General features: G+C 58.1%; 196 protein-coding genes, 1 tRNA gene, 1 pseudogene and 2 riboswitches (1 of these 200 running past the window's edge). Of the genes and pseudogenes, 86 read left to right on the forward strand and 112 right to left on the reverse strand.

Annotated features, from left to right (window positions below):
• The 3 genes in view from proC to B9P63_RS06300 are tightly spaced (each overlapping or abutting the next) and all read left to right on the forward strand, a layout consistent with a single transcriptional unit that may run on beyond the window.
• Positions 1-675, forward strand: the 3' portion of a protein-coding gene (gene proC / locus B9P63_RS06290) for a pyrroline-5-carboxylate reductase (protein WP_085307899.1). The gene continues 138 nt to the left of window position 1, outside the view; only the last 675 of its 813 coding nucleotides appear in the window; its start codon lies beyond the left edge, outside the window; it ends in the stop codon at positions 673-675.
• Positions 668-1,006: a tRNA-binding protein gene (locus B9P63_RS06295; RefSeq protein ID WP_085307691.1), complete on the forward strand. Its 339-nt coding sequence runs from the start codon at positions 668-670 to the stop codon at positions 1,004-1,006. The genes proC and B9P63_RS06295 overlap by 8 nt, the downstream gene beginning before the upstream one ends.
• Positions 1,006-1,953: a 2-hydroxyacid dehydrogenase gene (locus tag B9P63_RS06300; protein WP_085307692.1), complete on the forward strand. Its 948-nt coding sequence runs from the start codon at positions 1,006-1,008 to the stop codon at positions 1,951-1,953. The genes B9P63_RS06295 and B9P63_RS06300 overlap by 1 nt, the downstream gene beginning before the upstream one ends.
• Here the strand turns inward: B9P63_RS06300 and B9P63_RS06305 are convergent.
• Positions 1,950-2,528, reverse strand: a complete 579-nt coding sequence (locus B9P63_RS06305) for a thymidine kinase (protein ID WP_085307693.1) — start codon at positions 2,526-2,528, stop codon at positions 1,950-1,952. The genes B9P63_RS06300 and B9P63_RS06305 overlap by 4 nt on opposite strands.
• 320 nt (positions 2,529-2,848) lie before the next feature.
• Between B9P63_RS06305 and B9P63_RS06310 the strand changes: the two genes are divergently transcribed.
• Positions 2,849-3,307, forward strand: a complete 459-nt coding sequence (locus B9P63_RS06310; protein ID WP_085307694.1) for a hypothetical protein — start codon at positions 2,849-2,851, stop codon at positions 3,305-3,307.
• An 88-nt stretch (positions 3,308-3,395) separates the two neighbouring features.
• Here B9P63_RS06310 and phbB read toward each other — a convergent pair whose 3' ends face one another.
• The 3 genes from phbB to B9P63_RS06325 form a co-directional block, all read right to left on the reverse strand.
• Positions 3,396-4,118, reverse strand: coding sequence for an acetoacetyl-CoA reductase (gene phbB / locus B9P63_RS06315; protein ID WP_085307695.1), 723 nt, complete (start codon positions 4,116-4,118; stop codon positions 3,396-3,398).
• A gap of 134 nt (positions 4,119-4,252) precedes the next feature.
• The gene (locus tag B9P63_RS06320) at positions 4,253-5,428 is read right to left on the reverse strand and encodes an acetyl-CoA C-acetyltransferase (protein ID WP_085307696.1); all 1,176 of its coding nucleotides are present in this window, start codon (positions 5,426-5,428) and stop codon (positions 4,253-4,255) included.
• A gap of 230 nt (positions 5,429-5,658) precedes the next feature.
• Positions 5,659-6,495, reverse strand: a complete 837-nt coding sequence (locus B9P63_RS06325; RefSeq protein WP_085307697.1) for an EAL domain-containing protein — start codon at positions 6,493-6,495, stop codon at positions 5,659-5,661.
• A 134-nt stretch (positions 6,496-6,629) separates the two neighbouring features.
• Between B9P63_RS06325 and B9P63_RS06330 the strand changes: the two genes are divergently transcribed.
• Both B9P63_RS06330 and rpsD read left to right on the forward strand, forming a co-directional pair.
• A complete protein-coding gene (locus B9P63_RS06330; RefSeq protein WP_085307698.1) occupies positions 6,630-7,217 on the forward strand; it encodes a DNA-3-methyladenine glycosylase I in 588 nt (195 codons plus the stop codon).
• A 152-nt stretch (positions 7,218-7,369) separates the two neighbouring features.
• Positions 7,370-7,990: a 30S ribosomal protein S4 gene (rpsD, locus tag B9P63_RS06335; protein ID WP_085307699.1), complete on the forward strand. Its 621-nt coding sequence runs from the start codon at positions 7,370-7,372 to the stop codon at positions 7,988-7,990.
• 386 nt (positions 7,991-8,376) lie between these two features.
• Here the strand turns inward: rpsD and B9P63_RS06340 are convergent, their stop codons facing one another.
• Genes B9P63_RS06340 through thiD form a run of 11 tightly spaced genes read right to left on the reverse strand, consistent with a single transcriptional unit; the run spans position 8,377 to position 15,974 of the window.
• Positions 8,377-9,120 (reverse strand): ABC transporter permease, encoded by a 744-nt coding sequence (locus tag B9P63_RS06340; RefSeq protein WP_085307700.1) that lies wholly within the window; start codon positions 9,118-9,120, stop codon positions 8,377-8,379.
• Positions 9,117-9,419, reverse strand: a complete 303-nt coding sequence (locus B9P63_RS06345) for a thiaminase II/PqqC family protein (protein ID WP_085307701.1) — start codon at positions 9,417-9,419, stop codon at positions 9,117-9,119. The genes B9P63_RS06340 and B9P63_RS06345 overlap by 4 nt, the downstream gene beginning before the upstream one ends.
• Positions 9,416-10,117 (reverse strand): ABC transporter ATP-binding protein, encoded by a 702-nt coding sequence (locus tag B9P63_RS06350; protein WP_425439733.1) that lies wholly within the window; start codon positions 10,115-10,117, stop codon positions 9,416-9,418. The genes B9P63_RS06345 and B9P63_RS06350 overlap by 4 nt, the downstream gene beginning before the upstream one ends.
• A complete protein-coding gene (tenA, locus tag B9P63_RS06355) occupies positions 10,114-10,782 on the reverse strand; it encodes a thiaminase II (protein WP_085307702.1) in 669 nt (222 codons plus the stop codon). The genes B9P63_RS06350 and tenA overlap by 4 nt, the downstream gene beginning before the upstream one ends.
• Positions 10,779-11,714: an ABC transporter substrate-binding protein gene (locus tag B9P63_RS06360; protein WP_085307703.1), complete on the reverse strand. Its 936-nt coding sequence runs from the start codon at positions 11,712-11,714 to the stop codon at positions 10,779-10,781. Before B9P63_RS06360 ends, tenA begins: the two co-directional genes overlap by 4 nt.
• A 10-nt stretch (positions 11,715-11,724) precedes the next feature.
• Entirely contained in the window at positions 11,725-12,681 is a 957-nt protein-coding gene (locus tag B9P63_RS06365) for a HesA/MoeB/ThiF family protein (protein ID WP_085307704.1), read from the reverse strand.
• Positions 12,678-13,274 carry a thiamine phosphate synthase gene (locus B9P63_RS06370; protein ID WP_085307705.1) on the reverse strand — a complete coding sequence of 199 codons (597 nt, stop codon included), beginning with the start codon at positions 13,272-13,274 and terminating at the stop codon, positions 12,678-12,680. The genes B9P63_RS06365 and B9P63_RS06370 overlap by 4 nt, the downstream gene beginning before the upstream one ends.
• Positions 13,271-14,041, reverse strand: a complete 771-nt coding sequence (locus tag B9P63_RS06375) for a thiazole synthase (protein ID WP_085307706.1) — start codon at positions 14,039-14,041, stop codon at positions 13,271-13,273. Before B9P63_RS06375 ends, B9P63_RS06370 begins: the two co-directional genes overlap by 4 nt.
• A gap of 1 nt (position 14,042) precedes the next feature.
• Entirely contained in the window at positions 14,043-14,240 is a 198-nt protein-coding gene (thiS, locus tag B9P63_RS06380; RefSeq protein WP_085307707.1) for a sulfur carrier protein ThiS, read from the reverse strand.
• Positions 14,218-15,198, reverse strand: a complete 981-nt coding sequence (locus tag B9P63_RS06385; protein WP_085307708.1) for an FAD-dependent oxidoreductase — start codon at positions 15,196-15,198, stop codon at positions 14,218-14,220. Before B9P63_RS06385 ends, thiS begins: the two co-directional genes overlap by 23 nt.
• Positions 15,195-15,974, reverse strand: a complete 780-nt coding sequence (gene thiD, locus B9P63_RS06390) for a bifunctional hydroxymethylpyrimidine kinase/phosphomethylpyrimidine kinase (RefSeq protein WP_085307709.1) — start codon at positions 15,972-15,974, stop codon at positions 15,195-15,197. Before thiD ends, B9P63_RS06385 begins: the two co-directional genes overlap by 4 nt.
• Positions 15,975-16,031: 57 nt before the next feature.
• Positions 16,032-16,135, reverse strand: a riboswitch (TPP riboswitch).
• A 400-nt stretch (positions 16,136-16,535) separates the two neighbouring features.
• Between thiD and hisC the strand changes: the two genes are divergently transcribed.
• The 3 genes from hisC to B9P63_RS06410 all read left to right on the forward strand — a co-directional run bounded on the left by hisC (position 16,536) and on the right by B9P63_RS06410 (position 19,262).
• Positions 16,536-17,621 carry a histidinol-phosphate transaminase gene (gene hisC, locus B9P63_RS06400; RefSeq protein WP_085307711.1) on the forward strand — a complete coding sequence of 362 codons (1,086 nt, stop codon included), beginning with the start codon at positions 16,536-16,538 and terminating at the stop codon, positions 17,619-17,621.
• Positions 17,618-18,532, forward strand: coding sequence for a prephenate/arogenate dehydrogenase family protein (locus tag B9P63_RS06405; RefSeq protein WP_085307712.1), 915 nt, complete (start codon positions 17,618-17,620; stop codon positions 18,530-18,532). The genes hisC and B9P63_RS06405 overlap by 4 nt, the downstream gene beginning before the upstream one ends.
• Before the next feature lie 169 nt (positions 18,533-18,701).
• A complete protein-coding gene (locus tag B9P63_RS06410; RefSeq protein WP_176219112.1) occupies positions 18,702-19,262 on the forward strand; it encodes an extensin-like domain-containing protein in 561 nt (186 codons plus the stop codon).
• Positions 19,263-19,345: 83 nt separating this feature from the next.
• Here B9P63_RS06410 and B9P63_RS06415 read toward each other — a convergent pair whose 3' ends face one another.
• On the reverse strand, positions 19,346-19,843 hold the full coding sequence (locus B9P63_RS06415) for an SH3 domain-containing protein (protein ID WP_085307713.1): 498 nt from the start codon (positions 19,841-19,843) through the stop codon (positions 19,346-19,348).
• 116 nt (positions 19,844-19,959) lie between these two features.
• Here B9P63_RS06415 and B9P63_RS06420 point away from each other — a divergent pair, with 116 nt between their 5' ends.
• Both B9P63_RS06420 and ggt read left to right on the forward strand, forming a co-directional pair.
• Positions 19,960-20,946 carry a 2-hydroxyacid dehydrogenase gene (locus B9P63_RS06420; protein WP_085307901.1) on the forward strand — a complete coding sequence of 329 codons (987 nt, stop codon included), beginning with the start codon at positions 19,960-19,962 and terminating at the stop codon, positions 20,944-20,946.
• A 24-nt stretch (positions 20,947-20,970) separates the two neighbouring features.
• Positions 20,971-22,719: a gamma-glutamyltransferase gene (gene ggt, locus B9P63_RS06425; protein ID WP_085307714.1), complete on the forward strand. Its 1,749-nt coding sequence runs from the start codon at positions 20,971-20,973 to the stop codon at positions 22,717-22,719.
• Positions 22,720-22,746: 27 nt separating this feature from the next.
• On the opposite strand, the gene B9P63_RS06430 is transcribed toward ggt, so the two are convergent.
• Entirely contained in the window at positions 22,747-23,394 is a 648-nt protein-coding gene (locus tag B9P63_RS06430) for an alpha/beta hydrolase family protein (RefSeq protein WP_139816216.1), read from the reverse strand.
• A 174-nt stretch (positions 23,395-23,568) separates the two neighbouring features.
• Here B9P63_RS06430 and B9P63_RS06435 point away from each other — a divergent pair, with 174 nt between their 5' ends.
• Positions 23,569-26,070: a GcvT family protein gene (locus B9P63_RS06435; RefSeq protein ID WP_085307716.1), complete on the forward strand. Its 2,502-nt coding sequence runs from the start codon at positions 23,569-23,571 to the stop codon at positions 26,068-26,070.
• A gap of 124 nt (positions 26,071-26,194) precedes the next feature.
• Here the strand turns inward: B9P63_RS06435 and B9P63_RS06440 are convergent, their stop codons facing one another.
• The 13 genes from B9P63_RS06440 to B9P63_RS06500 form a co-directional block, all read right to left on the reverse strand.
• Positions 26,195-26,962, reverse strand: a complete 768-nt coding sequence (locus B9P63_RS06440) for a GH25 family lysozyme (protein WP_085307717.1) — start codon at positions 26,960-26,962, stop codon at positions 26,195-26,197.
• A gap of 6 nt (positions 26,963-26,968) precedes the next feature.
• The gene (locus tag B9P63_RS06445; RefSeq protein WP_085307718.1) at positions 26,969-27,622 is read right to left on the reverse strand and encodes a DUF938 domain-containing protein; all 654 of its coding nucleotides are present in this window, start codon (positions 27,620-27,622) and stop codon (positions 26,969-26,971) included.
• Positions 27,619-28,551: an aldo/keto reductase gene (locus B9P63_RS06450; RefSeq protein ID WP_085307902.1), complete on the reverse strand. Its 933-nt coding sequence runs from the start codon at positions 28,549-28,551 to the stop codon at positions 27,619-27,621. The genes B9P63_RS06445 and B9P63_RS06450 overlap by 4 nt, the downstream gene beginning before the upstream one ends.
• 145 nt (positions 28,552-28,696) lie before the next feature.
• Positions 28,697-29,911, reverse strand: a complete 1,215-nt coding sequence (locus B9P63_RS06455) for an MFS transporter (protein ID WP_085307719.1) — start codon at positions 29,909-29,911, stop codon at positions 28,697-28,699.
• Between the two features lie 165 nt (positions 29,912-30,076).
• Positions 30,077-31,153 (reverse strand): BMP family ABC transporter substrate-binding protein, encoded by a 1,077-nt coding sequence (locus B9P63_RS06460; protein WP_085307720.1) that lies wholly within the window; start codon positions 31,151-31,153, stop codon positions 30,077-30,079.
• A 38-nt stretch (positions 31,154-31,191) separates the two neighbouring features.
• Positions 31,192-32,115: an ABC transporter permease gene (locus tag B9P63_RS06465; protein ID WP_176219113.1), complete on the reverse strand. Its 924-nt coding sequence runs from the start codon at positions 32,113-32,115 to the stop codon at positions 31,192-31,194.
• The gene (locus B9P63_RS06470) at positions 32,115-33,200 is read right to left on the reverse strand and encodes an ABC transporter permease (RefSeq protein WP_085307721.1); all 1,086 of its coding nucleotides are present in this window, start codon (positions 33,198-33,200) and stop codon (positions 32,115-32,117) included. Before B9P63_RS06470 ends, B9P63_RS06465 begins: the two co-directional genes overlap by 1 nt.
• Positions 33,197-34,726 carry an ABC transporter ATP-binding protein gene (locus B9P63_RS06475; protein WP_085307722.1) on the reverse strand — a complete coding sequence of 510 codons (1,530 nt, stop codon included), beginning with the start codon at positions 34,724-34,726 and terminating at the stop codon, positions 33,197-33,199. The genes B9P63_RS06470 and B9P63_RS06475 overlap by 4 nt, the downstream gene beginning before the upstream one ends.
• Positions 34,723-35,655 carry a xanthine dehydrogenase accessory protein XdhC gene (xdhC, locus tag B9P63_RS06480; protein WP_085307723.1) on the reverse strand — a complete coding sequence of 311 codons (933 nt, stop codon included), beginning with the start codon at positions 35,653-35,655 and terminating at the stop codon, positions 34,723-34,725. Before xdhC ends, B9P63_RS06475 begins: the two co-directional genes overlap by 4 nt.
• On the reverse strand, positions 35,645-37,975 hold the full coding sequence (gene xdhB / locus B9P63_RS06485) for a xanthine dehydrogenase molybdopterin binding subunit (RefSeq protein ID WP_085307724.1): 2,331 nt from the start codon (positions 37,973-37,975) through the stop codon (positions 35,645-35,647). Before xdhB ends, xdhC begins: the two co-directional genes overlap by 11 nt.
• Complete coding sequence (gene xdhA, locus B9P63_RS06490) at positions 37,972-39,330, reverse strand: xanthine dehydrogenase small subunit (protein ID WP_085307725.1); 1,359 nt, start codon at positions 39,328-39,330, stop codon at positions 37,972-37,974. Before xdhA ends, xdhB begins: the two co-directional genes overlap by 4 nt.
• A 146-nt stretch (positions 39,331-39,476) precedes the next feature.
• Positions 39,477-39,938 (reverse strand): SRPBCC domain-containing protein, encoded by a 462-nt coding sequence (locus B9P63_RS06495; RefSeq protein WP_085307726.1) that lies wholly within the window; start codon positions 39,936-39,938, stop codon positions 39,477-39,479.
• The gene (locus tag B9P63_RS06500) at positions 39,935-40,264 is read right to left on the reverse strand and encodes an ArsR/SmtB family transcription factor (RefSeq protein WP_085307727.1); all 330 of its coding nucleotides are present in this window, start codon (positions 40,262-40,264) and stop codon (positions 39,935-39,937) included. Before B9P63_RS06500 ends, B9P63_RS06495 begins: the two co-directional genes overlap by 4 nt.
• A 124-nt stretch (positions 40,265-40,388) precedes the next feature.
• Between B9P63_RS06500 and dnaE the strand changes: the two genes are divergently transcribed.
• On the forward strand, positions 40,389-43,889 hold the full coding sequence (gene dnaE, locus B9P63_RS06505) for a DNA polymerase III subunit alpha (protein ID WP_085307728.1): 3,501 nt from the start codon (positions 40,389-40,391) through the stop codon (positions 43,887-43,889).
• A gap of 57 nt (positions 43,890-43,946) precedes the next feature.
• Here dnaE and B9P63_RS06510 read toward each other — a convergent pair whose 3' ends face one another.
• From B9P63_RS06510 to B9P63_RS06550, 9 genes are read right to left on the reverse strand one after another with little or no spacing between them, the layout of a single operon-like run.
• Positions 43,947-45,296: a tetratricopeptide repeat protein gene (locus tag B9P63_RS06510; RefSeq protein ID WP_085307729.1), complete on the reverse strand. Its 1,350-nt coding sequence runs from the start codon at positions 45,294-45,296 to the stop codon at positions 43,947-43,949.
• Positions 45,283-46,092, reverse strand: coding sequence for an alpha/beta fold hydrolase (locus B9P63_RS06515; protein WP_085307730.1), 810 nt, complete (start codon positions 46,090-46,092; stop codon positions 45,283-45,285). The genes B9P63_RS06510 and B9P63_RS06515 overlap by 14 nt, the downstream gene beginning before the upstream one ends.
• A 3-nt stretch (positions 46,093-46,095) precedes the next feature.
• Positions 46,096-47,100, reverse strand: coding sequence for a P1 family peptidase (locus B9P63_RS06520; protein WP_085307731.1), 1,005 nt, complete (start codon positions 47,098-47,100; stop codon positions 46,096-46,098).
• Positions 47,101-47,149: 49 nt separating this feature from the next.
• Positions 47,150-47,890, reverse strand: a complete 741-nt coding sequence (locus B9P63_RS06525) for an SDR family oxidoreductase (protein WP_085307732.1) — start codon at positions 47,888-47,890, stop codon at positions 47,150-47,152.
• The gene (locus B9P63_RS06530) at positions 47,874-48,416 is read right to left on the reverse strand and encodes a hypothetical protein (protein ID WP_139816217.1); all 543 of its coding nucleotides are present in this window, start codon (positions 48,414-48,416) and stop codon (positions 47,874-47,876) included. The genes B9P63_RS06525 and B9P63_RS06530 overlap by 17 nt, the downstream gene beginning before the upstream one ends.
• Complete coding sequence (locus tag B9P63_RS06535; protein WP_085307734.1) at positions 48,409-49,863, reverse strand: aldehyde dehydrogenase family protein; 1,455 nt, start codon at positions 49,861-49,863, stop codon at positions 48,409-48,411. Before B9P63_RS06535 ends, B9P63_RS06530 begins: the two co-directional genes overlap by 8 nt.
• Positions 49,850-51,451 carry an ABC transporter ATP-binding protein gene (locus tag B9P63_RS06540; protein WP_085307735.1) on the reverse strand — a complete coding sequence of 534 codons (1,602 nt, stop codon included), beginning with the start codon at positions 51,449-51,451 and terminating at the stop codon, positions 49,850-49,852. Before B9P63_RS06540 ends, B9P63_RS06535 begins: the two co-directional genes overlap by 14 nt.
• Positions 51,448-52,266, reverse strand: a complete 819-nt coding sequence (locus tag B9P63_RS06545) for an ABC transporter permease (protein WP_085307736.1) — start codon at positions 52,264-52,266, stop codon at positions 51,448-51,450. The genes B9P63_RS06540 and B9P63_RS06545 overlap by 4 nt, the downstream gene beginning before the upstream one ends.
• Positions 52,263-53,210 (reverse strand): ABC transporter permease, encoded by a 948-nt coding sequence (locus tag B9P63_RS06550; RefSeq protein ID WP_085307737.1) that lies wholly within the window; start codon positions 53,208-53,210, stop codon positions 52,263-52,265. The genes B9P63_RS06545 and B9P63_RS06550 overlap by 4 nt, the downstream gene beginning before the upstream one ends.
• 75 nt (positions 53,211-53,285) lie before the next feature.
• Between B9P63_RS06550 and B9P63_RS06555 the strand changes: the two genes are divergently transcribed.
• Complete coding sequence (locus B9P63_RS06555) at positions 53,286-54,398, forward strand: acetoin utilization protein AcuC (RefSeq protein ID WP_085307738.1); 1,113 nt, start codon at positions 53,286-53,288, stop codon at positions 54,396-54,398.
• A 35-nt stretch (positions 54,399-54,433) separates the two neighbouring features.
• Here the strand turns inward: B9P63_RS06555 and B9P63_RS06560 are convergent, their stop codons facing one another.
• A complete protein-coding gene (locus B9P63_RS06560) occupies positions 54,434-55,912 on the reverse strand; it encodes an ABC transporter substrate-binding protein (RefSeq protein ID WP_085307739.1) in 1,479 nt (492 codons plus the stop codon).
• Between the two features lie 135 nt (positions 55,913-56,047).
• Between B9P63_RS06560 and B9P63_RS06565 the strand changes: the two genes are divergently transcribed.
• Together B9P63_RS06565 and B9P63_RS06570 are read left to right on the forward strand one after the other, a co-directional pair.
• Entirely contained in the window at positions 56,048-57,313 is a 1,266-nt protein-coding gene (locus B9P63_RS06565; RefSeq protein ID WP_085307740.1) for an Hsp70 family protein, read from the forward strand.
• 80 nt (positions 57,314-57,393) lie between these two features.
• Positions 57,394-58,373, forward strand: a pseudogene (locus B9P63_RS06570) (transposase).
• Positions 58,374-58,449: 76 nt separating this feature from the next.
• Here the strand turns inward: B9P63_RS06570 and B9P63_RS06575 are convergent.
• Positions 58,450-59,739, reverse strand: a complete 1,290-nt coding sequence (locus B9P63_RS06575) for an acetylornithine deacetylase/succinyl-diaminopimelate desuccinylase family protein (protein WP_176219114.1) — start codon at positions 59,737-59,739, stop codon at positions 58,450-58,452.
• A gap of 82 nt (positions 59,740-59,821) precedes the next feature.
• Positions 59,822-59,957: riboswitch (FMN riboswitch) on the forward strand.
• 73 nt (positions 59,958-60,030) lie between these two features.
• On the opposite strand from B9P63_RS06575, the gene B9P63_RS06580 reads away from it, so the two are divergent.
• Complete coding sequence (locus B9P63_RS06580) at positions 60,031-60,468, forward strand: 6,7-dimethyl-8-ribityllumazine synthase (RefSeq protein WP_085307741.1); 438 nt, start codon at positions 60,031-60,033, stop codon at positions 60,466-60,468.
• Here B9P63_RS06580 and B9P63_RS06585 read toward each other — a convergent pair.
• Positions 60,465-61,463: a DUF2125 domain-containing protein gene (locus B9P63_RS06585; protein WP_085307742.1), complete on the reverse strand. Its 999-nt coding sequence runs from the start codon at positions 61,461-61,463 to the stop codon at positions 60,465-60,467. The genes B9P63_RS06580 and B9P63_RS06585 overlap by 4 nt on opposite strands.
• Before the next feature lie 58 nt (positions 61,464-61,521).
• Between B9P63_RS06585 and B9P63_RS06590 the strand changes: the two genes are divergently transcribed.
• The 3 genes from B9P63_RS06590 (at position 61,522) to B9P63_RS06600 (ending at position 65,468) form a co-directional block, all read left to right on the forward strand.
• Positions 61,522-62,043, forward strand: a complete 522-nt coding sequence (locus B9P63_RS06590) for a gamma-glutamylcyclotransferase (RefSeq protein WP_085307743.1) — start codon at positions 61,522-61,524, stop codon at positions 62,041-62,043.
• 78 nt (positions 62,044-62,121) lie between these two features.
• Positions 62,122-63,333, forward strand: a complete 1,212-nt coding sequence (locus tag B9P63_RS06595) for a biopolymer transporter ExbB (RefSeq protein WP_085307744.1) — start codon at positions 62,122-62,124, stop codon at positions 63,331-63,333.
• Positions 63,333-65,468, forward strand: coding sequence for a peptidoglycan -binding protein (locus B9P63_RS06600; protein WP_085307745.1), 2,136 nt, complete (start codon positions 63,333-63,335; stop codon positions 65,466-65,468). The genes B9P63_RS06595 and B9P63_RS06600 overlap by 1 nt, the downstream gene beginning before the upstream one ends.
• Positions 65,469-65,477: 9 nt before the next feature.
• Here the strand turns inward: B9P63_RS06600 and B9P63_RS06605 are convergent, their stop codons facing one another.
• The 3 genes from B9P63_RS06605 to gloB form a co-directional block, all read right to left on the reverse strand.
• Positions 65,478-66,446, reverse strand: coding sequence for a M23 family metallopeptidase (locus B9P63_RS06605; RefSeq protein ID WP_085307746.1), 969 nt, complete (start codon positions 66,444-66,446; stop codon positions 65,478-65,480).
• Positions 66,447-66,448: 2 nt separating this feature from the next.
• On the reverse strand, positions 66,449-68,773 hold the full coding sequence (clpA, locus tag B9P63_RS06610; RefSeq protein WP_085307747.1) for an ATP-dependent Clp protease ATP-binding subunit ClpA: 2,325 nt from the start codon (positions 68,771-68,773) through the stop codon (positions 66,449-66,451).
• A 203-nt stretch (positions 68,774-68,976) separates the two neighbouring features.
• Positions 68,977-69,744 carry a hydroxyacylglutathione hydrolase gene (gene gloB / locus B9P63_RS06615; RefSeq protein ID WP_085307748.1) on the reverse strand — a complete coding sequence of 256 codons (768 nt, stop codon included), beginning with the start codon at positions 69,742-69,744 and terminating at the stop codon, positions 68,977-68,979.
• Positions 69,745-69,806: 62 nt separating this feature from the next.
• Here gloB and B9P63_RS06620 point away from each other — a divergent pair, with 62 nt between their 5' ends.
• The 8 genes from B9P63_RS06620 to B9P63_RS19535 all read left to right on the forward strand — a co-directional run bounded on the left by B9P63_RS06620 (position 69,807) and on the right by B9P63_RS19535 (position 76,494).
• Positions 69,807-70,571 (forward strand): class I SAM-dependent methyltransferase, encoded by a 765-nt coding sequence (locus B9P63_RS06620; RefSeq protein ID WP_085307749.1) that lies wholly within the window; start codon positions 69,807-69,809, stop codon positions 70,569-70,571.
• Positions 70,572-70,872: 301 nt separating this feature from the next.
• On the forward strand, positions 70,873-71,433 hold the full coding sequence (locus tag B9P63_RS06625) for a F0F1 ATP synthase subunit delta (protein WP_085307905.1): 561 nt from the start codon (positions 70,873-70,875) through the stop codon (positions 71,431-71,433).
• Positions 71,434-72,972, forward strand: coding sequence for a F0F1 ATP synthase subunit alpha (gene atpA / locus B9P63_RS06630; protein ID WP_085307750.1), 1,539 nt, complete (start codon positions 71,434-71,436; stop codon positions 72,970-72,972).
• A gap of 13 nt (positions 72,973-72,985) precedes the next feature.
• Positions 72,986-73,861: a F0F1 ATP synthase subunit gamma gene (locus B9P63_RS06635; RefSeq protein WP_085307751.1), complete on the forward strand. Its 876-nt coding sequence runs from the start codon at positions 72,986-72,988 to the stop codon at positions 73,859-73,861.
• 18 nt (positions 73,862-73,879) lie between these two features.
• Positions 73,880-75,304 carry a F0F1 ATP synthase subunit beta gene (gene atpD, locus B9P63_RS06640; protein WP_085307752.1) on the forward strand — a complete coding sequence of 475 codons (1,425 nt, stop codon included), beginning with the start codon at positions 73,880-73,882 and terminating at the stop codon, positions 75,302-75,304.
• 86 nt (positions 75,305-75,390) lie between these two features.
• Positions 75,391-75,807, forward strand: coding sequence for a F0F1 ATP synthase subunit epsilon (locus B9P63_RS06645; protein ID WP_085307753.1), 417 nt, complete (start codon positions 75,391-75,393; stop codon positions 75,805-75,807).
• Between the two features lie 195 nt (positions 75,808-76,002).
• Positions 76,003-76,302: an H-type lectin domain-containing protein gene (locus B9P63_RS06650; protein WP_245830568.1), complete on the forward strand. Its 300-nt coding sequence runs from the start codon at positions 76,003-76,005 to the stop codon at positions 76,300-76,302.
• A gap of 69 nt (positions 76,303-76,371) precedes the next feature.
• A complete protein-coding gene (locus B9P63_RS19535; RefSeq protein WP_281252314.1) occupies positions 76,372-76,494 on the forward strand; it encodes a hypothetical protein in 123 nt (40 codons plus the stop codon).
• A gap of 44 nt (positions 76,495-76,538) precedes the next feature.
• Here the strand turns inward: B9P63_RS19535 and B9P63_RS06655 are convergent, their stop codons facing one another.
• Positions 76,539-77,555, reverse strand: coding sequence for a ribose-phosphate pyrophosphokinase (locus B9P63_RS06655; RefSeq protein ID WP_085307755.1), 1,017 nt, complete (start codon positions 77,553-77,555; stop codon positions 76,539-76,541).
• A gap of 131 nt (positions 77,556-77,686) precedes the next feature.
• Between B9P63_RS06655 and B9P63_RS06660 the strand changes: the two genes are divergently transcribed.
• Together B9P63_RS06660 and B9P63_RS06665 are read left to right on the forward strand one after the other, a co-directional pair.
• Positions 77,687-78,286, forward strand: a complete 600-nt coding sequence (locus B9P63_RS06660) for a 2-hydroxychromene-2-carboxylate isomerase (RefSeq protein WP_085307756.1) — start codon at positions 77,687-77,689, stop codon at positions 78,284-78,286.
• A 3-nt stretch (positions 78,287-78,289) separates the two neighbouring features.
• The gene (locus tag B9P63_RS06665; RefSeq protein ID WP_085307757.1) at positions 78,290-79,105 is read left to right on the forward strand and encodes an alpha/beta fold hydrolase; all 816 of its coding nucleotides are present in this window, start codon (positions 78,290-78,292) and stop codon (positions 79,103-79,105) included.
• On the opposite strand, the gene B9P63_RS06670 is transcribed toward B9P63_RS06665, so the two are convergent.
• From B9P63_RS06670 to B9P63_RS06715, 10 genes are all read right to left on the reverse strand, one after another.
• Entirely contained in the window at positions 79,083-80,132 is a 1,050-nt protein-coding gene (locus tag B9P63_RS06670; RefSeq protein WP_085307758.1) for a threonine aldolase family protein, read from the reverse strand. The two genes, B9P63_RS06665 and B9P63_RS06670, sit on opposite strands and share 23 nt — an antisense overlap.
• Complete coding sequence (locus tag B9P63_RS06675; RefSeq protein WP_085307759.1) at positions 80,132-80,605, reverse strand: YcgN family cysteine cluster protein; 474 nt, start codon at positions 80,603-80,605, stop codon at positions 80,132-80,134. Before B9P63_RS06675 ends, B9P63_RS06670 begins: the two co-directional genes overlap by 1 nt.
• The gene (locus B9P63_RS06680) at positions 80,602-81,540 is read right to left on the reverse strand and encodes a bifunctional riboflavin kinase/FAD synthetase (protein ID WP_085307760.1); all 939 of its coding nucleotides are present in this window, start codon (positions 81,538-81,540) and stop codon (positions 80,602-80,604) included. Before B9P63_RS06680 ends, B9P63_RS06675 begins: the two co-directional genes overlap by 4 nt.
• A 51-nt stretch (positions 81,541-81,591) precedes the next feature.
• Positions 81,592-82,035 (reverse strand): MaoC family dehydratase, encoded by a 444-nt coding sequence (locus B9P63_RS06685; RefSeq protein ID WP_085307906.1) that lies wholly within the window; start codon positions 82,033-82,035, stop codon positions 81,592-81,594.
• Between the two features lie 102 nt (positions 82,036-82,137).
• A complete protein-coding gene (locus B9P63_RS06690; RefSeq protein ID WP_085307761.1) occupies positions 82,138-83,010 on the reverse strand; it encodes a TIGR01459 family HAD-type hydrolase in 873 nt (290 codons plus the stop codon).
• 115 nt (positions 83,011-83,125) lie between these two features.
• Positions 83,126-84,046 carry a manganese-dependent inorganic pyrophosphatase gene (locus tag B9P63_RS06695; RefSeq protein ID WP_085307762.1) on the reverse strand — a complete coding sequence of 307 codons (921 nt, stop codon included), beginning with the start codon at positions 84,044-84,046 and terminating at the stop codon, positions 83,126-83,128.
• Between the two features lie 78 nt (positions 84,047-84,124).
• Entirely contained in the window at positions 84,125-85,621 is a 1,497-nt protein-coding gene (locus B9P63_RS06700; RefSeq protein ID WP_085307763.1) for a phosphomannomutase/phosphoglucomutase, read from the reverse strand.
• A gap of 12 nt (positions 85,622-85,633) precedes the next feature.
• Positions 85,634-86,467, reverse strand: coding sequence for a 3-deoxy-8-phosphooctulonate synthase (kdsA, locus tag B9P63_RS06705; protein ID WP_085307764.1), 834 nt, complete (start codon positions 86,465-86,467; stop codon positions 85,634-85,636).
• A gap of 1 nt (position 86,468) precedes the next feature.
• On the reverse strand, positions 86,469-88,256 hold the full coding sequence (locus B9P63_RS06710) for a capsule biosynthesis protein (protein WP_085307765.1): 1,788 nt from the start codon (positions 88,254-88,256) through the stop codon (positions 86,469-86,471).
• Positions 88,234-88,893 (reverse strand): ABC transporter ATP-binding protein, encoded by a 660-nt coding sequence (locus B9P63_RS06715; RefSeq protein WP_085307766.1) that lies wholly within the window; start codon positions 88,891-88,893, stop codon positions 88,234-88,236. The genes B9P63_RS06710 and B9P63_RS06715 overlap by 23 nt, the downstream gene beginning before the upstream one ends.
• A 223-nt stretch (positions 88,894-89,116) precedes the next feature.
• Between B9P63_RS06715 and B9P63_RS06720 the strand changes: the two genes are divergently transcribed.
• Positions 89,117-89,725: a uracil-DNA glycosylase family protein gene (locus B9P63_RS06720; RefSeq protein WP_085307907.1), complete on the forward strand. Its 609-nt coding sequence runs from the start codon at positions 89,117-89,119 to the stop codon at positions 89,723-89,725.
• Complete coding sequence (locus B9P63_RS06725; protein WP_085307767.1) at positions 89,722-90,513, forward strand: SseB family protein; 792 nt, start codon at positions 89,722-89,724, stop codon at positions 90,511-90,513. The genes B9P63_RS06720 and B9P63_RS06725 overlap by 4 nt, the downstream gene beginning before the upstream one ends.
• On the opposite strand, the gene B9P63_RS06730 is transcribed toward B9P63_RS06725, so the two are convergent.
• From B9P63_RS06730 to B9P63_RS06760, 7 genes are all read right to left on the reverse strand, one after another.
• On the reverse strand, positions 90,510-91,442 hold the full coding sequence (locus B9P63_RS06730; protein ID WP_085307908.1) for a 2-hydroxyacid dehydrogenase: 933 nt from the start codon (positions 91,440-91,442) through the stop codon (positions 90,510-90,512). The two genes, B9P63_RS06725 and B9P63_RS06730, sit on opposite strands and share 4 nt — an antisense overlap.
• The gene (rodA, locus tag B9P63_RS06735; RefSeq protein ID WP_085307768.1) at positions 91,442-92,581 is read right to left on the reverse strand and encodes a rod shape-determining protein RodA; all 1,140 of its coding nucleotides are present in this window, start codon (positions 92,579-92,581) and stop codon (positions 91,442-91,444) included. The genes B9P63_RS06730 and rodA overlap by 1 nt, the downstream gene beginning before the upstream one ends.
• Complete coding sequence (gene mrdA, locus B9P63_RS06740) at positions 92,578-94,521, reverse strand: penicillin-binding protein 2 (protein ID WP_085307769.1); 1,944 nt, start codon at positions 94,519-94,521, stop codon at positions 92,578-92,580. The genes rodA and mrdA overlap by 4 nt, the downstream gene beginning before the upstream one ends.
• On the reverse strand, positions 94,518-95,057 hold the full coding sequence (locus tag B9P63_RS06745) for a rod shape-determining protein MreD (protein WP_085307770.1): 540 nt from the start codon (positions 95,055-95,057) through the stop codon (positions 94,518-94,520). The genes mrdA and B9P63_RS06745 overlap by 4 nt, the downstream gene beginning before the upstream one ends.
• Positions 95,050-95,979 carry a rod shape-determining protein MreC gene (gene mreC / locus B9P63_RS06750; RefSeq protein ID WP_085307771.1) on the reverse strand — a complete coding sequence of 310 codons (930 nt, stop codon included), beginning with the start codon at positions 95,977-95,979 and terminating at the stop codon, positions 95,050-95,052. The genes B9P63_RS06745 and mreC overlap by 8 nt, the downstream gene beginning before the upstream one ends.
• A 52-nt stretch (positions 95,980-96,031) precedes the next feature.
• Positions 96,032-97,078 (reverse strand): rod shape-determining protein, encoded by a 1,047-nt coding sequence (locus B9P63_RS06755; RefSeq protein ID WP_085307772.1) that lies wholly within the window; start codon positions 97,076-97,078, stop codon positions 96,032-96,034.
• Positions 97,079-97,300: 222 nt separating this feature from the next.
• Positions 97,301-98,872 carry a 2-isopropylmalate synthase gene (locus B9P63_RS06760; RefSeq protein WP_085307909.1) on the reverse strand — a complete coding sequence of 524 codons (1,572 nt, stop codon included), beginning with the start codon at positions 98,870-98,872 and terminating at the stop codon, positions 97,301-97,303.
• Between the two features lie 276 nt (positions 98,873-99,148).
• Here B9P63_RS06760 and B9P63_RS06765 point away from each other — a divergent pair, with 276 nt between their 5' ends.
• Complete coding sequence (locus B9P63_RS06765; RefSeq protein WP_085307773.1) at positions 99,149-99,820, forward strand: SDR family NAD(P)-dependent oxidoreductase; 672 nt, start codon at positions 99,149-99,151, stop codon at positions 99,818-99,820.
• On the forward strand, positions 99,814-101,340 hold the full coding sequence (locus B9P63_RS06770) for a cryptochrome/photolyase family protein (RefSeq protein WP_085307774.1): 1,527 nt from the start codon (positions 99,814-99,816) through the stop codon (positions 101,338-101,340). Before B9P63_RS06765 ends, B9P63_RS06770 begins: the two co-directional genes overlap by 7 nt.
• Before the next feature lie 7 nt (positions 101,341-101,347).
• Here B9P63_RS06770 and B9P63_RS06775 read toward each other — a convergent pair whose 3' ends face one another.
• Positions 101,348-102,760 carry an MORN repeat-containing protein gene (locus tag B9P63_RS06775; protein WP_085307775.1) on the reverse strand — a complete coding sequence of 471 codons (1,413 nt, stop codon included), beginning with the start codon at positions 102,758-102,760 and terminating at the stop codon, positions 101,348-101,350.
• 159 nt (positions 102,761-102,919) lie between these two features.
• On the opposite strand from B9P63_RS06775, the gene B9P63_RS06780 reads away from it, so the two are divergent.
• A complete protein-coding gene (locus tag B9P63_RS06780; RefSeq protein ID WP_085307776.1) occupies positions 102,920-104,593 on the forward strand; it encodes an NAD+ synthase in 1,674 nt (557 codons plus the stop codon).
• Complete coding sequence (locus tag B9P63_RS06785; RefSeq protein ID WP_085307777.1) at positions 104,590-105,645, forward strand: hypothetical protein; 1,056 nt, start codon at positions 104,590-104,592, stop codon at positions 105,643-105,645. The genes B9P63_RS06780 and B9P63_RS06785 overlap by 4 nt, the downstream gene beginning before the upstream one ends.
• 32 nt (positions 105,646-105,677) lie before the next feature.
• Here B9P63_RS06785 and B9P63_RS06790 read toward each other — a convergent pair whose 3' ends face one another.
• The 5 genes from B9P63_RS06790 to B9P63_RS06810 all read right to left on the reverse strand — a co-directional run bounded on the left by B9P63_RS06790 (position 105,678) and on the right by B9P63_RS06810 (position 110,911).
• Entirely contained in the window at positions 105,678-105,935 is a 258-nt protein-coding gene (locus B9P63_RS06790) for a TFIIB-type zinc ribbon-containing protein (RefSeq protein ID WP_085307778.1), read from the reverse strand.
• A gap of 107 nt (positions 105,936-106,042) precedes the next feature.
• Positions 106,043-106,894: a glutathione-dependent disulfide-bond oxidoreductase gene (gene yghU / locus B9P63_RS06795; protein WP_085307779.1), complete on the reverse strand. Its 852-nt coding sequence runs from the start codon at positions 106,892-106,894 to the stop codon at positions 106,043-106,045.
• Between the two features lie 3 nt (positions 106,895-106,897).
• Positions 106,898-108,418 carry a malonate--CoA ligase gene (locus B9P63_RS06800; protein WP_085307780.1) on the reverse strand — a complete coding sequence of 507 codons (1,521 nt, stop codon included), beginning with the start codon at positions 108,416-108,418 and terminating at the stop codon, positions 106,898-106,900.
• Complete coding sequence (locus B9P63_RS06805; protein WP_085307781.1) at positions 108,415-109,317, reverse strand: CobW family GTP-binding protein; 903 nt, start codon at positions 109,315-109,317, stop codon at positions 108,415-108,417. The genes B9P63_RS06800 and B9P63_RS06805 overlap by 4 nt, the downstream gene beginning before the upstream one ends.
• Entirely contained in the window at positions 109,310-110,911 is a 1,602-nt protein-coding gene (locus B9P63_RS06810) for an amidohydrolase (RefSeq protein ID WP_245830570.1), read from the reverse strand. Before B9P63_RS06810 ends, B9P63_RS06805 begins: the two co-directional genes overlap by 8 nt.
• 260 nt (positions 110,912-111,171) lie before the next feature.
• On the opposite strand from B9P63_RS06810, the gene B9P63_RS06815 reads away from it, so the two are divergent.
• The 5 genes from B9P63_RS06815 (at position 111,172) to B9P63_RS06835 (ending at position 116,636) form a co-directional block, all read left to right on the forward strand.
• On the forward strand, positions 111,172-112,749 hold the full coding sequence (locus B9P63_RS06815; RefSeq protein WP_085307783.1) for an ABC transporter substrate-binding protein: 1,578 nt from the start codon (positions 111,172-111,174) through the stop codon (positions 112,747-112,749).
• A 78-nt stretch (positions 112,750-112,827) separates the two neighbouring features.
• On the forward strand, positions 112,828-113,805 hold the full coding sequence (locus B9P63_RS06820) for an ABC transporter permease (protein WP_085307784.1): 978 nt from the start codon (positions 112,828-112,830) through the stop codon (positions 113,803-113,805).
• Complete coding sequence (locus B9P63_RS06825; RefSeq protein ID WP_085307785.1) at positions 113,802-114,680, forward strand: ABC transporter permease; 879 nt, start codon at positions 113,802-113,804, stop codon at positions 114,678-114,680. The genes B9P63_RS06820 and B9P63_RS06825 overlap by 4 nt, the downstream gene beginning before the upstream one ends.
• Positions 114,680-115,663 (forward strand): ABC transporter ATP-binding protein, encoded by a 984-nt coding sequence (locus tag B9P63_RS06830; protein WP_085307786.1) that lies wholly within the window; start codon positions 114,680-114,682, stop codon positions 115,661-115,663. Before B9P63_RS06825 ends, B9P63_RS06830 begins: the two co-directional genes overlap by 1 nt.
• Position 115,664: 1 nt before the next feature.
• Positions 115,665-116,636 carry an ABC transporter ATP-binding protein gene (locus B9P63_RS06835; protein WP_085307787.1) on the forward strand — a complete coding sequence of 324 codons (972 nt, stop codon included), beginning with the start codon at positions 115,665-115,667 and terminating at the stop codon, positions 116,634-116,636.
• Here the strand turns inward: B9P63_RS06835 and B9P63_RS06840 are convergent.
• A complete protein-coding gene (locus B9P63_RS06840) occupies positions 116,633-117,100 on the reverse strand; it encodes a hotdog fold domain-containing protein (protein ID WP_085307788.1) in 468 nt (155 codons plus the stop codon). The genes B9P63_RS06835 and B9P63_RS06840 overlap by 4 nt on opposite strands.
• A gap of 231 nt (positions 117,101-117,331) precedes the next feature.
• Between B9P63_RS06840 and gltX the strand changes: the two genes are divergently transcribed.
• Positions 117,332-118,657, forward strand: coding sequence for a glutamate--tRNA ligase (gltX, locus tag B9P63_RS06845; RefSeq protein ID WP_085307789.1), 1,326 nt, complete (start codon positions 117,332-117,334; stop codon positions 118,655-118,657).
• 4 nt (positions 118,658-118,661) lie between these two features.
• A complete protein-coding gene (locus tag B9P63_RS06850; protein WP_085307790.1) occupies positions 118,662-120,062 on the forward strand; it encodes an MATE family efflux transporter in 1,401 nt (466 codons plus the stop codon).
• Here the strand turns inward: B9P63_RS06850 and B9P63_RS06855 are convergent.
• Positions 120,059-120,640, reverse strand: a complete 582-nt coding sequence (locus tag B9P63_RS06855; protein WP_245830571.1) for a gamma-glutamylcyclotransferase family protein — start codon at positions 120,638-120,640, stop codon at positions 120,059-120,061. The two genes, B9P63_RS06850 and B9P63_RS06855, sit on opposite strands and share 4 nt — an antisense overlap.
• A 51-nt stretch (positions 120,641-120,691) precedes the next feature.
• Here B9P63_RS06855 and B9P63_RS06860 point away from each other — a divergent pair, with 51 nt between their 5' ends.
• Positions 120,692-121,168, forward strand: a complete 477-nt coding sequence (locus tag B9P63_RS06860) for an RrF2 family transcriptional regulator (RefSeq protein WP_085307791.1) — start codon at positions 120,692-120,694, stop codon at positions 121,166-121,168.
• Positions 121,169-121,174: 6 nt separating this feature from the next.
• Here the strand turns inward: B9P63_RS06860 and B9P63_RS06865 are convergent, their stop codons facing one another.
• Together B9P63_RS06865 and B9P63_RS06870 are read right to left on the reverse strand one after the other, a co-directional pair.
• Positions 121,175-123,691, reverse strand: coding sequence for an ABC transporter permease (locus tag B9P63_RS06865; RefSeq protein ID WP_085307792.1), 2,517 nt, complete (start codon positions 123,689-123,691; stop codon positions 121,175-121,177).
• Entirely contained in the window at positions 123,688-124,368 is a 681-nt protein-coding gene (locus tag B9P63_RS06870; RefSeq protein ID WP_085307793.1) for an ABC transporter ATP-binding protein, read from the reverse strand. Before B9P63_RS06870 ends, B9P63_RS06865 begins: the two co-directional genes overlap by 4 nt.
• 13 nt (positions 124,369-124,381) lie before the next feature.
• Here B9P63_RS06870 and B9P63_RS06875 point away from each other — a divergent pair, with 13 nt between their 5' ends.
• Complete coding sequence (locus tag B9P63_RS06875; RefSeq protein ID WP_085307794.1) at positions 124,382-125,089, forward strand: arylesterase; 708 nt, start codon at positions 124,382-124,384, stop codon at positions 125,087-125,089.
• Here B9P63_RS06875 and B9P63_RS06880 read toward each other — a convergent pair.
• Positions 125,059-125,697, reverse strand: a complete 639-nt coding sequence (locus tag B9P63_RS06880) for a TetR family transcriptional regulator C-terminal domain-containing protein (protein WP_085307795.1) — start codon at positions 125,695-125,697, stop codon at positions 125,059-125,061. The two genes, B9P63_RS06875 and B9P63_RS06880, sit on opposite strands and share 31 nt — an antisense overlap.
• A 183-nt stretch (positions 125,698-125,880) precedes the next feature.
• Between B9P63_RS06880 and B9P63_RS06885 the strand changes: the two genes are divergently transcribed.
• From B9P63_RS06885 to B9P63_RS06910, 6 genes are all read left to right on the forward strand, one after another.
• Entirely contained in the window at positions 125,881-127,137 is a 1,257-nt protein-coding gene (locus B9P63_RS06885; RefSeq protein ID WP_085307911.1) for a Zn-dependent hydrolase, read from the forward strand.
• A gap of 72 nt (positions 127,138-127,209) precedes the next feature.
• Positions 127,210-128,673 (forward strand): dihydropyrimidinase, encoded by a 1,464-nt coding sequence (gene hydA, locus B9P63_RS06890; protein WP_085307796.1) that lies wholly within the window; start codon positions 127,210-127,212, stop codon positions 128,671-128,673.
• Between the two features lie 15 nt (positions 128,674-128,688).
• Positions 128,689-129,474, forward strand: a complete 786-nt coding sequence (locus B9P63_RS06895; RefSeq protein WP_085307797.1) for an ABC transporter ATP-binding protein — start codon at positions 128,689-128,691, stop codon at positions 129,472-129,474.
• A gap of 63 nt (positions 129,475-129,537) precedes the next feature.
• The gene (locus B9P63_RS06900; protein ID WP_085307798.1) at positions 129,538-130,404 is read left to right on the forward strand and encodes an ABC transporter permease; all 867 of its coding nucleotides are present in this window, start codon (positions 129,538-129,540) and stop codon (positions 130,402-130,404) included.
• A complete protein-coding gene (locus B9P63_RS06905) occupies positions 130,401-131,240 on the forward strand; it encodes an ABC transporter permease (protein ID WP_085307799.1) in 840 nt (279 codons plus the stop codon). Before B9P63_RS06900 ends, B9P63_RS06905 begins: the two co-directional genes overlap by 4 nt.
• 92 nt (positions 131,241-131,332) lie before the next feature.
• The gene (locus B9P63_RS06910; protein WP_095533004.1) at positions 131,333-132,280 is read left to right on the forward strand and encodes an ABC transporter substrate-binding protein; all 948 of its coding nucleotides are present in this window, start codon (positions 131,333-131,335) and stop codon (positions 132,278-132,280) included.
• Positions 132,281-132,390: 110 nt separating this feature from the next.
• Here B9P63_RS06910 and yihA read toward each other — a convergent pair whose 3' ends face one another.
• The 4 genes from yihA to B9P63_RS06930 form a co-directional block, all read right to left on the reverse strand.
• The gene (gene yihA / locus B9P63_RS06915) at positions 132,391-133,044 is read right to left on the reverse strand and encodes a ribosome biogenesis GTP-binding protein YihA/YsxC (protein ID WP_085307800.1); all 654 of its coding nucleotides are present in this window, start codon (positions 133,042-133,044) and stop codon (positions 132,391-132,393) included.
• Positions 133,041-133,781, reverse strand: coding sequence for an MOSC domain-containing protein (locus B9P63_RS06920; RefSeq protein ID WP_085307801.1), 741 nt, complete (start codon positions 133,779-133,781; stop codon positions 133,041-133,043). The genes yihA and B9P63_RS06920 overlap by 4 nt, the downstream gene beginning before the upstream one ends.
• A complete protein-coding gene (yidC, locus tag B9P63_RS06925; RefSeq protein ID WP_085307802.1) occupies positions 133,781-135,583 on the reverse strand; it encodes a membrane protein insertase YidC in 1,803 nt (600 codons plus the stop codon). The genes B9P63_RS06920 and yidC overlap by 1 nt, the downstream gene beginning before the upstream one ends.
• A gap of 123 nt (positions 135,584-135,706) precedes the next feature.
• Positions 135,707-137,233 carry a GGDEF domain-containing phosphodiesterase gene (locus tag B9P63_RS06930; protein WP_085307803.1) on the reverse strand — a complete coding sequence of 509 codons (1,527 nt, stop codon included), beginning with the start codon at positions 137,231-137,233 and terminating at the stop codon, positions 135,707-135,709.
• 255 nt (positions 137,234-137,488) lie between these two features.
• Between B9P63_RS06930 and B9P63_RS06935 the strand changes: the two genes are divergently transcribed.
• Complete coding sequence (locus B9P63_RS06935) at positions 137,489-138,859, forward strand: glutamate--cysteine ligase (RefSeq protein ID WP_085307804.1); 1,371 nt, start codon at positions 137,489-137,491, stop codon at positions 138,857-138,859.
• Between the two features lie 74 nt (positions 138,860-138,933).
• Here B9P63_RS06935 and plsY read toward each other — a convergent pair whose 3' ends face one another.
• From plsY to B9P63_RS06955, 5 genes are all read right to left on the reverse strand, one after another.
• Positions 138,934-139,536: a glycerol-3-phosphate 1-O-acyltransferase PlsY gene (plsY, locus tag B9P63_RS06940; protein WP_085307805.1), complete on the reverse strand. Its 603-nt coding sequence runs from the start codon at positions 139,534-139,536 to the stop codon at positions 138,934-138,936.
• Between the two features lie 18 nt (positions 139,537-139,554).
• Positions 139,555-140,811 (reverse strand): dihydroorotase, encoded by a 1,257-nt coding sequence (pyrC, locus tag B9P63_RS06945; protein ID WP_085307806.1) that lies wholly within the window; start codon positions 140,809-140,811, stop codon positions 139,555-139,557.
• Complete coding sequence (locus B9P63_RS19540) at positions 140,808-140,936, reverse strand: hypothetical protein (RefSeq protein ID WP_281252315.1); 129 nt, start codon at positions 140,934-140,936, stop codon at positions 140,808-140,810. Before B9P63_RS19540 ends, pyrC begins: the two co-directional genes overlap by 4 nt.
• A gap of 112 nt (positions 140,937-141,048) precedes the next feature.
• Positions 141,049-141,570, reverse strand: a complete 522-nt coding sequence (locus B9P63_RS06950; protein WP_085307807.1) for a hypothetical protein — start codon at positions 141,568-141,570, stop codon at positions 141,049-141,051.
• Positions 141,567-142,517: an aspartate carbamoyltransferase catalytic subunit gene (locus B9P63_RS06955; RefSeq protein WP_085307808.1), complete on the reverse strand. Its 951-nt coding sequence runs from the start codon at positions 142,515-142,517 to the stop codon at positions 141,567-141,569. Before B9P63_RS06955 ends, B9P63_RS06950 begins: the two co-directional genes overlap by 4 nt.
• Before the next feature lie 98 nt (positions 142,518-142,615).
• Between B9P63_RS06955 and B9P63_RS06960 the strand changes: the two genes are divergently transcribed.
• From B9P63_RS06960 to B9P63_RS06980, 5 genes are all read left to right on the forward strand, one after another.
• Positions 142,616-143,401 (forward strand): uracil-DNA glycosylase, encoded by a 786-nt coding sequence (locus B9P63_RS06960; protein WP_085307809.1) that lies wholly within the window; start codon positions 142,616-142,618, stop codon positions 143,399-143,401.
• A complete protein-coding gene (locus tag B9P63_RS06965; RefSeq protein ID WP_085307810.1) occupies positions 143,394-144,032 on the forward strand; it encodes a LysE family translocator in 639 nt (212 codons plus the stop codon). The genes B9P63_RS06960 and B9P63_RS06965 overlap by 8 nt, the downstream gene beginning before the upstream one ends.
• Positions 144,029-144,571: a molybdenum cofactor biosynthesis protein B gene (moaB, locus tag B9P63_RS06970; protein ID WP_085307811.1), complete on the forward strand. Its 543-nt coding sequence runs from the start codon at positions 144,029-144,031 to the stop codon at positions 144,569-144,571. Before B9P63_RS06965 ends, moaB begins: the two co-directional genes overlap by 4 nt.
• Before the next feature lie 93 nt (positions 144,572-144,664).
• Entirely contained in the window at positions 144,665-146,122 is a 1,458-nt protein-coding gene (locus B9P63_RS06975; protein WP_085307812.1) for an efflux RND transporter periplasmic adaptor subunit, read from the forward strand.
• Positions 146,123-146,125: 3 nt separating this feature from the next.
• Complete coding sequence (locus B9P63_RS06980; protein WP_085307813.1) at positions 146,126-149,533, forward strand: efflux RND transporter permease subunit; 3,408 nt, start codon at positions 146,126-146,128, stop codon at positions 149,531-149,533.
• A gap of 9 nt (positions 149,534-149,542) precedes the next feature.
• Here the strand turns inward: B9P63_RS06980 and B9P63_RS06985 are convergent, their stop codons facing one another.
• A complete protein-coding gene (locus B9P63_RS06985; protein WP_085307814.1) occupies positions 149,543-150,352 on the reverse strand; it encodes a protein-disulfide reductase DsbD domain-containing protein in 810 nt (269 codons plus the stop codon).
• A gap of 138 nt (positions 150,353-150,490) precedes the next feature.
• Between B9P63_RS06985 and B9P63_RS06990 the strand changes: the two genes are divergently transcribed.
• On the forward strand, positions 150,491-151,066 hold the full coding sequence (locus tag B9P63_RS06990; protein ID WP_085307913.1) for a YqgE/AlgH family protein: 576 nt from the start codon (positions 150,491-150,493) through the stop codon (positions 151,064-151,066).
• On the opposite strand, the gene B9P63_RS06995 is transcribed toward B9P63_RS06990, so the two are convergent.
• From B9P63_RS06995 to B9P63_RS07005, 3 genes are all read right to left on the reverse strand, one after another.
• Entirely contained in the window at positions 151,063-152,142 is a 1,080-nt protein-coding gene (locus tag B9P63_RS06995) for a 5-(carboxyamino)imidazole ribonucleotide synthase (RefSeq protein ID WP_085307815.1), read from the reverse strand. The two genes, B9P63_RS06990 and B9P63_RS06995, sit on opposite strands and share 4 nt — an antisense overlap.
• On the reverse strand, positions 152,135-152,623 hold the full coding sequence (gene purE, locus B9P63_RS07000; RefSeq protein WP_085307816.1) for a 5-(carboxyamino)imidazole ribonucleotide mutase: 489 nt from the start codon (positions 152,621-152,623) through the stop codon (positions 152,135-152,137). The genes B9P63_RS06995 and purE overlap by 8 nt, the downstream gene beginning before the upstream one ends.
• Positions 152,624-152,685: 62 nt before the next feature.
• Positions 152,686-152,910, reverse strand: a complete 225-nt coding sequence (locus B9P63_RS07005) for a YdcH family protein (protein ID WP_085307817.1) — start codon at positions 152,908-152,910, stop codon at positions 152,686-152,688.
• A gap of 168 nt (positions 152,911-153,078) precedes the next feature.
• Between B9P63_RS07005 and B9P63_RS07010 the strand changes: the two genes are divergently transcribed.
• From B9P63_RS07010 to B9P63_RS07040, 7 genes are all read left to right on the forward strand, one after another.
• Positions 153,079-153,492, forward strand: a complete 414-nt coding sequence (locus B9P63_RS07010) for an Hsp20 family protein (protein WP_085307818.1) — start codon at positions 153,079-153,081, stop codon at positions 153,490-153,492.
• A gap of 4 nt (positions 153,493-153,496) precedes the next feature.
• On the forward strand, positions 153,497-153,724 hold the full coding sequence (locus B9P63_RS07015) for a DUF1150 family protein (RefSeq protein WP_085307819.1): 228 nt from the start codon (positions 153,497-153,499) through the stop codon (positions 153,722-153,724).
• Positions 153,724-154,602 carry a PhzF family phenazine biosynthesis protein gene (locus tag B9P63_RS07020; RefSeq protein WP_085307820.1) on the forward strand — a complete coding sequence of 293 codons (879 nt, stop codon included), beginning with the start codon at positions 153,724-153,726 and terminating at the stop codon, positions 154,600-154,602. Before B9P63_RS07015 ends, B9P63_RS07020 begins: the two co-directional genes overlap by 1 nt.
• Before the next feature lie 210 nt (positions 154,603-154,812).
• Positions 154,813-155,298, forward strand: coding sequence for a (2Fe-2S)-binding protein (locus B9P63_RS07025; protein WP_085307821.1), 486 nt, complete (start codon positions 154,813-154,815; stop codon positions 155,296-155,298).
• 80 nt (positions 155,299-155,378) lie between these two features.
• Complete coding sequence (locus tag B9P63_RS07030) at positions 155,379-157,742, forward strand: xanthine dehydrogenase family protein molybdopterin-binding subunit (protein ID WP_085307822.1); 2,364 nt, start codon at positions 155,379-155,381, stop codon at positions 157,740-157,742.
• Positions 157,743-157,841: 99 nt separating this feature from the next.
• Positions 157,842-158,627 carry an FAD binding domain-containing protein gene (locus B9P63_RS07035; protein ID WP_085307823.1) on the forward strand — a complete coding sequence of 262 codons (786 nt, stop codon included), beginning with the start codon at positions 157,842-157,844 and terminating at the stop codon, positions 158,625-158,627.
• Between the two features lie 137 nt (positions 158,628-158,764).
• Positions 158,765-158,950, forward strand: a complete 186-nt coding sequence (locus tag B9P63_RS07040) for a CTP synthetase (RefSeq protein WP_085307824.1) — start codon at positions 158,765-158,767, stop codon at positions 158,948-158,950.
• Positions 158,951-159,035: 85 nt separating this feature from the next.
• Here the strand turns inward: B9P63_RS07040 and B9P63_RS07045 are convergent, their stop codons facing one another.
• Complete coding sequence (locus B9P63_RS07045; protein WP_085307825.1) at positions 159,036-159,800, reverse strand: alpha/beta fold hydrolase; 765 nt, start codon at positions 159,798-159,800, stop codon at positions 159,036-159,038.
• A gap of 96 nt (positions 159,801-159,896) precedes the next feature.
• On the opposite strand from B9P63_RS07045, the gene B9P63_RS07050 reads away from it, so the two are divergent.
• Positions 159,897-160,271 carry a hypothetical protein gene (locus B9P63_RS07050; RefSeq protein ID WP_085307826.1) on the forward strand — a complete coding sequence of 125 codons (375 nt, stop codon included), beginning with the start codon at positions 159,897-159,899 and terminating at the stop codon, positions 160,269-160,271.
• Here B9P63_RS07050 and B9P63_RS07055 read toward each other — a convergent pair.
• Complete coding sequence (locus B9P63_RS07055) at positions 160,225-161,100, reverse strand: DUF817 domain-containing protein (RefSeq protein WP_085307827.1); 876 nt, start codon at positions 161,098-161,100, stop codon at positions 160,225-160,227. The genes B9P63_RS07050 and B9P63_RS07055 overlap by 47 nt on opposite strands.
• 106 nt (positions 161,101-161,206) lie before the next feature.
• Entirely contained in the window at positions 161,207-162,496 is a 1,290-nt protein-coding gene (glyA, locus tag B9P63_RS07060; protein ID WP_085307828.1) for a serine hydroxymethyltransferase, read from the reverse strand.
• 167 nt (positions 162,497-162,663) lie between these two features.
• On the opposite strand from glyA, the gene B9P63_RS07065 reads away from it, so the two are divergent.
• Complete coding sequence (locus tag B9P63_RS07065; protein WP_085307829.1) at positions 162,664-163,425, forward strand: NAD kinase; 762 nt, start codon at positions 162,664-162,666, stop codon at positions 163,423-163,425.
• 194 nt (positions 163,426-163,619) lie between these two features.
• Here the strand turns inward: B9P63_RS07065 and prpE are convergent, their stop codons facing one another.
• Both prpE and B9P63_RS07075 read right to left on the reverse strand, forming a co-directional pair.
• On the reverse strand, positions 163,620-165,506 hold the full coding sequence (gene prpE / locus B9P63_RS07070) for a propionate-CoA ligase PrpE (RefSeq protein ID WP_085307830.1): 1,887 nt from the start codon (positions 165,504-165,506) through the stop codon (positions 163,620-163,622).
• A gap of 224 nt (positions 165,507-165,730) precedes the next feature.
• Positions 165,731-168,022, reverse strand: coding sequence for an NADP-dependent malic enzyme (locus tag B9P63_RS07075; RefSeq protein ID WP_085307831.1), 2,292 nt, complete (start codon positions 168,020-168,022; stop codon positions 165,731-165,733).
• 171 nt (positions 168,023-168,193) lie between these two features.
• Between B9P63_RS07075 and B9P63_RS07080 the strand changes: the two genes are divergently transcribed.
• The 7 genes from B9P63_RS07080 (at position 168,194) to B9P63_RS07110 (ending at position 175,313) form a co-directional block, all read left to right on the forward strand.
• Positions 168,194-169,285: a cupin domain-containing protein gene (locus B9P63_RS07080; protein WP_085307832.1), complete on the forward strand. Its 1,092-nt coding sequence runs from the start codon at positions 168,194-168,196 to the stop codon at positions 169,283-169,285.
• On the forward strand, positions 169,282-169,674 hold the full coding sequence (locus tag B9P63_RS07085) for a cytidine deaminase (protein ID WP_085307833.1): 393 nt from the start codon (positions 169,282-169,284) through the stop codon (positions 169,672-169,674). The genes B9P63_RS07080 and B9P63_RS07085 overlap by 4 nt, the downstream gene beginning before the upstream one ends.
• On the forward strand, positions 169,675-170,979 hold the full coding sequence (locus B9P63_RS07090) for a thymidine phosphorylase (RefSeq protein WP_085307834.1): 1,305 nt from the start codon (positions 169,675-169,677) through the stop codon (positions 170,977-170,979).
• Positions 170,979-172,157: a phosphopentomutase gene (locus B9P63_RS07095; RefSeq protein ID WP_085307835.1), complete on the forward strand. Its 1,179-nt coding sequence runs from the start codon at positions 170,979-170,981 to the stop codon at positions 172,155-172,157. Before B9P63_RS07090 ends, B9P63_RS07095 begins: the two co-directional genes overlap by 1 nt.
• Positions 172,154-173,161 carry an adenosine deaminase gene (locus tag B9P63_RS07100; RefSeq protein ID WP_085307836.1) on the forward strand — a complete coding sequence of 336 codons (1,008 nt, stop codon included), beginning with the start codon at positions 172,154-172,156 and terminating at the stop codon, positions 173,159-173,161. Before B9P63_RS07095 ends, B9P63_RS07100 begins: the two co-directional genes overlap by 4 nt.
• 3 nt (positions 173,162-173,164) lie before the next feature.
• The gene (upp, locus tag B9P63_RS07105; RefSeq protein ID WP_085307837.1) at positions 173,165-173,797 is read left to right on the forward strand and encodes a uracil phosphoribosyltransferase; all 633 of its coding nucleotides are present in this window, start codon (positions 173,165-173,167) and stop codon (positions 173,795-173,797) included.
• Positions 173,798-173,885: 88 nt separating this feature from the next.
• Positions 173,886-175,313 carry an SPOR domain-containing protein gene (locus B9P63_RS07110; RefSeq protein WP_085307838.1) on the forward strand — a complete coding sequence of 476 codons (1,428 nt, stop codon included), beginning with the start codon at positions 173,886-173,888 and terminating at the stop codon, positions 175,311-175,313.
• A 100-nt stretch (positions 175,314-175,413) separates the two neighbouring features.
• Here the strand turns inward: B9P63_RS07110 and B9P63_RS07115 are convergent, their stop codons facing one another.
• The 3 genes from B9P63_RS07115 to B9P63_RS07125 all read right to left on the reverse strand — a co-directional run bounded on the left by B9P63_RS07115 (position 175,414) and on the right by B9P63_RS07125 (position 178,503).
• Positions 175,414-175,767, reverse strand: a complete 354-nt coding sequence (locus B9P63_RS07115) for a VOC family protein (protein WP_085307839.1) — start codon at positions 175,765-175,767, stop codon at positions 175,414-175,416.
• A 7-nt stretch (positions 175,768-175,774) separates the two neighbouring features.
• Positions 175,775-176,800 (reverse strand): hypothetical protein, encoded by a 1,026-nt coding sequence (locus B9P63_RS07120; protein ID WP_085307840.1) that lies wholly within the window; start codon positions 176,798-176,800, stop codon positions 175,775-175,777.
• 77 nt (positions 176,801-176,877) lie between these two features.
• Positions 176,878-178,503, reverse strand: a complete 1,626-nt coding sequence (locus tag B9P63_RS07125; protein WP_085307841.1) for an AMP-binding protein — start codon at positions 178,501-178,503, stop codon at positions 176,878-176,880.
• A 76-nt stretch (positions 178,504-178,579) separates the two neighbouring features.
• Between B9P63_RS07125 and B9P63_RS07130 the strand changes: the two genes are divergently transcribed.
• Both B9P63_RS07130 and B9P63_RS07135 read left to right on the forward strand, forming a co-directional pair.
• Positions 178,580-179,479, forward strand: a complete 900-nt coding sequence (locus B9P63_RS07130; protein ID WP_245830573.1) for a DMT family transporter — start codon at positions 178,580-178,582, stop codon at positions 179,477-179,479.
• Positions 179,480-179,575: 96 nt separating this feature from the next.
• Positions 179,576-180,220, forward strand: coding sequence for a sulfotransferase family 2 domain-containing protein (locus B9P63_RS07135; RefSeq protein ID WP_085307843.1), 645 nt, complete (start codon positions 179,576-179,578; stop codon positions 180,218-180,220).
• A 45-nt stretch (positions 180,221-180,265) separates the two neighbouring features.
• Here the strand turns inward: B9P63_RS07135 and B9P63_RS07140 are convergent, their stop codons facing one another.
• The 8 genes from B9P63_RS07140 to B9P63_RS07175 all read right to left on the reverse strand — a co-directional run bounded on the left by B9P63_RS07140 (position 180,266) and on the right by B9P63_RS07175 (position 188,919).
• The gene (locus B9P63_RS07140) at positions 180,266-182,467 is read right to left on the reverse strand and encodes a 3-hydroxyacyl-CoA dehydrogenase NAD-binding domain-containing protein (protein WP_085307844.1); all 2,202 of its coding nucleotides are present in this window, start codon (positions 182,465-182,467) and stop codon (positions 180,266-180,268) included.
• Between the two features lie 11 nt (positions 182,468-182,478).
• Positions 182,479-183,690, reverse strand: a complete 1,212-nt coding sequence (locus B9P63_RS07145; RefSeq protein ID WP_085307845.1) for an acetyl-CoA C-acetyltransferase — start codon at positions 183,688-183,690, stop codon at positions 182,479-182,481.
• Between the two features lie 12 nt (positions 183,691-183,702).
• On the reverse strand, positions 183,703-184,347 hold the full coding sequence (locus tag B9P63_RS07150) for a glutathione S-transferase family protein (protein WP_085307846.1): 645 nt from the start codon (positions 184,345-184,347) through the stop codon (positions 183,703-183,705).
• 286 nt (positions 184,348-184,633) lie between these two features.
• The gene (locus B9P63_RS07155; protein ID WP_085307847.1) at positions 184,634-185,773 is read right to left on the reverse strand and encodes an acyl-CoA dehydrogenase family protein; all 1,140 of its coding nucleotides are present in this window, start codon (positions 185,771-185,773) and stop codon (positions 184,634-184,636) included.
• 13 nt (positions 185,774-185,786) lie between these two features.
• The gene (locus tag B9P63_RS07160; RefSeq protein ID WP_085307848.1) at positions 185,787-185,999 is read right to left on the reverse strand and encodes a hypothetical protein; all 213 of its coding nucleotides are present in this window, start codon (positions 185,997-185,999) and stop codon (positions 185,787-185,789) included.
• A 52-nt stretch (positions 186,000-186,051) separates the two neighbouring features.
• On the reverse strand, positions 186,052-187,833 hold the full coding sequence (locus tag B9P63_RS07165) for an acyl-CoA dehydrogenase C-terminal domain-containing protein (protein ID WP_085307849.1): 1,782 nt from the start codon (positions 187,831-187,833) through the stop codon (positions 186,052-186,054).
• 72 nt (positions 187,834-187,905) lie between these two features.
• Complete coding sequence (locus B9P63_RS07170; RefSeq protein WP_085307914.1) at positions 187,906-188,307, reverse strand: MerR family transcriptional regulator; 402 nt, start codon at positions 188,305-188,307, stop codon at positions 187,906-187,908.
• A 243-nt stretch (positions 188,308-188,550) separates the two neighbouring features.
• On the reverse strand, positions 188,551-188,919 hold the full coding sequence (locus tag B9P63_RS07175; protein ID WP_085307850.1) for a MerR family transcriptional regulator: 369 nt from the start codon (positions 188,917-188,919) through the stop codon (positions 188,551-188,553).
• A 114-nt stretch (positions 188,920-189,033) separates the two neighbouring features.
• Between B9P63_RS07175 and B9P63_RS07180 the strand changes: the two genes are divergently transcribed.
• The 3 genes from B9P63_RS07180 to B9P63_RS07190 are packed head-to-tail and all read left to right on the forward strand — an operon-like array spanning position 189,034 to position 191,295.
• Positions 189,034-189,456 (forward strand): PaaI family thioesterase, encoded by a 423-nt coding sequence (locus B9P63_RS07180; RefSeq protein ID WP_085307851.1) that lies wholly within the window; start codon positions 189,034-189,036, stop codon positions 189,454-189,456.
• Position 189,457: 1 nt separating this feature from the next.
• Positions 189,458-189,982: a PaaI family thioesterase gene (locus B9P63_RS07185; RefSeq protein WP_085307852.1), complete on the forward strand. Its 525-nt coding sequence runs from the start codon at positions 189,458-189,460 to the stop codon at positions 189,980-189,982.
• Positions 189,979-191,295, forward strand: a complete 1,317-nt coding sequence (locus tag B9P63_RS07190; protein WP_085307853.1) for an MATE family efflux transporter — start codon at positions 189,979-189,981, stop codon at positions 191,293-191,295. Before B9P63_RS07185 ends, B9P63_RS07190 begins: the two co-directional genes overlap by 4 nt.
• Here B9P63_RS07190 and B9P63_RS07195 read toward each other — a convergent pair.
• The gene (locus B9P63_RS07195; protein ID WP_085307854.1) at positions 191,292-192,353 is read right to left on the reverse strand and encodes a quinone-dependent dihydroorotate dehydrogenase; all 1,062 of its coding nucleotides are present in this window, start codon (positions 192,351-192,353) and stop codon (positions 191,292-191,294) included. The two genes, B9P63_RS07190 and B9P63_RS07195, sit on opposite strands and share 4 nt — an antisense overlap.
• Positions 192,354-192,692, reverse strand: coding sequence for a DUF952 domain-containing protein (locus tag B9P63_RS07200; protein ID WP_085307915.1), 339 nt, complete (start codon positions 192,690-192,692; stop codon positions 192,354-192,356).
• A 143-nt stretch (positions 192,693-192,835) separates the two neighbouring features.
• Between B9P63_RS07200 and B9P63_RS07205 the strand changes: the two genes are divergently transcribed.
• On the forward strand, positions 192,836-194,395 hold the full coding sequence (locus B9P63_RS07205) for a bifunctional metallophosphatase/5'-nucleotidase (RefSeq protein WP_085307855.1): 1,560 nt from the start codon (positions 192,836-192,838) through the stop codon (positions 194,393-194,395).
• 110 nt (positions 194,396-194,505) lie between these two features.
• Here B9P63_RS07205 and B9P63_RS07210 read toward each other — a convergent pair whose 3' ends face one another.
• The gene (locus tag B9P63_RS07210) at positions 194,506-195,045 is read right to left on the reverse strand and encodes a flavodoxin family protein (RefSeq protein ID WP_085307856.1); all 540 of its coding nucleotides are present in this window, start codon (positions 195,043-195,045) and stop codon (positions 194,506-194,508) included.
• 116 nt (positions 195,046-195,161) lie between these two features.
• Here B9P63_RS07210 and B9P63_RS07215 point away from each other — a divergent pair, with 116 nt between their 5' ends.
• Complete coding sequence (locus tag B9P63_RS07215; RefSeq protein ID WP_085307857.1) at positions 195,162-195,827, forward strand: SOS response-associated peptidase; 666 nt, start codon at positions 195,162-195,164, stop codon at positions 195,825-195,827.
• Here B9P63_RS07215 and B9P63_RS07220 read toward each other — a convergent pair.
• A complete protein-coding gene (locus B9P63_RS07220) occupies positions 195,817-196,149 on the reverse strand; it encodes a cupredoxin domain-containing protein (protein WP_139816218.1) in 333 nt (110 codons plus the stop codon). The genes B9P63_RS07215 and B9P63_RS07220 overlap by 11 nt on opposite strands.
• A gap of 199 nt (positions 196,150-196,348) precedes the next feature.
• Here B9P63_RS07220 and B9P63_RS07225 point away from each other — a divergent pair.
• From B9P63_RS07225 to B9P63_RS07240, 4 genes are all read left to right on the forward strand, one after another.
• A tRNA-Gly gene (locus tag B9P63_RS07225) sits at positions 196,349-196,422 on the forward strand.
• Positions 196,423-196,541: 119 nt separating this feature from the next.
• On the forward strand, positions 196,542-198,383 hold the full coding sequence (locus tag B9P63_RS07230) for an ABC transporter transmembrane domain-containing protein (RefSeq protein ID WP_085307859.1): 1,842 nt from the start codon (positions 196,542-196,544) through the stop codon (positions 198,381-198,383).
• A gap of 66 nt (positions 198,384-198,449) precedes the next feature.
• Entirely contained in the window at positions 198,450-198,896 is a 447-nt protein-coding gene (gene lysM, locus B9P63_RS07235; protein ID WP_085307860.1) for a peptidoglycan-binding protein LysM, read from the forward strand.
• A gap of 171 nt (positions 198,897-199,067) precedes the next feature.
• Positions 199,068-200,948, forward strand: a complete 1,881-nt coding sequence (locus B9P63_RS07240; protein ID WP_085307861.1) for an acyl-CoA synthetase — start codon at positions 199,068-199,070, stop codon at positions 200,946-200,948.
• A gap of 76 nt (positions 200,949-201,024) precedes the next feature.
• Here B9P63_RS07240 and B9P63_RS07245 read toward each other — a convergent pair whose 3' ends face one another.
• The 5 genes from B9P63_RS07245 to B9P63_RS07265 all read right to left on the reverse strand — a co-directional run bounded on the left by B9P63_RS07245 (position 201,025) and on the right by B9P63_RS07265 (position 205,530).
• On the reverse strand, positions 201,025-202,257 hold the full coding sequence (locus B9P63_RS07245; RefSeq protein ID WP_085307862.1) for a mandelate racemase/muconate lactonizing enzyme family protein: 1,233 nt from the start codon (positions 202,255-202,257) through the stop codon (positions 201,025-201,027).
• Complete coding sequence (locus tag B9P63_RS07250) at positions 202,254-203,339, reverse strand: zinc-binding dehydrogenase (protein WP_085307863.1); 1,086 nt, start codon at positions 203,337-203,339, stop codon at positions 202,254-202,256. Before B9P63_RS07250 ends, B9P63_RS07245 begins: the two co-directional genes overlap by 4 nt.
• A 79-nt stretch (positions 203,340-203,418) precedes the next feature.
• Positions 203,419-204,630 (reverse strand): TCR/Tet family MFS transporter, encoded by a 1,212-nt coding sequence (locus tag B9P63_RS07255; protein WP_085307864.1) that lies wholly within the window; start codon positions 204,628-204,630, stop codon positions 203,419-203,421.
• Between the two features lie 130 nt (positions 204,631-204,760).
• Positions 204,761-205,081 (reverse strand): ArsR/SmtB family transcription factor, encoded by a 321-nt coding sequence (locus tag B9P63_RS07260; protein WP_085307865.1) that lies wholly within the window; start codon positions 205,079-205,081, stop codon positions 204,761-204,763.
• 83 nt (positions 205,082-205,164) lie between these two features.
• Entirely contained in the window at positions 205,165-205,530 is a 366-nt protein-coding gene (locus B9P63_RS07265; RefSeq protein WP_085307916.1) for a SpoIIAA family protein, read from the reverse strand.
• 103 nt (positions 205,531-205,633) lie between these two features.
• Between B9P63_RS07265 and B9P63_RS07270 the strand changes: the two genes are divergently transcribed.
• Positions 205,634-206,065, forward strand: coding sequence for a DUF1801 domain-containing protein (locus B9P63_RS07270; RefSeq protein WP_085307866.1), 432 nt, complete (start codon positions 205,634-205,636; stop codon positions 206,063-206,065).
• Positions 206,066-206,151: the final 86 nt, after the last annotated feature.

The raw sequence follows: 206,151 nt of genomic DNA on the forward strand, positions 1-206,151 counted from the left end.
TGGCTGCGCTCGAGCGGCGTGCATATCAACGAGGGCTTTCCCAGAAATCCGGCGGTGGTTCTGATTGCTGTCAAACCGCAGATGATGGGCGAAGCCTTGCCCGCTTTGGCGGCTTTGCCAAAGGATGGCACGGTATTTCTATCCGTCGCGGCGGGCGTGTCGATCGCAGCCTACGAGACGGCTTTGGGCGATGGTGCCTGCGTCGTTCGCGCTATGCCGAACACGCCTGCGGCAGTGGGCAAAGGCATTACGGCGATCATCGGAAATGCGCGTGCAGACGCCGCTGATATGGACCTCGCCGGTACCTTGTTGAGTGCAGTCGGACAGGTCGTGCGCTTGCAAAACGAAGGGCAGATGGATGCTGTTACGGGTGTTTCCGGCTCAGGGCCGGCTTATTTATTCTACATGATCGACGCGCTTGCTGCCGCCGGCGCAGCACAAGGTTTGCCCGAGGATTTGGCGATGCAATTGGCCAAAGCGACAATCTCAGGGGCAGGAGCCTTGGCGGAAAGTGCCGCCGAAACACCTGAGCAATTGCGCGTCAATGTCACTTCTCCAAACGGCACGACGCAGGCGGGGCTGGAGGTCTTGATGGCTGCGGATGGCCTTGCGCCCTTGATGCAAGCGACGGTGAAAGCGGCGAGCGATCGCTCTAGGGAGCTTGGCAATGGCTGAAATAGCTTTCGATGATTTCATGCAGGTCGATATTCGCGTCGGCTGCGTGATCCACGCCGAAGCCTACCCCGAAGCGCGCAAGCCTGCGATAAAAATGCAGGTTGATTTCGGCGGCGATCTGGGGATCAAGAAAAGTTCGGCGCAGGTGACGGCGCATTACACGCCAGAGCAACTGATTGGCCGACAGGTCATGGCCGTGGTAAATTTCCCACCGCGCCAGATTGGCAAGTTCATGAGCGAAGTTCTAGTGCTTGGCGTGCCGGACGCGGACGGCGAAGTGGTGCTGATTGCGCCAGATCTGGACGTTCCTAAAGGAGTGCGTTTGTTTTGATGAAGCTGCTGATCACTAGGCCTTTGCCGCAAGCCGTTATCGAAGCTGCGCGCGCCACGTTCGATGTCGAGGTGCGCGAGAGTACTGCTCCTATGGAGGCCGCAGAACTGCGCCGTGCGCTGGCGAACTTCGACGTTGTTTTGCCGACCTTAGGTGATGTGTTTTCTGCTGATGTTTTCACGGATGTCGCGCAGCTGCGCGCCAAAATGCTGGCTAATTTTGGCGTGGGCTTTACCCATATCGACATTGATGCGGCCAAAGCGGCAGGGATTCAGGTGAGTAACACACCCGGCGCTGTGACAGACGCGACCGCAGATATTGCGATGACCTTGATGCTGATGAGCGCACGCCGCGCGGGCGAGGGCGACCGGCTTGTGCGTTCCGGCGCGTGGGAAGGCTGGCATCCGACGCAAATGCTCGGGCTACATTTATCGGGCAAACATGTGGGTATTCTGGGCATGGGGCGCATTGGCGAAGCGATCGCACGGCGCTGTCATTTCGGTTTTGGCATGCAGGTGAGTTATTTCAACCGCTCCGCCAAGACCGTGGATTTCGAGGCGACGCAGGTCGGATCGTTGATCGCATTGGCGCAGCAGGTCGATGTTCTGGTGGTCGCGGTTCCGGGCGGCGCAACGCGTCATCTGGTGAATGCCGAAGTGCTGGCCGTGATGCAGCCCCATGCGCATCTGATCAACATCGCACGCGGCGAGATCGTCGAGGAGGCGGCGTTGATTGCAGCCTTGCAAGCGGGGCAAATCGCAGGCGCAGGGCTTGATGTTTATGAGTTCGAGCCGAAGGTGCCCGAGGCGCTAAAGCAGATGGAGACAGTCACGCTGTTGCCGCATCTGGGCACTGCGACGCTGGAAGTGCGCACAAGCATGGGGATGATGGCAGTCGAAAATGCCGTGGCATATGCCGTAGGCAAGCCGGTTCCCAACCCTGTCTAATGTCCTGTCGCGGCGCGCCAATGACGGCGGCACAGGGAGACATAGGTCTCGTTGCCGCCAATTTGCACCTGCTCGCCCTCGGTCATAACGCGGCCATTATCGTCCTGACGGATGACCATCGTCGCCTTCTTCCCGCAATGACAAATCGTGCGCACCTCGCGCATTTCGTCGCTGAGCGCGAGTAGGGCAGCAGAGCCCGGAAACAGCTTGCCGCGAAAATCAACGCGCAACCCGTAGCACATGATCGGCACCTTTAGATCGTCCACCGCGCGGGCAAGCTCCCAGACGTGCGCTTCTGTCAAAAACTGGGATTCATCGACGAAAATACAGGCACAAGGCCCTTGCGCCAGGCGCTGCAAGATCTTGGCAAAAAGATCATCGCCCACATCAAATGTGTCCGCCTCTTTACCAATTCCGATCCGGCTGGCAATGCGCCCGTCACCTGCCCGATTGTCAAACCGAGCGGTGAGCAAATACACCTGCATGTCATTTTCGATGTAGTTGTGCGCGGCTTGCAGCAAGACAGTCGACTTGCCTGCGTTCATCGTGGAGTAGTGGAAATAGAGCTTGGCCATGGGCGCGTTTTGCCGAGGAATTGACGCGCTGGCAAGATGCTGAACGGGTAAAGAGCCCTAGAAATCAAAATGGACGCACAAGAATGGCATGCCAATCCTCGCGCGTCCGATACTCTTAACACCGCCGATGCACATCGCTCGCAGCAATTGTTGCAATGTGCGCCGTCCAGTTTCACACCCCCCAAATGAGGGGGACGAGGCACTCAAATGTTCCAAAACATGAGGAACGGTTTACAATTGCCACATTCCCGCTAAAGGATGAATGGGAATGTAACTAGGAACTTCCCCTCTATTCACGGGGGGCACGTTAGGGATATCGCATGGCCGGAGTTGGCAGTTATTTGAAAAAACACACGGAAGCCTTGGTCAAGGATGTGGGGATCGAACCTGCGTGCGAATTGACGGGTAAATCCAAAGCGACGTTGGGGCGATATTACTCCGACAACGATGAGCACGCAGACCGGTTTATGCCGGTAGATGCAGTCGCCGCTTTGGAAGAGGCTTCGTCCTATCCGCATGTCACGGCTGCGTTGGCCGAGCTCAAAGGCATTACTCTGTCCTTTGACGAGCGACGCCGCAATACCGATGGCAAAGGCGGAATAAATCAGGATGTGATCGCGCTAAGCCAACGTTTCGCGATGTTGATGGCAGAGTATAACACTTCCATAGATGACGGGGTGATCACAGTGAACGAAGCCAAGCGCCTGTTGAAAGAAACCTTGGCAATTCAGCAGGTTCTGATCGACATGAAGCTGCATCTGGAAGAGGAGCACGGTTAAGAGATAGCCGCGCATTTTCCGACAGTTTTGGATGAAATAGCCCCGACCGTCATGGCCGGGGCTTTTCTATGTTCAGGCCGTGCGCGACTTAGACGAAGTACTGCGCACCATTGGCCGAAATCGTGGAGCCGTTGATGAAACCTGAATCGTCAGAGGCAAGGAATGCCACGCAACGTGCGATTTCCTCAGGCTCACCAAGGCGGCCCGCTGGGATCTGGCTGATGATGCTGTCGCGGACTTTCTCGGGAACGGCCATGACCATTTCGGTCGCGATGTAGCCCGGGCAAACGGCGTTGGCTGTGATGCCCGCGCGTGCGCCTTCTTGCGCCAAGGATTTAACGATGCCCAGATCGCCGGCTTTCGTCGCCGCGTAGTTAACCTGTGCGAACTGACCTTTTTGACCATTGATCGAAGAAATCACGATCACGCGGCCAAACTTGTTTTCACGCATGGAGGGCCAGATCGGGTGGACTGTGTTGAACACGCCGGTGAGGTTCGTGTCGATCACCTGGTTCCACATTTCAGGCGTCATTTTGTGGAATGGCGCGTCTTTGGTGATGCCCGCGTTCGCGACGACAACTTCGATCGCGCCGAGGTCGGCGGTGACCTGAGCGATGCCCGCGGCGCTTTCCTCATAGCTTGCGACGTTCCATTTGTAGGTTTTGATGCCGGTTTCGGCCGTGAAGGCCGCGGCCGCTTCGTCGTTGCCCGCATATGTGGCCGCGACAGTGAAACCGTCTGCTTTGAGTTTTCTGGAAATGGCCGCGCCGATGCCGCGCGATCCGCCTGTGACGAGTGCAACTCTTGCCATGGTGTAGACTCCGATTAGCTGAATTTTATATGGTAATATGATTACGAAAATATAATCTATTTAGCAATAATCTTTCGTGATCAATTTTTGATTTGAATGGGAGAGGGCGGTTTTATGCGCCCTCTCGATCCTGGTTATGGACGCTCAAGGCACATGGCCACGCCCATGCCGCCGCCGATGCAAAGCGTTGCGAGACCCTTTTTCGCGTCGCGGCGCTTCATTTCGAACAGCAGCGTGTTCAGGATGCGCGCGCCAGAGGCACCGATGGGGTGACCGATCGCGATTGCGCCGCCATTGACGTTAACCACTTCAGGATTCCAGCCCATGTCCTTGTTCACAGCGCAGGCCTGTGCGGCAAATGCCTCGTTTGCTTCAACAAGGTCGAGATCTTCGGCCTTCCAGCCAGCTTTCTCCAGCGCCTTGCGGGACGCATGGATCGGACCAACGCCCATGATGGACGGGTCAAGGCCTGCAGTTGCGTAGGACGCGATGCGCGCGAGCGGCTCGATGCCGCGCTTTTCGGCTTCATCGGCTGTCATCAAAAGCGCGCCAGCCGCGCCATCATTCAGGCCCGACGCGTTTGCTGCTGTGACGGAGCCGTCTTTGGTAAACGCAGGGCGCATTTTTGCCATGGCTTCAAGGTTTGCGCCGTGGCGGATGTATTCGTCTTGGTCAACAATGATGTCGCCTTTGCGTGTCTTAACCACGAATGGGACAATCTCGTCTGCAAAGCGACCTGCTTTTTGCGCTGCTTCCGCTTTGTTCTGCGAAGCAACGGCGAATTCGTCCTGCATGTCGCGGCTGATTTGCCACTGTTGTGCAACGTTTTCAGCGGTTTGACCCATGTGATAGCCGTTGAAGGCATCCCAAAGCCCGTCGCGGATCATGGAATCAATATATTTCATATCGCCCATTTTATGGCCTGCACGCAGATGTGCGACATGGGGGCTAAGGGACATGTTTTCCTGACCGCCCGCAGCAATGATGCTCGCATCGCCAAGCTGGATGTGCTGGGCTGCAAGCGCGACAGCGCGTAGGCCGGAGCCGCAAACCTGGTTAATCGACCATGCGGAAGATTCAATCGGCAGGCCTGCGTTAACATGCGCCTGACGCGCAGGATTTTGGCCTTGGCCCGCTGTCAGAACCTGACCGAGGATCGTCTCGGAGACGTCTGCGGCGTCGATGCCTGCACGCTCTATCAATGCGCGCAGCATTGTAGCGCCCAGATCATGTGCAGGTGTGTTTGCGAAAGAGCCGGTGAAACTGCCGACGGCAGTACGAGCAGCGGATGCGATTACGATGTTGGTCATTTTGGTCCCTCTAGCCTCAGACGTGATGCTGACCCTTGTAGCACAATTTTCGCCGCTGCTTCGAAAAGCGGGATGGCGATTCTGCTCAGGTTTGCATTCCGTGGCGTCAATAGCCTGCGGAGCTGCTCGCTGTAAACGGACAGGGTGTCTCAGTTAAAAAGTTAGGGGCCGGGTTGCGCCGAGCACATGGCTTGAGCAGCCCGTGCGCGGGGGGTACTGCTGCCATGGCGTTACGCGCTTGCCTGTAGCTTTTCTTCCTCTGCTTCCCAAGGCGGGCGGACTGTGGGCGCGCCGTAATAATAGCCTTGCAGGCAATCGACACCGTTTTGGGCGAGAAAATTCGCATCCTCTGCATTTTCGACAAATTCGGCCACGGTGAACATGTCGAAATGCTGCGCAATCGAGACCAGCGCACGCACCAGAACCTGATTGTCGGGATTGCTCGACACGCCACGCACGAATTGGCCGTCGATCTTGATCATATCGAAATAGAAGTCGCGCAGATATCTGAAAGACGTATAGCCGGACCCAAAGTCATCCAGTGCGAAACACACGCCGCGCGTTTGCAATTCATCCATAAAAGAGATGACCAGTTCGGGCACAAGCATCGCCGAGCTTTCAGTGATCTCGAGGATCAACCGCTCGCCCAATGTTGGGTCGGTGCGCAAATTGCGATCGAGCACCTGTTTCCAGCGCCCATATCCGATGGAGCGCGCGGACATGTTGATCGAGAGGCGCAAGTTCGGGTTGCGGCGCAAAGCGCGCATGCCTTTTTCCAGCGCAAGGCAATCGACGATTCGGCCCATCTCCGTTTCTTCGATGACGTTGATGAATTCACGCGCGGGAATGATGCGCCCGGTTTCGTCCAGCACGCGAATGAGCCCCTCGTGAAATGCGACGCCGCCAGCGGATTGCATGATTGGTTGGTAAGCCAGCATCACCTGCTTGTGCTCCAGTGCCGCGCGCACCATGTCCATGACCGAGCGATCGCGCTTGTTGACGGCCGCGGAAAGTGGATCGCCATTGCTATACGGATCTAACCGATTTCGTTTGCGCCGTTGCGCCATCGCGGAACTCCTTGGATACTTGCGACCGATGCCTGCGGATTAGTTAGACCCGAATCTCCTAAGAAGAGTTTAATATTCCCATTTTGTTCCAATTTGATTAGAACAGAGCGTGAATTTTAACGATTGGACGAAAGATGAGCGAAATCTGCGGTTGGGCCGCCTCCGAAGCGATCTATATCCACTATCACGATACTGATTGGGGTGTGCCCGAGTACAACAGTCGCGCGCTGTGGGAAAAGCTGATCCTTGATGGCTTTCAAGCGGGTCTGAGCTGGATCACAATCTTGAAAAAGCGCGAAAATTTCCGCGAAGCCTTTGCCGGTTTTGATCCCAACATTGTTGCAGGTTGGGGCGAGGCCGAGATCGAGGTGCTTTTGCAAAACAAAGGCATCATCCGCCATCGCGGCAAGATCGCGGCCACCATCACCAATGCGCGCGTTTGGCAAAGCATCGAGCAAGAGAAAGGCTTTGATCGCTACCTTTGGGACTACGTGGGCGGCACGCCGATTCAGAACGTCTATACCTCGCTTGATCAAGTGCCCGCGTTCACCGATCTGTCCACGCAAATCTCCAAAGACCTGAAAAAACGCGGTTTCAAGTTCTGCGGCCCGACGATCGTTTACGCCTTCATGCAGGCGGTGGGCATGGTAAATGACCACTTGGTTACCTGCCCGCGCCACGATGCGGTGAAAAAGCTGGTTCGCCCGGGTATGGGCGGTTGACTCTGCGCGCCGCGCACATATAAGCGCTGCTCTATTGGTGTTGGTGGCCCCCGCAAGGGGATGCCTGTCGGGACGCGCTCTGCTTTTCTTCACGCGCAGGGTGAATTCAAAGGACAGCACCTTTCAAAACGAAACTTGAAAGGATCCAGATCGTGACCAAACGCACATCTGCCAAATATAAAATTGACCGCCGTATGGGCGAAAACATCTGGGGTCGTCCGAAGTCCCCGGTAAATCGCCGTGAATATGGCCCCGGCCAGCACGGTCAGCGCCGCAAGGCGAAAGTATCCGATTTTGGTCTCCAGCTGCGCGCCAAGCAGAAGCTGAAAGGCTACTACGGCGATCTGACAGAGAAGCAGTTCAAGAAGATCTTTAAGGAAGCCGATCGCGTCAAAGGCGATACAGGCGAGAACCTGATCGGTCTGCTCGAGCGTCGCCTCGATGCGGTTGTATACCGTGCCAAATTCGTTCCAACGATCTTTGCTGCGCGCCAGTTCGTGAACCACGGCCACGTCCGTGTGAACGGCAAGAAGGTAAACATCGCCTCCTACCGCGTCAAAGAAGGCGACGTTGTGGAAGTGCGTGATCGCTCCAAGCAGCTGGCCTCCGTTTTGGAAGCGACACAGTTGGCAGAGCGCGACGTTCCTGATTATATGGAAGTCGATCACTCCAAGCTGACGGCGACGTTCACACGCACGCCCGGCCTTGGCGATGTGCCTTATGCGGTTCAGATGGAGCCAAATCTGGTTATCGAATATTACGCTCAGAACTAATCGGTTTTTGACGTTGAAATTGGAAAGGCTCGCAGGTTTTTGCGGGCCTTTTTTGTTTGAGAGTGGGTGGTAGAAGCTAGGTTTTGGGGTAGGGAAACGGTGCTAAGTTGAATGACCGCAACGCGGACAAAGCCGACCTCTGAGTTTGCACTTTCGCTAACGCAGCATTCGTCCGCATCCGCCGCAAAGTCTTTGCCGCATTTCTGATAATGGCGTTAAACCTGTCATTAAGTCTTAGGCATGAGGATGAAAACCGTCGTCTACGTTCGCGGTGCTGGGTGTGAAGCCGAAGAGCGCGGGAAAAGGTGGCTTTGGCATTTCCAACTCCGCGTATGCAACGTTTATAATGAGACCAGTCAATGAAAATTGCTTTCAATATGGGCTGGTCACGAGACCTCCGGACGGTCCAGTGTTTTTTCGCACAATCTGTTTACAGCTGTGTGTAGCAGGATTGTCAGAACCGCAAGCACAATCAGGGCCGCAAACATCAGGTCGGTTTTGGCGCGTCCATTTGCCAAAAGCATCAGATACCCCAAGCCCTTTGAGGCCCCAACCCATTCGCCGATAATCGCACCGATGGGCGCATAAACCACGGCTAGTCGCAGGCCGGATGCAAACCCGGGTAAGGCGGCTGGCACCCGGATATGCCACATGATCCGAGCGGGGCTTGCGCCCATTACCTTGGCCAAACCGATCCAGTCGCGGTTCGTGCGCATCAGAGCGTCGAAAAATGATGACGTAACGGGGAAGTAGATGATGATTATGGTCATCGTGATCTTGGACCAAAGGCCAAAGCCCAGCCAAAGGGTCAAGATAGGTGCCAATGCAAACACCGGCACTGCTTGGCTGAAAACCAAGATGGGTCGCACCAGTGCGCGTACCGTTGGTGATGCAGCCAGCCCGATGGCCGACACGAACCCAAGTGCGGCACCTAGCAGGAGACCGATGAGCACTTCGGCCATCGTGACAGCTGCGTGCTCCGTCAAAAGCGCTCGGCTTTCCCAGATTGTTTGGGCGACCAGTGCAGGGGGCGGCAAGATGAAACGGGCGACACCTGTGGTCCAGATCACCGTTTGCCAAAGCACCAACACCAGACAGGTCGCCGCTATGCCTGCACGCCAACCGTTCATTTTGCGACCGTGAAGCCAGCCCAGGACGCGTCAAAGAACGCGCGCTCCAAACGTACTGCCTGTGTGAACGTCTCAGAAACGTCCATGCGGGCCGCGGCGTCGGTCAATGTGGGCGCATGGCTCACGGCGGATGCCAAAAGCCGCACAAACCCTTCAATAAACTGGTAGTCCTGTTGCAAGTATCCCGCCATCTTGTCACGGTTTAGGGTCCCATCGGCCAGGGCATTGGTAAACGGATGATGTGTCGCGGCGTACCAGTCCTGGGCGACAAGCGATTGCAGATGTTGTGTGGCGCTCATATCGGTCTCCGAAGATGATCAAACAGATCTGTCTGGGTGCGCAGCACATCTTGTGCGTGGATGTCGCGCGGGATGGGGGTGAATGGGGCGGCAACCTCGACAAGTCCTGACGGCGTCATGATCAGAATTTTCTGGCCCAATCTCGCGGCCTCGTTCGGGTCATGGGTGACCAGCAACACTGTGCGGCCCGTCAACAGATCTGCTGTCAGTTCCTGCATCTGCGCACGGGTCAGTGCGTCGAGCGCTGAAAACGGTTCATCCAGCAACACGATCGCGCGGTCCTCCATCAAGGTGCGGGCCAATGCCACCCGTTGACGTTGGCCACCAGACAGAGCAGGGGGCAATTTGTCAGCATGATCCGCCAAGCCGACTTGTACCAGCCTCTCACGGGCGCGGTCTTTGTCCGGACGTTCCCCCCGCACGCGCGCGCCAAGCATGACATTGTCCAACACGCTGAGCCACGGCATTAGCAAATCTTGCTGCGCCATCATCGCGACGCGACCGGTATCGCTGAGGACCCCGTCAAAAGTAACGCCCTCGGCCAGACCTGCAAAGAGGCGCAGCACCGTGGATTTGCCCACACCACTCGCCCCCAAAAGGCAGGTCCAGCTGTGCGGTGTCAGGGTCAAGTCCAACTGCGAAAAGATCGGCGTGCCGTCGATTTCCGCCGATCCTGTCATGCGCAAGGGCTGGTTCACGGATCAAGCCCCATGTCCCAAAACCCCACCTCTAGCTGTGTCGCCATCGCGAATCGCGCCTGAAGACTGGCCCAACGAGGGCTGGTCGTAGCGCTATCGCCAATGCGCCGGGCAACTGCCACATCAATCAGCTTGCCCACATCATGGCAGACTTGCTGGTACTCGATGCTGGCATAGGTGTTGATCCATTCGGCGTAGGTGTCCGACGTTTTGGTGGCGGCCAAATGAGTGCCGATTTCACCGTATCCCATGACACAGGGGGCCAAGGCGGCCAGTAAATCCAACAGATCGCCGGAATGGCCTGCATCCAGTACATAGCGGGTGTAGGCCAGATTTTCTTGCCGCTCCAGCGTTGCAAACAGCGTTGCCTCATTAATCCCAGCCTCAGCACAGGTTTTGATATGCAGGGCGAGTTCCTCGTTGATCAACCCGTTCACCGTACCAGCGGCCAAGCGCATTTCCGCGACCGTATCCGCCTTGGTTATCGCCAAAGCCCAAGCGCGAGAAAAGTGGATCAGAAAGACGTAATCCTGTTTGAGGTAATGCAGGAAGGCGGCGTGCGGCAGCGTGCCGTCGCCCAAGCCATGCACAAACGCGTGACGTGTATAGGCGAGCCATACGGGGGTGTTATCCCGCCAAGCCGCGAAGGTATTACCGAAGTTCATTCTGCCCCCAAATCGACCGCAAGGGCCGAGACTGGGCGCGTGCCCTCGACAAGACCACTATCGGCCAGAAACGCTTCGAACCTTGTATATCGTCCTTCATCCAGCGCTTCGGGGCGCAAGGCAAAGCGGGGCAGCGTGTCGACCCAAGCCTTGGCGTTCAATTCGTCGTCCAGCTCGGGCGCGTAGCCTTTGAACAGATCCCACGATGCTTGCGGATTGTTGACGATGTATTGTGTCGCCAGTTCTGTCGCACGCAGGAAACGGCGGACCTGACCTACATCCATCCGGTCGGGGTTTGCCACATAGATCAATTCATCATAGGTCGGCACACCCTCTTCCTCGACGTAAAAACAGCGGCCCTCAACGCCCTCGATCTCCATTTGGTTCAGCTCAAAATTGCGGTAGGCTCCGATGACCGCATCAACCTGACCTGACATCAACGACGGGCTAAGCGAAAAGTTCACGTTCACCATCTCGACCTCCTCCAGCGTGACACCGTGGCGGTTCAACATTGCGCTCAAAACAGCCTCTTCGACACCCGCAACCGAGAAACCAATCGTGCCGCCCTTGAGCTGGCTGATCTCCTGAATGGGGCCGTCTTTGAGAACCAAAAGACAGTTGAGCGGTGTGGCCACTAACGTACCCACCCGGATAAGAGGCAAACCTTCGGCCACGTGCAGATGCTGGCTGGGTTGGTAGCTGATGGCAATGTCGCCTCGGCCAGCCGCCACCAGTTTAGGCGGGGCGGACGGATCGGCAGGGGGGATGATCTCGACTTCAAGCCCTTGATCAGCGAAATAGCCCCGCTCTTCGGCCACGATGATTGGCCCGTGATCGGGGTTGATAAACCAGTCCAGCAGCACGGTCATCTTGTCTAGCGCCAAGGCTGGTGTAGCGATCAATATTGCCGCTGCTGTGATGAGGTATTTCATATGAGTGTCCTTACCCTCCGAGAGCGAGAAGTTTGATCTCGCCCTGCCAGTGTTGTGAAAGCCGCTCCGCCGCTTGCCAGGCGCGCAAGCCCGACCGACAGGCTAGAACGGCACGTTGGTTCTCGTGTGGTGTAGGGCCATCTGGCCCAAAGTCGGACACGACATGGCGTCTTGCCCGTGGCAGGTCAGGCCCTTGTTCTCCAGTCGCGCGCAGGTCGATCAGAAAATCAGTTGCGGCGATGTCGCGCGGAGCGATAAAGGCGGGGTTGGGCTCAGGGTCAGCCGCCGTATCAAAGCGGAACCCGCCAAACCGCAGCGCCCGCGCGTCATAGGTCACAAGCTGTCCCAAGCTTTGCCTATCACCTGTCAGGATCGCCATCGCCATTTGTGCCTGAAGGCTGCCGATCACACCGACACTTGGCCCCAACACACCATCGCTGTCACAAGACCCAAGCTGGTCCGGCAGATCTGGAAAAACCGCACGCAGCCCCGGTTTGCCACCACAAAAGCCACCCACATAGCCGTCGCTGCCCACCACGCTGGCGCTAAGCAGGGTTTGGCCTGTTCCAATGCAATGATCGGACGCGATGTAGCTGACCGCGAAACTGTCTGCACAATCCAAGATCAGTGTCATGCCCTCGCAAAGGGCTGGAATGTTAACTGGGTCGACGCGCTGGTGAACAGGTTCAATGGTCGTGTCGGGATTCAATGCGGTCATCGCACTCGCGATCACATCGACCTTTGGCAAGCCAATATCAGCTTCGCGAAACAGCGTTTGGCGGTGCAGGTTGGACAGGCTTATGACATCTGCATCCGCAATTCGGATTTGCCCGACACCCGCGCCCACGAGGTATTGCATCACAGGCGCGGCCAGACCGCCGCCACCGATGACAAGGACAGATGCTCTTGCAAGCTGATCCTGCGCGGCACTTCCCAGTACCGTAGTTTGGCGGGCGTAGCGGCTCATCCGCAGACCTTTAGCCATTCCCTGACGCGACTCTCTGGATCATCGTGCAGCGTGATGTCCGTAACTGCCGAGACAACATCCGCCCCCGCATTAAACGCCCCCAGTGCGCGGTCCGTGCTCATCCCGCCAATGGCGACTAGAGGGACATCGCCCACGAGGTCTTTCCACACGCAGAGCTTCTCAATGCCCTGCTGATGCCATTTCATCTTTTTCAGGATCGTCGGATAGATCGGGCCAAGTGCGATGTAATCAGGGTTCAACGCTAGTGCGCGGGCAAGTTCGGCCTTGTCATGGGTCGAAATCCCAAGCTTGAGACCCGCCGCACGGATAGCGTCAATGTCTGCGTCGTTAATGTCCTCCTGGCCCAGATGGACCCAGTTACAGCCCAAATCAATCGCTAGCTGCCAATGGTCATTGACCACCAGAAGCGCGCCATGGGCACGGCACAAATCGCGACCTTCGGTCAGTTGAGCGCGCAGCGTGTCTTGCGGCTGGTCTTTGATGCGCAGTTGCACAAGCTTGATCCCCAAGGGCAACATGCGCCGCAGCCAAGCCACATCATCAAAAATCGGGTAAAAGCGGGGCAGTGTCACAGGATCGCCTTTCCAAACACGGGCGTGGAAGGGGCCGCCATATCGCGGGCATCCATGGGGTCGGCACCCGCGGCCAGCGCGCCTGCTTCTACCGCCAGAGCGAACGCGCGCGCCATCGCTACAGGGTCGCCCGCCTTTGCAACGGCAGTGTTCAATAGGACCGCGTCATAGCCCATCTCCATCGCTTGGGCTGCGTGCGACGGCAGGCCCAGACCTGCATCGACGACCAAAGGAATGCCCGGAAAATGCGCGCGCAAGCTGCGCAAACCATAAATGTTATTCAGGCCCAACCCCGTGCCAATGGGCGCACCCCATGGCATCAAGACTTTGCAGCCGACCTCAACCAGCCGTTCGCAAAGCACCAGATCTTCGGTGCAGTAGGGGAACACCTCAAAACCGTCCTCGGCCAGTTGTGCGGCTGCTTCGACCAGACCGAAGGGATCGGGTTGCAAAGTATCGGCGTGGCCGATGACCTCAAGCTTGATCCAGTTGGTGTCGAACAGCTCACGGGCCATCTGGGCTGTGGTCACGGCCTCGCGCACTGAATAACAGCCTGCGGTGTTGGGCAGCACGGCGGTACCCAGATCGCGGATCAACGCCCAGAAGTCCTGCCCCGCCTGATCGCCGCCCGCCTCGCGCCGCACAGAGACGGTGGCAATTCCAGCGCCCGAGCGGCGAAACGCATCCGCCAGAATTGCGGGTGACGGATATTGCGCGGTTCCCAGCATCAGCCGGGATGTCACCTCGGTGCCGTAGAAAGTGGGCATTCTATCCCCCTTGTCGCGGGGCGACGATTTCGACGCGATCCCCGTCTTGCAGCGTGTGGTCTGCGCGTTGATGTTTGGGTACGAAGACCTCATTGACCGAGGTTGCAACCTTGGCCTCCCCCTTACCCAACTCATCCAAGAGCGCGGCCAGTGTGGGCGTACGGGTCTCAAGTGCTTCACCGTTCACGATGATCTTCATACCAAACCTCCGGTATCTTGCCCTCTAGCAATAGGTCCGCCGTCATCTGCGCCAAGGCAGGTGCAAGCAGGAATCCATGCCGAAACAGGCCATTTGCGTAAATCACATCCCCAATTCGCCGAATGCGCGGTTGGTTGTCACGGAAGGCAGGGCGCGCATCAACGCCGATCTCCAAAAGCTCCGCCTCGCCAAAAGCGGGGTGCAGGGCGTAGGCGGCATTCATCAGCTCCATCACGGATCGCAGGGTAGCGCGTCCGCGTTCGCCTGTTTCGATCTGCGTTGCGCCCAACATAAACACACCGTCGCCACGCGGTACGATATAGAGTGGAAATCGCGGATGAAGCAGCCTCACAGGGCGTGACAGCGTCACGTCGGGGCAGCGGACCACAAGCATCTCGCCCTTCACGCCGCGCAGATCTGTGAGAGTATCACGGGCCGCAAGACCACGGCAGTCAATCACCTGACCTTTGATGTCACCGCCAAAACGGACGCCCCTTTGATGCAGCCGCGCATGAAGCGCGATCAGAGTCGTGCGAGGGTCAAGATGTCCCTCATCCGCCAAAAATAGCGCCTTGGAATAGCGTTCAGCCAGATGTGGCTCGTGGTCAGCGATCTGCGTTTTGGATAGGGATGTCGCGGTCGGCGCACGGCGCGCAAAGGTTGCCAGATCGCTCTGATCACGATTAAGTGCGACAACAATCGTGCCCGCGTGATGCACAGCCGCTCCGTGGCTTTCCCACCACCGCGCAGCTTTGCGGCCTTGGCGCACGATCTCGGGCTCAGCCGTCACTCCTTCGCAATCGGGTGCCAGCATACCACCGGCCCACCAAGAGCAGGCATGATCGCCGGGTGCGCCTTTGGGATCAATGACCGTGACCTGCGCGCTGCGTGACGACAGTTCTGCAGCCATGGCAAGGCCACACACGCCACCACCAATGATGGTGAAAGGGCCGCTCATTTCCAAAGTGCGTGAAAGTGGTGAACAGGCCCGTGACCTTGTCCTACGTGCAATTCATCCGCATGCAAGATCGCTTGATGTAGCCATGTGTGCGCATGGCGTACCGCATCGCTCAGGGCCATGCCTTGCGCCAGGCCCGCAGAGATTGCGGAGGAATAGGAACATCCCGTGCCGTGGGTGTTGCGGGTGTTCACACGCGGGGCCGAAAAATCCTGCGTTCCCGTTTGCGACACAAGATGATCGGTGCAGGTCTCGCCAACTGCATGTCCGCCTTTCATCAAAACCGCACCGACGCCAAGGTCCAGAAGGGCGTTCGCCTGCGACTGCGTGCTGCCCTCGCCGACCAGTTTTGCCGCTTCGGGTAGATTGGGAGTAAGCAGGGTCGCGCGGTTGAACAACAAAGACTTCAACGCATCAATTGCGCTATCGGCCAGCAGCGTATCGCCTGATTTGGCCACCATCACCGGATCCAGTACAATCGGCCCGGCGTAGCCCGCCAGGGCATCCGCCACCGCTGCGATCAGCGACGGTGTTCCCAGCATCCCGATCTTGACTACGTCAATCTGGATGTCATCCAGCACGGCTTTGATCTGCGCCGCAACAACGTCATCCGGAATGGAATGAATGGCTGTAACGGCTTTGGTGTTCTGTGCTGTCACGGCCGTCACAACAGAGGCACCATAAACACCCAAAGCTGAAAATGTCTTGAGATCCGCCTGAATACCAGCGCCGCCCCCAGAGTCGGACCCAGCTATCGTTAACACCTTGGCCACCATGTCATCGCCCCTTGGTTCAGCGATCAGGATGGTAAAAGGCACAGGCCATAGCGGATGCGAGGTCCGCAAGCTGTTCCCTCCGCCGGTCCTAACCAGTTCAGGTTCAATGGGTTTGCAACTTGTGCATCTCAGCCCGCATAGGGGCACCCCAACAGATATTGACACATCGATAAAATGCTTATGCAGATGCGTCAATTGGATAAACCGTCTCAGGAAGCCAGTTCAAAGATTTCCGTTATTGAACTTCGAAAGGCCAACCGCGGCGATTGATCCGCTAAAATGCAACAGAAAAGTCCAGGGATAACTGGCCTGAATGCCTGCTTTTTGCGACACTTTGCAGCGCAGGTTTTTTCGCCCATGCGGCAATCTTTGTGCTGGAGGCATCCGCATCACGAAGAAATAATTCACACACTGGGCTCAAAACAGACCCTCATAGATAATCCGTTTGCCTGTATTCCCCACTGCGCTTTACATCCTTTGCAACACCCGAACCCCGCACTTTTCTTTCGTGCTAGCGTTCTACCTGCCGCATAGCTAAAACGCCCTGTAAGGAGACGCTTTATGACCAAGATCACACCCCAGCCCGGCATTATGGACATCGCGCTTTATCAAGGCGGCACGGCGCATATCGAGGGCGTGAGCAATGTGGTTAAACTCTCCTCGAACGAGAACCCGTTCGGACCTTGCGAGGCGGCGATCAAGGCCTTCGAGGGCGCGGGGCGCAGCTTGCACCGTTATCCATCTGCGGATCACGGCGAGCTACGCGGCGCAATTGGCGAGGTCTACGGGCTTAACCCGGAGCAGATCATTTGCGGAGCAGGCTCGGACGAGATTATCGCGTTCTTGTGCCAGGCCTATGCAGGTCCCGGCGACGAGGTGATTCACACCGAGCATGGTTTTGCCATGTACGCGATTTCTGCGCGCGCCGCTGGTGCTACGCCCGTTGAAGTGCGCGAGCAAAGCCGCGTGACGGACGTCGATGCGATCCTTGCGGCCTGCACGCAGCGCACCAAGCTGGTGTTCATCGCCAACCCGAACAATCCAACCGGCACGATGATCGCGCAGTCAGAAGTCGAGCGCCTTGCGCAGGGCATTCCAGAGCAGGCGATTCTTGTGCTGGACGGCGCATATGCGGAATATGTCGAGGAGTATGATGGCGGCGCATCTTTGGTCACTGCACGCGAGAACGTGGTGATGACACGGACGTTTTCGAAGATCTACGGTCTTGGTGGTTTGCGCGTCGGTTGGGGCTATGCGCCGCAAGCGATCATCGACGTGCTGAACCGCATTCGTGGTCCCTTCAATCTGAGCGAAGCGGGGCTTGCCGCCGCCACCGCCGCGGTGCGCGACCAAGCCTATGTCACGCAGTGCCGCGATGCCAACGCCAAGTGGCGCGACTGGCTGGCCCATGCGCTGGCGCAACATGGCGTGCCCTCTGACACCAGCCTCGCCAATTTTATTCTCGCGCGGTTTGGTAGCGAAGAAGAGGCAGGCGCATGCGATAGCTATCTGCAATCCCAAGGGCTTATCGTGCGCCGGGTGTCGGGCTACAAATTGCCCAATGCCTTGCGTATCACGGTCGGGGATGAGGCTTCCTGCCGGCAAGTCGCCCATGCGGTCGGCCAATTCAAAGGCGGTGCGCGATGAGCCGGATTTACGACCGCGTCGCGCTTATCGGCCTCGGGTTGATCGCATCCTCGCTCTATTGGGCGATCAAGCGCGACGGGCTTGCGGGCGAAGTCGTAGGCTATGCGCGCTCTAGCGAGACCCGTGAGACGGCGCGCGAAATTGGCCTGTGCGACACGGTTTATCAGAGTGCAGCAGAGGCGGTCGAAGGCGCGGATCTCGTGGTGCTTTGCGTGCCTGTCGGAGCTATGGAAAGCGTCGCGCGCGAGATTGCACCTGCCTTGAAACAGGGCGCGACGGTCACCGACGTAGGCTCGGTCAAACGCGCGGTCATCGACGCGGTTGCGCCGCACTTGCCGAGTGGTGTGCATTTCGTTCCCTCGCATCCACTGGCGGGCACAGAGCATTCTGGCCCGCGTTCGGGCTTTGCCGAGTTGTTCGAGAAACGCTGGTTCCTGATTGTGCCCGTGCAGGGCAGCGACGCCGCTGCAGTGGACAAAATCGAGGCGCTTTGGCAAGGGATCGGATCGAATACAGCGCGTATGGACCCGGATCATCATGATCTGGTCCTTGCCGTTACCTCGCACGCGCCGCACCTGATTGCATACACGATGGTGGGGGTTGCTGATGACCTTGGCCGTGTGACCGATAGCGAGGTTATCAACTACTCGGCGGCGGGTTTTCGCGACTTTACCCGCATTGCGGCCTCCGACCCTACCATGTGGCGCGATGTGTTCTTAAACAACAAGGACGCGACGCTGGAAATTCTGGGGCGCTTTACCGAAGAGCTTTTTGCGCTGCAACGGGCGATCCGCACGGGGGACGGTGAAATGCTACATGACTATTTTACGCGCACACGTGCCATCCGTCGTGGTATTATCGAAGCGGGGCAGGACACAGATGCTCCGGATTTTGGGCGTGTGAAATCATGAGGCAGCTTGTCGCAGCGCTAATGCTCAGCATTTTGGCACTGCCCGCCCTTGCGATCGCGCCTGATGCTTCGATGCGTCCGCATGCGCGCGGGCAAGAGGCTGCTGTGCTAAACATGCGGCCCAAGCTGCGCGTCCGCTTGCACGGCCCAAAGGCCTTGCGCAAAAGGTCATGGGCCAGCGTCAAAAACACAAACGCGAACTTGCGCGCGGCTCCGTCTGTGGCGATCCTGCGCTGCAAGGCGAAGTGGTTGGCCGCGTCCCGGGACGGATTAACGGCTGCGGCGTCGATAATGCGATCAAGCTGCGTTCGGTCGCGGGCGTGAAGCTGAGCCAATCGTCGACCATGGATTGTGGCACGGCGAAAGCGCTGAAGGTCTGGGTGGAAAAGGGTGTGAAGCCCGCCCTCGGCAATCGCGGCGCCGGTGTGTCCACGATCGAGGTTGCAGCGCACTATGCCTGCCGAACGCGCAACAACAAAAAGGGCGCGAAGATCTCTGAGCACGGCAAGGGGCGTGCGATTGATGTTTCTGGCTTTACCTTGAAGAACGGTCAGACGATCACGCTTCTGAAGGGCTGGCGTTCAGCCAAGGATGGTCCTGCGCTCAAGCGGATGCACAAGGCGGCCTGCGGCCCGTTCGGCACGGTGCTTGGCCCGAATGCGGATCGCTATCATCAGGATCATTTCCACTTTGATACGGCGCGCTATCGTTCGGGCAGTTATTGCAAATAGCGGTTTCGAATTGGCTTTGCCAATCCGATCGATGCGAGGGGCCAGCCCCTCGCACTCCCCGCGATATTTTTGGAAAGAGGAAGCTAGTCACGAATTTCTGTTGGCTTTACCCCCCAGAGTGCTTCTTTCGGGGCCCAGCCTTTGTAGCCGGCGGAGGTAAGCCGGCACCAAAGCGGGCCGCATTTTCCGAGGCGTGCGATCACGCCTAATTCCAGCCGCGCCATTACGGGGGTTTCTGGATCAGGGCGTTGATGGATCGCGAGCATATCGGTTTCGACCAAAATATAGCGCGTACCGGAGAGCAGTGAGTAATGGACCCAGCCGCCAGCCCCGTCGCGGTCACGCACGCGGCGCCAATGGCCATGCTCGGCTGTGATTTCCAGTGGCATGTCACGGCGTTTGAAGACCCAGTCGATGCGGTGCGTCAGGGACGGACCGCGCCTCACATTTCCTTCGGAAGCCTTGAGCGATACGAAGCGTGGCAAGGGAAGATTGGTCACTGTCCCGCGATCCTGCGCGTTGGCAGTCGTTGCCAAAGCAGTAATCAAGGCGGCACGCATAAGCGTCGCAAAAAGGTTCATTTGGTGGCCTGTATTTTGACTGCGTAATATTATTGCGCATAGGTTCTTGTAGCTGCCCGCGCTTTTCGGCACTCTGCACCTGAACGCACCGTTTGGAAAGCCGCAAGGAGAGCAAGATGCCATCAGAACGCTTGAGTGTTGTCGTGACGCGACGCCTTCCCGATGCAGTAGAGACGCGCCTGAAAGAGCTTTTTGATGTGCGTTTGCGTGATAACGATACGCCCATGACGCGCGCGGAGCTGGCGCAAGCAGTGAAAACTGCCGATGCGCTGGTCCCCACGGTGACCGATGAAATCGACGCGGCGCTTCTGGCGCAGGCGGGGCCGCAACTGAAACTGATCGCGAATTACGGCGCGGGCGTGGATCACATTGACGTGGCCACGGCGCGGCAACGTGGCATTCTGGTGTCCAATACGCCGGGCGTTTTGACCGACGACACCGCTGATATGACCATGGCGCTGATGCTAGCCGTGACGCGGCGCATTCCCGAGGGCCTTAGCGTGATGCAATCGGGAAAATGGACCGGCTGGGCCCCGACCGCTTTGCTGGGCGGGCGCGTTGGTGGACGCCGCCTTGGAATTCTTGGCATGGGCCGCATTGGTCAAGCGGTCGCGCACCGCGCGCGCGCCTTCGGGATGCAGATCCATTATCACAACCGCCGCCGCTTACGCCCCGAGGTTGAAGCGGGGCTAGAGGCCACCTATTGGGAGAGCCTTGATCAAATGGTCGCGCGCATGGACGTGATTTCTGTGAATTGCCCACATACCCCCTCGACCTTCCACCAGCTAAACGCGCGCCGGCTCAAGCTCATGAAACCCTCTGCGGTGATCATCAACACCTCCCGCGGTGAAGTCATCGATGAAAACGCGTTGACGCGGATGTTGCAAGCGGGCGAGATCGCGGGTGCGGGCCTTGATGTCTACGAGCATGGTTCCGAAGTGAACCCGCGGCTGCAAGGCCTGCCCAATGTGGTGCTGCTGCCCCATATGGGGTCGGCCACGCAGGAGGGTCGTCTTGAGATGGGCGAGAAAGTTATCATCAATATCAAGACCTTCGCCGATGGGCATCGCCCGCCGGATCAGGTCGTACCAGGGATGCTGTAGAGCAGCCTTAATGGGAGAGAGATTATGCGCCAGAGACTGATTACAACAGGACTGGCGCTGCTTGCGCCCTTTGCTGTTTTTGCCCAAGACGCCGCAGATGCGGTGCAGCCTGAAACAACCATTTCGATCAATGCCAAAGCCTCTGGTCGTCCTGTTACTGCGCAAGACTGGATGGTCGTTGCTGCCAATCCGCTGGCCTCGCAAGCAGGTGCGAAGGTGTTGGAGCGCGGGGGCACAGCCGCTGATGCGATGATTGCGGTGCAGACGGTTCTGGGACTGGTGGAGCCGCAAAGCTCCGGCCTTGGTGGCGGTGCGTTTCTGGTTTGGTACGACGCCAAGAGCGGTGCGTTAACCACACTAGACGGGCGCGAAACAGCGCCAGCCGCAGTTACGCCGCGCCTGTTTCAGGACGAGAATGGCGAGACCTTGAAGTTCTTTGACGCCGTGGTCGGAGGGCGCTCTGTCGGGGTTCCGGGCACGCCTGCTTTGATGGAAAAGGCACATCAAAAATGGGGGAGCCAGAAATGGGATAGCCTGTTCGAGGATGGAATCGCGTTGGCGACGGAGGGCTTTTCAGTTTCCGCGCGCCTGGCGGGTATGATCGAGCGGGATGCAGATCGTTTGGTGCGGTTTGGTGGCACGGCGGCGTATTTTTACCCCACCGGCATTCCTTTGAAAGAGGGCCAGACGCTGCGCAATCCTGAGTATGCTGCGACCCTGCGTGATCTGGCTGAGAATCGCACAGTGAATTTCTATGGTGGGCAAATCGCCCGCGACATTGTGCACGCGGTGCAAACTGCCAGTGGCAATCCGGGGGTATTGGCCATGCGGGATATGGCGAGTTATCAAGTGAAAGAACGTGCGCCGGTCTGTGCCAGTTACCGCGAGCATGAGGTTTGCGGTATGGGGCCGCCCTCGTCCGGGGCGCTGACGGTGGGGCAAATCCTTGGGATGTTGGATAAATATGATCTTGACGCGCTTGGCCCTGACAATGTGCAAAGCTGGCGTTTGATTGCAGATGCCTCGCGCCTCGCCTTTGCGGATCGCGGGCGTTACATGGCGGATAGTGATTTCGTGCCTGTGCCTGTGAAAGGGCTGATCGATCCCGAATACCTTGCCTTGCGCGCAGAGGCGCTGGATGGTGGGCTTGCGCTGGAAAGCGTTATGGCTGGAATGCCTGCCTTTGATCATGCGATGATCTGGGCGGATGACGAGAGCCTTGAGTTGCCCTCTACCTCGCATATTTCCATCGTGGACAGCTATGGAAATGCGCTGAGCATGACCACGACAATCGAAAACGCCTTTGGCTCGCGACTGATGGTTAACGGATTTCTGCTCAATAACGAGCTGACCGATTTCTCGTTTCGCACCCATAAGGATGGCGTTCCCATTGCCAATGCGATTGCGCCGGGCAAACGCCCGCGTTCTTCTATGGCACCGACGATCGTGCTTAAGGATGGTAAGCCTGTGCTGGTCGTAGGAAGCCCCGGCGGTAGCCGGATCATCGGCTATGTCGCCAAGACGATCATTGCGCATCTGGATTGGGGTATGGACGCGCAGCAGGCGGTGTCACTTGCTCATGGTGTTAACCGTTTTGGCACGTTCGATCTGGAGGCAGGTAGCGCGATGGAGGCGCTTGCCCCCGATTTGGAGGCGCTGGGGTACAAAGTGAACATGCGTGATCTCAACTCCGGGCTGCATGTTATTGCGATTGGCGACAACCTGCAGGGCGGGGCTGATCCACGGCGCGAGGGGGTTGCGCTTGGGGAATGAGTTTATTGGCAAGATGAAGCGCGTGTGTCAGGGCCATTGATGGGGGAGGTGCCCTGCTTGCTGCGCGTCTTTTGTTGTGACCTTGTAAGACGCCATTTTGTGTGAGGAAAACCACTGTGACCTTGGCGGCGTGAGCAACCTTGCTTTGCTCATATGATGAAATCCCGAGGGGAGTGTTGGCACAAGATCGTCAGCGCGATTGATCAAAAGACAAAGCCCATCGTATTTGACTGGCCCCTTGACCAACTTGGGGCGCGGAGCGGCAAAGCCGATGGCTGGCACGCCGTAGCTTTTGGACAAAATCTGTCCAGCAGCCGCGCCAAGCGAGTGGCCGATGATTTGCTGTGGCTTGATGTTCTGCTCGTCCAGCCAATCGTAAACGACTTTAGCGTAGGCCAGAAACCCTTGATGCCATGTCGTTCCCGACGCGCCTTTGGCGGTGCCACCGTCTTTCAAGCGCAACCGCTTATGACCAAGCCGAAGCGGGCGCAGGTTATATTTCAAATAGTCGCGCAGAGAATTGGACCCGGGCAAAAGCAAGATGTTACCCTCCATGATATGCGCCTGCACATCGGGATGAGTGCATGAAATAATACGTTTAGGCGATGTAATGCGCGCGATATCGTAACTGGCCTCGGCCAAAGTGGCAGCATCGTTCACTGAAATGGAGGTCATAGGAAGCCCTTTATTCAAAATTATCATACTACCTGGCGTTGCTTTGATATCAATCATCCACGTCGCAATGCGTCAAAGGTCGCAATTTTGCAGTTTTAAGTCGGCTGGACCCACCGCTCGGCGCGCGTATTTGGCACAAGTCATGCAACGATGGTCCTAGGGAGTCGCGGACTTATGAAAACGGATGTCAAAGCACTGGTTATCGGCGGCGGTGCCGTTGGAACCTCGATTGCCTATCACTTGGCCAAAGCGGGCTGGGACGATGTTATGCTCTTGGAGCGTGATGAGTTGACCTCAGGCTCGACCTGGCATGCAGCGGGTCTGCTGCCGCTGTTCAACATGTCCTTCGCGACCACGCATATTCACCAGTATTCGGTCGAATTCTACAAGCAGCTTGAGGCAGAGACGGGCCTCAACGCTGGCTTTGCGGTCGTTGGCAACTTGCGCATGGCGCAGACCAAGGAACGCATGGATGAATATATGGTCTATGCGACCACAGCAGAAACCTGCGGCGTGCCGTATGAGTTTCTCTCGCCCGACGAGATCAAGGCGCGCTGGCCGCTGATCAATACAGAGACGCTCGAAGGTGCATTGTATCATCAAACGGACGGCTACATTAACCCTGCGGATGTGACCATGGCGATGGCCAAAGGTGCGCGTCAACGCGGCGTTGAGATCGTGCGCCGTTTGCAAGCTGATGCGTTTGACTGGAACGGTACGCATTGGGATGTGACCTGCACCAAGATGATCGAAAAGGGCGGCAATCTGGTTCCGTCTGACGAGCAAGTTGTCATCACTGCTGAGCATGTTGTGACCGCTTCGGGCAATCATGCGCAACGCACGGCGAAGATGCTGGGCATTAAAATCCCTGCGATCCCCGTTGAGCATCAGTTCATCGTCACCGACGTTGACCCGGCGCTTCAGAAATGGCGCAAGGATGGCAACCCAGAGCATCCCGTGATCCGCGATGCGGACGCACAAAGCTATGTGCGCGAGGAACGTGGCGGCTGGATTTTGGGTGTCTATGAGAAAGACGCGCCAGCGGTGTTTGAATATGGCGTTCCCGATAGCTTCCGCGCAGACTTGTTCCCGCTCGCGCTGGATCGCATCGAAGAGCAATACATGGCGATGATCCATCGGATACCGTCCTGCGAAGAAAGTGGTCTTAAAGACGACTTTAACGGTCCGATTTGCTATACGCCTGACGGCAACCCGCTTGTCGGCCCTGCGCCGGGTCTGCGCAACATGTGGCTGGCCGAGGGGTTTTCATTCGGGATCACAGCGGCTGGTGGCACCGGCTATTATCTCGCGCAGATGATGGTGAATGGTGAGGCCGAGATCGACATGGCCTCGCTTGATCCCAAACGCTACGGCACTTGGATGACGACCGAATATGCGGCGCGCAAGAATGAAGAGTGCTACGACCACGTCTATATCCTTCACCACCCAGATGAGGAGCGCCCCGCGTGTCGTCCGCTTCGCACTGCGCCTGCTTATGACCGCCAGAAAGCGCGTGGAGCGCAATTCGGGTTTGTGAACGGGTGGGAGCGTCCGAACTATTACGGGCCTCTTGATGCGCCGGAGACGTTTGACCACGATGCACGATCATTCCGCCGTGGCGGCTGGTGGAGCCATGCTGTCGACGAGGCGAAAGCGATCCGTGAAGGCGTAGGCCTTATTGATGCGACCGCCTTTACCAAACATGTGGTCAAAGGACCGGGCGCAACCGCGTTCCTTGATTGGTTCACCTGCAACAAATTGCCCAAAGTGGGCCGCATCAACCTGACTTATGCGCTGACTGCGGCGGGAACGACGCGCACGGAATATACGATCGTGCGCAATGGCGAGAACGATTATTATCTCGTGTCCGCAGGGGCTTGGACGGCCTATGATGCTGATTTCCTGCGCAAATGTGCTGAAGATAAAGCGCCTGAATTTGGCTATATCGAAATTCAGGATGTGACGACGCAGTGGGGCGTCTTTGCTATCGCAGGCCCGAAGTCACGCGATGTTTTGAATGCGGTGATCAAGGATGCTGATCCTGCGACTGCACTGAGCAATAAGCGTTTCCCATGGCTGTCCGCGCGCAAGATTGAGCTGGGCATGTGTCCTGTGAACGCAATCCGCGTGGCCTACACGGGCGAACTGGGTTGGGAGCTGCATCACCCGATGGAAATGCAGAACTACCTTTTCGATCTACTGGAAAAGGCAGGTGAGCCGCATGGCATGAAGCTTGTTGGCGCGCGTGCGCAAAACTGGCTGCGTCAGGAAAAATCTTACCGCGCGTTTGGCAACGAGCTTGGCCGCGATGCGACCCCAGCAGAGGCGGACCTGCCGCGCTTTATTGATCTGTCGAAAGAGTTTCAGGGCAAGGCCGAGATGGAAGCGATTGGCGTGCGCTCCAAATGTGTGACGTTGCTGATCGACGGGCCAAGCGATGCGGACCCATGGGGCCGCGAGGCGCTTTATGACGGGGAAACCAAGATTGGGCGTCTGACGTCCGGCGGCTATTCCGTACATTTCGGTAGGTCGATCGGAATGGGATATGTGCGCCCTGACTTGGCGGTTGTTGGCCAGAAGCTGAAAGTGAAAATGCTGAACCAGCTTTGGGATTGTGAGATCGTCGAAGATAGCCCTTATGATCCCAAGAACGCAACGATCCGCATCGACGGGTGATGAACCTTCTACGAGGTTTAACTATTGTAAAACCAGAGCACATCCTTCCTGGAAGGATGTGCTTTTTTACGATTTTCGCGCAAGGCTTTGCGGATTGCAGGATTAACCTTCGCCGCTGCGGTCATTAGCGCACGGCGCGCGCGTTGAGCCAATTGCGAAACTGTCCGCGTCCACCATTAAAGCAGTTCAGATCAATTTCTTTCTCAACCCCGTCGAGCACGCCTGTCGCGGTATATTGCCAAAACCGCCAATCGCGTGTGCCATAGCGCTCCTCTACGTGGTTCGCGGTCGAGCGGAGCCATAGATCGCGCTTGAGGTGGGCGACATCGTTACGTTCCCAGAAATCCGGTGTGGTGTAGACAACCACGTTGGTGCGGTAATGCCGCTCGATAATCTGGATGAAGCGGTTCGCAACCCGGCGCACTTCGGCGGCGGGTGGGCGCAGCACACAAGTGGGAGAAAACGGGTTCCATTCCAGATCGAGCACAGGGGGCATGCCGCCGCGCAGGCGCGGGACGTTCTTGATGAACAACTTGGCTTGTGTGTCCGGATCGGTGCAAAAATAATAGAAATGGTAAGCCCCCACAGGCATGCCTGCACGTTTTGCCGCGCGCCAGTTCCGCTGGAATTCAGGGTCGAGTAAATCACCGCCCTCAGTCGCTTTGAGCCAAGCAAATTTGATGTCTTGGCGTTTGATCCGGTTCCAATCCATATGGCCTTGAAAGCGTGCGGCATCAATGCCGTGAACTGGAAAGGAGGACGGACCGCGAGGGCCGAAATCGACAGGATGGTTGTCCTTGAACGTAGAGCGCGCCAGCAAAAGCGAGGGCGCCGCGAGCAAGGGCAGGCTTGCAAAACTGCTCAAAGCGGTGCGGCGACTGAACAAGCTCATGGCGCGTTACTCCGGTTTGCAAAATACGAAGCTCAGATTGTTTGCAGGCATTTCAAGCACATGCGCCACGTCCAACCCCGCCTCAACAGCCCAATCGATCACGTCGAAATCATCCTTGTAGCCGATGTTCGTATCTGTGCTCACAAGGCTTTCATGAAAGCGCGCATCGCCCTCAGACGTCAATTCACCGCTGCGCATGAAAGGGCCATAGAGCATGAAAGTGCCGCCTGATTTAAGCGCCAGAGCGACCTCGCGGACAAGCGCCTGCGCCTCCGGGGCGCTTATCAGATGCAGTAGGTTCACCAACACGATCAGATCGAGGGGACCCGTAGTTTTGCTCCAACCCTCTTTAGCCGCGTCAAGTGGAACGGGGAGCGTGAGGTTCTCAAGCTGCGCTTCACTTACGTAAATTCCGATGGATCGTAGGCGTGCGGGGTCCACATCGGTGGGCACCCATGTCAGCCCCGGGCAGGCGCGCGCGAAGGCGAGCGCGTGCTGACCTGTGCCGCTGGCAAGCTCGAGCGCACGGCCACTGTGCGGCGCGACGTCGCGCAGAACGGTGCAAATCTGCGCTGTATTGCGCGCGGCAGAGGGGGCGAACAGGCGGCCATCCTCTAGCGTGTCGGCGATGTTTGCTGTGTCCGGCAAAGCGGGCCTCATGCGCGTTCTTCCCATCTATCGGTTGCCGGTGGTGGGGCAGGGCTGAGCGCTGAAATGCGCGCGTAGAGGGCGTTGTCCATGTCAAAGCGGATGGCGTCCAGTGAGGGCGTGAGCTGCGCGGCGGAGCGCGCCGAAAGAATCGGTGTCGGCGCTGCAATGTGGTGTGCGGCCCATGCGGCGGCGAGCGTGGCTGGATGCACGCCGATCTCTGCGCCAAGCGCGCTTAGCGCGGCGGCGGTCTCGTGCATGAAGGGCAGCGAATAGCGCTCGCCGTAGCGTGCGTCCGATTTGATGCGGCCTGCACCGCCTTGCGCATATTTGCCCGTAAGCAGACCACCGCCGAGGGGCGAGTAGGGCGCGCAGGTGATTCCTTGATCCATACACATGGGCAGCAACTCCACCTCTACCTGACGCTTGACGAGATTATACATCGGCTGGATGATATCGATCCGCGTCGCGTTCTCCCGCGCGATCTGCACCGCCTCCATGACCTGCCATGCGGCGAAATTCGACACGCCGATGTAGCGAATTTTGCCAGCATTTTGTTGCTTCGACATCCATTCCAAAGCGCGCGGTAGATCAAGGCCGACGTGCATGTGCAGATAAAGGATGTCGACGTAGTCCATGTCGAGCCGCGAAAGCGATGTGTCGAAATCCGCTTGCAGCCTTGCTGGATCGCCGTCACCATCGTAGGCCACTTTCGTGGCGATGATCAGGTGTTCGCGCACAGGTTTTGCGAGTGCACCAAGCAGCCGTTCTGATGCGCCGTCGGTATAAAGATAAGCGGTGTCGAAATGGGTGATTCCGGCGCCATGCGCGGCTTCGAACATCTGCGCGGCAGCGGTTTCATCCGCCTTGCCGCCGAACTGCATCGCGCCGAAGGCAAATTTGCTGAGAGGGGTGTGATTTGTGCTGGTGATATGGCTCATACCGGCAAGAATGCCATGCGTGCTGTAGCTTGGAAAGGGGCTATGCACAGCCCCAAAGGGTTTGTTCAGCGTTGCGATCGTGCGGCAGAACAGTGGCACCTTGCGGCGTAGGCCGAAGGCAGTGTGCGCCGCGTGAAATGTGGGGTTACGCGGGCAGTTTCAGACGTGCTGCCCCAAGGCGTGGATGAAGCTGGCCTGCAATACCCCATGCGATCATACAAGCGATGCCCGTCGCTGCGAATATCCCTGATATCGGAACCGCAAGCAAAACCAGCCATGCGATTCCCGGCGTCGCGATGCCCGATACGTCGCGATAGGATGAATAGATCGCCGACATTTCCGTGCGCTCCGACGGTTTCACAGCCATCAGGAAAGGCAGGCCTGCGCAGATATCAAGCAGGATCAGAAATAGGCTCGCTGCGAACAAAAGCACTACGGCGAGCCAGGCGGGGATGACGCTCACGCTTGCGGCGGTGAACAAAACGGCGCATGCAACGAATCCCGTGCGCACAGAATATTTGATCGAGTGGGCCTGCATCCAGCGCAGCATGAACGGCGACAGGAACAGCGCTGCATTTGTCACGGACAAAAGTGCGCCGCCAAGCTGCTCACTCAGCCCGTTTTGCACTGCATAGATCGGCAGATAGACCACATAGGCCCACCATCCACATGAACGGATCACCGCAAAAAGCCAGCCTGCAATCAGGCGAGGCTGTTCGAAGAAGCGGCCGATGAATGCCAGCGGATTGGGCGGCGGTGTCTTGGCGCGCGTGATCAATTTGCCGTTGCCCATGCGCATATAGGTGAACATTCCCAGCATGATGGCAGCCGAGATGGCCGAAACCACGAATGGTGCAGGTTGCCATAGGCCCCAAAGCACGACGCCAAGGAGCGGCCCGACCGTCCAGCCAAGTGCTGAGTAGAACATGCGCAGCGTTTCGCATTTGCCCAGTTCGACCCGCGCAATGTAATCTAGCACGTAGGCGTTGAAACATACGAAGGTGGTGACCGTCGCCAGTGAATTCAGCGCCAGTGCGAGGATCATCATTTCGGGGGTTCCGAAACTGGCGCAGCCTGCGCCTATCATAAAGCCCGAAGCGCCGATCGCATACATCCACCTGCGTGCGATATAGCGGGTCATAAATGGGATCAGCAGCGCGATGCTCAGCGACAGGATGCCGATGGCGAAATAGACCGAGCTGATCAAGGCCGCATCGCCCAAAGCGTTGTACATGGCGATGGGAAAGACCGAAATCAGAATGCCCCGCGTGATCGCCTCGAAGGCCGCAAGCACCGCAAATCCGCGCACGGATGGCGCTGGAGCATGGCGGAGCCATTCGGGGATGCGGCGTTCAAACATAGTCTTTAGCTCGGGTTATTTGCCCCGAGCATCGGTGCTTTCACGTGGCCTTCTGTCCAAAGCGCGACAGTTGCGTGTGAAAACGACATTTTGTGGTGCGCAGGCTGCGCACAAAAAAGGCCCCGTTCATGTTTGAACGAGGCCTTTCGTTTGTATTGATCCCGTTTAGTTGGGGATTTCGCCTGTCAGGCCTTCAACGTAGAAGGACATGCCCGCAAGTGTGCCGTCATCTGCTGTTTCGCCCTCGGCGAGCCAGACTGTGCCGTCCTGCTTGTTGATCGGGCCAGTAAAGGCGTGATAGCTGCCGTCGGCCAATGCGTCTTGCATCGCAAGCGCTTCGGCTTTTACGTCCGCAGGCACCGCATCGGAAATCTCGCCGATCGCGACCATGCCAGCGCCTATGCCGTCCCATGTGCTCGTGCTGGTCCATGTGCCATCCATGACCGCTTGAACGCGGTCGATGTAATAGGGTGCCCAATCGTCGATGATCGAGGACACGCGCGGAAATGGACCGAACTCGGCCATGTCGGATGCTTGGCCAAATGTCACAACGTTGCCAGCCGCCTCAGCCGCGGCTTGGGGTGCGGTAGAATCGGTGTGCTGCAAGATCACGTCTGCGCCTTGCTCGATCAGCGCTTGCGCTGCGTCTGCTTCCTTGGCGGGATCGAACCATGTGTAGGCCCAGATGATCGAGAACTCGACGTCAGGGTTTACTTTCTTGGCGTGGATATAGGCAGAGTTGATGCCGCGAATAACCTCTGGAATCGGGAAGGAGGCGATGTAACCGATCTTGTTGGTTTTTGTCATCTTGCCCGCGATATGACCCTGAATGGCGCGGCCTTCATAGAAACGCGCGGAATAAACGGACACGTTGTCGGCCTGTTTGTAGCCTGTCGCATGCTCGAATTTCACGTCTGGGAATTTGGCCGCGACGTTGATCGTCGGGTCCATGTAACCAAAGGAGGTGGTGAAAATCAGATCTGCGCCGGACAAAGCCATCTGCGTCATTACACGCTCGGAGTCTGCGCCCTCTGGTACGCTTTCCTGAAACACGGTTTCAACCTTGTCACCAAAGTGTGCTTCGACCGCAAGGCGACCTTTGTTGTGCTCATAGGTCCAGCCGCCGTCGCCGACGGGGCCAACAAAAACAAAACCGACTTTGGTTTTGTCTTCGGCAAATGCCGCGCCGCCAAAGGCCAGCGTGAGCGCTGCCGCGCTCGCGAGAAGTGTTCTGCGTTTCATTAGTTGCATCCCCCTGTGGATGAGTTGTTCTGCCCCTCTTAGCGAGAAGCGTGGAAAATCTTGCCAAGTGCTGCAGGCGCGCCGTGGTTGCCGCGCGCCGAGATGATCACGAGCACGAGGATTGTTATCAGATAAGGCGACATGGACAAGACCTCTACGGGCACCTTCGCGCCTGCTGCCTGCAGATTCAGCTGTAGTACGGTGACACCGCCAAAAAGATAGGCCCCTATCAGAATACGCCATGGCTTCCAACTTGCGAAGACTACAATGGCGAGAGCGATCCATCCGGCGCCGGCGGTCATGCCTTCGGTCCATTGCGGGACACGCACAAGGGAGATGTAGGCCCCTGCAAGCCCCGCACAGGCCCCGCCGAACAGGATCGCCATGATGCGTATGCGCACAACCTTGTAGCCAAGTGCGTGGGCTGCATCGTGGCTTTCCCCGACCGCGCGCAGGATCAGGCCCGCGCGCGTATATTTGAGCACCGCCCAAACCACCGCGACCAGAGCGATCGAGAAATAGACCATCGGATCATGTGAAAACAGCATTCTGCCAACGATCGGAAGATCCGAAAGGATTGGGATTTCCATCTTTTGCAGCGTCGGCGATTTAATCCCCTCATAGGGTTTGCCGATGAGCGAGCTAAGCCCGAGCCCGACAAGCGTAAGGCCTAGGCCTGTCGCCACTTGGTTGCTGAGCAAATATTGCGTCAGGATCCCGAAGGCGAGCGACAAAAGCGCGCCGCAAATCGCGGCGAACATAAAGCCAAGCACAGGAGAGCCCGTGTTGACGCCAATCGCAAAGCCGCAGATCGCGCCGGTGATCATCATCCCCTCGACACCAAGATTCAGGACGCCGGATTTTTCGACGACAAGCTCGCCAAGCGCGGCCAGAAGGATTGGTGTGGCCGACACCATGAGCGAAGCAATCAGCAGGATTGGATTGATTGAGGACAGGTCCATTACACGGCCTCCGTTTTGCTAAGGCGAATCCGGAAGTTGATGAACACATCCGTCGCGAGGAGGAAAAACAGCAGCATGCCCTGAAACAGTTGGATTGCTGCGCCCGGGATGCCTAGCATCAGTGATGCAAGCTCTCCGCCGATGTATGTCAGCGCCATGAGCAGACCCGCAAGCAGGATGCCAACGGGGTGCAATCTGCCAAGGAAAGCGACGATGATCGCGGTGAATCCATAGCCTGAATTAAAGTCGATGGTGATTTGACCCGCAGGGCCTGCCACCTCGAACATGCCGGCCATGCCTGCCAGCGCGCCCGCCATACCGAGGCACAGGAATACGATGCGCGCAGGGTTCACCCCTGCAAATTTGGCAGCGCGCGGCGCTTCGCCCGTCAGGCGGATTTGAAATCCGAGCATGTGGCGCGACAACAGCACGTAGGCGAAAATAACCGCGAGAAAGGCGGTCAAAACGCCCCAGTGCATGCCTGAACCTTGGAAAATCTCAAGGTTCGCCGCCGCCGGGTATTGCTGTAAGTTGCGGCTTCCCGGAAAGCCCATGCCGTCCGGATTTTTCAATAGGCCAGAGGAAACCGAAGCGAGAAACGCCTCCGCCACATAGACCAGCATCAAGGACACCAGGATTTCATTGGTACCAAAGCGCACCTTGAGAACCGCAGGGATCATCGCCCAAGCCCAGCCACCAAGTGCGCCCGCAAGGATCATCAACGGGAAAATGATGAAACTTTCTGCGGGGTAGAAGGCAAGCCCCATCCCCGCGCCGCAAATGGCACCGATGATGTATTGCCCCTCCGCGCCAATGTTCCAGATGCCCGCCTTAAAGCCCATGGAAATCCCAATCGCGATCAGAATGAGCGGCCCAGCTTTCACCAGTAATTGAGGCCGCGAATAGGCTGCGAATTGCTCGCTGAACAGCGGGTCCCAGAAAATGATGCGGATCGCTTCAAACGGATCACTGCCCAGCATGGCGAACATGATACCCCCGACGATCATCGTCAGGACCACGGCAACGAATGGCGTGGCGAGCGTCCAGAGTTTGCTTGGCTGCGCGCGTTTCTCTAGGCGGATCATGCTGCCCCCTCCAAATTTGCGCCGGAGTGGTCATGCACGCCGCCCATCATCAACCCGATCTCTTCCACGCTCAGCCCCTGAATAGGCCGCGTCGCGGACAATCGCCCCTCGTTCAAAGCGGCAAAGTGATCGGAAATTTCCATCAACTCATCCAAATCCTGACTGATCACCACAAGCGCCGCGCCCTTTTCCGCAAGGTCCATCAGGGATTGTCGGATCGCGGCAGCGGCGGAGGCATCGACCCCCCATGTTGGCTGGTTCACCACCAAAACGTCAGGGTCTTGCAAAACCTCGCGGCCAATCACGAATTTCTGCAAATTGCCGCCAGAAAGCGAGCGTGCGGCATTGCTTGCGCTGGGCGTGCGCACATCGAAGGCCTTGATCACCTCATCTGCGAAATCCTTGGCCTTGCCCCAATTCAGAAAGCCTGAGGACACCAATCCCTTGCGGATCGCCCCTGACAGCATCGCGTTCTCCGTCAGGCTCATATCGGGCACGGCTGCATGGCCAAGGCGCTCTTCTGGCGCGGCCAACACGCCCAAGCTGCGCCGCTCTTGCGGGCCAAGCCTGCTGATATCTTTGCCGCGCAAGCTAACCGCCCCTGCAGGCGCACGCACTTCGCCCGACAAAGCCCCAAGCAATTCATCCTGCCCGTTGCCCGCGACGCCGCCGATGCCCAAAATTTCACCCGCGCGCACCGTGAAGCAAACATTTTTCAAGGCCGTGCCAAATTCGCTAGGCGCAGGCGCGGACAGCCCGTTCACATCCAGCAACACCTCGCCAAATTCTCCTGCGGCGCGCTCTGGCACATGCAGTGTTTCGCCCACCATCATTTCCGCCAACTCCTTGGCGCTCGTCTCGGCGGGCGTGCATGTCGCCACCTTCTTGCCAAGGCGCAGGATTGTGGCTGTGTCACAAAGCGAGCGGATTTCCTCAAGCTTATGGCTGATATACAGGATCGCCGTGCCCTCGGCTTTCAACTGGCGCAGGGTCTTGAATAGGATTTCCACCTCTTGTGGCGTCAAAACCGACGTCGGCTCGTCCATGATCAAAATCTTGGGGTTTTGTAAAAGACAGCGAATGATTTCCACGCGCTGCCGCTCGCCCGCCGACAGATCACCAACGCGCATATAGGGGTCCAGAGGCAAGCCGTATTGATGGGAGACGTCTTTGATCTTCGCCGCCAGATCACGTTGCTTGGGTGCATCCTCCATCCCGAGCGCAATGTTTTCCGCAACATTGAGCGCCTCGAACAGGGAGAAATGCTGGAACACCATAGCCACGCCAGACAATCGCGCCGCGCGCGGGGCAGGAGGCGTAAAGGGCGCACCATTTAGCGTCATCGTGCCGCTGTCAGGCTTCACCAACCCGTAGATCATTTTCACCAGCGTGGACTTCCCCGCACCGTTTTCCCCAAGCAAAGCATGTACTTCGCCTTTGTGAATATCGAAGGACACATCGCTGTTGGCGATCACTCCGGGATAGGCCTTTGTCAGGCCGCTCAGACGCAGCAGCGGGTCACTCACGCGGTGGTCCTTTGTGTTTGGGCTATGGCGCAGGGCCTCAATAGTTGAGAGCCGACACCGATCGCAATGGCGTTTGGGTGTTTACCAAGTTCCGGGTTACCAATTGGACAACAAATGCGCGAAATTTGTGCTTCTGTATGGCCTAGTGCGCCAAGGCGCGCCCTGAACCGCGCCCATTTGCTCTTGGAGCCGATCAGGCCGGCAAAAATAAAATCATGGTTCAAGAGCTGGTGGCATAATTCAAGATCAAGCGCGTGGGAATATGTGAGGATCAGATGCTCCGCGTGTTTCGGTGCATGGGCGGCAAGCAGGGCAGGCTCTTTCGCGGGCAGTGTGGTGATGTGCTGGGGAATGCTCTCGGGGAAGCGCTCGGGGCTTGTATCGATCCAAGTGATCGCAAAATCAGGCAGCGGGGCAAGCGTCTGGACAAGCGCGCGCCCCACATGACCTGCGCCCCAAATCCAAAGCGGTCTGCTGGGTCGCTCAATCGGTTCGATGAACCAGCCCTCGCGTAGCTGCGGCGTGATCGCGTGCCCTTTGCCGCGCGCATCTGCTAACAGGCGCTGTACAGACAAAGGAACCTCTGCGCTTCCATTCACTGCGCGTGCGATCACGTCGCTTTCGGCAGTGGGAAGGTTGCCTGCATCAAACACTTCCGTCAAAATCTGCACGGCGCCGCCGCAACATTGACCCAACTCTGGCCCTAACGCGTGCTGGCTTAGCCGCGTGCCTTGCACGTTGAGCGCGCGCTTGGCCAACTCAAACTCGAGCGCTCCGCCGCCGATGGTTCCGCTTTGCCCGCTGTCCCAGACCAACATGGCTGCCCCGATTTCGCGCGGCGATGACCCCTTCACGTCGGCGATCACCACCCGCGCGGTGCGGCCATGCGCTTTGACGGTTTGCATCAAGGTGGCCAGATCAAACCCCATCTCGCACCTGTTGGATGGTCTTCAAAATCCGCTCCGGCGTTGCGGGCGCATCCAAGGAGGGATAGCCTTTGCCACAGGCGGCTACCGCGTCGGACAGTGCCATCAGAGCTGAAATGCCGTGCATGAACGGCGGCTCTCCCACTGCTTTGGAGCGGTAAATCGTTTGTTCGGGATTGCTGCCATCCCAAAGCGAAACGTTGAAAATGTCGGGCCGGTCCGAGCAGGCAGGTATTTTATAGGTCGAGGGCGCATGGGTGCGCAGCCGCCCCTTGTCGTCCCAGACCAGCTCTTCCATGGTCAGCCAGCCGGCGCCCTGCACATATCCGCCCTCGACCTGCCCGATGTCGAGCGCCGGGTTCAGAGATGCGCCTGCGTCATGCAATATATCCGTGCGCAGGATGCGGTTCTCGCCCGTAAGCGTGTCGATCACGACCTCCGTCACTGAGGCACCATAAGCGAAGTAAAAAAAGGGCCGCCCTTCGCCCTTAATGCGGTCCCACGCCAGCTTGGGCGTTTTGTAAAATCCCGTTGCGGACAGAGAAATGCGGTTTTGGTAGGCGAGCGATGCAACCTCTTCGAATGTGTAACGCGTGCCCGCGACCTCTACCGCGCCTTGAGCAAACGCCACTTCACTTGCTTTTACGTGATGCCGCCCTGCAATGAACTGCGCCATACGATCACGTATGGTGACGCAAGCTGCCTGCACCGCCATCCCGTTCAGATCAGTGCCGGAAGACGCCGCGGTTGCGGAGGTATTGGGCACTTTTGCGGTATCCGTGGCGGTAATTTTCACGCGGCTCACGTCGATTCCGAACTGCGCCGCCGCCACCTGCGCGATTTTCTGGAACAAACCTTGCCCCATTTCCGTGCCGCCATGGTTCATATGAACGGAGCCATCGCTGTAAACATGTACCAAAGCCCCCGCCTGATTGAGGTGGGTGAGCGTGAAAGAAATACCGAATTTGACAGGCGTTAGCGCGATCCCCTTTTTGAGGATCGGATTGACCGCGTTCCATTTTTCGATTGCCGCTCGCCGCGCTTCATACTGCGATGACATCGCCAAAGCATCGGTCATCTCATGTAAAATGAAGTCCTCGACCTGCATCCCATAAGGCGTCGTTTGCGGCTTCATCTTGCCGTTAAAACTCCCGCCGGAGGCTCCCGCATTCTCAATCTGCATAGGCGCATAATAGTTGACGCGCCGCACTTCCAAGGGATCGCGCCCCAAATCATACGCTATATGGTCCATCACCCGCTCGATCCCGAGCATGCCCTGCGGCCCGCCAAACCCGCGATAAGCTGTTGCGCTTTGGGTGTTGGTCTTCAAGCGATGGCTCTCGATGCGCGCATTTTCTAAAAAATAGGCATTGTCCGAATGGAGCATTGCGCGGTCCGCGACGGGCAGGGATAAGTCCTGCGCCCAGCCACAGCGCGCGTAGTGCACGAAATTCACACCTGTAATGCGGCCCGTCTCGTCAAACCCCGCCTCATACGAAATCCGGAAATCATGGCGCTTTCCGGTGATCACCATATCATCGTCGCGATCATAGCGCATCTTGCACGGCTTGCCCGTCAAGCGCGCGGCTATAGCACAGCCAACGGCCAGCGCGTTGCCTTGGCTTTCTTTGCCGCCAAAGCCACCGCCCATACGCCGCACTTCAACGCGCACTGCGTTCATGGGAACGCCCAAGGCCTCCGCCACTTTATGTTGAATTTCCGTGGGATGCTGGGTGGAACTATGCACCAGCATATCCCCACCTTCTTGCGGCAGGGCAAGGGCGGCTTGACCCTCCAGATAGAAATGCTCCTGTCCGCCCATTTCGATGGCGCCGCTGATCTTGCGCGCAGCGCCTGCGATTGCGGTTTGCGCGTCGCCCTTTTGGTAAATGCGCGGTGCGTCTTCAAAACGGCTGTTCGCGGCCATGGCCTCGTCGATACTGAAAAGAGCGGGCAGTTCTTTGTAGCTGATCTTCGCCAAACGCGCGGCTTTGCGTGCCAGAAGATGCGATGTGGCTACGACCAAAAAGATCGGTTGCCCCACGTAGTGCACAGAGCCTTTGGCCAAAAGCGGCTCGTCGTGGGCGGAGGGGCTGACATCATTGTCGAAGGGCAGGTCCTGTGCCGTGAGGACGGCGGTAACTCCCAAGGACCCGCGCACTGCGCTCAGATCGATATCTGTGATTTCGCCATGGGCGACTTCACTTTGCCCGAAAGCCAGATGCAGCGTGCCCGTGGGCGTCGGAATGTCATCCACATAACGTGCGGCGCCCGAAACATGCAGCTTTGCTGCGTCATGGGGCAAGGATTTGGCGACGCTCATGGCTGCACCTCCAACACTGAAACAGGCGCTCCCGAGAGGTCGGCGAAATAGCGATGCAGCATATTCTGCGCAGTTTTCATGCGGTACTCCGCAGAGGCGCGCATGTCGGACAAAGGCGTGAAGTCCTGCGCAAGTGCCTTTGCGGCAGCGTCCATACTGGCCTCATTCCAGACTTGGCCCACCAGCGCCTCTTCGGCCTTGGCGGCTCTCATCGGGGTGCCGGCCATGCCACCAAATGCGAGGCGCACAGAGGCAATCACACCGTTGTCGAGCGTTACGCTAAAACACCCGCAGAGCGCCGAAATATCCTGATCGAAACGCTTCGAGAGTTTGTAGCAACGCAAATCAGGCGCGGATTTTGTGATCGTCACCGCCTCCACAAATTCTCCCGGTGCACGGTCCTGCTTGCCGTAGGCGACAAAGAAATCTTCGATTGCCATCTCGCGCCGCGTATCGCCTTTGCGCAAATGCAAGCGCGCGCCCAGAGCGATCAACGCAGGCGGATTGTCCCCGATGGGCGAGCCGTTGGCGATGTTTCCGCCAATCGTCGCTGCTTGGCGCACTTGCTCCGATCCATACCGGCGCACCATTTCCGCGTAGGAGGGGTGATACTCTTTCAAAATGGGATGCAACTGCGCCATGCTCACGCCCGCGCCGATGCGTAAATGATCGCCCTGATCTTCGATCTGCTGCAAATCCTTGCAGCGGTGCAGGAAGGCAATTGGACCAAGATCGCGCAATTGTTTTGTCACCCAAAGCCCCACATCGGTCGCTCCCGCGATCAACGTGCCATCAGGATTGGCCTGATACCACGCCGCCAGCTCATCGCCGCTTTCGGGTGAAAGCGCGCTGGCGGGAACCGTCGGCGCGACGTCCTGAACCCATGTCGGTACAGGGTGCTCTGCGGCTGCTTCTGCCGCGCGAATGATCGGGGCGTATCCTGTACAACGGCACAGGTTGCCCGCCAAGGCATCATCGAAATCAACCCGACCGTTGCGATGCGCAACGGCCATGGAGCCGATGAAGCCGGGCGTGCAGAACCCGCATTGTGAGCCATGATGCGCAACCATTGCTTCTTGCACAGGGTGCATTTCGCCGTCCGGACCGCTGAGGCCCTCGACGGTGCGCACCGCTTTTCCATGAAGTTGTGGCAGGAATAAAATGCAGGCGTTCAGCGCCTTTGCGCCGCCATCGTCCGTGACCATCACGGTGCAGGCCCCGCAATCGCCCTCGTTACAGCCTTCTTTGGTTCCACTAAGCATGCGCGTCTCGCGCAGCCAATCGAGCAGAGTCACCGTCGGATTTGCCTCGGGTAGCTCCACTGTCTCTCCATTCAGAAGAAACTTGATGCTCATATCTACTATGCCCGCCGCGATACCATTGCCCTGATGTGGTGCACAGCTTCGATGCGGCGTAGAAGCGTTGCGGGCCTTGTTGGCACTCAGCTAAGCAACACTTCATAAATTTTGCAAGGTTTTTGATGAAAACCTACGCCGCATTTCTATTCTGCGGCCAACTCGTGCGCCAAAGCATCGAGGCTGGCCAACCCGCCTTGCCAGCCATCTTTGAACTCGCTCAAGGCCTCCGCCCCGCAAAAGGAAGACAGGGCAACATGTACGAAAAGCTGGGTGCCTTTGCCTTTTGCTTCCAAGCGGTACGTCACCAAAGATGTGCCAATCGCGCTGCCGCCGATCTCCACGGTTTCGGTGAAGGCCGCATCGCTAGGCGCATCAAGGCGATACCAGCGTGTCTCTACCTCGAATTCGGGGTTCTTTTTTGGTCCGCAAATGTGACGCTCGATCCCGCCGACGCGCAGATCGCTTTTCTCGACTTTCAAAATCATTTCGGGGCTCGGAGCACCCCAACGCTCGCGCATGTTGGCGTCCGTTAGAACATGCCAAAGCTGATCCGTGCCCAGCGGTAGGGTGCGATGAAAATCAAAATCGCCTGTATCGGTTGTCATGTTTTTGTCCTTTCCAATTGTGCGGCCAGCAGTGCCAAACGATCTAGCCGTTGCTCCCACGTGCAGCGTTGCTCGTTTAGCCAGTTTTCCAATGTGTCAAGCTGGTCTGGCTTGATGCTGACAGTGCGCACGCGGCCCGTTTTTTCGGAGTGTGTCAGCCCGCTGTCCTCCAGCACTTTCAAATGACGCAGGAAGGTCGGCAAAGCCATGTCGTGAGGCGCATGTAGCTCGCTGACGGGTGCAGCGCCTTGGCTCAAGCGTTCAACCACCGCGCGGCGGGTGGGGTCGGCGAGAGCGAAGAAGATTTGATCGAGTTGGTTAGTCATGTGGCTAACTATTCAGAGGGGCGTGCCCGTTGTCAAGACAGTTAGCGTAAAGGCTAAGTAATTAGTTGCGCGCATCTCTGGCTTTGGGCTTTCATCGCCGTTTGGCGCAACCTATTCTCGCGCTATGAGCAAAGCCCCCCGATTCATTCACCTGCGCACCCACACCGAGTATTCGCTTCTTGAGGGCGCGCTACGGCTGAAAAAGCTGCCCGATCTGTGCAAGTCCATGGACATGCCAGCGGTGGCCGTGACCGACACCAATAATCTGTTCGCAGCGCTTGAGTTTTCCGTCGGTGCATCGGGCGCGGGGGTGCAGCCCATCATCGGGTGCCAGATCGATCTGACCTATCTGCCCGTGCAGCCCGGCGAGCGCGCGAAAACGCCTGCGCCGCTGGTATTTCTTGCGCAGAACGAAACGGGTTACGAGAACCTGATGAAGCTGAACAGTTGCCTCTACATTGATAAAGGTGGCCAGCTCCCGCAGGTGACGCTCGATGAGCTCGATGCGTTGAGCTCTGGTCTGATCTGTCTGACTGGCGGTCCCGAGGGCGCACTTGGCAAGCTCTTGCAAGGCGGGCAGCGCCCCGCGGCAGAGGCGTTGATGGATCGTTTGCACTCGGCATTTGGCGATCGCTTGTATGTCGAGCTGCAACGTCATCCCGAGAACGGTGGCTTGCCCGAAGCAGAGCGCCTGACAGAACGCGGATTTGTCGAAATGGCCTATGCCAAGGGTATCCCGCTGGTCGCGACCAATGACGTCTACTTCCCGAAAACGTCGATGTACGAGGCCCATGATGCGCTTATCTGCATCGCCGATGGCGCCTATGTGGATCAACAGGACCCGCGCCGCAAACTTACCGCGCAGCATTATTTCAAATCCCAAGAAGAAATGGTCACGCTGTTCGCGGACTTGCCCGAGGCGATTGAAAACACGGTTGAAATTGCGCGGCGATGCGCGTTCCAAGCCTATCGCCGCGACCCGATCCTGCCCAAGTTCGCCGATGACGAGGTGGCGGAGCTGCGCCGCATTGCCAATGAGGGTTTGCAAAAACGCCTCGCCGTGATCCCCCACGCGGTAACGGTCGAGGAATACCAAGCGCGCCTAGATTTTGAGCTGGGCATCATCGAGGGCATGGGCTTCCCCGGGTACTTCCTGATCGTTGCGGATTTCATCCAATGGGCCAAGGACAACGGTATCCCCGTCGGGCCTGGCCGTGGCTCTGGTGCGGGGTCTTTGGTGGCTTATGCGCTGACTGTTACGGACCTTGATCCGCTGCGCTATTCCTTGCTGTTCGAGCGGTTCCTGAATCCCGAACGTGTGTCCATGCCGGACTTCGACATCGACTTTTGTATGGATCGCCGTGAAGAGGTGATTCACTACGTGCAAGGGAAATATGGTCGCGATAAAGTGGGTCAGATCATCACCTTTGGTGCTCTGCTCTCTAAAGCTGCCGTGCGCGATATTGGCCGCGTTTTGCAGATGCCCTACGGGCAAGTGGACCGCCTGTCCAAGATGATTCCTGTCGAGGGTGTCAAACCGGTTTCCATCGAAAAGGCCCTCGCGGACGAGCCGCGCCTGCGCGAAGAAGCGCGCAATGAGGAGGTGGTTAAACGCCTGCTCGATTACGGCCAGCAAGTCGAGGGACTGCTGCGCAACGCCTCGACCCACGCGGCGGGTGTTGTGATCGGGGATCGACCGCTTGATGCGCTCGTACCGCTCTATCAAGATCCGCGTTCGGACATGCCCGCGACCCAGTTCAATATGAAATGGGTGGAACAAGCGGGCCTTGTCAAATTCGACTTTCTCGGTTTGAAGACTCTCACAGTGATCCAGAACGCGATGGAGCAGATTGCCGCAGGTGGTCGCCAGCTTCATATTGCGGCGGACGGGACTGAGTTATACAGCCCGCCCGCGGGCGCAGTAGACGATATCGGTGCGATCCCGCTGGACGATGAAAAGAGCTATAAGCTCTATGCCAGTGCAAAGACTGTTGCGGTGTTTCAGGTGGAAAGTTCGGGCATGATGGATGCCCTGAAACGGATGAAGCCGACCTGTATCGAGGACATCGTTGCCCTCGTGGCGCTCTACCGCCCCGGTCCGATGGAGAATATTCCGACCTATTGCGAGGTGAAGAACGGGCTCAAAGAACGCGAGTCGGTGCATCCGCTTATTGATCACATTCTTGAGGAAACCCAAGGTATCATCGTTTATCAAGAACAGGTGATGCAGATCGCGCAGGTCATGGCTGGCTACTCGCTTGGCGGCGCGGACTTGCTACGCCGTGCGATGGGTAAAAAAATCGCCGAGGAAATGGCAAAAGAACGTCCCAAGTTCGAAAAGGGTGCCAAGGAAAATGGCGTTCCTGCCAAGAAAGCCTCGGAAGTTTTCGACCTTTTGGAGAAGTTTGCCAACTACGGTTTCAACAAATCCCACGCGGCGGCCTATGCAGTGGTCAGCTATCAAACCGCGTGGCTGAAAGCGAACCATCCGGTCGAGTTTATGGCCGGCGTGATGAACTGCGATATTCATCTCACGGATAAGCTTGGTGTGTATTTCGAGGAGGTCAAAAAGGGCCTCGATCTGCCATGGGTTCCGCCCTGCGTGAACCGCTCGGATGCGACGTTCAAGGTGGCCGATGGCGCGCTGGTCTATGCGCTTGGCGCGCTCAAAAACGTCGGCGTCGAGGCGATGAGGCTCGTCGTTGAGGGACGTGGCGACAAGCCCTTTGCGACGATCTTCGATCTGGCGCGCCGCGTTGATTTGAAACGTGTGGGCAAACGTCCGCTTGAAATGCTCGCGCGCTCTGGGGCGTTCGATCAGCTTGATCCGAACCGGCGGCGCATGTTCGACAGCCTTGATGGTTTGGTGAATTATTCCCAAGCAATTTTCGAGCAAAAGAATTCCAGTCAGGTGTCCTTGTTTGGCGAGGCGGGGGATGATTTGCCAGAGCCGCGCCTGTCGCCTGTTTCTGATTGGATGCCCGCAGAGCGCTTGAACGAGGAGTTCCGTGCGGTCGGGTTTTACATGTCCGGCCATCCGCTCGATGACTATATGGCACCGCTTAAACGCAAAGGCGTGATGACGCTGGACGAGATCACTGCCAAGGCTGAAAGCGGCGCATTGGTTGCCAAACTCGCAGGTGTGGTTGCGGGGCGCCAAGAGCGTAAATCGGCGCGCGGCAACCGCTTTGCTTTTGCCCAGATGAGCGACACGACAGGGGCTTACGAAGTCACACTGTTCTCCGACACGCTGGATAAGTGCCGCGAATATCTGGAAACTGGAGCAAAGGTTGTTGTCACTGTCGAGGCAACGATGGAGAGCGATCAACTTAAATTGCTCGGTCGCTCCGTGGCACCGATTGATGTGGCTGTTGCGGATGCAGGGCAAACCGCTTTGAAGATTTTCGTGGAAAATTCAGGGGCGGTGCCCAATATCGCGTCGGTCCTTATGCGCGCTCAGGAAACTGTGAAACAGGGTGCGCGCGGTCCTGTCATGCTCTGCCTGATGGACGCGGGATTGCCCGGCGAGGTTGAGGTAGATCTGGGGCGCGACTTCCCTGTGACGCCGCAAATTAAAGGCGCGCTGAAAAGCCTCGATGGTGTGATGCAGGTCGAAGAGGTGTGATACGATTATTCTAGAATAATCGCGCGCCTGTGGCCGAAGATTTTTCGAGAGAGGAAATCAAATGAAGGAGCGCGCGCGCGCCTCGTCGGCTTTTCCCGGCGCGCCGGTTTTGTCGTAAACCTCTGCCAACATATGATTTAACGGAACGCCATTTGGATCGTATTTCAAGCGCCGCTCCATCGTTTTGCGCGCTTGCTCCAGTCGTTCGGTTTTTATCAGAGCATCCAGATAGACTTGCGCAAACAGATCGCGTTGGGCGTGGCTGCCGCCAATTTCGGTAAGGCGTTTCAGGGCGGGGCCGAGTTGAGAAACGGTGGTCTCAAAGCGTCCGCGCGCATGCGCCAGCAATCCCTCGCATGCGGGCAAAGCTACATTTTGCCAAGCGTCCTGCTCAAAACTTTGCGTAGCGGCCTTGGCCCGAACAGCTTCCATCAAAGTATCCGCTGCGGGGCTATCTGCACGTCCTAGAGCATAGAGGTATTGCATGGTGAGGAATGGCAAAGTCGTATCCGGCCCGCGCAGTTCAATATGCTTGGCAACATCGCCCCAGCGATCCCCCACGTCTATGCCAGCAAGCTCCATGCGCGCGAGCAAGGACGCGGCGCCGATCTGATCTTGCGCGAAACTTTTCTCAAGGCCCCAGACATGAGCATCGTAGGTCGCGAGTACTTTTTCAGGTTGACCAAGCGAGATGTAAAATAGCGCCAGATGCCACCAATTGTGCGCGTACATGAAGCTGTTGAGCCCGTCCCAACGCGGCGCTTGTTGCTCCATGAAGGCCACGCCTTCGAGCACGCGGCCCTGTGTCAGCATCACATGGGCAATCGCGTGATGCGCCCAAGCATCGTTGGGCTCGATCTCCATCGCGCGGCGCGCGCTTTCTTCGGCTTGCTCTAGGTTGTGACATTGCTCATGGCCAAAGGCGATCATGCCGTGGACATAGGCGTCGTCTTTTGCGTCTGGCAGCGCTTTCATCGCGACGCTAAGCATTGCGGGGGAGTCGCCGACATTGAAATAGAGATATTGTGCGAGCTTGATGATCACCAGATCGCGCGGATACTGATCCGCATGTACCTCGCATAGGCGCATCACTTCTGGCAGATCGCCGTCCACCCAAGTAGCAGCGATCTGCACGCATGAAGCCTCTCGTGCGGTTGGCGCTTTGGCTGCCTGTGCATTGGCGATAAATGGCGCTGCCTTTTGCGCGGCGACAGGGGCCTCGAGGAACATCCAGAGCATGCCTGCGTAAGCGTTGATGAGTGCATGTTCGGGCTGCGCCTCAGCGGCGGCGAGGACGTTGGCGGCTTTGGGTTGATAGGCGAGAAAACCGTGGGTGAAATCGTCTATGGCCTGCGCTGTCTCGGGGGTACTTTCGGTAAAAACGTTGCCAAATCTATCCGTGCTCATCGCTGTGCTCCTTCAGGAAGGGTATGAGGGCGTCAAGTACCGCTTGCGGCGCGTCCCAGTGGATCGAATGGCCTGCGTTCTGGATGGTCTGAATGTCAGCTTGTGTGATTTGGCCAAGGAGGTCCAGTGCCTCTTGGTAGGGCACGATCAGATCGCTCTGGGCAAGTAGTGCAAGGGTTGGTGCTTTGATGCGCTGGATTAGCCCTTGCGGATCGTAGCGCTTGAGCGCGTCGAGTTGATGCTGCATCGCGTTCATGGATTGCGCATGAGGGTAGGCGAGACTTGCGGCGATCGCGCCCTCAATTTGCTCGGGCTTGTCAAAAAAGCGGTGGTGAAAGAGCCATGGAAACAGGCTGCGCAGCCACAGCCCTTCGGGGCCGGATTTGCGGATATCGTAGAAGCTCTGGAACAGATGCCAAGAGCGTGGCAGGTTGATTGGCGCGCTGCATAGGAGGGTGAGTGTGTTGACGCGCTCCGGTGTCAAAGCCGCAAGTTCCGCAGCAATATAGCCGCCCATGGAATGCCCGATGATATGCGCCTTGGGGATGTCGAGATAATCCATCAAGGCGAGAATATCGCGCGCGTTCTGCTCTGGTGCGGTTGGTGCAAGAGAGGGCGTCGTGCGCCCAGTTGTGCGGTTGTCTGGCCGGATAACGACGTGCTTTGCTGCAAGCGGCGCGATGAGTGGCCCCCAACTTGCGCTATCGCTGAGCATGCCTGCGATCAGGATCAATGGCGGGCCGCTGCCGTCGATTTTATAATGCAGGTTGATATCTGGCAGTTGAAGGTCCGGCACCGCTCACACCCCGTTCTTGGCGCGCCAGGTCGGCAGCATGTCATTGGGCGCGGGCGTCGCCTCATAAATTGCGCGCGCGATGGCACGTGCCACGCAGAGCGAAGCGGCATGGCCGATCATCGCGAGTTCCAGATCAGGCGCAGCCAATTCCTTCGCGCCTGTTGTGGTGCTGAAAATCAGATCGCCGTCCATCGGCGTGTGGGCCGGCATGCAAGCGCGGGCGATCCCGTCGTGCGCGGCGATCGCCATGCGTTTGCACTGCGCTTTGCTTAACTTGGCGTCGGTCGCGACGATGCCGATGGTGGTGTTGGCCTGCCGCATCATCGCGGTGATCTTGTCTGATTTCATATCACGCCCGAGGCCGCTTTGCGGATCAGGGCCAAGGCCGCCAAATTCACCGTCGATCTCGAATGGCGCAGCCCAGAAGTGCCGCTCGCCCGGTGTGGTGACCGCGCCGATGGGATTGGCGATCATCAACGCGCCGACAGTGATGCCGTTGTCCAGCACCAAGGATGCCGAGCCTGTGCCGCCTTTGAGCATCGCGCTGTTTGCACCTGTGCCTGCGCCAAACGAGCCGAGGTCGAAGGTGGCGTCGGCGCCGCAAAGCGCTGCTTCTCCGAGCGTTGGATAAGGGCTGGTGGTCCAGTTCTTGTCGCCGCCATTGATCAGGTCGAAGATGATCGCGGCAGGAACGATGGGCACGCGCGCGGTGTGCACCGCAAAGCCGCGGCCCATATCGCGTAGCCCCTGCATTACACCGCTTGCGGCATCGAGGCCGAAGGCGGAGCCGCCGGAGAGGACAAAAGCATCCACGCCGGGGGCAGATTTGTCGGGATCGAGCAGATCGGTTTCACGGCTGCCCGGCGCGCCGCCCATGACGTGGACGGAGGAGGTGAGCGGGGCGTCAGCGGTCAGCACGGTCGTGCCTGATTTTAAGCGCGCGTCCTGGGCATGGCCAACTTTGAGGCCTTGCACATCGGTGATCAGATTTTTGGGGCCTGGTTGCATGGTGCGGGAGCCTCCGGCGGAAGTTTATTTGGGAAGATGAAGCAATGGGCTAGATGCAGCGTCCACCGTCGACTTCCATGCACACGCCGGTGATCATGCTGGCCTCGTCCGAGCACAGGAAACAGGCGGCGTTGCCCATGTCTTCGGGCGTGGAAAAGCGGCCAATGGGGATGGTGGAGAGAAATTGTGCGCGCCGCTCTGGCGTGTCCTCGCCCATGAAGGAGGCAAGGAGCGGGGTTTCACCAGCTACGGGGTTCAGCGCGTTAACGCGTATGCCAAATGGGGCGAGTTCGACGGCCATGGTTTTGGTGGCGGTATTCATCCAGCCTTTGGAGGCGTTGTACCAGTTGAGATTGGGGCGCGGGCTTACCCCTGCAGTGGAAGCGACGTTGAGGATAGAGCCGGATTTGCGCGTCTTCATTTGGGGATTGAACGTGCGCGCAATCAGGTAGACGGATTTGCAATTTACAGTGAAAACGCGGTCGAAATCATCCTCTGATATGGTCTCCATCGGGGCGGGCAGGTGGGTGACGCCGGCGTTGTTAACGATAATGTCCACATGGCCCATTTCCTTTATGGCGAGATCTGCCATGGCTTGAACGCTGGCACCGTCGCTGACATCGACCGTGCAGGGTGTGCCGTTGATCTCTGCGGCGATGGCTTGGGCTGCATCGGCGTTGATGTCCGCGACCATGACATGCGCGCCCACGGCGGCGAATTTGCGCGCGATGCCGGCGCCAAAGCCGGATCCCGCGCCTGTGACGATGGCAGTTTTATTTTGTAGTCGCATTGTCGTTTCCTTGTTTGGGGCGCTCACGCCACATGACGTATAGCGCGGCGAGCGCGCCTATGATTCCGCCGAAATAGCTCGCTTCGTGCATGATCGCGGCGCGCACAAAACCGATGGGATCGGAAAAGGCATCGATCATCGGCAGGTAGCCCACCAGCGTGTTTATATCGGCGATATAGCCAAAAGAGAGGCCGACAAAAGCGCCGATGCCAGTGATAGATGTGGCGACCCAAATCGCATTGAGGCCCGCGTGGAAGTAACGGCGGCGACCCGCTTGTGTGAACAGGCCGAGTGCGAAGGCAGGTAGACCCATGAGCAGGCCCATCCACCAGCTTGCCATCGCGCCGACGACGCCCGCACCAATGCGGTTCTGCAGCACGGGGTCGATATCGAATTGCGCGAATTTGACATCGTAGAAATAGCTCGCACCAATGGTAAAGCTGATCTGATTGTGCAGCACGCCGAAGGCGGCAGCCGCGAACATCGCGCAGAAACACAAAAGGATGAAGACGGCGAGCCTAGCCATGTTTGGCAGCAACGGTCTTGAGCGTGGAGAAGCCGTAGAGCGCCTCAAAACCCTTTTCGCGGCCATGTCCGGATTTGCCGATACCGCCAAAGGGAAGTTCGACGCCGCCGCCTGCACCATAGTTATTGATGAAGACTTGGCCGGATTTCAGCGCTTTTGCGAGGCGCATTTGGCGTGCGCCGTTTTCGGTCCAGATGCTCGCGACAAGGCCGTAATCGGTGCCGTTGGCTATTCTCAGGGCGTCAGCTTCGTTCTTGAACGGGATGACGACTTGGACGGGTCCGAAGATTTCTTGCTGCGCGAGCGGGTGGTTGGGATCAGGGCAGAGCAGCAGATGGGGCGCGACGTATGCGCCTGACTTGGGGGCATCGGGGGCGACTTGGCCTGTGGCGGCGATCTGCAGGTCTTCGCCTAGCTTTAAGAACCCTGTTACAATGTCTTTTTGACGGGAAGATATAAGAGGGCCGAGATTGAGATCGTCCATCGCGGGGCCGACTTTGAGCGCTTTGTAGCGTTCTGACATGGCTGCGACGACCTCTTCATAGCGGCTTTGCTGAACAAGGATGCGCGATGACGCAGAGCAGGTTTGACCCGCGTTCTGGATGCCTGCGTTGACGAGGAAGGGCAGCGCTTCAGCGAGGTCGGCATCCTCAAACACGAGTTGCGGGGATTTGCCGCCAAGTTCCAGCGTGACTGGGATGACGTTTGCACCAGCGGCCTGCTGCACCAGAGCTCCTGTCGCCACGGAGCCTGTGAAAGAGATGTGTTGGACGTTTTTATGTGATGAGAGGGCTGCACCCGCCTCTGCGCCAAGTCCGGGGACAACGTTGAGCGCGCCGTTTGGCAAGCCCGCTTGCCGCGCGATTTCGGCGAACATGAGGGCGGTGAGGCAGGCTTCTTCCGCTGGCTTCAGAACCGCGGCATTGCCCATCGCCAATGCCGCGCCAACAGAGCGGCCAATGATTTGCATCGGGTAGTTCCATGGCACAATATGGCCCGTGACACCGTGGGGTTCGCGCAATGTGTAGACGGTATAGCCGTCGAGATATGGAATGGTTTCGCCGTGAACCTTGTCCGCAGCACCCCCGTAAAACTCCATGTAACGTGCCAGCGCGACAGCATCTGCGCGCGCTTGGGCGTAGGGTTTGCCCACATCGCGGGCTTCTAGCTCGGCGAGAAAATCGACGTTTTCAAGGACGAGTTGACCGATTTTTGTGAGGATACGGCCCCGTTCCAGTGCCGTTTTGCGTCCCCATTCCCCGCTCAAAGCGTTTTGCGCAGCATTGACTGCCGCGTTGATATCATCGCTTTGGCCGCGCGCGATTTGGGTTAACTCGCTGCCGTCCGAGGGATCTATCAAGGCGATGGTCTGGCCGGATACGGGCGCGCGCCATGTGCCGTCGATCAGGCAATGGCAGGGATTGAACGGAAGTTTAGTCAGGGGCATCGGCAAGTGCTTTCACATCTGGAAGGGTCGGGGCGGCGGCTATAAGGCTAGCGGTATAGGGGTGGTGCGGATTTTTAAAGACTTGGCGTGTTTCGCCGTCTTCGACAATTTCGCCGTCTTTCATCACCAAAACGCGGTCGGTTATGGTGCGCACAACGGATAGATCATGACTGATGAAGAGATAGCTTAGCTCATGGGTCTGCGTCAGCTCTGCAATCAGATCAAGAATTTGCGCGCGGATCGATACGTCTAGCGCGCTGACAGCTTCGTCGAAAATGATCAGTTCGGGATTGATAATCAGCGCGCGTGCAATGGCGATACGTTGGCGCTGGCCGCCTGAAAACGCGTGGATGTATTTGTCCGCGTCAGAAGGGTGTAGGCCTACCGCGATAAGGGCTTCGCTGATACGGTTTTTGCGCTCTTGCCCGCGTGGTGGATCGGGGAGCAAATGGAACGGTTCGGTGATGATGCGCGCGACTTTGTGGCGGGGATTGAAGCTGCCGTACGGGTCTTGGAACACCACTTGCAAGCCGGATCGCAGGGCAGGGGGCATATCTGGTCCGACCTCTTGACCGAAGGCCGTGATGGAGCCGCCTTGCAGCGGTTCAAGCCCTAGGATTGCGCGGGTGAGGGTGGATTTCCCGCAGCCGCTTTCCCCAACCAGTCCGATGCGCTCGCCTTTTTTGAGCGTGAAACTGACCGCGTTGACTGCACGCGTATATTCACGTGGGGCGAAGAGTTTGGTGCGCGGTTTGGGGTAATCGCGCACCGCGTCTTTGACGATCAAAAGCGCGTCTGATGGGATGTTGTTTGGCAGCGTCACTTCGTGGGCGGAGGCGGCGAAAAGCGCCTTGGTGTAATCGTGCTGCATGTTTGCGAAGAGCGTTTTGGTTTCGCCCGTTTCCACAACTTCACCGCGGCGCATGACGACAATTCGGTCGGCCATATTGGAAACCACGGCAAGGTCGTGGGTGATCATCAACAGACCCATGCCAAAGTCCTGAACGAGGTCTTTCAAGAGGTCGATAATTTGCGCCTGGGTGGTGACATCGAGCGCGGTTGTTGGCTCATCCGCGATCAACAGGCGCGGGCGCAGCGCGATGGCCATGGCGATAACGACGCGCTGGCGTTGGCCGCCTGAAAGCTCGTGCGGAAAGCGCGCGAGGCTGTATCTTTCGGGGGGAAGGCCGACGCGCGCCAACGTCTTTTCGGCACGGTGCCGCGCCTCTTCGCGGCTGGCATCTGTGTGGAGCAGGATGGTTTCCATGACCTGATCGCCGATGCTCATCAAAGGATTGAGCGCGGTCATGGGTTCTTGGAACACCATCCCGATATCATTGCCGCGCAGTTTGCACATGTTGGCGTCGGGAGTGTTCAGCAGTTCCGTTCCATCGAGTTTGATCGAGCCAGTTGCGGCAGTTCCACGTGGCAAGAGCTGCATGACGGAAAAGGCGGTAAGCGACTTGCCAGAGCCGCTTTCACCGGTGATCGCGACGATTTCACCCTTGGCGACTTCGAGGCTGACGTTCTTCAAAATCTTCAGAGCATGGATGCTGAGACAGAGGTTTTCTATGCTCAAGAGCCTCATGTGCGCTCCACTCTGATGCGGGGATCAAGCAGATCGCGCAGGCCATCGCCCATGAGATTGAGGCCAAGCACCGTGAGAATAATCGCACCGCCGGGGATGAGCGCGAGGTGAGGTGCAAAGCTGACCATGGTCTGCGCATCCGCCAGCATGCGCCCCCAGCTTGGCAGCGGTGGCTGCGCGCCAAGGCCGACATAGGATAGCCCGGCCTCGGCGAGGATGCCGAGCGAGAACTGGATCGTACCCTGCACAATCAGCAAATTGGTGACGTTGGGCAGGATATGTTCCATGGAAATGCGTGCGGGGCCTTTGCCCGAGACACGCGCGGCCATGATGAATTCGCGTTGCCACAGTGGTAGCGCGGCGCTGCGAGTGAGGCGCGCGAAAACGGGGACGTTGAAAATGCCGATGGCGATGATCGCGTTCACTGCGCCGGGGCCGAAAACAGCGGTAATCAGGATCGCGATTACCAGTGAGGGGAAGGCAAAGACCAAGTCGTTGCCGCGCATGATGACCTCGTCCAGCAGACTGCCTTGGCGCGCTGCGGCTGCGAGGCCAAGAGGGACACCAATGCTCATACCAATACCGACTGCGATCAGCGCAACGGCAATGGACGTGCGCGCACCGACCATGATCATCGAGAAAATATCGCGGCCGAAGTGATCGGTGCCGAGCCAGTTCGCAGCATTGGGCGTCTTGAGTTTATTGGGAATGTTCATCTGCGTGACGTCAAAGGGCGTCCAGACGAAACTGACAAGCGCTGCCGCAATGAAGATTGCTGATAGCACACCGCCAATGATCAGATTGCGCGAGGTCATGTGCGCGATCTCAGTCGTGGATCGACCCACGCATAAGCGAGATCTACGATGAAATTCACCATGATTACGGCGAACACGAGCAGCATCACGACACTCTCGACGACGATCAGATCGCGCTGCGAGATGGATTGAAAGACAAGCCGTCCAAGGCCGGGGAGATAGAAAACTTGTTCGATAATGATCGACCCTGCGAGCAGGAACGAGAATTGCAGACCGATGATCGTGAGCACAGGAATGAGCGCGTTGCGCAGCGCGTGACGCCAAAGGGCTTGGCGTTGGTTCAAGCCCTTCGCACGGGCGGTGCGGATAAAATCCTCGTTCAGGATATCAAGCAGGGAGGAGCGCATGACCCGCGCGAGGATCGCAGCTTGGGGCAAGGCCAGCGCGATCGCAGGTAGTGTGAGCGCTTTGAAGCCAGTGAATAAACCCTCGTCCCAACCCGGAAAACCGCCGGCTGAAAACCAGCGCAGGTTGATCGCGAATACCAAAACGAGCATCATCGCAAACCAGAAATTCGGGATCGCGACGCCAAGCTGCGTGGCACCCATAATGCTCACATCGCCCGCGCCGCCGCGCCGCGAGGCGGCGTAAATTCCAGCAGGAAAGGCGATTAGAGTCGATAGCGCGAGTGCGTACAATGCAAGAGGAAGCGAGACCCAAAGCCGGTCTGCCACCATGTCTGCGACTGGCGTGCGATAAGTGTATGACGTGCCAAAATCGCCCTGCAACATGCCGAACGTCCATGACAGATAGCGCTCCAGCTTGCTCTGGTTCAGGCCGAGTTCCTCGCGCAGCGCATCGAGCGTATCCTCCTGCGCGTTTATCCCGAGCATAAAGCTCGCTGGATCACCTGGCGCGACCTCGATCACCAGAAAGATGACGAGGCTGGCGATGATCAGGCTGATCACGAGGGACAGCAATCTTTTGAGCGAATAGCGCAGCATTCGGGTACGCTAGGCGAGAGGCGTGGCAGGGTCCAGAGGGCTTGTCGCGGCGCGGATGCGTTGTATGTGAGGGGAATGTTGCAACGCCCGCTTTTTATCGGCTCGGAAATTTATCGCAGTTCGTCCTATGGCGGGGCGCACCCTTTGCGCGTGCCGCGTGTATCGACCGTGATGGACCTTAGCCGTGCGCTTGGCTGGTTGCCCGATGCGCAATACGTGACCTCGCCGCGCGCGAAGCCAAAGGCGCTTTGGGCGTTCCACACGCCAGAATATGTTTCTGCGCTCGCAAGGGCAGAGCGGCGCGGCGATGTGAGCGCTGCGGAGCGCTCGCAATTTCATTTGGGCACGCATTCCAATCCTGTGTTTGGCGAGATGTTTCGTCGCCCTGCGACGGGCGCAGGCGGTGTTATGCTCGCGGGTGAATTGCTGGCGCATGGCGGCATTGTGCATGTTCCCGGCGGTGGCACACATCACGGCATGCCGGATCGTGCAAACGGGTTTTGCTATCTCAATGATCCTGTTCTTGCGATCAAGTCGCTGCAGCACCATGGTGCCGGGCGCGTCGTTTACGTCGATATTGACGCACATCACCCCGATGGGGTGGAGGTCGGATTTAGGGGTGATCCGTTGGTGCGGATGATTTCTGTGCATGAGGAAAAGCGCTGGCCCTTTACCGGTGCACTTGAAGAGGCTGCTGGTGGAAGTGCGTTCAACTTGCCTGTGCCGCGTGGATTCAATGACAGCGAAATGCGGATGGTTTTGCACGAATTGATCCTGCCCTTGATTGAGTATTTTGCACCCGAAGCGATTGTGCTGCAATGTGGATCAGATGCAATTGAGGAAGATCCGCTATCGCGTTTATCCCTGTCCAATAACGCCCATGTGGAGGTCGTTCATGCTTTGATGGGGCTTGCGCCAAGGTTGCTTGTATTGGGTGGAGGAGGCTATAACCCATGGAGCGTTGGGCGTTGCTGGACACGGGTTTGGGGCGTGCTCAATGGTTTCGATGCGCCTGAATTTATGGATGCAAGGCCTGAAAGAGTTCTGCGTGGGTTAAGTTTTGAGGGAAATTCTAGAGGGCGCAATCCGCCGGAACATTGGTTTAGAACACTTGCGGATCAACCCAACGAAGGCCCTGTACGCAACGAAATACGCACGCGCATTAAAGTATTGCGCGCGCGTTCTTAGGGGAGTGCGAATTTTCTAGAAAATTCGAGGCCCGCTTAATTCGACCATGATACGCCAGTAAGATCGGTCGCCTGCGTTGGCGCGTTCTCCCAAAGGCCCTGCACCTTGGCATCCGCGACGGTCGGGAAGGCCAGTTGGAAAAGATAGCCGTTCACATAATCCTGCGAAATCGTGGTTTGCGCCTGTGCGATCATATCGGAACGCATTGCCGGATCGGCGGTTGCATTCAACTTGGTCATAAGCGCTTGAAACTCGGGATTGTCATACTGAAAGTAATAATCGGGTCGCGCATAGATGCCGATATCGAACGGCTCTGTGTGGCTGATCACGGTCAAGCCGAAGGTCTTGCCGCGAAATACTGTCTCCAGCCACTGCGCCCATTCCACGTTGATGATTTCGGCCTTTATGCCGACCTCAGCCAGTTGAGCCGCGATGATTTCACCGCCGCGCCGCGCGTAAGAGGGGGGCGGCAGGTGCAGCGTTGTTTCAAATCCGTCGGGCAGACCCGCTTCGGCCAGCAGCGCTTTGGACTTTGCCGGATCAAAGGCCGACATGGCGGTCAGGTCCACATAATCGGGATTGTGCGGCGCGAAATGCGTGCCGATGGGGGTGCCATAGCCGAACAGCGCACCGTCGATGATCGCTTGGCGATCAATCGCATGAGCAAGCGCTTTGCGCACTTTGATGTTATCGAAGGGTGGCATTTTGTTGTTGGTGGACAGGATCGTTTCGCCCTCCGAGCTGCCGACGAGGACCTGAAAACGAGGATCAGCTTCGAACTGCGGCAGATTTTCTGGGGCCGGGAAACCTGCGAAAACGTCTACGTCCTGCGCCATGACGGCGGCAAAGGCGGCTGTCGAATCAGAGATGAATTTGAACGTCGCCGTCTCTAACGCGGGGGCTGCGCCCCAATAGCTATCGTTGCGCGCCAATTCGATCTTGTCGCCCTGCACCCAGTTCACGAATTTGAACGCGCCTGTGCCAACGGGCATCTGTTTGATGTTCTCGATGCTTTCGGGCGCGACGATCACTGCATCGCCCCACGCAAGGTTAAACAGCATGGAACCATTCGCTTCCGCTAGCGTCAGCTTCACATTCATCGGGTCGACAACCATGACATCCGTGATGCCTGCATAAAGCGCCTTTTGCGCGTTTGTGCTGTCCTCTGCGCGCGCGCGATCGAGCGAGAATTTCACATCATCTGCGTCCATCGCCGTGCCATCGTGGAAGGTAACACCGGCGCGTAGTTTAAACGTATAGCTCAGACCATCGGCAGAGATTTCCCAGCTCTCGGCAAGGCCCGGAACAACCGAGCCGTCGGCCATGAAGCGCGTCAGCCCCTCGAAGACGTTGGAATAAAGCACGCTGTCGATCGCGCCTGCGGCTGCGGACGTCGGATCAAGATGTGGCGGCTCCAGTTGCAGTGCGACCGTGATATCGGATTTGGCAAAGGCTGCACCTGCCAGCAAGGCAGCGGCACTTACACCTAAAAAGAGCGTGCGAAGGTTGGACATTTGAGACTCCCGAAGTTTGTTTGAAAAGAAGGTTAGCCACTTCGCCCAAGTCTGGCTAGCCAAAGATTGCGCGCAAATCAGGGCTTGCGGGGCGCGCGCTCTCTTTGTAAATCGCTGCTTTTGGCGAGGCAGGGCATGAGTAAAGAGCAAAGCGGCGCAGTTTTGGCCATCGATTTTGGCACGTCCAACTCGGCCGTAGGCGTATTTGCGCAGGGCAAGGTTCGGTTGATCGAGTTGGAGCTGGGCAAGCAAACCCTACCCACCGCGCTGTTCTTCGATTTCGAGGACAAAACGGTGGCTTTCGGTTCTCAGGCCGAACAGGCTCTGTTCGAGGGCGCATGGGGGCGCTACATGCGCGCGCTCAAATCCTTGCTTGGCACGCCGCTGATCCGCGAAAGCGGCATGTTTCTAGGCAAGCGGATGAGCTATCTTCAGATCGTCGCGCGCTTTTTGTCAGAGATAAAGACGCGCGCCGAGTGTGAAACAGGCATGCTCTTCACCAAGGCGCTTTCGGGTCGCCCTGTGCGCTTTCATGCGGATGAGGCGCGCGACATGCAGGCATTGGCGGATCTGCGTGAGGCTTATCATCTAGCGGGCTTTGCGGAAGTCCGCTTTATGAACGAACCCGAGGCGGCGGCGCGTGCGCAGGCACGTATTTTGCAGGCGGGTGATCTAGGCCTCGTGATAGATATCGGGGGTGGCACCTCGGATTTTACCCTGTTTCGCACCAAAGCGGACGGCAGCATTAACACGCTTCGCAGTGAAGGTCTGCGCCTTGGCGGCACGAATTTCGACCGTTTGCTTAGCTTCGATCACGTGATGCCGCTGATGGGGCGGGGTAGTCAGATCCGCCACGTTTTTGGCGATCAAACCCATCAAGCGCCCAACGCGATTTTCGCGGACCTCGCCACATGGCAAAAAATCCCGTTTCTCTATACGCCCGATACCCGCCGCGCTGCCAAGGATTTGCTAAAATACGCCTCGGCACCAGAAAAACTGACCCGACTTGTACGTGTGCTGGACGATGAGCGCGGTCATGATCTTGCCTTTGCTGTCGAGGCCGCGAAGATTGCGCTTAACAGCAAGCCATTGGCGCAAGTCGATATGCGCCTCGGTGCTCTGGAAAAGGGGCTGAGCGCGCCGCTCTACGCGCTTGCGCTGGAGCATTCCTTGCAGCCCTCTGCCGTGCAGATTGCCGAGACTGCACTTGCCTGCACGGAGGGTGCAGGCGTTCAGGCCCAAAGCGTCACGCACCTCATTCTGGTCGGTGGTTCCAGCCTCATGCAAGTCGTGCAAACTGCCATTTCAGACGCTTTTCCGGATGCCGAAGTCCACCATGGCGCCGCGCTCACGGGGATCATCGAGGGCCTTGCTGAAGCCTCTGGCGAATGGCAGCCCTGAGCCTATTTTGTTGGAAAACTCTTGTTGATTTGAAGTGCTACCGCTGATTCACTTTCCTTATGGATTGGGAGGAAATGGCGATGTTGGGACCGAAGCAAGAGGCGCAAGGCGCGTTGTTTTATGAGTCCTTGATTGAAGATCATGTTCCGCAAGATCACCTGCTACGTTCAAAGGACCGGCATGGGCGTTTCCGTGACAGTGATCTTTTGCGTCACTTGTTTAAAACGACTGTGGCGCGCTTCATTCCGATCCCGCCAGCCAGTGGGCTTCAGCCCGCAAAGGGCACGCTTTCTTTGACTATTCTACCAATCACCTCATCGATATGGACTATAGTGTCATCGTCGACGTTGAGGCCAAAACATCGATCCGACAAGCTGAAGTTGGGTCTGTGCGCGCGATGCCGGGTCGGGTTAAAGACACGTTTAATCTGCATCCTGAACGCATCATCGAAGACACGGCTTACGGTTCCGGCCCGATGTTGGGCTGGTTGGTGGATCGCAAGATCGCACCCCATATACCGGTGATTGATAAGGCTGGCCGCACCGACGGCACTTGGAACGGAACTGACTTCGACTGGGATCCAGCGAACGATCAATATGTCTGTTCAGAAGACCAATCACTCAAACAGTTCCGTCGGAACTGTTCTGATCCCAACTGGGGCCCGGACGGCAAAGGCGTCGCCAAGTATCGCGCCCTGAAACTGACGTGTCAGGCGTGCCCATCAAAAGCAAAATGCTGCCTAAATGCCGACTTCCGATCAATCACCCGCGAAGAACATGAAGGCACCCGTCAGGTTGCCCGCGACATCGCCAAAACCAAACAATATGTCATCTCGATGCGGCTCAGAAAGAAGGTGGAAATGCTCTTTGCCCCCCTCAAACGCATTCTCGGGCGGCGAAGGCCGCGATTACGCGGCCCATGCTGCGCGAATGATGAATTCCACCTCGTCGCGCCCGCCCAAAACCTCCGCAAACTAGCCAAGCACTGCCCGTCAGGGTATTGGCCGGGCCAATGCACGAGAGGGATCTTTCCTGAACTGCAGCAAACGCGCAAAGCCTGATAGGAAAGGCGCACGAGCCCCGTTCAAGACGCCAATTTCTGAGCTAGCAACACGGTGTTTTCCTCTGAATCAGCCCTTAGCACTCGCCCATCAAAAGCTGTGCGAGCGCGTGCGCCATAACTTTGGCGCTATCGATCATATCCTCGACGCCGACATATTCGTCAGGCTTATGCGCCAGCTCTAAAATGCCAGGTCCGTAGGCGATGCAATTCTTCAGCTTTCCAATCCGGTCAATGTGCTTTTGATCATAGGTTCCGGGGGACGCAACGTAGCGTACTTTTTTGCCCATCACCGCCTCGATCGAGCGCGCGACAGTCTGCACAACGGGCGCTTCTTTATCGGTCATCGAGGGCGCAACGTGATTGAGTTCGCGCATCGCATATTCGAAATTGGGTCGCGTGACGCGCAGTTCTTCGAGTAAATCTTTTACCTCACCGCTGACGCCCGCGTGGTTTTCTTCGGCCAGATAGCGGCGATCAATCACGATGCGGCAACTGTCCGGTACGCAGTGTGAGGGCAAGGCCGTGCTGCCCTCCGCCTGCTCATTCTGGCCACCATGGATCGAGTTGATATTCATCGTGGATTGGCGTGCACCCTCCGGAATGACTGGCATTTCTGTGTGGCGTGCGGCCATGGCTGGGTAGAGCGTGTCCTCGAACTTTTCGAGCACCGCCCCCATGTGGCGCACGGCGCAATCGCCAAGAAAGGGCATGCAGCCATGGGCAATTTCGCCGAATGTTTCAATTTCAGCCCACCAACCGCCACGATGACCAAGGCAGATTTGATCAACGCCTAGCGGCTCTGGAATAATCACATGTTGCACGCGGGACGGCGCGAAAAACCCTTTTTCCGCCAAGTAGGCCACGCCGCCGTAGCCGCCGCTTTCTTCATCCGCCGTGCCGCTGATCTCAATGGCACCGGCATAATTCGGGCATTCCTCAACAAACGCTTCCGCCGCAATGATCGAGGCGGCCAAGCCGCCTTTCATATCGCAGGCTCCGCGCCCATATATTTTTCCGTCGCTTAATTCTCCGCCAAAGGGATCAAATGTCCAGCCTGCGCCGACCTCAACTACGTCGATGTGGCTATTGAAGTGAACGCACTCCCCTTTGCGTGTTCCTTCGCGGCGGCATACCACGTTCCAGCGGGGATATTTGGTGCAATCCCCTGGCGCGCCCTCTGCGCGCACCATTTCCATCGTAAAGCCACTACGCGACATGCGTTCGCCCAAATACGTGCAAATCTCGCGGTAGTTTTCACCGGGAGGGTTGAGCGTCGGTATGCGGATTAAATCCTGCGTCAGCGCGATCAAATTCTCGCGTTTGGCCTCGATCCGTGCCGCAAGTCGGCTTTGCACATCGCTCATCTCATCCCTCCGCATGTCCACAAAACCCAGAGTGACGCGGCGCGCCAAGTCTTGCAAGACCTCGCATCCCGTGCCACCAAGTCATTGTTCTCAGGGCAGGGTGAAAGTCCCTACCGGCGGTGATAGCCCGCGAGCGCCTTTGCTAAAACGTGAGGGGTCAGCAGACTTTGGTGGAATTCCAGGGCCGACGGTGAAAGTCCGGATGAAAGAGAGCGGTGTGCATGTCCTTACGGGCAGGTAGGCCAATGCGATGCTCTGGGGCTTTTGTACGTCTAAAACAAAGGTTCCAAAATGACGAAACAACTGAAAATAGCGTTTATCAAAGCGCAATGGCATGCCGAGATCGTTGATCGCGCGCTTGTCGGCTTTGAGGCGGATATGGACGGCGTTGATGCGACGGTTCAAATCACTGCCTTTGATGTGCCGGGCGCGTTCGAGATGCCGCTTTTGGCCAAAAAACTAGGTGTGTCGGGTGATTTCGATGCTGTGGTCTGTGCGGCGCTAGTCGTGGATGGCGGCATTTATCGCCACGATTTCGTGGCCGCTGCCGTGGTTAACGGGCTGATGGAAGCACAAATGAGCACAGGCGTGCCCACTTTCTCTGTCTCGCTTACGCCGCACCACTTCCAACCCACCGCTGAGCATATCGGGTTCTACACCGATCACTTCGTTAAAAAAGGCGCAGAGGCCGCGCAGGCCGTGCGTCAGACGCTGATGCACTACGCCTAACGCAAGCGAAACAGCGGGGCCGGACCAATCGGGATCGGCCCCAGCTTCATCTGACCGCGATCCAGCGTCAGCGGCAGATCCAGCGTGTTGCGATTGCCGGACAGACCTGAGAGCAAGGACAGGCCTTGCTCCATAGGGCGCTGCAATTGCTGCGGCACTGCGCCGCTCGCCACGCCAAGCGCTAGAATATCGCGCCAGTTCTGGGCTTTGATCGTCACCTCGCCGCTCGCGCGCCCTGCGCTATCCACATCGAAGGCCCCCGCAAGGCGCAGATCAAGCTGACCCCATTTCGCTTCGATCAACTTCACCTCAACCCGCGTCGGCTGCGGACGCGCAGCTTGCAGCGCGCTCACGTCCCAAGGTTTGTCGAACCGCACCGTCACATCGCCGCGCGCGTGCTCGAGCGTCTCGGGTAAGAGCCCCGCTTCAAGGCGTACGCCTTTGGGTTGAGGCAAGGCCACATCACGCGCTTCGAGCCCGAAATGATAGGTGCTGGTCGTTGTCTCGACCCGCTCCACCGCGACAAGCATGCGTGTTGCGCCATAGGCTGCGCTGGCGTCTACCGCCGCGCTTACGTCCTCAGCGACAAAATTCGCCTTTTCCAGCGCGAGCGACGCGCTTTTCGTCACAATCAGGGAGGCACGCATATCACTGCTGGTGATCGCGGCCTTGCCAAAGGGGGTGGCGATGCTCTGTGTGTTTGGCCAGACCGCGATCAAATGCTGGGGTTTGTAGCTAAGCGCGAAAATCTGCAAGAACGGCGCGGCATAGGCGACGCCCGTATCTGGGTCTGCCAGCGAAATATCGTTGATCGTGGTGTCGAACCGGCTCGGAAAACCGCGCGTCTCGATGCTGGTGTACTCCGCGACCCAGCCCTCGCTGCGGCGCTCCTCAAACCAGCGCTCGAAACCGGCAGTCGCGCCATTTGCGCCAAAAAACCAATAGCCTGCGTAAAGTGCTGCGGCCGTGATGATCACAAATAACAGTCGTTTCATCTCTTTTCCCTTATGCTCGCGTGGTGTTTAAGGCAGCAAGCTGAAAAGGACTAGTGAGATGTGGGTGTTTGGGTACGGATCGTTGTTGTGGAACCCGGGGTTCGCGTTCGAAGACAAGAAAATCGCGATGATGCAGGACTACGCGCGCAGCTTTTGCATGCGTTCGATCCATCATCGCGGCACCGTAGAGCACCCGGGGCTGGTGCTGGCGCTGGACGGGATGAGCGGCGCAAGCTGCGAAGGGGTTGCCTTCAAGGTCAAGGCGGGACTGGAAGTGCAAACGCTGGCGTATCTGCGCGAGCGCGAGCTCGTTTCCTCGGCCTATCTGGAGCGTGATCTGCCCGTGCAAATGGTCGGCGGCGAAACGGTTGAAGCGGTCAGCTATGTGATCGATCCGGCCCATGATCAATATTGCCATCTCGATCTGGAAGAGCAGGCGCAGATCATTTCCACCGCCGTTGGCGGGCGTGGCCCCAACACTGAATATCTGCATAATACAGCGCAACACTTGGCAGACCTTGGCATCGAGGATGCAGACCTGAACTGGCTCTCGCACCGTGTTCGCGCGCTTTGCGCATAACTCTCGCATAACCCTTGGCTTGGGCGCGTAAAACGCCTAACCTGATGCGAAATAAGAAACGTGTCAGGAGCAGTCCCCTTGGACAAGCCAGACCGCGAGATACGCGCGCAGTTCTCACAGCCATGGCGGCAAATTACGTTGATGCTGATCGTCAGCGGCTTTGTTGGGGCCGGTGTCTTTATTGCATTGCCCCGTGTTTTGCCGATCTTTATCGCAAATCCATGGCTCAACGGGTTCATCCTTGGCGTCTTCGCCATCGGTGTGATGGCCTGTTTTTGGCAAGTCTTCCAGCTGATCAAGATGGTGCGCTGGATTGAGGAATTTGCTTCAGAAAAGCAAAGTGTTGACGCACTGTCGGTGCCACCTTTGCTTGCGCCTTTGGCAACGCTTTTGCGCTCTCGCGGCGCGCGCATGCAGATTTCCAGCAGCTCGACGCGCTCGATCCTCGACTCTGTTGCAACGCGCATCGATGAGGCGCGTGAAATCACGCGATACATCGTTAACCTATTGATTTTTCTAGGACTTCTCGGTACGTTCTACGGCCTTGCGACCACCGTTCCCGCAATTGTCGATACCATTCGAAACCTCAGCGCCGCTGAGGGTGAAACAGGTGCAGATGTGTTCAAACGCCTGCAATCGGGACTTGAGGCGCAGATGGGCGGCATGGGCGTCGCCTTTGGGTCTTCCCTGCTTGGCCTTGCAGGATCGCTTGTCGTCGGGCTTTTGGAGCTGTTTGCAGGTCATGGCCAAAACCGTTTTTACCGCGAACTCGAAGAGTGGCTGTCCTCCATCACACGCCTCGGGTATTCCAGCGGCGACGGTGAGGGCGGCGTTGAAAACTCCGCCATGGCGGCCGTGGTCGATCACATGGCCGAGCAGATGGAAGCGCTGCAACTCATGTTCACGCAAAGCGATGTGTCACGCTCTATGGTTGACGAAAAACTGGGCACTTTGACCGATGCGATTTCCAGCATGACCGAACGAATGGAGGCGACAGGCACCGCCACCGATGCGCTCTTGCGCGTGGCCGAGGGGCAGGAACGGCTGATCGCTAAACTTGATGGTGGATCGCTTGGCGGCGATGGCATGGATGCCGAAAGCCGCATGCGCTTGCGCTCCATCGATGTTCAAATGCTGAAAATCCTTGAAGAAATGTCAGCCGGGCGCGCGGAAACCATGGCGGAGTTGCGTAGCGATATTGGTGCGCTGGGCCGCATTCTCACGCAGCCGCGCAAAGCCCCCGCAGGGGCGGCAAAGTCGCAGGCGTCGCGCACGCGTGACGGTGGCTAATGGCACTTTCGCGGCGCACAGGGCAACGGTTTCAAGGCTCTATCTGGCCAGGTTTTGTCGATGCAATGACCGGCCTGTTGCTGGTTTTAATGTTCGTTCTGACGATGTTCATGGTCATGCAGTTTGTGCTCAAAGAAACGATCACAGGGCAGGAAAGCGAACTTGATGATCTTGGTCAGGAAATCGCGGCCCTCGCCGAAGCTTTGGGGTTGGAGCGCGATCGCAGCGCGCGTCTTGAAACAGACCTCGGCGCGTTGAACGCTACGCTCGATGATGCGCGCACGCGCAGCGCTGCACAATCCTCTTTGATCGCCGCACTTCAGCAAGAACGCAGCGAACAAGATGCGGCCCTGATGCAAGCGCAAGCCGAGATCACCAGCTTCGAGGCGCAAGTCGCGTCGCTCTTGTCGCAGCGCGACGCGGCCTTGGGCAATGTTGCCGCGCTCGAGCAATCGCAGGCCGCTCTCTTGTCCGAGAAAGAGGCGCTCGATCTTGCGCTCGCCTCTGCGCTCACGGAAATTGACGCTGGCGTGGAAGCCGCGCGATTGGCCGCTGCGCAGCGCGAAGCGATGCAGGCGCTGATCGCTGATTTACGGCAGGACGGCGCTGACAAGGATGCCGCGCTCAGCGCGCGCGCCGCTGAATTGTCCGAGGTGCAAGATGCGCTGAGCGAAGAAGAGACCGCGCGCCTGCTCGAAGCAGAAGCGGCAGCCGCCCTGCGCGCGCGGTTGCAAAACGCCGATGCGGAATTGACGGCCATGACCCTAGCGCTCGAGGCGCAGCGCAAGGATGCTGAAGAGACGCTGACCTTGCTCGCGGCGGCGCGCACTGCGCGCGAGAATTTGAACGCGCAGCTTGTGGCGGCGCTGACGGCAGGGCAAAATTCGGATGCGGCGAAAGCGGCAGTAGATAAGGAACTCTCTGATGTTCTGGCGCAATTGGCCTTTGCGCGCGCTGATCTGGACGAGGTGCGTGCGCTGCAAGATCAGACGGCGGCGCAAAAGCAAGAGAGCGATGCCCGCGCGGCGGCGCGCCTTGCCGAGTTGAGTGCGGCGCAGGATGATGCGGATATCAAATTGGGCGCGCTGCAAGATGCGCAGGCGCAATCGGCGCAAACCATTGCGGCGCTGACGCAGGAATTGGCGCGCACGCGCGATGCGCTCGCCAAGGCGCAGGCGGATTTGACCATTGCGCGAGACGACAGTGAGATCGAACTTAGCCTTGCCGCAGCCCTTGCCGCGCGCACCGCTGTCGAATTTGAGCGCGACGAGGTGCAGCGCCAGTTGGCGGCAGCGCTCGCCGCGCGTCTCGCCGCCGAACAGGAGGCTGAAACGCGCCTTGATGATGCCAGCCAACAGTCGATCTTGCTTGCCGCCGCGCGCGAGGAATTGGCGCAGCAGCAATCCGCCGCGACGCAAGCGCAGCGCCAGACCGAAGCGCTCAACCAGCAAGTCGCGGCGCTGCGCGCGCAGCTCTCCAGCTTGCAGGCAATTTTGGACGAGGCAAAGGTACAGGATGCAGCGGCCAAGGTGCAGCTGCAAAACCTCGGCTCCGAGCTCAATTCCGCCCTCGCGCGCGTGGCGGCTGAAGAGCGAAAACGCCGAGAGCTCGAAGAGGCCGAGCGTAAAAGACTAGAGGCCCAGGCAGAAGCGCTACAAGCACAGACCAAGGATTTGCAACGCTACCGCTCGGAGTTTTTCGGACGTTTGCGCGATGTGCTGGGCGCGCAGGACGGCGTTCGCATCGAGGGGGATCGCTTTGTGTTTTCCTCAGAAGTGCTGTTTCCGCCCGGGCGCGCCGCGCTCTCGGATGAGGGGCGCGGCGAAGTTGCCAAAGTTGCGAATATCCTGCGTGCGATCGCGGGGGACATTCCGCCGGAAATTGATTGGGTGATCCGCGTTGACGGGCACACGGATAACGTCCCGCTGTCGGGGCAGGGCGAGTTTGCAGACAACTGGGAGCTTAGTCAGGCGCGGGCGCTTTCAGTGGTTAAGTACATGGTTAACTTCCTTGGTATTCCGCCTGATCGCCTTGCCGCGAACGGTTTTGGACAATACCAGCCGGTTAACCTTGTGGACAGCGATGAGGCTCGCGCGCAAAACCGCCGGATCGAACTTAAATTTACTGAGAAATAAGGCAATCGACTAGCGCGGGATCGTGAAGCTGCCGCGCTGCTCTGCGATGATTTTACCGTTGCGCGTAAGCGTCGTTTCAGCGACGTAGTCGCCCCCCGGCCAAGGCGCGGAGCGGCGTTTCTTGCCGATAGCGCGAAAGAATATGGCAAGATTTTTCGGTAACTCATAGTTCTGCGACACCTCGAAATTTCCAGGGCCGGTGAGTGTCATATCAACGCTGTCCCCTGCAAGCCCGCCAAAGAAGTAGCTGAACGTAATAATCGCCGGTGACGTGCGGCTCAGATTTTGATCGGCCAGACCCATTTTTACGTCGGTGAATTCGGGTACTTGGGTTGCGAAGCCCAGATCGAGGAGTCCAGCTTCCTGAAACAGCGGTGCCGTGTCCCACATCGCTTTTAAGGGAGCATCTCCGCATTCGGGACCGTCTGGGGCAAAAGGATCGACAGGTTCGCCATCCTTGCGCACGGAGAGGTGCATGTGTGCAAATTCAGTGCGGCCGCTCATCCCCATATCGCCTAAATGCGCACCCGACGCCACACGCTCGCCCCGTTTTACCCGCACGGAGCCTTGGCGCAAATGGCAGTATTGGGTTTGCCAACCGTCGCCGTGATCGATCACTATGCCGTTGCCGCAATCGCGCCCTTTGATGGCAGCTGCGTCGATTTTCCCATCCCAGGCATCGGCCATTTCATCGCGCACGCCCATTACAGTGCCCGCTGCTGCGGCAATCACGCGAACCGCGTTTTCGCGCGCGGCAGCCGCGGTTGGCACTGCGAAATCCGTCCCCTTATGAGCGTCGTAGCTGCGTGGACCACACATGAAATCGCTATGCCCCGCACCGGGATCGTGATCCATGTATTGCTGGACGTAACACGTCTTGCCCAGTTCGCAATCAACCGGAAGCGACAATGTAGGAGCCCCCGCAGCGGGGGCGGCTGCGAGGGCTAGAAAGGCAAGGGCGCTGAGAGCGGCGCGCATGGTTAATCGGCGGTAAGCAAGGGCGGCTTTTTACCGGACAGGCGCGGCTTGTCAGGGCCTTCGGTCGTTAGAACAATCTTGCCGTCTTTAACGTCGACCTTGACCAAACCGCCTTTGGCCAGCTTGCCAAAGAGCAGCTCTTCGGCAAGCGGCTTTTTGATGTGCTCCTGAATGACGCGGCCAAGCGGGCGCGCCCCCATTTTGCTGTCATAGCCTTTATCGGCGATCCATTCGGTCGCCGCTTTTGTCAGCTCGAAGGTTACATTGCGATCCATCAGCTGCGCTTCGAGTTGCAGAACGAATTTCTCGACCACCTGCATGATGACTTCTTTTGGCAGTGCTCCAAAGCTGATGACAGAATCCAGACGGTTGCGGAATTCGGGTGTAAACGTGCGCTCGATCGCGGCTGTATCCTCGCCGGTGCGTGCGGAGCGACCAAAGCCCATGGCTTCCTTCGCTTGCTCGGCGGCACCTGCGTTGGATGTCATGATCAACACCACATTGCGGAAATCCACCGCGCGGCCATTATGATCGGTCAGCTTACCGTGATCCATCACTTGCAACAGGATGTTGAACACATCGGGATGCGCTTTTTCGATTTCATCGAGCAACAAGACGCAGTGCGGATGTTGATCGACACCATCGGTCAAAAGCCCGCCCTGATCAAAGCCGACATAGCCGGGGGGCGCACCGATAAGGCGTGAAACTGCGTGTTTTTCCATGTATTCGGACATATCGAAACGTAGCATTTCTACGCCCAGGGTATCAGCAAGTTGCTTGGCGACTTCGGTTTTACCCACGCCTGTTGGTCCTGCGAACAGGTAATTGCCAATGGGTTTTTCAGGTTCGCGCAGACCCGCGCGCGACAATTTGATTGCCGAGCTGAGTGCCTCGATCGCCGCGTCTTGGCCAAAGACCACGCGCTTCAGGCCCGCTTCCAGATCACGCAGCACTTCTGCATCGTTCTTGGAGACGTTCTTGGGTGGAATGCGGGCAATTTTGGCGACGACGGCTTCGATTTCACGCGCGCCGATCGTCTTGCGCCGCTTGCTTTCCGCGAGCAGATGTTGTGCCGCGCCCGCTTCGTCGATGACGTCGATTGCTTTGTCGGGCAATTTTCGATCATTGATGTAGCGCGCCGCCAACTCGACCGCTGTTTTGATCGCTTCGGCAGTGTATTTGACCGAGTGATGTTCTTCGAAATACGGCTTGATCCCTTTCAGGATCTTCACGCTATCCTCCACCGACGGTTCGTTTACGTCGATTTTCTGGAAACGGCGCGATAGGGCACGATCTTTTTCGAAGTGCTGGCGGAATTCCTTGTAGGTGGTCGAGCCCATAGTGCGCAGCTTGCCGCCTTGTAGCGCTGGCTTCAGCAGGTTGGAGGCGTCCATTGCGCCGCCGGAAGTCGCACCCGCGCCGATGATCGTGTGGATTTCATCGATGAACAGCACGCTATCGGGGTGATCCTCGATCTCGGAGACGACAGCCTTTAGGCGTTCCTCGAAATCACCGCGATACCGCGTACCTGCCAAAAGCGCGCCCATATCGAGCGAGAAAATGGTGGTTTTGGACAGGACTTCGGGGATTTCGCCCTGCACAATCTTGCGGGCGAGACCCTCTGCAATCGCCGTTTTACCGACGCCGGGATCGCCTACCAAAAGCGGGTTGTTCTTGCGCCGACGGCACAGGACCTGAATGCACCGCTCCACTTCGCTGTCGCGCCCGATTAGCGGATCGACATCGCCTTTTGCGGCTTTCACGTTCAGATCCACGCAGTATTTCGCAAGCGCGCTTTCTTTTTTCTCGCTGCCAGCAGCTTCCGCAGAGGCTTCCTCGTCCATATCGGAGGCACCGGAGACGGAACGCGCTTCGCCGAAAGCAGGGTCTTTGGCGACGCCGTGCGCAATATAGTTGACCGCGTCATAGCGCGTCATGTCCTGTTCTTGCAGGAAATAGGCCGCGTTGCTTTCACGCTCGGCGAACATCGCAACGAGCACGTTGGCGCCTGTAACGTCAGAGCGCCCGGAGCTTTGCACATGGATCGCCGCGCGCTGGATGACGCGCTGGAACGCTGCTGTCGGTACTGCTTCAGAACCCTCGATGTCGGTGATCAGATTGCTCAGATCGTCGTCAATAAAACTGACGAGGGTCTGACGCAGCTCTTCTGTATCGACAGAGCAGGCTTTCATGACGCGCTCTGCATCGGGTTCATCCACCAGCGCGAGCAGCAGATGCTCCAGCGTTGCGAATTCATGGCGACGTGCGTTGGCCAATGCCAACGCGGAATGGATCGCTTGCTCAAGTGTTGTCGAAAATGATGGCACGGGAGTGCTCCTTTTCTTTTGGCCCTGCTCGGGAATGCCGTGCAGCCTAGGCCGCTTGTCTTAAAGTTTGGTCGATATCTGGCCAGCTTCAAGTTTTTTCTGTTCAAATGTGATCAATTTTCATGTGCGGGCCGTCATATCGGTCACGTTGTCGGCGTGATCTTGGTAAGAATTCTGAGTGTTTCTTGGCCATTTGGCCGGTTTCAAAAATTGTCGCGGCGCTTGCGGACTTCGGTGAACACCTCCACTGCAGAAGCGCCGCTCATACCGAGATGATCGGCGATTTGCGGGCTATGTGCGCGCAAGAACGGGTTTGTCGCGCGCTCGAGTCTGAGGGAAGAGGGCACGGTCGGCGTTCCTGCCTTGCGCGCCGTTTCGGTGACGTCGATTCTAGAAATAAGCGTGGAGTTGCCTGGTTCAATGGTAGCTGCGAATTTTGCATTGGTGGCGGTGTACTCATGGCCAGAGTAGACGACGGTGTCCTCGGGCAGGCTTTGCAGCTTTTGCAGGCTTTCAAACATCTGCGCTGGCGTGCCCTCGAACAAGCGGCCACATCCAAGTGCCATCAGGCTGTCTGCGGTGAACACTGCGTCAAGGCTCGGCATATGAAAGGCGATATGGCCAAGCGTGTGGCCGGAGACGTCGATGATATGGGCGGGCGCGCCGAGCACATCTATGGTGTCGCCCTCGCCCACTGCGCGGCTCAAGGGAGGCAGGCGCTGCGCGTCCGCCTGCGCGCCGATCACGACAAGGCCCTCGCGCCCGGTAAGATCATCCAAGCCATCGACATGATCCCAGTGGTGATGAGTCAAAAGCGCTGTGGTCAATGTCCAGCCGCGCCGCGCCAGTTCCGCGTTGATCGGGGCGGCGTCGGGGACATCGACAATGGCTGCTTCGCGGGTGTCGGCATTGCCGATCAGAAAAGCGTAGTTGTCAACCAAACACGGAATAGTCACGATTTCATAAGGCATGGTGTTTCGGCTCCGTCTTGATATGCTCACATTCAGAGTGGCTGATCGAGAGAGGCGCTGCAATGCACCTTGACGTGCAGGACCTGAGAAATTTCTATTACCGCAGCGCGCTTGGCCGTGCGGCGCAGCGCGCCGTGCGCAACCGTGTGCTGCGCATGTGGCCCGAAGCGCAGGGGCAAACGGTTGCCGGTTTTGGCTTTGCCGCGCCTTTGCTGCGTCCCTACCTCAAGGATGCACGCCGCGTGATTGCACTGATGCCGGGGCCGCAAGGAGTTATTCCATGGCCTGCGGGCTTGCCCAATGTATCGGTGCTCTGCGAGGAAATGCTCTGGCCGATCGACACCGGGCGAGTAGATCGTCTGATCGTGATGCACGGGCTGGAGACCTCAGAAAACCCGACCGCGGTTCTGGATGAGTGCTGGCGTGTGCTTGGCCCGGGCGGGCGCGCCTTGTTTATAGTGCCCAACCGTGCGGGGCTGTGGTCGCGCAGCGATGCCACGCCCTTTGGCTACGGTCGGCCTTATACGCTCTCGCAGCTCGAAACCCAGCTCAAGCGCCATGGCTTTCTGCCCGAGCGCCATGCGGCAGCGCTTTATCAACCCCCGAGCGCACGGCGCGTCTGGATGAAAACCGGTGCGTTCTGGGAACGTGTCGGCGGGCGGATCCCTGTGATCTTTCCGTCCGGCGTCCTTCTGCTCGAAGCGTCCAAGCGGGTGCATGCACCTACCGGGCCGGGGCAGCGCCTTCGCGTGCCCAGCCCTTTGGAGGTTCTCGCGCCGAAACCCGTGCCCGAACCTTCGGTCGGGCGGCGTGGTGATCCTGCGTGATCTGAGGTAGCTTCGTGCCTGCGCTTTAACCCGCTTGATGATTAAGGAATCACGAAAACTCACGAAATCTGAGAAATTTTGTAACGCGTCGATATGCGCATCTCGTCGCAGTTGCCCTAGCCCCTTGTAAAAAAGGCGGGCGGGCGATCACGATATTGTATCAAGATATGTTGCGATGCGGCATTGGCTCTGCTACATCGGCCCAGAATTTCACGCACCGACGTTTGTTGGAGCTCAATCGCTCTCGACCTGCTCCACTTTATCGGAACGGGAAAGGAGCCAGAATATCGGAAGGGTGGACGTGTCCGAACCAGCTTCGATTTCCTCGGGTATCGCCGCGCGCTATGCCTCGGCAGTTTTCGACCTTGCCAAGGACGGCAAAGCGCTCGCTAAACTTGAAACAAATGTGGATGATCTGGCCGCCGCGCTGGAAACAAGCCCAGAATTGCGCGATCTGATTTCCTCGCCCGTCTATGCGCGCGATGTACAGGCCGCAGCTATCGGTGCGATTGCCAAGAAAATGAAATTGCAGCCGATCATGGCGAATACGCTGGCCTTGATGGCTTCCAAGCGTCGCCTGTTCGTGCTGCCGCAGCTTGTTTCTCAATTGCGCGCGCGCATTGCGGAAGACAAAGGCGAAGTGACCGCAGAGGTTACATCCGCCACTGCAATGACCAAGGCGCAGTCAGACAAGCTGGCAAAGACGCTGAAGGCCAATGTAGGCAAAGATGTTATTATCAAAGCGAGCGTCGATGAATCCCTCATCGGCGGTCTTGTCGTCAAAGTTGGCTCGAAGATGATCGACACGTCGATCCGCTCCAAGCTCAATTCCCTCCAGAATGCAATGAAAGAGGTCGGATAAATGGGTATCCAAGCAGCAGAAATTTCTGCGATCCTAAAGGACCAGATCAAGAATTTCGGTAAAGACGCCGAAGTTGCCGAAGTGGGCCGTGTTCTTTCCGTCGGTGACGGTATCGCACGCGTTCACGGTCTGGACAATGTTCAGGCCGGCGAAATGGTCGAATTCCCCGGTGGTATTCAGGGCATGGCCTTGAACCTCGAAGCGGACAACGTCGGCGTCGTTATCTTCGGGTCCGACCGCGATATCAAAGAGGGTGACACAGTCAAGCGCACCAACTCGATCGTGGACGTTCCGGTTGGCGACGAACTTCTTGGGCGCGTTGTAGACGGCCTTGGTAACCCGATCGACGGCAAAGGCCCGATCAATGCGAAGAAACGCGGTGTTGCGGACGTGAAAGCGCCGGGCATTATCCCGCGGAAATCTGTGCACGAGCCAATGGCGACCGGCCTGAAGTCCGTAGACGCGATGATCCCGATTGGCCGTGGCCAGCGTGAATTGATCATTGGCGACCGCCAGACAGGCAAAACTGCCGTTGCTCTGGACGCGATCCTGAACCAGAAATCCTACAACGACGCTGCTGGCGACGACGAGAACAAGAAATTGTACTGCGTTTACGTCGCGATTGGCCAAAAGCGCTCTACAGTTGCGCAACTGGTTAAGAAGCTGGAAGAAGCAGGCGCGATGGAATATTCCATCGTTGTTGCTGCAACAGCGTCCGAGCCTGCACCTTTGCAGTTCCTCGCACCCTACGGTGCGACAGCGATGGCGGAGCATTTCCGCGACAATGGCCGTCACGCATTGATCATCTATGATGACCTCTCCAAGCAGGCCGTGGCGTACCGCCAGATGTCCCTGCTTTTGCGTCGTCCACCCGGCCGTGAAGCCTATCCTGGTGACGTTTTCTATCTTCACTCGAGATTGCTTGAGCGTTCTGCGAAGCTTAATGAAGACAACGGTTCTGGCTCGTTGACGGCTCTGCCGATCATTGAAACACAGGGCGGTGACGTGTCTGCGTTTATTCCGACAAACGTGATTTCGATTACAGACGGCCAGATCTTCTTGGAAACAGAATTGTTCTTTCAAGGTATCCGTCCAGCTGTGAACACAGGTTTGTCCGTTTCGCGTGTTGGTTCGTCCGCCCAGACGAAAGCGATGTCTTCGGTTGCCGGTCCTGTTAAGCTCTCGCTTGCTCAGTACCGCGAAATGGCGGCGTTTGCTCAGTTCGGTTCTGACCTTGATGCCTCCACACAGCAGTTGCTGAAGCGTGGCGCGCGCCTCACGGAATTGATGAAGCAGTCGCAGTATTCACCCCTGACCAATGCTGAAATCGTCTGCGTCATTTTCGCAGGTACAAACGGCTTCCTCGACAAGATCGAAGTGTCTGATGTATCTCGTTTCGAGGCAGGTATGCTGGCGCATCTGAATTCCAAGCACAAAGCGTTGCTGGATGAGATCACCAATAAAGATCAGAAGATCAAAGGTGAGATCGCAGATAAAATCAAAGCAGCTCTTTCCGAATTCGCTTCTGATTTCGCTTAAGGGGTTCGGGTAGATGGCAAATCTCAAGGACCTTAAAAATCGGATCCAGAGTGTTAAGAACACTCGTAAGATCACGAAAGCCATGCAAATGGTTGCCGCGGCGAAACTTCGCCGCGCGCAGGAAGCTGCCGAGCAGTCGCGTCCCTACACAGAGCGTTTCAACGCTGTGATGGCGGGTCTCGCGGCTTCGGTTGGTGGCTCTGACACTGCGCCCAAGCTGCTTAGCGGTACGGGCAGCGATGCAACGCATCTGTTGGTCGTTATGACGTCTGAACGTGGCCTTTGCGGTGGTTTCAACACCAACATCGCAAAGAAAGCGCGTGCGCATGCGGACAGCCTGCTCGCAGCTGGCAAGACTGTTAAGATACTGACAGTCGGCAAAAAAGGCCGCGATAGCATGAAGCGTGAGTTCGGTCAGTACTATGTCGGACACGTCGATTTGTCTGACGTCAAACGTCTTGGTTATTCTGACGCACAGGGCATCGCTTCTGATGTTCTGACGCGTTTTGACGCCGGTGAGTTTGACGTTGCGACGCTCTTCTATGCCAAGTTCGTGAACGTGGTCACCCAAATTCCTACGGGCCAGCAGATCATTCCTGCTGCATTCGAGACGGAAGAGGGGGCAGAGGCGGCAACGCTTTATGACTACGAGCCAAGCGAAGAGGCCATCTTGGCCGACTTGCTTCCACGCGGCGTAGCGACGGCCATTTTCTCGGCTCTGCTGGAAAATGCGGCGTCCGAGCAAGGATCGCGCATGTCTGCAATGGACAACGCAACGCGCAATGCGGGTGACATGATCGACAAGCTGACGATCCAGTACAACCGTTCACGTCAGGCCGTCATCACCAACGAGCTGATTGAAATCATTTCGGGTGCGGAAGCGCTCTAAAATATCGGAGTTTACGACATGGCAAATTCTGTCGGAAAAATTACTCAGGTCATCGGCGCTGTCGTTGACGTGCAGTTCGAAGACAATCTACCAGAGATTCTGAACGCTCTGGAAACTGAAAACCAAGGCAAGAAGCTGATCCTCGAGGTTGCCCAGCACCTCGGTGAGAACACTGTACGTACCATTGCGATGGACGCGACAGAGGGCCTCGTTCGTGGTCAGAAAGTAACCAACACTGGCGGCCAGATTTCTGTTCCCGTTGGTAACGCAACACTTGGCCGCATCATGAACGTCACGGGCGATCCCGTTGACGAGCAGGGGCCAGTTGCTTCTGAGTCGCGCCGCCCGATTCACGGCGATGCGCCCACGTTCGAGCAACAGTCCACAGCGACCGAAATCCTGGTAACAGGTATCAAGGTTATCGACCTTCTCGCGCCCTACACCAAGGGTGGTAAGATCGGTCTCTTCGGCGGTGCGGGCGTTGGAAAAACAGTTCTCATCATGGAGCTTATCAACAACATCGCAAAGGTACACTCCGGTGTTTCCGTTTTCGCGGGTGTCGGCGAGCGTACGCGCGAAGGTAACGACCTTTACCACGAGATGATCGAATCTGGCGTTATCGTTCCTGACAACCTTACAGAGTCCAAGATTGCTCTGGTTTACGGTCAGATGAACGAACCTCCCGGTGCGCGTATGCGTGTTGCTTTGACCGGTTTGACACTGGCCGAGCAGTTCCGCGATGATACAGGCACAGACGTTCTGTTCTTCGTTGATAACATCTTCCGCTTTACGCAAGCGGGTTCCGAGGTTTCGGCGCTTCTGGGTCGTATTCCTTCTGCGGTTGGCTACCAGCCAACACTGGCGACTGACATGGGCGCGATGCAGGAACGTATTTCTTCCACGAAGAACGGTTCCATTACATCGGTTCAGGCGGTTTATGTTCCAGCGGACGACCTTACTGACCCGGCTCCAGCGACATCGTTCGCGCACCTCGATGCGACAACGGTTCTGGATCGTTCGATCTCTGAGAAAGGCATCTACCCGGCTGTTGACCCACTTGGTTCAACATCGCGTTTGCTTGACCCACTGATCATCGGTGACGAGCACTACAAGGTTGCAACAGACGTTCAGCAGGTTCTTCAGCGCTACAAGTCGCTTCAGGATATCATTGCCATTCTCGGCATGGATGAACTCTCCGAGGAAGACAAACTGGCCGTGTCTCGTGCACGTAAGCTGGAGCGCTTCCTTAGCCAGCCGTTTGACGTTGCGAAGGTCTTTACGGGCTCTGATGGTATTCAGGTTCCAATGGAAGACACGATCGCTTCGTTTAAAGCGGTTGTCGCGGGCGAGTACGATCACCTTCCAGAGGGCGCTTTCTATATGGTTGGCGGCATCGCGGATGTGATTGCCAAAGCCGAGAAAATGGCCGCAGACGCAGCTTAAGGGCGGCGGTGCTCATCAGTCTTCGCGGACTTCTTCGCGAAGACGACTGTCTGGTCGGATGAGCACGCCTTCAAAAGGAGAAGAACATGGCGGACACACTGCAATTCAATCTGGTTAGCCCAGAGCGCAGCCTTGCATCCATGCAAGTCACCGAAGTGCAGATTCCGGGCTCTGACGGTGACATGACGGCCATGGCCGATCATGCGCCTACGATCACGACATTGCGCCCCGGCGTGTTGAAAGTGAGCGGGCCGGAGGGGGCAAGTGAATATGTGGTCACTGGCGGTTTCGCAGAAATCGGTGATGGCGGCATTTCCGTTCTGGCCGAGAATGCGGTCGCGAAAGCAGACATGGATCAAGCCACGCTCAAAGGCATGATTGATGCCGCAACAGACACATTTGCCAAGGCACAAGAAGCCAAAAGCGACGGTGTCGACGCGGCAGCCAAGACGCTTGCCGATACGGTTGCGATTGGTGATGCCCTCGGGATCAGCGTTAACTAAACTGGCGCTTCATCACGTTTCAAAAGCCCTTCCGATCCTTCGGAGGGGCTTTTTTATGAGCCATACATTTCCGCCTTGCCTAACTGTTGCCAAAATTCAATGCTAGGTTGAACTTGACCCAAGCGCTATGAGACCCCAAGCCACATGAAACGCATTCGCAGTTCTCTTTTTGGTATAGATCAGGGCGAACAAATCATGTTCTCGGACTACGAGAACAATGGCAAGATGTGGTCCGGCAAAGGCACGCGCCAACGCAAGAAAACTATCGTCTTCTCCGAGCGTTTCGACGATCCGCCTGCCGTGCACGTGGCCATGTCGCTTCTGGACTTGGACAAGGGTACGAATGTACGCGCCGACGCACAGGCCAAGAATATCTCAACCACCGGATTTGATCTAATCTTTCGCACTTGGGACGACACCCGCGTCGCCCGCGTGCGTCTGTCGTGGATCGCCATGGGCGCATTGGTCGACGAAGAAAGCTGGGACTTGTATTAGACCCGCGCAGCGCAGATACCTAAATCAACGAAAGTGAGAATTGCCCCGCTTTCGCGCGAAGGACAGCCCATGAAGAAGATTGATGTCGACAAGGACCTGAAACGCACCAAATTCCTGATCAAGGCGATGGTCGCCCAGATCGTCATCGTTTTGGTGGTTATGTTTGCCTACTGGGCGTATCTGAAGGCCTGAACAATCGGCTGAGATGGCGCGATTGTGCAGGCCTTCAAGCGCTTCTAGACAGTATAAAGCCCTTCATAGATTGGTCCCAACGTCTCCATTTCGAAGAGCGACGAAACCGAAGTGCCGTTCCAGATATTTAGTGTCGCCTGTGCAAACATTGGCGCGGTGGGTACGATGCGGATATTCGGGCAGGCCTTCACCGCGTCGCTCGCTTGGATCGTGTCGGTGATCACCAGCGATTTCATTACGGAATTGGTCACACGTTCAACAGCAGGGCCGCTCATCACGCCGTGTGTGATATAGGAATGCACTTCCTTCGCGCCGTTTTCCAGCAGCACTTCAGCCGCCTTGCATAGCGTGCCAGCCGTGTCACACATGTCGTCCACGATGATGCAGGTTTTGCCCTCGACATTGCCGATGATCGTCATTTCGGCGACTTCGCCAGCCTTCTCGCGGCGCTTGTCCACGATGGAGAGGGGCGCATTGATCCGCTTGGCCAATTCACGCGCACGCGCAACGCCGCCTACATCGGGGGAAACGACCATGACATCGGACATTTGATCCTTGAAATTGGTCATAATATCGAGGGCGAAGATTGGTGAGGCGTAGAGGTTGTCCACGGGAATATCGAAGAAACCCTGAATTTGCGCAGCGTGCAGGTCCATGGTCAAAATACGCTCGATGCCAGCCTCAACCAGCATATTTGCGACCAGCTTGGCGGTGATCGGCGTGCGAGCTTTGGTGCGGCGATCTTGGCGGGCGTAGCCGAAATAGGGAATGACGGCCGTGATACGCTGCGCAGAAGAGCGGCGCAGCGCGTCTGCCATGATCAGCAGTTCCATCAGGTTATCGTTGGCAGGGTTGGACGTGGGCTGAATGATGAAAACATCCTCGCCGCGCACGTTTTCGAACATTTCAACGAATATCTCACCATCGTTGAACCGTTCGACGCGGGCATCGACAAGGCCGACGCTCATGCCGCGGTGCATGGACATGCGCCTGGCGATCGCTTCTGCGAGCGGCTTGTTTGCGTTACCTGAAATGAGCTTGGGATCGGTGAGATTGGGCATGAGCAAGGTCCTTGGCTGCCTGTCCTCGCGCTAAGGATTTATGTATGAGAATCGCGAGGTTGACACCGCTTAGCATGGCTCTACCGTGCAGCAAAGCGCACAGCCTGCGTCAGCCCCCCAGGAGAGACCAGATGCCTCATATTGACTACTATTTTTCGACCCTTTCGCCCTATGCCTACCTCGCAGGCACGCGTTTGGAGAAGATTGCGGTAAAGCACGGCGCGCAGATTAACTATAAGCCCCTTGATCTGCCTGCACTGTTTTTGCGCACGGGTGGTCAGTTGCCAAAAGATCGCCACCCCAATCGCATGTCCTACCGCGCTCAAGAATTGCCGCGCCAGGCCAAAAAATCCGGTCTGCCGCTCAACATGAAACCTGCCCACTGGCCGATGAACGCGGCGCCTTCGTGCTATGCGATTATCGCAGCAAGCAATGCAGGCGGCGGTGATATGGGCAAGTTGATCCACGCCATCGGCCGCTCTATTTGGGTCGATGACAAGGACGTTTCGCAAGACGATATCGTGCGCGACTGCCTGAGCGAGGCGGGTTTTGATCCGGCGCTGGCGGATAAGGATATGCTGACCTCGGCGGAAACCTACGCGGGGAACTTGGAAGAGGCCGTGAACGCAGGCGCTTTCGGTGCGCCATTTTATGTCACGGACACGGATCAGCGATTCTGGGGTCAGGATCGCCTCGATGATCTGGATGCCTATTTGTCGGGCGATCTTTAACCCATGGTGAAGCGCGTTCTGGCCGGACATCCGAGCTACCTGCATACATACGGCTTTGGGCCTCGAAAGGGACTTTTGCTGCATTGCTCGCTTGCCCATGGCGGCGTGTATGGCAAGCTTGGCGCTGCCGTGGGTGGCGCGCTGAGCCTGACCAGTTTTGATCAACCCGGCCATGGGCGGGCCGCTGATTGGGATGACGCCGGTGATTTGCAAGATCGCGTTACCGAAATGGCGCTCGATCTCTTGACCGAGCCGATGGATATCATTGGCCATAGTTTTGGCGGCACCGTCGCGCTCCGGCTTGCTGTAGAGCGCCCGGGCATGGTGCGTACGATGACACTGCTGGAACCCGTAATGATGGCGGTCGGCAGGGCAGATAACCCGGAGGCCAGCGCCATTCTTACGCGTGATATGGGCGCGTTCTACCGCGCCATGGAGGCCGGAGAGCGCGAGCGCGCTGCGCAAATTTTCACCGAATTTTATGGCGATGGCCGCGCTTGGAACAGTCTGAGCGACGAAAGCCGTAAGGCGATTTCGGATCGCATTCATCTTATCGTTGCTGGCAGCCGCGCGGTCAACGAGGACCCCTATGATCTGATTTCTTCCGGCAAGCTGGAGCAGATTATGGCTCCGACGCTAATCATCGACGGCTGCAAGGGCGGACCCGTGATGGAGGCCGTTTGCGACGGGCTTGCGCGCCGCATTCCTAATTCGGAACGTGTGCGTGTTTCCGACGGTGGCCATATGGTGCCTCTCACGCGCCCCGAAGCGATCGCGCGCGAAATATTGCAGTTTGTCAGCCGCGCGCAAGGGCAATGAACTGATCAATCTGGCCCCGCGAAATGGACCAGTCGCTGACCAAACGGCAAAGCAGCGGCTCATTGGGGTCATCGCCTTCAAGGTTACCCTGCATCAGATAATAGACCGCGCCGCCATTGTGCAAGCGCTGGTGCACTGCGCGTGGCATCCATGCGAACACCATGTTGGCATCAGGCTCCGCAAGGAAACTCACACCTTCTAAACCGCGCAACTCATTTGACAAACGGGCCATATTGGCGTTGGCCTTTACCGCACTGGTGAGCCAGAGGCCATTCGCCAGATAGGCTTCCATCTGCGCGGATAGATACCGGCCCTTGGAGAACAAATGCGCTCCGCGTTTGCGGCGCAGCTCGAATTCCCAAGATTTTTTGGGATCAAAGAAGATAACCGCTTCGACGCCCATCAGGCCGTTCTTGGTGCCGCCGAAACTGACAGCATCAATACCAAGTTTCCATGTCATTTCCGCCGCTGAACAACCAAGCGTCGCGAGCGCGTTGGCAAAGCGCGCACCGTCCAGATGCACAGGCAGATTGAATTCTTTTGTAACATTCACAAGGGCGCGCAGTTCATCAAGCGAATGCACAGAGCCTTTTTCAGCCACCTGAGTGATCGACACCGCGCCGCGCTGTGGGCCATGCACGCCGCGCGTGCCTTCTGCTGCAATCGAGGCGCGCAGGTCATCGGGGCGCATTTTGTCCACGTCGCATGGTACGAGTGTGAGTTTTGCGCCACCCGAATAGAATTCTGGCGCGCTGCATTCGTCCTCGTGGATATGTGCAACGCTTGAGCAAAATACAGTCTCGTAGGGCGCGCACATGCAGGCCAGTGCGATGGAATTTGCAGCTGTACCCGTGGCGAGTAAATGCACCATTGCGTCCGGTGCCTCGAATATCTCGCGAATCTGTGCTTGAACGCGCTGGGTTCCCGCGTCTGCGCCATAGGGCATCGCATAGCCTTCATTCGCGCGTGCGAGGGCCTCAAGCACTTCGGGGTGGATTGGCCCTGCGTTGTCAGATGCAAAAAACATCAGATCGGCTCCTCGATTATATGCTCTTCCCAGTCGTCTTCGTCGACCTCGAACTCCGGTACGGTAATCCCTTGCACGGACACGCCCGCGTCGTGCACGCTTTGGGCGTTTCCAGAAATCAGCGGATGCCAGTTTTCCAGCGGACGCCCCTCGTACACCAGCCGATAGGCGCAGGTCTGTGGCATCCAATACAAATGCTCTGTGATATTTTTTGGCGTCATCACAATGCACTCCGGCACGAATTGATGGCGAATGTCATATTGCGCGCACCGGCACGTGCTGTCGTCGAGCAGGCGGCAGGCGACCTTGGTCAGCGCCACTTCTCCGCTGTCTTCGTCCTCCAGCTTGTTCAGGCAACATTTTCCGCAGCCATCACAAAGTGCTTCCCATTCTTTTTGGGACAGCTGGCTCATTTTTTTGCGCTCCCAAAAGCGCGGTCCTAAACCGTCGCGTTCAATTGGATCATCGCTCATAGGGCGGCCAATATCTTGCGGGATTGATCGCTATCCGAATCCATCTGCGTGATCAGCGCGTCAAGCCCGTCGAATTTTTCCTCGCCGCGCAGGTACTCTACCAATGCGATCGACAAGGTTGCACCATAAAGATCGCCAGAGAAATCAAACACAAAAGTTTCCAAATTCGCGCGGTTCTCGCCAAACATCGGGCGCACGCCTAACGATGCGACGCCATGATAGCGCCCTTTGTGCGGCCCGTTTTGAACATCGACCAGCACTGCATAAACGCCAAAACGCGGTGGATGTAGCCCGTCGATGGACATATTCGCAGTCGGATAGCCAAGCTCGCGTCCGCGCTGCTCGCCGCCGATCACGGTGCCCTCTATGCGGTGCCAATGGCCCAGCATTTTAGCGGCGTCGCGCGGCTTTCCATCGCTTAATGCTTCTCTGATCCGGGTCGAGGAAATCTGTCCCTGCGTGCCCTCGATCAGCTCTGCAATGGTGACGCCGAACCCGAGCTCTTCGCCAAAGTGCTGCAAATCTTCTGCCTTTCCAGCGCGCCCATGCCCAAAGCAGAAGTCAGCTCCGACGACCACATGGCGCAGGCCAAGGCCTTCATGGATAACGCGCAGGGCGAATTCTTCGGGGCTGAGCGCGGCGAGCGCGGCATTGAAGTTGAGCTGATACAGCTGCTCGACGCCGACTTTCTCCAACCGGCTGGCCTTGGCGGTTGGGCCCATTAAGCGAAAAGGCATTTCTTCTCGCGCGAAATATTCTCGGGGGTGCGGATCAAACGTCAGTACGCCGAGGGGCGCAGCGATCGCTTCACCGGCCTTGCGGGCAATGTCGATCACCGCTTGATGACCGATGTGGACGCCATCAAAGTTGCCAATCGCAGCGCTTGCGCCGCGGGCATCAGGATCAAGAAAGGTATAGTCACGAATAATGCGCATGGCTCTGGCCTAAAGCGGCAAAAAGCGATGCGCAAGGGTGTGTGCGCGGGTTCAGTCGAACTTGCGGCTGGGCGCGAGAACTGTCGCTTCGCCGATAAGAACTTTCTTGCCGTTCACCATGCAGCGGCAATCCAGCTTAACGCGGCGTTTGCCATGTTCGATGTCGATCACTTCGACCTCTGCATGCACCATATCTCCGGGGCGCACAGGGCCAAGAAACTTGAGTGATTGACCCATATAGACAGTGCCATGACCGGGTAATTGCTCGCCGATCACTGCTGAAATCAGACCTGCGGTCAGCATGCCGTGGGCGATGCGCCCCTCAAAAATCGTGTCCTGCGCATAGTCATCATCCAGATGCACGGGGTTGCGATCTGTGGACACTTCAGCAAACATTTCGATATCACGGTCGGTGACGACTTTGCGCAAATGGCGCACCATGCCCATTTCGATATCTTCGATACAGATCGTTCCGCGTGGCAGATTATCCAACATGAGACCCTCCATCTGGATTGGCGTTGTAATAAAAAGCCCCCTGCAGGGCGCTTGTTGAAATTTTATTACTTTGCAAATGCAGCATGTGGCAAGAGAAAAATCCTACCTTAGAAAGCCGATCGCATAGGTGGGTGCCGCCATTTCCTTTTGCAAATAAAGGTTTAACGCCTCTACATCCGGGTCCTGCGACGTTTTGGTCTCTTCGCGGGCAAGGCCACCCGTGATGAATAAAGAATCGATATCTTCGCCCATGGCCCCCGAGATGTCGGTTAATATGCCGTCGCCTATTGCCAGAATGCGATCATCGGCAATGGGCGTGCCAAGAGCGCTCAAACGGCGGCGCGCCAGATCGTATATCGGGGGATGCGGCTTGCCGAAGTACAGGCTCTCGCCGCCCATTTCCGTGTACAGCGCGGCCAGGGCGCCTGCGCACCACTCCCGCGCCTCTCCGCGATCCACGACGATATCGGGATTGGCGCAAAGCAATTTCAATCCCTTTTGTTTGGCATATAGAAATTGCGGACGCATGACCTCGGGTTCGGCCATCGGATCGAACGGACCTGCGCAAACGATGCCTTCGGCCTCTTCAAGCGGGACCTGCCGGATATCGACAGGGTTCTCCAGAATGTCGAGTGGCTTGAAAAAATCCTGATCGCGGTGCTCGCCGATGAAATAGACTTTTTCCCCCACGACACCGCGATACATGGCCGAGCGCGCAGAATCTCCGGATGTGGCGATCGTGTCCCATGAATCGTCCGGTACGCCGAAATGGATCAATTGCTTCATTACCCCGGCGCGCGGGCGTGGTGAGTTGGTGACCAGCACGACCTTTCCACCGCCACTGCGATAGGTTTGCAACGCTGCAACCGCCTCTGGCAGGGCCTTCACGCCGTTATGCACGCAACCCCAAAGGTCCACGAAAAGCGCGTCATATTGATGAGAAATTTCGCCGAGGTTTGGGATAATCTGGGTCATAGGGCAGGCCTTTAAGCAACGTTTAACCCTGCTTATACGAAGCGCCGCAAAAACGGCACCCCTTCCTCTTTCCTTTTGGCGCGCACCCCTCTGGGCGCGCGCAGTATGTTGCTGCTTAAAGCTTGAGGTTCGGGATGATCTGCTTTTTGCGGCTGACCACGCCGGGGAGTACCAGCATATTGCCGCTCGCATCCGCGCCAAAAGAGGCGGCGGCGACGGATTTCACCAGATCGTTGGGCACCAACAGCGTGCTCTGCTCGTTCAGAATATCGACGACGAACAAGAGAACCTGATCGACGCCATCTTCGGACGCGACGCTTTTCATTGTCTCCATCAGACTGTCCTTGCGATCCAGAACCGTCGCAGGTGATGTGGTTTCAAGCACGGAGACGCGGAATTTCGTGCCCTCGACTTCATATTCCTTGGAATCCATGCGCAGTAATTCGGCGTCGGAAAAGCTCGAAACGTCAGATTTCGCTGCGAACATTTCAGCGGCATAGGAGGGAATGTCTATGCCCAGATCACTAGCCAGTTTTTCGGCAACTTCGCGGTCATGGGGCGTTGTGGTCGGGCTGCGGAACTCCAGCGTGTCTGACAGGATGCAGGTCAGCGCCGCACCCTTCATTGCTTCGGGCATCTTCGCGGCATCTGCGCCCATAAGATCAACCATGATCGTCGCGGTGCAGGCCAGCGGGCGGATCGTTATGTCGATCGGGCCTTTGGTCTTGATGCCGCCGATCAGAGCATGGTGATCGATGATCGCCTGAACGTTGGCCTCATTGATCGCGGCAGGCAACTCTGCTGGATTGTTAGTGTCCACGATCACACAGGGCGCGCCGGCCTCGACGTCTGAAATGATGTCCGGCTTGGTGAGGTTCCAGCGCTTCAGCAGGAAATTCGCCTCCGTATTTGGCTCACCCAGTAGTTTTGCTTCGGCAGGCGTACCTTTGATCTCGGACATATACCATGCCCAGATCAGGGGAGAGCCAGTGCTGTCGGTGTCGGGGGATTTATGGCCAAAAACTTGTACTGTCATTGCTTTGTTCCTGCATCAAATGAATGTTTGCGCGCCGTATAAGACGGCAGGTTTTGCTTGTCTGCGTGCCAAAGTGGCTCAGATCGTTTGATCGTATTCACCGACCAATGGCTCCGTGCGGATCACCGCGTCGATATCGGCAAAAATCGCGCGCATTTCTGCATCGCTCTCGGAGCTTTCGCAAACCACGACCAGATTGGGCGTGTTCGAGCTTGCCCGTACCAACCCCCAAGAGCCATTGTCGAGAATTACGCGCGCGCCATTCACGGTCACGACTTGTGCGATATCGCGTCCACCAAGCTGTTCGCCGGCGTTGGCCTTTGCGACCAATTTGGCAACCAAACGTTCAAGTACGACATATTTTTCTTCATCTGCGCAATAAGGTGACATTGTGGGGGTCGCGTAGGTCACAGGCAGCGCTTTGCGCAGATCAGACATTGACATGTCCGGGTTTCGATCCATCAATTTGCAGATTTCGACTGCGACGCGCATGCCGCAATCGTAGCCGCGCCCCACCGGTTCGGCGAGGAAGTAGTGACCTGACTTTTCAAACCCTGCGAGCGCGCCAATTTCCTTGACGCGGCGTTTCATGTGGCTGTGGCCCGTTTTCCAGTAATCTGCTTTGGCCCCGTTTTTGATCAACTCGGGATCAGACGCAAACAGGCCTGTTGATTTCACATCCGCGACGAAGGTCGAATTGGGGTAAATCTTGCTCAGATCGCGCGCCATGATGACGCCGACTTTATCTGCGAAAATTTCCTCGCCCTCGTCATCTACGACGCCGCAACGATCGCCGTCGCCATCAAAGCCAAGCGCAAAATCTGCGCCGGAGGCTTTGACTGAATCCGACATATCATGCAGCATTTCCATCGCTTCGGGGTTTGGGTTGTAATGGGGGAAATTGTAATCCAGCGCATTGTGGCTTGGCACGACCTCTACACCGATCCGTTCGAACAATTCGGGGGCAAAGGCGCTGGCAGTTCCGTTGCCGGTGGCACAGACGACCTTGATCTTACGGCTCATTTTGAAGCCACCGGCCAGATCGTCGAGATAGGCTTCGCGTACACCGTGGATGAACTCATATCCACCGCCGGGCGCAGCTTCTGCCTCGCCGTTCAGCACGATATCACGCAGCTCGTTCATCTCGTCGGGGCCGTGGGTCAAAGGACGCTCAAAGCCCATTTTGACCCCTGTCCAACCGTTTGGATTATGGCTTGCCGTGACCATGGCGACAGCGGGTGCATCAAGGTGGAACTGCGCAAAATAGGCCATCGGGGAGAGGGCCGGGCCGATGTCTTTGACGTGAATACCCGCCTGCATCAGCCCAAGCATCAAAGCGTTTTTGATCGACAGCGAATATTCGCGGTAATCATTTCCAACAGCAATCACCGGCGCGATCCCGCGACGGCGCATTTGTGTGCCAAGGCCTAGGCCAAGTGCAGTGATGCCCGGCAGATTGATGTCATCGGGATATTTCCAACGTGCGTCATATTCACGAAAACCGGTCGGTGTGATCATTGCGTCGCGCAGGAATTCCCAGGTATTCTGGGAAACGAAAGAAGCTGGTTTGGTCATAATATATTTTACTCAAATCTCGACGGGATGCGCTTTTGCAACCTCGTCTAGTTTCATCAATGTGCTGAGAAGTTTAGGCATCTGTTCTAGGTAGATCATGTTTGGCCCGTCGCAGGGCGCATTGTCAGGGTCCTGATGGGTTTCCATGAAGACAGCTGCCACGCCGATTGCAACGGCTGCGCGCGCCATCACCGGCGCGAATTCGCGTTGCCCGCCTGATGATCCGCCGCGCCCACCGGGCTGCTGTACAGAGTGGGTCGCATCCATCACCACAGGATAACCTGTTTGGGCCATTTGGGGCAGTCCGCGCATATCCGCCACGAGCGTATTATAGCCAAAAGACGTGCCGCGCTCGGTGAGCATGATGCGCTTGTTGCCGGTACTTTCCAGCTTGTCCACGATATTGGGCATTTCCCAAGGGGCCAGAAACTGCCCCTTTTTAACATTGATCACCGCACCCGTATTGCCCGCCGCGATCAACATATCGGTCTGGCGACACAGAAAGGCGGGTATTTGCAAGACATCGACTGCCGCTGCCGCGGGCGCGCATTGGGCCTCGCTGTGGACGTCTGTCAGCACGGGAATGCCCATCGCGCTGCGCAGGTCGCTGAGCACTTGCAGGCCTTTTTCGATGCCCAAACCACGTATGCCGGAAAGCGACGTGCGATTGGCTTTGTCGTACGAAGCCTTGAATATATATTGCGCACCGACGGCGTCGCAGGCTTCTTTCATCGTGCCCGCGATCATCTGCGCGTGATCCGCGCTTTCCAACTGGCACGGCCCCGCGATGATGGTCAGGGGGGCCGCATTTCCGACGGTCAAACCGCCAATATCAAGTGTTTTCATACTAGGAGGAAACCTGTTCACGAAGGATCGACGCGGTCAGCGAGATCATGAGATAAATGCCAGCAAAGACAAGGAACGCCAGAATGGAATTCTCGAATTTACGCGGATAAGTTGGGTCTTCGCTCGGAACAGGCTCTACGCTAGTCGTCAGGTAGCGCGCTTGCGAAGCCGCCTCGCGCCGGGTCTGTTCCAGCTGCTCCAAGGCAGAAGCAAGCATTAAATCGCGCGTGGCCACATCGGCCTGTGCGAGCTGGATCTGCGAGGCAAGTTCAGCCAGTGAATTTTCGCCCTGACTCGCATTGGTCATCTGATCGTTCAACCGATCCAGCAAGGCACGGAAGCGGCGCACATCGCCCTGCGCTCCCTCGACCTTGGCACGGTTGGGGCGGTTATTGTCCAGAAGCGCGGCCAGTTGCAGTTCTTTTTCCTGCACTTGTACTTCAATATTGTTGATTTGGCTGCGTAAGGACGCAATCTTGCCCTCGGGATCCAGAATATTGCCTTCTTGTTGCAGACGCACCATGCGTTCCTGCGCTTCTCGGCGTTCTTTGTCAGCGTTTCGGAAACTCATCTCCGCATCGGCAACCTGATTTTCCCGCTTACGCAAAGACAGGTTGTCCACGCGCTCTTCCGCGTAGCTGATCAGCGCTTTCGAGAATTCGGCGCTTAACACGGGATCGGCTGCGATCACTTCCATTTTGATCACGCCTTCGGTCGGATCATAGCCAATTTCGATCGCCTTTTTGTAGATTTTATAGGCGTCCTCGGTCGAGGGATCTGCTTCAAGGCGTTGAATTGCGTCGATTTCTGGATTCATGAAATGCGCGTTAAACCCTACATCTGCATCTAGGCGCAGCATTGCATCCTTGGACGTCAGATAGGATTGCACGGCAATCGCGTCCTGGTTGGTCGCGAATTGGGTCCCTGAAAGTAGGCCACCCATGGCCCCCCCCGAGGTTTCGGCCTTCAAGATCAGAAATTCGGATTTGGTCGCATACATCGGGGTTGCGATTGCGTAATAATAGTAGGCCACGATCAGTGTTGGCAGAAACACGAAAAACCCGAGCCGCGTGAACAAAAGTGCGAGCTTGCGACGGCGACGTTTTGCGATATCGCGCTGGATTTGTGAAATTTCTTCAGCGCGCCGCTCCGCGGGGCTGGGTCCCTCGGGATGGGTGGGCATATTGGCACTTGCCGACATGGTTTGCGGCAGGTTGATCGGCTCTAGCGTCGGGTCCTGCGGCATCAGCGGCTGTGTGGCGGAAGACCCGCCATTGCTCTTGCCCTCGCCTGGAACGACCAGTTCCAACATGTTGGTGCGCTGGAACGGATCGATGCCACGCGTGCGCAATTGGCGTACAGCGTCATAATCCGACGTAGGCGCTAGCCCGTATTTTTGCGCAGCGCGGCGCGCCATGCGCAGCTGTCGGCCAGTAAGACCTTCGCGTTTGATCTCGTCGATATCTTGCTCTGCGCTAACTTCGGCGGCCGAAGAGACCAACCCTGCGCGCGCTTGCGCCTGCGGCGCAGCTGAAGGCATGGCTTGTTTCACAGGTTGAATGCGCCCCATCGCTTGCCCTGCGGGCTGCGCTTGGGATTGCGCCGTGGGCGGCGCAGCGTTTTGCCGGGGCGGTGCGTGTTGTGGTCTCACTGGCGCAGCCGCGGCACTGGGTGACGGGCGCACAGGGCTAGGGGCAGCAGGGGCCGCCGCTTGAGATGCAGATTGTTCATCCGCAAGTGAGCCTGTCCGCTTGATGCGGAACTTTTTAGCCTTGGGTTTCGTAGTCATAGAGCTGTTTCGCTTCTTCCAAGGTGTCAAACATCTCTAGCTTGCCGTTTATTAAAACAGCAGCAGAGGCTGCGAATCGTTCCAATGTCTCGGCCTGATGCGAGACGATGATGATTGTTGTGGTGCGCAGCCGCTCGCGCAGGATTTCGCCTGCCTTACGGTTGAACTCCACATCGGTCGAATTGGGCATGCCCTCATCGATGAGGTACATGTCGAAATCAAGCGCGAGCAGCAGCGCGAAGGTAAAGCGCGCGCGCATGCCCGAGCTATAGGTGCCGAGCGGCTGGTCGAAATACTCGCCAAGCCCACAAAGCCAGCGGCAGAACGCTTCGACATAGTCGGGATCAAGCCCGTAAAGACGCGCAATATATCGCGAATTTTCCATCGCCGTGTGTTTAGTGATCACGCCGCCCATGAACCCTAGCGGAAACGAGATTTTGCAGGTCTTGCGTATCTCGCCCTCGTCCGGTTTTTCAAGTCCGGCCATCATGTTCACCAACGTCGTCTTGCCTGTGCCGTTGGGCGCAAGAATGCCTATGGAGCGACCAAGCTCCACACGAAACGACACACGATCAAGGATAACCTTGCGCTGCGTCCCGGTCCAAAAGGACTTGCTGACGTTTTCGAATTCTAACATTCACCTATCCGGCTGCTCTGCCGCCCACCCATATACCAGGTGTATTAAGCATTCTTTATGTGCCAATTTTGACGACACTATGTCACATCATCAGTAATCGTTTCAATCCTTGTAGGTAAAGCGTCGCAGGTGGAATGGGAAACTGTATGAAAAAGGCCCCTCTGGGGAGGGATTGGCAGAATTTGGCTCGCATGAACCGTGCAAAGCGCGCGGGTGCGGCGCGATGAACATGCTGCAAGGCCTGCGTGATCTACAGGGCGGTATCGCAAATTGCCGCCTGTGTGCTGCGCGTTTTGCGCAAACTGCGACGGGGCACGAACCGCGCCCCGTGCTTTGGCTTGATGCTGCAAGTGCGCCGCGTATCTTGATCGCGGGCCAAGCGCCCGGCGCGCGCGTGCAGGCAAGCGGACTTCCCTTTAGTGATCCCTCCGGGGATCGTTTGCGCGGCTGGCTCGGGCTGAACACTGCGCAGTTCTATGACCGCAGTCGCATTGCGATCGCGCCGATGGCGTTTTGTTTTCCCGGTTATGATGCCAAGGGCAGTGATTTGCCGCCGCCGCCGATTTGCGCACGCACGTGGCGCAGCGATCTCATGTCCCATTTGGGCGATGTGCCGCTGACCTTGCTTATCGGGGGGCATGCGATGAAATGGCATCTAGAGAGTAAAGAGGGCGTAACGCAGACCGTGCTTGGTTGGAAATCCCACGCGCCAGTGGTTTTCCCCTTGCCGCATCCCTCATGGCGCAATACCGCATGGCTCAAGAAAAACCCGTGGTTCGAGGCTGATCTTCTCCCAGTCCTTCGCGCGCGGGTACAAGAGGTGCTGACATGAGCGAACTAACTCCCCTTGATATTGCCCACGCCGCGATGGAAGCTGCGCCTGGTGACGACAATGCGCGCCTGCGCTATTACGAGCGCCTGTCCGACAGCGAGTTGTTCCTGCTGCTCACCAAAGAGGGGAGCGGCGATCAAATCAGCCCCGAAATCTTCGATCTGGGCGATGCCAGTTTTGTGCTGGTTTTCGATCGGGAGGAACGCCTGTCCAGCTTCGTTGGCAAGGCTGCACCTTATGTTGCGCTCTCTGGCCGGGTGATCACCCAGATGCTTGTGGGGCAGGGGATTGGCCTTGGTGTGAACCTTGAAGTGGCAACATCGCAGAACTTGATCCCGCCCGAAGCCGTCAATTGGCTTTCTGAGACGCTGGCTCACAGCCCAGATGAAGTCGAAGCTAGGGCCGAAGAGCTCTATGCGCCAAAAGATTTGCCCGAAGCCCTGTTGATCGCACTTGATGCAAAACTGGCGACAACCGCGGGCCTTGCGAGCAACGCCTATCTGGTTGCCGTGCATTACGAGGGTGGCTCAAAAGGGCATTTGCTCGGCTTTGTCGGCACAGTTGAGGGTGCAGAGGGCGCATTGGCGAAAGCGGCAGGTGAGGCGCTGACCTTTTCTGGCATCGAGGCGGGTAGTATTGATGTTGGTTTCTTCTCCGCCAGTGACCCAATGGCGGCGGCGATGTCCAAGGTTGGCCTGCGTTTCGAGTTGCCCAAACTGGAAGAGCGCGCACAAGTCGTTCGGGCTGCGCCCGGCTCTGATCCTGCCAAGCCGCCGATTTTGCGTTAATACCCGGCGCTACGATCCACAAGGTGCAAAAGCGGCGCGCCTGCCTCGCCGCGCCGGATGTTTTCGGCAACGCATTGGCTCGCCGTCCATGTGCGTGTTTCAGACGCGATATGCGGTGTGACAGTCACGTTTGGATGTGCCCAGAAAGGGTGATCCTGTGGCAAAGGTTCAACGCGAAACACATCCAGCGTCGCATGGCCGATCTGGCCGCTATCAAGCGCGTCCAAAAGCGCTTCGTCGTCAATCAAAGGGCCACGCCCGGGGTTGATAATCGCCGCGCCTTTGGCGAGCCAGCTTAGGCTCTCCGCATCGAGCGCATTTTCGGTTGCGGGTGTATCTGGGAGCAAAAGCACAACAATTTCCGCGCCGCTCAACGCGGCCTTCAATCCGTCTTTCCGACTGTAGCAGGTTACGCCCTTGATAGATTTCTGGCTGCGGCTCCAGCCGGAAACCTGAAACCCGAATGTGGCCAAGGTCTGCGCGCAAACCGCGCCAAGTTCGCCCAGACCCAAGATCGTCACGGCGCGATCCTGCGCCAAGGGCGGCGCGATGGCCTGCCAAAGGTGATCAGGATTGATGATATGCGCGTCTATTCCAAGATGGTGGCGCAGCACATGACCGCTGACCCATTCCTTCATGCCTTGGGTCAAACCATGATCGACCATGCGCGCCAAGGGCACGTTCAGGGTCGGGTTGGGCGCGACGGTCTCGACGCCGGCCCAGAGGTTCAAAACTGCTTTCAGCTTTGGGAAAACCGAGAAATCCTGCACGTCTGAATTCGGGGCATAGACGATATACTCTACGGTTTGCGCCGGCAGATCACAGGCGATCGTCGCCTCGATCCCTGCTTCTTTCAAAGCACGCCTCAGGGGCGCTTCATATTCAACCCAGCGCGCGGGCTTGGCCGCAAAAAGCACTTGCACAGCCATCATCGTGGCCGATGCACATGGGCGCTTTGGACAAGGCCAAAACCAAGGAGCAGAATGAGCATTGCAGAACCTCCATAACTTACCAACGGGAGCGGCACGCCGACCACGGGCGCAAGGCCCATCACCATCGACATATTCACTGCGAAGAACAAAAAGAACGTGGCCGCGATGCCCAGAGTCAAGAGTGCGGCAAAGCGGTTCTTGTTATTGAGCGCGGACACCACGCAAAACAGAATGATCAGGGTATAAAGTAGTAAGAGCGAAAAAGCCCCGATAAAGCCGAATTCTTCCGCCAGCGTGGTGAAGATAAAATCCGTGTGTTTCTCGGGCAAAAAGTTCAGCCGCGATTGCGTGCCTTGCATAAAGCCGCGCCCCGTCCAGCCACCCGAACCTAGCGCGATCTTGCTTTGGGTGATGTGATAGCCGGCGCCAAGCGGATCGCTTGCAGGGTCCAGAAACGTGTCGATGCGGCGGAACTGGTAGTTCTTGAGCAATTGCCACTCGGTCCCGCGGCTTTGGAAAACGGCGGCGATGAGGCCGATACCGCTGGCGATCACCGCCGCAAAATAGGCCCAGTGCACGCCCGCCATAAACATTAAAAGCCCGCCTCCAGAGAGCAGCAATAGTGCCGTTCCAAGGTCGGGTTGGCGCAGCACCAGCATTGTAGGGAGCAAGATTATGACAACGGGTATCGCGACCCAAAGCGGCCGTGAGGTACGGCTCAGTGGCAGCCAGTCGTAATAGGCCGCCAAGAGCATCACCAGTGCGATTTTCATCAACTCGGAGGGTTGCAGCCGCATGAAACCCAGATTGATCCAGCGCTGCGCGCCCATGCCGACGGAGCCGAAGAATTCCACATAGAGCAACAAAATGATCGAGGTGCCATATGCGAGGCCCGCCATGTTGCGCCAAAAGTAGATCGGCACCATAGCGACGATCAACATAAGGGTGAAACCCAGCAGGAAACGCTTGATCTGCGGCTCGGCCCAAGGGGTGAACGATCCACCGGCGACGGAATAGAGCATCAAGAACCCGATGCCCGCCACGGTGCTCAACAGCACGATCAAGGCCCAATTCAGGTACCAGACCTTCGACAGGCCCGTAGGGATCGTCTTGACCGTATATTCAAGATAACTCATGCGCGGCTCTTGCCGTCTTTGTCTGTGTTCGGACGTAATTCGCGTAGGCGCTTTTGCATATCGCGCACGCGGGTGCGATCCTTGGCCGGATAGGCCGACAAGGGCGGATCATCACCATAAAGCGCCTGCAAGGTCACATCGCGCGCAATGGGCGCAGCGGTAGTTGATCCGCCGCCGCCATGTTCGACCACGACTGCCACGGCGATCTCCGGGTTGTCGTAGGGGGCGAAGTTCACGAACAACGCGTGATCGCGGCGCTCCCATGGCAAATCCTCGTTGCGCGTCACGCCGCGCGCGCGCTCTGCAAGGGAGATGTTGCGCACCTGGCTGGTTCCGGTCTTGCCCGCCATGCGAAACCCATCCTCGATGATGCGGCTGCCGTAAGCGGTGCCGCGCCGGTTGTTGGATACCGTATACATAGCCTTGCGGATCTTGCGCAGATTGTTCTCGCTCAGGCCAAGGTCTTCGCCGATGCCGCTGGGCTGTGCGATCCCGTCGATCGTGTTGATCAGGCGCGGGGTGACACTGCGCCCCGTGGCAAGGCGCGCGGTCATCACCGCCAGATGTAGAGGCGATGACAAAACGAAGCCTTGTCCGATCGACGCGTTAACCGTATCGCCGATCACCCAGTCCTGACCGCGTGTGCGCTTTTTCCACTCTTTGGTCGGCGCAAGGCCTGAGGTGACGGCGGACATGGGGATGTCGTGCCGCTCGTCCATGCCAAGTTTACGCGCCATCTCTGAAATCTTCTCGATCCCGATCTTGAGCGCCAAATCGTAGTAATAGACATCACAGCTCTCGCGCAGGGACTGCTCCAGGTTCATATGCCCGTGGCCTGCACGTTTCCAGCAATGAAATCTGCGACCGCTGACTTCCAGATGCCCGGGGCAATGCACGGTATCTTCGGCGGTGATGACCCCTTCTTCGAGTGCGGCCAAGGCTGTGACCATCTTGAACGTTGAGCCCGGCGGATAGGCGTCCTGCACCGTTTTGGACGCAAGTGGGCGGTGGTCGTTATCGCGCAGAAATGCGTAATCTGCGATGGAAATGCCCCGCACGAATTTGTTCGGATCGTAAGTGGGCGAGGATGCGATGGCGAGCAGATCGCCGCGCTCGAGGTCCATGACCACCACTGACGCACTTTCCTCGCCAAGGCGGGCCTGCACGTAGTTTTGCAACTTGTGATCCACGGTCAGTTGCACGTTGGCACCCGAGTTCCCCTCGCGTCGGTCAAGTTCGCGCATGACGCGCCCGACCGCATTCACCTCGACGCGTTTCGCGCCGGCCTTGCCGCGCAGCAAGTCCTCGTAATTAGCCTCCACGCCGACTTTACCGATCTGAAATCGCGGGATGCGAAGCAGTTGATCAGGATCTTCGATCCGGTCCAGATCACGCTGGCTCACGGGGCCGACGTAGCCCGCGACATGGGCGAAATCGACGCCAAGCGGGTAACGCCGCGACAGGCCGACCTCTGGCGTAATGCCGGGCAGGGCAGGGGCGTTTGCGGCGACGCGTGACAGTTCTTCCCACGTGATGCGATCGGCGATGGTGACGGGCAGAAACGGCGCGCTACGCTGCATTTCCACCAAGGCACGGTTTAGATCGTCATCGTCAAGTTCGACCAACGTCGAGAGCCGCGCAATCACGGTGTTCACGTCCCCTGCATCCTCGCGCACCATGGTTATGCGATAGCTTGGTTCGTTCTCTGCGATCACTGTGCCATTGCGATCGAAGATTTGACCGCGCGCGGGTGGGATCAAGCGTATATTGATGCGATTTTCGTCAGCAAGCAAACGAAACTCATCTGCTTGCTCGACCTGCATATAGCGCATGCGCGCGCCTAGAATGCCGATGAAACCCAGCTGCACCCCAGCTACGATCAGCCCGCGACGCGTGATCTTGGTTGCGCTTTGCGCGGATTCGCTCGCGGAACGTCTCATAACCTATGCCCCAATGCGTCAACTTCGCCAGGCGCTGGTCTGCGCACGCTGAATGCGAAATGTGAAATCAGCACGACGATAGGGTATAAGGCTATTGTCATTCCAAGCTGAATCAAGACCAAACTCATCGAGGGTGCTGGAAGAAAGAAAATTGAGAGCATAAGGCGCTGGGCGATTGCCACGCCGATCATGACACCCGCAACGGTAATCCATTCTGCCAGATAAGGCATTTTGCGGTTTGCGGTGGCGCGCGCGCGCAGGGTCTCCGCGCCTATCACCACCAATGCGGCCGAAAGGCCCGGAGGGCGCTGAAACAACAAATCGGCGAGCAAAACAACGCCCCCAACGAAAAGTGCAGGCACATATTCCGGGCGGCGCATGGCCCAGGCAAAGGTCAGCGCGAGGATCAAATCGGGGGGTGCCCATTTACTCGGCGCGCTGGCAAGGGGCAGCAGGTGCACGAAAATGATGAAGAGCGAAAGGCATAGATACAGCCCGCGCATCAGCCAGACACGGGAGGGGCGCTGATCAACCATCGCTTGCCTCGCTTGATTGATCTCGCTCGGGCGCAGGCGCAGCTTCGGGGTTGGAGGGCAGTTCTTCGGGGCGGATCAAACGGCCCGTGTCCTCGATCCGTTCGGCACCATAGTTGCGCAGCACCCGCAGGAATTCGAGCCGCTCGTAATCTGCCGAGAGGCGCACGCGCAAACGTCCGCCGGGGTCTTCCGCGACTTGGCCGATCACGAGGCCTGCAGGAAATACGCCGCCATCACCAGAGGACACGACGCGATCGCCGGGGCGCACCAGATCGGGGTTTTCAAGAAAATCAATCGGCGGTGAGCGCGTGTTATCGCCAACCACGATCGCGTTCTGGCCCGAGGGCTGAATAACCGAGGGAATGCGGCTGGTGGTGTCGGTAAGCAAGATCACCCGCGATGCGTTCTCGCCCACGCCGCTGATGCGCCCGACAAGGCCGAGACCGTCCATGGTGGCCCAGCCATCAAGCACACCATCGCGCCGCCCCACATTTAAAAGCACCGATTGACGATAGGGCGAGCCGCTGTCGGCCATAACAACGCCCGTCACATGGGTCAGGCGTGGATCAAGCCGCACGGAATTCAGATCGAGCAGGCGGGCGTTCTCCTGCTCAAGTTGCAACGCCGCTTCTTTCCAGCTTTTCATCTGTTGGAGTTCGCGGCGAAGTTCTTGGTTTTGCTCGTAAATACGCTGGTAGCTTTTAAAATCGCGCAGCAGATTGATGCTTGCGGTGACGGGCACCATCGCCCAATCAAAGCTGGGCACAACGCGGTCGATTACCGCAAGGCGAAATCGCTCGACGCGCGGGCTATCGATGCGCCAGACTAGAAAAATGGCAAGCAGACACAAAATCACGACCCCCGCGAGCAAGCGCTTGAGAGGGCCGGTGAAGTCTTCGCTTTGTGCGCGGTCTTTGGCCAAGGCGTTCTCCGCTGCGAGGGCTTAGATGCCCGCGCGTTTTACGATGCAGAAATTAGCTGTCGTAATCAATCGCATGGCGCAGTTGTTTTTCGTATTCCAGCGCCTTTCCAGTGCCAAGAGCGACGCAGTTCAGGCTCTCGTCGGCAATCGACACGGCAAGGCCAGTCTGTTCGCGCAGGGCCAGATCAAGGTCTCCAAGCAGTGCGCCGCCGCCCGTGAGCATAACGCCGCGATCCACGATATCCGCCGCCAGGTCGGGGGGGGTCGCTTCGAGCGCAGTCATCACCGCTTCGCAAATCTGTTGCACGGGTTCGGCCAGCGCCTCTGCGATTTGAGCCTGCGAAATCTCGGTTTCCTTTGGAACGCCATTTAGCAAATCGCGTCCGCGAATTTGCATGGATGCGCCGCGGCCATCATCGGGCATACGCGCCGTGCCGATGGAGGTTTTGATGCGCTCTGCGGTGCTCTCGCCGACGAGCAGGTTATGCTGGCGGCGCAAATAGCTGATGATCGCTTCGTCCATGCGATCGCCGCCTACGCGTACAGAACGCGCATAGACGATATCGCCAAGGGAAAGGACCGCGACCTCTGTCGTGCCGCCGCCTATATCGACGACCATGTTGCCCGTGGGGTCGGTGATCGGCATGCCAGCGCCAATCGCGGCTGCAATCGGCTCGGCGATCAGGCCCGCGCGGCGCGCACCAGCGGAGAGGACCGATTGGCGAATCGCACGTTTTTCAACCGGGGTCGCGCCGTGGGGCACGCAAACGATGATCTTGGGTTTGGCAAAGGTCGAGCGTTTGTGGACCTTGCGGATAAAATGTTTGATCATTTCTTCGGCTGTATCGAAATCTGCGATAACACCCTCGCGCATCGGGCGGATCGCCTCGATCGAGCCGGGCGTGCGGCCGAGCATTAATTTGGCGTCCTCGCCCACGGCAAGCACTTTTTTCACGCCGTCCTTGATGTGATAGGCGACCACAGAAGGCTCGGATAGCACAACGCCTTTGCCTTTGACGTAGATCAGCGTGTTCGCTGTACCGAGATCAATGGCCATATCGGAGGTGAAGAGGCCGGAAATTTTGTCCCAAAATGCCATGTGATCGGTCCCGTTCAGGATGAGTTTACGGTCCGCGACTCTGAAGTCACGAACGGAAGTCTCTTATATGCTTTTTTGCAGCAGGGAAAAGGGGGGCGTGTACCGCAATAAGCGCTAAACCGCCCCTATTTTACTAAGGACGGCTTCAAATTTTCTGAGGGCTCGAATTTTCAGGAAAATTCGGTTTCGCCTGCGGCGAGAGTTTATTTGGCAAGATGAAGTCTAAGACACATCTTTGTAGTTCACGCCTTTGGTGTCATAGCCGATTTCTGGCGTCTCGCGACGCACCAAAAGACGGTTGAGCGCGCTGACATAGGCTTTGGCCGAGGCCACAACTGTGTCCGTATCCGCAGATTGGCCTGTGACGATCCTGCCATCCTCTTCCAAACGCACGGAAACCGTTGCCTGCGCATCGGTTCCCTCGGTGACGGCATGCACCTGATAAAGCTGTAAACGCGCGTTGTGATCGAACAGGTCTTTCACTGCATTGAACGTGGCATCGACAGGGCCGTCGCCTGTAGCTGTTGTCGAGGCCTCGACGCCATCAATCACCATCGTCAAAGCGGCTTCCTGAGGGCCGTCCGTGCCGCAAACGACGCGGAGCGATTTGACCTTGAGGCGCACAGTTTCCGGATCAACCGAAGTGCGCATCAAAGCCACGAGATCATCGTCGAAAATCTCTTTCTTGCGGTCCGCCAATTCCTTGAAGCGCACGAAGACATCCTTGAGCTGGTTATCGCCAAGCTCAAAACCCAAGTTCTCCAATTTGGAGCGAAGCGCCGCGCGGCCCGAATGCTTGCCCATGACGATATTCGTCTCAGACAAACCGACGTCGGCGGGGCGCATGATCTCGAAGGTTTCCGCGTTCTTGAGCATGCCGTCCTGATGGATTCCGCTCTCATGTGCGAAGGCGTTCTTGCCGACGATTGCCTTGTTGAACTGCACTGCAAAGCCCGACACAGCGGCGACGCGCCGCGAGATGTTCATGATTTTCGTCGTGTCGATTCCCGTAGCGTAGGGCATGATATCGCCGCGTACTTTCAGCGCCATCACGACTTCTTCGAGGGCGGTATTGCCCGCGCGCTCGCCAAGCCCGTTGATGGTGCATTCGATCTGGCGCGCGCCGCCTTCAACCGCTGCGAGCGAGTTCGCCGTCGCCATGCCAAGGTCATTGTGGCAATGGGTGGCAAAGATCACTTGGTCCGCGCCGGGCACTTTATTAATCAACATACGGATCAAGTCGGCGCTTTCCCGCGGCGCGGTGTAGCCGACCGTATCGGGAATATTGATCGTTGTTGCCCCCGCCTTTATCGCGATTTCTACGGTGCGGCAGAGAAAATCTTCCTCCGTGCGCGTTGCGTCCATCGGGGACCATTGCACGTTGTCGCAAAGATTGCGCGCGTGGGTGACCGTGTCGTGGATGCGCTCGGCCATTTCGTCCATGGTGAGATTAGGGATGGTGCGGTGCAATTCGGAGGTTCCGATGAATGTGTGAATGCGGGGCTGCGCCGCGTGTTTCACCGCTTCCCAGCAGCGATCAATGTCGCCGAAGTTGGCGCGTGCAAGGCCGCAAATGACGGAGTTTCGCGAGAGGCGGGCAATCTCGCTTACGGCGCGAAAATCGCCCTCGGAGGCGATCGGGAAACCCGCTTCGATAACATCGACGCCCATATCGTCCAAAAGTCCGGCGATTTCGAGCTTTTCCTCATGGGTCATCGTTGCGCCGGGGCTTTGCTCGCCATCGCGAAGGGTCGTATCGAAGATGATTACGCGGTCTTTGTCGGAATGTGTCATGGTCTGTCTCATTTTCATCTGCCTTGCCTGTGCAAGGTCTGAACCGGAATTTTTAAGGTGAAGTGGCGCGATCTGTCATCCCCTGAGCGCTCGCGCCATCCGGCACGCTCAGAGGCTGGTCAGTAGCGCTAGGCCAAGCAGAGACGCAGCACGGGCGCGCTGTACATCAATCTGAATATGGCCATTCGTAATCATGAGAATCGTTATACCGCGATTTCGGTTAAGGAAAACCCCTTTTTGGTTTGAACATTTTGGCACACGGTTTAGCTGGAGCATATGATATGGAAAAATGCACTTATTATCGGCGCTTCGGGCGGCATTGGCGCGGCGCTTTGCGCCGAATTGGACGTGCGCAGCGTGGCTGTGACCGCTCGCTCGCGCAGTGGTGACGGTTTGGACGTAACTGACGAAGCATCGGTGGAGCGTGTGCTTGGCGGACTTGATCAGCGGTTCGATCTGATTGTTGTGGCCAGTGGCGCGCTTGAAGTGAACGGCGCAGAGCCGGAAAAATCTTTGAAACACATCACGGCGCAAGGGATGCTGGATCAGTTCGCGGTAAACGCTGTCGGGCCCGCCTTGGTGCTGCGTCACGCAGCCCGCCTTGCTTCGCGTGACCGCGCCGCGCATGTTGCGGTGCTGTCAGCGCGCGTTGGTTCGATCACCGATAATCGGCTGGGGGGGTGGCATTCCTACCGTGCTGCGAAAGCAGCGGTGAACCAGATCGTGCGCGGCGCGTCGATCGAACTTGCGCGCTCGCACAAGCAATTGACCTGCGTTGCGCTGCACCCCGGAACGGTGCAGACGCCGTTTACAGAAAAATATGTGGGGCGTCATCCTGCGGTGCCTGCACCGGAGGCGGCAATCCATTTGCTTGATGTTCTGAGCGATTTATCCCCTGCTCAAACCGGCGGGTTTTATGATTGGTCTGGCGCAGAGGTGCCTTGGTGAAGCTGATCCTTATCCTCGGCGATCAACTAAGCCTTGATGTCGCTGCCCTGCGCGCGGCTGACAAAGCCAGCGACGTGATCGTCATGGCAGAGGTTTTTAGCGAAGCGACCTATGTTCGTCACCACCCCAAGAAGATCGCGTTCATTTTTGCGGCAATGCGCAAATTTGCGCAAAGCCTGCGGGGTGCAGGGTGGCAGGTGCTTTACTCACAACTCGATGACACGCAGAACGGTGGAAGTATTCCGGCCGAATTACTGCGCTGCGCAGAGGAAACCGGTGCGCGCGAGGTGATCGCGACGCGCCCGGGCGAGTGGCGTTTGATTGACGCGCTGGAGCAAGCACCGCTCAAAGTGACGCTGCTTGAGGATGACCGGTTCCTCGCGACGCACGGCGAATTTGAAGCGTGGGCCGAGGGGCGCAAAGCGCTGCGCATGGAATATTTCTACCGCGATATGCGCCGCAAAACGGGCCTTCTGATGGAGGGGGGCAAACCGGTCGGCGACAAGTGGAATTTTGATCACGACAACCGCAAGGCCGCACCTGACCAGATCAGCTACAGCGGTCCTTTGTCCTTCGAACCGGATGATACAACACGCGACGTTATGGACTTGGTGGCAGCAAGTTTCCCTGATCACTTCGGCGCGCTTGAGGGTTTCAACTTTGCCACCACCCGCGAAGAGGCTTTGCGGGCGATGGCGCATTTCATCACCCATGCCCTCCCGCGCTTTGGCGATTTTCAAGACGCGATGCTGAGCGAAAACAAGTTCCTCTATCACGCGGTGCTCTCGCCTTATCTGAATGCGGGTCTGCTTGGCCCTCTGGAAATCTGCGAAGCGGCAGAGCAGGCCTACCGCGATGGCCACGCGCCCATTAACGCGGTTGAGGGGTTCATCCGCCAGATCATCGGCTGGCGTGAATATGTGCGCGGTATCTATTTCCTTGAAGGCCCGGATTATACGGGGCGCAACGCGCTGGAGCACAAGCGCGATTTGCCCGCGCTCTATTGGGGCGGGGAAACGAAAATGCACTGCATGTCCAAAGCGGTGGCTCAAACCCGTGACGAGGCCTATGCGCACCACATCCAGCGGCTCATGATCACCGGCAATTTTGCGCTGCTCGCTGGAATTGATCCAGTGCAGGTGCATGAGTGGTATCTGGAGGTGTATATCGACGCCTTCGAATGGGTCGAAGCGCCCAACACTATCGGGATGAGCCAGTTTGCGGATGGCGGCATCATCGCCTCAAAACCTTATGTGTCTAGCGGAGCCTACATCAACCGCATGTCCAATTACTGTAAATCCTGCCACTATTCGGTGAAAGACAAAACGGGCGAGGCAGCATGCCCTTTCAACGTGCTCTATTGGGATTTTCTAATGCGCCATAAGGAACGCTTTGCTGGCAATCCGCGCATGGGCAATATGTATCGCACTTGGGAGCGTATGGACGAGGGCCACCGCGATACTGTGCTTTCGGATGCCAGTGCGCTGCTTCAGTGGCTCGATGCGGGCGAGGTGATCTAATTTTGCCTTACTCCTGCGTTTGCGCAGGATCGATCAACTGTCCGTTTGTCCAAACGCCTGAAGCTATCTTGCCGTCCGCATAGCGCATCTCGCCTGCGCCCTCGCGCTTGCCATCCACGAATGCGCCTTCATAAATATCGCCCGTCGCATAGCGCGCCGCGCCCATGCCGGTCATGGCACCAAGCACCCATGCCCCCTCGTAGGAAAACCCGTCCGCCATGCGAAACACGCCGCGCCCGTGGCGTTGTCCGTCCTTGAATTGACCCTCATAGATTGAACCGTCTGGGAACGTCGCGGTGCCAAGGCCGGTGATCTTGTTATCGAGCCACGCCCCCTCGTAGCGATAGCCGCTTGGGCGCGTCAAAACGCCTTGTCCGTGATGACGAGCATCCTTGAAACTGCCCTCGTAGATGGTGCCGTCCGCATAGACCGCGCGACCCGCGCCCTCGATCACATTCGCGGCCCATTGCCCCGCATAGTTTGCGCCGCCAGGGTAGGTGATCTTGCCCTTGCCCTGCGCGAGGCCGTTCTGCATCTGGCCCTCATAGACCGAGCCGTCAGGATAACTCACACGCCCCGTGCCCTCGATCAGGCCTTTGCGCCACTCACCCTCGTATTTGTAATCGTCTGTTGCTGTGAATGTGCCGATGCCGTGGCGCAGATCATCGAGGAAATCGCCCTCATAGATATCACCGTTCTGATAGGTAACCTTACCCTTGCCTTCACGCCGCCCTGCGACCAGCTCGCCCTCATAAAGATCGCCGTTGGGCTGGATCACTTTGCCCAGCCCGCTTAGCTGGGCGCTGCGCCATGGTCCCTCCAGGATCATACCGTCGCTTAACGTCAGGGTGCCGACGCCTTCGCGCTGGCCGGCTTGAACCTGTCCTTTGTACTCGGAACCGTCCGGATATGTGATTGTTGCTGCACCTTCCTTGGTGCCGTTGACCCAATCGCCGTTATAGATGTAGCCGTTTTGCTGGCGCAGCAAGCCCTTGCCGTGCTGTTTCCCACCGCGAAACGTGCCCTCGAAGCGCCCGCCATCGGCGCTGATCGATACACCTGTCCCCTGCTGAATGCCGTTTTGCCAACTGCCTTCATAGGTGCTGCCGTCACTATAGGTGATCCGCCCGATTCCTTCAGGTTTGCCCTTGGCGAACGCACCGTCATAGATGGAGCCATCGGGAAAGTTGGCCCGCCCTTGTCCGAAGATTTCGCCCATGACCCATTCGCCTGAATACTCATAGCCGTTGGGCAAAGTATAGGTGCCCAGCCCGTGTTGCAGCCCGTCCTTGAACGTGCCCTCGTAAACGCCACCATCATCATATTGCTTGGTTTGCACGCCACTGGTTTGGGCGCTTGCCTCAAACGCAGGCAAGCTGAGGGCGATGCAGGCCGCAAGGGCAAGTGGGGCGATGCGCATGGGCGAAGTCCGTGAATGAGGGGCGTCAGGGGTTACTGAACCCTAAATCAGGCTCTGCATGAGAACAATGGATTTTCATAGAGGCGTCTTGGTGCCTCTTTCCCTCGCGCCGCGAGAGCGGTACATCTGCGCGCAACACGAATTGCCGGAGCGCATCACATGAGCAATGCCACCCCATCAGACCGCTTTCGCATTACGCTTGGGCAGTTGAACCCAACTGTCGGGGATATCGCTGGAAACGCTGCCAAGGCGCGCGCAGCTTGGGAGGCGGGCCGCGAGGCGGGGGCGGATCTGGTGGCCCTGCCGGAGATGTTCATTCTTGGCTACAATGCGCAGGATCTGGTGATGAAGCCTGCGGTGCAAGCGGCCTGCCTTGCCGCGATCGAAGCGCTTGCGCGCGAGTGCGCCGAGGGGCCTGCCTTGGCGATCGGCGGTCCCTTGCTGGAGAACGGCAAGCTCTACAACGCCTATTTCATATGCCGCTCTGGCAAGATCGCCAGCAAATCGCTTAAACATAACCTGCCCAATGAAGATGTTTTCGACGAGGTGCGGGTCTTTGACAGCGGCCCTCTGGGCGGGCCTTATTCCGTTGGAAACACGCGCATCGGCAGTCCGATCTGCGAAGATGCGTGGCATGAAGAAGTCAGTGAGACGCTGGAAGAAACAGGCGCGGAGTTTCTACTCGTGCCCAATGGCTCGCCTTATTATCGCGGCAAATTCGATGTGCGCATGAACCAGATGGTTGCGCGGGTTGTGGAAACGGGATTGCCGCTCATCTACCTGAACATGGTCGGTGGTCAGGATGATCAGGTGTTCGATGGTGGTTCTTTCGCTTTGAATCCCGGCGGCGCACTGGCGGTGCAAATGCCCGTATTCGACGAGGAAATCACGCATGTTGACCTGATCCGCACGCCCGAGGGCTGGCGCATCGAGGACGGGGTTAAGGTGATTTTGCCGGGGCAGTTCGAGCAGGATTACCGCGTTTGCGTGCAGGCCTTGCGCGATTACATGGGCAAGACGGGCTTTAAGAAAGTCTTGCTTGGGATGTCCGGCGGCATCGACTCGGCGCTTGTGGCGACCATCGCTGTCGATGCGCTAGGCGGCGAGAACGTGCGCTGCGTGATGTTGCCCTCTGAATATACCTCCCAAAGTTCGCTCGATGATGCCAAAGACTGCGCAGAGCGGATCGGCGCGGATTACAATTTCGTGCCCATCAGCGAGGGCCGCGACGCGATCACCAACACGCTCGCGCCTTTGTTTGAGGGTCTTAAGGCGGATATCACCGAAGAAAACATCCAGTCGCGCTTGCGTGGCCTTTTGCTCATGGCGATGAGTAATAAATTCGGCTCTATGTTGCTGACAACAGGCAATAAATCTGAGGTCGCCGTAGGTTATTCGACGATATACGGAGATATGTCGGGCGGCTATAACCCGATCAAAGACATGTACAAAGTACGCGTTTTCGAAGTCTGCCGTTGGCGCAATGAAAACCATTTGCCTTGGATGATGGGCCCCGCGGGGGAAGTCATTCCCACTTCGATCATCGACAAACCCCCCTCAGCAGAATTGCGCCCCGATCAAAAAGACAGCGACAGCCTGCCAGACTATCCGATCCTGGATGGCATCTTGGAAATGCTTGTGGACGATGACGCCTCAGTCGCAGATTGCGTGGCGGCTGGCTATGATCGCGCTGTGGTAAAAAAGATCGAACATCTGATCTATATTTCCGAGTACAAACGCTTCCAATCCGCCCCCGGAGCCCGCCTGTCGCGCCGCGCCTTCTGGCTGGATCGGCGCTATCCGATTGCGAACAGATGGCGCGATGAGGGGTGAGCGACCTAGATCAAGAACTTCAAGACTTTGCAGATGAAGCTACAGCGCGGCATCGGCCTTTGAAGGTTGACGAAGGGGTTGGCGAACAATCCTTACCAGTGTTGTATGATTTATTGGACCAGCATTTTCTCAGCTTGGACAAAGCTGGGATGCTTCTTCTGCCTAACTTTCATGCCTTTGAAAATGAAACTGTGGTGGTTTTGAGCGACTATGCTGGCGACGCAGGGGGTGATTATCTGGTTTACTCTTTTTTGCTTTGCAGTTGGAATTTGAGTGGCCAATTCTCAGACTGGCTTGCCAAAGCTCGGGGGAGATTCCCGATTGGCAGCCGAGAGATAAACTTCAAGAACCTGTCTCGCACAGGACAGCGAGAAATTTTACCAGAAATGCTGCAGAAAGCTGATTTAGGCTTGGTTGGCTATGTTCTTACAGTCGCAGTTGAGAAACAAATTGCATCTTTGTTTGATAATTGGGATGGCAACCCGAAGAAGCGGTTGGCTCAACTCTTAAAAGATCATGATGTCACTGATCTAAAGCCCAACGTGGCTGAGAAGTTTCTCAGAGTGAATCACATTTTGGCCTATTTGCTCAAACAATTAGCGAGGCCTCCGGCTCAAAAAGTTTGGTGGATTACCGACAATGATGATATTTGCGCTAAGCCCACTCTGATTGAAGCAACCATGCAGTTTCAGAACCGTCTGATAGGACTGCATCAGTCCCCCATAGACCGGCTCGCTTTTTCAACACAACGAGGCTTTGAAAAAGGGCCAATTGAAGGTCTTCTCTCAATTCCTGATCTTGCTGCTGGAGCTGTTTGCGAGGCCTTGAATCTGCTTGGCCAAGACAGCTTTGATGTGCCGCCGTGGAAGGATGGCGCTGGCTGGCTCACGGATTGGTTAAATCATCAAGGTGCCGCTTTGAAGAAGAGCACATGCTTGATTTCTAAGGCAGGAACCGGAGAGGTCAAAGTATCAACTTTAACCTTCTCCCCGAAACCTAAGCCGGATTGGCCGGGTGGTACTAGAATGTTTGACATTGTTAGACATCGTTAGCCCACCCAAACAACCCTAAGAAAACTGGAACGTCAAAAATCGAACAGGTCTTCTAGGAACCCGCCACGTTTCTTGCGCTTGCCCTCATAGCCGCGACCGCGATCATCGCGATCGTCATAACCGCGCTGCTGCTGCGGGGGAGGGTGCGGCGCGGCAACCGCGCTACGCTCGAGGATTTTATCGAGTTCCCCGCGATCAAGCCAAACGCCCCGACATTGCGGACAATAGTCGATTTCGACTCCGCTACGATCTGTAATCACGAGGGTGGTTCCGTCGATAGGGCACTGCATGGCGATCCTTTCAGAATGTGTGTTCTAAAGATATGTGCGCCGCGCAGGTTTTCAATTGCCCCAAGACGGATTCCCGTTGTGAAAAAGTGCGCCCTAGGCTGTGGTGATCACTTTGCTAAAACCGCATCAATGTCTGCGGCTGAATGGCGTTCGGGCAATTGCTCGTTTTCTGCGCCCCAGGCCACATTGACGATGCGCCCACGGATCACCGCAGGGCGCTCTGCGATCTGCTTGGTCCAGCGCTGAACATGTTTGTAGCTTTCTACATCGAGGAATTCGCCCGCATCATAGGCTTTGCCTTCGGCGAGGCGACCGTACCACGGCCAAATGGCCATATCTGCAATGGAATATTCACCGCCCGCGAAATATTCATTGCCGGCCAAATGGCGGTCTAGAACATCCATCTGACGCTTCACTTCCATTGAGAAACGGTTGATCGGATATTCCATTTTATAGGGCGCATAAGCGTAGAAATGGCCAAAACCGCCGCCAAGATATGGCGCGCTGCCCATTTGCCAGAACAGCCAGTTGAAGCACTCTGCGCGGGCGTGTTCGGGGATGAAGGTCTCGAATTTTTCCGCCAGATACATCATGATCGAAGCGCTCTCGAACAGGCGCACAGGGGTGTCGCCGGAGTAATCCATCAGCGCGGGAATCTTTGAGTTCGGGTTCGCTCCGACAAAGCCGGACCCGAATTGATCGCCGTCCCCAATCTTGATCATCCACGCGTCATATTCCGCGCCCTTGTGACCCGCCGCCAGCAACTCTTCGAGCAGAACAGTCACCTTAACGCCATTGGGTGTGCCCATGGAATGCAGTTGCAAAGGGTGTGCGCCGCGCGGCAATTCCTTGTCATGGGTCGCGCCTGCGACGGGACGGTTGATGCTGGCGAAAGTTCCGCCGCTTTCCTGCTCCCATTTCCAAACTTTTGGGGGCGTGTATTCGGCTTGATCGCTCATGGGTTAACTTTCTATCTTGGTGAAGAGGTCTTTGTAGTCGTCGCGCAGGGCATTCTTTTGCACTTTGCCCATCGTGTTGCGGGGCAGTGCGTCTATAATAATGATCTTGCGAGGATGTTTGAACCGGGCAAAGCTAGTCTCGCACGCAGAGGTGATCTGATCAAGGTCAGGGGCCGTAGCGTCAGGCACCACAACCGCAACGGGGGTTTCACCAAAATCAGGATGTGGCACTCCAATCACTGCGCTTTCCTTTACGCCGGGCTGATCGTCGATCAGCATCTCGATTTCTTTTGGATAGATGTTGTAGCCGCCGGAAATGATCAAATCCTTTCCGCGACCCACAATTTGCACATAGCCGTCTCTGTCTATCAGACCCAGATCACCGGTGATGAAAAACCCGTCCTCGCGCAATTCCTTGCGGGTTTTTTCAGGCATCTGCCAATAGCCCTTAAAGACGTTTGCACCGCGCACTTCGATCACGCCAATCTCGCCTTGCGCGACTTCCTCGCCCGTTTGCTGGTTCGTCACTTTCAACTCTACGCCGGGCAAAGGAAATCCAACCGTGCCCGCCTTGCGCATGCCTGCGTATGGGTTGGAGGTGTTCATATTTGTCTCGGTCATGCCGTAACGTTCAAGGATGCGCTGACCCGTAAGGGCCTCAAATTGCACATGGGTTTCGGTAAGCATGGGCGCGGAGCCAGAGATAAACAGGCGCATATGCGCAGCAGCCTCTCGGGTGAACCTTTCGTGAGCCAAGAGCCGAGTGTAAAAAGTGGGCACGCCCATCATCGCGCTCGCACGCGGCATTTGGGCAAGGATTGTGTCGGGGTTAAAGGCTGGCATAAAGATCATTGCGCCGCCGCAGAGCAGCATGACGTTGCTCGCTACAAACAGGCCGTGCGTGTGGAAAATTGGCAGAGCATGTAGCAGCACATCTGCTTGTGTGAAGTGCCAGTAGGCCTTCAGCACCTTGGCATTGGAGAGCAGGTTATCTTGCGTCAGCATCGCCCCTTTGGAGCGCCCCGTCGTGCCGGAAGTATAGAGGAAGGCGGCCAGATCTTCACCCCTGCGCGGGATCGTTTGCGTGGTTTCAGGCTGCGAAGCTGCCGCCACCATCAGCGTGCCTGATCCATCGCCCCCAAGTGTTAAAAGCTGTGCGCCCGTGTGCGATGTAATTTCGGCAATGTCGCTTGCTTTTGATGGATCACAGATTACCAGCTTCGCGCCGGAGTTTTCTATAAAATACTCCAACTCATGCGCCGTATAGGCTGTGTTCAAAGGAAGGAAGATCACGCCTTTTTGCACGCAGGCCGCATAGACGGCCAAAGCTTCGGGGGATTTTGTAACTTGCAAGGCAAGGCGATCACCCGGCTGCAGGCCAGCATTAACCAGCGCGCCGCCAATCTGTGCAGCCTTGCGCAGAAACGCGCCGTGGCTCAGCGTCGTTCCATCCTCAAGGTGTAAAAACGCGCTCTCTTTGCCGATGTGCGGGGTGAAAAGCGCGTCGAAAAGGGGGTTGCTCATAAGGTCTCGCTGGCGCTTTCTCGGATCAGATCGCCGTCAAACTGCCCTTTCAAGCCAATGCACACAATCCCCAAAGGAGCGTTTTGTGGTGCCTCGGTGATCTCCCAGCGCCGCCCGACGATGTGCAGCGCTTTGCGCGTGCCAGAGGGGGCCGGATCAAAGAAACCTTTCGCGCGCGTGATGTTGAGCGCAGGATCGGTCAGCTTGGCGGCGAGGGCCGCGCCCTCCAAAGCACGCGGGCAGGGCAGGGCGATGCTGTCGAACAGCCCGTCGGCATGGCCTGATTGCTGGCTCAGGATCGGTGCGCTGCCAAGCCCGAGCACCAGATCAAGCGGCGCTTTGCCGTGCTCTGCGCTGAGCGTTTTGGCGCGCGGCGCGATTTCTTGCAGCCAAGCCTCCAGAGCTGTCAATTCCATTGCGCTCACCAGATCGGCCTTGTTCATCACCACAAGGTCCGCATCCGCCAACTGGCGCGTGATCGTATCACCGATATATTCGTTCTCTGCGCTTTCGCGGATGGTTTCTGCGTCGACAAGCACGACAGTCCCATCCGGCGTAAACCCATCAAGAAGCGTCACAGATGCCGCGATCGCTGAAGGGATCGCCACGCCGGAGCACTCAATCACCACCTGATCGGGGCGCACGGGCAGGCTGCCAAGCTCGATCAAAGCTGCGCTTAGATCAGAGCCGAAAGAGCAACACACGCAGCCCCCCGCAATGGAAATAAGGTCGTCGCCCTGCGCTTCGATTAGGTCCGCATCAATCGGCAGCGCGCCGAATTCATTGACCATGATTGCCAATTTACGCCCGTTGGCCGTGCGCAAAAGGTGGTTCACCATGGTGGTTTTGCCCGCGCCCAAGTAACCGCCGATGATCGTGACCAGAAGCGGCTCAGACATCGGCCGCTGCGAAAATGCGCCCGCCTTGGACGGTGCCCCAGACTTTGATATCCTTTAATTCTTCGGGCTTGGCGAGCCGTGGATCACTGTCCAGAACCGCAAAATCTGCGCGTTTGCCCACTTCGATAGAGCCGACCAGCCCATCCATGTGAAGGCTATGCGCGGCGCCCATTGTGATCGCCCAAAGCGCCTCGTTTATGGTGATCTTTTCATATTCGCCCTGTACGCGGCCCGACCTCGTCAAACGGTTCACTGCGCACCAAGCTGTGAACAATGGTCCGAGCGGTGTGATCGGCGCATCAGAATGCACCGCAAGCGGCACACCGCAATCCAGCGCCGTGCGCGCCGCATTCATGCGCAGTGCACGGTCGGGCCCAACGGTCAGATTATAATGCTCCTCGCCCCAGTAAAACTGGTGGTTTGCAAACAGGTTCACGCTCATCCCGAGCGCCGCCATGCGGGTGAATTGCGCGCGATCCGCCAATTGGCAGTGCTGCAAAACAAACCGGTGATCATGGGCAGGGTGCTTTTTCAAAGCGACTTCCAGCCTCTCAATTGCAAGCTGCGTCGCTTGATCTCCATTCGTATGCGTATGGACCTGAATGCCTTCCTCAAGTGCAAGCTCGTAGATTTCCTGCATCTGCTCGGGCGAGCAATACCAAAGTCCGTTCGGTGCGCCGTTGTGATATCCGGGCCAGCGCAGGCGCGCGGAATATCCTTGGATCGACCCATCGGCGACCAGCTTGATCCGCCCCAGCGACAGGCGATCTGTCGAGAGTTTTTTGAGGCGCGCAACCTCCGGTATCAACTCGTTTGGCGCTAGCCCGAGGAAAATACGCAGTGGCACGACGCAGGCGGGAAAGCTCGCTTCGCCCGTGACGCGCAGCATCATTTCGACGGAGTCGGGTTCAAGCCGCGCTGCAAGATCAGTCACGGTCGTCACGCCGGTGCGCACGCAAAGCCGGGCGAAATCGCGCAGGCCCCGCTCGTCCGCGTCGGTCATCGAGCGGTTCATGCCCACATGCGCACCCACCGGCGTCATCGCATCAGGGCCTTTCAACTCGCCCGTCGGCATGCCGTCACTGCCCAGTGGAATGCCGGGATGATTGACGCCGCTTTTCATCAGCCCCGCAAGTTCAAGCGCACGGGTGTTCGCGTAAAGAATATGACCGGAGGCGTTTAGCACCCCGATCGGGCGGGACGCGCTCACGCTGTCAAGCTGCGCGCGCGTGACCGGCTTGTTCTCCAGGTAGATCGGATCAAGCTGCCAGCCTGTCAGTGGTGCATCGGGATCCTCCAGCTTGGCCTCAGCGATTTTCAGCGCTTCAAGCACCGCATCGATGCTTTTGTTACCGCTCCAGGTTTTGCCATGCGGATCCATGCGATCAAAATATCCGCAATAGACATACCGCCATAGCGTGCCCTCCATCGTGTGCGCGTGACCCTCGATCAATCCGGGGAAAAGCACCTTGTCGGCAAAACGCTCATCTAGCTCGTATTCTCCCCAAGTTGCGATTTCTTCAAGGCTCCCGACCGCCAGAATACGCCCCTCGCGAATCGCGACATGGCTCGCCTCGGGCTTTTGCGGGTTCATTGTCACGATCTTTTTTGCACAATAAACAGTCGTTTTCATAGCGGCACTCATGGGCTTTCCTATCGCTTGATCCGTGTTGCTTTCCCTAGCGTAGGCTGGATTTGTACGTGTGCAAACGATTTTTGCACGCAGGGTTGCTTTCGCGGCGTTGCGATCGAAATCGCTAAAAACAGTTGCCGAATGTAAAACTCCGCGACTAAGCTGACTTTATAAAAAGATAAAAACCGAAACCAACAGGTCTTATTAACAGGGGGAATAGAATGAAACATTTCGTAAAAGGGCTGACGGCGAGCGCCGCGCTTGCGGCGATTGTGGCCACCAGCGCAATTGCCGAAACACCGCGCAAAGGCGGCACGCTCGTGACCGTGATCGGCACCAACGTGCGCAATCTGAATTCGGCTGTGCAATCGGGCATTGCGACGGGTTATCCGGGATCGCAGTTGTTCGCCTCGCCGCTGCGCTATGATGAAAACTGGGACCCCCAGCCCTATCTCGCCGAAAGCTGGGAGGTCTCCGAGGATGGCCTTGCCGTTACGCTGAAGCTGGTGCCGAATGCGGTGTTCCATGACGGCGTGCCGATCACCTCTGAAGACATCGCCTTTTCCGTAGACGTGATCAAAGAAAACCATCCGTTCAAATCCATGTTCGCGCCTGTCACCAGCGTGGATACGCCCGATGCGCATACAGCGGTTTTGAACCTGAGCCAGCCGCATCCTGCGTTGATCCTCGCGATGTCCGGTCAACTCATGTCGATCATCCCCAAGCATATTTACGGAGATGTGCCCATCGCCGAGGTCAAGACGCATCCGCGCAACAATGAAAATCCGGTCGGGTCCGGCCCGTTCAAACTGCTCGAATACAAAAGCGGCGAGCATGTGATTCTTGAGCGCTTTGATGATTTCTTCATCGAGGGGCGGCCCTATCTCGACAAGGTCGTGATGCGCATCATCGCCGATCCTTCCGCCCGCGCGATCGCCTATGAAAATGGCGAAATCCAGCTTGGCGCGTTCGAGCAATTGCCCCGCATCATCAACCGTCTCAAGAAGGTGGATAGCCTGACCGTCACGCCGAACGGCTATGGCGCGATCGGCCCGCTTGACTGGCTTGCGATGAATACGCAGCGCGGTCCTTTGAAAGATGTACGCGTGCGACAGGCGATTGCCCATGCGATCGACAAAAACTTCGTTCTGAACGCTTTGATGCAGGGCACCGCAGCGGAGTCCAAAACCGGCATTCACCCCGATAGCCCGTTCTACAACCCGGATGTGCCGAACTATCCGCTCGATCTTGAAAAGGCGGCTGCGCTGCTGGACGAGGCAGGCTTTCCCGTCGGCGACAATGGCTCGCGCATGGAGTTGACGATCGATTTCGGCTGGCCTGATGTGAAGGCGCAGGTGGAATATGTCAAAGCGGCGCTGAAGAAAGTCGATATCGACGTCACCGTGCGCGCCTCTGCGGACTTCCCGACATGGGCCAAGCGGATGGGCGAAATGGACTTCGATATGAGCTGGGATACCGTGTTCAACTGGGGTGATCCTGTGATCGGGGTTCACCGCACTTATGTGAGCTCCAATATCGGCAAAGGCGTTTGGTCTAACACCCAAGGTTATTCTAACGCCCGCGTCGACGAGATTTTGGAGATGGCGGCGAAAGAGGGCGATCCGGACAAGCGCAAGGCACTCTATAACGAGTTCCAGATGATCATCGCGACGGAATTGCCAGTGTATCATGTCAACACACTGCCCTACCACACGGTCGCCAACGAAAAGGTAATGGACTTCCCACAGGGCATTTGGGGCACCTCCACACCGATCGATATGGTCTGGCTCAAAGAGTGAACCTATCCGTTCAGGGCGCGGTTTTCGCTGCGCCCTGATCCACCTTTTCAGCGCATTTCAACCAATTAGAGGCTGCACATGCAGATCTTACAGGCTTTCGCGATCCGTTCAGGCTATGCCGTGATTTTGTTGATCGCTGTGCTGGTTCTCAACTTTTCAATGATGCACCTCGCGCCGGGCGATGTGGCTGACACCATCTCGCAAAGCATGGGCGGGGCAGATCAGGAACTGCTGGACAAGATCCGTGCCGACTATGGCCTTGATCAACCCTTCATCGTGCAGCTTGGCCGTTATATCGGCGGCGTTTTACAATTCGATCTGGGGTTTTCGTTTTTCTATAACCAACCGGTGACCGATCTCATCCTGCAACGCCTACCCGCGACGCTGCTTTTGGTGATTACTGCGCAGGTGCTGGCCCTGCTCATAGGGGTCGTCATGGGCGTGATTTCCGCGCGCCGTCCCAACGGGATGCTCAGCCACTTCGTTACGTTCCTCGCGCTTTTCGGTTATGCCGCGCCTGTGTTCTGGACGGGTATTCTGCTGCTCATCGCGTTTTCGCTGAAAATCCAGTGGTTTCCCGTGGCTGGGATGATGGACGTCTCGGTCGAGGGCGGTTTCTGGTTTCGCGCAGGCGATATCGCGCGTCATATGGTGCTGCCTGTCATCACGCTTGGCTCCATCTTTCTTGCGCTCTATTCGCGGCTTGCGCGGGCCACGATGATGGAAACGCTCGGCTCCGACTTTGTGCGCACGGCCAAGGCCAAGGGGCTCTCGCCCAATCAGGTGGTTTACAAGCATGCACTGAAAAATTCCCTTTCTCCCGTCATCACTCTCGCGGGCTTGCAATTTTCTGCGGTCATTTCCGGCGCGGTTCTGGTCGAGGCGGTGTTCAGCTGGCCGGGCCTTGGCACGCTTGCGTTCCAATCCATCATTGCACGCGATACGCCGACGATTCTCGGTATTCTCTTCTTCTCCGCTTTGGTCGTTATCGTGGGCAACCTGCTCACCGATCTTGCCCTGCGCCTGATCGACCCCCGTGTAGGAGGCAAAGGATGAGCCTGATCGATCCTGAAAACACTATTCCTGAGGCGCGCTCTCCTTTCTCGGAGGCATGGGAAATGTTTCGCGGCAACACCGCCGCGATGATTGCGCTGGTGATTCTTTGCCTTATCGTGCTTGGCGCGATCTTCGGCCCATATCTCTATCCCACAGACCCGTTCGATATGGTCTGGGCACCCTTTTCGCCCCCCGGTGCGGATGGCTTTATCCTTGGCACGGACTACCTTGGCCGTGACCTGCTGGCCGCGCTGATCCACGGAGCGCGGGTGTCCATTATTATTGGCCTCGCCGCTGCTGCTGTCTCCATCCTGATTGGTGTTACGGTTGGCGCGCTTGCCGGGTTTTACAAAGGATGGGTTGAAGAACTGTTAATGCGCATCACAGAGTTCTTTCAAGTTCTCCCCACTTTGCTGTTTTCCATGGTCATCGTCGCTCTTTTCGGGGCCTCGCTGCCAATGATCACTTTCGCAATCGGCGTCGTCAGCTGGACTGCCGTGGCGCGCATCACGCGCTCCGAATTCCTGCGCATTCGCGAGCTGGAATATGTCATGGCCTCGCGCGCATCCGGGGCGACAAACGCCAAACTGATGTTTCGCGTGATACTGCCCAACGCGCTGCCGCCGATCATCGTGCAAGCGGCGCTCATGGTTGGCTCCGCAATCTTGTTCGAGGCGGGGCTGTCCTTCCTTGGGCTTACCGATCCCAACGTCGTCTCATGGGGCCAAGTCATCGGATCCAACCGCCAATACATCCTTGATGCCAGCTACACAGTCACCATTCCCGGCCTTGCGATCTTCATCACTGTGCTGTGCATTTCGCTCGTCGGGGACGGGCTGAACGATGCGCTTAACCCAAAGTTGAGGTCGCGCTGATGGCTTTGTTGAGTGTCAAAAATCTGCGGATTGAAATCAAGACCCGTGCAGGGGTCGCCCCCGTGATCGACGATTTGTCCTTCGATCTGGACGCAGGCGAGTCCCTGAGTTTCGTGGGCGAATCCGGTTGCGGCAAATCCATGACCGCACTTGCGCTTATGGGCCTGCTCCCTGAAGGGGTCGGCAGTGTTGCATCAGGGTCCATCACCTTCGACGGCGAAGATCTGACGCAAGCCTCCGAGGCCCGTCTGCGCGCGCTGCGTGGCAATGATATTTCGATGATCTTTCAGGAGCCCATGACCTCGCTCAACCCGCTCTATACAGTGGGTGAGCAGATCGCAGAGGTCCTGCGCGCGCACCAAGGTCTTTCGCGCAAACAGGCCTGGGATCAAGCGGTCGAGTTGCTCGATGCGGTCCGCATCCCCAATGCACGCGCCCGCGCCGAGGACTATCCCTTCCAGATGAGCGGCGGTCAGCGCCAGCGCGTGATGATCGCCATCGCACTGGCGTGCCAACCCAAAATCCTGATCGCGGACGAGCCGACGACGGCGCTTGACGTCACCGTCCAAGCACAGATTTTCGATCTCCTCCAAGACATGCGCCGTCAAACTGGTAGTGCAATTATTTTGATCACGCATGACATGGGGGCCGTCGCCGAAATGGCGGAGCGCATGATCGTGATGTACGCAGGGCGCAAGGCCGAACTGGGCCCCGTCGACACCATCATTGCGCATCCGCGCCATCCCTACACGGCAGGCCTTATTTCCTGTGTGCCGCATATCCTCTCGACCTTGACGAGCGAACGTGAAGATTTGGTGGAGGTTCCGGGAATTGTTCCTGCCTTGCAGGATTTCGGCAAGGATCTGTGTCTGTTCGCGTCGCGCTGTCGCCATGCACAGCCCAAATGTGTGAACCAGCGGCCACCGGAGATTGCCTTTGGCAATACGCATCAAGCCGCCTGTTGGCGCGCGGAGGAGCTTTGACATGAAGGCCGAAACGCTGCTCAAAGTGGAAAACATGACCGTGCGCTTCGCTGTAAAACGCGGGCGCGGGTTCGGCAAAAATGCCCATCTGCATGCGGTGGATGATGTCAGTTTCACCGTGAAGTGCGGTGAAACCCTCGCGATCGTGGGCGAATCCGGCTCTGGCAAAACCACGACCGCCCTTGCCGTTGCGCGCCTTGTAAACAGCTACAAAGGCAAGGTTTTGCTGGGTGACACCGACCTGCTTGCCCTTGGCGACGAGGATCTGCGCCAAGCGCGCGCGCGCGTGCAATTCATTTTTCAGGACCCTTATTCATCGCTCAATCCTCGCCTGCGCGCCTCTGATATCGTGCGCGAACCGATGGATAGCCTTGGCGATATGAGCGAGGCGGAGAAATCCGAGCGCGTCGATTTCCTCTTCAATGCCGTAGGTCTGCGCCCCGAGCAACAACGCCTGTTTCCACATCAGTTTTCTGGCGGCCAACGCCAGCGCATCGGCATCGCGCGTGCGCTTGCCACGCAGCCCGAGTTGATCATCTGCGATGAACCTGTTTCAGCGCTTGATGTTGCGGTGCAAGCACAAATTCTCAACCTTTTGCGCAAGCTGCAAAAGGACTTCGGGCTAACCTATCTCTTCATCAGCCATGACCTTGGCGTGGTGCAGCACATGTGCGATTCCATCGCTGTGATGTACATGGGCAAGATCGTCGAACATGGCTCGCGCCTTGATATTTTCAACGCGCCGCAACATCCCTATACACGTGCGTTGCTCTCGGCGGTTCCGTCGGTTGATAAAGCGCGCCGCGCGCAGACCAAACGCATTCTGATCCCCGGTGATCCCCCCGATCCGGTCAATCTGCCAGCAGGGTGCCGTTTCGCCAATCGCTGCCCAGTAGTACAGGATATTTGCCGACGCGACGAGCCAGAGCTTCGCAATGGTGTCGCCTGTCATTTCCCGAACGCGGAGCTTTAACGTTTCGGTTTTTCGCTGATCCAAAGGTTGATCACGCCCTCGACCACCGCCGTGCCGTCGCTGCGCCGTGCGACGACTTTGACTGGTAGATCGCCGGGCAGCCAATCGGCTGGGTCACTCACCGCTTCGCAGATCAAATCCGTGTCTGCCTTGGCTGGATAACGCAGCTCCATCCCTTTGGGAATCCAGCGTAAATGTTGTGGGATCGTTGCCTCCGCGAGAAACCCCATCGCCATTTCGAGGCCATTTGCCACCGCGATCACATGCACCGTGCCAATGTGGTTTTGCACCGTGCGGCGCTTCTTCAGGAAAATTTCGCAATGCCCCGGCTTCAGCGTCTTTACCAAGGGTTTGATGGTGCTAAAGTAGGGGGCCTTGCGCGCGGCATACGCCGAAAAAATCTGCCGTCCGAAAGGCAGTTTGAGCGTCTTTTCATAGCTGCGCAGAATGTAGGGTTTGCTCATTTCGGGCCTTTTGGGTTACGTTCACGCACGTTAGGGCAAGTGGACGCGCCCTGCACCTGTGACGCCGCGAAAGTTGTTTTGTGTGGCCCAGAACAAGCCCATGTTAACGCATGCTGATCCGCGTGGGCCTTGCCTGTCTGCGTGAACTCTGGCCCGTCCATCCCGAATAGCGCTCAAATCTGGACAAAGCGCAGCGCCTGTGACAGAGCAGCGCCAACAGGAGAGCCGCTGATGACAACCACCCGTTTCGCCCCGTCCCCGACTGGTTACATCCACGTCGGTAACCTGCGCACCGCGCTGTTCAATTTCATGATCGCCCGCAAAGCCGGCGGCACGTTCATTTTGCGCATCGACGACACCGATCCCGTGCGCTCGGAGCAGAAATATGTGGATGCGATCCAGCGGGACATGGAGTGGCTTGGTCTGACGTGGGACAGGGTCGAACGCCAGTCGGATCGCATGGATCGCTACGCGGAAACTGCTGATATACTGCGCGAGATGGGTCGTTTCTACGAGGCGTTCGAGACGCCTGTGGAGTTGGACCTCAAGCGAAAGAAACAGCTCAATATGGGCAAGCCGCCGGTCTATGATCGCTCTGCTTTGGCGCTATTGGATACTGAAAAAGCTGCGCTGCGCGCTGAACGCGGGCAGGGGGTTTGGCGTTATAAGCTGGATCAAGAGCGCATTGAGTGGACCGATGGTATCCTTGGTGACATTTCGATCGATGCGGCGTCCGTGTCCGATCCCGTGCTAATTCGCGGTGACGGCCAAGTGCTTTATACGCTGGCCTCTATCGTGGACGACACGGATATGGGCGTGACGCATGTCGTTCGCGGCTCGGATCATGTGACCAACACGGCGACGCAAATTCAGATGATCCGCGCGATTGGCGGCACGGTTCCCGACTTTGCGCATCACTCGTTACTCACAGGCCCTCAAGGCGAATCCCTCTCCAAACGTCTCGGCACCCTCGCGCTGCGTGATCTGCGCGAAGCGGGCGTTCAGCCTATGGCGTTACTCTCGCTTCTGGCGCGACTTGGCTCGTCCCAGCCTGTCGAACTGCGCACGTCCATGGAGGAGCTGATCGAGGGGTTCGACATTTCCCAGTTCGGCTCTGCCCCGACCAAGTTCGATGCGGATGATCTTTATCCGCTGACAGCACGCTACAACCACACGCTGGCTTTGGCGGATGTCGTGGATCGTATCGCTGGGCTTGGTATTCCTGCCGATCAGGCGGCGCGGTTCTGGGATGTCGCGCGCGAAAACATCACCGTGCTGAGCGATCTGTCCGAATGGGCGGAACTCGCCCAAAACGGCGCTGATCCGTTGATCGACGCGGGCGATGAGGATTTTATCGCGCAAGCCATGGCGATGCTGCCGAGTGGTCCGTACACGGACGCCACATGGGGCGAATGGACGTCTGCTGTGAAGGACGCGACGGGTCGCAAAGGCAAGGCCCTGTTCATGCCGCTGCGCAAAGCCGTGACGGGGCGCGAACGCGGACCTGATATGGCTGCGCTGATGCCGCTTCTCCAAGTGATCAAAGCGAAAGCGTAGCATCATGACAGAGCAAGCCAAATTTCTCACAGGCTCGCTCTTTCGCCACGTCTCGGTCATGTCGCTTACGGCCTCCGTCGGCCTGATGGCGGTGTTCCTTGTCGATTTCGTGGATATGATTTTCATCTCGATGCTGGGCAAAGCCGAACTGGCCGCTGCCGTTGGCTACGCGGGCGCGATCTTGTTCTTCACCACGTCTTTCGGCATCGGAATGGCGATATCAGCAGGCGCTTTGGTTGCCCGAGCGCTGGGGTCGGGGGACAAGGCGGAAGCTAAGCGCAAGGCGACACACGCGCTGATCTATGGCGTCATTTTCGGCAGTATATTTGCTGCGCTCGTCTGGTTTAATCTGGGCCTGTTCGTCACCCTTTTAGGGGCGAGCGGCGAGACCCACGCGCTTGCTGTGCACTACCTGCAAATCATTGTTCCGACGCTGCCGTTCCTCATGGTCGGCATGGTTGGCGGCGCGATCCTGCGCGCGCACGGCGATGCGCGCCGCGCGATGATGGCGACGATTTATGGCGGCGCTGTCAATGCGGTGCTCGACCCGATCCTGATCTTCGGGCTCGATATGGAACTCACGGGTGCGGCCCTTGCGTCAGTTGCAGCGCGCCTGACGATTGCCGCGGTATCGCTTTTGCCGATCCTTAAGCACTACGGCGGCTTTGTGAAGCCCGAACTTAGCGATCTTGCGATCGATCTTCGCCCCGTTCTCGCCATTGCGTTTCCTGCGATCCTGACCCAGCTTGCGACGCCGATCGGCCAAGCCTACGTCACTCGCGCCATGGCCGAATACGGTGAGGCCGCGGTTGCGGGAATGGCCATCGTGGGCCGCCTCACGCCGCTTGCTTTCGGTGTGATCTTCGCACTTTCAGGGGCGGTTGGTCCGATCATTGGGCAGAACTTCGGCGCAGGAAACCACGCGCGAGTGCGCGGCGGTTTCATGGCGGGGATCAGCTTTGTTGGCATCTTTGTTCTTGGCATGACTGCGCTCTTGTTCGTGCTGCGCGCGCCCATTGCCGATATTTTTTCCGCCACCGGCATCACCCGTGAACTGGTCTTTCTGTTCTGCGGCCCACTTTCGCTTGTGTTCTTTTTCAACGGACTTTTGTTCGTGGCTAACGCCAGTTTCAACAACCTTGGCCACCCGTTCTATTCCACATGGCTGAATTGGGGGCGGCACACGCTGGGCACTATTCCACTGGTCATTCTTGGGGCGGCCTGGTTCGGTGCTCCGGGGGTGTTGATCGGTCAGGCGATTGGCGGCGTGATCTTCGGCACGCTCTCCGTCGTGCTTGCGCTGCGGGTCATGCGCAAGGTTGAAGCGGGTACCGTTTCGGGCGAAACGCCCAAGCCTTTCGCGCGCCAGGCGCGTCTGATGCAGCGCAATTTCTGGAAGCGTTAGGGGCGCAAAATCCTGCATTCCAGCGCATGAATAGCACCGTCTACGAATGAAATTTCAGCGGGTGAGAGCGGTTGGTGGCGCGGATAAAGCGGCGCTGCGCGATCATCGAGGATCGGCGCGTCCCAGCCGTGGGTCGTGGCGAAAAACAGCGCTGCTCCCGCCTCGCCGAACTCGCGCAGATAGCCCTGAGTGACCACGTCCAGATAGCTGAGTAAGATGGGATGCGCCGCGCTTGCAGGGGCATGTTTGCCCTCGGGAATCGCATAGATCGCCGTCGTGTCCTCGTCGTCCAAGTCAATGCGATCATATGCAAATTCACGTGCATCCAGCGCGGCCCAATCGCTGCCCGGCACATCCGCGCTCAGCCCTTCGATTTCAGCGCCGGGCGCACGCACGGCTGTCAGAAACGCGACCTCGCGCAGACCTGTATGACGCCAGGCTCGCGCCCAGCCCTTGATACGCTGCCTTTGTACGCCGGGGTAGTCATGCGTGGCGCGATTGACCAAACTGCCGTAGCCAAAGAAGCGCGCCGCGCGATTTAGCGATTGATCCATATCAATGACTTTCTTTTCGCCCATCGTGATACTTGCCCGAATACACCTAATGCCGCTTGGCGAAAAGAGGATGCGATGCGCGTCACCAAAAGAACCAATATCGCGATGCGCGTGTTGATGTATTGCGCCGCCAACGAGGGCCATCTCGTCACCAAAGCGGATATCGCCGAGCGCTGTAAAGCCTCAGAAAACCACCTCGCGCAGGTTATTCACCAACTCGCGCAGCTGAAATATCTCTATACCCAGCGGGGCCGCAAAGGCGGCCTCAGCCTCGCGCGTCCGCCTGCCGAAATCGCTATCGGAGACGTGTTCCGCGCCATCGAGGGGCCTGTCCCGATTGCGGAGTGTTTCGCGGATGCCGACGATAGTTGCCCTTTGGTCGACTCGTGCCGTTTGCGCGGTGCTTTGACGGCGGCGGCAGAGAGCTTTTACGGTCATCTCGACGGGATCACGCTGGCCGATCTGGTCTGCGACAATGCCGCGCTCATGGATTTGCTCAGCGACGCAAGCTGCAACAAGGCCCCTGCACTACGCGTCATCAAAGCGGCCTGATCGCCCCTATTCTTGCGCGCGCAGGATGTGCGCGGGGCGCGCCGTCAGCGGGCGCCACGCAAAGGCCAGGCCAGAGAGCAGGGTCGCCAGAATACCGCCGCCGATGATCGCAAATGCGTTGGACCAGATCACCTCATAGCTGGTTTCCATCACGAAAGTGCTAACCGCCCAGCCCCCTAGAATACCTGCACCAAGCGCAACCAAGCCTGCCGCGCCGCCAAGGATTGCGGCGCGCAGTGCAAAGCTGCGCAGAATCCGAGCGCGCGTCGCGCCCAGCGTCTTGAGGATCGCCGCCTCGAAGGTGCGCGCTTGCTCGCCTGCGGCTGATGCGCCGATCAAAACCAAAAATCCCGTGAGCAAGGTCGCCGCCGCGCCATAGCTGACCGCCGCCGCCAGTCCCGCCAAAACCTCAGAGACGCGCGCGATGGCATCGCCGACGCGGATCGCGGTGATGTTGGGGTAGGCCGTACTCAGATCGCGCAGAATTTGCGCCTCCGTTTCAGGTGTCGCATAGACGGTCGAGATAAAGCTATGCGGCGCGCCCGATAGCGCGGCAGGGTTCATCGACATGATGAACCCGATGCCGGCGGTTGAAAAATCCACCTCTCTGAAGCTGGAGATCGTCGCGGTGATATCGCGCCCGAGGATATTGACCGTGACATCATCGCCCAGCTTCAGGTTCATTTCTTTGGCCTCTTCGGCGGCGAAACTCACCAGCGGTGGACCTGTGTAATCCGGCTCCCACCATGTTCCGTCCAGCAGGCGCGTGTTATCCGGAATGGCGGTGGAATAGGTTATCCCGCGATCGCCCTCGAGCACCCAATGATCGCCCGCAACCTCGCTGGCGGGTGCCCCGTTGATCTGCGTGATGAGCCCGCGCAACATTGGTGCGCTGTCGATGCGGCTGACGGAGGGGTCGTTTTCAAGGCGCTCCAGATAGCCTGGCATCTGGTCTTTCTGGATATCGACAAAGAAATAGGAGGGCGCGACACTTGGTAAATCACGTGCGATCGCGCCGCGCAGGTTGCCGTCGATCTGCCCGACCGAGGCGAGCACCGACAGGCCAAGCCCGAGCGAGAGCACGACTGACACAGCCTCTTCTCTCGGACCTGAAATCGCGCCAAGCGCCCACCGCAAGCTTGCGCGACCCCGCGCCAGAGGGGCGAGTCGCTTGGCGATGAAGCGGATCAATGCCGCCGCCAGAACCAGCAGGATCAGTGCGCCGAATATGCCTGCCGCGGTCCAGAGTGTCAGAAAAACCGTGCCCGAAAACCAGCTGGCCAGCGCCAACAGGAGCGCCACCATCATGGCGATCGCCAGAATGTAGCGTGGTGCGGGCAGGCGCGCACCGCCTTGTCCCGCATCGCGAAACAGCGTTGCCGCACGGATGTTTTCCGTGCGCGCGAGGGGCCAGGTCGTAAAGATCAACGCGGTCAGGATGCCATAGAGCGCCGCCTCGAACAGGGGTTTGGGGTAGAGCGCGAAGGCTGCGGGGATGGGCAGGCGTTCGGTGATCAAAGGCGCTAATAATAGGGGTGCGAGCGCGCCAAGCACGAGGCCGATCGCGATGCCAAGCAGGCTAAGAACGCCGATCTGGATGAAATAGGTTTGAAAGATCACCCCCCGCTCAGCGCCCAAAGTGCGCAGGGTCGCGATTACGGCAGTCTTGCCTTTGAGGTAGCTGGATACGGCTGCCGACACGCCGACGCCGCCGACGGCAAGGCCCGACAGCCCAACGAGGATCAAAAACGCGCCGAGCCGGTCGACGAATTGCGCCACGCCCGGCGCGCCGTTGCGTGCATCGCGCCAGCGCAAACCGCTTTGCGCGAAGGCTGCGTTCGCTTCGGCGCTGAGTGCATCTAGGTCCGCGCCTGCGGGCAGCGCAAGGCGGTACTTGCTGGAAAAAAGTGTGCCCGCTTCCAGCAGTCCCGAAGCCTCCAGCGCAGCGCGCCGCACGATGATGCGCGGGCCAAGACCAAAGCCGCCCCCTGCGCTATCGGGCTCGCTCAGCAACGCGGCGGTGAGGCGGAATTCCTGAGTCCCCAGCTTGAAGATGTCGCTGATTTGCAGCCCGAGACGGTCGATCAAGACCTGCTCCATCACTGCGCCGGGCAGCACGGATTGCTCTGCCAAAGCATCTGCAATCGGCATCGGCGGGTTCAGCGCCACGTCGCCAATCAGCGGGTAGTTCGCGTCCACCGCCTTCACCTGCGTGAGTCCGCGCTGATCGCCGACCACGGCCATGGAGCGAAAATCGGCAATTTCCGACACGCGCGCGGCGCGGCTTTGCATCCATGCACGCTCGTCCTTGGTTGCAAAGCGATAGGTCAGTTCCAACTCGGCATCACCGCCCAAAAGCGCCGCGCCCTCACGCGCTAGCCCTGCCTCGATTGCGGCGCGCACAGTGCCAACCGCCGCGATCGCCGCGACACCAAGCGCGAGGCAGGCGAGGAAAATGCGAAAGCCCCTTAAACCACCGCGCAGCTCGCGCCGGGCAAAGCGCGCAGCTAAAGAAAGGCTCATGCTGCGCCCTCGTCAATGCGTCCATCGCGCAGGCGCACCACGCTGTCACAGCGCGCGGCCAGCGCGTTCGAGTGGGTGACCAGCACCAGCGTCGCGCCGTCGCGCGCTTGCAATTCAAACAGTAAATCCATCACCGCATTGCCGTTCGCTTCGTCCAGATTGCCCGTTGGCTCATCCGCCAAAAGTACGGTCGGCCTCACGACCATTGCACGCGCAAGGGCGACGCGTTGCTGTTCGCCTCCTGACATCTGGCTGGGATAATGCCCGCTGCGGTGGCCAAGTCCGACCGTGTCCAATTCGGCCTCTGCCTTGGCAAAAGCGTCTTTGTCGCCCGCCAGTTCCAAAGGCGTCGCCACGTTTTCCAGTGCCGTCATCGTCGGGATCAAATGGAAGGACTGGAACACGATCCCCATGGATCTGCGCCGGAATTTCGCTAGCGCATCCTCGCTCATCGCGGTCAAATCCTGTCCAAGCGCGGTGATGGTGCCGCTGCTCGCGCGTTCGAGGCCCCCCATGAGCATCAAAAGCGATGATTTGCCCGAGCCGGACGGCCCGACCAGCGCCAAAGAGCGCCCTTTTTCCACATCAAGGCTTATCCCGTGCAGAATATCCACGCGTCCGGCATTGCCATCGAGCGAAAGTTGCACATCTTTAAGACTGAGTACGGGTAGGGTCATAAGGAGCGTCCAGATGGGGAAGTCACAGTTTGCATATGGACCTTTCGTGTGGATCAACAAGGCATTGGCGTCAATCGCATTGGTTTTCGCGCTGGCTATGCCCGTCAAAGGCGAGCAGATTTCGCTGCTCGCTTATGGCGATAGCCTGACACAGGGTTACGGGCTGCTGGAGCAAAACGGCTTCGTGCCGCAAATGCGCGTATGGCTGAAAGCACAGGGCGCGGATGTGCGTTTGGTCAATGCGGGCGTGTCGGGCGACACGACGGCGGGCGGCGCGGCGCGCATTGATTGGACGCTCAGCGATGATATTCAAGGCATCGCCGTGGCGCTTGGCGGCAATGATTTGCTGCGCGGCCTGCCGCCTGAACAAGCGCGAGCCAACCTGGGCGCGATCTTGCAAGCTGCCAGCGCCAAGGACGTGCCCGTGCTCTTGATCGGGATGAATGCGCCGGGTAATTATGGCGCAGAGTACAAAGCGGCCTTCGATGCGATCTATCCCGAGCTAAGCGCCGAGTATGACACGCTTTTCGCCGAGAGTTTCTTTTTGGGCTTGCAGAGCGGCGATGCGCCGCTTGATCCGGCTGCGGTGCAGAGCTTTATGCAAAGCGATGGCATTCATCCCAATGCGGCTGGTGTGAAGAAGATCGTCGAGGGACTCGGCCCCTTTTATCTGGAGTTGATGCGCCGCGCTCAGGGCGTAAGCAGCTTGGAGAAAAGCTGAGACAGAAAGTCATGCGCGCCGCCCTCGCGGCGGGATTGATCAGGAAGCAAGACTTCGGTCTGCGCCGCGAAATCGGCGTAGTGCTGCGTGGTTGCCCAGATTGCGAAGATCAGATGCGCAGGGTCGGATTTGGCGATCCTGCCTTGCTCCATCCAGCGCGCAATGACGTCAGTGCGCGCATCGAACAGGGGTTTGAGATCGGCGATCAAATGCGGCCCCATGCGCGGCGCGCCTTGCAGGATTTCGTTTGCGAACAGGCGGCTTTCGCGTGGCAGTTCAAGCGCCATGTCCAGCTTGCGGTTCACATAGCCAAGGAGTTCGGTGATCGGATCGCCGTTCGGGTTCATGTCCTTCAAAGGATCGAGCCATGTTTCCATCAAGCGGCTGAGCAGCGTGACGTGGATGTCTTCTTTGCCGCCGAAATAGTAAAGAATGTTGGGCTTGCTCAACCCCGCCTCGGACGCGATTTGATCCAGCGTCGCGCCGCGATAGCCGTGGCGCGAAAACACTTCGAGTGCGGCATCCAGAATGCGCGAGCGGTTGCGTTGCTGAATACGGCTTGGGATCTTGGGCGGCGCTTTGCCGGGAGTCTGGGCTGTCTCGGTCACGTCGGGCGGTATCCAGTCACGGCATTGCTCGCAAATTGAGCGGTTCAAAAGCTGCGCCCCCTTGCGCGTGGCGGGGGAGCAAGTCAATCCTTGACAGACTTGACGCGCATTGCAATCGTGTCTTTACCAAATGGTAAAAAAGTGACCGATCTGCAAGGTCGGCAAAAGCATGGGGGATGTGTCATGGCCGCGCCGGGTGAAAATCTGAAGATCAATGGGGATCGACTTTGGGACAGCCTGATGGGGATGGCGCAGATCGGGCCGGGCATTGCAGGCGGCAACAATCGCCAAACGCTTACGGATGAAGATGCCGAGGGACGCGCGCTGTTTCGGAAATGGTGCGAGGAGGCGGGCTGCACCATGGGTCTCGATAGCATGGGAAATATGTTTGCAGAGCGCGCAGGGGCGGACCCCGACGCGCTGCCGGTCTATGTCGGCTCGCACCTTGATACGCAGCCCACTGGTGGCAAATATGACGGCGTTTTAGGCGTGCTTGGCGGCCTAGAAATCCTGCGGACGATGAATGATCTGGGCATCCGCACGAAACATCCCATAGTCGTGACCAACTGGACCAATGAGGAAGGTACGCGCTATGCGCCGGCCATGCTTGCCTCCGGCGTGTTTGCTGGCGTTCACACCGAAGATTGGGCCTATGCGAAGGAAGATGCTGACGGGAAAACCTTTGGCTCGGAACTGGAGCGCATTGGCTGGAGAGGCGACGAGCCTGTCGGTGCACGCCGCGACAAGATGCACGCCTTTTTCGAGCTTCATATCGAGCAAGGGCCTATTCTTGAGGCTGAAGATAAGCAAATTGGTGTGGTGACGCACGGTCAAGGCCTGAGTTGGACGCAAGTCACGATCACTGGCAAAGATTCGCACACCGGTTCGACCCCCATGCCCATGCGCAAGAACGCGGGGCTTGGTATGGCCAAGGTGCTACAAGCAGTGGATCAGATTGCATGGTCGCACAAACCCCACGCGGTTGGCGCGGCGGGGCACGTTGATGTCTATCCCAACTCGCGCAACGTGATTCCTGGTAAGGTGGTGTTTACGGTTGATTTCCGCTCGCCTGATTTGGCGGTGATTGAGGATATGGAGGCGCGCCTGCGTGTCGAGGCGCAGGCGATTTGCGATGAAATGGGCCTTGGGATCGAGTTTGAAAAAGTTGGCGGGTTTGATCCGGTGACGTTTGATGAGGGCTGTGTCACGGCTGTGCGCGCGGCGGCGGAGCGGCTTGGGTATTCCCACATGAACCTGATTTCCGGCGCGGGCCATGATGCCTGCTGGATCAACAAATGCGCGCCTACGGCGATGGTGATGTGTCCCTGCGTTGACGGGCTATCGCATAATGAGGCGGAAGAAATTTCAAAGGAATGGGCGAGCGCAGGGGCGGATGTGTTGATGCACGCTGTTCTGGAGACGGCGCAGATTGTTGAATGAAGGACGGGGGCCAGCCCCCGACCCCCCGAAGTTTATTTCGAAAGATGAAGACGATAAGAAAGGCGCGATGAGATGGGCACGAAAGTAATTAAAGGCGGCATGGTCTGCACGGCGGATCGCACGTGGAAAGCGGATGTGCTGATCGAGGGCGAAGTGATCAAGCAGATCGGCGAGGATCTGGTGGGCGATGAGTATATCGACGCGGAGGGTGCCTATGTGATCCCCGGCGGCATTGATCCGCACACGCATCTTGAGATGCCGTTCATGGGCACAACTGCCGCCGAGACGTTTGAAACGGGGACATGGGCCGCTGCAACGGGCGGCACCACGATGATCGTAGATTTCTGCCTGCCCGGCGCGGATGGTGATTTGAAGAACGCGATCAATGAGTGGCATCGCAAGTCCGCGCCGCAGATTTGCTCGGACGTCGGGTATCACATGGCGATCACCGGGTGGGACGAGGGCGTTTTCAATGGCATGAAAGACGCCATTGATATGGGCGTCAATTCGTTCAAGCATTTCATGGCCTATAAGGGCGCGTTGATGATCGAGGACGACGAGATGTTCGCGTCGTTCAAGCGTTGCCGCGAGCTTGGGGCGCTGCCGATGGTGCATGCGGAAAACGGTGATCTGGTTGCGGAGATGCAGCAGAAATATTTCGACGAGGGCATAACGGGCCCAGAGGGTCATGCCTATTCGCGGCCGCCCGAATTCGAGGGTGAAGCGGCGAACCGCGCGATCACCATTGCCGATTGCGCAGGTACGCCTTTGTACATCGTCCATGTCTCTTGCGAGCAGGCCCATGAAGCGATCCGGCGTGCGCGCCAAAAAGGGATGCGGGTTTATGGCGAACCGCTGATCCAGTTCCTGACACTCGATGAAAGCGAGTATTTCAACAAAGACTGGGACCACGCAGCGCGGCGCGTCATGTCGCCGCCGTTTCGCAGTAAAGAGCATCAGGACAGCCTTTGGGCAGGTTTGCAAGCTGGCTCTTTACAAGTGGTGGCTACCGATCATGCGGCCTTTACCACTGAGCAAAAGCGCGCGGGGCGCGATGATTTTCGCATCATCCCGAATGGTTCGAACGGCTTGGAAGAACGCCTTGCCGTTCTTTGGACCGAGGGGGTGGAAACTGGCCGCCTGACGCCAAATGAGTTTGTTGCAGCGACTTCGACCAATGTGGCGAAAATCCTCAACATTTACCCCAAGAAGGGTGCAATTGTTGAAGGGGCTGACGCGGATATCGTGGTTTGGGATCCAAAAATCAGCAAGACGATCAGCCCGAGCAATCATCATTCCATCCTTGATTACAACGTCTTCGAGGGCTTCGAGGTGACCGCCCAAGCGCGCTACACGTTGAACCGTGGTGACGTAATCTGGGCATGGGGGCAGAACAGCCAGCCAAATCCCGGGCGAGGGCGCTTTATTCCGCGTCCGGCTTTCGCTGCGCCCAATGTTGCATTGTCCAAGTGGAAAGAGTTGAATTCACCCAAGATGATCAAACGTGATCCGATGAATATTCCGGCGGGGATCTAGAGTGGGACAAAGCACTTGAGCAGTGAAACAATCATCAGCGCGCGCGATTTGAGCCTGACATTCCAGACGAATGACGGGCCTGTGCATGCGCTGAAAGATGTGTCCTTGGACATTGAAAAAGGCGATTTCGTCAGTTTCATCGGCCCCTCGGGCTGCGGCAAAACTACGTTTTTGCGGGTCATGGCAGATTTGGAGCAACCCACGGCTGGCGCGATCACAGTGAACGGTGTCAGCCCCGAAGAAGCACGGCGCGCACGGGCTTATGGCTATGTGTTTCAAGCGGCAGGACTTTATCCGTGGCGCACGATTGGTGGCAATATTCGCCTGCCTTTGGAGATTATGGGATATAGCAAGCCGGAAATGGCAGAGCGGGTGAGCCGAGTGCTGGAGCTGGTCGAACTGGCGGGTTTCGAGAATAAATTCCCTTGGCAGCTTTCTGGCGGCATGCAGCAACGTGCCTCTATTGCGCGGGCGCTGGCATTCGATGCGGATATCTTGCTGATGGACGAGCCGTTCGGGGCGCTCGATGAAATCGTGCGCGATCATCTGAACGAGCAGCTTTTGCATCTGTGGAAGCGCACCAACAAAACGATAGCCTTTGTGACCCATTCGATTCCCGAGGCGGTTTATTTGAGTACAAAAATTGTGGTTATGTCGCCGCGTCCGGGGCGTATTACAGATGTCATCGAGAGCACGCTGCCCCGCGAGCGGCCTTTGGAAATCAGGGACAGCCCAGAGTTTATCGAGATTGCGCACCGCGTGCGCGAGGGTCTGAGGGCGGGGCATGGCGATGATGTTTGAACCATGTGTTCTATTGAGAACGGCCCTTCGGGGAGAGTTTACTTGGCAAGATGAAGGGATCCCATGCGTCAATCGGTGATCCCTGTTTTGACGGTTCTCGCAGCAATCATCGCGCTTTGGTATGGGGCGGCGGTCTGGCTGAATGCGCCTTGGGCCTATGACAAAGCACAGCGCGCGGGCGTGGAGTTATCGCTGGGCGATGTGGTGGCGGATACCTGGTCGCAGGACAAACCCAAGCTACCTGCGCCGCATCAGATCACCCGTGAAATCTGGAAGACGACGGTCGAAAAGAAAGTCACGTCGAAACGCTCGTTGATCTACCATTCCTGGATTACGTTGAGCGCGACGCTTTTGGGGTTCGCGCTGGGTACTGTTTTGGGAATCTCGCTGGCCGTGGGCATCGTTTACAATCGCACCATGGATATGAGCGTGATGCCCTGGGTCATTACCTCGCAAACCATTCCGATCCTCGCGATCGCGCCGATGATCATTGTCGTTTTGAACGCGGTGGGGATATCGGGGCTTCTGCCCAAGGCGATCATTTCGATGTATCTGTCGTTCTTTCCTGTCGTCGTCGGCATGGTGAAGGGGTTGCGCAGCCCCGATCACATGCAGCTTGATCAAATGCGCACTTGGCATGCGAGCAGCGCGCAGACGTTTTGGCGGCTGCGTTTGCCATCCTCGATGCCCTATCTGTTTACCTCTCTCAAGATCGCAATGGCGGCGGCAATCGTTGGCGCTATCGTGGGCGAGCTGCCGACGGGTGCCGTCGCCGGCCTTGGTGCGCGTTTGCTTGCGGGGAGCTATTATGGACAGACCATCCAGATTTGGAGCGCCTTGCTCATGGCAGCTGCTTTGGCGGCAACGCTGGTCGCGATTATCGGAGTGATGCAGCGTATCGTGCTCAAACGTATGGGAATGGCAGGATGATGTGGCTGGCCTTCGGCATAGGGTTCTGGACGCTTGGTTGGTACGCTAACGTGCGCCTGGCAGCACTGCCCAAATCGCGCGCGACGTCGCTGCTGGTGCCGATCATCTTCGGCGTCACGCTATTGGTGATTTGGGAAAGCGTGGTGCGCGGATTGCAGATACAACAGGTCTTGCTACCCGCGCCTTCTGTCATCGCCGCGCGCTTTGCAACCTCCACCTCGATCCTGTGGCAGGACTGGGTGCAAACCGTCGTCAAAGGCATGATGAGCGGCTATATCATTGGCTGCATTGCGGCCTTTGCCACGGCCCTTGCGGTGGATCGCTTCGATTTTCTTAAACGCGGTCTGTTGCCCGTGGGCAACTTTGCAGCGGCGCTGCCGATCATTGGCATGGCCCCCATTCTGGTGATGTGGTTCGGGTTCGATTGGCAGTCTAAAGCAGCGGTCGTGGTCGTGATGATCTTTTTCCCGATTCTCGTGAACACGGTGCAAGGCCTCACGGCAAGCAGCGCCATGCAGCGCGATCTGATGCGCACCTATGCGGCAGGCTATTGGAAAACGTTGTTCAAATTACGCTTACCTGCGGCCTTGCCCTTCATTTTCAATGGCCTCAAGATCGCGACGACACTGGCGTTGATCGGTGCGATCGTCGCGGAGTTTTTCGGCTCACCCATTCGCGGCATGGGCTTTCGTATTTCCACCAGCGTGGGGCAACTGGCGCTGGATCTGGTCTGGGCGGAAATCGTTGTCGCTGCGATTACGGGGTCGGTGTTTTATGGCGGTATGGCACTGCTCGAGCGCAAATGGACGTTCTGGCATCCGTCGCAAAGAGGTTGAGCAATAACAATAACATTACAACCAACAAGGAGAGAAAAATGAACGTATTTTCAAAATGGGTCGGAGCGGCTGCACTCGGCGCGCTTACAACGATGGGGGTGACGGCTGCACAGGCTGCTGATGACCTGACGCTGCAACTCAAATGGGTGACGCAAGCGCAGTTTGGTGGCTATTACGTCGCTTTGGACAAGGGCTTTTACGAGGAAGAAGGCCTGAACGTCACCATCAAACCGGGCGGTCCTGACATTGCGCCGACGCAAGTTTTGGCAGGCGGCGGCGCGGATGTGGCGGTCGAGTGGATGCCAGCGGCACTTGCCGCGCGCGAAAAGGGCCTGCCGATGGTAAACATCGCACAGCCGTTCAAATCTTCAGGCATGATGCTGACCTGCCGCAAGGATGCAGGCATCACCAGCACCGATGATTTCGCGGGTAAAACGCTGGGCGTCTGGTTCTTCGGCAACGAGTTTCCCTTCCTGAGCTGGATGAGTAAACTTGGCCTTGCTACAGATGGATCTGACGGCGGTGTCACGGTTCTGAAGCAAGGCTTCAACGTCGATCCGCTACTGCAAAAACAGGCGGCCTGCGTGTCCACGATGACCTATAATGAGTATTGGCAGGTGATCGATGCGGGCCTCACGCCGGATGATCTTATGGTGTTCAAATATGAGGACCAAGGCGTCGCGACCCTAGAGGACGGTCTATACGTGCTGGAAGATACGCTGGCCGATCCCGCGATGGAACACAAGCTGGTGCGTTTCGTGCGCGCGTCGATGAAGGGTTGGAAGTATGCGGAAGCGAACCCTGACGAGGCGGCAGATATTGTGCTTGAGAACGATGCAAGCGGCGCGCAGACCGAAAAGCATCAGCGCCGCATGATGCGCGAAATTGCCAAGCTGACGGCGGGCTCCAACGGCGCTCTGGATGAGGGCGATTACCAGCGCACGGTTCAGTCGCTTTTGGCGGGTGGCTCTGATCCTGTGATCACCATGGAGCCTAAGGGCGCATGGACTCACGCGATTTCGGACAAGGCGTTGAACTAGGTCTTAGACTTTTGACATGGAAAAGGCCGCTCAAAAGGGCGGCCTTTTTTCTGTGGGGCGCATTTATTTCAAAGAAATGCGATAAACCGTTTTCAAAAAGATTTAGCCCTTCAAACCAACGTCGCAATAATTGCCCGTAGCGTGGGTATCCCGTCACCCTTTTCAGACGACGTTACAATCATCTCTGGAAACGCTGCCGGATGCTTTGCCAATTCGCCGCGCACTTGATCCAATACCTTCTCGCGGTCTACCAGCTTCACTTTATCGGCTTTCGTCAACACGCATTGAAACGTCACGGCGCTGCTGTCCAGGAGGCTCATGATTTCATGATCCACCTTCTTCACGCCGTGGCGCGCATCGATCAGAACGAAAGCGCGGCGCAGGGTTTGACGGCCAGAGAGATACTGTTTCAACAAGCGTTGCCATTTCTCCACAACAGGCAGGGGGGCATTGGCGTAACCGTAGCCGGGAAGATCGACAAGGTAGTGATCAGGCCCCGCTGTGAAGAAGTTAATCTCCTGCGTGCGCCCCGGCGTGTTGGAGGCACGCGCGAGGGCCTTGTGACCCGTCAGTGCGTTGATTAGCGAAGATTTACCCACGTTCGAGCGGCCCGCAAAGCAGACTTCCATACGGTCCGCGTCAGGAAGGCCGGACATGGCGACGACGCCTTTGACGAACTCGGTTTCGCCTGCGAACAAAAGCCGCCCCTTTTCAAAGGAGAAAGCATCAGGCTCGTCTGCGATGGGAAAGGGAAGTTGGCTCATATCAATTCTGCCTTGTTGTCGATCTCGATGTGCCCGCCTTGAATGACCTCGGCGCGAACTGAAAAATCGCGATGCCCGTAGCTATCGAGTACGCTGAGAATATCCGCGTCGCGCAGGCCGGTTTCGGGGTTGGTCGTGGTTGCGGCGCAGCGATCCGTGCGCTCCATCGGGCGCAGGATTGCATCGCCGATACGGATGTCGCGGTCCATCCAGTCGAACTCTTCCCAAGGGGCAAGCCCGTCCAGCCAGATGTTGCCGCGCCAGCGATGGATTGACAGATCAAATCCTATTTTCTGCTGCACGGCGCGGTGCGAAGACATATTGCAGATCGTCACCGACGGAAAATCACTGTCGGTCATGCCGCGATCTGGTACTCTGACGAGGCGTGCGGATTGCGCGCGATCGCTTGGCATGATGGGGCGCACCCAATCAAGAAAGGGTGCGATATCGCCGTCAGGATTGAACGTGAATTCAGCCAGCTTTGGATGGTTCAGTGTAACCATGCCTGTGACATCATTGAGAGTCGCCGTCATAGCCATCAAAGCAGGAGCTTTGCTGACGCGGCTGAAATTCCCGCACGATACCCAAGCGGAGCCATCCGCACTGGATGCATCATGGGCTACTGCCCAAACACGATCGCCAGGCATGGTGTGCCCGGCGATCAATGTGGTGGATTGGACGGCTTCGCGACCATGACTTTTGATCGGATGCCGCCAAAGGGAGGTGACCTGCGTCATCACTCTTCCTTGGATTTCTTCTTGAAACTGCTTCGGATGTTGCCGAACACGTCAGGTTTTACCCCTTGGCTGCGCATGATGATGTATTGTTGCGTAAAGGTAATCGTGTTGTTGGCGATCCAGTAGATCACAAGTCCGCTGGCAAACGTGCCGAGCATGAACATGAAGACCCATGGCATCCACGCAAAGATCATCGCCTGCGTCGGATCGGTGGGCGCGGGGTTCAGTTTTTGCTGAATCCACATGGAAATACCCAAGAGGATCGGCAAAATGCCAAGCGAGATGATGGCAAGGATCGAACCGGGCTCTGGCGGTGTGAAGGCCAGCAGGCCGAACAGGTTCAGGATCGAGGAAGGGTCAGGCGCGGAAAGGTCTTTGATCCAGCCGATCCAAGGCGCATGGCGTAGCTCGAGCGTGACGAAAATCACCTTATAGAGCGAGAAGAAGATCGGGATTTGCAACAGGATCGGCAAACAGCCCGAAGCGGGATTTACCTTTTCCTTCTTGTACATCGCCATCATTTCTTGCTGTAGCTTTTGCTTGTCGTCGCCTGCGCGCTCCTTGATTTTCTCCATCTCGGGCTGAAGCGCTTTCATCTTCGCCATGGAGACGTTCGATTTATACGCCAGCGGGAACAGGATCGCCTTGATCAGCAGCGTAAGGCCGATGATCGCCCAACCCATGTTGCCGATGAGCGCATTCAGATAGTGCAGAACCGCAAAAATCGGCTTGGTCAGGAAAAAGAACCAACCCCAATCAATGCTGTCGATAAAGCGATAAGCACCCGCAGCTTGATAGTTGCGGATCGTTTCCCATTCCTTCGCACCGGCGAAAAGCTGTGTGGTGACAGCAATGTTTCCGCCCGGGGCGAGCTTTTGCGTCGGCAAAACCGCTTCGGTTTGATAAATATCGCGGCGATCGTCGTATTTCGCCGTCGCTTTGAAGGGGCCGGGCGCGGGGATAAGCGTGGTCATCCAGTATTGATCAGTGAAACCGATCCAGCCTTGCTCGGCGACTTGGGTAACCTCGGCGCGGGCGCCTTCATTTGGGTTAATCTCAAAATCGGGCATGTCCGAATAGTCGATTTCGGCCAATTCCCCATCTGCCATCGCGACAACACCTTCATGCAGGATGAAGAAATTCTTGAGGTCCTGCGGCTCGCCGTGGCGCGCAAGAATGCCGTAGGGGGCAAGGCTCACAGTGCCTGCGCCGGTATTTTGCACACCCTGTTCGACGGTGAACATAAAGTTCTCGTCAACCGAAATTTCGCGCGTGAACAAAAGGCCTGCGCCGTTATCCCAAGTTAGCAAAATGGGCGCGCCAACGGAAAGGTCGGCGGTGCTTGCCGCGTTCCAGATCGTGTTGGGTCCGGGAACCTGCTCAAATGCGAGGCCTGCGCCAGGGGCCCAGCCATAGAGCGCATAGTAAGGGTTGTCGCTACCTGTAGGGGCAAGAAGATCGACGATGGGCGATCCTTTATCAAGGCTGACGCGGTAGTCTTTCAACGCGAGCTGATCGATGCGGCCACCCAAAAGCGAGATCGAGCCTTTGAGGCGCTCGGTTTCGATCGCGATACGCGGTGCGTCTGCGGCAGGATCAGCCGCGGGTGCTGCGGCCGTACTTGCGTCGGCGACGCCGGTTTCGCCGGAGGCCGTGGGCAGAACTGCTTGCCCTTCGGCACTGATGACAGCGTTGGGATCGGCCGGTGTAGGTTCGGGCGGGGGGAACAGGACGAACCATACGAGGATAACAAGGAAGCTCAGAGCCGTTGCTAGGATGAGATTTTTGTTTTGATCGTCCATGAAATAGGGCCACCCGTGTTGATCGCGTTTGCGCTGCGTTCGACTACGTGTACCGCCAAAGGTCAAGGGGATTCGCCCGATATCGGCCCTGTTGCGGCGTTCCGCAGCGGCTTGGCAGCTTTGCTACCTGCTCTTGCGGCCAATCTCGGGGGGTATGTCGAGTTTGCCTTGATAGTTGCGACTCCAAACTACAGTCTGCTCCAACGGCATGGGTTTGGCGATGCCGAAGCCTTGCACGTAGCGGCATCCAAGCTGGGCAAGGATCGTATGCTCGCCCAATGTTTCAACACCCTCTGCCAGACAACTTAACCCGAGACGATCGGCCATCATCAAGATCGTGCCGACCATTTTTTGCTGCTCGCTATCAAGATCGGCTTTGGCGACGAACGAGCGATCGATCTTCAAGCGACTGACTGGCAAGCGCCGCAGGGTCGAGATTGAAGCATGTCCTGTCCCGAAATCATCCAGATCGATTTGGCAGCCAAGACTGGCCAGCTTGGCGACGTTACGCACAATTATATCGTTGGCATCCCCTGCCACGACACTTTCCAACACTTCGACGCACAAGCGGTGGGGCGCGATGTTGAAGCGATCCAAATCCCATGCGATTTTGTCGTAGATGCGGGGATTGGCAAGATCAGCTTCGGCAAAATTCACACCAACCGTGTCGATGTTCAATTCTGCTTCATCCCATTTCGACAGCGCACGCAGGCTTTGCGAGAGCATGAGTTCGGTAAGACGCTCCATCTGTCCCGCGCTTTCCAGAACGGGAAGAAAGGTCCCTGGCGGCAACCATGTACCATCCCTACTTTGCCATCGCGCGAGTGCCTCAAAGCCTGTGATCTGGCCCGTATCGGTTGAAGTCTGCGGTTGGAACCAGGCATGGAGAGATGTTTCTATCTCTCCGTCGAGCTTGGTCAGATTTGCTAGGGGCGGTTTTTTCAGATCTGTTTGGGGGGCATAGGCGCGAATAGCGTCGGGGCCGTTCAGGATAGCATCACTCAATGCAGCCTCGGCTTGCTCGATAAGCACTTTGGCACCTGTTTCTCTATGCAATGCGATGGTGAATCCGATGCAGCTTGAAAGATACAGGCGATCATTTCCTAGAAAGAGAGGTTCGTCGACGATTGTCTGCAATCTGCTGGCTTGCTGTATCGTCGCTTCCAAATCCAGATTGGGGCCGGGGTGAATTGCTATGATCCAACTCAGGCTATCGCGCTGGATGACGACGTCGGAACTGCGCAAGCCGCTCAGGTAACGCAGTTTCAACCGATCGGTGATTTCTGCGAGGTCAGGTCCGCTCAAACGTTTCAGCAGATCGCTGGCATCATCAATTGCGATCGCGAAAACGGCAAATTTCTCACCGGGCTTCGCAGCGTGAACAAGCGTTTCAATGCCGCTTTCGATTTTCTCCGGTCCGGGATTGACGGTGCCCCGCTCTTCTGTGAAATCGCTGCGATCTGTCTCGAAGCCGCCGAAGATTGCCCAAAGCAAGGGCAGGCCGAGCGCGCAGGCGATCAATCCGCCCTCCCCCACCAACCAATAGGCACCAAGGCATAGGGCGGGCAGAAACGCCAATAGCTGCGGCCCCCAAAACAAATCGCGAAGGCGTTCACCCGTACTTTTAATTCTGTCTTTTCTGCGTGGCATTTTTCCGTCCCGACAAAGCTGTGGTTTTCCTACTGCGCGCAACTGTCATGCCAAGGTTCCCGTCAGAATTCGTTAAGAGTGTCCAGTTTTCCCTACCCAATTTAATGCAGATTTTAGTTATCCGAATTTCGGGCCTGCTTTCACAGCAAGAGTGTCGACATTTTTGTGCAAATTCGCACGGTCTCGCTGCATTGACACCTTGGTCAAATCGCCCCAAGGCTGGAGACCAAGCGAAAATTTCGAAAGGCGCGTGCAATGTCAATTCCCCAAACCGGTGGTGGCCCGATCGAGCGGCACGAGCAATTGGCAGAACATCTGGCCGAGGGGTGCCGTCCCAAAGAAGACTGGCGCATCGGCACAGAGCACGAGAAATTCGGCTATCTGACGGACACCCATGCCCCGCTTCCGTTTGAAGGCGAACGCTCTATCGTTACTGTCTTGGAGGGGTTGCGCGATCGTCATGGCTGGGCCGAGGTGCGCGAGGGCGGGCACTTGATCGGGCTGGAGAAAGACGGCGCGAATGTCTCGCTTGAGCCAGGCGGCGCGCTCGAGCTTTCTGGCGCGCCCTTGGAAACCATCCACGAGACCTGCGACGAGGTGAACCAGCATTTGCGCGAAGTGCGCGAGATTTCGGATGAAATCGGTGTTGGTTTCATCGGCCTTGGTGCAGCGCCCGAGTGGAGCCATGAGGAAATGCCGCTCATGCCCAAGGGCCGCTATAAGCTTATGAACGACTACATGCAAAAGGTCGGCACGATGGGTACGTCGATGATGCGCCGCACCTGCACGGTACAGGTCAATCTTGATTTCGGCTCCGAAGCGGACATGGTGCAAAAAATGCGCGTGGCGCTTGCGCTACAGCCCGTCGCCACTGCGCTTTTCGCTAATTCGCCGTTCTTTGAGGGCAAGATCAATGGCCACAAAAGCTGGCGTGCGCATATCTGGCAGAACCTTGATAACGCGCGCACGGGCATGTTGCCTTTCGTGTTCGAGGATGGTTTCGGCTTTGAGGCATGGGTGCAATACGTACTCGATGTGCCGATGTATTTCGTCTACCGCGATGGCAAGTATATCAACGCGCTTGGCATGTCGTTTCGTGATTTTATGGTCGGCAAATTGCCCGCATTGCCCGGCGAAACGCCTACTATGAGCGATTGGGCGGATCATCTGACGACTGTTTTCCCCGAAGCGCGCGTGAAGAAATTCATCGAAATGCGCGGTGCGGATGGCGGGCCTTGGCGCCGCCTTTGTGCGCTGCCTGCGTTCTGGGTTGGCCTCACCTATGATCAAACCTCTTTGGATGCGGCTTGGGATCTGGTCAAAGATTGGGACGCAGAAACGCGTGATGCTTTGCGCGTGGCCGCGTCGGTCGATGGTTTGCAGGGGCAGGTCGGTCCGATCAAAATGCATGAGCTTGCACGCGAAGTCGTTGCGATTTCCGAGGCCGGCCTCAAGGCGCGTGCGCGCCCTGGCGCGGGTGGCATGGTGCCGGACGAGACCCACTTCTTGAATGCGCTGAAAGAAAGCCTTGAGACGGGGCAGGTGCCTGCAGATGAATTGTTGGAGAAATATCACGGCGATTGGGGCGGTGATCTGAGAAAGATTTATGGCGAATATTCGTACTGAACTGTATACATCTGCGCCACTTGATGGCGCGGGTGCCTCCGGCGGGAGTTTAAAGAGCAAGATGAAGCTGAGGGTTACTTGCCGATTTTAGGCTCTGTTCCAGCGCGCAGGCGGGTGATATTGGTGCGGTGGCGCCAGAAGATGAGCACGGTAAGCGTCACACCCATGACAAACCCCTCAGGATAATCGAGCACTGTCATCCAGAACGTCGACGTTCCCGCTGCGGCCAAAGCTGCGAGGGAAGAAATCCGCTTGAGTGCTGCAAATGCTAACCAGGTTGCACAACAGGCTGCGCCAACTGGAAGCGAAAGGGCAAGCAGCAGGCCAAGGAACGTCGCGACGCCCTTGCCGCCGTTGAACTTTAACCAGATGGGGTAGCAATGACCGATCAAGGCCATTAGCCCTGCGATTTGTGCTGCGTCCTCACCCGCTACTGCGCGTGCGATCAGCGCAGCGACGGCGCCTTTGGCACCATCAAGGACTAAGGTCGCAAGAGCCGCAGGTTTGGAGCCGGTGCGCATCACGTTGGTTGCACCGATATTGCCTGATCCGATCTCGCGCAGATTGCCAAGGCCCATTGCGTTTGAGATCAGAACACCAAACGGGATGGAGCCGAATAGATAGCCCAGAGCGGCCCAGATCAGCAGCGCCACGGCGCCAGTTTCTATGATCGGCATTTTGATCTCTCCAAGGACTTAACGTGAAAACACCTGGCGACCCGCCACGTAGGTCGCATCTACTCTACCCTGCATCCGGGCGCCGTCAAACGGTGTGTTCTTGGATTTGCTATGCAGCTTGAAGCGGTCCAGCACGAAAGGAGTGTCTGGATCGAAGAGAACCAGATCGGCTGGGGCACCGATACTGAGGCGGCCCGCAGGCAGGCCGAGGCGTTTGGCGGGGGCCAAGCTAAGGGCGCGCCAAAGCGTTGGCAGATCGAGATAGCCGTTGTGCACAAGGCGCATCGCGGCAGGAAGCAGCGTCTCCATGGCGACGGCGCCGGAGGCAGCTTCCTCGAAGGGCAGGCGTTTGCTTTCTTCGTCTTGTGGCGTGTGCATGGAGGAAATCAGATCGATGGTGCCATTGGCTAGGGCGTCGATCACGGCGAGGCGGTCGTCCTCACTACGCAGCGGCGGCTTGACCTTGAAGAAGGTACGGTAGTCGGCGACGTCAAGCTCGTTCAGCGTGAGGTGGTGGATCGACACGCCCGCGGTGATATCGAGACCATTCGCCTTGGCACGCTCCAGCGCAGGCAGTGCGCGGGCGGTGGTGATTTGATCGACGTGGTAGCGCACACCGGTCATTTCGATCAGCGCGATATCGCGATCGAGGCCCATACGTTCGGCCATGGGCGAGACGCCTGGCAGACCGCGCAGGGAGGCAAATTTACCGGAGGTGACGGCGGCTCCGCTGCTGAGGGTCGGCTCTTGAACGTGGGCGATCACCAATGCGTTGAGCGAGCGTGCGTAGGTGAGCGCGCGGCTGTAGACCTTGGTGTCGCGCACCACATGATCGCAATCGGTGAAAGCGACGGCGCCTGCGTCTTGCAAGAAGCCGATCTCGGTCATTTCGCGCCCCTCGCGTCCCTTGGTGAGCGCGGCCATCACGAGTACGTTCACCGGTGCCACCTCATTGGCGCGGCGGCGCACGAATTCCAGCACTTCGGGGCTGTCGATAGCGGGTGTTGTGTCAGGGCGGGTGACCATCGTTGTCACGCCCCCCGCTGCCGCAGCGAGGCCCGCAGAGCGATAGCTTTCCTTGTGCCGCTCGCCCGGCTCGCAAACTTTGACGCCAATGTCGATGATGCCGGGGGCGAGGCATTTACCACCGCAGTTGATCATCTCGCGCGCAGGACCGTTTTCGACGATATGCCCATCGGCTACAGTCAAGCTGCCGATTTCCTGCGTCCCCGTTTCGGGATCGATCAGGCGGGCGTTGGTAAAGCAAATGCTCATGGCGTGTCTTTCTGAATTTGGCGCATCAGTTTGAAGACGGAGTGTCCCTCCTCGATCCGGGCAAAACCGATGCGCTTGCCCTGCTCCAGCAGATCATCCCGGCCGGTTGGCACTGCACCGCTCATGTCACGCGACCCAGACCATCATCGTGACCAGTGCGGCCAAAAGGATCAGCACGATCATTGCGATACGGCCGGACATTTTGGGGTCTTTTGGCTCTTGCATGGGGCGTTTCCTTTAGGGTGTGATACGAATGAACATGGAAATCGTGATCAAAACGATCAGCGCGAAAGCGCCGAGGATCCAAAGCAGGACTTTGTTGTTGGAGGGGCGTGGCGGCGGGGCTTTGCCGGTGATATGGCCCTGCGCCGATGCGGTTTTGATCGGGGTTGAAGCGGTATCGAGCGGCACCTCGCCAAAACTGGCGATCCAGCGCAGCGGTTCTTGCGGGGCGAGCGTCGTGGCTTTGCCATTGAAGGCCGCAGAGCGGATCACAGCGACATCGCCTTTCAGCAGCGCAAGCTGCACGCGCATTGCCGCGACCTCCTGTGCGGGTATGCCCATTCCCAAGGTAAGATAGCCCTCGAGGCCTAGCTCGTCGAGATCGTCGATCGTGATGATATCAGCGTGTTTTTCATTAATCGCATCGACGCCAAGGGCTTTTGCCAAACCCGCATGATCAAAGGCCTGTGCCGTTTCAATTGTGAAAAGGCGCACGATGCCGTGTTCGGTTGCGGAAATATTCATTTTATCGCTCATACCATCACTCCTGCGGTCTTGGCGCGTCGCCCCTGCGCCAGAAGGTCCATTGCGGCCATGCGCACGGCGACGCCCATTTCGACCTGTTCCTGAATGACTGAACGATTGATATCATCGGCAATTTCACCGTCGATTTCCACGCCGCGGTTCATTGGGCCGGGGTGCATGACGATGGCGTCGGGCTTGGCGTAGCTTAGCTTGTCAGCATCAAGGCCGTAGCGGTGATAATACTCGCGCTCGGAGGGGATGAACCCTCCGTCCATGCGTTCTTTTTGAAGGCGTAGCATCATCACGACATCCACGTCTTTCAGACCCTCGCGCATGTCCTCGAAGACTTCGCAGCCGAATTCGCTGATCTGTGCGGGCATCAGGGTTGGCGGGCCGATCAAACGGACACGGTTCTCCATTTTGCCCAGCAACATGATATTGGAGCGCGCAACGCGGCTGTGGGCGATATCGCCGCAAATCGCGATGGAGAGACGATGCAGTCGCCCTTTGGCACGCCGGATCGTTAGCGCATCAAGCAGGGCCTGCGTCGGGTGTTCATGCCGCCCGTCGCCTGCGTTCAAAACGGCGCAGTTCACCTTTTGCGCCAATAGATCGACCGCGCCGGAATGGGGATGACGCACGACCAGCAAGTCGGGGTGCATCGCGTTAAGCGTCATCGCGGTGTCGATCAGGGTCTCGCCCTTTTTGATTGAACTGGCCTGCATCGCCATATTCATCACATCCGCGCCAAGGCGCTTTCCCGCGAGCTCGAAGCTCGCCTGCGTGCGGGTCGAGTTTTCAAAGAACATATTGACCTGCGTCAGGCCCCTGAGTGCGTCGGAATGTTTGTGCGGCTGTCGGTTCAGATCGACGTAGTGATCTGCCAGATCGAGCAACGTCGTAATCTCTGACGGGTGTAAATGCTCGATCCCGAGCAGGTGAGCTTGGGTGAAAGTCATGACGGGCCCCGCTTTGGTTCGCGGCGTTATAGGCGCGCGTGGCAGCTTGGGCAAGATGGGGCGTTTCCTATCTGTGCTGGGGGGAATAGGTTGGGAGTATGGAATCGCAACTGGATTATCATACGGCCAAGGCGCTGCTGGAATGGCAGGTGGAATTCGGTGTGACCGAGACCATCAGCGACGTGCCTGTGAACCGCTTTGAAGTGGCACCGGAGCCAAAGGCAAAACCGGTGCTCGTGGCTGCGGCGCAAGCACGCGCTGCGCCTGTTCGCCCCATGCACCCTGCGCCTGTTGAGGTCGATGGAACCGTCTTGGCGCGCGCGGCATCTGCTGGCGCACATGATATTGCGGCTTTGAAAGTGGCGATGGCGGGTTTTGAGGCTTGCGAGTTGAAGCGCGGCGCGCGCAATCTGGTCTTTGCTGACGGCACGCCGGGCGCGCGCGTGATGGTGATCGGCGAAGCGCCCGGGCGCGAGGAGGACCGCGACGGGCTGCCCTTTGTTGGTGCTGCTGGGCAGTTGCTGGACAAGATGCTCGGTGCGATTGATCTGAGCCGCACCGAAAATGCCTATCTCACCAATGTACTGCCGTGGCGTCCGCCGCAAAATCGTGAGGCGACGCCGGAAGAAATCGCGATGCTGTTACCTTTTCTTGAGCGCCACGTCACACTAGCCAAGCCCGATTTTCTGGTTCTGATGGGCAATGTTGCCTGTCAGGCGGTGCTGGGCAAGCGCGGCATCACGCGCCTGCGCGGTGAGTGGGACGAGGCGATGGGTCTGCCTGTGCTGCCCATGTTCCACCCCGCCTATTTGCTGCGCAACCCCGAGAAAAAGCGCGAGGCCTGGGCGGATTTGCTAAGCTTGAAAGTCCGCCTTCGTGATTGATCCCCTTATTCTTTTGGCCTTCGTGCCAGCCGCCTTGCTGCTGAACCTGACTCCGGGACCGGACATGATGTTCTGCCTCGGGCAGGGTTTGCGATCGGGGCCCGGCGCGGCGGTTGCCGCCAGTGCGGGCGTGTCGATGGGCGGGCTGGTTCACGTTTTGCTTGCTGGGCTGGGACTCAGCACCGCGATCGCGGCGCTGCCTCACACGCTTGATATCATTCGTTGGATTGGTGTCGCCTATCTGCTCTGGCTTGCCTGGAACAGTTGGGGCGCGCGCACCTCGCTTAAGGGGGCTGCCAAGGCCAAACCTCTCAGCGCGCCGCGTGCATTCTGGCAAGGCTTCATCGTTAACCTGACCAATCCCAAATTCATCTTCTTCGTGCTCGCCTTCTTGCCGCAATTCGTTGATGCAGATCGCGGCGCGGTTTTGGGGCAGTTCCTCACGCTCGGCCTTGTCATTGGCGTTGGCGGTTTCTTCATCAATGGCGCAATTGGCGTGATGTCCGGCACTGCCATTCAAAAATTCGGGCAAGGTGGCCGTGCGGGGCTGCTGTTGTCGCGCATGAGCGCGCTGATCTTCATCGGGTTGGCGCTTCGTCTGGTTTGGTTTGAAAAAGGATCGCTGCAATGAGCCGTATAAATGAAAACAAGCCCTTTGTTCCGGTTCGCATTGCGGTGCTCACTGTTTCTGACACGCGCCAGATTGCCGAGGACCGCTCTGGTGATGTGCTGGTGCAGCGCCTTTGTGATGCAGGCCACAACCTTGCCGATCGCAAGATTATCCGCGATGAGCGGTCCGAAATCGCCGATCAACTGCGCGCTTGGTGCCGTGATGAAGCGGTCGATGTGATCATTTCCACGGGTGGCACCGGCCTTACGGGGCGCGATGTCACGGTCGAAGCGCACCGAGATGTGTATGAGAAAGAGATCGATGCGTTCGGAATCGTGTTCACCCATGTGAGCATGGCCAAGATCGGTACATCGGCGGTGCAAAGCCGCGCGACGGGGGGCGTGGCGCTGGGCACATATCTGTTCGCGCTGCCCGGAAGTCCAGGTGCGTGCAAGGATGCCTGGGACGAAATTCTCGCATATCAGCTCGATTATCGCCACAAGCCCTGCAATTTCGTAGAAATAATGCCGCGCCTCGATGAACATTTGCGACGGAAATAGCTGCACGGTGCGTATCACCCTAAATGTGACTGGATTTGCCATCTCAAATCGGGTCACTAGTTTAAGTACATTGTTGTTTAGGATCGCCCCGTCATGAGATTTCTTCGTCAAAGCCTTTCGGGGCTGTTTTTGCTCGCCATGACAGGGGCGCTTCTGGTCTATGCCGGTTCGCTGGTCTACGGTGCGGTGCAAGTGCGCATGGCAGAAGAGCCGCGCCCAACCCGTTCGCGCGAGCGGGTGTTTTCCGTGACGGTCATTCCTGCACAAATACAGCAGATCGAACCGGTTTTGACGGCGTTCGGGCAAATCGAAAGCGCGCGCACGCTTGATCTGCGCTCGGGCGCGTCGGGGACAATTCTGGAGATATCGGATAATTTCGTCGAAGGCGGCATCGTGCGCGCGGGCGAGCGACTGGTTCTGATTGATCCCGCCGAGGCGCAAAGTGCGCTGGACCGCGCCAGCAGCGATCTGAGCGATGCAAATCTAGAAGCGCGCGAAGCTGCGCGTGCCATCGGCCTTGCGCGCGATGAACTGACCGCAGCGCGCGAGCAAGCAGCGCTGCGCGTCAAAGCCTTTGAGCGCTCGCAAGACCTTGCCACACGGGGCGTTGGCACCTCCGCTACCGTCGAAACCGCCGAGCTTGCCGCCTCCAGCGCGCGCCAGGCGGTGCTTGCGCGCCGCCAATCGCTTGCGCAGGCCGAAGCGCGCATCGAACAAGCACAAACGCGCATTGCGCGGGCAGAGCTTGCTAAGGCCGATGCCCTTCGCAAACTGGAAAACACAGAAATTACTGCCGAATTCTCGGGTGCTTTGAGCGATGTCACCGCCTCGCGCGGGGGCTTGGTGTCGATCAACGAACGCCTCGCGCGCTTGATTGACCCTCAGGCGCTTGAGGTCTCGTTTCGCCTCTCTACGGCGCAATATGCGCGGCTTTTGAACGATCAGGGTGCGCTGGGAGCTGCGCCCGTCACCGTCGTTCTGGATGTGTTTGGCGCGGACCTTGTCGCGCGCGGCAAGCTAACACGCGACAGCGCTGCTGTCGGCGAGGGGCAGACCGGGCGCCTTGTCTTTGCCGCGCTTGAGGCTGCACCGGGGTTCAAACCGGGTGATTTCGTGCGCGTTGAAGTGACGGAGCCAAGCCTGAGCGGCGTGATCCGCTTGCCTGCGACGGCGCTCGGGGCGGATGGCAATGTGCTGGTCATCGGCATGGAGGACCGTCTTGAGACGGTGCCGGCCACGCTAGTGCGCCGTCAGGGCGATGATGTTCTGGTGCGCTCGCGCGGGTTGATGGGGCGCAACGTGGTCACCGCCCGCACGCCTTTGCTTGGTGCGGGGATCAAGGTCAATCCATTGACGGCCGAGGGCGCGCGCGAGATTGAAGAGCCGCAAATGCTTGAGCTTTCCGCCGAGCGGCGCGCGAAAATCCGCGCTTTCGTCGAGGCGAACAAGCGTATTCCGGATGAGGCCAAGGCGCGCATCCTGAGCCAGCTTTCAAAAGACAAGGTGCCTGCGCGTATGGTGGAGCGCCTTGAGGGGCGGATGGGGGGCTAGGATATGGCACGCACATTCGCACCCGGCTCGGGCGGTATCCTGAGCTATTTCACCCGCCACAAGACCCTGGCGAACCTTTTGCTGGTCGTGATGCTGGTCGCGGGACTGACGGCCATGCCCAAAATGCGTGCGCAGTTCTTTCCAGATGTGGTGGTCGATACGGTCTCTGTTTCGGTCACTTGGGACGGTGCGGGCGCAGAGGACGTGGACGCCGCCATCGTGCAGGTGATCGAACCTGCGTTATTGTCGGTCGAGGGTGTGGACAGCTCCGATGCGAGCAGCCGCGAGGGGCGCGCATCGATCACCTTGGAGTTCGAACCCAATTGGGACATGGCGCGCGCGGCGGATGATGTGCAATCCGCCGTCGACCTCGTCAGTGGCCTGCCCGATGAGGCCGAAGAGCCGGTGGTGCGGCGCGGCCAATGGCGCGACCGGGTGACCGACGTGGTGATCACCGGCCCTGTGGGTGTCGAGCAATTGGCGCTGTTCGCCGATGAACTGACCATCCGCCTCTTTGCCGAGGGTGTGACGCGCACCACCATTCGCGGCGTGGCGGCGGGGCAGACTATCGTAGAAGTGCCCTCGAGCAATTTGATTTCCAACGATGTGTCCATGGCCGATATCGCCGCTGCCATCGCCTCCGAAGTGGATGCGGACCCTGCGGGCGATGTTTCCAGCGGCACGGCGCGTGTGCGCACGGGCGTGGAAAAACGCACGCCAGAGCAGATTGCGCAGATTGTTCTGCGCTCGGATGCAGATGGCTCAAAGCTGCGCATCGGCGATCTGGCCGAGCTGCGCCGCGAAGGCGTGGACCGCGACATGGGCTTTTTCGTGGGCGATGATCCGGCGATGACCATTCGCGTCGATCGCTCCGACAAGGGCGATGCGATCGGCATCCAGCATCAGGTCGAAGACGTCGCCGCCAAGATGCAGGAAACCCTGCCCGAGGGGGTCGCGATCGAGCTGATCCGCACGCGCGCCGAATATATCAGCGGTCGTTTGAACATCCTGATCGATAATGCTCTGACCGGCCTCGCGCTTGTGGTGCTGCTGTTGTTCCTGTTCTTGAACGCGCGCACTGCGTTCTGGGTTGCCGCAGGCATCCCCGTGGCCTTGTTCGCGGCGATCGCGATCATGTATGTGTCCGGTCTCACGATCAACATGATCTCGCTTTTCGCGCTGATCATCACACTTGGCATCGTCGTGGATGATGCGATCGTGGTGGGCGAGCACGCGGATTACCGCGCGCGCGAACTGGGCGAGTCCCCTGTGGTCGCCGCCGAAAACGCGGCGCGGCGCATGTCGCTGCCTGTGTTCTCGGCGACGCTGACCACGGTTATCGCGTTTTTCGGTCTTGTCTCGATCGGGGGGCGTTTCGGTGATCTGATCGGGGATATTCCCTTTACCGTGATTGCCGTTTTGATTGCCTCCCTTGCCGAGTGCTTTTTGATCCTGCCGCACCACATGAGCCATGCCCTTGCCCATAGTTCGAAAACCCATTGGTATGATCTGCCCAGCCGCGTCGTGAACCGTGGTTTCGAGTGGGTACGCGATCAATTGTTCAAACCGCTTATGGCAGGCGTCATCTGGGCGCGATATACGGTCTTTGCTGGCGTCGTTCTGATCCTTGCGAGCCAGGTCACGCTTCTGATCAGCGGCGATGTGCAGTGGCGCTTCTTCAACGCGCCCGAGCGCTCGTCCGTGACCGGCAACTTTGCAATGGTCGAGGGCGCGAGCCGTAGCGACACCTTGGAGATGATGCGCGAGATGCAGCGCGCCACCGAGGAATTGGCGGCTAAATATGAAGCCGAGCACGGGCGCAATCCGCTGGATTACGTCATGGGCACTATTGGCGGCTCTGCGGGGCGCGCCATGGCTGGTTCGGACACCAAGGATAGCGACCTTCTGGGCGGGATTTCTATTGAGCTGATCGAGGCGGATCTGCGTCCCTATTCCAGTTCTTCCTTCGTGGCGGAATTGCAGGATGCAGTCCGCCGGCATCCGCTGGTCGAGGATATCTCGTTCCGCTCATGGCGCAGCGGTCCGGGTGGCTCCGGGCTTGACGTGCAGTTCTTCGGCGCCAGTGCGGACACCTTGAAGAACGCCAGTCAGGCGCTGCAATCCGAACTCGCGCGCTTTCCGGAGGTTTCGGCAGTCGAGGACAATCTCGCCTACGATAAAGAAGAGTTGATCCTTGAGTTGACGGCGCAGGGTCAGGCGCTCGGCTTTACCATCGATCAACTGGGCCGCGTTTTGCGTCATCGCCTTAACGGGATCGAAGCGGCCAGCTTTCCTGATGGACCGCGCAGCGCGACCATTCGTGTCGAACTGCCCAGCGACGAGCTACGCGCGGATTTTCTTGATAGCACCTTGCTGCGCAGTCAGGCGGGCAGCTACGTGCCACTGGCCGATATTGTCAGCGTGGCGCAGCGCACCGGATTTTCCACGGTGCGGCGCGAGAACGGGGTTCGGTTGATTACTGTGACGGGCGATATTTCCGAGGATGACCCCGCCCGCGCGAGCGAAATCGAAGATGCGCTGGAGCAGCAAATCCTGCCGCGCATCGCCTCTGAGCTGCAGGTGGAATGGCGCCTTTCGGGGCAATCTGAGCAGGAGAACAGCTTTCTTAGCGATGCCATGACAGGGCTTATTCTTGCGCTCACAGGGATTTACCTTGTGCTGGCTTGGGTCTTTTCCAGTTGGACACGGCCCATGGTCGTGATGGCGGTGATTCCGTTTGGTTTGATCGGAACGATCTACGGTCATGCGGCTTGGGACGTGCCGCTTTCAATGTTCACCATCGTCGGACTTTTGGGAATGACCGGTATCATCATAAACGATTCCATCGTTCTGGTGACGACGATCGACGAATATGCCGAAGATCGTGGGTTGATTCCCTCGATCATCGACGGAGCTGCGAACCGGCTGCGCCCTGTGATGCTTACCACGTTGACCACGGTCCTTGGCCTTGCACCGCTTTTGTTCGAACGTTCCAGCCAAGCACAATTCCTCAAGCCGACGGTGATCACGCTGGTTTACGGGCTTGGCTTTGGCATGATCATCGTGCTGCTGGTTGTGCCGTCGCTGATTGCGATGCAATCGGATGTGCGCCGCCGCGTCGATGCGTTCAAACGCGGTCTTGGCTTTCGCGCCAAGGGGCCGCGCGCGATGCTGAACGCTTTGGCGGTGCTCAGCGCTGTCTGGCTTGCAGCGACGATGGGCTATGCGGCTGTCACCGGTACGCTTGTGGCTCCGCTTGGCGGGCTTGTTCCGGCTTTGGACGCTATGCCTGCGATGCTTGGGGCATTTGTGATCTTCGCACTTGGCATGGTTGCGATGATTGTGCTGGTCTACGCAGCGTCGCTCGCGGCTCTCGTGATTTCACGGCGGCGGGCAGAGCAGAGGGTCTAGTGTTCGGATCTATTGGCCCGTGCAGCCAGAAATTTCGACTGCGCGGCTTTCACCCAGAACGGTGATGCGAATGCCGCTGCGGTTCAATATGAAAGGAGCGCCTTCGACGTGTTGAATTTGCGTGACAGACGACAAGGCGTTGCCGCTGCGTTTCATCTCGGGTTCGCCGACCCAGAGCAGCGGATCTGCGGTTTCGATTGCCATCGCTTCGCTACGCCCGACGCGGGGCAGGGTAAGGGTGGTTTTCAGCGCGACGCCGTCGCGCGTGGGCGAAATCCTGCATGTCACGTTTTGCGCGCCAGCCTCTTTGCCGGTGTCGGGACGATCGGCGAGCGCGGAGGCGATAAGCGCATCGCGCGCGCGGGCGGCGGCGGGAAGAACCGCGCGCACATTCAAGGTTTTTGGAATGCAGATGTCCTTGCAAATCCCAATCTCGATCTCGGCGTTCAGGGTAATGTCCTGCCCGCGCGCCGTTGGTACGATGCGCAGCGGCAGCACGACGCTGTCGTGATACACGATCGAGCGCAGGCCGTTCTGCTCGTAGACTTCGGGGCGCGGCCAAAGCACCTGAAAACTTTTGAAATTACCCGAGCCGCTCATGTCGAAGTAGGGCGGAATACCCGCGTCGCCCGGCGCACGCCAATAGGTGTGCCAGCCCTGTTCAAGATCAAGGCGAATCGCGGCCATGTGACTACCATCGCTCTGGCGCCATCCGCTCAGAAGGGATGCGTCGATGATGTCGTCGAAATTCTGAGCTTGCGCGGCAATCGGCGCTGCGAGGCTCGCTATAAAGGTGAAGAGGGCAAGTTTACCTGTCATTAAACCTGCTTGGCGCAGACTGCCCACGATGCCAAGTCACTAATTTGCGAGGATTCTTGCCGACACATGAAACTGCGCTTGCGCTGCAGAGCACCGCCGCACATCCTTGCGCAAGGTTTCCGAGATAAAAATAGCAGTATGAGTATTCCAAATCCACCCACAGAACTAACAGGCAAGTGTTTGATCGCAATGCCGGATATGCCTGACCCTCGCTTTCAGGGCAGTGTCATTTTCCTGTGTGCGCATTCCTCCGAAGGCTCTATGGGGCTGATCCTCAACAAGCGTATTCAGGACGTGCAATTCGCTGATCTAACGGCGCAGCTTTCGATCCCCGAATCTGATCTTGCACAGGATCAATCCGTCTATTTCGGGGGGCCCGTCGAGCACGGTCGCGGTTTTGTTCTGCATTCGCGCGACTATTTTTCCGAGTTGTCGACGCTGCAGGTGGGCGAAGATTTTGCAATGACTGCGACGATCGATATTCTCGAAGATATCAATGCTGGCACGGGGCCGGAAAAGACGCTGGTCGCGCTGGGATATGCGGGCTGGGGCCCTGGCCAGCTGGAGACGGAGATCGCGCAGAATGGTTGGCTCATCGTTGAGGCGGAGCCGGAGATTGTTTTTGATACGGCCGATGCGAAGAAGTGGGCCGCCGCGCTGGCCGCGCTCGGCATCGATCCTGCAATCCTGTCGTTCAGCGGTGGGCGCGCCTAGGGCGCGGCCTTGCCGGTGATACGGTTCACATGCCCCATTTTGCGGCCCGGTTTCACCTCAGATTTTCCGTAAAGATGCAGCGCGGTTTCCGCCTGAGCGGCAAGGTTCGCGACGCGATTCATATCATCGCCGATCAGGTTCTCCATCACCACATCACTGTGGCGTTGCCCATTGCCCAAGGGCCAGCCCGCGATCGCGCGGATGTGCTGCTCGAACTGATCTACGGTGCAGCCATTCTGCGTCCAGTGGCCGGAATTATGCACGCGCGGCGCGATCTCGTTCACCACGAGACCCGACTTCGTCACGAACAATTCCACGCCCATCACGCCGACATAATCAAGTGCATTCAGAATACGCCCTGCGAGCAGGACCGCGTCCATGCGCAGCGACGAGGCGACGTTCGCGGGCACCGTGGTTTTGCGCAAAATTCCACCTTCATGGACGTTTTCGCCGGGATCGAAACAGGCGACTTCACCCGATGTGCCGCGTGCGGCGATCACCGAAATCTCGGCGCTGAAATCGATGAACCCCTCCAGAACGGCGGGCGCTCCGGCCATGCCCTCAAGCGCCTGCGCTGCGTCATCTGCAGATTTGAGGCGGGCCTGCCCTTTACCGTCATAGCCGAAGCGGCGGGTCTTCAGGATTGCAGGTGTGCCGATTTTTTCGAGCGCGGCGGCCATGCTGGTAGCACCCTCGAGCGCGGCGTAGGGCGCTACCGAAAGGCCGAGGCCGCTCAGGAAATCCTTTTCCGTGATGCGATCCTGCGAGATGCGTAGCGCCTCGCGCCCGGGATGGATCGGTGCGAGCGATCCAAGCAGATCGAGTGCAGATGTCGGCACGTTCTCGAATTCATAGGTGATCACGTCGACCCCGCTGCCAAAGGCGCGTAGGGCCGCTTCATCTGTATAGCTGGCAGTCGTCACGCGATCTGCGACATGCCCCGCAGGGGGGCATTCTGCGGGCTCGAAAATATGGGTGCGAAAGCCCAGGCGCGCCGCAGCGACAGAAAGCATACGGCCAAGCTGACCACCGCCCAGAATGCCGATCACTGCGCCTTGGGGTAGGGGATTACTCATCAATGGGTTCCTCGGGAATTGATGCGGAGAGGGCCTCGCGCCACGCATCCAGGCGCGCGGCAAGATCGGGATCGGACGTGGCAAGGATGCCAGCGGCCATCAGCCCCGCATTTGCCGCGCCTGCGCCGCCAATGGCCATGGTTGCCACGGGAAAGCCGCGCGGCATTTGCAAGATGGAATAGAGGCTGTCGACGCCGGAAAGCGCATTGGTTTGCACCGGCACGCCGATCACTGGAATGCGGGTCTTGGAGGCCATCATGCCGGGTAGATGCGCTGCGCCGCCTGCGCCAGCGATAATCACCTTGAGACCGCGCGCTGCCGCGCCCTTGCCGTAGTCCCACAAGCGATCGGGTGTGCGATGGGCTGACACGATCTTGGCCTCGTAGGGCACATCCAGCGCATCCAGCATCTGCGCCGCTTCTTTCATCGTAGGCCAGTCGGACTGGCTTCCCATGATAAGGCCAACTTCGATTTTCGCCATGATGCGCACCCTCTGCTTCTGAGCGCCGGACTATAGCCAGATGCGAGGTCTAAGCAATGCGTTCAGGCAATAATATCCGGGGTTAAACGGTCTTCGATGACGGCGATTTTGTCTTTCAGCCGCAGCTTGCTGCGCTTAAGGCGTTGCAGCATCAATTGATCTGCTGTGCCCTTTTCGATCAGCGCGCGAATGGACTCGTCCAGATCGCGATGCTCGCGGCGCATGACCTCGAGCTCGACGCGCAGCACGTCGTTGGTTTTCATCGAGATGTCTGTGGGCGCATTCATCGGGTCAGCTCACTTTGCGGGGCAGGGGCAGAGCGGATACTATACGCAAACGCCCCGCGCGCGCATAGCCCTTGCGCACAGATGAAAGCCTACCCATATTAATTTTATAGCGGTTGCCGAAACGGGACCGCGCCACGGACTGTCGCTTTACTTTGAAGGACGCGCCCTATGACGAAACTGACACTTGGTTCTTATCCGCACATGCTCGGGTTCGAGCAATTGGAACGGTTGGTGGAACGCACCGCAAAAGCCGGAAACGAGGGTTATCCGCCCTATAATATCGAGCAAACTACCGATACATCGTATCGTATCACGCTAGCCGTCGCCGGTTTTGGTGAGGATGACCTTTCGATTACCGTCGAGGATCGCCATTTGGTGATCCGTGGCCGTCAAAATGATGATAGCGACGGTCGCTTGTTCTTGCATCGCGGTATTGCTGCACGCCAGTTCCAGCGCAGTTTCGTGTTGGCGGACGGTGTAGAGGTCGGCGAAGCGCAGATGGAGAACGGACTTCTTCATGTGGACTTGACCCGCGCGCGCCCCGACGCAGTTGTTCAGACTATCAGTATCAAGAAGGGATAACGCCATGACTACCCCATTCGAATTCTCGAACGCCAAGGACGCCCGTATCGTCTATGTGCGCTCCGTCGCGCTGGCCGATCTACCCAAAGAAATGCAAGAGCAGGTCAGTGGCATGGAGCAGCTATATGCGGTGCACGCTGAAAATGGCGAACGCCTTGCGGTCGTAGCGGATCGCGATCTGGCTTTTACGCTCGCACGCCAGAATGATTTCGCGCCAGTGACTGTTCACTGATGACGAATTTTGCTGCCCATTGGGTCGATGCCTTCACGGATCGCCCCTTTGGCGGCAATGGTTGCACCGTGGTGCATGACGCAGCGCATCTGGACGATGCCACCTGCATGGCGCTCGTGCGCGAGACGTCGCTGGTGGAATGCACCTTCCTTGGCCCATCCGAAATCGCTGATCTGCGGGTGCGCTATTTTCTGGCCAGCCGCGAAATTCCCTTTGCCGGTCACCCCACCGTCGCTTCCGTTATTGCTGCGTATGCGGCGGGAAGCATCGCGCCGGGCGATCTGACGCTGGAGACCGGGGCAGGCCTCATTCCGGTCCACCTTAGCGCAGATGGAACGCGTGTCACAATGCGCCAGAACGCGCCAAAATTTGGGCCGGTAGTGGACATATCCCTTGCCGCAGCCGCGATTGGCCTGCGCGAGGCGGACATCATCGCAGAGCCACAGCTTGTCTCGACGGGGCTTCCCTTCATCATTGTTCCACTATGCGATCGCGTCGCGCTGGGATGCGCGCGCCTGAACGCGGGGGCGCTTGCACTTATGAACGATAGCCTTGGCGCGGATGGCACCGACGTGATGGAGCCGTTTCTGACAACCCTTGGCGGTTACACCAATGCGGGCGATACGTTCTCGCGTCTGCTCTTGCTGCCGCCCAGCCCGCCTGAGGACCCCTTCACCGGCTCCGCGACGGGGGCGATGGCTAGTTACCTTTGGCATCATGGGCTGATAAAATCCCCTGAATTTACCGCCGAGCAAGGCCATATGCTTGGGCGGCCCGGCACAGCCGATGTGCGCGTGATCGGCGCGCGCGATGCTATAAAAGGGGTCGAGGTCTCTGGCCAAGGTCACATCCTGATGAGTGCTACGCTTCATCTTTGAAACGTAGCGTAACCCCGCCGCAGCAAAGATAAATGCAACAAAGGGTTGCTCGGAATCACTTCGCATAGCAATCTGATCTATGAAGGGGTGTTTCGCCCTGCCTTGCCGTCTCTGCGCCGTCGCTCTCGCGCCGCGCACGGAACGCGCAAGAGCCAAGATCAGCGCATATGCCCACAACGATGTGCGCGATACGTCATCTGGGAGGACTGAATGAGTAAAATTACCATGACCGTGAACGGCAAAGCCGCGTCAGGCGATGTCGAGGGGCGCACTTTGCTGTCGTCGTTTTTGCGTGAGGATTTGTTCCTGACCGGCACGCATATCGGATGTGATACCAGTCAATGCGGGGCCTGCGTCGTCCATGTGAACGGCGTCGCTGTGAAAAGTTGCACGATGCTCGCTGCCGAGGCAGACGGAGCCGAGATTTCCACGATCGAGGGGCAGGCAGCGCCCGATGGCACGCTCAACACGATCCAGCAGGCCTTTCAGGACCATCACGGTTTGCAATGCGGCTTTTGCACGCCCGGCATGGTGATGAGCGCGGCTGCGTTGCTCAAGGAAAACCCCAAGCCGACGGAGGCGGAGGTGCGCCATTACCTTGAGGGCAACATTTGCCGCTGCACTGGTTATCACAATATCGTTAAGGCGATCCTGGCCGCATCCGGTCAGGAAATTCCGGCGATCGCGGCCGAATAGATCAAGACCGAAGCGATTGACTGGTCGCGTGCGGGAGGTGCGCGGACAGCTTGGAAAATTATTCCTCAGGGAGATTTCTCATGCCAAAAGATGGCGGTATCGGCGCAAGCTCGAAGCGGCGCGAAGACATTCGGTTTCTGACGGGAACCGGCAAATACACCGATGACATCAACATACGCGGGCAGGCCTATGTGCATTTTCTGCGCTCTGATGTTGCCCACGCAAAGATTAACGGGATCGACACCAGCGCCGCTGCCGCGATGCCTGGCGTCGTGCAGATTTTTACGGGTGCGGATTTTGAAGCGGTTGGCGGCATTCCGTGTGGCTGGGAAATCACCGACCGTCACGGCAAGGCGATGCAAGAGCCCAAACACCCCGTGCTCGCCCATGGCAAAGTGCGCCATGTAGGCGATCCGATTGCAGCGGTTGTCGCCGAGAGCCTCGAGCAGGCGCGCGATGCCGCAGAAGCGATCGAGCTTGATCTCGAAGAGCTGCCAGCGGTCGTGAACATGAAGGCTGCGCTGGTAGAAGGCGCAACCAAGGTCCATGACGATCTCGATAACAACCTTTGCTATGATTGGGGTTTCGTCGAGGAAAATAAGGGTGCAGTCGATGCTGCCATCAAAGGCGCGGCACATGTGACCACGCTGGAACTGGTGAACAACCGCCTTGTCGCCAACCCGATGGAGCCGCGTGTCGCCGTCGGCGAATACGACCGCGCGGATGGGCAGCATACGCTGCACACGACCTCGCAAAACCCGCATGTGATCCGCCTTTTGATGGGTGCGTTTGTTCTGGGCATCCCCGAGCACAAGCTGCGCGTCGTCGCCCCCGATGTGGGCGGCGGGTTTGGCACCAAGATTTTCCATTATGCAGAAGAGGCGTTCTGCACATTTGCGGCCAAAGCGGTGAACCGTCCGGTGAAATGGACCTCTTCGCGCTCGGAAGCATTCATGTCCGATGCGCATGGGCGCGATCACGTGACCAAGATCGAATTGGCGCTGGATAAGGATAATAACTTCGTCGCGGTGCGCACGGAAACGCTGGCCAATATGGGTGCGTATCTGTCCACCTTTGCCTCTTCGGTTCCCACTTGGCTGCATGGCACTTTGATGGCTGGTAATTACAAAACGCCCAACGTCTATGTGAACGTGAAAGCGGTCTTTACCAACACGGTTCCTGTTGATGCCTATCGCGGCGCAGGTCGCCCCGAAGCGACCTACCAGCTTGAGCGCGTTATCGATATGGCCGCGCGCGAGCTAGGCGTCGATCCGATTGCGCTGCGCCGGCAGAATTACATCACTGAATTTCCCTACGCGACCCCTGTTGCGGTGGAATATGACACCGGTGATTACAACGCGACGATGGACAAGCTGGAAGAGATTGCCGACATCAAAGGCTTTGCTGCGCGGCGCAAAGAGAGCGAAGCGCGCGGCATGATGCGCGGGCTAGGGATTAACAACTACATCGAAGCGTGCGGCATTGCGCCGTCCAACCTCGTGGGTCAACTTGGTGCGCGCGCGGGTCTTTATGACGCGGCGACGGTGCGGGTGAATGCGACAGGCTCGATTTCGGTCATGGTCGGCGCGCATAGCCACGGGCAAGGCCATGAGACGGCGTTTCCGCAGGTGGTTGCAGAGATGCTTGGTATCGATGAAAGCATGATCGACATTGTACATGGGGATACTAGCAAAATTCCGTTCGGCATGGGGACTTATGGCTCCCGATCGCTCGCGGTTTGCGGATCGGCAATGGTGCGCGCCACGGAGAAAATCATCAATAAGGCCAAGAAGATCGCGGCGCATTTGATGGAAGCCTCTGAAGCGGATATCGAGCTGAAGGATGGTAATTTCAGCGTTGCGGGCACGGATAAATCCGTGGCTTGGGGCGATGTGACCTTGGCCGCCTATGTGCCGCATAACTATCCGCTTGAGGATATCGAGCCGGGCCTCGAGGAGACCGCGTTCTATGATCCGGCGAACTTCACATACCCTGCGGGCGCTTATGCCTGTGAGGTCGAAGTTGATCCCGATACGGGCAAAGTCACCATCGCGCGGTTTGCGGCAGCGGATGATTTCGGCAATGTGATCAACCCGATGATCGTATCGGGGCAGGTGCATGGCGGTATCGCACAAGGGATTGGTCAGGCACTGCTGGAGAGTTGCGTCTATGATGAGGACGGCCAACTTCTGAGCGCGTCCTACATGGATTACACCATGCCGCGCGCGGATGACTTGCCGTTCTATTCGGTCGATCATTCTTGCCAGACGCCATGTACGCACAACCCGTTGGGCGTCAAAGGCTGCGGCGAAGCGGGCGCGATCGGATCGCCCCCGTCCGTGATCAACGCGGTGATCGATGCGCTGAATTCGGGTGGGCATGATGTGAAACACATCGACATGCCAGCGACGCCCGCGAAGGTATGGGCGGCGATGCAGAGCTGATTTCCAGGACGGGTGCGAGGGGCCAGCCCCTCGCGCTCCCCGAGGTATTTATGGACCAAAGAAGGGCAAGGCCTGTGCGGTCCAGGAAGGAACGACGAGATGTATAATTTTGAGTTTGAAAAGCCGGGCACGCTTGCAGATGCAGTTGCGGCGATGAGCGCGGATGAAGCGCAGGCGCTGGGCGGGGGGCAGACTTTGATCCCGACGCTGAAGCAGCGCCTTGCCAGCCCGTCCGTATTGGTTAGCCTGTCCGGCATCGGCGAGATGCAGGGTATTTGCATGGGCGATCAGGGCGAGATGTGTATCGGCGGTTCGAGCACGCATGCCAGCGTCGCAGCGGCATCTGGTTATCGCGCGCTTTCGGCGCTGGCGGGGCAGATCGGTGATCCGGCGGTGCGCGCACGCGGCACGATCGGCGGATCCTTGGCCAACAATGATCCATCGGCCTGCTATCCGGCAGCGGCGCTGGCATCTGGTGCAACCATCAAAACCAATGCGCGCGAGATTGCGGCGGATGATTATTTCGAGGGCATGTTCGCCACTGCCTTGGACGAGGGCGAGATCATTACCGAGGTGCGCTTTCCGGTGCCGGAGATCGCGCATTACGAGAAATTCGTGCAGCCCGCCTCGCGCTTTGCATTGGTGGGTGTGTTCGTCGCCAAGTTCAAGGATGGCGTGCGCGTTGCCGTAACGGGCGCATCCGAGGAAGGCGTGTTTCGCTGGAGCGAAGCCGAGGCTGCATTGAGCGCGAATTTCGCGGCTGAGGCATTGGACGGCCTCACCGTCGATGCGGAGGGCATGATCGGCGATCTGCATGGATCAAAGGAGTACCGCGCGCATTTGGTGAACGTCATCACCAAGCGGGCGGTGAAGGCCGCCGCCTGAACCATCCCTTCGCGCGAGGGAAAAACTTGCGCGAAACCAACATTTTTAGCGCGCGTATCTGACACGGATCAAGGTACGCGCGTTTTTTATGCGTTAATCCTGCCGTCGAGACATAAGATTTTTGACTGGAGGCTTAGATGACACGACTTGCTGGTATGCTCTTTGCGCTGATCGCGACCACTTTGGCGGGGAGCTTCATGGTTGCTGCGCTGACCATGGGCTATGACACGTTGCAGCCCTTGCTGATCGCAGCTGCATTGGGTGCGGTTCTGTCCGTTCCCGTGACGTATTTCGTGGCGAAGGCGATCGTCGACAACGGCTGAAACAGCGATCCAGAGTTCCCGCGCACGCGGGCTGGCGGTAGAGGTGATGGGTGGGTAGAGGGACCATCGCTCCTGCCGCCTTTTACTATGCGCGGTAGTCGAGAAATGCGCGCAGCGAGGCCTCGAACGCGCGGGGTTGCTCGGCGTGAAGCCAGTGACCGGCGTCGGGTATCTTGGCGAAACGCGCGCCCGGGAAAAGTGATCTGATCAGGGGGCGGTGCTTAGGCAGGACATAATCGGAATTGGCCCCTGACAGAAACAGAGCCAAGCCATCGTAGCGGGATTCGATCTCGGGGAAACCCAGGATCAGCGCCATGTCACGCTCCAGCACATCGAGGTTATAGAGCCAGCGTTTTTCCTTCACATCGAGCGATTGCGTAAAGAAGGATTGCAAGGTTTTGTCGCTCACGCGGCGGGCTAATTGCGCCGAGGCATCTGCGCGCCGGCTAACTTGGGACAGGTCCACCGCGCGCATGGCGTCGATGAAGTGTTGCTGCGAATGGCCATAGGCAACCGGGGCGATATCGGCCACCAGCAGGCGCGCGACCTGCTCAGGCTGCTTAAGCGCGAGAACCATTGCCGCCTTGCCGCCCATGGAGTGACCGAGCAGATCGACCACGCCGCCATGCGCGTCGATCACCTTGCTCAAATCGGCGGCCATATCGGGGTAGCTGTGGCTGTCGGCCTGAAAACTATTGCCGTGATTGCGCAAGTCGGGCGCAATCACACGGCGGGTCTCGGACATGCGCCGCGCAATGACGTTCCAGTTGCGCGCAGAGCCGAAAAGGCCGTGCACGATCATCAAAGGGGGGCGGGCGGTGTCGGTGCCATAGGTGAGAACATTAAGCATGGTGCAGGGAGTAACGCGAATTTTGCGCGCGCGCCAGTCGGCGATGCTTGAGGCTGGTTTGTAGCGAGGGTAGGTTCATGAACGGAAGGGGCGGCAATGATGAGTGATCTGGATTTCAATGCGATGGAGCAAAAGGCGCTGGGTGCTTTGCGCCTGAAGCTGGGCGTGAAAGCGCGCGATCTGCCTCGCGCGATGAAGCGTGCGGGGCGTCGGCTTCCAAAGGACGCGCACCGCGCGGCGGGTGTTATGATCGCGGCGCAGGCGCAGGCGGGCCATCCCAAACTTGCGCGCATGGTGGACGGCCTTGCGGTGGACGCGGCAGCCGCGCGTTTGCACGAACATCTGGCCAAGATCGATCCCAAGGAGCGGCGCAAGGATATCATCCTGTCGATGCTCGGCGCTCAGGCGTTCAACATTCTGGCGGTCATCGCGCTGGTGGTGGGTTTGCTGCATTGGCGTGATCTTTTGTAAGTGGTGCTTGGATCAGGGCATCGCGCATGACCAGCGTGACGGTCACGAAACTGACGTAGAGCAGCAGATACCATGAGCCCATCTTGGCGAAGCTGACAAGGCCAACACCGTCTGCGCCCGCGTAAATCCAAGTGCCTGTTCCGGTCCCGACATTTTCCGCCACCCAGAGGAAGAAACTTGAGAGCAACGCGGCAAGCGGCAGCGGCATCCAATACGTGCTTGCGCCGATTTGGAACCAGATGCGCGTGCGGATATATACGATGAGTGTGGTGGCAAAGAGCACATAGCGCGCGTCCCAAATATAATGATGCGTGAAGAAATTCAAATAGATCGCAGTGCCAAGGGTGAAGGTGATCCAAAGCGGCGGATAGGGCGCAAAGCGCATATCGAAAATGCGAATGACCCGTGCCATGAACGAGCCGACGGCAGCATACATGAAGCCTGAGAACAGTGGCACGCCCCAGAGTTTCAGCAGCGCTGGTTCGGGATAGGCCCAACTGCCCATGTTCACCTTGAAGATTTCCATTGCCGTTCCTGTGAGGTGGAAGATCAGGATCACCCGCGCTTCGGCAAGGGTTTCGAGTTTGAAAATAAGAAACAGCGCTTGCAGCGTGAGCGCGTAGATCACGAGCGCGTCGTAGCGCGCCAAGCGCCATGTGTCGTCCCAGATCATGTCCGAGACGATCAAACCTACCAGAAGAAGCGCACCGAACAGGCAGGCCCATGCTTGTTTCAAGGTAAACATAACCAGCTCGACCAAGATTTTGGGCGCGCGGCTTCGGATCGCATCGCCAAGACGGCGTTCAAGGGTGCGGGTGGCTTGTGTCATGCAAATGTGTGACACAGTCAACGCGCCTTAAGCAACGGATAAGGCCATAAAAAAGGGCGCATGGGATCATGCGCCCTTTCGAAATCTATTCGGTGAAATTCCTGGCTCAGATGTTCGGATAAAGCGGGAACCGTGTGCACATGCCCGCGACTTCACCGCGCACTTTCGCTTCAACGGCGCTGTTGCCGTCCTCGCCGTTGGCCGCCAGCCCGTCAACAACTTCGATGATCCAGTCGGCGATCTGGCGGAACTCTGCCTCGCCAAACCCGCGCGTCGTGCCCGCAGGCGATCCAAGGCGAATACCGGATGTCACGGTCGGCTTTTCTGGATCGAACGGCACACCGTTCTTGTTGCAGGTGATATGCGCGCGCCCGAGCGCCTTGTCGACGATATTGCCTGTCACGCCTTTGGGGCGCAGATCGACCAACACCACATGGGTGTCCGTGCCATGCGTGACCGTATCGAGACCGCCCTTGATCAGCTGGTCGCTGAGCGCCTGCGCGTTGACGATGACTTGCTTGATGTAATCCTTGAACTCTGGCTGGAGAGCCTCACCAAAGGCGACGGCCTTTGCGGCGATGACGTGCATCAAGGGGCCGCCTTGAATGCCCGGGAAGATGGCGGAGTTGAATTTCTTCGCCAGCGCCTCGTCATTGGTGAGAATCATGCCGCCGCGCGGGCCGCGCAAGGTCTTGTGGGTCGTTGTCGTCGCCACATGGGCGTGCGGGAAGGGGGAGGGGTGTTCGCCGGCTGCCACGAGACCAGCAAAATGCGCCATGTCCACGTGCAGATATGCGCCGATCATATCGGCAATCTCGCGCATGCGCTTAAAATCGATCTGGCGCGGAATGGCGCTGCCACCGGCGATGATCATCTTTGGCTTATGCTCTTTCGCAAGTGCCTCGACCTGATCGTAATCGAGCAGGTTGTCCTCGCGGCGCACGCCGTACTGGATGGCGTTGAACCACTTGCCCGACTGGTTCGGCTTGGCACCATGCGTAAGGTGGCCGCCAGCATCAAGAGACATACCAAGAATCGTATCGCCGGGCTGCAAGAGCGCCTGGAACACGCCCTGATTGGCCTGCGATCCAGAGTTTGGCTGCACGTTGACAAAGCCGCAGGCGAACAATTCTTTCGCGCGCTCGATCGCAAGGTTTTCGGCGACGTCAACATACTGGCACCCGCCATAATACCGCCGCCCGGGATAGCCCTCTGCATATTTGTTGGTCATCACCGAACCCTGCGCTTCCATTACGGCGCTCGATACGATGTTTTCGGACGCGATCAGCTCGATCTCGTCGCGCTGGCGGCCAAGCTCGGACGTGATTGAGCCGTAAAGCTCCGGATCGCGCTCGGACAGGGCTTGCGTGAAAAATGCGGTTCTTGCGGTGGTCATAGGGTTTCTCCGACAAAACAAGGACATGAGTCGCGCATTTCCTATAGGAAACATGGGCAGGCTCAAGCGCCATATGCGACGAATAACCGGAATTGCGCGCCATGGCTGGCAGTCTGGTGAAACATGTGCTTGTTTCGACTTCATAGGTTTCGCACAGGAAACAAGCCATGACGCTCAAGATTGCCTTTCTCGCTAGTGATACAGCCACCGCACAATCCGCGCGGGGCACTTTGGTGACGCGCTATGGCAACGTCGAGGCGGGTGATGCGGATGTGATTGTGGCGCTGGGGGGGGATGGCTTCATGCTCTCGGTGTTGCACGGCACGCAGGATTTACCGGCACCGGTTTATGGCATGAATCGGGGCACCATTGGGTTTTTGATGAATGAATACAGCGAATCCGATTTACAGGATCGCCTGTCGGATGCGGTCGAGGAAGTAATCAACCCCCTCTCGATGCAGGCGAAGGATCGCAGCGGTAAAATCCACCGTGAACTTGCGATCAATGAGGTCTCGCTTCTACGCGCAGGTCCGCAAGCTGCGAAATTGCGCATCTATATCGATGGGCGGCTACGCATGCAGGAATTGGTCTGCGACGGCGCCCTTCTGGCGACGCCTGCTGGCTCCACCGCCTATAACTATTCTGCGCATGGACCAATTCTGCCGATCGGGGCTGATGTGCTTGCCCTCACGGCCATGGCTGCTTTTCGTCCCCGCCGCTGGCGCGGCGCGTTGGTGCCGAAACCTGCCAAAGTACGCTTCGAAGTGATTGAACCTGAAAAACGTCCTGTCATGGCGGATGCGGATGGGCGTTCTGTCAAAGATGTGGTTTCAGTTGATATCCAGTCCGAACCCAGTATCTCGCATCGCATCCTGTTTGATCCCGGTCATGGCCTTGAAGAGCGCCTCATCCGCGAACAATTCGTCTAGATCAGAGGGCGCGTGGGGCTCTGCCCCGCCTCGGCAAGCCGAGACTCCCCGCGATATTTTTAGAAAGAGGAAGGGCGAAAAAACAGGCTTCATCTTGCCTTTAAACTCAAAACCCCAAGCCTTTAGGCTTGGGGCATGGCGCGGGCTTTAGCCCGTGCAAAACCTGTCTTTGGCCTTGGCCAAAGTCATTTGAATCACTTTGCGTATCCGATGCTTTGAAGCGCGATTTTGATCTCGTCCAGAATAGCGGGATCGTCGATCGTTGCAGGTGCTTTGTACGGCTCGCTATCGGCAATTTTTACCATCGTCGCGCGCAATATCTTGCCAGAGCGGGTCTTGGGCAGGCGATCTACAACCACTGCTGATTTAAATGCCGCAACAGGCCCGATTTTTTCGCGCACCAGCTTCACGCACTCTGCCACGACCGCGCTGTCCTTGCGCCCTGCGCCTGTGTTGAGGCACAAGAACCCAACGGGCATCTGCCCTTTAAGTTGATCCGTCACGCCGATCACCGCGCATTCGGCGACGTCGGGATGGCTTGCCAGCACTTCCTCCATGCCGCCCGTCGACAGGCGGTGCCCGGCCACGTTGATCACATCATCCGTGCGCGCCATGATGTAGAGGTAGCCGTCCTCGTCGATCATCCCCGCATCGCCGGTTTCATAAAATCCCGGGAAATGCGTCAAATAGCTTTTGCGAAAACGCTCCTCTGCATTCCAGAGCGTCGGCAATGTGCCCGGGGGCAGAGGCAGTTTGATGGCAATAGCGCCAAGCGCACCCGGCTTCATCGGATGGCCGCCCTCATCGAGAATTTGCACATCGTAGCCCGGCATCGCCACTGAAGGGCTGCCAAGTTTCACCGGCATATGTTCGATCCCCATCGGGTTTGCTGCAATCGCATAGCCGGTTTCGGTCTGCCACCAGTGGTCGATCACGGGAACGTTCAACTGGTCGAGTGCCCATTGGATCGTGTCGGGATCCGCGCGCTCGCCGGCGAGGTAAACGGTCTTGAGGCAGCTGAGATCGTATTTTTTGACAAACTCGCCTTTAGGGTCTTCGCGTTTCACAGCTCGGAACGCGGTGGGGGCGGTGAAGAAGCTCTTCACATTGTGCTCGGAAATTACCCGCCAGAAGGTGCCGGCATCTGGGGTGCCGACCGGCTTGCCCTCGAACACGATCGTCGTGTTGCCGTGGATCAGCGGCGCATAGCAAATATAGGAATGTCCTACGACCCAGCCTACATCGGATGCGGCCCAGAAAACATCCCCAGGATCGACGTTGTAGATGTTTTTCATTGTCCAGTTAAGCGCGACCAGATGGCCTGCGGTGTGGCGGACCACTCCCTTGGGCGCGCCCGTGGTGCCAGAGGTGTAGAGAATGTAAGCGGGGTGATTGCCTTCGACGGGCAGACACTCGGCCGGGGCGACGCCTGCTTGGAAGCCGTGCCAGTCCACATCGCGCGCACCCAGTTTGGCGACTTCTTGTTCGCGCTGTAAGATTACGCAGAACTCTGGCTTGTGCGTGGCCAGCTCGATTGCGCCATCAACGAGGGGCTTGTAATGCACAACGCGGTTCGGTTCGAGCCCGCAAGAGGCGGCGATGATCGCTTTGGGCGTGGCATCGTCGATGCGCACGGCGAGCTCATTTGCTGCGAACCCCCCGAAAACAACAGAATGGATCGCGCCGATGCGTGCGCAGGCGAGCATTGCTTCGATCGCCTCGGGCACCATGGGCATATAGATTATGACGCGGTCGCCCTTTTCGATGCCCTTAGCGCGCAACGCGCCAGCGAGCGAGGCGACGCGCTCTTGTAATTCGCGGTAGGTGAGTTTGTGGACCGTGCCGGTGATCGGACTGTCATGAATGATCGCAACACGTGCGCCGTGGCCGTTTTCAACGTGGCGGTCCACAGCATTGTAGCAGGTGTTGACCTTGGCGTCGGCGAACCACTCGTAAAGATCGTTGCCCTTGTCGGTCAGTGCGGTGACAGGCGCTTCATCCCAATCGATCGCCTCTGCGGCGCTTAGCCAGAACTTTTCCGGGTCAGTCTGCCAGCTTGCATAGACATCTTTATAGGCCATGGGATCCTCCTCAACTCATGTTGCACATGTGTTAGGCCTGCGCGCGGGCAGGCGGCAAGCTCCAAGGCCGTCAAAGGGACGGATTGCCGCAATAAGTTTGCAGAGTTTGCGATCATCGCCTTGCAGATTTTTGCAAAGCTGCCAAGTTTAGCGATAACAGTGGGCGCGGGCACGGCTGTTTGCAAATTTGCAAAGCCTGCCGCGACCGACTCACTGCCTTAAAGCTATCCGTAGTTCGAAACCGGCGTCCCCGCGACCGCAGCCATATTCAGCAAGCCGCGCGCAGACACGCCCGGCGTTACGATATGCGCGCGGTTGCCCATGCCCATCAGAACCGGGCCGACCTCGAGGCCGCCCGCTTTCATCTTGAGCACGTTGCGCGTCGCGGAGGCCGCATCGGCGTGACCAAAGATTAGAACGTTCGCCGCACCTGTTAGGCGGCCACCGGGCAAAAGGCGTTCGCGCAGATCAGGATCAAGCGCCGCATCTACGTTCATTTCGCCCTCGTAAGCAAAATCTGTATCCATTTGATCGAGGATCGCCATGGCGGCGCGCAGGCGTTTGCCAGGGCCTTCGGCCTGATTGCCGAATTGGCTTTGCGAGCAGAAGGCGATGCGCGGCTCTATCCCGAAACGGCGTGCATGGCGCGCCGCGCCGATCGCGCTTTTGGCAATCTGCTCAGGCGTTGGTAAGGACCAGACATGGGTGTCCGCGACCAGTAAGGGACCATCCTCCAAAATCATCAAGGACAGTGCGCCATCGGGGCGCTGCTCGGGCGTGCCGAGGATTTGGGTGACATAGTTTAAATGCCAGCGATATTCGCCAAATGTGCCGCAGATCAGGCTGTCGGCCTCATCGCGGTGCACCATGACCGCGCCGATCGCGGTGGAATTGGTGCGCATCACCGCGCGGGCGATATCGGGCGTGACGCCGCGGCGCGACATGATGGCGTGGTAGGTTTCCCAATAATCGCGGTAACGTGGATCGTTTTCCGGGTTAACGATTTTGAAATCGCGGTCGGGGCGGATATTCAAACCGGCACGTTCGCAGCGTGCGTTGATCACATCGGGGCGACCGATCAGGATTGGGGTCTCTGTGGTCTCCTCCAGAATGGCCTGAGCAGCGCGCAGCACGCGTTCGTCCTCGCCCTCGGCAAAAACGATGCGGCGCGCTGCAGTCGCCGCTGCCTCGAACACAGGGCGCATGAGCAGGGCCGATTTGAACACCGAGGCGTTGAGCCGATCACGGTAGGCATCGAGGTCCGCAAGCGGCTTGGTCGCCACGCCGGTTTCCATCGCGGCCTGCGCGACGGCAGAGGAAACGACGGCTGACAGGCGCGGATCGAAGGGCTTTGGGATAAGATAATCAGCGCCGAATGTCAGTTGCTCGCCCTGATAGGCGGCGGCGGCTTCGGCGCTGGTGGTCGCGCGCGCAAGCTCCGCAATACCCGCGATGCAGGCAAGCTGCATTTCATCGTTGATTTGTGTCGCCCCCACATCCAGCGCCCCGCGAAAGATGAAGGGGAAGCAGAGCACGTTGTTGACTTGATTGGGATAATCGCTGCGGCCAGTGGCGATGATTGCATCTGGTGCTACTTTGCGTGCGGCTGCGGGATCAATTTCGGGGTTGGGATTGGCCAGCGCGAAAATGATTGGGCGCTTGGCCATTTTCGCAACCATTTCCGCCTTTAGAACGTTAGGGCCAGAGAGGCCAAGGAACATATCCGCGCCCTCGATCACATCACCGAGCGTGCGCAGATCACTCTTTTGCGCAAAGGCTGCCTTTTGCGGATTCATATCCTCGACGCGGCCCTCATAGACGAGGCCGTGAATGTCGCAAAGCCAGACGTTTTCCCGCTTTACCCCGAGTTTCAGCAGCATGTTGAGGCAAGCAATGCCCGCCGCGCCGCCGCCTGTTGAAACGATCTTGATGTCCTCGAATTTCTTTTTCGACACATAAAGCGCGTTGGTGGCCGCCGCGCCGACGACGATGGCCGTGCCGTGCTGATCGTCATGAAAGACAGGGATACCCATCCGTTCACGGCAGATTTGCTCGACGATAAAGCAGTCGGGGGCTTTGATGTCTTCGAGGTTGATCGCGCCGAAGGTCGGCTCGAGTGCGCAAACGATATCTGCGAGCTTTACTGGGTCTTTTTCATCAACTTCGATGTCAAAGCAGTCAATGCCCGCGAACTGTTTGAACAGAACCGCCTTGCCCTCCATCACCGGTTTGGAGGCCAGCGCGCCGATGTTGCCAAGTCCCAGAACCGCAGAGCCGTTGGTGACGACCGCCACCAGATTGCCGCGTGCGGTGTAGCGCGAGGCGTCCGAGGGCGTCTTGGCGATTTCGATGCAGGCTTCCGCGACGCCGGGCGAGTAGGCGCGGGCAAGATCGCGGCCATTGGCCAGCGGTTTGGTCGCACGGATTTCCAGCTTACCGGGCTTGGGGAATTCATGATAATCCAGCGCTGCCTTGCGCGTGTTTTCTTTTGCAATTTCTGCTTCTTTTTCCGTCATCGCCTTGCCCCTTTTGCCGCCGCGCTGGTACTGGTTTGACGTTAAACTACATTTTTGAACGCGAATATACAGCCCTGCTTTGATACAGTTTCCTTGATATCTTGCAAATAGGCTTGGCGCTTGACACTCTGCCCGAAGCGCAGCGCGAGAGTCGCGTCAAAAGGGGGGCGGATGTCTGATATAAAAGCCGAAATTTGCGGCCCAACCAGCGATATCCGAGCGGATATTGCCTTTTTCACCAAAAATCTCGGGTTCAAGATGGATATGATCTATCCCGCCGACGACCCGCAGGTTGCGGTGTTTTCCGGGCATGGGGTGTCTCTGCGGCTCGATCAGGAAAGCGATATTGCGCCTGTAACCCTACGCTTGCGTACAGATGTGCCCGATAGGATTGGCGGCTACGGTGCGCAGGTGGCCCCGGGCGGCACAAAGGTCGAGGTGGTTGAAATGCAGCCCGCTTTGGTGTTGCCCAGCACGCTGCATTCCTTCGTCGTGCGCCGCCTTGCGGATCAGGCCCCTTGGGTCGTAGGGCGCGCGGGCATGCACTACCGTGATCTGATCCCCGATCGCCTTGGCGGCTCGATCATCGCGTCGCATATTCGTATCCCCGATGGCGGTCCCGTGCCCGACATGGTGCACTATCACACCGTCGGGTTTCAGCTTATTTTTTGTTATCGCGGCTGGGTTGATCTGGTCTATGAGGATCAGGGCGAACCCTTCCGCCTTTATGCTGGCAACTGCGTGATCCAACCGCCAGAAATCCGCCACCGCGTGTTGTTTGCATCCGACAATATCGAGGTGATTGAAATCGGAGTTCCCGCCGAGCATATCACGTCGATTGATCATGATATGGAGCTTCCCAACGGGCCTGCAAACCCCGATCGCATCTTTCAGGGGCAACGCTTCGTACATCACAAGGCCGACGAAGCCGAGTGGCAGGACTTCCGCCTCAAAGGCTTTCGTAGCCGCGACACGTTGATTGCACAAAACACGCAAAATGTTGCGGGCGTTCATGTGGTTAAGCGAAGCGAGGGCACGCCGGAATGGAGCGCACATGATAGCGATATCCACTTCACATTCGTGATGGAGGGTAGCATGACGCTGGAGGGCGAAGACCGTGATCCCTATCCGCTCGCAGCGGGGGATGCTTTCGTGACACCGCCCTCGATGTTGACGCGCTACGCGGATGCCTCGGATGATTTGGAACTGCTCGAAGTGTCCTTGCCCGGCACCTTTCGAACCTGGACAGGAGCACCGGAATGACTCTACGCACAGCGGCCACAGAGGTGCGTGCAAACGCCCACGCGCCCTATTCGAACTTCAAGGTCGGCGCGGCCATTCGCACCGCATCCGGCGCGATCTATCAAGGCTGCAACGTTGAAAATGTCGCCTATCCCGAAGGTACCTGCGCAGAGGCCGGCGCGATCGCCGCCATGTGCGCCGCGGGCGAGCGAGAGATTGCGGAAGTCTATGTTATCGCCGAGAGCCCCGCGCCCGTGCCGCCCTGCGGCGGGTGCCGCCAGAAAATCGCAGAATTTGCGGCGCGCGAGGTTGTGGTAACGCTCGCGACGACTTCGGGAACAGAGTTGAAAATGACCGTGGCCGAGCTGCTTCCGGGCGCGTTCGACGCCAGTTTCATGAGCGGTTCCTGAATGGATGCGCGCGAGATTATTGGAGCGCTGCGGCGCGGCGAAGACCTGCGCGCTGAGGCTTTGACATGGTTCGCGCAGGGCCTTGCCGATCACACCGTCAGCGATGCACAGGCGGGGGCTTTTGCGATGGCGGTCTGCCTGCAAGGGCTGGGCTGCGACGGGCGCGCAGCGCTCACGCTTGCCATGCGCGATAGCGGCGAGACGTTGAAATGGCAATTGGATGGCCCTGTTCTGGACAAGCATTCCACTGGCGGTGTCGGCGATTGCGTCAGCCTCGTGCTGGCCCCTGCGCTTGCGGCTTGCGGCGTTTACGTTCCGATGATTTCGGGGCGCGGCCTTGGGCACACAGGCGGCACACTGGATAAAATGGAGAGCATTCCGGGCCTGTCCACCACGGTCGACGGCGCGCGCTTTCACCAGATCGTCGCGAGCGCAGGCTGTGCGATCGTCAGCGCCAGCGCCGATATCGCCCCTGCGGACAAGCGTCTTTATGCGATCCGTGATGTGACTGCGACGGTGGAAAGCCTTGATCTGATCACTGCGTCGATCCTGTCCAAGAAATTGGCCGCCGGGCTGGATGGTCTGGTGCTCGATGTGAAGGTTGGGTCGGGCGCTTTCATGAAAAGCGAAGCGGAGGCGCGCGCACTTGCGGGCGCGCTTGTCGAGACGGCAAATCTGGCGGGCTGCCCGACGCGCGCGTTGATCACCGATATGAACGCGCCGCTCGCGCCCGCGCTTGGAAATGCGCTTGAAGTGATAGAAGTTATGAAGGTTTTGCGCGGGGCTGCGCGCGGCCCGCTTTATGAATTGACCCTCGCCCTTGGTGCACAGTTGCTCTTCAGCGCGGGGCAAGTCGCCAGCGAAGATGCGGCGCGCGAAAAGTTGAGCAATGCCATAACCAGCGGCGCGGCAGCCGAGCGGTTCGGAAAGATGATCGCGGCGATGGGTGGGCCTTTGGGCTTTATCGATACGCCCGAACGCTACCTGCCCGAAGCACCCGTTATCCGCGAAGTCACGGCGCAAAGCGCAGGATATATCAGCGCTATTGACGGTGAAGCGCTTGGCCTTGTCGTGGTCGCGCTTGGTGGCGGGCGGCAGGTGGAAAGCGATCTGGTGGATCCTGCGGTGGGTCTGTCGGAGGTTGTGCGCATTGGTATGAGGATCGCGAAGGGCCAGCCGCTTGCGCGCATTCACGCCGCGCGCGAAGGGCAGGCGGATCGCGCCGCAGCAGCCATTCACGAAAGCATCATGATAGCGCCCGAAGCCCCTAAAACCACGCCACTCGTGCACGCGGTGATCAGCTGATGGTGCGCGCATTTCTTATCGTGCTCGACAGCGTCGGTTGCGGCGGTGCACCGGATGCGGGCGAATTTTTCAACGGTGATCTACCGGACACGGGAGCCAATACGCTGGGGCATATCATTGCGCAGCACGGCCTGAATGTTCCGAATATGGATGCGCTTGGCCTTGGGGCTGCGGTGCGCCATGCAACAGGGATCGACACGCCGGGCCTAGATGCAGAGCCGCAAGGCAAATGGGGCGTCGCACGCGAGATTTCGCGCGGCAAGGACACGCCCTCGGGCCACTGGGAGCTCGCAGGATTGCCTGTGCCGTGGGAGTGGACTTATTTCCCCGACACAATGCCCGCCTTCCCCGAAGCCGTGCGACAAGCCCTTTGCCAGGCTGCCGGAACGCAGGGCATTTTGTGCAACGCGCACGCCTCGGGCACCAAAGTGATCGACGATCTTGGGGCAGAGCATCTGCGCACGGGCCAGCCGATTTGCTACACATCAGCCGACAGCGTTTTGCAGATCGCTGCGCATGAAGAGGCGTTCGGACTGGAGCGCCTTTTGCAAATGTGCCGCGATCTTGCGCCGATGCTGCACGCCATGCGCGTTGGCCGCGTGATCGCACGTCCCTTTACCGGCTCGCCCGAGAAGGGCTTCAAACGCACCGCCAACCGGCGCGATTTCGCGATTCCGCCTCCCGCACCAGTGCTCAGCAACTGGGTGCAAGACGCGGGCGGCAACGTTCACGGCGTTGGCAAGATCGGCGATATCTTTTCGATGAGCGGCATAGATACATCGCATAAGGGGCGCGATGTGGAGCTGATGCGCGCGCTTGACGGGCTGGCAGAGACTGCGGGCGAGGGCGATCTGGTGTTCGCAAATCTAGTCGAGTTCGACACTGAATACGGCCATCGCCGCGACGTGGCGGGTTACGCCGCGGCGCTTGAGCGCTTCGATCTGTGGCTCGGGCAATTCTTGCCGCGTCTTGGAGCGGGGGATCTGCTCATTCTCACAGCTGATCACGGCAATGATCCAAGCTGGCCCGGCACCGATCACACCCGCGAGCAGGTTCCCGTCCTTGCGTATGGCGTGGGAGTGGGCGAAATAGGCACCTGCGCCTTCATGGACGTCGCGGCGAGCATTGCCGCGCATCTTGGGATCGCAAGCCAAACCGCAGGACGGAGTTTCTTATGAGCGAGAAAAGCGAAGAAATGGCGGCCATTATGGACCTGCCCAAGGTCGAGTTGCACACCCATTACGAGGGTGCAGCCCCGCCTGCTTTCATTCGCGGTTTGGCGAAAGAGAAAAAGATCGACATCACTAAGGTGTTCAATGCGGATGGCTCCTACGCGTTTCGCGATTTCGTGCATTTTCTGAGCGTCTACGAGGCGGCGACGACCGTGCTGCAAAGCCCCGAGGATTTCAAACGCCTTGGCCTGGCTGTGCTGGAAGAAGCGGCGCGCAACGGCGTGATCTACATGGAGAGCTTCATAAGCCCCGATTTTTGTGGTGGCGGTGATGTGATCGCTTGGCGCGACTACCTTGCTGCGATGCAAGAGGCGGCCAGCGAGGCGAAACGCGATTTCGGCATCACCTCGCGCGGTATCGTCACCTGCATCCGCCACTTTGGACCCGAGCAAGCGCGCACCGCCGCGCGCTGCGCCGCTGAGACAGCGGGCGATTTCATTACCGGTTTCGGCATGGGCGGGGACGAGAACCAAGGCAAGCAGCGCGATTTCAAATATAGTTTCGATATGGCGCGCGAGGCGGGTTTGCGCCTGACCACGCATGCGGGTGAATGGCGCGGCCCCAGCGAAGTGCGCGAGGCGGTCGGCGATCTGGGCGTCGAGCGGATTGGCCATGGCGTGCGCGCCGTCGAAGAGCCTGCGCTGCTGGATGAATTGGCGGAGAAGGGGATTGTGCTAGAGGTCTGCCCCGGCTCGAATGTTGTCTTGGGTGTTTATCCCGATTGGAAATCGCACCCGATCGACACGCTGCGCCGCGCGGGCGTGCCTGTGACAATCTCCACCGATGATCCGCCGTTTTTCCACACCACCATGCGCGATGAATATCGCAATCTTGCCAGCACATTCGGTTGGGACGAGGCCGTGTTCAAAGACATCGCCAAGGCCTCCGCCAAGGCGGCGTTCTGCGATGACGAGACGCGTACAGAAATTCTTAAGAAACTGGAGGCATAAGCCATGTCGGAACATTTGACGGTCGTTGATCACCCCTTGGTGCAGCACAAACTTACCTTGATGCGAGAGAAAGAGACATCTACCGCGGTCTTTCGTCAGCTTTTACGCGAGATCAGCCAGCTTTTGGCCTATGAGGTCACGCGTGGGCTGCCGATGACCACGAAGCGTATCGAAACGCCGATGATGCAAATGGATGCACCAACGCTGGATGGCAAGAAACTCGCGCTGATTTCGATCCTGCGCGCGGGCAACGGGCTTTTGGATGGTGTTTTGGAACTGATCCCTTCTGCGCGGGTCGGTTTTGTTGGCCTGTACCGCGATGAAGAGACGCTTCAGCCGGTGCAATACTACTTCAAAGCGCCTGATGCGCTGGAGGATCGTCTGGTGATCGCCGTCGATCCGATGCTGGCTACGGGTAATTCTTCCGTGGCTGCGATTGATCTTCTGAAACAGGCCGGTGCTACCAATATCCGCTTCTTGTGCCTGCTTGCTGCACCTGAAGGTGTGGCCCGCATGAAGGAAGCGCACCCCGATGTGCCGATCATCACCGCCTCTCTCGACGACAAGCTGAACGAACTGGGTTACATCATGCCGGGACTAGGGGATGCGGGTGATCGGATGTTTGGTACTAAATAGAGGCGGTTACCCGCCTTTGCGATCATCTGCTCGCTAGACTCTCGTTCGAATCTGAGGCACTGTCCCATTACATCTGTGGGGGCAGAAAATGAACTTTAAGAGATTCTTCGCGTTGTCGATTCTTGCGGCAACTTGCGCTTTTACCTTTGGTGAAGCGGGTGCACAGACACTCAAACGGGATGACGGGCCTGCGGAAGTGCCGCCCGCCTCGTTCACGGCAAGCCAATATGTCGATAGCAAAGGCTGCGTTTATATCCGCGCAGGCGTTGATGGAAACACCACTTGGGTGCCGCGCGTGTCGCGAGCGCGCAAAGTGGTTTGCGGCCTCTCTCCCAGCCTTGGCGCGGGTGCGGGAACTGCCGTTGCCACAGCGCCGCAAGCGCCCGAGCCCGTGCAGATCGGGGCAGGCGTAAACGCCTCCGAACCTGCTGTTGGTGTGCGCCCTGCGCGTGCGACTGTCGCCAGCGTGCTTGCACCCAAGCCTGTGCGCACCGTCGCCTCGAAACCCGCTGCTGCACCGCAAGTGCAGCGCGTGAATATCCCCCAGCCCAGCGGCGTCCAGCGCCCGGGCCGCGTGCAAATGCAGTCAGTTCGCGTGCAGCAATTGCCTGCGCCTCAAACTCAGCCGCGCGTTATCCGCGCCGCGCCGCAAACGGGCAGGGCTTTGGCCGGTGCCGCTACGCAGCGACGTGTTGGGGGATCGCAAATCTGTAAAGGCGCCTCTGCTGTCAGTCAGAAGTATATCGGTGGACGCGGCAATCCGGTGCGCTGTGGTCCACAAGACGGTCCGATCGTGACGCGCGCGGGTGATGTCAAAGGTGGAACTTTTCGCTCGGCCAGTGGGCAGATACTCAGCAACGTAAACCCCAACGCCGTTGTTGTTCCGCGTCACGTCTATGAGGAGCAGCAGGCGTCCCGTGTTCTCTCTCCAACGCCAAAAGGTTACCGCCCGGCATGGGATGATGACAGGCTGAATACGCGCCGTGCCCATCAAACCCTTGCAGGCAAAGCGCAGAGTGATCTGATCTGGTCGCAAACCGTGCCGCGCCGCTTGATCGTGCGCAGCACAGGGCGCGATGTGACGCGCTCCTTTCCGGGCCTGCTTTACCCCTATACCTCGCAGGCCGAGCAAGCGGCAGCGATCAGCCAGGGTGCGCAAATTCAGCGCCGCGTCATTTCCACAAGCGGCACGACCACGAAACGTGCTGTGCGCAAGCCGATCGCGACGCAGCAAAAGCAGGTTCGCGTCGCCGCAGCACCTGCCCCGCGCAAGCAGCCTCAGGTCGCGGGCAAGCGCTTTGTTCAGGTTGGCACATTCGGTGTGCAAAGCAACGCGCAGAATACCGCGAGCCGGTTGCAGCGCATGGGCATTCCCGTGCGCATCGGTAAATTCACACGCGGTGGCAAGCAAATGCGTATCGTTCTCGCGGGGCCATTCGCTTCCGCGGCGCATACCAACGGTGCTTTGACGGCCGTGCGCAACGCCGGTTTCCGCGACGCATTCGCGCGCAACTAGGCGGCGGCACTGTAAATTGAGAAAGGCCTCGCTGGTTCAGCGGGGCCTTTTGCGTTTCATGTGCTGGAAAAATCCTAACGGACACGATGCGCTTTAGCCGCTAGTTGCCATGCTCCAGTATGTTAAGCAGTTTGCCGGTCGGATCGAGCACATAGAAACGGCGCAGACCCCATGGCTCTATCGTCAATTCATAGGGGATGTTGAGGCCTTGGGCTTTGGCGCGCGCATAGATTTCATCGAAGTTGTCCACTTCGATCGAGAGATCCGGCACGTCGGTGCCAGTGCCGCCTTCGCTCGCGATGCTGATCTGCACTTGGGCTTGCGCGCCAGAGGTCAGCGTCGTGATCCATCCCATATCCATCGCGACGTCCAGATCGAACAACCCGCAGTAAAAGGCACGCACGTCGTCCACTTGGGGCGTCGCGATGTTTGAAACGATGCGCTTGATTGCCATAGTACGGCTAGCCCTCGCAAATCGTTTGCAAGCGGACCCATGACGCATCAGGCATGATCGCGCGCGCAGCGTCGCCTGCCACAGGATCGCCCTCGATCAAAGGCAGCGTCAGCTCGCCCGTCAAGTCCACCGCATAGCCGTAGGGCGCGCTTGGTACGGCCAGCGCGGCAAAGCGCGCGAGCAGCGGTTCTATTTCGAGCGGCGTGGGCGGCTCGGTCAGCAATTGTTTGGCATGGTCGTTAATCGAGACAAGTGGCATGCGGCTGGTGGTCAAAAGGCGCAGCGTCGCGAAAGAGCCTGCGCTTTGGAGCAAGTGGCGCAGCGGGTCACTTGCGGCGCGGCGGGTTTGCTCTGCGATCACGTAACCTGCGACAACTTCGGGGCTTTCATGGTCCTCTACCAAAGTGCGACTGATCAGGATCACCCCGCCCGGCATGTGGATTGCGCCGCGCACGCCTGCGCGCATCACGGCCAGATAGGTCGGCGCGTCGTCCGTGCTCAGGCGCTGGGTCAATTCGATCAACGCGGCTTGCGCACTGGCGTTGTCACAAGGCACGCCTGTTGCGCGCTGCATTTCACTCAGCAAGGCGTTGCCGATTTCGGCGCGCTTCACGTCTGGTACGACCCGCAGTGCATGATCCACCAAAGCGCCAGGGAGGAACACTGCGGCCGCAGCCAGACCGGCGGCGAGGACACCAAAGGTGAGCACTCCGCGCAGGCGCCCTTTGCGCGGGCGTGCGCGTTCTACCGCGCGGCGGAGCTTTTCGATGGAGCGGATCATCTCGTCCTCATCGGCCGCAATCTCAAGCGTTTCGCTTGGATCGCCCTCGGGATGAAACAGCGCAGGGCGTTTGCCGGGGTTGGCGCGCGCGATGGCCGCCAGCGACCAATGTGCCAGTGCCTGATCGCGCATGTCCTTGATGGTGAGGGTCGCATCCCCGATGCTGACGATAACGTCCACGCGCTGACGGTCGGGGGCCGCGCGCCAAAGGCCCGCAGCTTCAAGCCGGTCATATTTCGTCAGCGCTGTCATGTCGGGCGTTTCTGCTCTGCCTCGTTCACGGCGGTATAGCACGCGCCTGCGCTGGCGGGCAATCGGGTTAGGCCGGCTTAGCCTTGCAGGGTTTTGCGCAGCTCGAATTTCTGGATTTTACCGGTGGAGGTCTTGGGCAACTCCTGAAAAATCACCGTTTTCGGGGTTTTGAAACCTGCAAGGCTTTGCCGTGCAAAGGCGATCAACTCTGCCTCGGTCACGCTTGCGCCGGGCAGGAGTTCGACAAAGGCGCAAGGCACTTCGCCCCATTTATCGTCAGGTTTGGCCACGACTGCGCAGAGCGACACGGCGGGATGGCCCATCAGCGTGCCCTCGATCTCGACGGATGAAATATTCTCGCCGCCGGAAATGATGATATCCTTGGCGCGATCGGCAATCTGGATGTGGGTGTCGGGATGTTGCACCGCGATATCGCCGGAATGGAAATACCCGCCTGCAAAGGCCTCTTCCGTTGCGCTTTGGTTCTTCAGATAACCCTTCATAACCGAATTGCCGCGGATCATGATTTCGCCTTGGTGAACCCCGTCCATCGGCACTTGTGCCATCTCTGCGTCCATCACCGTGATCTGGTCCATCATTGGCATGGCGACGCCCTGACGCGCCTTGATAGCGGCGCGCGCGGAAGGATCAAGCCCGTCCCAAGTCTCGCCATCCCAGAGGCATTCGGTGACATGGCCGTAGGTTTCGGTCAGCCCGTAGACCTGAGTAATGTGGAAACCCATCTGCTCGATTTTCGAGAGCGTCGCAGGTGCAGGTGGCGCGCCTGCGGTGAACACTTCGACCGTTTGAGGAAAGTCACGGCGATCCTTGATTTCAGAATTTACAAGCATATTCAGTACGATGGGCGCACCGCCAAAATGCGTGACGCCCTCATCCGCGATCGCGTCATACATCGCTCTGGCCGTGATATCACGGCAACACACGATCGTGCCGCCCAGCATCGGCATCATCCATGTGTGGTTCCAGCCGTTGCAATGAAACAGTGGCACGATGGTGAGATACACAGGCGCAAGGGTCAATTGCCAACTGACGACAGTGCCCATAGTCATGAGATAGGCGCCGCGATGATGATAGACCACGCCCTTGGGGCGGCCAGTTGTGCCGGAGGTGTAATTGAGTGCGAGGCTTTCCCATTCGTCCTCTGGCATGAGCCACGAGAAATCGGGATCGCCGCTGGCAAGGAGCGCGTCATAGCTCATGTGCCGGCCCGTGGCAGGATAGCCTGCGGCGGCGTCGGGAACTTCAATGATCAGGGGGCCATCGCCGTCCATCGCTGCGATTGCCGCCTCGGCAGAGGGCAGGAATTGGGTATCGACCAGCACCGCCTTGGCCTCGCCGTGCGCGAAAATATAAGCGATGGTGCCCGTGTCGAGCCGGGTGTTGATCGTGTTGAGCACGCCGCCGCAGGCAGGAATGCCAAAATGTGCTTCGGCCTGCGCCGGGATGTTGGGCAACATGGTTGCGACCACTTCGCCGGGCGCGATGCCTAGGCGCGCCAGCCCGGAGGCAAGGCGCGTGCAGCGGGTGTGATATTCGGCGTAGCTGACACGGTGATCGCCATAGACGACAGCGTTCTTTTTCGGAAAGACCTTGGCCGCGCGCAGCAAGTGCGACAGCGGCGTCAGCGCGCGAAAATTCGCGGCGCGCTTGTCTAAACCTGTTTCATCCTTCATCCATCCCATAGCGCGTTCATCCTCCCCTGACTGACTGCGCGAATTTCCGCCACGTTGGCAGCAGTTTTGAAAGATGGAAAGAGCAATGACGCATAACCCCAGACAAGCGGCGACATTCATGGTGCTTGCCATGCTGATCATCGGCTTGATCGACAACTACATTGCCGTAATCGCGCGTGATATCAGCTTGTGGCAGTTCCAGTTCGTGCGCGCCTGCGTAGGCTTGCCGATGCTGATCGCGGTGGCGTGGCTTGGTTTTGGCTCGCTGCGTCCGATCCGCCTTTGGGCGGTTTTGCTGCGCAACGGGCTGGTCGCCATCGGAATGCTGTTTTACTTCGGCTCGCTTGCGTTCATGCCGATCGCACAGGCGCTTGCGGGACTGTTCACCGCTCCGATATTCGTGCTGCTCATTTCGGTTTTCGCCTTTGGCGAGAAGGTGGGCACTTTGCGCGTTCTGGCGGTTCTTTTGGGCTTTGCGGGAATCGTTGTGGTTTTGGGGCCTGGCAATGGCACGCTAACCTATGTCAATTTCCTGCCCGTGTTCGGCGGGCTTTTCTATGCGATGGGCTCTGTTGCAACGCAAAGGATCTGCGCGGGTGAGAGTACGATTGCGATGCTCGCAGGTCTGTTCAGCTTGCAAGGCCTCTTTGGCCTGCTCGCCCTTGGCGTGCTCGCGCCATGGGCACCGCTCGCGCCCGTGGGGGCGGAAGGTTTCTTGCTGCGCGGATTCGTCTGGCCAACGGGGCTGACTTGGGTTTTGATTTTCGTGCAGGCGATCGGATCGCTGATCGGCGTCGGCTTTTTGATCCGCGCTTATCAAAGCGGCGAGCCGAGTTTCGTGGCGGTGTTCGAATATTCGGTATTCATCTTCGGCCCGCTCTTTGCCTATTTGCTGTTCGGGCAAGGGGTGAACGCGCAGCAGATGATTGGCATCGCGATGATCGCGGGGGCCGGTAGCTTAATCGCGTTGCGCTCTGATCGATGAGGGGGCAAATTTCTTGATGAAGGAGTTTTCATACCTTTTTTGCGAAAGACTTGGCCTTCGGCGAGGGTATTTCCAGAGAGAAGAAGGGGCAGGGCGATGATCATCTCCAAGGCGCGCAGCTACGTCTTTGTGCATATCCCGAAAACGGCGGGCACCGCGCTGACCCTCGCGCTCGAAGCGCGCGCTGCCAAGGACGATCTGATCATCGGCGACACGCCCAAAGCGCGCCAGCGGCGCAAGCGCCTTGCGGATTTGACACCTGCGGGTCGGCTTTGGAAGCATGCGACATTAGCGGATATCGACGGGGTGCTTAGCGCACAGGAGTTGGACAAGATGTTCTGCTTCACACTCGTGCGCAATCCGTGGGATCGCGCGGTAAGTTATTACCACTGGCTGCGCGCGCAAAGTTTTGATCATCCAGCGGTTGGCTTGGCGCAAGAGATGGCGTTCGGGCCGTTCCTGCGACATCCCGAAACCGTGCGCGCCTTTCGCAATAGTCCAGCGGATTTCTACATGATCGACGCGGCCGGCAATGAGCGCTGCGATGCCTATATCCGGATCGAACATTTGGCGCAGGACTTGAAGCCGCTTGAAACGCACTTGGGCTTTGATCTGACGGTGGGGCGGGTGAATAGCTCTGATCGCGCAGAAGATTATCGCAGTTATTACGACGATGACTTGGCGGAGTTCGTTGCCGCCCTTTGCGCCGAAGACATTGCGCGCTTTGGCTATGAATTCTAGCGCAAGGCAAGGGAGCAAGCGCGAGGCTTGCTCCCAAGGTTCGCGTTATGCCGCGTCGGTCTTGTTGCTAAAACGTCCGTAGAAGCTCTGGTTCTTTGCCGCCATCTCGCGCAGCAAGTCAGGGCATTTGAAACGCGCACCGAATTGCGCTTCCAACTCATCGCAGCGCTCGGCGGCATAGGCAGATCCCAGCATATCGAGCCAGCTGAGCGGCCCGCCGGACCAAGGCGCAAAGCCCCAGCCAAGGATCGCTCCCACATCGCCTTCTCGAATGTCCATGAGCACACCTTCTTCGAGCGCACGCACGGCTTCCAAACACTGTGAGAACATCAAGCGATGCTGCACGTCGATCAATGTTGGCTGGTCATCAGACACGGGGAACTTGTCGCGTAGACCGGGCCAGATGCCGACGCGCTTGCCCTTTTCGTCGTACTCGTAATAGCCCGCGTTCGCCTTGCGGCCCATGCGGCCCTGATCGAAGAGATAGAACAGAACATCGTCCGCCGCGCCCGCGTCATAGGCATTGCCAAGCGCCTCTTTCGTGGCCTTTGCGATCTTCACGCCTAGGTCAATTGAAGTCTCATCGTTAAGCTGTAGGGGCCCGACAGGGAAACCAAGCTGGCGCGCGGCGTTGTCCACTAATGCAGGCTCCACCCCTTCGCCAACCATGCGCACGCCCTCGTTGATGTAGGGAATGATGCAGCGGTTCGCGTAGAAGAAACGCGCGTCATTGACCACGATAGGCGTCTTGCGAATTTGGCGCACATAATCGAGCGCCTTGGCAACCGCGCGGTCACCGGTTTCTGCGCCTTTGATGATTTCCACCAAGAGCATTTTCTCCACAGGAGAAAAGAAGTGGATGCCGATGAATTGCTCTGGACGCTTTGACGCTTTGGCCAAATCGCTGATTGGCAGGGTCGAGGTGTTGGAGGCAAAGATGCAATCTTCGGGGATCACTGCCTCGACCTTCGCTGTGATCTCTGCTTTGACCTTCGGGTCCTCGAACACCGCCTCGATGATCAGGTCCGCGCCTTTGAGCGCTTCCAGATCAGAGGTGGCGGTGATCAATGACAACAGCGCCTCTTTCTTTTCTGGCGTCGCCTTTTTACGCGCGATGCCCTTGTCCATGTAGCTCGCTGAATAGGCTTTGCCCTTGTCCGCTGCTTCTTGGCTCTGATCGATCAATACGACCTCAATGCCAGCTTGCGCCGATACCAATGCAATGCCTGCACCCATCATGCCCGCGCCGAGAACGCCGATCTTTTTGACCCGTTGATCTAGCACGCCTGCGGGGCGCACCGCGCCTTTGTCGAGCGCTTCTTTGTTCAGGAACAGCGAGCGGATCATCGCAGTGGAGGAGGGGTTCATCAGGATATTGGTGAACCAACGCGCTTCGATCTTGAGGGCTGTATCGAAGGGCACGAGCGCGCCCTCGTAGACTGCGCTCAGCAGGGCTTTGGCCGCGGGAAACGCGCCTTGGGTCTTGCCGTTGACCATCGCAGAGGCACCGACGAAGGTCATGAAACCCGCAGGATGATAGGGCGCGCCGCCGGGCATTTTGTAGCCCTTTGCGTCCCATGGTTTGAGCATATCAGCGTCCTTGGCAGACAGCACCCAAGCGCGTGCATCGGCCATTGGATCGGCGCTGACTTCGTCGATCATGCCAGCGGATTTTGCCTTTGCGGGGGCGAGCAGTTTGCCTTCAAGCAGGAACGGCGAGGCTGCCATTGCGCCCATTTTGCGCACGAAACGTGTGGTGCCGCCTGCACCGGGAAAGATACCGACCATGATTTCGGGCAATCCGATCTTGGCCTTGGGGTTGTCCGCGCAGAAGATACGGTGCGTGGCGAGTGGCAACTCCAGGCCAATGCCAACGGCTGTGCCCGGAAGGACGGAGGCAATCGGCTTGCCGCCTTTGTTGGTCTTGGGGTCCATGCCCGCGCGCTCGATCTTGCGCAGCAATGCGTGGATGCTCATGATGCCGTCGAACAGTCCCTTTGCAGGATCCTCGCCAGCGTCGGCCTTCATTTGTGCCAGCACGTTTAAATCCATGCCGCCTGCAAAGCTGCCCTCCTTGCCGGAGGTGATGATGATGCCTTTCACCGCGTCGTCGCCAAGCGCGTCGTCGATATGCGCCTCAAGGTCTTCAAAGCCTGCTTGGTTCATCACGTTCATGGATTTGCCAACGGCGTCCCATGTGATTGTGGCGATGCCTTGGGCATCTTTGTTCATTGTGAAGTCAGTCATTTGCTCTCTCCTCACACACGTTCGATAATTGTTGCGGCACCCATGCCGGAGGCGATGCAAAGCGTAGCAAGGCCAACGCCTTTGCCAGTGCGCTCCAACTCGTCAAGCAGCGTGCCGATGATGATTGCGCCGGTCGCGCCCAAAGGGTGACCCATTGCGATGGAGCCGCCGTTCACGTTGACCTTGTCATGATCCACATTGAACGCCTGCATGAAGCGCATGACGACCGATGCGAAGGCCTCGTTCACCTCGAACAAGTCGATATCGGAGATGGACATCCCATTATCCGCAAGGATCTTTTCGGTCACAGGAACCGGTCCGGTCAACATAATAGTCGGGTCTGTGCCGATCTTGGCCGTTGCGCGAATTTTAGCGCGTGGCTTAAGGCCATGACGGATGCCGAATTCCTTGTTGCCGATCAGAACCGCCGCCGCACCGTCTACGATGCCGGACGAGTTGCCCGCGTGGTGGATATGGTTGATCCTCTCCAGATGCGGATATTTCATTAGCGCGATCTTGTCGAAACCGGGCATGACCTCGCCCATGGCCTGAAACGCGGGGTTAAGCGCGCCAAGGCTCTGCATGTCCGTTTGTGGGCGCATGTATTCATCGTGATCAAGGATCGGGATGCCGTTCTGGTCGCGCACGGTGATGACGGACTTTGCAAAGCGCCCTTCGTCCCATGCGACTTTCGCGCGGCGCTGGGACTCGACCGCCAAGGCGTCTGCTTGATCGCGGGTGAAACCGTACTCTGTCGCGATGATATCGGCGGAAATACCTTGAGGCACAAAGTACTGCTCCATCGCGATGGAGGGGTCCACAGCAATCGCTGCGCCGTCACTGCCCATGGCAACGCGGCCCATCATCTCAACGCCGCCCGCGATGTATCCATCGCCCGCGCCGCCTTTGATTTGGTTTGCCGCAATGTTGACAGCTTCCATGCCAGAGGCGCAGAAACGGTTGATTGCGAGGCCGGGAATACGCTCGTCTAGATCAGAGGCGAGCACGGCAGAGCGCGCAAGGCAGCCGCCTTGCTCCATCACTTGCGTGACGTTGCCCCAGATCACATCCTCGACGGCGTGGCCCGTCAGGTTGTTGCGCTCCTTGACGGCGTTCAGCGTTTGCGCGCTCAGCCGCAGCGATGTGACTTCATGCAAGGATCCGTCTTTGCGGCCTTTGCCGCGCGGGGTGCGCAATGCGTCATAGATATAGGCTTCGGTCATAAAAGGTCTCCTTTAAGCGCGATCAGCGGGGCTGCCGGGCATCAAATCATAGGGGTGTTTCCAGCCTGGCGTCTGCTCGATCCGGGTAAGCCAGGCGTCGATGTGGGGCCAGTCCACGCGATTGAACCCGAAGGGTTCGGGGTAAAACAGATAGCCGCAGCAGGATATGTCAGCGGTGGTGATTGCGGTGCCTACGATCCAGTCGCGACCGGCGAGATGGTCGTTGAGCACGGCGTAGGCGGCTTTGAGACGGCCTTGGTTGAAGCCGATCACTTCTTGCGGGCGTTTGTCTTCTGGCAGGAAGTTCATCAAAAAGCGCGTCATGCCTGCGATGGAGGAGAGCTTGTGATTGTCCCACAGGATCCAGCGCAAGACTTCGCGCTGCTCTTGCGGGTTTGTGCCCGTCATCGTTCCCGAAAGCTCGGTGATATAGTCCTGGATCGCACCGGATTGGGTAATCGTGTACTCACGGTCCGTGTCGATCAGAACGGGAACTTCCCCCATTTCGTTGATACCGGCTTTGTACTCTGGCGTACGCGTTTCGCCACCGAAGAAATCCACATAGACGGCCTCCCAAGGCAAGCGGGAAAGTTCGAGCGTCAGTGCGGCCTTGTAGGCATTTCCGCTTTCGCCGAAGCAATAGAGCTTAAGGGTCATATGTCTGTTCCTTTTAATAAAGGCAGGCTGGGGATTTCACATCCCCAGACCCCTGTGAAGTTTATTTTGAAAGATGAAGGGGGCCTTCACATTCCATTAAGGTTAACGCGCCATGATGGGAGGTGCATGGCAGACTGAAGAGTTGAGCCATGTGGAAGGTGAAGCCCCATCGCCCTGCGCAGGTGCCGCCTAGCGAGACTGCGAGGCGGGCGGTGGGGTGGACACTTTTGCTTCATCTTCCCGGGTAAACTTCCCCCGGAGGGCCGCTCTGTGCTAGTCTAACGCTCTATTTAAAGCCTCGTGCTATGAGCTCTTTCATGATTTCATTCGTGCCGCCGTAAATCCTCTGCACGCGTGCATCCGTCCACATTTCGGCGACGGCATATTCCTGCATGAACCCGTAGCCGCCGTGCAGTTGCAAACATTCATCGAGCACTTCGCCTTGGGTATCCGTCAGCCAGTATTTTGCCATCGCCGCCTTTTCGACGGTGAGCTTGCCTTCTAAGTGTTCTGCGATGCACTCATCGAGGAAAGCACGCGCAACCATGGTTTTCGTCTGGCATTCGGCCAATTTGAAACGTGTGTTCTGGAATTGCATGATCGGCCCGCCAAAGGCCTGGCGTTCTTTGCAATAGGCGATCGTTCGCTCGACCGCGCCTTCCATAGCGCCAACTGCGCCGCAGCCAATGATTAGGCGCTCTTGCGGGAGCTGCTGCATCATCTGATAAAAGCCTTGGTTCTCTTCGCCGCCGAGAATATTTTCAGCGGGGATATCGACGTTGTCGAAGAACAACTCGGATGTGTCGGCCGCATGTGCGCCGATTTTGTCAAGGTTGCGCCCGCGCGCGAAACCCTCGGCACCTTCAGTTTCAAGGATAACCAGCGATGTGCCTTTGGAGCCCTCGGCGGGGTTGGTTTTTGCCGCAACAAGAATCAGGTTCGCGTGCTGCCCATTGGTGATGAAGGTTTTTTGACCCGTCAGCTTATACGCATTCCCCTCGCGGATCGCACGGGTCTTGATCGCCTGCACATCAGAGCCGCCCGAGGGTTCTGTCATCGCAAGTGCGCCGACAAGTTCGCCTGAAATCATTTTGGGAAGCAGGCGTTTCTTCTGATCTTCCGTACCGCAGGACAGGATGTAGTGTGCCACGATCCCGGAGTGGATGCCGTGGCCCCAGCTGGCCAGGTTCGCGCGGGAGCCTTCCATCAGAATCACCGCTTCATGGCCAAAATCACCGCCAACGCCGCCATATTCCTCGGGGATGGAGGGGCAAAGGAGGCCAAGCTCGCCCGCCTCTTTCCACGTCTCGATATCCATTTGACCTTGTTTGCGCCACTTGTCGTATTTCGGCATCCACTCGGCCGTGATGAAATTGGCGGTCATCTGTGCGAGCATCTTATGCTCGTCCGTCATCCATTTGCTCATGATACTCTCCCCTTTATCGTTTGCGTTTTTCGAGATCCGCGTTGAAGAGCCGCAAACGGTGCGGCAGGTTTTCATCGTGGGTCACGCTGTCGAAATTCTCGAACAAAAAAGACAGCGCCTCGCCTTCATCCAGCCCCGCATCGCTCGCAAATCGCTTCAGGCGGCGATAGCCCTCGTCGGTCATAGAAACCGGAAAACGGCGTGTAAGGCGAAAACGTTTTGGCAAGGCGTGTCCCTTCAAATGATGCGCGCTCTCCCCGCGCGCGCATCATGCGCGTTTAAAAATTGGCGGCGTCCAGTGCCATAACCGTCTCTGCGCCGCTTTGAATGCGGCTGAGATGCAGCGCTGTTGCAGGCAACTGACGCGCCATATAATAGCGCCCGGTCGCCAGTTTCGTCTCGTAAAACGCGGCGTCAGATGCGCCGCCAACGAGGGCCTCGCGCGCGGCGTTGCCCATGCGCGCCCACATAAGGCCAAGGCACACGTGGCCGAACATGTGCATGAAATCATTCGATCCCGCCAAAGCGTTGTTCGGATTTTTCATACCGTTTTGCACGAAGTACATGCTGGCTGCTTGCATATCCTTTGAGGCGGCTTTCAGAGGCTCGATAAAGTCGCGATCGAAGGCCTCGTCCTGACCTGCATTATCCTTGCAGAACCCCTTCACCAGATCGAAAAACGCCATCACGTGCTTGCCGCCATCTTGCGCGAGTTTGCGGCCCACGAGATCAAGGGCCTGAACGCCGTTCGCGCCCTCATAGATCATCGCAATGCGCGCATCGCGGGTGTATTGCGACATGCCCCATTCCTCGATGTAGCCGTGACCGCCGTAGACCTGTTGCGCTTTGACAGTCATGTCATAGCCCTGATCAGTCACGAACCCTTTGATTACGGGTGTGAGTAGAGACACGAGGCCGTCGGCGTCATTATCGCCTGAGCGATGCGCCGCGTCGATCAATGTCGCGCCCCACAAAAGGAACGCGCGCGCGCCCTCTGTGAAACTTTTCTGTTCCATCAGGCTGCGGCGAATATCGGGGTGCACGATCAGCGGATCGGCGGGGCCATCGGGGTTCTCGGTCCCAGTAACGGCCCGCCCCTGGAGGCGGTCCTTCGCATAATCAACGGCGTTCTGATAGGCGGCGTCCGCTTGGGCCAGGCCCTGCATGCCGACGCCAAGGCGCGCCTCGTTCATCATGGTGAACATTGCGCGCATACCTTTGTGCTGCTCGCCAAGCAAGTAGCCCGTGGCACCATCATAATTCATCACGCAGGTGGAGTTGCCATGAATGCCCATCTTTTCCTCGATGGAGCCGACAGCAACCCCGTTGCGCGCGCCAAGGCTGCCATCCTCGTTCACGTTGAACTTGGGCACAATAAACAGCGACACGCCTTTGATGCCCTCCGGTCCGCCCTCGATCTTGGCGAGCACCAGATGGATGATGTTTTCGGCCATATCATGCTCGCCGGACGAGATGAAAATTTTCTGGCCCGTAATCTTGTATGATCCGTCGCCTTGTGGTGCAGCTTTGGTGCGCATCAACCCAAGATCAGTGCCGCAATGGGGCTCTGTCAGGTTCATCGTGCCGGTCCATTCGCATGAGACCATATTGGGCAGATACATGTCCTTTTGTGCGTCCGTACCATGCGCAAGAATAGCCGAGGCCGCGCCGTGCGTCAGGCCTTGATACATGGTAAACGCCTGATTGGAGGCCGAGAACATCTCGCCCACTGCGGTACCGATCAGGGCGGGCATGTTCTGGCCGCCATACTGCTCGGGCATGTCCAGACCGGGCCAGCCGCCCGCTTTCACCTGCTCGAAGGCTGCCTTAAACCCAGTTGGGGTGCGCACCACGCCGTTCTCCAGTGTGCAGCCTTCGCGATCACCAATTGTGTTCAAGGGCTGTAGCAAGCCCGATGCGATCTTACCCGCTTCCTCGAAGATGGCTGCGGTGAAATCCGCCTCCAGTTCGTCATAGCCCGGAATGCCGGACTGGGTGGCTTTCAAGACATCATGAATAATGAACGATAGGTCTTTCGTCGGGGCTGTATAACGGGGCATGGGCCACTTCCTTGTATCGTTTGTCTCTTCACCTCAGGTCCGATGAGACCTGAGAGGGTCGAAGAGGCGACGCTACTCTGCCGCCTTCTTTGTCTGGTTCATGGAGACGACGATCTTCTCGCCCCATTTGATTTGTTCGCGCAGATCAGCGATCGCGCTTTCCATCTCGTCACGCTGGCTCTCCAGATCGCGGAGGCGATCATGGGCGATTTCAAGCGTGCGGTTCATCTGCGTCTGCTGCTGATCCCCCACATGATAGAGGTCAAGAAGCTGGCGGATTTCTTCCAGACTGAACCCAAAACGCTTGCCGCGCAGGATCAGCTTGAGCCGCGCACGATCGCGCTTGGTAAACAGGCGCTTCTGTCCGTCCCGTTTGGGAAACAGCAACTCCTTGGATTCGTAAAAGCGAAGCGTGCGGGGCGTCACATCGAAAGCATCGCACATTTCCCGGATGGTCATATATGTCTCTTGCATTTGTATCGTCTCTCGCTCGTTCAGATGTGCAGTGATGCTCATCTGGGGCGACTTCCCTTTGGTTACAACGGTTTTTAAGGTTTACGTAAGTTGTACGTTACGTCAAACACAGGGTGACGTAACTTCCGCAAAGGTAATGCGGATGTTTGCGCAATCATTTAACGGAGAGAAATGGAGTAGGGCGGCAAAAAATCGACCAAAGCTTCAACGAAAATCGCTTTGAAGGCCGATTCTATCGCGTCTCTAACTCATCTTCTTGAGTGTTTCGCTGCGCAGCGCGCGCAGCTCTTTTATCGCGCCGTCCAACTGTTTGGCCTGATCTTCAAGCTCGATCAACTGACGATCCGCCATCTCCACAAAGGCGATCCTTTGCGCCTGCGTGCCCTCGTTCTCGTAGATTTTCAGCCACTGGCGAATTTCTTCAAGCTTGATGCCGAATTTACGTCCTCGCAGGATCAATGTCATGCGCGCACATTCGCGCGGGCTGTAAAAACGCGAACGTCCGTCGCGCTCGGGCTGCAAAAGCTCGATATACTCGTAATAGCGAAGCGTGCGCGGAGTGACGTCGAAACGCGCGCACATCTCTTTGAAACTTAGCTTTTTTTCGGACATGGTCTTGCTCCCCTGCGCGGAACGTAGGCTCCTCTTGGGGGAAGGGCAACCGCTGCTCTTGCCCCTGCCTGCAAATGGCGCTCATAAAGGGTGCAGAGCAGCAAGGAGCCCCCTATGACCGAGCGCAAAGCACAGATCGCAGCGCAGTTCATCCAAGCGATCCCCCACGCCGGTGCGCTGGGTATGGAACTGACGCAGATCGGCGATGGTCATGCGGAGATTTGCATGCCCTATAATCCGCAATTGGTTGGCGATCCCAAGACCGGCGTGATTCATGGCGGCGCTGTCTCTGCGCTTATGGACACCTGCTGCGGTGCGGCGGTGATGAGCCATCCGGATGCCCCCGCAGGCACCGCCACCATTGACCTGCGCATCGATTACATGCGCCCCGCGACCCCCGGCCAAAGCATTCGCACAGAAGCGCATTGCTATCACATCACGCGCTCTGTCGCCTTCGTGCGCGCCACCGCCTTTGACGAAGACGCCGAAAATCCCGTCGCGACCGCGACCGGCGCATTCACCGTAGAGGGCCGCTAATATGGCGCGTAGAACCCCCGAACCGATGCAGGACGTCAAAATGCGCCGCGACGCCGCGCTGCGTGCGCTAGTGGGCGGCGTGCCCTATATCCAGTTTCTCGGCATCAGCTTTGATCGGCGCGGCGACGAGCTTACGGCGCTTTTGCCCTTCGATCAAAAGCTGATCGGCAATCCCTTCCTGCCCGCGATTCACGGCGGCGTCACAGCAGCTTTTCTGGAGGTCACGGCGATCATCGAGCTAAGCTGGTCGCTGCTTTGGGAGGATATCGAGAGTGGCGAAATCAGTCTTGAGGACCTACAGGCAGGCACATTGCCGCGCCTGCCCAAGACCATCGATTTCACTGTGGATTACATGCGCTCGGGCCTGCCGCGCGACGCTTATGCGCGTGCGCGCGTCACGCGCTCCGGGCGGCGCTATGCCTCTGTTCAGGTCGAGGCATGGCAGGACAATCATGATCGCCCCTTCGCCCATGGCGCGGCGCATTTCTTGATGCCCCGCAAGCCCGAACCCGGCGAGGCTAAGTGAGCACGCCGCTCCCGCTGACACATAAACGCGTCCTCACGGTCGCGCTTCCTGTCGTTCTGTCTAACGCCACCGTGCCGATCCTTGGCGCTGTGGATACGGGCGTGGTTGGCCAAATGGGCCTTGCCGCGCCCATCGGCGCCGTCGGCATTGGCGCGATCGCGCTGACCGCGATCTATTGGATTTTCGGCTTTCTACGCATGGGCACCGCAGGTCTGACGGCGCAGGCGAGCGGGGCAGGGCGCAGCGGTGAAGTCTCGGCTTTGCTCTCGCGCGGGATGATAATCGGCCTTGGTGCCGGCCTCGTCATCATGGCGCTGCAAGTGCCGCTGGTCTGGCTCGCGCTGCAAACTGCCCCTGCAAGCTCCGAGGTGGAAAGCCTCGCGCAGACCTACATGAGCATCCGCATCTACGGTGCGCCCGCTGCCATCGGTATTTATGCCGTCACCGGCTGGCTGATCGGGCTGGAGCGCACGCGTGCGGTGCTGCTGATCCAGCTTTGGATGAACGGACTCAATATCGTGCTTGATCTGTGGTTTGTGCTTGGCCTTGGCTGGGGCGTGGAGGGCGTGGCGATTGCTACCCTTATTGCCGAATGGAGCGGCCTCGCGCTGGGCCTGTGGCTGTGCCGCGACGCTCTGAACACGCCTGCGTGGAAGGACTGGCCCCGTGTGTTCGAGCGCGCCCAGATGATCCTCTTTGCGCGCGTGAACCGCGATATCCTTTTGCGCTCCGTGATGCTGCAAGGCATCTTCCTGTCTTTTGTCTTCCTCGGGGCGCGCTTTAGCGATGTGACCTTGGCGGCAAACCACGTCCTTTTGCAATTCCTAGAAATTACCGCCTATTCCATGGACGGTTTCGCCATCGCGGCCGAGACGCTCGTGGGTCAATCCATGGGCGCGCGATCTGCCGCCCGCGTGCGCCGCGCCGCGCTGATGACCAGCTTTTGGGGCTTGATCACTGTACTGTTCACGGCTGGCATATTCGCGCTCTTTGGCCCTGCGATCATCGATTTGATGACCACCGCGCCGGACGTGCGTGCCGAGGCCCGCGTTTACCTGCCCTACATGATCGCCGCGCCGCTGGTGGGCTGCGCCGCATGGATGCTTGATGGCATCTTCATCGGCGCGACCCGCAGCGCGGATATGCGCAACATGATGTTCGTCTCCGCGCTGATCTATATCGCAGCGGTCGTGGTCCTAATGCCGCTGATCGGCAACCACGGCCTTTGGGTTGCTTTGCTCATCTCCTTCATCGCGCGCGGAATCACGCTGGGCTGGAAGTACCCCGCGCTGGAGCGCGCTGCAGCGGCTTAGAGCCATTGGCTTCGCTTGGAGCCGACGGCCTCTGCGACACTGGCAAAACCGTCTGCTTCCAATAGATCGTCCAAACCGAGAAGGATGTCCTGCGCCAAAGAAAGACCGCCATAAACCAGTGCCGTGTAGAGCTGCACCGCTGATGCGCCCGCGCAAATTTTTGCGTAGGCTTGCTCTGCAGTGCTGATCCCGCCAACGCCGATCAGGGGAAGTTTGCCTGCTGTCAGGTCGGATAGCTGCGCCAAGACACGGGTAGATCGCTCGAACAATGGCGCGCCAGACAGGCCGCCCATCTCGCCCTTGTGCTTGCTTTGCAGACCCTCGCGCGACAGGGTCGTGTTGGTTGCGATCACCGCATGCAGTCCGCTCTCTATCGCGACTTCTGCAATCTCGGCGATTTCATCGCTGCTTAGATCAGGCGCGATTTTCAAGAACACAGGGATGGGCCTGGCAAGCTCTGCCCGCGCTTGCATGACGCCTTCCAAAAGCGCGCTCAGCGCGGCTTTGCCTTGCAGGTCGCGCAATTTTTCCGTGTTGGGCGAGCTGACATTGACGGTTGCGAAATCCACATGGGCCCCGCAATGGCGCAGCACTTGCGCAAAATCATCAGCGCGGTCTGCACTGTCTTTGTTCGCGCCAAGGTTCAGGCCAAGCACCATGCCCTCACGCCGCTTTGCAAGGCGCGCTCCTATCACTTCCATGCCTTGATTGTTGAACCCAAAGCGATTGATCGCGGCTTTATCCTCGGTCAAACGGAACAGACGGGGTTTTGCGTTGCCCTCTTGGGCGCGTGGGGTCGCTGCGCCGACTTCGATAAACCCAAAGCCGGATTTACTAAGTCCTGTCAGCGCTTCTGCGTTTTTGTCAAATCCAGCGGCAAGGCCCAGAGGGTTGGGCAAATCCAGACCTGCGAGCGTGGTGCGCAGACGTGGGGACGTGACCATGCCCGGTGTATTCGCCGCGCCCAGTTGCAGCGCTTTCAATGCCAGCCCGTGCGCCGTTTCGGGGTCGATATTGCGCAGCGCTTTCAGGCCGATCTGCTCGACAAAACGCTTCATCTACTCCAGCCCGGCTGGAAACTGATGCCGCCCGTCCACCAACGGCAAGGGCTGCGCCCATTCCACATCGGCCAGCGCCAGATCGCGGTAAAGATGCGGAAACTCTGCCCCGCCGCGCGACACTTCCCATTTCAGCGCCTCGCCCATTGCCTCTGCGTCGCAGCCCAGCAGGAACAACCCGTCCATGCCCGCGAAATGCTTGTCAGCGGTTTCCTGCGCCTGCGCGGCGGTCGAGAAATGCACATAGCCGTCCGTCAGATCGATCGGCGCGCCTTTAGTGGATTTTTCTTTGCGAAGCTGCGCCCATTCTTCGGCGCGAAAGATTTTGTATATTTTCATGCAGCGTGTGATGCCCGCTTGGCCAGATCGGGTCAAGGCAAGAGCGCCGCTGATAAGCCGCTTGTCGAACAGAGTCCTTTGACTCGCCGCGCACAACAGGCCACGATCCGACTCAGCGTTCAACTCCACAGGGGAATTTCCAAATGCTCACCCGTTTATTGACAGGGGCTGCCAGCCTCGCACTCTGCGCAGGCATCGCTCAGGCAGACTATTCGTTGACGATTCTGCACACCAACGATTTCCATGCGCGCTTCGAGCCGATCAGCAAATATGACAGTGGCTGCGGCGAAGAAGATAACGCCGAAGGCAAGTGCTTTGGCGGCTCTGCCCGCCTTGTCACCGCGCTGGCCGAGGCGCGTGCGCGCTCGAACAATTCCATCCTCGTTGATGGTGGCGATCAATTCCAAGGCACGCTGTTCTATACTTATTACAAGGGCAAACTTGCGGCCGAAATGATGAACAAGATGGGCTATGATGCGATGACCGTGGGCAACCATGAATTCGACGATGGCCCCGAAGTGCTGCGCGGCTTCATGGATGCAGTCAACTTTCCTGTCCTGATGTCCAACGCCGATGTGAGCCGCGAAGAACTGCTGGCCGATACCCTTATGAAATCCACAATTATCGAGCGTGGTGGTGAAAAATTGGGACTCATCGGGCTTACACCGCATGATACTCATGAACTGGCCAGCCCCGGCCCCAACATCACCTTTAGTGATCCGGTCGCGGCGGTGCAGGGCGAAGTCGACAAGCTGACTGAAATGGGCGTGAACAAGATCATCGTTCTGTCCCACTCGGGCTTTGCGGTAGACAAGAAGGTTGCGGCGCAAACCACGGGCGTAGATGTGATCGTGGGTGGTCACTCCAATACGCTTTTGTCCAACACTCAAGAGCGCGCTGTGGATGTTTACCCTGTTATGGTGGGCAATACCGCGATCGTGCAAGCCTACGCCTATGGCAAATTTCTGGGCGAGCTGAATGTCTCTTTCAACGACGCGGGCGAAATCACGCAAGCGGTCGGCGAGCCGATCATCATGGATGGCGCAGTGGCCGAGGATAGCGACACCAAAGCGCGCATCACCGAAGCGGCTGCCCCGCTCGAGGAAATCCGCAACAAGGTGGTGGCCAATGCTGCCTCCGCGATCGAGGGCGACCGCGCAGTCTGCCGCGTCATGGAGTGCCCCATGGGCAATCTCGTGGCCGATGCGATGCTTGCGCGCGTCAAGGATCAAGGCGTTGAAGTGGCGATTGCCAACTCTGGCGGCCTGCGCGCCTCCATTGATGGCGGCGATGTGACTATGGGCGAAGTGCTCACGGTGCTGCCTTTCCAGAACACGCTTTCCACCTTCCGCGTCTCTGGCGAGGTTCTTGTGGCAGCCCTTGAGAACGGTGTGAGCCAGATCGAAGAAGTCAAAGGCCGCTTTCCGCAAGTTGCCGGTATCAGCTTCACCGTTGATCCTGCGGCCGAGGTTGGCGCACGTGTGTCAAACGTCATGGTCGGCGGTGCACCGATTGATCCTGCCAAGGTCTATGGCGTTGTGTCCAACAATTACGTGCGCAATGGCGGCGATGGCTACAAGATGTTCCGCGATGCTTCGGATGCCTATGATTTCGGCCCCGACCTCGCGGATGTGACGGCGGAATATCTCGCCGAGCAAGGCCCCTATACGCCCTACACAGACGGCCGCATCACGGTGAAGTAAATCACGGTGAAATTAAAGACTGCGGGCGCGGTTCCAAAACCGCGCCCTCCCTTCCTTTTTCCAAAAATATCGCGGGGGAGTCTGCGTATGCAGACGGGGGCAGGCCCCCTCTAACCTTGCTCCCAGCGCTCCATCGCCCGCTTCATGCGCGCTCCGTAACGCCGCGCCGTCTCAATATCCCCTGAGCTGAGCAACTCGCCCTCGATCGCCGACATCGTCCCCGTGACCCCGACCCAGGAGCCGTCTGCGTTGATCCCCTCATTACCCTCCACCACAGGCGGGCCGGTCTCGGCTGCGCCGATCCAGACCATGCCCATTTGTGCCGCGAAAACGAACAGGCAGGTGAGCGCGTTCAACTTGTCTCCCGCCGGGTGCATTGCGGTGGAAAAGCCGCCCGCCAGCTTGTCACGCCATTGTCCCGTGTCCCAGCGCGCGGAAGCCTGCTCGATGAACGCGACGAAAGGCGCAGGCAGGCCACCCATGTATGTGGGTGCGCCCATGACGATGGCGCTGGCACTGTCCAGAGTCGCCCAATCTGCTGCGCTCAGATCTGTGGCATCGAGCAAGATACCCTCGCCGCCGAGGGCAATCGCTTGTGCCAAAGCGCGTGTGTGTCCGGTGGGCGAGAAATAGACGATGCAAAGTGTCATGAGGGCGGCCTTTAGTTTGGATCGGCGCAACCATATTCTTTTGCGAAGAATATGGTATCCGATTTTTCTCGAAAAATCGCTGCCCCGCGGCAAGCCTCTGCGCTATACCTGCGTGCATGTGTGGACGCCTTGCCGTAACCCTTCCCGATGATGCTATGGCGCAGCTTTTTGATGCGCAGCCGGGCAATGATCTGCCCGAAGTGCCCAACCATAACGTCTGCCCCACGACGCGAGTTCATGTGATCTGGAACCAGGGCGCAAACCGCCGCCTTGGCGCGATGCGCTGGGGCTTTATCCCGTATTGGTACAAGGCGGCCAATGATGGCCCACTCTTGATCAATGCACGCGCAGAGACGATCGCCGACAAACCCGCATTCAAGGCGGCTTGCAGGACGCGGCGCTGCTTGATCCCTGCATCGGGGTTTTATGAGTGGACCAAAGACGCCGAGGGCGGACGCGATCCGTGGTACATCCATGCGCGGGATCAAAGCACTCTGGCGTTCGCGGGCATTTGGCAAGACTGGACCCTTGCAGGCGAGACGACGCGCAGCTGCGCCATCGTCACCACTGGTGCAAACGCGGCAATTTCGCAAATCCATCACCGCATGCCTGTGATCATTGCGCCGCAAGACTGGGCGCTCTGGCTGGGCGAGCAAGGCAAAGGCGCCGCCACGCTGATGCGGGCTGCGCCGGAGCAGGCTTTGGGTTTTTACCGCGTCGATCGCACGGTAAATTCAAACCGCGCAACGGGCGCAGATCTGATCAAACCGCTTAGTTGTTGATTGGCGCCGGATCAAAGGACAGAGCGCCGGATTTCTCGGGATCGGTGGCATATGCAAACGCGAGCCCTGTCGCAGCCGTTACAGTAAGCGTATAGGTTGCGTTGACGTTCAATTGACCGGTCTGCCAGCTCTCGTCGCCCGCTTCCGCCTCGACGGTGCTATCCGTAAGATTCGTGAACGTCACGACATCGCCAGCGGCGAGGTAAGTCACGGCGGGAAAGAAGCCGCCCTCGACGAACAGAATTTCGTGCTCTGCCGCAGAGGCGGAGGTTGCAAGGCTTGCTGCAAAGGCTGCAAGAGAGAAGATCACAGGTTTGAACATAAAAGGCTCCATCTACGCAGATCAGTCGCGCGTTCTGAAAATCTGTTTATTTTCCGCAAAGGGCGAAAATGCGGCAAAAATGAGCAAGTCGCGCGGCATTGCATCCAAACCTGCGATGCTCTGCTCATATCTGCGCGCATTCTTAAGCAACTGCGTCTTGACGCGTCTTTGGGGCTGATTTATGTCAGCCTTTGACAGAGCGGGCGTTGTGTAATGGTAAGACCCTTGCCTTCCAAGCAAGAGACACGGGTTCGATTCCCGTCGCCCGCTCCAGATTTCACCAGCCGCAGGCATCAATATCGACAAGCCGCCCTCCATGCGCGCGCTTGTGCCGCGCTTGACCCTGCGCGCGCGCTCCCTTTAATGCGCGCAATTGCGCGTAAGGAAATTCTATGGCCTCTGATACCACTGCTCCCACCCGCCAAACCGCCACGACAGCTGGCGAAACGGCCCCGAAGATCGGCGAAGCAGAGCGTGCGAAGTCCAAGGAGATCGGCACGCTGCGCCGCCTCTGGCCCTTCCTTGCGCCCTATAAAATGTTGGTGGTGCTGGCGGGCTGCGCGCTGACTTTGACCGCTTGTGTGTCGCTGATCCTGCCATTGGCCGTGCGCCGCGTGGTAGACAACTTCGAGACCGCCGAAGGTGCCTTGCTTGATCAATATTTTGCCGCTGCTCTGGGCATTGCTGCTTTGCTGGCTGTGGGGACTGCGCTGCGCTACGCACTGGTGACGCGCCTTGGCGAGCGCGTGGTGACGGATATTCGCAAAGCGGTGTTCGACCGCGTGATTTCGCTTAGTCCCGCCTTTTACGAAAACATCATGACCGGCGAAGTGCTGAGCCGCATCACCACGGACACCACGCTGATCCTTTCTGTCATCGGCTCTTCGATTTCGATCGCGCTGCGCAACGTGTTGATTTTCCTCGGAGGGCTGACCTTGATGCTGTTCACGTCGGCCAAGTTGACCGGTCTTGTGCTGCTTCTGGTGCCCGCGGTGATCGTACCTATCCTAGTGCTCGGGCGGCGCTTGCGCGTGCTGAGCCGCGAAAATCAGGACTGGATTGCGGCCTCCTCGGGCAATGCGTCAGAAACGCTTGGCTCCGTGCAGACGGTGCAGGCCTTCACCCACGAGGTGCAAAGCCAGATCGCTTTCGCCGATTTCACCGAAAAGAGCTTTGATGCCGCGCGCCGCCGCATCACTGTGCGCGCGTTCTTGACGATGATCGTTATTTTCCTCGTGTTTTCGGGTGTCGTCGGCGTGCTTTGGGTTGGTGCCCACGATGTACGCGCAGGCCTGATGAGCACGGGCGCGCTGGTGCAATTCGTGATCTATGCGGTCATGGTTGCAGGCGCGGTTGCGGCCCTTTCGGAAATCTGGAGCGAGCTGCAACGCGCCGCCGGTGCCACCGAGCGTCTGGTCGAACTGCTCGATTCCGAAGACACGGTGAACGATCCCGCAGCGCCTGTTGCGCTCGCCAGTCCTGTGCGCGGCGAAATCGCCTTTGAACATGTGTTCTTCCGCTACCCCTCGCGTCCGGACACTCCCGCGCTTGAGGACGTGAACCTGAATATCAAAGCGGGTGAAACCGTCGCCTTCGTCGGCCCGTCCGGTGCGGGCAAAACCACCATTATCCAGATGATCCAGCGTTTTTATGATCCCAAGTCCGGCGTGATCCGCCTTGATGGTGTGCCGCTTCCCGAAATGAGCCGCGATGCGTTTCGCCGTTACATCTCGTTGGTGCCGCAAGACCCTGTGATCTTTGCGGCCTCCGCGCGCGAGAACATTCGCTTTGGCCGTCCCGGTGCGAGCGACGGCGATGTCGAAGCGGCTGCCAAGGCCGCTGCCGCGCATGATTTTATCACTGCGTTGCCCGAGGGCTATGACAGCTATGTGGGCGAGCGCGGCGTGATGCTTTCGGGCGGGCAGAAGCAGCGCATCGCCATCGCCCGTGCGATCCTGCGCGATGCGCCGGTGCTGCTGCTCGATGAGGCGACAAGTGCGCTGGATGCGGAAAGCGAACGCGCGGTGCAACTGGCCGTGGACGAGCTTTCGCAAGGGCGCACAACGCTGATCGTCGCGCATCGCCTAGCCACGGTGAAAAAGGCTGATCGCATTGTGGTGATGGAAGAGGGGCGCATCGTTGCCACTGGCACGCATGATGCTTTGGTCGCGCAGGACGGTCTTTATGCGCGCCTTGCGCGTTTGCAATTCACTGCAGGGTTTGAGGACGTCTGAATTCCCCCTTGCACCTTCAAAGGTGTCGCGCGACAGTCTACGCAGACATTCAAGGAGGATATTTAAATGGGTTTGTGGAGTTTTGCGAAAGACGCTGGCAAGAAACTGTTCGGTGGTGATGATGCCGAACCGTCCGTGGACGAGTTAAAGAAAGAAGTTGCAGAGTTGGGCCTTGAGGCCGAAGGTCTGGACATTAAGGTCGAGGGCGACAAAGTGCGCGTCGCAGGCGTTGGTGCGGTTAGCCCGTCGCTGCGCGAGAAAATCATTCTGGCCGTCGGCAATGTCACTGGTATCGGTTCTGTCGAGACGGACGACGCCGAGGATGCAGGCCCCGCGCCGGTGTTCCATACCGTTGAAAAGGGCGACACGCTCTGGGCTGTCGCAGAAAAGGCGATGGGCAATGGCGCGAAATACACCGCCATTTTCGAGGCGAACAAACCAATGCTGAGTCACCCGGACAAGATTTACCCCGGTCAGGTTCTGCGCATCCCGCAAGAGGGCGCGGAGGCCTAGGCGGACACCGTTTTGATCAGATGATTTTAAAAGGAGCGGGCTTTCCGCTCCTTTTTTCATTTCGCGCGCACAAAGACGCTTGGGAAACCTTGCGTTTGATCTGGCCCGCCCTCATCTTGGAGCAAACGCGCGATCAATCGGCGTGAACTTTGGCTCAGGGGAGGAGTGGCCATGACATTCGCTACAGTCGCGGACAAGAATGAAATCGAAGGGCAAATGCCATGGGCGGATCGGGATATTCCCGCCACGCTTTATGGTGTGCTCAGCCGCACGACGGGCAAGTTTCCAAGCCGCAACGCGGTCAGCTATCAGCTGTTTTCCGGCCCCAAGGATAAAGCCGAAACGCTCAGCTGGCAGCAGCTACATGACAAGACCGTGCAGACGGCGAACCTGTTTCGCAAGCTGGGCGTGGGCGAAAAAGATGTCGTCGCCTATATCCTGCCCAACTGCAACGAGACGATGCTGACCTTTCTTGGCGGTGCGATTGCGGGGATCGTGAACCCGATCAACCCGCTGCTGGAACCCGAGCAGATCGCGTCGATTTTGCGTGAGACAGGCGCGAAAGTCGTGGTCACGCTCAAGGCGTTTCCAAAGACCGATGTCGCCCAGAAAACTGCCGAAGCGGTGCGCCATGCGCCCGGCGTCGATACGGTTCTCGAAGTGGATCTGCTTCGCTATCTCACGCCGCCCAAGTCCTGGATCGTGCCGCTGGTGCGCCCCAAGAACCCGACGGGCCATCACGCGGATGTGAAGGATTTCGTTATGGAAGTTGCCAAGCAAAACACCGCGCTTGATTTTGCTGATAGCGCGGGGGACCGCGTTGCTGCCTACTTTCACACGGGCGGCACCACGGGCATGCCCAAGGTTGCGCAGCACACCTACAATGGCATGATCTACAATGGCTGGCTTGGTCATGAGTTGAACTTTGACGAGACGGACAACATTATCTGCCCGCTGCCCCTGTTTCATGTTTTCGCCTGCCATGTGATCGTCATGGCCTCGCTTGCGAGCGGCGCGCATGTGGTCTTCCCGACGCCGCAGGGCTATCGCGGTGAGGGGGTGTTCGACAATTTTTGGAAATTGATCGAGCGCTGGCAAATCACCTTTATCATCACAGTGCCGACGGCGATTTCCGCGCTGATGCAGCGCCCGATCGATGCGGATGTCAGTTCTGTCAAGAATGCGTTCTCCGGCTCTGCGCCCCTGCCTTTGGAGTTGTTCAAACGCTTCGAAGCGGCGACGGGTGTGCAGATCGTCGAGGGATATGGCCTGACCGAAGCGACCTGCCTCGTGTCTTGCAATCCCGTGGAGGGCAACAAGAAAGTTGGCTCCATCGGGATCATGCTGCCCTATACGGATGTGAAAATTCTCAAAGGCTCGCCCGAGGGCCCTGTGGCCTGCGCCGTCGATGAAGTGGGCGAGATTTGCATTTCGAGCCCCGGCGTTATGGTTGGCGCGACCTACACGGAAGCAGAAAAAAACCGCGATCTGTTTCATGGCAAATACCTGCGTACGGGCGATCTAGGCCGCGTGGACGAGGACGAGTACCTCTGGATCACTGGGCGCGCCAAGGATCTGATCATTCGTGGCGGGCACAACATTGACCCTGCCGAGATCGAAGAGGCGCTATTGGGCCACGAGGCCGTCGCCTTTTCTGGTGCGATCGGCCAGCCGGATGCCCACGCGGGCGAAGTGCCTTGCGCCTTCGTCGAACTGGTTGAGGGCGCGTCGGTCACGGAAGCGGAATTGCTGGAATACTGCAAGGTTCACGTGCACGAACGCGCGGCGCAGCCCAAGCATATGACCATTCTGGATGAGTTGCCGAAAACGGCGGTGGGCAAGGTGTTCAAGCCCGATCTGCGCAAGCATGCGATCACGCGGGTCTATAACGCCGCGCTTGAAGAGGCGGGCCTCGATGCGCGGGTCGTTTCTGTCATTGACGACAAGAAGCGCGGTCTGGTGGCGCAGCTTTCAGCTGGCACTAAAGATGACGGTGCAGTGAACGGTGTGCTCGGCGATTTCATCCGGCCGTGGGAATGGGCTCAGAGCTAGGTCGAATTTTGAGAAAATTCGGGTTCCGGCCCCGAAGGGGGCCGGGAGTTTAAAGGGCAAGATGAAGCGAAGCGCGTCAGTCCTTCGGGGCTGGCGCACCGCCCTCGAAGTTGTTGCCATTCGCGTAGTCGCACGGCTCTTCTTGCATTTGCAAATGAAGCCCGTCGCCAGTGTAGGGATTGGCGCGTGCGAGGGCTTCATCCACGTCGATGCCAAGCCCTGGCGTGGTGGGCGGTGTGATAAACCCGTCCTCTACGCGGATTGATCCTTTGATCAGCGCATCGTGGAACGGGGTTTCGATAGTCTCTGCCATCAGGATATTGGGGATCGAGGTGGCAAGGTGAATGTTCGCGGCCCATTCGACAGGCCCTGCATATAAGTGAGGTGCCATTTGTGCGTTGAAGACTTCCGCGATGGCAGCGGTCTTCTTCATCTCCCAGATGCCGCCCGCACGGCCCAAGGCAGGTTGCAGGATTTCAGCAGCGCCCGCGCGTAGCACCGCGGCGAATTCCGACTTGGTCGTCATCCGCTCACCCGTCGAGATCGGGATGCGAACATTGCGTGCAACGCGGGCCATGTCCTCGATATGGTCTGGGGGCGTGGGTTCCTCGTACCAAAGGGGCGAGTAGGGTTCTAAAGCCTGCCCGAGACGGATCGCGCCTGCGGTGTTGAACTGGCCGTGCGTGCCGAACAGCAGGTCCGCCTTGTCGCCCACAGCCTCGCGAATGGCTTTGCAAAAGGAAACGGAGCGCGTGATATCGCTCATCGCAGGCATATGCCCGCCGCGCATCGTGTAGGGGCCAGCGGGGTCGAATTTGACTGCTGTGTAGCCGCGCGCAACCGCGTCTGCGGCGGATTCTGCGGCCATTTCGGGGCTTGTCCAGAAATCTGTCAGATCGTGATGGGGCAGGGGGTAGAGGTATGTGTAGGCGCGGATGCGCTCGTTCATCTTGCCGCCAAGCAGCGCATAGACAGGACGTTCGCGCGCTTTGCCGAGGATGTCCCAGCACGCGATTTCAAGGCCTGAAAACGCCCCCATGACCGTCAGATCGGGGCGCTGCGTGAAGCCGGATGAATAAGCGCGGCGAAACATCAATTCGATGTTCTCGGGATTCTCGCCCTGCATGTGCCGCTCGAACACGTCCTCAATGACGCTGCGCATCGCCTCTGGGCCAACAGTGGAGGCATAGCATTCGCCCCAGCCTGTGATGCCGTTGTCTGTCGTGACTTTGACGAGAATCCAGTAGCGCCCGCCCCAACCGGGGGCAGGGGGCGCGGTGATGATGATGTCTAGGTCTTGCAGTTTCATGAGAACATGATCACATTGCGTTTCGCAGAGCCGGACTTGGTATCTGCGATCGCTTCATTGATCTGATCGAGACGCCAGCGCCCGGAAATTAACTCGTCTAGTTGCAACCGTCCTTGTCCGTACATATCCACCATCCAAGGAATGTCGCGCTGGATCACCACATCGCCCATTTTTGAGCCTTTCATGCCTTGGCCAACTGCCGCCATCATGACCGGTTCATAAGTGGCCGTTGCGCCGGAATGGGGCATGCCGACCATGATCACCTGACCGCCATTGGCGAGATACTGGGGCGCCTGCTCATAAGCGGGGATCGCGCCGACGGTGACGATAACTGCGTCTGCGCCGCGCCCCATCGCGTGTTTTGCTGCGCGCCATGGTTTGTCCGAGGTCGCAAGTACGCCGTCGGTTGCGCCGAAACTTTTGGCAATCTCCAGCTTCTCTTCGCTCATGTCCACGGCAACGATACGGCGCGCGCCAGCAATGCGCGCACCTTGGATCGCATTCAGGCCAACGCCGCCAGCGCCGATAACAACAACGTCCTGACCCGCGCGCAAGCCTGCCGCATTGATGACTGCACCAACTCCTGTGATCACGCCGCATGCAAGAAGTGCCGCGGCGTCTTTGGGGATGTCGGGCGCGATTTTCACCACTTGCCGTTGATCCACCACGACCTTCTCCGCGAAGGCACCGCAAGCCATCGCCTGATGCAGCTTGCCGCCATCCGCGGTTTTCAACGGGCCTTGATCGCCGTCATAGGGCGTCTCGCAAAGCGTCGGGATGCCGCCCGCGCAGGAGGGGCAATTGCCGCACGCACGGATGAGCGTGACGACCACGCTATCCCCTTCGCTTAGTCCAACAACACCTGCGCCGACACCTGTGACAATACCCGCCGCCTCATGGCCGTAGACCGCCGGAAGCGAGCCGCCCCAGCCGCCGTCCATGAAGGTGATGTCGGAATGGCAGATCGCCACGGCGTCCAGCGTGACTTCGATCTCGCCCATGCCAGCGGCGCGCAGTTGCACGTCGTCGATTGAAAGGGGCGCACCAAATTCATGGCATACGGCAGCTTTTATTGTTGGCATATTTCTCTCCTAGCTTGGCGCTAGGGTTGACCAAGCCGCGCGCACTCACAAGTCGATTTACGACACTTACCGTCGAATTTTACGCCACGGAAGCACGTTTGCGCATCTGGAAGATCACGACCGAGACCACCATTAGCACCGATGCGATCAGGAAGGGTGCGCCGGGCGCATAGATCGGCGCACCTGCGGCGGTGAAATAGGCAAAGCTGCGCGTCATCACCAAGGGCGCCATTATTGCGGACAGCGAGTTGACAGAGGTCAATACGCCTTGCAATTCGCCCTGTGCGTCATCTGCGACGCGGCGTGACATAATGCCTTGAAGCGCGGGCATGCCCACCGCACCAAGCGCACTGATCGGGATCAGAATGAGCAACAGCGTACCGGATGTGACGAAGGCGATGACGAAGAGCATCACCGCCTCTAGGCCGAGGCCCAGAACAACGGTGCCGCGATGCCCGAAGCGCCGGATCGAGGGTTGCACCAGCAAGCCTTGCACCAATCCGAAGCTGATCCCGTAAATGGCGAGCGACAGGCCGATCATGCCGGGCGACCACGCAAAACGCTCCAGCGTGTAGAACGCCCAGATCGAGGGGTAGACGACATTGGCGATCTGGAAGAAAAAATAAACGACGAGCAGCGGGCCTAGGCCGGGAAAGCTGCCGATGGATTTGAATGCGCCGAACGGGTTTGCGCGTTTCCATTTGAACGCGCGGCGCGTGGCATCCGTGACGCTTTCGCGCAGCACGAACCAGCCGAGCGCAGCGTTGCTGATTGCTAGAACCGCTGCGGCCCAAAATGGCGCGCGCGTTCCGAATTCGGCCAAGATGCCGCCAATGACAGGTCCAAGCACGAAGCCGATGCCAAAGCCCGCACCAATTAGGCCAAAGTTTGCGGCCTTCTGATCGGGCTTGGACACATCGGCAATATAGGCGGCAGCGGTTGCATGGGTCGCGGCGGTGATCCCCCCGATGATCCGTCCGAGCAGCAAGAGCCAGATTGTGCCCGCAACGGCCATCAGAACATAGTTAACTGCCATGATGACGAGCGAAATCACCAGCACTGGTTTGCGGCCATGGCGATCACTCAACGAGCCGATGATCGGGCCGAACAGGAACTGCATCGCCGCGAAGGTCGTCGCCAGAATGCCGCCCCAGATTGCCGCATCGCCAAGGCTACCGCCATCCACTTCGCGCAGAAGATAGGGCATCACGGGCATGATAAGGCCAATGCCCATGGCATCGATGGCGACAGTGGCCACGATGAAAAATATCGGCAGGCGGGAGGGTTTCATGCGGATTGCCTAGCGTTGAAGAGCAGGGATATCAGGTGCAACACTCTTTGCTGAAAGGCCAGTGAATTTGACGCAAGCCTTTCTTCAGCGGCGATCAGGCTTGGCGCGAAGTCTTGCGGTGGCATAGTTCTCATGGCGCTTTTATCTGGCGTTTGTGCGTTGCAGGTTCTCTGCAACACAGCTGCGTCAGAAGCGCGGCGATATCGCCGAGCGTGCTCAGGTTTGGCGTGATGATGGTTTTGCGCCCATGGCTTTCGCGTGTGATCACCTGCCCTTGCTCCATCTCGCGCAAGTGATGGGCTAATGTTGAAGGTGCGATTTGTGTTCTTGCTGCCAACTCACCTGCGCTTAGCCCGTCTTGAGCGCGCTGCAGCAGGGCGCGCAGGATATCGACGCGCAGAGGGTGGGCGAGGGCGGAAAAGACTGCGCTGATCTGGGAGGATTCAATCACTCAATTAAACTAGTTTGATAGTTTAGTATAGGCAAGCAAAACCTGCACCGCGCGGCTTTGGGCGTGCGCGGTGCGTGAATTATTCAGACGTCCAGCCATGCCTCTGCTGCCGTGCGCTCGTCTAGATCAAAGCTCTTGATTGCAAGCCCTGGCAAAAGCGCGCCCTCGATTTCGGCGACGGTGCGCAGCCAGCTATGATCGCTGAGAACGGCGCATCTGTCGTATTTTCCAAGCAGTCCGAAGAGCTTGCCAAGGCGGGACAATTCGACCCCGACTGCGCCCATCGTCGGCATGTCCAGATCGGTTATGGTGAACAGCATTGTGCCGCCCTTCACGCCTTCGGATTCGCGAAACAATGTGTCGAGACCTGCAAGCATGATATTCGCATCGATGCCGCCATTGATATCGATCTCGATACGGGTTGGTTTGGTCTTGGTGACGGTGAACATTTTGCGCTCTCCTGTTTGGCTGTGATGGATCATACCGCAGCGCGCGCTTGGCTGCGTTGACGTGCATCAAGTAAAAATCGCATGCTCAAGGAAAGGAAAAACAATGGTCAAATGCTTTGCTCCTCCAGACATGCCAGCTGCAGTGCAAGCGGTGTTCGCCAGCTATCCACCCCTCGCGCAAGCCAGGCTGCATGCGCTACGCCGGGTCGTGTTTGAAGAGGCTGCGCGCCTAGATGTGGGTGCGCTTGAAGAGACATTGAAGTGGGGGGAGCCGGCGTATCTGACAGCGAGCAGTAAAGCGGGCAGCACGATCCGCATGGCGTGGAAAGAGAAACATCCGAACTCTTGCAGCCTGTTTTTCAACTGCCAGAGTGATTTGGTCTTACGGATGAGCGAGGCCTTCCCGAGCGAGTTTCAATACACAGGTAATCGGGCCGTGACGATGCCCTTGCACGGGGATTTACCCGATTTCGCAGCGCGCGCGATTGTCTCTATGGCGCTGACCTATCACCGCGACCGCGCGGCCAAGCGCTGACGAAAAAGGCCCCGCGCGCATCTGCGCAGCGAGGCCTTTCCAATGGCGTTTCATCAAGCCTAGACGGCTTTCTTCAAAGCTTCGCC

It is taken from the genome of Planktotalea arctica (genome assembly GCF_002105285.1).
GTDB classification, from domain to species: Bacteria; Pseudomonadota; Alphaproteobacteria; order Rhodobacterales; family Rhodobacteraceae; genus Planktotalea; species Planktotalea arctica.

What these genes read in the sequence shown, in the direction of transcription:
- B9P63_RS06295 (WP_085307691.1), top strand. Translation starts at nt 668, where the DNA reads ATGGCTGAAATAGCTTTCGATGATTTCATGCAGGTCGATATTCGCGTC.
- B9P63_RS06300 (WP_085307692.1), top strand. Translation starts at nt 1,006, where the DNA reads ATGAAGCTGCTGATCACTAGGCCTTTGCCGCAAGCCGTTATCGAAGCT.
- B9P63_RS06305 (WP_085307693.1), bottom strand. Translation starts at nt 2,528, where the DNA reads ATGGCCAAGCTCTATTTCCACTACTCCACGATGAACGCAGGCAAGTCG.
- B9P63_RS06310 (WP_085307694.1), top strand. Translation starts at nt 2,849, where the DNA reads ATGGCCGGAGTTGGCAGTTATTTGAAAAAACACACGGAAGCCTTGGTC.
- phbB (WP_085307695.1), bottom strand. Translation starts at nt 4,118, where the DNA reads ATGGCAAGAGTTGCACTCGTCACAGGCGGATCGCGCGGCATCGGCGCG.
- B9P63_RS06320 (WP_085307696.1), bottom strand. Translation starts at nt 5,428, where the DNA reads ATGACCAACATCGTAATCGCATCCGCTGCTCGTACTGCCGTCGGCAGT.
- B9P63_RS06325 (WP_085307697.1), bottom strand. Translation starts at nt 6,495, where the DNA reads ATGGCGCAACGGCGCAAACGAAATCGGTTAGATCCGTATAGCAATGGC.
- B9P63_RS06330 (WP_085307698.1), top strand. Translation starts at nt 6,630, where the DNA reads ATGAGCGAAATCTGCGGTTGGGCCGCCTCCGAAGCGATCTATATCCAC.
- B9P63_RS06340 (WP_085307700.1), bottom strand. Translation starts at nt 9,120, where the DNA reads ATGAACGGTTGGCGTGCAGGCATAGCGGCGACCTGTCTGGTGTTGGTG.
- B9P63_RS06345 (WP_085307701.1), bottom strand. Translation starts at nt 9,419, where the DNA reads ATGAGCGCCACACAACATCTGCAATCGCTTGTCGCCCAGGACTGGTAC.
- tenA (WP_085307702.1), bottom strand. Translation starts at nt 10,782, where the DNA reads ATGAACTTCGGTAATACCTTCGCGGCTTGGCGGGATAACACCCCCGTA.
- B9P63_RS06360 (WP_085307703.1), bottom strand. Translation starts at nt 11,714, where the DNA reads ATGAAATACCTCATCACAGCAGCGGCAATATTGATCGCTACACCAGCC.
- B9P63_RS06365 (WP_085307704.1), bottom strand. Translation starts at nt 12,681, where the DNA reads ATGAGCCGCTACGCCCGCCAAACTACGGTACTGGGAAGTGCCGCGCAG.
- B9P63_RS06375 (WP_085307706.1), bottom strand. Translation starts at nt 14,041, where the DNA reads ATGCCCACTTTCTACGGCACCGAGGTGACATCCCGGCTGATGCTGGGA.
- thiS (WP_085307707.1), bottom strand. Translation starts at nt 14,240, where the DNA reads ATGAAGATCATCGTGAACGGTGAAGCACTTGAGACCCGTACGCCCACA.
- B9P63_RS06385 (WP_085307708.1), bottom strand. Translation starts at nt 15,198, where the DNA reads ATGAGCGGCCCTTTCACCATCATTGGTGGTGGCGTGTGTGGCCTTGCC.
- thiD (WP_085307709.1), bottom strand. Translation starts at nt 15,974, where the DNA reads ATGGTGGCCAAGGTGTTAACGATAGCTGGGTCCGACTCTGGGGGCGGC.
- hisC (WP_085307711.1), top strand. Translation starts at nt 16,536, where the DNA reads ATGACCAAGATCACACCCCAGCCCGGCATTATGGACATCGCGCTTTAT.
- B9P63_RS06405 (WP_085307712.1), top strand. Translation starts at nt 17,618, where the DNA reads ATGAGCCGGATTTACGACCGCGTCGCGCTTATCGGCCTCGGGTTGATC.
- B9P63_RS06410 (WP_176219112.1), top strand. Translation starts at nt 18,702, where the DNA reads ATGGGCCAGCGTCAAAAACACAAACGCGAACTTGCGCGCGGCTCCGTC.
- B9P63_RS06415 (WP_085307713.1), bottom strand. Translation starts at nt 19,843, where the DNA reads ATGAACCTTTTTGCGACGCTTATGCGTGCCGCCTTGATTACTGCTTTG.
- B9P63_RS06420 (WP_085307901.1), top strand. Translation starts at nt 19,960, where the DNA reads ATGCCATCAGAACGCTTGAGTGTTGTCGTGACGCGACGCCTTCCCGAT.
- ggt (WP_085307714.1), top strand. Translation starts at nt 20,971, where the DNA reads ATGCGCCAGAGACTGATTACAACAGGACTGGCGCTGCTTGCGCCCTTT.
- B9P63_RS06430 (WP_139816216.1), bottom strand. Translation starts at nt 23,394, where the DNA reads ATGACCTCCATTTCAGTGAACGATGCTGCCACTTTGGCCGAGGCCAGT.
- B9P63_RS06435 (WP_085307716.1), top strand. Translation starts at nt 23,569, where the DNA reads ATGAAAACGGATGTCAAAGCACTGGTTATCGGCGGCGGTGCCGTTGGA.
- B9P63_RS06440 (WP_085307717.1), bottom strand. Translation starts at nt 26,962, where the DNA reads ATGAGCTTGTTCAGTCGCCGCACCGCTTTGAGCAGTTTTGCAAGCCTG.
- B9P63_RS06445 (WP_085307718.1), bottom strand. Translation starts at nt 27,622, where the DNA reads ATGAGGCCCGCTTTGCCGGACACAGCAAACATCGCCGACACGCTAGAG.
- B9P63_RS06450 (WP_085307902.1), bottom strand. Translation starts at nt 28,551, where the DNA reads ATGAGCCATATCACCAGCACAAATCACACCCCTCTCAGCAAATTTGCC.
- B9P63_RS06455 (WP_085307719.1), bottom strand. Translation starts at nt 29,911, where the DNA reads ATGTTTGAACGCCGCATCCCCGAATGGCTCCGCCATGCTCCAGCGCCA.
- B9P63_RS06460 (WP_085307720.1), bottom strand. Translation starts at nt 31,153, where the DNA reads ATGAAACGCAGAACACTTCTCGCGAGCGCGGCAGCGCTCACGCTGGCC.
- B9P63_RS06465 (WP_176219113.1), bottom strand. Translation starts at nt 32,115, where the DNA reads ATGGACCTGTCCTCAATCAATCCAATCCTGCTGATTGCTTCGCTCATG.
- B9P63_RS06470 (WP_085307721.1), bottom strand. Translation starts at nt 33,200, where the DNA reads ATGATCCGCCTAGAGAAACGCGCGCAGCCAAGCAAACTCTGGACGCTC.
- xdhC (WP_085307723.1), bottom strand. Translation starts at nt 35,655, where the DNA reads ATGGGGTTTGATCTGGCCACCTTGATGCAAACCGTCAAAGCGCATGGC.
- xdhB (WP_085307724.1), bottom strand. Translation starts at nt 37,975, where the DNA reads ATGAGCGTCGCCAAATCCTTGCCCCATGACGCAGCAAAGCTGCATGTT.
- xdhA (WP_085307725.1), bottom strand. Translation starts at nt 39,330, where the DNA reads ATGAGCATCAAGTTTCTTCTGAATGGAGAGACAGTGGAGCTACCCGAG.
- B9P63_RS06495 (WP_085307726.1), bottom strand. Translation starts at nt 39,938, where the DNA reads ATGACAACCGATACAGGCGATTTTGATTTTCATCGCACCCTACCGCTG.
- B9P63_RS06500 (WP_085307727.1), bottom strand. Translation starts at nt 40,264, where the DNA reads ATGACTAACCAACTCGATCAAATCTTCTTCGCTCTCGCCGACCCCACC.
- dnaE (WP_085307728.1), top strand. Translation starts at nt 40,389, where the DNA reads ATGAGCAAAGCCCCCCGATTCATTCACCTGCGCACCCACACCGAGTAT.
- B9P63_RS06510 (WP_085307729.1), bottom strand. Translation starts at nt 45,296, where the DNA reads ATGAGCACGGATAGATTTGGCAACGTTTTTACCGAAAGTACCCCCGAG.
- B9P63_RS06520 (WP_085307731.1), bottom strand. Translation starts at nt 47,100, where the DNA reads ATGCAACCAGGCCCCAAAAATCTGATCACCGATGTGCAAGGCCTCAAA.
- B9P63_RS06525 (WP_085307732.1), bottom strand. Translation starts at nt 47,890, where the DNA reads ATGCGACTACAAAATAAAACTGCCATCGTCACAGGCGCGGGATCCGGC.
- B9P63_RS06530 (WP_139816217.1), bottom strand. Translation starts at nt 48,416, where the DNA reads ATGGCTAGGCTCGCCGTCTTCATCCTTTTGTGTTTCTGCGCGATGTTC.
- B9P63_RS06535 (WP_085307734.1), bottom strand. Translation starts at nt 49,863, where the DNA reads ATGCCCCTGACTAAACTTCCGTTCAATCCCTGCCATTGCCTGATCGAC.
- B9P63_RS06540 (WP_085307735.1), bottom strand. Translation starts at nt 51,451, where the DNA reads ATGAGGCTCTTGAGCATAGAAAACCTCTGTCTCAGCATCCATGCTCTG.
- B9P63_RS06545 (WP_085307736.1), bottom strand. Translation starts at nt 52,266, where the DNA reads ATGACCTCGCGCAATCTGATCATTGGCGGTGTGCTATCAGCAATCTTC.
- B9P63_RS06550 (WP_085307737.1), bottom strand. Translation starts at nt 53,210, where the DNA reads ATGCTGCGCTATTCGCTCAAAAGATTGCTGTCCCTCGTGATCAGCCTG.
- B9P63_RS06555 (WP_085307738.1), top strand. Translation starts at nt 53,286, where the DNA reads ATGTTGCAACGCCCGCTTTTTATCGGCTCGGAAATTTATCGCAGTTCG.
- B9P63_RS06560 (WP_085307739.1), bottom strand. Translation starts at nt 55,912, where the DNA reads ATGTCCAACCTTCGCACGCTCTTTTTAGGTGTAAGTGCCGCTGCCTTG.
- B9P63_RS06565 (WP_085307740.1), top strand. Translation starts at nt 56,048, where the DNA reads ATGAGTAAAGAGCAAAGCGGCGCAGTTTTGGCCATCGATTTTGGCACG.
- B9P63_RS06575 (WP_176219114.1), bottom strand. Translation starts at nt 59,739, where the DNA reads ATGAGCGATGTGCAAAGCCGACTTGCGGCACGGATCGAGGCCAAACGC.
- B9P63_RS06580 (WP_085307741.1), top strand. Translation starts at nt 60,031, where the DNA reads ATGACGAAACAACTGAAAATAGCGTTTATCAAAGCGCAATGGCATGCC.
- B9P63_RS06585 (WP_085307742.1), bottom strand. Translation starts at nt 61,463, where the DNA reads ATGAAACGACTGTTATTTGTGATCATCACGGCCGCAGCACTTTACGCA.
- B9P63_RS06590 (WP_085307743.1), top strand. Translation starts at nt 61,522, where the DNA reads ATGTGGGTGTTTGGGTACGGATCGTTGTTGTGGAACCCGGGGTTCGCG.
- B9P63_RS06600 (WP_085307745.1), top strand. Translation starts at nt 63,333, where the DNA reads ATGGCACTTTCGCGGCGCACAGGGCAACGGTTTCAAGGCTCTATCTGG.
- B9P63_RS06605 (WP_085307746.1), bottom strand. Translation starts at nt 66,446, where the DNA reads ATGCGCGCCGCTCTCAGCGCCCTTGCCTTTCTAGCCCTCGCAGCCGCC.
- gloB (WP_085307748.1), bottom strand. Translation starts at nt 69,744, where the DNA reads ATGCCTTATGAAATCGTGACTATTCCGTGTTTGGTTGACAACTACGCT.
- B9P63_RS06620 (WP_085307749.1), top strand. Translation starts at nt 69,807, where the DNA reads ATGCACCTTGACGTGCAGGACCTGAGAAATTTCTATTACCGCAGCGCG.
- atpA (WP_085307750.1), top strand. Translation starts at nt 71,434, where the DNA reads ATGGGTATCCAAGCAGCAGAAATTTCTGCGATCCTAAAGGACCAGATC.
- B9P63_RS06635 (WP_085307751.1), top strand. Translation starts at nt 72,986, where the DNA reads ATGGCAAATCTCAAGGACCTTAAAAATCGGATCCAGAGTGTTAAGAAC.
- atpD (WP_085307752.1), top strand. Translation starts at nt 73,880, where the DNA reads ATGGCAAATTCTGTCGGAAAAATTACTCAGGTCATCGGCGCTGTCGTT.
- B9P63_RS06645 (WP_085307753.1), top strand. Translation starts at nt 75,391, where the DNA reads ATGGCGGACACACTGCAATTCAATCTGGTTAGCCCAGAGCGCAGCCTT.
- B9P63_RS06650 (WP_245830568.1), top strand. Translation starts at nt 76,003, where the DNA reads ATGTTCTCGGACTACGAGAACAATGGCAAGATGTGGTCCGGCAAAGGC.
- B9P63_RS19535 (WP_281252314.1), top strand. Translation starts at nt 76,372, where the DNA reads ATGAAGAAGATTGATGTCGACAAGGACCTGAAACGCACCAAATTCCTG.
- B9P63_RS06655 (WP_085307755.1), bottom strand. Translation starts at nt 77,555, where the DNA reads ATGCCCAATCTCACCGATCCCAAGCTCATTTCAGGTAACGCAAACAAG.
- B9P63_RS06660 (WP_085307756.1), top strand. Translation starts at nt 77,687, where the DNA reads ATGCCTCATATTGACTACTATTTTTCGACCCTTTCGCCCTATGCCTAC.
- B9P63_RS06665 (WP_085307757.1), top strand. Translation starts at nt 78,290, where the DNA reads ATGGTGAAGCGCGTTCTGGCCGGACATCCGAGCTACCTGCATACATAC.
- B9P63_RS06670 (WP_085307758.1), bottom strand. Translation starts at nt 80,132, where the DNA reads ATGTTTTTTGCATCTGACAACGCAGGGCCAATCCACCCCGAAGTGCTT.
- B9P63_RS06675 (WP_085307759.1), bottom strand. Translation starts at nt 80,605, where the DNA reads ATGAGCGATGATCCAATTGAACGCGACGGTTTAGGACCGCGCTTTTGG.
- B9P63_RS06680 (WP_085307760.1), bottom strand. Translation starts at nt 81,540, where the DNA reads ATGCGCATTATTCGTGACTATACCTTTCTTGATCCTGATGCCCGCGGC.
- B9P63_RS06685 (WP_085307906.1), bottom strand. Translation starts at nt 82,035, where the DNA reads ATGTTGGATAATCTGCCACGCGGAACGATCTGTATCGAAGATATCGAA.
- B9P63_RS06690 (WP_085307761.1), bottom strand. Translation starts at nt 83,010, where the DNA reads ATGACCCAGATTATCCCAAACCTCGGCGAAATTTCTCATCAATATGAC.
- B9P63_RS06695 (WP_085307762.1), bottom strand. Translation starts at nt 84,046, where the DNA reads ATGACAGTACAAGTTTTTGGCCATAAATCCCCCGACACCGACAGCACT.
- B9P63_RS06700 (WP_085307763.1), bottom strand. Translation starts at nt 85,621, where the DNA reads ATGACCAAACCAGCTTCTTTCGTTTCCCAGAATACCTGGGAATTCCTG.
- kdsA (WP_085307764.1), bottom strand. Translation starts at nt 86,467, where the DNA reads ATGAAAACACTTGATATTGGCGGTTTGACCGTCGGAAATGCGGCCCCC.
- B9P63_RS06710 (WP_085307765.1), bottom strand. Translation starts at nt 88,256, where the DNA reads ATGACTACGAAACCCAAGGCTAAAAAGTTCCGCATCAAGCGGACAGGC.
- B9P63_RS06715 (WP_085307766.1), bottom strand. Translation starts at nt 88,893, where the DNA reads ATGTTAGAATTCGAAAACGTCAGCAAGTCCTTTTGGACCGGGACGCAG.
- B9P63_RS06720 (WP_085307907.1), top strand. Translation starts at nt 89,117, where the DNA reads ATGAACATGCTGCAAGGCCTGCGTGATCTACAGGGCGGTATCGCAAAT.
- B9P63_RS06725 (WP_085307767.1), top strand. Translation starts at nt 89,722, where the DNA reads ATGAGCGAACTAACTCCCCTTGATATTGCCCACGCCGCGATGGAAGCT.
- B9P63_RS06730 (WP_085307908.1), bottom strand. Translation starts at nt 91,442, where the DNA reads ATGGCTGTGCAAGTGCTTTTTGCGGCCAAGCCCGCGCGCTGGGTTGAA.
- rodA (WP_085307768.1), bottom strand. Translation starts at nt 92,581, where the DNA reads ATGAGTTATCTTGAATATACGGTCAAGACGATCCCTACGGGCCTGTCG.
- mrdA (WP_085307769.1), bottom strand. Translation starts at nt 94,521, where the DNA reads ATGAGACGTTCCGCGAGCGAATCCGCGCAAAGCGCAACCAAGATCACG.
- B9P63_RS06745 (WP_085307770.1), bottom strand. Translation starts at nt 95,057, where the DNA reads ATGGTTGATCAGCGCCCCTCCCGTGTCTGGCTGATGCGCGGGCTGTAT.
- B9P63_RS06755 (WP_085307772.1), bottom strand. Translation starts at nt 97,078, where the DNA reads ATGGCATTTTGGGACAAAATTTCCGGCCTCTTCACCTCCGATATGGCC.
- B9P63_RS06760 (WP_085307909.1), bottom strand. Translation starts at nt 98,872, where the DNA reads ATGACACATTCCGACAAAGACCGCGTAATCATCTTCGATACGACCCTT.
- B9P63_RS06765 (WP_085307773.1), top strand. Translation starts at nt 99,149, where the DNA reads ATGATATGGAAAAATGCACTTATTATCGGCGCTTCGGGCGGCATTGGC.
- B9P63_RS06775 (WP_085307775.1), bottom strand. Translation starts at nt 102,760, where the DNA reads ATGCGCATCGCCCCACTTGCCCTTGCGGCCTGCATCGCCCTCAGCTTG.
- B9P63_RS06780 (WP_085307776.1), top strand. Translation starts at nt 102,920, where the DNA reads ATGAGCAATGCCACCCCATCAGACCGCTTTCGCATTACGCTTGGGCAG.
- B9P63_RS06790 (WP_085307778.1), bottom strand. Translation starts at nt 105,935, where the DNA reads ATGCAGTGCCCTATCGACGGAACCACCCTCGTGATTACAGATCGTAGC.
- yghU (WP_085307779.1), bottom strand. Translation starts at nt 106,894, where the DNA reads ATGAGCGATCAAGCCGAATACACGCCCCCAAAAGTTTGGAAATGGGAG.
- B9P63_RS06800 (WP_085307780.1), bottom strand. Translation starts at nt 108,418, where the DNA reads ATGAGCAACCCCCTTTTCGACGCGCTTTTCACCCCGCACATCGGCAAA.
- B9P63_RS06805 (WP_085307781.1), bottom strand. Translation starts at nt 109,317, where the DNA reads ATGTCTGAGCCGCTTCTGGTCACGATCATCGGCGGTTACTTGGGCGCG.
- B9P63_RS06810 (WP_245830570.1), bottom strand. Translation starts at nt 110,911, where the DNA reads ATGAACCCGCAAAAGCCCGAGGCGAGCCATGTCGCGATTCGCGAGGGG.
- B9P63_RS06815 (WP_085307783.1), top strand. Translation starts at nt 111,172, where the DNA reads ATGAAACATTTCGTAAAAGGGCTGACGGCGAGCGCCGCGCTTGCGGCG.
- B9P63_RS06820 (WP_085307784.1), top strand. Translation starts at nt 112,828, where the DNA reads ATGCAGATCTTACAGGCTTTCGCGATCCGTTCAGGCTATGCCGTGATT.
- B9P63_RS06825 (WP_085307785.1), top strand. Translation starts at nt 113,802, where the DNA reads ATGAGCCTGATCGATCCTGAAAACACTATTCCTGAGGCGCGCTCTCCT.
- B9P63_RS06830 (WP_085307786.1), top strand. Translation starts at nt 114,680, where the DNA reads ATGGCTTTGTTGAGTGTCAAAAATCTGCGGATTGAAATCAAGACCCGT.
- B9P63_RS06835 (WP_085307787.1), top strand. Translation starts at nt 115,665, where the DNA reads ATGAAGGCCGAAACGCTGCTCAAAGTGGAAAACATGACCGTGCGCTTC.
- B9P63_RS06840 (WP_085307788.1), bottom strand. Translation starts at nt 117,100, where the DNA reads ATGAGCAAACCCTACATTCTGCGCAGCTATGAAAAGACGCTCAAACTG.
- gltX (WP_085307789.1), top strand. Translation starts at nt 117,332, where the DNA reads ATGACAACCACCCGTTTCGCCCCGTCCCCGACTGGTTACATCCACGTC.
- B9P63_RS06850 (WP_085307790.1), top strand. Translation starts at nt 118,662, where the DNA reads ATGACAGAGCAAGCCAAATTTCTCACAGGCTCGCTCTTTCGCCACGTC.
- B9P63_RS06855 (WP_245830571.1), bottom strand. Translation starts at nt 120,640, where the DNA reads ATGGGCGAAAAGAAAGTCATTGATATGGATCAATCGCTAAATCGCGCG.
- B9P63_RS06860 (WP_085307791.1), top strand. Translation starts at nt 120,692, where the DNA reads ATGCGCGTCACCAAAAGAACCAATATCGCGATGCGCGTGTTGATGTAT.
- B9P63_RS06865 (WP_085307792.1), bottom strand. Translation starts at nt 123,691, where the DNA reads ATGAGCCTTTCTTTAGCTGCGCGCTTTGCCCGGCGCGAGCTGCGCGGT.
- B9P63_RS06870 (WP_085307793.1), bottom strand. Translation starts at nt 124,368, where the DNA reads ATGACCCTACCCGTACTCAGTCTTAAAGATGTGCAACTTTCGCTCGAT.
- B9P63_RS06875 (WP_085307794.1), top strand. Translation starts at nt 124,382, where the DNA reads ATGGGGAAGTCACAGTTTGCATATGGACCTTTCGTGTGGATCAACAAG.
- B9P63_RS06885 (WP_085307911.1), top strand. Translation starts at nt 125,881, where the DNA reads ATGGCCGCGCCGGGTGAAAATCTGAAGATCAATGGGGATCGACTTTGG.
- hydA (WP_085307796.1), top strand. Translation starts at nt 127,210, where the DNA reads ATGGGCACGAAAGTAATTAAAGGCGGCATGGTCTGCACGGCGGATCGC.
- B9P63_RS06900 (WP_085307798.1), top strand. Translation starts at nt 129,538, where the DNA reads ATGCGTCAATCGGTGATCCCTGTTTTGACGGTTCTCGCAGCAATCATC.
- B9P63_RS06905 (WP_085307799.1), top strand. Translation starts at nt 130,401, where the DNA reads ATGATGTGGCTGGCCTTCGGCATAGGGTTCTGGACGCTTGGTTGGTAC.
- B9P63_RS06910 (WP_095533004.1), top strand. Translation starts at nt 131,333, where the DNA reads ATGGGGGTGACGGCTGCACAGGCTGCTGATGACCTGACGCTGCAACTC.
- yihA (WP_085307800.1), bottom strand. Translation starts at nt 133,044, where the DNA reads ATGAGCCAACTTCCCTTTCCCATCGCAGACGAGCCTGATGCTTTCTCC.
- B9P63_RS06920 (WP_085307801.1), bottom strand. Translation starts at nt 133,781, where the DNA reads ATGACGCAGGTCACCTCCCTTTGGCGGCATCCGATCAAAAGTCATGGT.
- yidC (WP_085307802.1), bottom strand. Translation starts at nt 135,583, where the DNA reads ATGGACGATCAAAACAAAAATCTCATCCTAGCAACGGCTCTGAGCTTC.
- B9P63_RS06930 (WP_085307803.1), bottom strand. Translation starts at nt 137,233, where the DNA reads ATGCCACGCAGAAAAGACAGAATTAAAAGTACGGGTGAACGCCTTCGC.
- B9P63_RS06935 (WP_085307804.1), top strand. Translation starts at nt 137,489, where the DNA reads ATGTCAATTCCCCAAACCGGTGGTGGCCCGATCGAGCGGCACGAGCAA.
- plsY (WP_085307805.1), bottom strand. Translation starts at nt 139,536, where the DNA reads ATGCCGATCATAGAAACTGGCGCCGTGGCGCTGCTGATCTGGGCCGCT.
- pyrC (WP_085307806.1), bottom strand. Translation starts at nt 140,811, where the DNA reads ATGAGCATTTGCTTTACCAACGCCCGCCTGATCGATCCCGAAACGGGG.
- B9P63_RS19540 (WP_281252315.1), bottom strand. Translation starts at nt 140,936, where the DNA reads ATGAGCGGTGCAGTGCCAACCGGCCGGGATGATCTGCTGGAGCAGGGC.
- B9P63_RS06950 (WP_085307807.1), bottom strand. Translation starts at nt 141,570, where the DNA reads ATGAGCGATAAAATGAATATTTCCGCAACCGAACACGGCATCGTGCGC.
- B9P63_RS06955 (WP_085307808.1), bottom strand. Translation starts at nt 142,517, where the DNA reads ATGACTTTCACCCAAGCTCACCTGCTCGGGATCGAGCATTTACACCCG.
- B9P63_RS06960 (WP_085307809.1), top strand. Translation starts at nt 142,616, where the DNA reads ATGGAATCGCAACTGGATTATCATACGGCCAAGGCGCTGCTGGAATGG.
- moaB (WP_085307811.1), top strand. Translation starts at nt 144,029, where the DNA reads ATGAGCCGTATAAATGAAAACAAGCCCTTTGTTCCGGTTCGCATTGCG.
- B9P63_RS06975 (WP_085307812.1), top strand. Translation starts at nt 144,665, where the DNA reads ATGAGATTTCTTCGTCAAAGCCTTTCGGGGCTGTTTTTGCTCGCCATG.
- B9P63_RS06980 (WP_085307813.1), top strand. Translation starts at nt 146,126, where the DNA reads ATGGCACGCACATTCGCACCCGGCTCGGGCGGTATCCTGAGCTATTTC.
- B9P63_RS06985 (WP_085307814.1), bottom strand. Translation starts at nt 150,352, where the DNA reads ATGACAGGTAAACTTGCCCTCTTCACCTTTATAGCGAGCCTCGCAGCG.
- B9P63_RS06990 (WP_085307913.1), top strand. Translation starts at nt 150,491, where the DNA reads ATGAGTATTCCAAATCCACCCACAGAACTAACAGGCAAGTGTTTGATC.
- B9P63_RS06995 (WP_085307815.1), bottom strand. Translation starts at nt 152,142, where the DNA reads ATGAGTAATCCCCTACCCCAAGGCGCAGTGATCGGCATTCTGGGCGGT.
- purE (WP_085307816.1), bottom strand. Translation starts at nt 152,623, where the DNA reads ATGGCGAAAATCGAAGTTGGCCTTATCATGGGAAGCCAGTCCGACTGG.
- B9P63_RS07005 (WP_085307817.1), bottom strand. Translation starts at nt 152,910, where the DNA reads ATGAATGCGCCCACAGACATCTCGATGAAAACCAACGACGTGCTGCGC.
- B9P63_RS07010 (WP_085307818.1), top strand. Translation starts at nt 153,079, where the DNA reads ATGACGAAACTGACACTTGGTTCTTATCCGCACATGCTCGGGTTCGAG.
- B9P63_RS07015 (WP_085307819.1), top strand. Translation starts at nt 153,497, where the DNA reads ATGACTACCCCATTCGAATTCTCGAACGCCAAGGACGCCCGTATCGTC.
- B9P63_RS07020 (WP_085307820.1), top strand. Translation starts at nt 153,724, where the DNA reads ATGACGAATTTTGCTGCCCATTGGGTCGATGCCTTCACGGATCGCCCC.
- B9P63_RS07025 (WP_085307821.1), top strand. Translation starts at nt 154,813, where the DNA reads ATGAGTAAAATTACCATGACCGTGAACGGCAAAGCCGCGTCAGGCGAT.
- B9P63_RS07030 (WP_085307822.1), top strand. Translation starts at nt 155,379, where the DNA reads ATGCCAAAAGATGGCGGTATCGGCGCAAGCTCGAAGCGGCGCGAAGAC.
- B9P63_RS07035 (WP_085307823.1), top strand. Translation starts at nt 157,842, where the DNA reads ATGTATAATTTTGAGTTTGAAAAGCCGGGCACGCTTGCAGATGCAGTT.
- B9P63_RS07040 (WP_085307824.1), top strand. Translation starts at nt 158,765, where the DNA reads ATGACACGACTTGCTGGTATGCTCTTTGCGCTGATCGCGACCACTTTG.
- B9P63_RS07045 (WP_085307825.1), bottom strand. Translation starts at nt 159,800, where the DNA reads ATGCTTAATGTTCTCACCTATGGCACCGACACCGCCCGCCCCCCTTTG.
- B9P63_RS07050 (WP_085307826.1), top strand. Translation starts at nt 159,897, where the DNA reads ATGATGAGTGATCTGGATTTCAATGCGATGGAGCAAAAGGCGCTGGGT.
- B9P63_RS07055 (WP_085307827.1), bottom strand. Translation starts at nt 161,100, where the DNA reads ATGACACAAGCCACCCGCACCCTTGAACGCCGTCTTGGCGATGCGATC.
- glyA (WP_085307828.1), bottom strand. Translation starts at nt 162,496, where the DNA reads ATGACCACCGCAAGAACCGCATTTTTCACGCAAGCCCTGTCCGAGCGC.
- B9P63_RS07065 (WP_085307829.1), top strand. Translation starts at nt 162,664, where the DNA reads ATGACGCTCAAGATTGCCTTTCTCGCTAGTGATACAGCCACCGCACAA.
- prpE (WP_085307830.1), bottom strand. Translation starts at nt 165,506, where the DNA reads ATGGCCTATAAAGATGTCTATGCAAGCTGGCAGACTGACCCGGAAAAG.
- B9P63_RS07075 (WP_085307831.1), bottom strand. Translation starts at nt 168,022, where the DNA reads ATGACGGAAAAAGAAGCAGAAATTGCAAAAGAAAACACGCGCAAGGCA.
- B9P63_RS07080 (WP_085307832.1), top strand. Translation starts at nt 168,194, where the DNA reads ATGTCTGATATAAAAGCCGAAATTTGCGGCCCAACCAGCGATATCCGA.
- B9P63_RS07085 (WP_085307833.1), top strand. Translation starts at nt 169,282, where the DNA reads ATGACTCTACGCACAGCGGCCACAGAGGTGCGTGCAAACGCCCACGCG.
- B9P63_RS07090 (WP_085307834.1), top strand. Translation starts at nt 169,675, where the DNA reads ATGGATGCGCGCGAGATTATTGGAGCGCTGCGGCGCGGCGAAGACCTG.
- B9P63_RS07095 (WP_085307835.1), top strand. Translation starts at nt 170,979, where the DNA reads ATGGTGCGCGCATTTCTTATCGTGCTCGACAGCGTCGGTTGCGGCGGT.
- B9P63_RS07100 (WP_085307836.1), top strand. Translation starts at nt 172,154, where the DNA reads ATGAGCGAGAAAAGCGAAGAAATGGCGGCCATTATGGACCTGCCCAAG.
- upp (WP_085307837.1), top strand. Translation starts at nt 173,165, where the DNA reads ATGTCGGAACATTTGACGGTCGTTGATCACCCCTTGGTGCAGCACAAA.
- B9P63_RS07110 (WP_085307838.1), top strand. Translation starts at nt 173,886, where the DNA reads ATGAACTTTAAGAGATTCTTCGCGTTGTCGATTCTTGCGGCAACTTGC.
- B9P63_RS07115 (WP_085307839.1), bottom strand. Translation starts at nt 175,767, where the DNA reads ATGGCAATCAAGCGCATCGTTTCAAACATCGCGACGCCCCAAGTGGAC.
- B9P63_RS07120 (WP_085307840.1), bottom strand. Translation starts at nt 176,800, where the DNA reads ATGACAGCGCTGACGAAATATGACCGGCTTGAAGCTGCGGGCCTTTGG.
- B9P63_RS07125 (WP_085307841.1), bottom strand. Translation starts at nt 178,503, where the DNA reads ATGGGATGGATGAAGGATGAAACAGGTTTAGACAAGCGCGCCGCGAAT.
- B9P63_RS07130 (WP_245830573.1), top strand. Translation starts at nt 178,580, where the DNA reads ATGACGCATAACCCCAGACAAGCGGCGACATTCATGGTGCTTGCCATG.
- B9P63_RS07135 (WP_085307843.1), top strand. Translation starts at nt 179,576, where the DNA reads ATGATCATCTCCAAGGCGCGCAGCTACGTCTTTGTGCATATCCCGAAA.
- B9P63_RS07140 (WP_085307844.1), bottom strand. Translation starts at nt 182,467, where the DNA reads ATGACTGACTTCACAATGAACAAAGATGCCCAAGGCATCGCCACAATC.
- B9P63_RS07145 (WP_085307845.1), bottom strand. Translation starts at nt 183,690, where the DNA reads ATGACCGAAGCCTATATCTATGACGCATTGCGCACCCCGCGCGGCAAA.
- B9P63_RS07150 (WP_085307846.1), bottom strand. Translation starts at nt 184,347, where the DNA reads ATGACCCTTAAGCTCTATTGCTTCGGCGAAAGCGGAAATGCCTACAAG.
- B9P63_RS07155 (WP_085307847.1), bottom strand. Translation starts at nt 185,773, where the DNA reads ATGAGCAAATGGATGACGGACGAGCATAAGATGCTCGCACAGATGACC.
- B9P63_RS07165 (WP_085307849.1), bottom strand. Translation starts at nt 187,833, where the DNA reads ATGCCCCGTTATACAGCCCCGACGAAAGACCTATCGTTCATTATTCAT.
- B9P63_RS07170 (WP_085307914.1), bottom strand. Translation starts at nt 188,307, where the DNA reads ATGCAAGAGACATATATGACCATCCGGGAAATGTGCGATGCTTTCGAT.
- B9P63_RS07175 (WP_085307850.1), bottom strand. Translation starts at nt 188,919, where the DNA reads ATGTCCGAAAAAAAGCTAAGTTTCAAAGAGATGTGCGCGCGTTTCGAC.
- B9P63_RS07180 (WP_085307851.1), top strand. Translation starts at nt 189,034, where the DNA reads ATGACCGAGCGCAAAGCACAGATCGCAGCGCAGTTCATCCAAGCGATC.
- B9P63_RS07185 (WP_085307852.1), top strand. Translation starts at nt 189,458, where the DNA reads ATGGCGCGTAGAACCCCCGAACCGATGCAGGACGTCAAAATGCGCCGC.
- B9P63_RS07195 (WP_085307854.1), bottom strand. Translation starts at nt 192,353, where the DNA reads ATGAAGCGTTTTGTCGAGCAGATCGGCCTGAAAGCGCTGCGCAATATC.
- B9P63_RS07200 (WP_085307915.1), bottom strand. Translation starts at nt 192,692, where the DNA reads ATGAAAATATACAAAATCTTTCGCGCCGAAGAATGGGCGCAGCTTCGC.
- B9P63_RS07205 (WP_085307855.1), top strand. Translation starts at nt 192,836, where the DNA reads ATGCTCACCCGTTTATTGACAGGGGCTGCCAGCCTCGCACTCTGCGCA.
- B9P63_RS07210 (WP_085307856.1), bottom strand. Translation starts at nt 195,045, where the DNA reads ATGACACTTTGCATCGTCTATTTCTCGCCCACCGGACACACACGCGCT.
- B9P63_RS07215 (WP_085307857.1), top strand. Translation starts at nt 195,162, where the DNA reads ATGTGTGGACGCCTTGCCGTAACCCTTCCCGATGATGCTATGGCGCAG.
- B9P63_RS07220 (WP_139816218.1), bottom strand. Translation starts at nt 196,149, where the DNA reads ATGTTCAAACCTGTGATCTTCTCTCTTGCAGCCTTTGCAGCAAGCCTT.
- B9P63_RS07230 (WP_085307859.1), top strand. Translation starts at nt 196,542, where the DNA reads ATGGCCTCTGATACCACTGCTCCCACCCGCCAAACCGCCACGACAGCT.
- lysM (WP_085307860.1), top strand. Translation starts at nt 198,450, where the DNA reads ATGGGTTTGTGGAGTTTTGCGAAAGACGCTGGCAAGAAACTGTTCGGT.
- B9P63_RS07240 (WP_085307861.1), top strand. Translation starts at nt 199,068, where the DNA reads ATGACATTCGCTACAGTCGCGGACAAGAATGAAATCGAAGGGCAAATG.
- B9P63_RS07245 (WP_085307862.1), bottom strand. Translation starts at nt 202,257, where the DNA reads ATGAAACTGCAAGACCTAGACATCATCATCACCGCGCCCCCTGCCCCC.
- B9P63_RS07250 (WP_085307863.1), bottom strand. Translation starts at nt 203,339, where the DNA reads ATGCCAACAATAAAAGCTGCCGTATGCCATGAATTTGGTGCGCCCCTT.
- B9P63_RS07255 (WP_085307864.1), bottom strand. Translation starts at nt 204,630, where the DNA reads ATGAAACCCTCCCGCCTGCCGATATTTTTCATCGTGGCCACTGTCGCC.
- B9P63_RS07265 (WP_085307916.1), bottom strand. Translation starts at nt 205,530, where the DNA reads ATGTTCACCGTCACCAAGACCAAACCAACCCGTATCGAGATCGATATC.
- B9P63_RS07270 (WP_085307866.1), top strand. Translation starts at nt 205,634, where the DNA reads ATGGTCAAATGCTTTGCTCCTCCAGACATGCCAGCTGCAGTGCAAGCG.